This is a genomic window from Rhizobium sp. CIAT894 (assembly GCF_000172795.2).
Lineage (GTDB): Bacteria > Pseudomonadota > Alphaproteobacteria > Rhizobiales > Rhizobiaceae > Rhizobium.
In genome coordinates, this window is the sequence record NZ_CP020947.1 from 849,551 (window position 1) to 1,071,506 (window position 221,956).

Genomic DNA, 221,956 nt, shown 5'->3' on the forward strand with positions numbered 1-221,956 from the left:
GCGCCATCGGTGACGCCACCGGTATTCTCGCCCGTCTGCTGCCGGGCCGGCGCCTGTCGGTGACCCTGGGCGATCAGGCGGTGTTCGAGGCGGTCGTCCAGGCACTTGGCCTGCCGCTCGGCTGGCAGAAGCGCCTGATCCACGCCTTCGGCAACATGACGCAGCTGGAAGCGCTGCTGGCCGGCCTGGTCAGCCCGCAATTCGTCACCGGGCTGGATGACGATATCGCCAGGCTTGTCGCCTCAGGCGACGAGCAGGCGCTGGTCGCCCATCTCGAGCAGGAAATGCAGGCGACGGGTTATTCCACCAATGCCAGCCGCTCGCCGCTCGAGATCGCCCGGCGGCTCAAGGAAAAGCTGATCCTCTCCGAAACGCGTCTCGACGATGCGGCCTTCCATGTGCTGGAAGAGTTCCTGTCGCTCGACGTGCCGCTCGTCAACGCGTCGGCGGCGCTCGCCGGTTTTGCCGATGCTGCTGGTTTGAAGCTCGGTAATGCGCTCTCCCGTTTCAACGGTCGTGTCGGCGCCCTTGCCGATGCCGGTGTCGATCTCTCCAGTCTTGGTTACCGCGCTGCCTTCGGACGGCCGCTCGACTATTACACCGGCCTCGTCTTCGAGGTGACGGCTGAAGGATCGAGCGCGGTTCTGGCCGGCGGCGGTCGCTTCGATAAGCTTCTGACCTTCCTCGGTGCGACGGACCGCATTCCGGCCGTCGGCTTCTCCTTCTGGCTCGACCGCATCGAAACCGAAAGGGCAGCCGCATGACCATTACCATCGCGCTTCCCTCCAAGGGCCGGATGAAGGACGACGCTTCGGCGATCTTCGAACGAGCCGGCATGCCGATAACGGCCGTTGGCAACGACCGCTCCTATCGTGGCCGCGTCGAAGGTTGGGACGATGTCGAGGTCGCCTTCCTCTCGGCCTCCGAAATTTCCCGCGAGCTCGGCAACGGCAGCGTCGATTTCGGCGTCACCGGCGAGGATCTGATGCGGGAAGGTTTTTCCGAAGTCGACAAACGCGTCGAATTCTGCGCCCGCCTCGGCTTCGGCCATGCCGATGTCGTCGTTGCCGTGCCGGAGATCTGGCTCGACGTCGAGACCATGGCCGATCTCGGCGACGTCGCCGCCGATTTTCGCGCCCGCCATTCCAGGCGCCTGGCCATCGCCACCAAATACTGGCGCCTGACCCAGCAGTTCTTTTCGAGCCAGCACGGCATCCAGCTCTACCGCATCGTCGAGAGCCTCGGCGCCACCGAAGGCGCTCCCGCTTCCGGCTCGGCCGATATCATCGTCGATATCACCTCTACCGGCTCGACGCTGCGCGCCAACCACCTGAAGGTGCTTCAGGACGGCGTCATCTTGCATTCGCAGGCCTGCCTCGTGCGCGCCCGCCGGGAAAGCCATGCCGACGAGCCGGCGGTGCAGGCGATCATCGAGGCGGTCCGCGCCGCCCTCTGATACCATTCGAAGAGACATGGAAAAACCCGCCGTCGGATGACGGCGGGTTTCGTATTTGCGGGAGGATGTCTGCTGGTATCAGGCGGCTGCGTAGGCGCCGCGGCGAGCGTCGATCGAATAGGCACCGGCACCGACGGTGGCGAGCAGGATGTACGCGCCGGCCAGCGTGATGTTCTTCATGACCATGATCTGGTTGAGAATGTTCACGAGTTCCGTGCCGCTTGCGTAGGGCAGGTGGAAGGCAACGCCCGTGAAGACACAGAAGGCGGCGAGCAGCCAGCCGGCGATGCGGACCTGGAAGCCTGTGAGAACCGCAAGGCCGGCCAGCAGTTCGAAAAGGCCTGCGACATAGGCCAACAGGGTTGCTGCCGGCAGGCCGGCACCGGCGATCATGCCCGCAGTACCGGCAGGATCGGTGAGCTTCATGAAGCCGGAAAGGATGAACATGAAGGAAAGAAGAATGCGGGCAATCAGGATGATGGCGTTCGACATGGATGTTGTCTCCGTTTGAAGGACTCTGGAGATCTTGGTGCCCCGGCACCGGATGGACCTCGGATGCCTCCTATGTCGCTTTTTTCTTCCATTGTGGAAAGATAAACGGAAGCGGACAGTTCGTTCAATAATATGAAACAATGTCCTGCCGTCGTCGCTTGCCTTTCACAAAGCCGGTCTTTTATGGTCGCCACCCAACAAGGAGAATCCGATGGCAGATCTTTCCGCTTTTCCGATCACGACGCGCTGGCCCGCTAAAAATTCCGACATCATCCAACTCTATTCTCTGCAGACGCCGAACGGGGTGAAGGTTTCGGTCGCTCTCGAAGAGCTCGGGCTCGCCTATGAGCCGCATTATGTTTCCTTCGCCGCCAATGAGCAGAAATCGCCGGAATTCGAATCTCTCAACCCGAACGGCCGCATTCCGGCGATCATCGACCCCAACGGGCCGGGCGGGAAGCCGATCGGCCTTTTCGAATCCGGCGCCATCCTGCTCTATCTCGTGGAAAAGACCGGCAAGTTGATCCCCGAAGACGCCGCCGGCCGCTATGAATGTATCCAATGGGTGTTTTTCCAGATGGCAGGTATCGGCCCGATGTTCGGACAGTTCGGGCATTTCCACAAATTCGCCGCCGACAAGGTCGCCAACAACTCCTATCCGGTGGAGCGCTATCGCGATGAATCCAAACGCCTGCTCGGCGTGCTCGAAGGCCGGTTGAAGGGCCGCCAATGGATCATGGGCGATCAATACACGATCGCCGATATCGCCACCTTTACCTGGGTTCGCGGCGCCGATATCTTCTATGGCGGCCGCGAGATTCTCGAATATGCGAAGTTCCCCGCCGTTTCGGATTGGCTGGAGCGCTGCATCGCCCGACCGGCCAGCGCCAGGGGCCTGAATATTCCGGTCAAACCGGAGTAACGAATAGTCCGCTGGAAACACGAAAGGCCGCCCAAGGGAGCGGCCTTTTCTTTGCCCGATAGGTTGGTTCTATCGCCGGCTCGTGATCTGGCTTGCGCCTTCGAGCTTGAAGCGCGGGAAGATGAAGACGCCGGCCATGCTGCCGCTGTATTTCTCTTCGAGCCCGTTCGACTCGCCCATGCAGAAGAGCGGCTGGCGCAGGCCGTTCGGCATGATGATCGTCGTCGAAAAACAGAAGGAGGAGCAGAGGGTCGCCGCCTGCTCGAACAGTTCCAGGACGTGGCTGCGGTCCTTGCTGTCGTAGCAGCGGATCAGGCTCAAGAGCCCGCAGTCCCGTGCGGAAAGGCCGTGCAGCATCGCGCTCCATTCGCCGAGGCGGAGCATGCCGCTCGACAAATCTCCGGTCCAGGCTTCGGAAATGGAAAACTGTGCCACCATCTCGTCATTTTGATTGTGGTGGCTCAGCGAGCCCGGCGTCAAAGGGATGGCTGCATTGGCTTTGGCGATCTTAAACAAGGCGTTCCCCCGTTCGCATGCAGCTCCTCACCGCACTCTCGGCAAACACAAAGAAACAGGATCATGTCGCTGCGGGCGTTATGCCCGTGCATCCGGCGATCGTCGACACAATGATCAGGCAAACCCGAACGTCCACGTATCGCCTTCCGCGCTCTGGCCTCGTCTGATGGCGAGCTTCGCCCGGCGCGCTTCAATTGCAGCGCGGATTTATAGGAGCTTTTCGACAAACGGCAACGGCTTTTTAAGGGCTATTCGGATTGCTCCCATTTTCTGAGATGCCCGCATCTCCGAGCTGTTTTGCGGAAATCATCGCCAGACGATCGTCCTCAAGGGTTTTGCAACGGTTTCCACGCCTTAGAAAGCCGGAAATGCTGCCGCGACACCGCGATCTGCCGCCTAAATCATCGAAGCAAAGAGAAGCAGTGGCGCAAGTTTCGCGCAAGCTTCGCGCCCGGGACCTGCAATAGGTCGAGTGGAAGGTGCCACGCGTCGAATCGCTGCCGTACAACTCAAGGCGCTGCGGCGCAAAGAAAAGGGCGACCCGAGGGCCGCCCTTCCTATTCCGGATGTACCGGAATGGATGTCAGTGACGGCTTTCGCCTATCACATCATGTCCATACCGCCCATGCCGCCCATGCCGCCAGGCATGCCGGCAGGGGCATCCTTCTTCGGCAGTTCGGCGATCATGGCTTCGGTGGTGATCAGCAGCGATGCAACAGAAGCAGCGTTCTGCAGTGCCGTGCGAACGACCTTGAGTGGGTCGACGATGCCCATGGCGATCATGTCGCCGAATTCAGACGTCTGGGCGTTGTAGCCGAAGTTGTCTTCATTCTTGTCGAGGACCTTGCCGACAACGATCGAGGCTTCGTCGCCTGCGTTTTCAGCGATCTGGCGAACGAGGGCCTGCAGGGCGCGGCGAACGATGTTGATGCCGGCTTCCTGGTCGTCGTTTGCACCCTTGACGGTGATCTTCGTGGAGGAGCGCAGGAGAGCGATACCGCCGCCGGGGACGATACCTTCCTGAACGGCAGCGCGCGTCGCGTTGAGCGCGTCGTCGATGCGGTCCTTCTTTTCCTTCACTTCGACTTCAGTCGAACCGCCGACGCGGATGACGGCAACGCCGCCGGCGAGCTTGGCAAGACGTTCCTGCAGCTTCTCGCGGTCGTAGTCGGAGGTGGTTTCTTCGATCTGGGCCTTGATCTGGGCAACACGGCCTTCGATGTCGGACTTGGCGCCCGAACCGTCGACGATCGTGGTGTTTTCCTTGGAGATCGAAACCTTCTTCGCACGGCCGAGCATGTCGAGCGTGACGCTTTCGAGCTTGATGCCGAGGTCTTCGGAGATGACCGTACCGCCGGTCAGGATCGCGATGTCTTCGAGCATGGCCTTGCGGCGATCGCCGAAGCCCGGAGCCTTGACGGCAGCGATCTTGAGGCCGCCGCGCAGCTTGTTGACGACGAGGGTCGCAAGAGCTTCGCCTTCGACGTCTTCAGCGATGATGAGGAGCGGCTTGCCGGTCTGAACGACGGCTTCCAGAACCGGGAGCATCGACTGCAGGTTCGAGAGCTTCTTCTCGTGAAGGAGAATGAAGACGTCTTCGAGGTCGGCGACCATCTTTTCCGGGTTGGTCACGAAGTAGGGGCTGAGGTAGCCGCGGTCGAACTGCATGCCTTCGACGACTTCGAGTTCGGTTTCGGCGGTCTTGGCTTCTTCAACCGTGATGACGCCTTCGTTGCCGACCTTCTGCATGGCTTCGGCAATGTCGAGACCGACCTGCTTGTCGCCGTTTGCGGAGATCGTGCCGACCTGTGCAACTTCTTCCGAGGTGGAGATCTTCTTGGCCTTGGCCTGGAGATCCTTCACGACGTCGGCCACAGCGAGGTCGATACCGCGCTTCAGGTCCATCGGGTTCATGCCGGCTGCAACGGCCTTGTTGCCTTCGCGAACGATCGCCTGGGCAAGAACGGTTGCAGTCGTGGTGCCGTCGCCGGCGATGTCGTTGGTCTTCGAAGCAACTTCGCGGACCATCTGGGCGCCCATGTTTTCGAACTTGTCTTCGAGTTCGATTTCCTTGGCGACGGAAACGCCGTCCTTGGTGATGCGCGGAGCGCCGAAGGACTTGTCGATGATGACGTTACGGCCCTTCGGGCCGAGCGTTACCTTGACTGCATCGGCGAGAATGTCGACGCCACGCAGCATCTTTTCGCGCGCGGTGCGACCAAACTTGATTTCTTTAGATGCCATGATTGAAACTCCTCAATTCGAGTGTCCGGGTTCTGGGACCCGTCGGCTACGTCGGAAAGGCCAGCGGCTGATCAGCCGATGATGCCCATAATGTCGGCTTCCTTCATGATCAGAAGGTCTTCGCCGTCGATCTTGACTTCGGTGCCGGACCACTTGCCGAACAGGATGCGGTCGCCAGCCTTGACGTCGAGTGCGACGACCTTGCCGGACTCGTCACGAGCGCCGGAACCGACGGCGACGATTTCGCCTTCCTGCGGCTTTTCCTTGGCGGTATCGGGAATGATGATGCCACCCTTGGTCTTGGCTTCGGACTCAACGCGGCGAACAACGACGCGGTCGTGAAGGGGGCGGAAGTTGGTGCTTGCCATTGTCTAATCCCTCGATCGAATGACATTCGCGGACCGGAGCGGCCCACATGGATAGATGTTAGCACTCCCTTGCGGTGAGTGCTAGCGACGAGCATTTAGGGATGGCTCCAAGAGGAGTCAATGAGAGCCATCACGAATTTTTGTGCCGGAATTGTGAAGAGGCCGGAGAATTGCGGAGATTGCCGCCGAAACCCGGTGTGCTGGGCCGGCCGCGAAGAAAATGCCTTGCCATCGCCTTGCGCCTTTGCAATGTCACCGGTGACTGAAGCAAATCGGGAAATCGGAATGGCCAGGCGGATAGAAAACTTCTCGGAGATAACAGGTCATTATGACGTGGTGCTCTGTGATGTCTGGGGCGTCGTTCACAACGGCGTCGAGCCGTTTCCGAAGGCCGCTGCTGCCCTTGAAGCGGCGCGCGCAAGCGGCGTCGCCGTCGTCCTCATCACCAATTCGCCGCGTCTTTCCTGGCAGGTGGTCGAGCAACTACGCGAGATCGGCGTTCCCGACAGCGCCTATGACAGGATCGTCACCTCGGGCGACGTCACGCGCCGGCTGATTGCCGAAGGGCCGAAGACGGTCTTTCTGCTCGGCCCCGAGCGCGACAAGGCGCTTCTCGAAGGCATCGGCGTCGAGCGCCGGCCGGCCACCGAAGCGCAATCGCTCGTCTGCACCGGCTTTTTCGACGATGAGACCGAGAAGCCGGAAGATTACACCGACATGCTTCTGGATTTCCAGGCGCGCGAGGTGCCGATGATCTGCGCCAATCCCGACCTCGTCGTCGAGCGCGGCCACCGCATCATCCCCTGCGCCGGCGCCATGGCCGCCTATTACGAGCAGCTTGGCGGCAGCACCCGCATCGCCGGAAAACCGCACCGGCCGATCTATGAGGCGACGCTCGCCGCTGCCCGCGAGCTTCACGGGGATTTCCCCGTCGAGCGCGTGCTGGCAATCGGCGACGGCATGCCGACCGATGTGCGCGGCGCCTTGAATTACGGCCTCGACCTTCTCTACATCAGCGGCGGTATCCACGCCAAGGAATACACCTTGAACGGCGAGACCGACGAGGCGATCCTCAACGCCTATCTCGATCGGGAAAAAGCCGCGCCGAAGTGGTGGATGCCCCGCCTTGCATAGAGCCTCGCATAAAGAGAAGCCAGCCGATGACCGTCTTCCATCGCAATGAAACCCGGGAACCTCTACCCGCCCATCTCAAGGGCGGCGTCATCGCCATCGGCAATTTCGACGGCGTGCATCGGGGCCACCAGTCGGTGCTCAGCCGCGCGCTCGAAATCTCCAAGGCGCGCGGCATCCCTGCGCTGGTGCTGACCTTCGAGCCGCATCCGCGCACGGTCTTCCGGCCCGAGACGCCGGTCTTCCGGCTGACGCCCGCACCGCTCAAGGCCCGCATCCTGGAAACGCTCGGTTTCAACGCCGTCATCGAATATCCCTTCGATCACGAGTTCTCGCAGCGCTCGGCCGATGATTTCATCCATTCGATCCTCAAGGATTGGCTCGGCGCCTCGGAAGTCGTCACCGGCTTCGATTTCCATTTCGGCCGCGGCCGCGAGGGCGGTCCGGCCTTCCTGATGAATGCCGGCCAGACCTACGGCTTCGGCGTCACCCTGATCGACGCCTTCCGCGACGAAAACGCCGATGTCGTCTCGTCGAGCCATATCCGCGCGCTTTTGAAGGAGGGCAGCGTCAGCGAAGTCGCGGGCATGCTGGGCTACCGCTATACTGTGGAGGCCGAGGTGATCGACGGCGAAAAGCTCGGCCGGCAGCTCGGTTTCCCCACGGCCAATATGCGCCTGCCGCCGGAGGTCGATCTTGCCGCCGGCATCTACGCCGTCCGCTTCCGCCGCCAGGACGGCACGCTGCACGATGGCGTCGCCAGCTACGGCCGCCGCCCGACGGTGACGGCAAACGGCGCGCCGCTGCTCGAAACCTATCTCTTCGACTTCAGCGGCGATCTCTACGGTCAGCGCTGCGCCGTCTCCTTCTTCGGCTATATCAGACCCGAGCTGAAATTCGACGGCCTCGATCCGCTTGTCGCCCAGATCAAGCGCGACGAGGAGGAGGCGAGGGCGCTGCTATCGGGTGTGACGCCGCTCGGCGAACTCGACCGTAAGCTTTGTTTTTCCTGAAGTTGTGAGTCTGGCTGCAGCCGTGAGGCCGGCAATTCCAGCCATCGGTGCCGATTGCGGTCCCACGAATTCTGCTCTTCCTTTTCCGGGCAAAAACGCCTATGAACCGGCGCTATGACGAAATTTCGGCTGGCGATGACGATGCGAATTATCGGCCCGGCCTTCCGCGCGCGCTAAGCGGCCGGGAGGTCCGGGTTTTTGGCGCTTGGATATGAGCGCTTCCGTCACCAGCTTTTTCACGCCGTTGCGCCCCTTCCTGGGCCGCCAGAAACGATTGTCCCGATATGACCGACACAGCCGAAAAGATCGACTATTCGAAGACCCTCTATTTGCCCGAGACCGATTTCCCGATGCGCGCCGGCCTGCCGCAGAAGGAGCCGGAGCTGGTCAAGCGCTGGCAGGAGATGGGCCTCTACAAGAAACTGCGCGCCTCGGCCGCCGGCCGCGAAAAGTTCGTGCTGCACGACGGCCCGCCCTATGCCAACGGCAACATCCATATCGGCCACGCGCTGAACAAGATCCTCAAGGACGTCATCAACCGCTCGTTCCAGATGCGCGGCTACGACGCCAATTACGTGCCCGGCTGGGATTGCCACGGCCTGCCGATCGAATGGAAGATCGAGGAGAAGTACCGCGAGAAGGGCAAGAACAAGGACGAGGTTCCGGTCAACGAGTTCCGCAGGGAATGCCGTGAATTCGCCACCGGCTGGATCAAGACCCAGGCGGAAGAATTCAAGCGTCTCGGCATCGAGGGCGACTTCGACAATCCCTACACGACGATGAACTTCCACGCGGAATCGCGTATCGCCGGCGAACTCCTCAAGATCGCCGCCAGCGGCCAGCTTTATCGCGGCTCCAAGCCGATCATGTGGTCGGTGGTCGAGCGCACGGCGCTGGCCGAGGCCGAGGTCGAGTACCAGGATTACGAGAGCGATACGATCTGGGTGAAATTCCCGGTCGTCGGAGGTCCGTCCGCGCTGAAGGATGCCTTCGTGGTGATCTGGACGACGACGCCTTGGACGATCCCCGGCAACCGCGCGATCTCCTTTTCCGCACGTGTCTCCTACGGCCTCTATGAGGTGACGGCGGCCGAGAATGATTTCGGTCCGCGTCCCGGCGAAAGGCTGATCTTTGCCGATAAGCTGGCCGAGGAATCCTTCGCCAAGGCCAAGCTGCAGTATAAGCGTTTGAGCGATGTCTCTAAGGCGGACTTCGCGGCGATGGTCTGCGCCCATCCCTTCAAGGGTCTCGATGGCGGCTATGAATTCGCTGTACCGCTGCTCGATGGCGATCACGTCACCGACGATGCCGGCACCGGCTTCGTGCACACGGCGCCCAGTCACGGCCGCGAAGACTTCGACGCCTGGATGTCGGCCGTCCGCACGCTGGAGGCGCGCGGCATCGACACCAAGATCCCGTTCCCGGTCGATGACGGCGGCTTCTACACATCGGACGCTCCCGGCTTCGAGGGCGCCCGCGTCATCGACGACAACGGCAAGAAGGGCGATGCCAACGACCGCGTCATCAAGGAACTGATCGCCCGCGGCGCGCTCTTTGCCCGCGGCCGGCTGAAGCATCAGTACCCGCATTCCTGGCGCTCGAAGAAGCCGGTGATCTTCCGCAACACGCCGCAATGGTTCGTCTATATGGACAAGACCCTTGCCGACGGCACGACGCTGCGTTCGCGCGCGCTGGGGGCGATCGATGACACCCGTTTCGTGCCCGCCGCCGGCCAGAACCGCTTGCGCGCCATGATCGAGGGCCGCCCGGACTGGGTTCTTTCCCGTCAACGAGCATGGGGCGTGCCGATCGCCGTCTTTGCCGACGATGAGGGCGAGGTCCTGGTCGACGAAGCCGTCAATGCCCGCATCCTCGAAGCCTTCGAACAGGAGGGCGCCGACGCCTGGTTTGCCGAAGGCGCCAAGGAGCGTTTCCTCGGCAACGACCATGACCATTCCCGCTGGAAGCAGGTCATGGATATCCTCGACGTGTGGTTCGATTCCGGCTCGACGCATACCTTCACGCTCGAGGACCGCCCGGACCTGAAGTGGCCGGCCGATCTTTATCTCGAGGGTTCCGACCAGCATCGCGGCTGGTTCCATTCCTCGCTCCTGGAATCGGCGGCCACGCGCGGCCGCGCGCCTTACAACGCCGTCCTCACCCATGGCTTCACCATGGACGAGAAGGGCGAGAAGATGTCGAAGTCGAAGGGCAACGTCACGGCACCTCAGGAAGTGATGAAGGATGCCGGCGCCGACATCCTGCGCCTCTGGGTGATGACCTCGGATTATGCCGACGACCTGCGTGTCGGCAAGACGATCATCCAGACCAATGTCGACGCCTATCGCAAGCTGCGCAACACCATCCGCTGGATGCTCGGCACGCTTGCCCACGACAAGGGCGAGGAGATCGCCTTTGCCGATCTTCCGGAGCTGGAGCAACTGATGCTGCACCGGCTTGCCGAACTCGACGAGCTGGTGCGCGAGAATTACGATGCCTTCGATTTCAAGAAGATCGCCCGTGCGCTGATCGATTTCGCCAATGTCGAGCTTTCGGCCTTCTATTTCGATGTCCGCAAGGATGCGCTCTATTGCGACGCGCCGTCGAGCCTGCGCCGGCGCGCCAGCCTGCACGTCATCCGCCAGATCTTCGACTGCATGGTGACCTGGCTTGCCCCGATGCTGCCCTTCACCACCGAGGAAGCCTGGCTGTCGCGCAACCCCGCCGCCGTTTCCGTGCACCTGGAGCAGTTTACCCCGGTTGAAAAGGCATGGCGCAACGATACCCTGGCCGAGAAGTGGAAGAAGATCCGCGCCGTCCGCTCGGTTGTGACAGGCGCCCTGGAAATCGAGCGCAAGGATAAGCGCATCGGCTCCTCGCTGGAGGCGGCTCCCGTCGTTCACATCGCCGATGCGGAGCTGATGAAGGCGCTGGAAGGTCAGGACTTCACCGAAGTCTGCATCACCTCGGCGATCGAGATCAAGGTGGGCCCTGGCCCGGCGGATGCTTTCCGCCTTGCCGAGGTGCCCGAGGTCAGCGTCGTGCCGAAGCTTGCAGAGGGTGAGAAATGCGCCCGCTCCTGGCGCATCACCCGAGATGTCGGTTCCGATCCGGACTATCCCGATGTTTCGGCGCGTGACGCTGCCGCATTGCGCGAACTCGGCATCGGCGCTTGAAGATATTTGCCGGGTGAATTGCGTTTTCGCGGTTCATCCGGTAAAAGCTGCCTGAAAATGGCCGGATTTTTGCGTCAGGGGGACGGTTGTCCGGTTGGGCAACGATTGCACCGGTGGCTGGAAGGGTTTTCATGTTCGCAACGCATTGGTTCCGTATGGGCGCCTGCCTGTCTGTCGTCATGGCGGGATGCTCCCTGGTGTCCAGTTGCGCCAGCAGCCCGACCTACGGCACCGACAAAACAGCCATGGAGCAATTGACCGACGACCTCGGTCAGTCCGTGTCGTTGACCGGGCCGGACCCGAAGAACAAGGGCGTCAAATACACGCCGCGCCCGACGCTGGTGCTGCCGGCCGCCGGGCAGAAGGAAACCCTCGTTGCGCCGCAGCAGACGGTCGCCAACAAGGACAATCCGCAGTGGATCGAATCGCCGGAGGAAACCCGCGCCCGCCTGGTTTCCGAGGCTGATGCGAACTCCGACAATCCGAATTACCGCTCGCCGCTCGCCAGCTCCGCCATCGAAGGCGGCCGCCGCACGACGGAAGCCCAGACCAAGGCCTATCGTGAAGCCCGCGCCCTGCAGAAGGGCTCCTATGTCGATCAGCGCCGCTACATATCCGATCCGCCGCCCGGCTACCGCACGGTCGACGATCCGGCCAAGCTCGATGATGTCGGCGAGCCCGAACTCAAGAAGCAGAAGAAGCGCAAGAAGGACGCTGCGATCGCCAACAGCGGCAATCAGTGGTGGAATCTGCTGCAGTAGCAGCTTTTCCCGGCGTTTAGGCGTCGCTTCAGGGATCGGGGAGGGCAAGCCCCTCATCCGCCTGCCGGCACCTTCTCCCCGCTCGCGGGGCGAAGGGGGCAAGCCGCAGCCTCTCCATTCCCCACCAACCTTTCGCAGGGCATGTCCCCTCGCCCCGTTTACGGGGGTCCGCAGGACGGGTCGAGACCCGTGGCTCGACCCCGGCAAGGGTTAGGGTGAGGGGCAGCCATTGGCCCGACAGCCCAAGATGATGGCGCACCTGAGGCTACGGCGCCTCTCTCTTTTGCGAAAAGAATCTCCGCAAAATCTCCGCCGATTGCACCTCGTTGAAACCAGAATAGACCTCCGGGGCGTGGTGACAGGTCGGCTGCGCATAGAACCGCACGCCGTTGTCGACACCACCGCCCTTCGGGTCCTCGGCGCCGTAATAGAGCCTGCGGATGCGCGCAAACGAGATGGCTGCCGCGCACATGGTGCAAGGCTCGAGCGTCACGTAGAGATCGGCGCCGGCCAGGCGCTCCTGTCCGAGCGCTTCGCAGGCCAGCCGGATTGCGGCGATTTCGGCGTGTGCGGTCACGTCATTGAGTTCGCGCGTGCGGTTTCCCGAGCGCGAAACGGCAATATCGTCGATGACGACGACGGCGCCGATCGGCACCTCGCCGCGTTCTCCGGCAGCCCGCGCCTCTTCGAGCGCCATCTCCATGAAACGATTTGTCTTCACGATCGCACGAATTTCCACTTAACCGCAGATGCGTGACCTGATAGACAGGCCCAAAAGGCAGGCAAACAACAAATGACACCCAAAGACAAGCCAAAACGCCCGGGCGCAAAGCCGTTTTCACGGGACACCGAGCCGAAGACCGGCGGCAAGCAGGGCGGCGGCAAGCCGGCAAAGACTGCGATCGCCGCCGAGACCGACGGCGACGCGAAGGCAGAACGCATTTCCAAGGTGATGGCGCGCGCCGGCGTCGCCTCCCGCCGCGACATCGAACGCATGATCATGGAAGGCCGTGTGACGCTGAACGGCAGGGCTCTCGACACGCCGGTCGTCAACGTCACGCTGGCCGATCGCATCGAGGTCGACGGCGTGCCGATCCGCGGCATCGAGCGCACCAGGCTGTGGCTTTATCACAAGCCGGCGGGCCTGGTGACCACCAATGCCGATCCGGAAGGCCGCTCGACCGTCTTCGACAACCTGCCGGAAGAACTGCCGCGCGTCATGTCGATCGGCCGCCTCGATATCAACACCGAAGGTCTGCTGCTGCTGACCAATGACGGCGGTCTTGCCCGCGCACTCGAGTTGCCGGCGACCGGCTGGCTGCGCCGCTACCGTGTCCGCGCCCACGGCGAGATCGATCAGGAAGCGCTCGACAAGCTGAAAGACGGCATCGCTGTCGACGGCGTGCTCTATGGTTCGATCGAGGCGACGCTCGACCGCACGCAAGGCTCCAACGTGTGGATTACCATGGGCCTTCGCGAGGGCAAGAACCGCGAAATCAAGAACGTACTCGGCGCCCTCGGCCTCGACGTCAATCGGCTGATCCGCATTTCCTATGGCCCGTTCCAGCTCGGCGATCTGCCGGAAGGCCATGTCATCGAGGTGCGCGGCCGCACGCTGCGCGACCAGCTCGGCCCGCGCCTGATCGAGGAAGCCAAGGCGAATTTCGACGCGCCGATCTATAATGCGCCGGCCGTTGCCGCCGAGGAAGAGGCTGATGCCCCAGCCCCGGAAAAGCGCGAGCAGCGTCCGCGCCGCGACGAGGACAAGCGCGAACGGGCGCTGAGCCGCCTCGACACCAAGCGCGACGATCGCCGCGGTGGCGGGCGCAAGGATGACGACCGCCGCGATGGCGGCCGCTTCGACGACGACAAGCCGAAACGTCCCCAGCCGCTCGGCCAGCGCCGCAGCGCCAATGTCTGGATGGCGCCGGGTGCCCGGCCGCTCGGCGAAAAGGCTGCGGCGAAAGCCGCCAAGAATGAGCAGACCGCGCGCCGGCGCGGCGAGCAGGCGCCGGCAAAGAGCGCCGGTTTCCACCATATCGAGGATCGCCCGCGCACGCAGATCAACCGTGTGCGCGAGGAGGACGGCGAATGGATCCGCTCGAGCGAGGAGCCTCACCGCAAGGATGAGGGCGAGGGCCGCGGCCGCAAGCGCTCGTTCGGGGATCGTCCGGCCCGCGAAGACCGCGGTTTTGGCGACCGCCCGGCGCGCGGCGAACGCCGTCCCCGCGAAGGCGGGGATGAACGTCCGCGTGCCAGAAGCTCTGCCGGCGAAGGCCGTTCGGAGCGTCCGCGCGGCGACCGGCCTTTCGGTGATCGTCCCTCACGCGGCGATCGTCCCTTCGGCGACAAGCCGCGCGGCGACCGCAAGCCGCGTGGCGATGGTGACGAGCGTCCCCGTGCCGCCAGAGCCGCCACCGGTGAGGCCCGCTCGGAGCGCCCGCGCGGCGACCGGCCTTTCGGCGATCGTCCTTCACGCGGCGATCGGCCGTTCGGTGACAAGCCGCGTGGTGATCGCAGGCCGCGCGAGGATGGCGACGAACGGCCGCGCGCAGCCAGGAGCTTTGCCGGCGAGGGCCGTTCCGAACGTCCGCGCGGCGAAAGGTCGTTCGGCGACAAGCCTTCGGGTGATAAGCCCCGCGGTAAAGGTTTTGCCGGCAAGCCCGGTGGGGCCAAGAATTTTTCCGGCAAGCCGAAAGGCGCCAAGTCGAGTGGCAGCAGGCCGGGCGGTGACCGGCCGGGCGGCGACAGGCCCGCGGGCGGGCCGTCCAGAGGTGGTGGAAAAGGAAAGGGAATGACGCGCGGTGCGGATCGTCGGCGGTGAGTTTCGCGGACGGCCTCTCGCCGTGCCAAAATCCAACGAGATCCGGCCGACTGCCGACCGGACGCGCGAGAGCCTGTTCAATATATTGAGCCATGCCTATCCGGACTGCGTCGACGGCACCCGGATCCTTGACCTTTTTGCCGGCACTGGCGCCGTCGGTCTCGAAGCCGTCTCGCGCGGCTGTCGCCATGCGCTCTTCGTCGAAAACAGCGTCGAGGGCAGGGCGCTGCTCTGGGAGAATATCGATGCGCTCGGCCTGCACGGCCGCACGCGCATCCTGCGCCGGGATGCCACCGATCTCGGCAGCGTCGGCAATCTCGAGCCCTTCGACGTGCTGTTTGCCGATCCGCCCTATGGCAAGGGCCTCGGCGAGAAGGCGATGGCTGCCGCCGCCATGGGCGGCTGGCTGCGGCCGGGCGCGATCGCGGTGCTCGAAGAACGCGGCGATATTGTCGTTTCCGTGCATCCTTCCTATGTCTTCCTCGAAAACCGCATCTTTGGCGATACGAGGGTGCATTTCTTCCGGTATCAGCCGCAATAAGCGGGGGCGGGGCGTGCAGCAGGCAGAGATCATCAGCCCGAAACTGCCTGCGATCAGCGATCTTCCAACGGTCGCTGTCGCTTTCGGCGGCGGCGGCGCGCGCGGGCTTGCCCATATCCATGTCATCGAGACGCTCGACGAACTCGGTATCCGGCCGGTGGCGGTATCCGGCTCGTCGATGGGCGCGATCATGGGGGCCGGCATGGCTGCCGGCATGTCCGGCGCCGAAATCCGTGAACATGCGCTGGCGACCGTCGGCAACAAGACGGCCGTCGTCAGCCGCATCTGGGGCCTGAGACCGACGACGGTGCGCGATGCGGTGGCCAAGGGCATCCGCATCGGCCAGTTCAATCTGGAGCGGATCCTCAAGGCCTTCCTGCCCTCCGAACTGCCGGCCCGCTTCGAGGATCTGCTGGTGCCGATGAAGGTCATCACCACGGATTATTACGGGCAAAGCGAAGTCATCATCGAAGAGGGCGAGCTGTTTCCGGCCCTCGCCGCCTCTTCCGCCATCCCAGCCGTCTTCATGCCGGTGCGCCTGCGCGGCCGGGTGATGATCGACGGCGGCATCAGCAATCCGGTGCCCTACGAACCGCTGATGGATCTTGCCGACATCGTCGTCGGCATCGATGTCGTCGGCGCGCCGGAGGGTGACGGCACGCATATTCCAAACCGCATGGAAAGCATCTTCGGTTCCGGCCAGCTGATGATGCAGACGGCGATCACGCTGAAACTGAAGCTGCGCCCGCCGCACATCTTCCTGCGCCCGGCGGTCGGGCGCACCGGCGTCATGGATTTCCTCAAGGCCCGTGACGTGCTGGCCATGTCGGTCGGCGTCAAGGACGAGTTGAAATTCGCCCTCGACCGCGAGATCGAAGCGCGGCTGAAGCGCTGATGTTCTCTTAACTTACGCCTCCGCCGTCGCATCGGCGGTGCCTGCCAACGGGTCGTCCTCGAAGGGATCGGCGGCGCGTTTCGGCTTGACCAGCGGTTCGGGGCGGACGGGATGGGAAAACAGCATGTCGCGCCCGGCCTGCAGCCCTTCGGACACCTGCAGCACCAGGCGTGCCTCGTCGCGCTTGCGGATATCCTCGCCGATCTCATAGGCGTCGACCTCGGAAACGCCGAGCGCCTCCAGCGTCCGCCGCCCGAAGAGCAGGCCCGATTCCAGCGTTTCGCGCAGCTCGTAATCGACGCCCTTGTTGCGCAGTTCGATCGAATGGATGCGGTCATAGGAGCGCACGTAGAGACGCGTGTGCGGATAGTCCGCCTGCACCAGCTCCACCACCTTGTCGGTGATCTCCTTCTTCTGAGTGCAGACGAGCACGATCTTTGCCCGGTCGATGCCGGCCGAGCGCAGCACGTCCTTGCGGGCGCCATCGCCGAAATAGATGCGGAAACCGAAGGAGGAGGCCTGGCGGATGCGGTCCGCCGAAAAATCGATGACGGTGACGCTGCGCCCGCCGGCAAGCAGGATCTGGGCGGCGATCTGGCCGAAACGCGAGAAGCCGACCATCAGCACGTCGGCGCCCGCGCCCTCGAAATCCTCGTCCAGCTCCTCATGCGCGTCGCCGCGCAGCAGCCGCTTCGAAAGGGCCGCCCCGATCGGCGTCAGCGCCATGGACAGCGTGACGATCGCCACCAGCAGCGATGCGGTGCTCGTCGACATCAGCCCCGCGGTACCCGCCGTGGTAAACAGCACGAAGCCGAATTCGCCGCCCTGCGGCAGCAGGAAGGCGATGCGGATCGCATCGTCATGCGGAGAACCTGAGATCCGGCAGAGTCCATAAATGATCACCGCCTTGACCGCCATGACGATCGGCACGGTGACGATGACGAAGAGCACGTTGTCGGCAAGAACCTCGAGCTCCAGCGACAGGCCGACGGCGATGAAGAAGATAGCGAGCAGGACGCCGCGGAAGGGCTCGATATCTGCCTCCAGCTCGTGCCGGTAGGAGGATTCGGCCAGCATCACGCCGGACAGGAAGGCGCCCATCGCCATCGAAAGCCCGGCAAGCTGCATCAGGCTTGCCGATCCCATGACGACGAAGAGGGCTGCCGCGATCATCGCCTCGCGCGCGCCGGTCCGGGCGATGACCTGGAAGAGCGGCGTCAGCAGGTAACGCCCCATCAGGATCATCGCCGCGACGGCGCCGATGGCGACCGCAAAACCGAGCAGCGGCGCATTGCTGCCCCTGCCGCCGTCGAGAATGGTGATCAGCGCCAGAAGCGGCACGATCGCCAGGTCCTGGAACAGGAGCATCGAGAAGGAGCGCTGCCCATATCGCGTATTGACGTCGCCATCGCCCTCGAGGATCTGCATGGCGAAGGCGGTCGAGGACAGGGCCAGGCCAAATCCGGCGACGATGCTGCCGCGCCAGTCGAAAACCTCCGAAAACCAGGCGAGCGCCGTCAACGCCAGCCCGGTCACCACCACCTGCGCCGTGCCGAGGCCGAAAATGTCGCGCCGCATCTGCCAGAGGCGGCTGGGTTTCAGCTCCAATCCGATGATGAACAGCAGGAAGACGACGCCGAGTTCGGCGACGTTGAGGATCTGCTCGCCATCGGTGATGCCGTGGAAGACCGGGCCGATGACGATGCCGGCAGCGAGATAGCCGAGCACGGTGCCGAGCCCGAGCTTCTTGAAGATCGGCGCGGCCACAACCGCTCCGCCGAGCAGCAGGATCGTTTCGGAAAAAAGGGCATTGGGCGCGGACATGCTGGCGATTTCTTTCGACGGCGGAGAACATGCAGCCAGCCCCGATAAAGAATCGGTGGCGGCGGCCTTGATGCTTGGGAGAGTGCACAATAAATGGAAGCCGAAGGAAAGGCCAAATCATGTCCTCTGAAATCGATTCCTCGACACTTCTTTCCCGCGCAAGTCAATTGATCGATCTGGCGAGGAAGGCAGGGGCGGATGCTGCCGACGCCGTCGTCGTCCGGTCGCGCTCGCAATCGGTCAGCGTCCGTCTCGGCAAGGTCGAGGGCACGGAATCTTCCGAAAGCGACGATTTTTCGCTGCGCGTCTTCATCGGCAAGCGCGTCGCCAGCGTTTCGGCCAATCCGGGCTTCGATCTCAAGGCGCTTGCCGAACGCGCCGTCGCCATGGCCAAAGTCTCACCGGAAGATCCCTTCGCTTGCCTGGCGGACGAGGCGAGCCTTTCGAAATCCTATCCCGACCTGCAACTGCTCGATACCACCGAGGTCTCCTCCGAGATGCTGCGCGAGGCGGCTCTTGCCGCCGAGACGGCGGCGCTTGCGGTCAAAGGTGTCACCAATTCTTCCGGCGCCGGCGCCTCGGCCGGCATGGGCGGCCTGGTTCTTGCCACCTCGCACGGTTTTGCGGGCAGCTACATGGCTTCGCGTTTCGGCCATTCCGTCAGCGTCATCGCAGGCGAAGGCACCGGCATGGAGCGCGATTATGATTTCGACAGCCGCCTCTATTATGCCGAGCTCGACGAGCCCGCCGAAATCGGCCGCCGCGCCGGCGAACGGGTGATCAAACGCATCAATCCGCGCCAGGTGCCGACCGGCAAGGACGTCACCGTCATTTTCGACCCGCGCGTCGCCCGCGGCTTCGTCGGCCATATCGCCGGCGCGATCAATGGCGCTGCCGTTGCCCGTAAGTCCAGCTTCCTGCGCGACAGGATGGGGCAGCAGGTGCTGAAATCGGGCCTGTCGATATCAGACGATCCATTGATCGTGCGCGGCCCGGCCTCGCGGCCCTTCGACGGCGAAGGCGTATCGGGCGAGCGGCTTGTGATGATCGAGGACGGGGTCTTGAAACATTGGTTCCTCTCCACCTCGACCGCCCGCGAGCTGGGTCTGGAAACCAACGGCCGCGGCGTGCGCGGCGGCACCGCCGTCTCGCCGTCCTCGACTAATCTTGCGCTGGAACCCGGCGACGTCTCGCCGGAGGAGCTGATCCGCAGCGTTGGCAATGGTTTTTATGTCACCGAATTGATCGGCCACGGCGTCAACATGATCACCGGTGAATATAGTCGCGGCGCCACCGGCTTCTGGATCGAAAACGGCGAACTGACTTTCCCGGTGTCCGAGGTGACGATCGCCTCGAACCTCAAGGAGATGTTCATGCGCCTGACGCCGGCAAACGACATCGACCGCAAATTCGGCGTCGCCGCCCCGACCTTCGCCATCGAAGGCATGACGCTTGCAGGGCGCTAGAGCAATTCCAGCAAAAGTGTGTGAGCGGTTTTGCGTCCGGAATTGCGTTAGAACAAAGAGCAGTCCCGCAAAACTGAGCTGCGCGTCCGCAATTGCATAAAGCAGAGACATGATGCCGAAAAGTTTGAGTGGTTTTCGGGCGATATCATGCTCTCGGGGTTGAATTGAGAAACGGATTGATGGGATGAGCGATAGCAACAAGGACCGCTGGCAGAGCGATCTGACGCTGATCGCCGATGCCGCGAAAGAGGCGGGTGCGGTGGCTTTCGGCTTCTTCAACCAATCGCCCGAGGTCTGGTGGAAAAACGGCGACCGCTCGCCTGTCAGTGCTGCCGATTTCGCCGCCAACAAGACGCTCGAGACCATTCTGCGCAAGGCGCGGCCGGATTATGGCTGGCTGTCCGAAGAAACCGACGACGATGCCGGCCGCCTCTCGCAGGACACGCTGTTCATCGTCGACCCGATCGACGGCACACGCGCCTTTCTCGGCGGCCAGAAGGTCTGGTGCGTCAGCGTCGCGGTCGTTCATCGCGGCCGGCCGGTCGCCGGCGTGCTCTATGCCCCGGCGCTCGAAGAACTCTATGAGGCCGTCGACGGCGGCGTCGCGCTGAAGAACGGCGTGCCCTTCACCGTCTCTGCCGCGGGACCGGAGGACACGAGCCGCCTCGCGATCGGCGAGGACCTGTTGAAGACCTTTCCGGTTGAATTTCGCGACCGGGTCAGCCGCCAGAAACACATTCCCTCGCTTGCCTATCGCATCGCCATGGTGGCGGACGGTCGCCTCGAAGCCACCTTCGTCAAAAGCAATTCGCATGATTGGGACCTCGCCGCAGCCGATCTCATTCTGGCTTGTGCCGGCGGCGGCCTCGTCGATCTCGACGGCCGGCCGGTCGTCTACAACAGCGCCGACGTGACCCACAAGGTACTCTGCGCAGCCCCCGCGTCGCGCATCGATGAATTCCTCACGGCCTTTGCGGGGCGAAGAGACAGTTGACGTTTCCGTCAAAATCCCGCAGATGGGATGACGGAGGAGAACAGGCAGAAAGAGAACAAAAAATGACTGAATCCGGTGACAAGAAGCAGCTTTTGCATCTCGTTTTTGGCGGCGAACTGGAAAGCCTCGATGACGTCCAGTTCCGGGATCTGAAGGATCTCGATATCGTCGGCATTTTCCCGGATTATGCCACGGCGCTGACAGCCTGGAAGTCGAAGGCGCAGCAGACGGTCGACAATGCGCATATGCGCTACTTCATCGTCCATATGCATCGTTTGCTCGATCCGCAGGAAAAGGCCTGAGGCAACTGACCTCGGCGAGCGACCTCGGCCAAGGCCATCCGCAAGTGCCGCCGGCGACCTCCGGCGCGCAGGGTTTTCGCGTATCGGGCGCGCGTCGTTCCGGATTGCCTGACGCATTCTGAACAAATTGATCGGTCATTGCGGCCGCAACGATAATGAGGGAATGGGTTTGATGTCGATCTTGGATCGGAGGCTGGCGCAATGAGCTCCCGGATGGCTCGGTTCGGTCTGAGCGCATACCGTCTGGCGGGAACCGTGGCCTCTCCTGTTGTCGGCCTCTATATCACCTACCGCACGGCCAAGGGCAAGGAAGACCGGGCGCGCCGCCTGGAGCGCTTCGGCTATCCGAGCGCCAACCGGCCGCAGGGCCCGCTCGTCTGGTTCCATGCCGCAAGCGTCGGTGAAACCAATGCCGTCATCCCGCTGATCCGCGAAATCCGCCGCCGCGACATCCATGTGATCCTGACCACCGGCACCATCACCTCCGCCAGACTCGCCGCCGAGCGGCTCGGCAATGAGGCGATCCATCAATATGTGCCGCTTGATCTGAAGCCCTCCGTCAGCCGCTTCCTCGACTATTGGCAGCCCGATTGCGCCATCATCGCCGAATCCGAGATCTGGCCGGCAACCGTGCTGGAACTCGGCCGCCGCCGCATTCCGCAGATCCTGATCAATGCCCGCATGTCGGACCGCTCCTTTGCCCGCTGGCGCCGCCGCCCGGCGATCGCCGAAGCCCTGTTCGAGAATCTGGCCCTCGTCATCGCCCAGTCGGATATGGATGCCGAACGTTTCCGCGATCTCGGCGCCGTCCCGGTCATCACCTCGGGCAATCTGAAGGTCGATACCGACGCACCGCCTTACGACAGCGCTGTCCTTGCCCGCTACAAGAAGCAGATCGGCGAGCGCAAGACCTGGGCGGCGATCTCGACCTTCGACGGCGAGGAGAATGCCGCCGCCATCGTCCATCGGGCGCTGAGAGAGCGCGATCGTCAATTGACGATCATCGTGCCGCGTCACCCCGAACGCTGCGACGAGATCGAGGCGGCCCTGGTCAAGCAGGGGCTGAAGATCGCCCGCCGCACCCGTGACGACGTCCTGTCGGCCGATGTCGATATTTTCCTCGGCGATACGATCGGCGAAATGGGCCTCTATTTGCGACTGACGGAAATCGCTTTCGTCGGACGCTCGCTCTTTGCCGAAGGCGGCCAGAACCCGCTGGAGCCCGCCATGCTCGGCTGCGCCGTCCTCTCCGGCGGCCATGTGCAGAATTTCCGCGAGGCCTATCAGAAGCTTGCCCGCAGCGGCAGCGCCCGCATGGTGCGCGATACCGAGATGCTGGCCAAGGGCGTGCACTACCTGCTGATCAACGACGAAGCCCGCCGCAACATGATCGAGGCCGGCATCACCGCCGTGCACGAGATGCGCGGCGCGCTGACCGCCACCGTGAAGGGGCTGGAACCCTATATCAATCCGCTGACGGTAAAGGCGCGGCTGTTGCCCAAGGCCGTGGCCCAGCTCTAAGGATATATCATGTCGGCAGCCTCTCCTATCAAAGGCATTCTCTTCGACAAGGACGGCACGCTGCTCGACTATGACGAGAGCTGGCTGCCTGTGAACCGCGAGCTTGCCCGCATTGCCGCGCAAGGAGATCCGCTTCTGGCCGACCGGCTGCTGGCCGCCTGCGGCATGGATCCGGTCACCGGCCATATCGTTCCCGACAGCCTGCTTGCCGCCGGCAATACGCGCCAGATCGCCGAGGGTCTGGTTGCCGCGGGCTCGATGGTCGATGTTGGCCAACTGACGGTGCGCCTCGACGAACTCTTTTCCAACGCCGCCGAATTTTCCGTGCCGGTGACCGACCTCGCCGGCTTCTTCGCAAGGCTGCACGGACGCGGTTTCAAGCTCGGCGTCGCCTCCAGCGACAACGAGCGTTCGATCCGCCAGACGGCGGAACGCTTCGGTTTTGCCCGCTATGTCGATTACATCGCCGGCTATGACAGCGGTTTCGGCGTCAAGCCGGAGCCGGGCATGGTGCTCGGCTTCTGCGCCGCGACCGGTCTTTCGCCGGAAGAGGTGGCGATGGTCGGCGACAACAATCACGATCTGCACATGGGCCTGAATGCCGGCACCGGGCTGAGGATCGCCGTGCTGACCGGCACCGGTTCGCGCGATTCGCTTGCCGCGGCCGCCCATCACGTGCTCGACGATATCACCGCCATCGAGACGCTGTTGCCGGATCTGCAGCCGGCCTAAACCTGTAAGGACTTGCATTTTCATCGGTTTTGGCTTCTCAATCCGACCCGGGCGAAAAGCGCGGGGTTCGACCGTCGCCAGCCGGGCAGGGGAGCAGAACGGCAAGATGATATCCGAAGCGCCGCCGTTCTGGTGGAGGAAAGCCGATTGGCGGGCCTGGCTGCTCGTGCCGCTTTCCTTTCTCTACGGCCGTATCGCCGGCCATCGCATGGCCCATGCACGCCGCGCCTCCGTTCCCATTCCCGTCATCTGCGTCGGCAATTTCACCGTCGGCGGCGCCGGCAAGACGCCGACGGCGCTGACCATTGCCCGTGCCGCCAAGGCCAAGGGGCTGAAGCCGGGTTTTCTCAGTCGCGGCTACGGCGGCTCGCTCGATGTGACGACGGTGGTCGATCCCGATCATCACCGCGCCGTCGCCGTCGGCGACGAACCCTTGCTGCTTGCCCAGGAGGCGCTGACGGTGATTTCCCGAAAGCGCGTCGAGGGTGCCGCCCGCCTGGTGGCGGAGGGCGCCGATCTCATCATCATGGACGATGGTTTCCAGAGCGCCCGGCTGGCGATCGACTATGCCTTGCTGGTCATCGACGCGACCCGTGGCCTCGGCAACGGCCATATCGTGCCGGGCGGCCCGGTCCGGGCGCCGATCCGTCAGCAGCTGCGTCATGCGACGGCCCTGCTGAAGGTCGGCGGCGGCAATGCCGCCGACGGGATCGTACGCATGGCGGCGCGCGCCGCAAAGCCCTATTTCACCGCATCGCTGAAAGTGCGCGGCGACAACACGCTCGCCGGCATGAAGGTGCTCGCCTTCGCCGGCATTGCCGATCCCGCCAAATTCTTCCGTACGGTCGAATCGCGTGGCGCCGAAATCGCCGTTGCCAGGAGCTTCGGCGACCACGAGCATCTGACCGAAGAAGAGATCGACGACCTTCTGACGACCGCCGAGCGGCAAGGCCTTCTGATCGTCACGACATCAAAGGATTTCGTTCGCCTCTCCGGTCATCCCGGCAAGGCGGCTGAGCTTGCCGAAAAGAGCCGGGTGATCGAGGTCGACATGGTGTTCGAGGATCATCTCGCCCCGAGCCTGATCATCGACCGGGCGATCGTTGCCTGCCGCGAACGGCGGCTGCGGGAAATGAAGGCGAAACGTTAGAGCAATTCCAGGAAAAGTGTGAAGCGGTTTTCCCAACGCAAAGCGCGAAGCGCTTTTGCCGGGAATTGCGTTAAAGTTAGAGCGGTTCTGCGCTTCCGCGAAAACCTGAACCGCTCTAGCGCCGCTGGTTCGGCAGCACGCCGGCGCGTTTGTCGGCTTCGATCGCCGAGATCACGTCGGCATAGGGTTCCTGGCGGGCGACGCTCCAGTAGCGCAGCTCGTCGAGCGGGACCTGCTTTCCCGTCATCGCGCAGACGACATAGGAGCCGGGCGAGAGAATCTGGAAATCGCCATCGAGATACCGGATCTTCGCTTCGCGGTTTCCGTGCCCTTCGAACAAATTCATGCGCTCCGTTCCCTGCAGTCTTTCATTAAAGCATGTCGCGCAAAACTGTGCCGCGGTTTTGCGATCACGACATGCGGAACACCAAAATCCTAAAGCGTGATAAGCCAATCTGAAAGATCGCGACACGCTTTAGTCTGCCATACTCCCGCAAAGGCTGCTTTTCCAGCTTTTTTAGCTTCTGCCGAAAAGCCGCTCGATATCGCTGAGCTTCAATTCGATATAGGTCGGCCGGCCATGATTGCACTGGCCTGAGCCTGGCGTCACTTCCATTTCGCGCAGCAGCGCGTTCATTTCCTCCGGCCGCAGCCGTCGCCCGGAGCGCACCGATCCGTGGCAGGCCATGGTCGCCGCCACATATTCGAGCTTGGCCGACAGGCCCGACGCCGTGTCCCATTCGGCGATCTCGTCGGCAAGCTGGCGGATCAGGCCATGTGCGTCGACCTCGCCGAGCATGGCCGGCGTCTCCCGCACGGCAATCGCCCCGGGGCCGAAACGCTCGATCGAAAGGCCGAGTTCGGAAAGCTCGGCCGCATGCTGCATCAGCCTGTCGCAATCCTCTTCCGGAATGTCGATGATCTCGGGAATGAGCAGCACCTGCGAGGCCAGCCGCTTCGAATGCAGCGCCTTGCGCATCGCCTCGAACACCAGCCGCTCATGCGCGGCATGCTGGTCGACGATCACGAGCCCGTCCTCGGTCTGGGCGACGATGTAATTTGCATGGATCTGCGCCCGCGCCGCGCCGAGCGGATAGCGCGCGGCTGGTTCGGGGGCGGCCGGCTGCGGCGAAAATTGCGGCTCGGCCCGCGCCGTCGGCATCGACAGCCCGTCGAAGGATGCCTGCGGCCGTTCACTGAGACCCATTGCCGGCTGGTAGGGCCGCGACGGCGATGTCTCAGCCGACCATGCCGTCTGCGGCCGCGGCGCGTAGGACTGAAAGCCCGGGCGGAAGGCGCGCAGCATATCGCTTGCCCCAGTCGTTGCCGCCCGGCTGCCGTCTCGCGCCAGCGCCTCGCGGATAGCGCCGACGATCAGGCCGCGCACCAGGCCGGGATCGCGGAAGCGCACGTCGGATTTGGCCGGATGGACGTTGACGTCGACGAGAGCCGGATCGAGCGTGATCGACAGCACCGCTACCGGGTAGCGTCCTGATGGGATCGTCTCGGCATAGGCGCCGCGGATTGCCGAAAGGATCAGCTTGTCCTGCACCGGCCGGCCGTTGACGAAGGCATATTGGTGGGCGGAGTTGCCGCGGTTGAAGGTCGGCACGCCGGCAAAGCCGGTCAGCGAAATCTCTTCGCGCACGGCGTCGAGCGCGATGGCGTTGTCGCGGAATTCCTTGCCGAGCACCTGCGCCATGCGCGCCAGATGATCGTCGCCGGTCGCCGGAAATTCCAGCGTCGCGCGGTCCGAGCCCGACAGCACGAAGCGCACGGCGGGAAAGGCGATCGCCATGCGCTTGACGATCTCGGTAATGGCGCCGGCCTCGGCCTTCTCCGACTTCAGGAATTTCAGCCGCGCGGGTGTGGCGAAGAACAGGTCGCGCACCTCGACGATCGTGCCGGGATTGGCGGCGGCCGGGCGCAAATGCGTGATCTTGCCGGCGTTGACGGCGATCTCGTGGCCGCCGGCGCTGTCGCGCCTGCGGCTGGCGATGCTGAGCCTTGCGACCGAGCCGATCGAGGGCAGTGCCTCGCCGCGGAAGCCGAGCGTGCGGATATCCTCGAGCGTGTCGGATAATTTCGAGGTGCAGTGGCGCCGGACCGCCAGTTCCAGATCGGCCGCGTCCATGCCCGAGCCGTTGTCGCTGACGCGCAGTAGCGCCTTGCCGCCGCTCGCCGTGGCGATCTCGATGCGCGTGGCACCCGCATCGAGCGCGTTTTCGATCAGTTCCTTGGCAGCGCTCGCCGGCCGTTCGATGACTTCGCCGGCGGCGATCTGATTGATGAGCGTTTCGGAAAGCTGTCTGATGGCCATGGGCTATTTTCGAGGATTCGGGGTTCGGAGGGAAGGGGCTTCGACAGGCTTTCCCAAAGCGTGATCCAGGGCTCTTCCCAAACTTGGGGATCGCTCCCCAAAATTTGGGGAACGCTAATGTTAAGCCGGTTTTAACATAAAAATGGCATTTATATTCATATACCTCCGGAAGCTGCGAAATCGAACAGATGTGGGACGCAATGGAATGAGTGCCGGCTTCGAAAAGGCGGACACATCATCGGAAACCGACGGGATTTCCGCCGACGTCGATCTTCAGACGGCGCTTTTCGATGTGGTGTGCGACAGCCTTTCGGCCGCTTTCATCATCTATGACAAGAACGATCATCTGATCTTCGCAAGCCGCCAGACTCTGCAATTCTTCCCGCTGCCGCCGGAGATGCTGAAATCAGGCACGCGGCTTCGCGATTTCCTCGGCGCGGTCTACGACACCGGCATTCGCCAGCAATATGACGTCAAGCAGCGCGGCTCGCTCAGCCGCGAGGACTGGCTGTCGCAGAAAATCGCCTCGCATTGGCGCGAGCGCTTCGAATCCGTCGAGCGCCACGGCGCCGACAGCTGGGTCCGTTTCGCCAAGCGCAGGCTGCCGGGCGGTTACGGCGTCACCATCATTTCCGATATTTCCGAAGACAAGAAGCGCGAAGAGCAATGGCGCTCGGACCTGGAGCGCGTGCAGCTCACCGAGGATATTCTCGACAATCTGCCGTTCCCGCTTTTCGTCAAGGACCGCAACCTCACCTATGTCGCGGTCAACCTTGCCTTCTGCGAGAAATATCAGACGACCGCCGACGAGGTGCTCGGCCGCAAGAGCGCCGATCTCTTTTCCGACGAGATCGCCAAGCGCTTCGAAGAAAGCGACCGTCACGTGCTGGAGACCGGCGAGATGTCGATCTCCCGCCAGCGGCAGATCTCCCGCGACGGCATCGAGCGCGATATCGTCAGCCGCAAGCACCGCATCGGCAAGCCGGGCCGCTATTTCCTGGTGTCGACCATGCAAGACCTGCCGCGCGACGGCGCCGATCTCGAGGAGTTCGGCCGGGCATCGGCGATCACCACGTCGAGCAATCAAAGTTACCGCCGGGCCTATGTGCCGATGCCGAGCGCCGTCGAGCGCCGTGAGCCGGCGGCGATGGAAGCGATCGTTCCGGAGAATTTCTCCGGCCGCAAGGTCCTCGTCGTCACGGCCGACCTCGCCGCCGAGACCGCCGCTTTGCGCACACTGTCGAAATACGGTTTCGAATCCTGCTCGGTCCGCGGCGAGGACGAGGAGGAGCGGTTCCTGGAAATCGCCACCTCCTCCGGCATTTCGCTCGATCTCTTGATCATCGACAATCAGATGGGCATGCGCTGCCTTGAGCTCGCCGAGCAATACGGCATCCCGTCACTTGTCATGGACGGCTTCCAGATCGCCAACGAGCTCACCTTCCAGATCGCCCGTCATTTCAACCGCAACAGCCGCAACAGCAGCACTGGCGCGGATACGGATTGGGAAATCAGCATTTCCGACGATGTGGTCGCCCTGCAGGTTCTCGTCGCCGAAGACAATGATATCAACCAGATCGTTTTTTCGCAGATCCTCGAGGGCCTCGGTTATCGTCATATGATCGCCGCGACCGGCGACGAGGCCGTGCGCCTCTGGGCCGAGCACCGGCCGCAGATCGTGCTGATGGATATTTCCCTGCCGGGCTTCAACGGTTTCGAGGCCGCCCGCCTGATCCGGCAGATGGAGGAAGCCGGCGGCGCAGCCCGTACCCCGATCATCGGCGTTCTTACCCAGGCCTTCGAAAGAGACCGCGCCGAATGCGTCAAAGCGGGCATGGACGATGTCATCATGAAACCCGTCAGCCCCGACATGCTCGAGGCCATATTTCAGAAACACCTGATGGATGAGGCGATGCGCGCCGCCGCGGTTGCGGGATCGCGACATGCCTGAAAACAAAGAGATTTAATCGGGCACACCGTCAACTCCCCAGATTTAGGGCGTTTCAAGCAGCAATGCCCACTGATTTACTATCGAATTGTTAAGACATGCCGGTCATTCTTTGCATGGCGCGGGAAAGCTCGGGTGGAGAATGAAATCGGCGGAAACAGCTTTCTTGACCGTCGGTCAGAATGAGCTTCAGGCGATGGCCTATACCGATCCGCTGACCGGATTGGGAAATCGCAATCGCCTGCGCGACAAGGTCTTGCAGATCTCCTCCGAGCGCGCCAGCGATCCGGCCCCCTTCACCATCGGCATCGCCAATCTCGACAGTTTCAAGCCGATCAACGATCTCTTCGGCTCGACAGCCGGCGATGAGATCCTGTGCCAGGTCGCCCATCGCCTCCGCGCCTGCATTCCGGATGGCGCATTGGTCACCCGCCATGACGGCGATGAATTCGCTTTCGTGCTGCCGCTGATTTTCGAGCGCGCGAGTGCCGAGAAATTCGGCCAGATGATCCGCGAGGTTCTGTCGGCCCCCTATGATCTCGGCGACCGCAATGTCCGTCTCTCCGCCTCCCTCGGCTTTGCCATCTACCCGTTCGCCGGCGAGGATTGCGAGGAACTGCTGAAGAGTGCGGAAACCGCGCTTTACCGTTCCAAGCGCCGCGGCCGCGGCCAGATCACCGTCTATTCGCGCGAAATCGCCCAGGAAATGAAGCGCGCCACGCAGTTGGAGCAGGCGTTGAGAAACGCCATCATTTCAGACGCGATCGATGTGCATTTCCAGCCGATCGTCTCGCTGTCCAACAACCAGGTGGTCGGCTTCGAGGCGCTGGCGCGCTGGAATGATCCCGATCTCGGTTTCGTTTCGCCCGGTGTCTTCGTGCCGCTCGCCGAAGAGCGCGGTTTTATCGATGCACTGTCGGAGGCGCTGCTGCGCAAGGCCGCCGAAGCTGCCCTTTCCTGGCCGCGCGAACTCTTCCTGTCCTTCAATCTCTCCTCGGCCCAGCTGATGGATCCGGGCACGAGCGGCAGCGTATTGTCGATCCTCGGCCGCGTCGGCTTCGATCCGCATCGCCTGGAGCTTGAAATTACCGAGACTGCGGTGATGAGCTCGGCCGATACCGCCCATCGCATCATCGCCGATCTCCGCGCCGCCGGTGTGCGCATTTCGCTCGATGATTTCGGCACCGGCCAATCCAGCCTGGGGCGCCTGCGCGACTTCATCTTCGACAAGATCAAGATCGACCGCGCCTTCGTCTCGCGCATCAACTCCGACCGCGCCTCCGAACATATCATCAAGGCGATCCTGACCATGTGCGACGGCCTGGAGCTGGAAGTGGTGGCCGAAGGCATCGAGGATTATGCCGAGGCTGTGAAGCTGCGCACGCTCGGCTGCGGCATGGGCCAGGGCTATCACTTCGGCCGTCCGGCAGACGGGATCGCCACACTGCGCTTCCTGCATGAGAATTATTACGATCCGGCCATGGCGGAGCGTGCCAGCGCATAAAACGATGGCGCCCTCCGGGGAGCGCCATCGCCTACGCTGTACTACCGCGCGCGGTTTACTTAGCCGTGGTCGAGCCGGTCGCCGTGGTATCGGTGCCGGTCGCAGCCGGGGCCTTTTCCGCCGACTGCATGGCAAGCGTCTTGAACTCGGGGGCGGCCTTCAGCGATTCAGCCGTTTCGCTCGTCGTCAGCTTGACGCTGCCGTCCTGGGTGTTCTGGGCGACGGTGATCTTTTCCATCGGCACGGCGACATTCTTTTCGCCGATACCGAGGAAGCCGCCGACGCCGACGATCGCAGCGACGAAGCCGCCGTCCTTCTTGAGGATCAGGTCGTTGACGCTGCCGATGCTTTCATTGTTGCCGTTATAGACCGACTGGCCGATATAGGTGTTGGCGCTGACCTGGTCCGGCGCCTGTTCCGTGATATAACCGGCCTGAGCCGTGTCTGCCGTCGGTGCTGCGGCCGGAGCCTGTGCGGCATCGCCTGCGGGCTTGGTGACGTCAGGGGTGATCGCCTTCGGTGCTGCCGGATCGGCGGGCGCTGCCTGGGTCGGAGCGGCCGGATCGGCCGGTTTCGGAGCCGTCTGCGAGAATGCCGCCGGCGCGAAAGCCGTGGCAAACAGAGCGCCAGCGGCAACGGTCGTCAGAAGTTTGCGTGTCATTTCGAACCTACCTTCATTTCCCTAGAGTGATTTCTGACGCGGCAATGCCTGTTCCAGGTCTCCTTGCCGTGCCGGTTCGAAGAGGAAATGACCGGTGCGCCGATTGGTTCCGGTTGAAAACACGGAAAATTTCTCGATTCTCACGGAACTTTTATCGCCGAACCGCCCCTGAAAACGAAAAGGCGCCCCGGTCGGGAGCGCCTCTGGCCGGCAAAATTCAGATGGCCCGGTTTCAGATCACATAGACCGGATCGAACACACCTTTGACCTCGATGCCGAGTTCCAGCAGCGCGCCGGCACTGGGCTGCGCCGATCGGGCATCCTCGTCGAGCCCTTCCCAGGCTGTCGTCACCGCCAGCCGGTCGGCATTGACGCCGATGAAGGCCGGGCAGGAGGGCTGGACGGCGGGAACCTTGTAGCGCGAGATGCGCAGCCCATCGGGATTGTAACGATCGACGACGCCGGCGCCCCAGCGGGCATTCCAGATATAGCCGTCGGCATCGACCACCGAGCCGTCGATGTCGCCGGGCTCGTTGGCGCTGTCGACCAGCACGATCGGCTCGCCAGCAGGCAGGCCGGTCTGCGGGTCGACCATGACGCGCATCAGCCGGTTGAGGCGCGAGTCGGTATAATAGCCGATCGTGCCGTCGGGCGAGAAGCAGATCGAATTCGGGATGCTGATGCCGTTGAAGATCTTGGTCACCTTGCCGCCGGCGACATGATAGATGGCGCCGGCCTGGTTTTCCGCGCGCTTGCTCATCGTGCCGATCCAGAGCGCACCGGAAGGATGGGTGCGGCCGTCGTTCGAACGGTTTTCCGGCCGGTCGTTTTCGAGCGCGGCGTAAAAGGTGAGCTTGCCGCTCGCCACATCGCGGACGAAAAGCCCTTCTTCCGTCGCGATCAGCTGCCGCCCGGCGTCGATACGGGCAAGCACGCTCGCCATGGCAGGCAGCGGATGCACCTTTTTCGCGTTCGTCGAAAGATTGAGCTCGTGCAGTTCCTTGCCGAGGATGTTGAACCACCAGACGGTATTGCTGTCCGGATCATAGGTCGGGCCTTCGCCGAGAACGGAGTTGGTGTTGCAAAGGGTCTTGCCCTCGAACTCATAAATGTCGGTCATACGCTCACGCTCCAATGGCTGCATCATAGGCGTAAATGGTCGCCTTGGCGCGCTCGGCAACCTCCGACGCGGTCATTCCCGGCTTGTAGAGGCTGGTGCCGAGGCCGAAGGCGAAGATGCCGGCTTTGGTATAATCGCCGAAATTCTTGTCCGATACGCCGCCGACGGCGGCAATCGTCAACTCCGGCGGCAGGATGGCCCGGATCGCCGTGATGCCGGAAGGGCCGAGAACGCTCGCCGGAAAAAATTTAAGACCGGTGGCGCCGGCGCGCGCCGCCGCCAGCGCCTCGGTGGGCGTGAAGACGCCGGGCATCGTCACCATGCCGTATTGACGCGCCCGGATGATCACCTCGGGCTCGACATTCGGGGTGACGAGCAGCTTGCCGCCGGCCGCGTTCAGGCTGTCGACCGCCTCGACCGTCAGCACCGTGCCGGCGCCGATCAGCACCTCGGCCGGCGCCAACTTGGCGGCGATCTCGATGGATTTGAACGGTTCGGGCGAATTGAGCGGGATCTCGATCGCCGTCAGGCCATTGTCGATCAAGGCGCCGACGATGCTCTCGGTCTCGTCGGGCCGGATGCCGCGAAGGATGGCGATCAGCGGGCGCTTCATCTCGGGGAAGGGGATACGGTTCATCGTGTCGGCTTTCTCAGTTCGGCCAGATGGTTTCGGCGGCGGCCGAAAGCCCGCGGCGCACGGCGGCGTCCGCATCGATGGCGGTGAAGGGAAGGGAGAGGGTTCTGAAGGCCTGTTCGTAGAGCGCCTGCAGGCGCCCGGAAGCGACGAGGGTGATGTCTGAGTTGGCGGCATCCTGCAGCGCCCCGGCGATTTCGAGGCCGATCAGCGTGCCGGAAAGCCGGGCCTGCGCTGATGCGGCCGAGATCCCGTGCAGGAGCTGGCCCGAGCGGGCGGCAAACAGCAGGTTGGAGGCAAGCGCCGGCCGCGCGAAAGCCGCCGATACCGCCGCCTCGAAGGCCGCCGTGTCCGCCGGCTGTTCTGCCGCGCCGGCAACGGCATGCGACAGGATCGTGTGTTTGCTGATGACGTCGAAAAGCTCGCCGGTCATGAAGGTCGAAAAGCCGGTGACTTTGTTGTCGTTGACATGCACCCATTTCGAATGGGTGCCGGGCATGCAGATTGCCTGCGCCCCCGAACTTGCGGTGCCGAGCGCGCCGAGAAGCTGGGTTTCCTCGCCGCGCATGACGTCGGGGGTGGCGATGTCCCGCTGGGCAAGGCCCGGCAGGATGCGGATGTCGCGGCTTTCCCCCGGCACCGAGACAGCACCGGTGAGGATCGAGGCGAGTGGGGCCGGCACGTCGATATAACCGGCCTCGACCCAGCCCTGCCGCGCGCCGGCCATGCCGCAGACGATCACCGGCAGGCTTTCCGGCGCCTCGACGGCGGCGAGGTGGCCGGCAAGCACTTGGGAAAAGCCGGTCTTTGCAGCGCTGGTCATGCCTTCGCCGCTGCGGCGTTCGGCAAGAATGCGGCCGTCTTTGCCGATAAGCCAGAGCCGGAAACTGCTGGTGCCCCAGTCCACCGCGACATAAGCGGGATTAGCCATTACAGAATGCCTCCATCGACAATCAGGGACTGGGCGGTCATTCCAGCCGCGCAGTCGGATGCAAGAAACAGGCAGGGACCGACGATCGCGTCGGGCGTGAGGGCGGTTTTCAGGCACTGGTCCTCGACCGAGCGTGCAATGCTCTCCTCGGTCAGCCACAGCTGCATCTGCCGTTCGGTGACGACCATGCCGGGCAGGATGCAGTTGACCCGGATGTTGTCCGGCCCGAGCTTGCCCGCCATGCTCTTCGTCAGCCCGACGACTGCAGCCTTGGCCGCCGCATAGGAGGGGAAACCGCCCATGTTGAGCTTGTAGGCGATCGACGACATATTGATGATCGCCCCGCCGCCGGCCGCCCGCATCGAGGGTGCTGCCGCCTGCGAGGCGAAGAACACATGCCGCAGGTTGACCGCCTGGTTGTTGTCCCAATAGGCCTCGGTCACCGCATCGAATTCGTGGCGGTCGTCCCAGGCGGCATTGTTGACCAGCACGCGGATCGGCCCGGAGCTCGCAACGACGGTATCGACCGTGCGCCGGATCGCCTCGATGTCGCGCAGGTCGGCATGGTGGAAGGAGACCGGATGCGCCGTCTCCCGCGACAGATTTTCGGCAAGCGCGCGGCCGGCCGCCTCGGCGATATCGATGAAGGAGACCTTGGCGCCCTGGCGCGCGAAACCTTCGACGATCGCAGCGCCGATGCCCGATCCGCCGCCGGTCACCAGCACGGTTCGATCTCTGAGCTCAGGAAATTGTGCTGCTGGCATTACGGTCATCGTGACCTCGCTATTCCATTATTTGGAACTCAATTTGACTATATGGAATTATCCGATTATGCTGGCCTTTCTGTCAAGGTGGATGGCGCGATGAATTCAAACGGCGACGGCATGGCGCAGGCACGCGAGACCGGCACGCTCGGCAAACTCATGGTTCTGCTCGACCTCGTCACCCACGCGGATGGCCCGCTGCGTTTCACCGATATCCTGGCCCTTGCCGGCCAGCCGCGTGGCACATTGCACCGCCAGCTGAGCCACTTGGTGGAGGAGGGGCTGCTCGAGCTGGACGGCGACGGCCGTTATGCGCCGGGCCTGCGCCTGCTCGATTTTGCCGCGCGCAGCTGGGCGCGCAACGAATTTCGCCTGATTGCCGAACCGCACCTTGCCGATCTGCAGCAGGCGACCGGCGAGACGGTGCATCTCGGCGTTCTCAGGGGCCAGTCGATCATCTATCTCGACAAGGTCGACGGTCGTCAGCCGGTGCGCATGTATTCGCAGATCGGCAATGCCTCGCCCTGCTACTGTACCGGCGTCGGCAAGGCCGCCCTTTCGCTGCTTCCGGCCGATCGCCTTGCCGATCTCCTCGCCGGTCTGAGTTTCACCCGCTTTACCGCCTCGACCCATGTCTCGGCCGATACGCTGCTTGCCGAAATCCGCGAAATCGCCGTTGAGGGCTATGCCTTTGACCGCGAGGAGCACGAGGCCGGTATCCGCTGTGTGGCCGCGCCCGTCTGGTCGGAGGATCGGACTTTCATCGGCGGCATTTCGATCACCGGCCCGGCCTATCGCCTGTCGATGGAACTTCTGCGCCAATGGGCCGTTCCGGTTCAGCGGGCAGCTTTGCAGATCATGGAAGGCATGCGCATCCGCCTCGGCCCGCGCCGCTGATGGAAAATTGGCTATCCGCCCCCTTGCCGAACGCGATTCGGAGAGCATGCTTATGATGAGGGCGATATTGAGATTTGCCGGCGAATCACGACAACTGTAAATAGTCCTCGAAATCGACAACCACTCACCGGCCGAACGCTGCACGCCGAGGCCGGCTCCATTTGATCCGATCAGCGATCGTCATTCCCCGATGCAATCGAACCGGCCGCTGTGCTGAAGATGAAGAAATGTGATGGCACCCTTGTCGCAAACATCCCCGGAAGAAGATGATTATCTCAAGGAGATAGCGGGTCTGAAGACCCAGTTCGATATTTTCCGTTTCCTGAAACGCGTGACGGAAGCCTATCGCAGCCGTGCCTTCATGGTTCTCAATCTGCCGCCGATCACCTCCCTGGATATCCAGGGCAGCACCGTCATCACCAGCTGGCCGGCCGAGCTTCTGGCACTTTACGACCAGGAAGGACTGCTGGTGAACAGCCCGGTTCTCCGGCGGCTCAGAACATCGGCGCGGCCCTTCTCCTACGACATGTCGCGCGACAACTGGTCGCGGGACGACGGCAAGTCGGTCCTCGTCACCGCGCTGTTCGAGCGTTTCAGGATGATGCGCGGCGCCTATTTTCCGACGCATGAACCATCCGGCCTGCGCGGCGCCGTGTCTTTCTCCGGCGACCGCGAAACCTTCAGCCCGGCGGAGATGCGTGAACTCTGCTACATCGCCGTCCATGTCTATGACAGGCTCGCCGAGATCCGCAACCTCGATGCGCGCATTACCGACACACTGACCGATCGCGAGATCGATTGCCTCAACTGGACGGCGGCCGGCAAGACCAGCGCGGAAATCGCTGAAATACTCACTCTCTCCGAGCACACGGTCAATCATTACCTGAACCGCGCCACCAAGAAGCTCGATACGGTCAACCGCACCCAGGCGGTCGCCAAGGCGCTGCGGATCGGCCTGATCAAATAAGGTGCAGAAAGCCGCGGCGGGCTTTCGCCGGGCGCCCAGCGCTTGGGCAGATCCTTGCCGTTGGGGTCGTTCTGAGGCCGCCATTGCAGAATTTCCGTCGATTTTCGGTCTGGCACGCTTTCTGCATCTCTTTTCACAGAGGCCCAGAGGGGACTTGACCAGCGCCAGGAAATGGCGCGGCCGGCACACCGCCGTCCGACGCCGAAGCCGCTTTATTGCAGGCCTTCGGCGTCGGCGGCAGTTGTTGCGTTTTGGCACCGCTTGGTTCGCAGCTGCCGGCGGTTTGGCCTTTCCCCGTCATTTTTCGCTGGCCTTTTTGTCGGCTTGCTCTAGTTCGCCCGCATTGCGCCGGTTCTCGGGGAGACCGTTGCGGCCATCAGGGCGAAAGCCCGGCGGACTTGATGGCCGCAACGGATTGCCGATCCTCGCCGCCGCTTTCTGCAAGCCGGCAAATCGATTTTCACGACGATGATTTCGTTTGGCGAAGGCGTCCGCCTCCACTATCTCTACTGCATGATTTCAGCCTTGATCGGAATCGATCGGGTTAAAATCATGCGGGCAATTGAAAGTGCTACCGCGTCCTTTGCGCCTCTTGAAGGACGCGCGGCGCCGTAGTCTGCGACAGATGCAGTGAGGGTGGAATGACCGACGTCACCAAGGAACAGGTTCTCGAAACGCTGAAAACCGTGCGCGGACCAGATCTCGAGCACGATATCGTCGAGCTCGGCATGGTTTCCGACGTCTTCATCTCCGACGGCAAGGTTTATTTTTCCATCACCGTTCCGGCCGATCGCGCCAAGGAGCTGGAGCCGATGCGGCTTGCCGCCGAGCGCGTCGTCAAGGCGATGCCAGGCGTCAAGGGCGCGCTCGTCGCACTGACCGCAGACAAGAAGGCGGCCGCCGCTGCTCCCGCTGCCCGTCCGGTGCCGAACCCGCCGCACGGCCATGCCGGCCACGATCACGCCGATCATGATCACAGGGGTCATGATCACGGGTCGCATGCACACGCGCCGCAGCAACAGCCGCCGCGGACAGGCAGGATCGGCGTTCCCGGTATCGGCGCCATCATCGCCGTCGCCTCGGGCAAGGGTGGGGTCGGCAAGTCGACCACCGCCGTCAACCTGGCGCTCGGGCTGCTCGCCAACGGCCTTCGCGTCGGCATTCTCGACGCCGATATCTACGGCCCCTCGATGCCGCGGCTGTTGAAAATATCCGGCCGTCCGACGCAGATCGACGGCCGCATCATCAATCCGATGGAGAATTACGGCCTCAAGGTCATGTCGATGGGCTTCCTCGTCGACGAGGAGACGGCGATGATCTGGCGCGGGCCGATGGTCCAGTCGGCCCTGCTACAGATGCTGCGCGAAGTCGCCTGGGGTGAACTCGACGTGCTCGTCGTCGACATGCCGCCCGGCACCGGCGACGCGCAGCTGACCATGGCCCAGCAGGTGCCGCTTGCCGGTGCCGTCATCGTCTCGACGCCGCAGGACCTCGCGCTGATCGATGCCCGTAAGGGCCTCAACATGTTCCGCAAGGTCGAAGTGCCGGTGCTCGGCATCGTCGAGAATATGAGCTATTTCATCGCGCCGGATACCGGCACTCGCTACGACATCTTCGGTCATGGCGGCGCCCGCAAGGAGGCCGAGCGCATCGGCGTGCCCTTCCTCGGCGAAGTGCCGCTGACGATGAATATCCGCGAAACCTCCGATGCCGGCACGCCCCTCGTCGCCTCCGAGCCGAACGGCGTCGTCGCCGGCATCTATCGCGGCATTGCCGCCAAGGTCTGGGAGCAGATCGGTGGCCAGCCGCAGCGCGCTGCCCCGGCGATCGTCTTCGAATAATGCATGTCGCCTGGAAGTGTGCAGCGGTTCCAGGATAACGACATGCATCGAAGAAAGAATGCATGTCGCCTGGAAGTGTGCAGCGGTTCCAGGATAACGACATGCATCGAAGAAAGAATGCATGTCGCCTGGAAGTGTGCAGCGGTTCCAGGATAACGACATGCATCGAAGAAAGAATGCATGTCGCCTGGAGAAGAAAGAATGCATGTCGCCTGGAAGTGTGCAGCGGTTCCAGGATAACGACATGCATCTAAGAAAGAGCCCATGCCGCCCGGAAGTCGCGGTTCGGGCGATACGCATGAAACGTGCCAGCCTGCGAATCACCGCGGCGGATACCCCAAATTGTGGGGGAAACGTGGTGAAAAGCCGCGCTTCACGGAAGATGTCTTGATTATTTCACGGCTTTGCTTCATATGCCGCGGCGCCATGATGGCATTTGCTGCAGTTGCTCAATGACGGTCGTCTTCGTGTGGAAGATTTCGGCTCGCCTGCAAGTTCGGAGTTGTCTTGTCGATCGAAGGATTGGTCGCTGCGATGCGGTGGAGCACGATGCGCATGCCGGCCTTTGAGGTTGGATGCGGCCGGAGTTGTATGAACTTTTTTGATCCGCTTCGGTTTGGACTTGGAACGAGCGACCCTCGCGGCGCCGCGCTGGCGGCCGCATGGAAAGGCTGCCGGTGATCACCGCCTACTGTTCCGATTGCAAGTCGGTCGAGATTCGCGACCTGTCGCATCCCGCATCCTTTCCCAAGGATGCGGTGTGGATCGACATGATCGAGCCGACCCGCGACGAGGAGCTCTATGTCGAGAAGGTTCTCGGCATCGAGGTTCCGACCCGTGACGACCTCAAGGATATCGAGCCTTCCGCCCGTCTCTACGTCGAAAACGACGCCGTCTTCATGACCGCCTCGCTCCTCTGGAAGGCCGATACCGACGCGCCGACGCTGACCGATGTCGCCTTCATCCTGGCCGGAAACCGGCTGGTCACCATCCGCTACGCCCATCCCAAATCCTTTGCGCTGTTCATCGCCGCCCTTCACCGGCTGCCGGAAAGCTGGCGCAGCGGCGCTGCCCTTCTCGCCAAGCTGTTGGAGACGATCGTCGACCGCACCGCCGAACTCCTCGAAATATCAGTCTCGCGCATCGACATCCTGTCGATGCATGTCTTCGGCGACCGGGCAAAGAAGGTGCGCAAGCCTTCGAACTATCTCGAGGAGAAGCTGCGGGATATCGCCGGCCATCACCGGATGATCAGCAAGCTGCGCGACAGTCTCGGTTCGCTTTCCCGCCTGCTGACCTTCTTTCACACGACCCCGGCGATCCAGCAGGATCGTGAAGCGAAGGATCTCTGCCGCACCGTCTCGCGCGATATCCAGTCGCTGTCGGAACATGCCGCCTTCGTCGCCGGCAACATCACCTTCCTGCTCGACGCTTCGCTCGGTCTGATCAACATCGAGCAGAACTCGATCATCAAGATTTTCTCGATCGCCTCGGTGGTGTTCCTGCCGCCGACATTGGTCGCCTCCATCTATGGTATGAATTTTCAGGTCATGCCGGAGCTGGCCTGGGCCGCGGGTTATCCCTATTCGCTGGCCCTGATGGTGATCTCAGCCGTCATCCCCTTTTTCTTTTTCCGCTGGAAAGGCTGGCTCTGAGGAGCCTGTTGCAACTTCATGTCCGCAGAAAGCCATCCGAACGAATCCCAGATGACGCCGAAAAAGCTGTTCTATCTGACGCTGGGCTCCATCGGTGTCGTTTACGGCGATATCGGTACCAGCCCGCTCTATGCCTTTCGCGAGGCGTTGAAGCCGGTGGCTCATGACGGCCTCACCCGTTTCGAGGTCATCAGCCTGATCTCGCTGATGATCTGGGCGCTGACGATCATCGTCACCATCAAATACGTGCTCTTCCTGCTGCGCGCCGACAACGAAGGCGAGGGCGGCACGCTGTCGCTGCTTGCTCTTCTGATGAAGACTGCCAACGGCCATACCGCCATCCTGATGCTGCTCGGCCTCCTGGGGGCTGCGCTTTTCCTCGGCGATGCGATGATCACGCCGGCCCTGTCGGTGCTGTCGGCCGTCGAAGGCCTGAAGCTCGTCACGCCCAGGCTCTCGGAATATATCGTGCCGATCTCGGTGGTGATCCTGGCGCTGCTCTTCGTCGTGCAATCGCGCGGCACCGGCGCCGTCGCCAAATTCTTCGGCCCGATCACCGCCGTCTGGTTCCTCGTCATGGCTGCTGCCGGCATTTCGCATATTTCAGACGATTTCGGCATCCTCGCCGCCTTCAATCCCTATTATGCCGTCAGCTTCCTGCTGCATGAGGGCTTCTACGGCGTCGTCGTGCTCGGCGCCGTCTTCCTGACGGTAACGGGCGCGGAGGCGCTTTATGCCGACCTCGGCCACTTCGGCCGCCGCCCGATCCAGTGGGCCTGGTTCCTGCTGGTCTTCCCGTCGCTGACGCTGAACTATCTCGGGCAGGGCGCACTCGTGCTCGGCAAGCCGGAGACGATGTCGGATCCCTTCTACCTGATGTATCCGCAATGGGCGCTGCTGCCGGTCGTCATCCTGGCGACCGCGGCGACGATCATCGCCAGCCAGGCGGTCATAACAGGCGCTTTCTCGATGGTGCGCCAGGGCATCAACCTCGGCTTCCTGCCGCGCATGGAAATCCTCTTCACCTCGGAAACCAATACCGGGCAGATCTTCGTGCCCTCGGTCAATGCCGTGCTGTTCATCGGCGTCATCTTCCTGGTCCTGAGTTTCAAGACGTCGGACGCGCTGGCGACCGCCTATGGTATCTCCGTCACCGGCGCCATGGTCGTCACCTCGATCATGGCCTTCGAATTCGTTCGCGCCCGCTGGAACTGGTCGCTGCCGGTTGCTGTGATCGCGCTCGCACCGCTCGTCATGCTCGAAGTGATCTTCCTCGGCGCCAACCTTCTGAAGATCCACGACGGCGGCTATATCCCGATCCTGATCGCCACGGCCTTTACCGTCATCATGTGGACCTGGCGTCGCGGCACCGCGATCCTGATGGAAAAGACCCGCCACACCGACATTCCGCTCGCCTCCTTCGTCAGCTCGATCGAGCGCAAGAGCGAACATTCGCCGGCCCAGGTTCCCGGCACCGCGATCTTCCTGACCAGCGATCCGGAATCCGCACCCGCCGCCCTGCTGCACAATCTCAAGCATAATCACGTGCTGCACGACCGCAACGTCATCCTGACGATCCGCACCGTCAACAAGCCGCGCGTGCCGAGCCAGGACCGCTACAAAGTCGAGCAGATTTCCGAGCGTTTCTCCCGCGTCGAACTGCTGTTCGGCTTCATGGAATCGCAGAACGTCTCACAGGCGCTTGCGACATTGCGCAAGACCGGACTGAAATTCGACATCATGTCGACCTCCTTCTATCTCGGCCGCCGCAAGCTGGTGCCGGACGCCAAGTCGGGCATGCCCTACTGGCAGGACCGGCTGTACATCGCGCTTGCCAATGCCGCCGCCAACCCCTCGGATTACTTCCGCCTGCCGGCCAACCGCGTGGTGGAACTGGGGTCGCATGTGATTATTTGAGTGTTCCCTTCTCCCCAGCGGGGAGAAGGTGGCCCGAAGGGTCGGATGAGGGGGCCACACGGCACGCCCTTCATTGCTCTTCGCTTGCGCTCAGTGCATCGCTCCTGTCGTCGCTCACCCCCTCATCTGCCTGCCGGCATCTTCTCCCCGCTGGGGAGAAGGGAGTTGCGGTAGCGCCTTCGTCCCCTTTCCCCCGAGCCAGAGTAAGAGATTGGACGAAGTTGCTGTTTGGTCCGTCACCGGGGAGTTGCACCGCCGCCCATACGCAAGGAGAACACCACCAGCATCAGAACATCCGAAACCGCGCATGGTCACATTCCGGCACGCCCCGTTAACCAGACATCAAGGTTAATGCGGGATTTATAGGGGAATGTTTCCGCGTCCCATGCCCGGAGTTCGTGTTGCGTCGAAAGAGCTCTCCCCGTAGCAAGCTGCGTCTTCTTCCCGAGAACTGGGTATCGCCTGTTATCTTCGGGCTCGCCGGCTGGCTGATTTTCCCGAGCGTCGCATCTCATGCCGATCTCGCCGCCATGCTCGCCGGTCTCGACCGGGAAGGGGAGAACTGGCGTATGGTGCTGACCAATTCGCCGGCCGGCTCGATCCATCAGGCCGAACTAGCCTTTGCCGATCCGGCGGCAACGGGTTCGATCTCACCAGGCGCCGGCATGGTGCTGCCGGATGGCCGCAAGGTTGCTTTCACTGCCAAGGACAAGGGCCGCGAGGACACGCCGGACGAGGATCGCGTCAACCGCGGCACCAAGAAGGGCCGCGTCGTCGCCGTCGAGAAGATGCAGCCGCCGAAGGACTTTTCTGCCGGCTCGATCCTCCAGCGCACGAAGATGCTCTTCACCCCGAGCTTCGATCTCAAGGACAGGTCGGCCTTCGTCAAACCGAAGATCCAGGGCAAGGAAATCGAGATCGCCACTTCTTTCTATAAGAAGCAGCCTGTCGCGACCGATAGGGGCGTGCCGGCAATGCTCGCAAGCCTCGTCACCAGCAATAAGGCCGATATCCTTGCCACCGCCTATGGGCCGGCAGCCCCTGATTATTCCCGCCAGTCGCCCTTCGATTCGATCCTGACCGAGCCGGACAGCGGCCGCTTCGTTCCGGAGATCGGCCCGCGCGATCACGCCTGGGCGGCAAGCGTGCTGCCGCCCAGCGTCTTTTCCGCCGGCGAGCAGCAATGCCTTGCCTCCGGCATCTATTTCGAGGCACGCGGCGAATCGGTAAAGGGCCAGGCGGCCGTCGCCCAGGTCATCCTCAACCGCGTCCGCAACCCTGCCTATCCGAAAACCATCTGCGGCGTCGTCTACCAGAACGAAGACTGGCGCAACCGCTGCCAGTTTTCCTTCGCCTGCGACAGCATCAAGGACAGGGTGAACTCGGAATATCACTGGCGGATGGCCCGCGATGTGGCGATGGCGGTGACATCAGGCAAGATCTGGCTGCCGCAGGTGGGCTCGGCGACTCACTACCATGCCGTCTATGTCAGGCCGAAATGGGCAAAGACCATGGAAAAGGTCGGCCGCATCGGTCTTCACGTCTTCTATCGCACCTATGGCGGCGGCTGGAGCTGAGATAAATCGCTTGGGCAAGCCGATTTGCCGGGCTTAAAAGCGGATTCTTTCCATCGAATTTAAGCGATCGGCCAAAATTAAGCTTATCTCTTTGATTTGACGTGATTATTTTCTGGCTGGACAGAAACTGTCTACGCCTTGACTATACCAATCCCTAAAACTATGTTGCGCGCGACTTCAGAACGGGCCGGAAGGGTTTCAAACCTTCGCGTCCGGGGTCCGAATGACCGGGGTAGCGGGAGTGCGGGCGACGGGCAGGCGAGGAGAGATCCATGGCGGATGACCGCGAGGAAAGTCTTGAAAAGCGCCGTGCGCAGCTGGGAGCGGAACTCGCGACCAAGCGCGCTGAGGCGGGAGTGAACGAGGCCAGCGAAGCTCGAGCCGAGGTAAGCCGCAAAGGTTATGCCCAGGCGATGAAGCTTTCCAGCGAGTTCATTGCCGCGATCATCGTCGGTGCCGTTCTCGGCTATGTTCTCGACCGTTTTGTTGGCACTGCGCCTTGGGGGATGATTGTTCTTCTGCTTCTCGGATTCTGTGCCGGCGTTCTGAACGTGCTGCGTTCTGCGGGGGTGGTGGCCCATCCCCTTGATGACGACAAGAAATAAGGACCGGTTCCCGGTCCAGTGCAATGATCCCGCGTCCTGCGGGCCAAAGAGAGAGAACAAGCGGTGTCTAACGATCCGACTCATCAGTTCCTGATCCAGAAGATTGTGCCGATCGAAATCGGCGGAATTGATTTTTCGTTCACCAATGCATCGCTCTTCATGGCCGCTTCGGCAGCCGTTGCCGCCGGCTTCCTCTATTTCGCGACCTCGAACCGCGCCATCGTGCCGGGCCGTTCGCAGTCGGTCGCCGAAATGTCCTATGAATTCATCGCCAATATGCTGAAGGAAGGCGCGGGCAAGCAGGGGATGAAATTCTTCCCGCTGGTCTTCTCGCTCTTCATGTTCGTGCTGACGGCGAACCTGCTCGGCATGTTCCCTTATTTCTTCACGATCACCAGCCAGATCATCGTCACCTTCGCGCTGGCGATCCTCGTGATCGGCACGGTTCTCGTCTACGGTTTCTATAAGCACGGCTTCCACTTCCTGAATGTCTTCGTGCCCTCGGGCGTGCCGGGCATATTGCTGCCGCTGGTCGTCACGATCGAAATCATTTCCTTCCTGTCCCGTCCGATTTCGCTCTCCGTTCGTCTTTTCGCCAATATGCTCGCCGGTCACATCACGCTGAAGGTGTTCGCAGGCTTCGTCGCCTCGCTTGGAGCCCTCGGTGCGGTCGGTGTCGGCGGCGCAGTTCTTCCCCTCATCATGACCGTCGCCCTGACCGGTCTCGAGTTCCTCGTCGCCTTCCTTCAGGCTTACGTCTTTGCGGTGCTGACTTGCATGTACCTCAACGACGCAATCCATCCGGGCGGGCACTAAGGATAACGACAACGACGTCTCCAGGGCGTCAGTCATTCGCCGCAACAACCATTTCAAAGGAGTTCAACATGGAAGCGGAAGCAGCAAAGTTCATCGGTGCAGGCCTGGCTTGCTTTGGTATGGCCGGTACGGCTCTCGGCCTCGGCAACATCTTCGGCAGCTACCTCTCCGGCGCTCTGCGCAATCCGTCTGCCGCTGACAGCCAGTTCGGCCGTCTGGTATTCGGCTTCGCCGTTACGGAAGCTCTGGGCATCTTCTCGCTGCTCGTTGCTCTCCTCCTCCTCTTCGCCGTCTGATATCGGCGAATAGATGGATCACGGCCTGCGATCGCACGCCGTGATCCTTTGCATTTGCAGTCCACCTGGAGGTGAGCATGTTTTTTGTGACCCCGGCTTACGCTGAAGAAGCGCCGGCGGCAGCGACCGGCACGGATGCGCACGCCGCTCCGGCCGCAGGCGAGGTCCATACCGAGACCGGTGTTGCCGAAGGCGAACACGCCCGTGGCCCGTTCCCGCCTTTCGATTCGACGACCTACGCATCCCAGCTGTTGTGGCTGGTGATTACGTTCAGCGTCTTTTACCTCCTTATGCAAAAGGTCATCGCGCCGCGCATCGGGGCTATCCTCGATCAGCGCCACACGCGCCTCTCCCAGGATCTGGAAGAAGCCGGCCGCCTGAAGGCGGAAGCCGACGCTGCCGTCCAGACCTATGAAGGCGAACTGGCGGCTGCCCGCGCCAAGTCGAATGCGATCGGCGCTGCTGCACGCGATGCCGCCAAGCTCAAGGCCGAAGAGGATCGCCGCGCTGTCGAGGCGAGCCTGTCGGAAAAGATCAAGGCTGCCGAAGTCCGTATCGCCGACATCAAGGCGAAGGCCTTCGCCGACGTCGGCACCATTGCCGAGGAAACGGCGGCTGCCGTCGTCGAACAGCTGATCGGCGGCACCGCTGCCCAGGCAGATGTCGCCGCCGCCGTCGCGGCCGCCAAGAAGGAGGCTTGATCGATGGATATTTTTCACCTTGACGCCACTTTCTTCGCCTTTGTCGGCCTCGTCCTCTTCCTGGCGCTGGTCGTTTACCTGAAGGTTCCGGGCATGATGGCGCGCTCCCTCGACGACCGCGCCGACCAGATCCGCAACGAATTGGCCGAAGCCAAGCGTCTGCGCGAAGAGGCCCAGCATCTGCTGGCCGAATACCAGCGCAAGCGCAAGGAAGCGGAAGCGGAAGCCGCCCACATCGTTGCCGCTGCCGAGCGTGAAGCCCAGATGCTGACCGCCGAGGCGAAGAAGAAGACGGAAGAATTCGTCGCCAACCGCACGGCGCTTTCCGAGCAGAAGATCAAGCAGGCCGAGGCCGAGGCGATGAAGGCGGTCCGTTCCGCCGCCGTCGATCTCGCAATCGCGGCCGCCGAAACGGTGCTCGCCAAGCAGGCGGACGGCAAGGTCCAGTCCGAACTCTTCGGCAATGCCATCGGCCAGGTCAAGACCCGGCTCAACTGAGACGGTATCGCATGGAATAAGCAAAAGGCCGGGCATGTCCCGGCCTTTTCTTTTGCTGATGACGCGGTGCCGCGACGTCTCGATTCCCTCTTCTCCCCAGCGGGGAGAAGGTGCCCGTAGGGCGGATGAGGGGGCCACACGGTAGAGCTTTCATTGCCCTTCGGCTTCGCTCAGCACAACAACAAATGTTCTGCCGTGAGGCCCCCTCATCCGACCCTTCGGGCCACCTTCTCCCCGTTGGGGAGAAGAGGGAGCAAGACGCGCCGACTTCCTTAACCTAAAGCATGTCGCGCAAAACTGTGCAGCGGTTCTTGCGGCAACGACATGCGAGGAAATAAAGAGCTAAAGCGCAAGGAGCGAATCTGAAAGATCGCGACGCGCTTTAGCCCGTTGCGTTCGGTATGCCCGGTTTCTATTGAAAAGCGCACTATTCCGAAATCAGCTCGTCCATCTCGGGACCGTCCTCGACCTTGCGCAGCGGCCTGAAACTCATCCGGTGCAGCGAGCAGGGGCCGTGCTTTTCGATGCCGGCGCGGTGTTGCGCCGTGCCGTAGCCCATATGCGCGACAAAACCGTAATCCGGAAACACATTGTGCGCCCGCGCCATCATCCGGTCGCGCGTCACCTTGGCGACGATCGAGGCGGCGGCGATCGAGACCGAGCGGGCATCGCCCTTGACTACCGCCTGTCCGGGGCAATCGAGGCCGGGCGGCACATCAAGCCCATCGGTCAGCACGTAGCTTGCCGGAACGGAAAGGCTGCAGATTGCCCGGCGCATGGCATCGAGGCTTGCCTTGCGGATATCCGTCTCGTCGATGCGTGTCGAGCTGGAAGAGGCAATCGAGACGGTGGCGGTCGCCAGGATCTGCAGGAACAGTTCCTCGCGCCGTTGCGCCGAAAGCTGCTTGGAATCGTTCAGACCCTCAGGGATGCGCTTGGGATCGAGGATGACGGCGGCGGCAACCACAGGTCCCGCCAGCGGCCCCCGGCCGGCTTCGTCGGCGCCGGCGACCGGCCAGTGGCCGGCCTTGCGGGCTTTGAGCTCGAGTTTGAAATCCGGCACGAGCGGAACCGTGTCGAAAAGCAGGGGAGAATCGGGTGGCGTACGAGGTTTCATGCGGCTGAACCTCGCACGCCAACCCGATTTCCCGCAAGTCCCCGGATCAGGGCGGCGGCCGGGGACCGGTCCGGCGGATGGTGGCGGTCAGGGCCATCCGCGGGAATTGCGCTCGGGGCTCGAAAACAGGGCGGTTTTTCTGAGCAGTCGATGCGCAAGCTACAAGCAATTCCAGGAAAAGTGCGAAACGGTTTTCCGTCCGGAATTGCGTAACAGGTAGAAGCAATTCCAGGAAAAGTGCGAAGCGGTTTTCCGTCCGGAATTGCGTAACAGGCAGAAGCAATTCCAGGAAAAGTGCGAAGCGGCTTTCCCCAAGCAAAGCGCGAAGCTCTTTCGCCAAGAATTGCGTCAGACAAAAATCAGAGCAGCGACAGCTGTACGCCGCTGCCGTCGGGCGGCACGAACAGATCGTCGCGCAGTGGCATGCTGCGGCGTGTCAGCTCGAAACGCCGCGCCGCCATCTCAAAGCGGCGGGCGATCTGCCAGGCATAGGGACCGGCGCCCTTCATGCGCTTGCCGAATTCGGCATCGTAATCCTTGCCGCCGCGCATCGAGCGCACCAGCGACATCACATGCCGGTAGCGATCGGGATAATGCTGCAGCAGCCAGTCGCGAAACAGCGGGCTGACTTCGAGCGGGAGCCTGAGGATGACATAGCTTGCCTCGGCGGCGCCGGCAGCCTTGGCCGATTCGAGGATGCGCTCCAACTCGTGATCGTTCAGCGCTGGGATGAGCGGTGCGGCCATCACTGCCGTCTGAATGCCGGCCTCGGTGAGCGCATGGATCGTCTCCAGCCGCCGCGGCGGCGTGGCGGCGCGCGGCTCCATCGCCCGGGCAAGCTTGCGGTCGAGCGTCGTCACCGAGATGCCGACGCGCACCAGGTTCTTCGCTGCCATCTCCTGCAGAATGTCGAGATCGCGCAGGATCATCGCCGACTTGGTGACGATCGATACCGGATGGTTCGCCTTGTTCAGGACTTCGAGAATGCCGCGCATGATGCGCCATTCCTTTTCGATCGGCTGATAGGGATCGGTATTGGTGCCGATCGCGATCACCCGCACCTTGTAACCAGGCTTGGCGAGTTCCCGCTCCAAAAGTTTTGCCGCATCCGGCTTGGCAAACAGCTTCGTCTCGAAATCGAGCCCGGCGGAAAGTCCCATATAGGCGTGTGTCGGCCGGGCGAAACAATAGATGCAGCCATGCTCGCAGCCGCGATAGGGATTGATCGAGCGGTCGAAGGAAATATCCGGCGATTCGTTGCGGGTGATGGCCGTGCGCGGCTTCTCGATCTGTACGTCCGTCTTGAACGGCGGCAGATCTTCCAGTGTCTGCCAGCCGTCGTCGAACGTCTCCCGCTGCAGCGCCTCGAACCGGCCTGTCGGGTTCAGTCCCGCACCACGCCCGCGCCGCCGGTCGACCTCGATTCTCAGGCCTGAGGACACGATCATCGCATCGGCAATATCTGCCGTATTGGCAGGCGCGAATGCGGCCTGCCCTGCCAGGGACTGCTCTCTCATCGGATACTCCCGTGGCGGAAAGCCATCGCTTCCGCCCGTTTTGATGATTAAATTCCTATCTGCAAAACAAGAACAATGCAAGAACAAAATGCGGAAAACGCCGCTGGCAAAAATTTGTGCGGCGCATTATGAATGAGCAATGTTGACGGTTGTTATCGAATGCCGGGATCAGGAATCTGAACTGGCCCAGACTCTATCGGTATTGGTGGCAGGTGCCGTGGAGGGGCTCGTCAGCGATGTGATCGTGCTTGATCACGGCTCGCGCGACGGCACCTCGCGGGTCGCTGACGCTGCCGGCTGCCGGTTTCATTTGCAATGGGATATCAAGGACATCGTCCGCTCCGCCCGCGGCGAATGGCTGCTCTTCGTCGAGCCGGGCGCCCGGCCTCAGGCCGGCTGGATCGACGATATCGCCGAATATATGGCGCTCAACAAGCTGCCGGCGCGCTTCACCGCCTCGCGCGGCTACCGGCGCCCGTTTTTCCAGCGCGTCGGCCGGGCGACGCCGCCGCTGGAGCTCGGTCTGCTGATGCCGAAGAACCAGGCGGTCGCCACCGCCCAAAGCGGCATGGCGCTTGCCGAATTCGCCAAGGGCCAGAAGCCGCGCAAGCTCGCCAGTGAATTGATTCCTTCTTGGGTGGCGCGCGCTGCGCGGTAGGCTCTCCGTCATCCACGACTGGCCCGGTTTCCACCACCTAAAAACCCCTCCCCAACCCCTCCCCACAAGGGGGAGGGACTAACCTGCTGCACCGCTTTGCGTAACCCTTCATCGTAATCCGTCGAACGGTAACAGCCAGCAAGACCTCGCCTTTTGCTCGCTGCCGGATACCACAGCTTAGTCCCTCCCCCTTGTGGGGAGGGGTTGGGGAGGGGTTTTCTCCAAGAGGCGAGTCGCCGATCTCCATCGCACAAAGATGGCGCCCAATCAAATTTCGCGCTATAATTCTGCCATGGCGCCGCCGAAGCGCCTCGCTTCGTAACGGATCGCCATGGATGCCGGTGGACGGCAGAACAGGTCGGCGACAATCTCCTCTTCTGCCGGGGGCCCGGCGAAAGGAGGTGCGTCATGCCACGCGGTTGGAACGACGGCGCACGCGGTAGGATCTACGGCGTACGCAATATGGTCTACGGCCTGCTGGCCGTCATATTGCCGACATTGGTGATCGCGCATCCGCATTCGGCAGCATCCCAGACGATGCTCAGTTGCGCAGGCCGATCCGATGTCGTCAATTTCCTCGACAGGAACTTCGCTGAAAAGCTGACAGCGGTCGGACTGGTCAACCAGAACGCCGTTCTCGAGGTCTATGCCGCCGAAAGCGGCACCTGGACGCTCGTGGTCACGGATGTTCACGGCATCAGCTGCATTCTGCTGTCGGGTGACAGCTGGGAAACAATGCCGGCTCTGCCTGGCCTTGCGACATAGCCGATGCCGGCGGCAGGCAGCCTATGGTTTGGCGCCGCGTTTCAGGTGCTCGTCCAGACGCGGCATGATCTCGACGAAATTGCAGGGAACGCTGCGGTAATCGAGCTGCCCTTTCAGAATGCCGTCCCAGGCATCTCGGCAGGCACCGGGCGAGCCGGGCAGCGCAAAGATGAAGGTGGCGTTGGCAACGCCCGCCGTGGTGCGCGACTGGATCGTCGCCGTGCCGATCTTCTCATAGGAAATACGGTGAAAGACGGCGGAAAAGCCGTCCATGCGCTTTTCGAACAAAGGCTCGAGTGCCTCGGGCGTCACATCGCGGCCGGTAAAGCCGGTGCCGCCTGTGGTGATGACGACGTCGATCTCATCGCGCTCGGTCCAGGCCTTCACCCGTGCGGCGATTTTTTCCCGGTCGTCGGGCACGATCGCCCGGTCGACCAGCCTGTGGCCGGCCTCGACGATCCGCGCCGCCAGCGTGTCGCCTGACTTGTCCGTCTCCGGCGTGCGCGTATCCGAGACTGTGAGAATCGCAATGCCGACGGCGATGAAGGGCCGTTTTTCGTCCAGACCTGCCATCACATGCCTCCCGAAACCGTTTCCGTCGCCTGGAAATACCAGTCCGGCCGCGCGTCGTGAAGGGCTGCAGCCGCCTGTTGCGCAGCCGCCATGCTCGAAAAGATCCCGAAACAGGTGGCGCCGGAGCCGGACATGCGGGTGAGCAGGGCGCCATCGGCTTGCAGCATCGCCGAGATCGCCGAAATCTCAGGGACAAGTTCGCGCGCCGGCGGTTCCAGGTCGTTCCGGGCACCGCCGATCGCGGCGAGCCAGCCGGCAGTGCCAGCGAGATCAGCAGCCAGGTTCAGAGCCGGATTGGTCTTGGTGGCCAGCCGCCGGAAAACCTCCGGCGTCGAGACGCCCGTCAGCGGATTGGCGAGCACCATGGCAAAGCCGGGCAGATCCGGCAGGGCTTCGATCTTTTCGCCGATGCCGCGGGCAATCAGCGGCCGGCTCTCGAAGCACATCGGCACGTCGGCGCCGAGCTTGAGCGCGAGACCGGCCACCGTTTCCACCGGCAGGCTCATGCCCCAGAGCCGCGTCAGACCGCGCAGCGTCGCTGCCGCATCGGCCGAACCGCCGCCGATGCCGGAGGCAACAGGCAGGTTCTTTTCCAAGTGAATATGGACGGGGAAGGCGAGGGCGCCCACGACCTCGCGCAACAGATCACGCGCCCGCAGCACCAGATTGGTGCCGCCGTCGCCGGCAAGCGTCTCGCCGAACCGGCCCGACAGGGTGAAGGCATCGACCTGCGCGGGCAGGAAGCTCAGCCGGTCGCCGCAATCGGCAAAGGTCACCAGCATATCGAGCAGATGATAGCCATCGGCTCGCTGGCCCGTCACATGCAAAGCGAGGTTGATCTTCGCGCGTGCCTCTTCGGTGACGCCGAAGCATGATGCCGAAAAGTGTGAGCGGTTTTCGGATGACATCATGCTCTATTTCTTTGATTCACCCTCGGCCAGGCCCTCTTCAGGCATGTTTGCCGCCTGTCAGGATTTCTTGTCGACCGGCGGCGGGGTGACCGGTGCCGGGTCCGGCTGCTTCTTGTCGGCGGCTTTGGCATCGTCGCTGACAGGAGGCAGGCCGTTGGCGACCTTGTCCTTGATCTTCGGGATTTCGGCGGCTTCCGGCTCGGAGGCCAGCGCCCGGTTCCATTGATAAACGGCCTCGAGCTTGCGGCCGACGCGCCAGTAGGCGTCGCCGAGATGGTCGTTGATCGTCGCGTCGCCGGCCTTGATCTGGGCTGCCCGCTCCAATTCGTCGACGGCATCGTCGAAGCGGTTGAGGCGGAAATAGGCCCAGCCGAGCGAATCGATGATATAGCCGTCGTCAGGGCGAAGGTCGACGGCCTTCTTGATCATGCCGAGACCTTCGTCGAGATTGCGGTTCATGTCGATCCAGGAATAGCCGAGATAGTTCAGCACCTGCGGCTGGTCGGGATTGAGTTCCAGCGCCTTGCGGAAGTTCGGCTCCGCCTGGTCCCACTTCTTCAGCCGCTCATAGGCGATGCCGCGCTGGAAGAAGACGCTCCAGTTGACGCGGCCGGGAATGGGGCCGATCGCTTCGACGGCCTTGTCGTAATTGGCGGCCATCGCCTCGTAGTCCTTGGCATCGGAGAGCACGCTGCCATAGGCGAGATAGCTGCGGATGTCCTTCGGATCGGAGGCGATCAGCGCCTGCAGGTGCTTGCGCGCCTCGTCCACCTTGCCGCCCTGGGCAAGAGCAAGGCCGAGCTGCAGCTCGGAGATGCGCCGCATCGGCGAATTCTCCGGCACCTTCTTGTAGAGCGCGATGGCGCGATCCATCTGGTTCTGCTTTTCGGCAATGCCGCCGAGCAGCACCAGCGTATCGGCGCTGTTCGGATCGAGCGCATTGGCCGTCTGCAAATAGAGCGAGACGATATCCTCGGCACCATCGCGGTTCAGCGCGCCGCCGACCGAAAACAGCACGCCGGCCGCACCTTCTTCGGCGGTCTTGACCTGCTGCTCCTGCTTCTCGTCCTTTTCGATGCTGTCGCGCAACGCGTTCAGCGGCGCATAATTCGGCAGCAGATTGTCGCCGACGGAAACGGCGTCGAGCGCCTTCTGCTTGTTGCCCTGCTGGGCTTCAAGGCGGGCAAGCGCCATGACAGCGCGCATGAAGGTGTCAGGCGCCGTCGCGCCCCCTTCCTTGTCGAGCACGGCATCGTTCAGATGCTTGCGGGCGGATTTCACGTCGCCGGCAACGATGGCGATCGTCCCGGCATTGTAATTCTGGAAGATGCGGACCCAGTCCGGCCCCTTCATCTTCTCGACCATGGCGAGCGCTTCCTTGCCGCGGCCGGCGCCGACGCGGGCCCAGGCGAGCAGCAGGTCGTTCATCATCCGGTCGAGATCGTTCGGCCCCTTGTATTTGAGGATGGCTTCGGCGGACTTATAGTCGTCGCGGCGCATGGCATCCATGCCGCGCACGATCGTGGTGATGCGCTCGACGGAAGGATCGCCCTTCAGGTCGTCGGCATATTTGACGCCGTCCTTGATGTCGCCGTTGAGCAGCAGCGAGATCATCAGCCGCTGGCGGATCTCCGGATTGCCGGGCTCGATCTGCAGTGCCTTCTTGTAGAGTTCGATCGCCGTTTCATAGTCATGATCGACATCGGCCGTGCGCGCCGCGAGGAAGGCGCCGGAGAACGTGGTGACGCTGTCTGCATCGAAGCTGTCGGTCTTCGCCACATCGCCCGTCTTGGCCGCATCCTCGGCGTTCACGCCGGCGGCGACGCCGAGCGAAAGAACAGCCGCCAGTGCTGCGCTCGTAAGAAGACGGATGGCAAATCTCTGCCGCATTAGGGAAACCTTTCTTCGAGAGCGTTCCGGCGATGATGCCGGTCGCAAATCAGTTGCGATCACTGATTCATAACAGGATGGCTTTTTTGAAGCGGCGCCGCAAGAAAATCAGCCTGCAATCAAGGACGTTTGATCAGTTGACGCGCTCGATGCAGAAATCGATCACTTCCATCAGGGCGGATTTCCAGGCCGTATCGGGAAGCGGTGCAAGCGCATCGCGGGCGATCGTGCCGTAATGCACGGCGCGGCCGATCGTATCGCTGAGCGTGCCATATTTGGTGATCAGCCCCAGCGCCTTTTCGAGGTTGGCGTCGGTGCTGTTGCCGGCTTCGATCGCATCGCGCCAGAAGGCGCGCTCGTCCTCGGTGCCGCGGCGATAGGCGAGAATGACCGGCAGGGTGATCTTGCCCTCGCGGAAATCGTCGCCGACATTCTTGCCGAGATCGGCCGCCTTGCCGCCATAGTCGAGCGCGTCGTCGACGAGCTGGAAGGCAAGCCCGAGATTCATGCCATAGGACTTCAGCGCGTTGCGGCCGGATTTGCCGGCCTCGGCGACGATCGGCCCGACTTCGGCGGCGGCGGCAAAGAGCGCTGCGGTCTTGGCGCGGATGACGGCGAGATAATCGTCCTCCGTCGTCTCCATGTTCTTGGCGACGGAAAGCTGCAGCACTTCGCCTTCGGCGATCACGCAGGCGGCCGAGGACAGCACGTCGAGCGCATCGAGCGAGCCGACTTCGACCATCATGCGGAAGGCCTGGCCGAGCAGGAAGTCGCCGACCAGCACGCTTGCCTGGTTGCCCCAGATCATCCGCGCCGTCGATTTGCCGCGGCGCAGGTCGCTTTCGTCGACGACGTCGTCATGCAGCAGCGTTGCGGTATGCATGAATTCGACCGAGGTCGCCAGCTTGACGTGGTTTTCGCCCCTGTAGTCGAACAGCGCGGCGGCTGCCAGCGTCAGCATCGGCCGCAGCCGCTTGCCGCCGGACGAGATCAGATGGTTCGCCACCTCGGGGATCATCTGCACGTCGGAGCCGGCCTTGGACAAAATGAGCTGGTTCACCCGCTCCATATCCGCCCTGGTGAGATCGACCAATGGCTTGATGGATGCCAGTTTGTTTTTGCTTTCTTCAAGCGGTATGACCACGCCCAACGACCCGGACTCCTGTTCATTCATTGCACCTGACAATAGAAAGGGGCGATGGGCGCGGCAAGGGGTGAATTGTCGCGCTGAACGAAATTGGAAGGAAAACGACGGCAAATGCATGAGCTTATCCGCGCCAACGACCCCGTTCTGCTCTCCTTTGCCGAGAGTTTGATGAAGGACGCGGGAATTCACTGCTTCATCGCCGACCAGGGCATGAGCGTGCTGGAGGGCTCGCTCGGCATGCTGCCGCGCCGTCTGCTGGTGGATGAGGAGATGGCCGATCAGGCGCGCCGCATCCTGATCGATGCCGGTCTCGGCGGCGAGCTGCGCGAGAAGAAATGAGCCTGAGATGACCGGAAAGCCCACCGACACCGTCGATGCCTTCCACCGCGGCGCCTTTCATGTGGTGCAGCCGAAGGGCAGGGGCCATCGCTCCGGCATGGATGCGATGCTGCTGGCAGCCCTCGTCGCCGACGAGCGCCCGGTCAGGGTTGCCGATCTCGGCGCCGGTGCGGGAGCTGCCGGCCTTGCCGTCGCCTCGCGGCTTGCGGATGCCGAGGTGGTGCTGTTCGAGCGTTCGGCCGAGATGGCCGATTATGCCCGCCGTAGCATCCTGCTGGCAGAAAACGCCCATGTCGCCGGCCGCCTCAGTGTCGTCGAGGCCGATGTGACGCTGACCGCCAAGGCGCGCAACGATGCCGGCCTCATCGATGAGAGTTTCCACCACGTCATCATGAACCCGCCCTTCAACGATGCCGACGACCGGCGCACGCCCGATGCGCTGAAGGCCGAAGCCCATGCGATGACCGACGGCCTGTTCGAGAGCTGGATCCGCACGGCGGGCGCGATCATGATCCCGGGCGGGCAATTGTCGCTGATCGCCAGGCCGGAATCGATTGCCGAGATCGTTGACGCCTGCGGCCGGCGCTTCGGCGGCATCGAAGTGACCGCCATTCATCCGCGCCCGGGTGAAAATGCCGTTCGTATCCTGGTGACCGCGATCAAGGGATCGCGGGCGCGGCTTTCGCTACGCGCCGCCCTCATCATGCACGAAGAGGGGAGCCACAAGTTCTCCCCTCTCGTCGATGATTTCAACAATGGCCGGGCGGCCTATGCCAGGCTTTAGGGCCTCCCGCATTTCCGGACGGAAAACCGCTTCACACTTTTCCTGGAATCGCTTTAGCCGGTGACGAAGTCGAACAGCAGCTTGACGTTCAGGCCGGCGATGACGACCGCGATCAGATAGGCGATGCCGCTCAGCCAGCGCGGTGCTACGAGTTCGCCCATCTTGGCCTTGCTGGCGGTGAACATGACAAGCGGGAAGACGGCGAAGGAAAGCTGCAGGCTGAGCACCACTTGTGTGAGGATCAGAAGCTCGGCCGTGCCCTTATCGCCATACCAGATGGTGACGATCGCCGCCGGGACGATGGCGATGGCGCGGGTGATCAGCCGGCGCATCCACGGCTTCAGCCTGATCTTGAGGAAGCCTTCCATGACGATCTGGCCGGCAAGGGTCGCGGTGACGGTCGAGTTCAGGCCGCAGCACAGCAGCGCGATGCCGAACAGCGTCGGCGCGATGGCGAGACCGAGCAGCGGCGACAGCAGCGAATAGGCATCGCCGAGTTCGACGACGTCGGTCTTGCCATGGGCATTGAAGGCGGCCGCCGCCAGGATCAGGATCGAGGCGTTGATCAGCAGCGCGAAGCACAGCGCCACCGTCGAGTCGATCGTCGCGAAAGTCAGCGCCTCCTTCTTCTCACGAACGGTATGGCCATAGGCCCGCGTCTGCACGATGCCGGAATGAAGGTAGAGATTGTGCGGCATGACGGTCGCGCCGAGAATGCCGAGCGCCAGGTAGAGCATCTCCGGATTGGTGACGATCTCGGTTGTCGGGAAGAAGCCGGTAAGCACGGCGCCCCATTGCGGATCGGCAAGCAGGATCTGCACGCCGAAGCAGACCGCGATGACGCCGAGCAGCGCGATGATGAAGGCTTCCACCCAGCGGAAACCGAGCTTCTGCAGGAAGAGGATGACGAAGACGTCGAGCGCGGTGATCAGCACGCCGAGTTCGAGCGGGATGCCCATCAACAGGTTGAGGCCGATCGCCGTGCCGATCACCTCGGCGATATCGGTGGCGATGATGGCGATCTCGGCAAAGGCCCAGAGCGGCACCGAGACCCATTTCGGAAAGGCGTCGCGGCAGGCCTGTGCGAGATCGCGGCCGGACGCGATCGCCAGGCGCGCGCAGAGCGATTGCAGCACGATTGCCATCAGGTTGGAAAGCAGGGCGACGGTCAGCAGCGCATAGCCGAACTTCGAGCCGCCGGCGAGCGAGGTCGCCCAGTTGCCGGGGTCCATATAGCCGACGGCGACCATGTAGCCCGGCCCGGCGAAGGCCGCCGCCCGCCGCCATACCGAACTGTGACGCCCCGTTCCGATGGTGCGGTACACATCCGATAGCGATGCCTCGCCGCGTTCGTGCCGCCAGCCGCTGTTTGCATTCGGATTCAGGGCGTCCATGCGATTTCCACCTGTTTATCGTGAGCGTCACTATGACGGATTAGAATGATAATGCAAGTCATTCGCAACAAGAAAATCAAACTGCATGTTTTCCAGAACGCGGCCATTGCGTTTGTCGTTCCAGCGCATACATGGATGCCGATCGCGATTGACGATCGGACGACGCCAAGCGAAGGATGAGAGATGGCCGGATTGTTGAGAAAACTGCTGCCGAAACGGTTCCGCAAGGATGGTCTCACCATCCCGGTCGTCCGGCTGCAGGGCGCAATCGTCAGCGGCGGCGGTCAATTCCGGCCGGCTCTCAATCTCGCCAATGTTTCCCCGGTTCTGGAAAAGGCCTTCGCCATGAAGGACGCGCCGGCGGTTGCCATAACAATCAATTCGCCGGGCGGTTCGCCCGTCCAGTCCCGGCTGATCTTCACCCGCATTCGCGAACTCGCCCGCGAGAAGCAGAAGAAGGTGCTGGTTTTCGTCGAGGATGTCGCGGCCTCCGGCGGCTACATGATCGCGCTTGCCGGCGACGAGATCATCGCCGACGCCACCTCGATCGTCGGCTCGATCGGCGTCGTCTCCGGCGGTTTCGGTTTTCCCGAACTGTTGAAGAAGATCGGCGTCGAGCGCCGCGTCTATACCGCCGGTGAGAACAAGGTGATCCTCGATCCGTTCCAGCCGGAAAAAGAAAAGGACATCGAGTATCTGAAGAGCCTGCAGCTCGAAATCCACCAGGTCTTCATCGCCATGGTGCGCGAGCGCCGCGCCGGCAAGCTGAAGGACGATGCGGCGGTCTTCTCCGGCCTGTTCTGGAGCGGCACCCGCGGCCTCGAGCTCGGCCTCGTCGACGGGCTCGGCGACATGCGCCAGGAGTTGAAGCGGCGCTACGGCCAGAAGACCAAGCTGGAACTCGTCACCGCCGGCCGCGGCCTGTTCGGCCGCCGCATTCCCGGCGTATCGCCTGTTACACTCGAAAGTGCCGCATCCGGTCTTGCGACAGGGCTTGTCGAAGCGGCCGAAGAAAGGGCATTGTGGAGCCGCTTCGGGCTTTAAGGAGGGCGGGAGAGGGGAATGGCACAGCTTATCACGATCCTGGTCCTGGTCTTCTCAGCCTGGTGGCTCTACCGCCGCTTCGTCTCCGATGCCCGCAAGCTCGCCGAAAAGTCACGCCGCGCCGAAAAAGAGCGCCAGACCGGCGCGATCGGCACGCTGGTCAAGGACCCGGTGACCGGGGAATATCGGCTGAAGCGGGATGAGGAATAGGCGCCGATTCTCCCTTCTCCCCAGCGGGGAGAAGGTGGCCCGAAGGGTCGGATGAGGGGCTACACGGCACGCCATTCATTGCCCTTCGCCTGCGCTCAGTGCATTCGCGGCTTTGCCGCTCCCCCCTCATCTGCCTGCCGGCATCTTCTCCCCGCTGGGGCGAAGGGGAGATGCCGCAACCTCTCCGTCCCTCACCGACGTTTCACAGGGCAGGTTCCCTCTTCCCGTCGGAACGGGGGTTCGGAGGACGGGGAGAGACCCGCGGCTCGACCCCGGTCGGCTAGGGTGAGGGGCAGAGACCCTCTCCACACGGCGCCGGCTCGCTCGCAAAACCCTTGACCCCTGCGGTCCACCATGGCACCTGTCGCGCCGATAATTCCCAAGCAATCGGTGCCATCCCATGTCAGCCATCCCAGACCATATGAACCCGAAGCGCTCCTTTCAGGCGCTGATCCTGACCCTGCATAGCTACTGGGCGGACAAGGGTTGCGCGGTGCTGCAGCCCTACGACATGGAAGTCGGCGCCGGCACCTTCCACCCGGCCACCACGCTGCGTGCCCTCGGCCCCAAGCCGTGGAAGGCCGCTTACGTCCAGCCGTCCCGCAGGCCGTCCGACGGACGTTATGGCGAAAATCCCAACCGCCTGCAGCATTATTACCAGTACCAGGTCATCCTGAAGCCGAACCCGCCCAATCTGCAGGAGCTTTATCTCGGCTCGCTGGCGGCGATCGGTCTCGATCCGCTGCTGCACGACATCCGCTTCGTCGAGGACGACTGGGAAAGCCCGACGCTCGGCGCCTGGGGCCTTGGCTGGGAATGCTGGTGCGATGGCATGGAAGTCTCGCAGTTCACCTATTTCCAGCAGGTCTGCGGCATCGAATGCGCGCCGGTCGCGGGCGAACTGACCTATGGCCTCGAGCGCCTCGCCATGTATGTCCAGGGCGTCGACAATGTCTACGACCTGAACTTCAACGGCCGCGAGGGCGACGAGAAGATCAGCTATGGCGACGTCTTCCTGCAGGCCGAGCAGGAATATTCGCGTCACAATTTCGAATTCGCCAATACCGAGATGCTGCATCGCCACTTCGTCGATGCCGAGAAGGAATGCCGGGCGCTGCTCGATGCCGGCGCTCCCGGTGACAACGCCAACCAGCGCCTGCACAAATGCGTCTTCCCGGCCTATGACCAATGCATCAAGGCCAGCCACGTCTTCAACCTGCTCGACGCTCGCGGCGTCATCTCGGTGACCGAGCGCCAGAGCTATATTCTGCGGGTGCGTACGCTCGCCAAGGCCTGCGGCGAAGCCTTCCTGCTGACCGACGCCGGCGGCGTCAACCTGGGCAAAGAGGCGGCGTGACGCAAAACCCTGTCGGCCGTATCATCCATATCAACGGCTGGCCGGGCACTGGAAAGCTGACTGTCGGTCGCTTGCTGGCAAAAAGGCTCGGCGCGCGCCTCATCGACAATCATACACTGCTCAATCCTGCCGAAGCTCTTTTCGCCCGCGGCAACCCTTTGCATGCATCACTGCGTGAGCAGATTCGACGAGCGGTATTTGACCACGCCGTGCGCGCCGATCCGGCTGAAAGCTTCGTCTTTACCGATGCTCTGGCGGACGACGAGCACGATAGTGCAATGTTTTCCTGGTATCTCGATCTGGCTGCCGCCAGAGGCGCGGATCTTGTCGCGGTTCTCCTCGATTGCGCCCCGGAGGAGAATGCCAGACGCCTCATCTCTCCCGGCCGATCAGAGGCGCTCAAGTTGACGGATACGGCGAGGCTGCAACAGCTCCGGGCAAACTATAAGCTGTTGCGTGGACTGGCTGAACGCACCATCGAAATGGATACGACGGACCTTTCGCCGGAGCAGACGACGGCCCGAATCCTTGCCGATATCGGCGTTTGACGAAAGCCGGCAATCCCGCGTAGTCTCCGCGCGAACATTACTTCGCTGCGGGGATTCGCGATGTATATTGCACTTGGCGTCATTGTTGTCATCGCGCTCTACGTCGTCTTCATCTACAACGGCCTTGTTCGTTCCCGGCAGATGGCGGAGGAAGCCTGGTCGGGCATCGACGTGCAGCTCAAGCGCCGCGCCGATCTGATCCCGAACCTGATCGAAACGGTCAAGGGTTATGCTGCCCATGAGAAGTCGACGCTCGAAGAGGTAGTTGCGCTGCGCAACAAGGCGCAGGCCGTGCCATCGGGCGATGTCGCGGGCAGGGCGCAGGCGGAGGGGTTGCTCGGCCAGGCGCTGGGGCGGGTCATCGCGCTCGCCGAGGCCTATCCGGATCTGAAGGCCAACCAGAATTTTGCCGAGCTCCAGGCTTCGCTGGAAACTATGGAAGGCGAGTTGCAGATGGCGCGGCGTTATTACAATGGTGCGGCCCGAGACCTGAACGTCAAGGTCGAAAGCTTCCCCTCCAATCTCGTCGCCGGCCAGTTCGGTTTTGCGAAGCGCGAGTATTTCGAGATCACCAATGAGGCCGATCGCGCCGTCCCGAGCGTCAAATTCTGACGATCCGGCATTTTGCCTTTGCGAAAAAGCGATTAAGAGCAGGGGCAGATTGCGGCCGAAGGCTCGCCTATACGGAAGACTTAGCATGACACGCACAGCCAAACTCACGATCATCCCGCCGGGCCGGCCGCTTTCGGGCCGCGCCATGCCGCCGGGGTCCAAGTCGATTACCAATCGCGCCCTGCTGCTCGCCGGCCTTGCCAAGGGCACGAGCCGGCTGACCGGTGCGCTGAAGAGTGACGATACGCGTTATATGGCCGATGCGCTGCGTGCGATGGGTGTTGCGATCGACGAGCCCGACGACACCACCTTCGTCGTCACCGGCAGCGGCAGGCTGCAGCCGCCGAAGGCGTCGCTTTTCCTCGGCAATGCCGGCACGGCGACACGCTTCCTGACGGCAGCGGCTGCCCTGGTCGACGGCACCGTTGTCGTCGATGGCGACGAACATATGCGCAAACGCCCGATCGGTCCGCTGGTCGAGGCGATGCGCACGCTCGGCATCGATGTCACCGCCGAAACCGGCTGCCCGCCGGTTACCGTCAAAGGCACCGGCCGCTTCCAGGCCGACCGCATTCGCATCGATGGCGGCCTCTCCAGCCAGTATGTCTCGGCGCTGCTGATGATGGCGGCCGGCGGCGACCGGCCGGTCGATATCGAACTCGTCGGCGAGGATATCGGCGCGCTCGGCTATATCGATCTGACCACCGCGGCGATGAAGGCCTTCGGCGCCAGGGTCGAAAAGATCAGCCCGGTCACCTGGCGCGTCGAGCCGACCGGCTACAGTGCCGCCGACTTCATCGTTGAGCCTGACGCCTCGGCTGCGACCTATCTATGGGCCGCCGAAGTGCTGACCGGCGGCGCGATCGATCTCGGTGTTCCCGCCGACGCCTTTTCGCAGCCGGATGCCCGCGCCTATGACATGATCGCCCGTTTTCCGCAGTTGCCCGCCGAAATCGACGGTTCGCAGATGCAGGATGCGGTTCCGACGCTGGCCGTGCTCGCCGCCTTCAACGCGACGCCGGTCCGCTTCGTCGGTATCGCCAATCTGCGCGTCAAGGAATGCGACCGCATCCGGGCGCTTTCCTCCGGCCTCAACCGCATCCTTCCCGGCCTTGCCCGTGAAGAGGGCGACGATCTGATCGTAAGGTCCGATCCGGCCCTTGCGGGAAAACGCCTGCCGGCCGAGATCGATACCTTTGCCGATCATCGCATCGCCATGAGTTTCGCGCTCGCCGGGTTGAAGATCGACGGCATCACCATTCTCGATCCCGATTGCGTCGGCAAGACCTACCCCGCCTATTGGCGGACGCTTGCCGCCCTCGGCGTGACATATCAGGACAATGATTGAGGAGAAGCAGCCGAGGCTGCCGGCGGGAGACAGGGATGGGGCGTCGGTTTTTCGGATTTTGTTTTGCACTGCTCTTGATGTTTGCCGCGCCGGCGGCCTTTGCCGCCGAGGTGATCGACAGCTTCGCCGCCGACATCGCGCTCGAAAAGAGCGGTGCGATGACAGTGACGGAAACGATTACCGTCAATGCCGAGGGCAACCGGATCAATCACGGCATCTTCCGTGATTTCCCGCTCTATTTCACCGATGCCGCAGGCCGCCGCCGCAGCGTCGATTTCGATATGGTGTCGGTCACCCGCGACGGCGCGGACGAGCCCTGGCACACTGAATCGATTTCGGACGGCATCCGCATCTATGCCGGCTCCGCCGAGGTGACGGTGATGCCGGGCCGCCACCGCTATGTCTTCACCTACAAGACCAACCGCCAGATCCGCTATTTCGACGATCATGACGAACTTTACTGGAACGTCACCGGCAATGGCTGGCTCTTCCCGATCCGCTCGGCCACGGCGACGGTGACGCTGCCGCCTGGTGTCAGGGCGACGGAGACCGTCTTCTTCACCGGCCCTCAGGGCGCCAGGGGAAAGGACGCCAGCGTCAGCGACAACGGGGCCGGCCTTACCTTTTCCACCACCGCGCCGCTCGATGCCAAGGAAGGGCTAACTTTCGCGATCCGCATGCCGAAGGGCTCGATCGATCCGCCGAGCGCCGATATGGAAAGCAACTGGTGGATCAAGGACAACCGTGATTATTTCATCGGCTTCGGCGGCCTGATCCTGGTTTTCGCCTATTATCTCAGATCATGGCTGAAGGTCGGCCGCGATCCTGCCCGCGGCGTCGTCGTGCCGCGCTGGGACGCGCCTGACGGTATCTCGCCGGCGCTGGTCAACTACATCGACAATAAGGGATTTTCCGGGGGGGGCTGGACGGCGCTTTCCGCCACGGCGCTCAATCTGGCGGTCCGTGGTTACGTCAAACTCGAAGACCTGAAGAATTCGATCGTCATCCGCGGCACCGGCAAAGCGCTCGGCAAGGAGAAATTCCAGGCCGGCGAGATCGAGCTGCTGAGGGTCGCCGGCGGTGAAGGCAGAACGCTGACGATCGACAAGGCCAATGGCGAGCGAGTGAAATCCGTCGGCCAGTCCTTCCGTTCGGCGATCGAGAAGGAACACCGTGGCAAATATTACAATGCCAACCTCGGCTATACCATAGGCGGCATCGCGCTCAGCGCCGCCGCCCTGGTGACGCTGTTCGTCTTTGGGTCGCTGGAGCCGGACACGATCGCGCTGATACTGATCCCGACTGCCATCTCGGTTTTCGTTGCGGTTTTCGTTGCCGGCTTCGTCCGGTCGCTGCATCGCGGCAGTTCGCTGTTCGGCAAGATCATTGCCATCATCGCCGCGGCGATCGGCGTTTTCGTCGGCATCGGCATCCTGTCGGCCATGGTCCTGGCGCTCGCCTCCTCGCTGGTGAAGCTGCACGAAACGCCCATGCTCTTTGCCGTCGGCGGCATCGTGCTGCTCAACATCCTGTATTTCTTCATCATGGGCGCACCGACGCCGCTTGGCGCCAGGATGATGGACGGGATAGACGGCCTGCGCCAATATCTGACGCTGGCCGAGAAAGACCGGATGAACACGGCTGGCGCTCCGCAGATGTCGCCGCAGCATTTCGAGACGTTGCTGCCCTATGCGGTGGCGCTCGGCGTCGAAAAACCCTGGTCGCGCACCTTCGAGGCCTGGCTTGCGGCCGCTGCCGCCGGTGCGGCCGCGGCCTATGCGCCCGGCTGGTATTCCGGCAATTTCAACAGCGGCAGCTTCTCCGATCGCATCGGCGGCTTTTCCTCGTCGATGGCCTCGACCATCGCCTCGACCATACCCGCGCCGCCGCCGTCGAGTTCATCCTCCGGTTTTTCCGGCGGCGGCTCGTCCGGCGGCGGTGGCGGCGGCGGCGGCGGGGGAGGCTGGTAAGCTTTCGCGCTTGACCTTTCGCCCCTTGGCCCTTAACCGCCAGAGGCAAAAGGAAAGGGTGGCGCATGAAGGTTCTGTTGATCGGATCGGGCGGACGCGAGCATGCGCTCGCCTGGAAGCTGGCGCAATCGCCGTTGCTGAGCGAATTCTATGCCGCACCCGGCAATCCCGGCATTGGCGAACATGCCGTCCTCGTGCCTGTGAATATCGAGGATCACGAGGCAGTGGCCGCCTTCTGCAAGGACAAGGCGATCGATTTCGTCGTCGTCGGCCCGGAGGCGCCGCTGGTGGCCGGCCTCGCCGACCGGCTGCGCGCCGATGGCCTTGTGGTTTTCGGCCCCTCGGCCGGCGCTGCCCAGCTCGAAGGTTCCAAGGGCTTCACCAAGGATATCTGCGCCCGCTACGGCATTCCCACCGGCGCCTACCAGCGCTTCAACAATGCACCGAAGGCCAAGGCCTATATCCGCGCTCAGGGCGCGCCGATCGTCGTCAAGGCCGACGGCCTTGCCGCCGGCAAGGGCGTGACGGTGGCGATGACGCTGGATGAGGCGCTTGATGCCGTCGACGACTGCTTCGAGGGCGCCTTCGGCGCGGCTGGGGCCGAAGTCGTCGTCGAAGCCTATCTCGATGGCGAAGAGGCGAGCTTCTTCTGCCTCTGCGATGGAAAACATGCGCTGCCGCTTGCAACCGCTCAGGATCACAAGCGGGTGGGCGAGGGCGATACCGGCGTCAACACCGGCGGCATGGGCGCCTATTCGCCGGCCCCTGTGATGACCGCCGAGATGGTCGAGCGCACCATGAAGGAGATCATCGAACCGACGATGCGCGGCATGGCCGAGAGCGGTCATCCCTTCTCCGGCGTGTTTTTCGCCGGGCTGATGATCACCGCGAAAGGACCGGAGCTGATCGAATACAATGTCCGCTTCGGTGATCCCGAATGCCAGGTGATGATGATGCGGTTGAAGAGCGATCTGCTGCCGCTGCTGCTCGCCACCGCCAACGGTACGCTCGATCAGGTGAAAGCCGAATGGAGCGACGATCCGGCCCTGACGGTGGTCATGGCCTCCAAGGGTTATCCCGCCGCCTACGAGAAGAACACGCCGATCCTCTCGCTGCCGGATGCCGGCGAGGGCGAGAAGGTGTTTCATGCCGGCACGGCTTTGAAGGACGGCGCGCTGGTTGCGACCGGCGGCCGCGTGCTCAACGTCACCGCATCGGGTGGCACGGTCGCCGCGGCCAAGGACCGCGCCTACGCGCTGCTCGACAGGGTGAAGTGGGAAAACGGCTTCTGCCGGCGCGACATCGGCTGGCGGGCAATCGAGCGCGAGACTGGCTCGGACAAAGTATAAACCGGCACGTTCTTTAAATTTTTACCCTTTCCTCTGACGGGATGGAAACAAAGCTGCGTTATACCGCTCCTACGGTAAGACGGAGGTGCGTTGATGCGTCAGATTTTCTTCGGTGCGGCAGTCCTGCTGATGGCAGGCCCGGTGATGGCCTCCTCGATCGAGGTGGTCGGTACGGCTGCCCCGCGCGCTGACGGAAGTATCGTCACTGAAAGCTGTGCCGATTGCCCGCCGTTGCAGGCCGATGCGACCAAAAAGGACTATACGGTGCCGGAACTGAAGCCCGGCGTCCTTCAGGCGAGCGAAGTCCGCGATGTCGGCGGCGAAAAGAAGATCTATCGCACCGAAGGCTGGATGGGCGGCTCGCCCGTTCTCTTCGTCAGCAAGGCGACCCCGGAGGCGATGGTTGCCGCTGTCCCGCCGGCACCGCCCGCAGACGGGATCGACATGAACGCGAAGACCGCGGCCGTCATCGGCGGCGATGCCAAGCCCGTTGTGGCCGGCATGGCCGAACAGCCGGCGGGCCTCGACACCTCCGAATTCAAGCTACGTTTCCAAGGCAATTCCGCCATCGCAAGATAAGGTTCCCTGCCCCGCCTGATCAAGGTTCCGATCGTTTGGGGTTCCACCTCGGTGGAGCGAATGCACCCTCGATGAGCAGCGGGGGTGCATTCTTGTTTTGAGGGCCTACTGCAAAGAGCAGAACGTCAACCCGAAATCTTCGAGAAATCCGCCACCGTTCCTGTCGCTTCGCGGATCAGCCGCAGCAAGGCGAGGCGGTTGGCCCGGATGGCGGCGTCTTCGTCGTTGACGAGCACGTCTTCGAAGAAGCGGTCGACCGGGCCGCGCAGCTTGGAAAGTGCTGCCATCGCCGAGCGGAAATCTTCTCCGGCGACGGCATCAGCCGCCTCCTTCGATGCGGCCGATATTGCCGCAAACAGTTCCTTTTCGGCATCGAGCTTCAGAAGGGCGGGCGAAACGGCGTCGGCGATCACGGTGCCCTTCTTCTCCTCGGCGGCGAGCAGCTGCGTCGCGCGCTTGGTGCCGGCAAGCAGGTTCTTGCCGTCCTCGGAGGTGATGAAGGCCGTCAGTGCTTCGACGCGGCGCGCCACCATCAGCAGGTCGTCGGCTTCAGGCGTCAGCACGGCGTCGATGAGATCGTGACGGGCGCCCTGGTCGCGCAGATAGACCTTGAGACGGTCGTGGAAGAAGGAGAGGAGATCGGTGTCCTTTGATGTCGCCAGGAGCGGCAGGCGAACCCTGCGCTCCAGCAGGATTCTGACGACACCGAGTGCGGCGCGGCGCAGAGCGAAGGGATCTTTGGAGCCTGTCGGCTTTTCATCGATCGCCCAGAAGCCGATCAGCGTATCGAGCTTATCCGCAAGAGCGACCGTGATCGCTACCTTGTCCTCCGGCACGCGGTCCGATGGGCCTTGCGGCTTGTAGTGATCCTCGATCGCCGCGGCAACCGAGGCATTCTCGCCCTGCAGCACCGCATATTTACGGCCCATCAAGCCCTGCAATTCCGGGAATTCTCCGACAGCCTCGGTGCGCAGGTCGGCCTTGGCGAGCACGGCAGCGCGATCCACGAGAGCCGCGTCCGCGCCGGTAATTTTCGCCAGCTCCGATGCCAGCGCCCGAATGCGGGCGACGCGGGCTCCCTGCGTGCCAAGCTTGGCATGGAAGGTGACGTCGAGCGCATCGAGCTTGGCCATGCGCTGGTCGAGCGGCTGCTTCAGGTCGAGGCCGAATTTTGCGGCAGATGCCTCGAGCGTCTCAAGATCCGGCAGGTTGCCCTGGTCGCGCTTCCAGAAATGCAGCGCGTCCGAAAGCCGGGCCCGCACCACCTTGCCGTTGCCGTGGACGATTTCCTTGCCGCCGTCATGCGCCTGGATATTGGAGACCAGGATGAATTTGTTCGAAAGCGTCTCTTCACCCTGTTTGCGGGTAACGAAGCACTTCTGATTGGTCTTGATCGTCAGCCGGATGATCTCCGAGGGAATGGAGAGATAATCCTCCTCGAAGCTGCCCATCAGCACCTGCGGCCATTCGACGAGACCGGAGACTTCCTCCAGCAGGCCTTCGTCTTCCACCAGTTCGAGGCCATTGGCGAAGGCGATGTCGCGGGCGTCGTGCAGGATGATGTCCTTGCGCCGCTCGGCATCGAGGATGACCTTGGCCTTTTCCAGGCTCGCCGCATAATCGTCGAAGCGTCGCACCGTGATCGCCTCGGGCGCATGGAAGCGATGGCCATAGGTGATGTTGGAAGCGGTGAGGCCGTCGATCTCGAAGGGAATGACGGTAGTTTCTTCATGCTCCGGGCCGAAGGTGCAGACGATCGACTGCAGCGGCCGCACCCAGCGAAGCGCGCCGGGCCTGGACGATGCCTTGCCCCAGCGCATCGATTTCGGCCAGGGAAAATCGCGGATGATGCCCGGCATGACTTCGGCGACGATCTCTTCCGTCGCGCGGCCAGGCTTTGAAATCACCGCGACGTAGAAATCACCCTTCTTCGGATCGCTCACCACCTGCGCCTCGGAGACCGACGACAGGCCGGCGCCGCGCAGAAAGCCTTCGATTGCCTTCTCATTGGCGTCGGTGCGCGGTCCCTTGCGTTCCTCGCGCACGTCGGCGGAGCGCGCCGTCAGGCCGTGAATATCGAGCGCCAGCCGGCGCGGCGTCCAATATTCGCGCGCGCCCTCATAGGACAGACCCGCTTCGACAAGCGCATCGGTGACGAGCTTCTTCAGGTCGCCGGCAGCCTTGCGCTGCATGCGGGCCGGAATCTCTTCGGAGCGGAGTTCGAGAAGAAGGTTTGGCATGTCACTCTTTTCCTTGCGCCCGCGGGCAGGGCGATCCAAAAACGTTGCTTCTGCTATCAAAGAATGCCGCATCTGCACAACCGCAAAAACGGCGGAGCGCGAAGGGTGGACGATTGGTAGGCGTTGTGCCGAGTGGCCCCCTCATCTGCCTGCGGCATCTTCTCCCCGCTGGGGAGAAGGGGAATCGTGGCAACGTCTCTTTTTCCTAGAAACGTCTGCAGTGGAAAGAGAGGCACGCGGCTGCTCCCCTCTTCTCCCCAGCGGGGAGAAGGTGGCCCGTAGGGTCGGATGAGGGGGCCACACGGCACAATGCCGATGATCCTTGATTCCATCAACTTCCGCTGTGGAAACCACAGTCGGGCATTGCCTTGCCGCTTTTCGCCGCTATGGTCCCGCAACTTTCGTCGGAACAGGAAATCCCATGGCCGCTGACCTCCGCTTTCTCGCAGCCCGTATCTCGGCCGAAATCAACGCCCGGCCGGACCAGGCCAAAGCCGCCATCGAGCTGCTCGACGAGGGCGCCACCGTGCCCTTCATCGCCCGCTACCGCAAGGAAGTGACGGGCGGGCTCGATGACACGCAACTGCGCGATCTCGCCGAGCGGCTGGTCTATCTGCGCGAACTCGAGGCTCGGCGCGACACGATCGTCGAATCGATCACCGCCCAGGGCAAGATGACCGACGAGTTGATGACCAAGGTCGCGGGCGCCGCAACCAAGGCCGAGCTCGAGGATCTCTATCTGCCCTACAAGCCGAAGCGCCGCACCCGCGCCGAAATCGCCCGCGAACGCGGCCTCGGCCCGCTTGCCGAGGCGATCCTGGCCGAGCGCGGCCGGGAGCCGGCGGTGCTCGCCGAAGGCTTCATCACCGCCGATGTGACTGACGTAAAGACGGCGCTCGAAGGCGCGCGCGACATCATCGCCGAAGGTATTGCCGAAAATGCCGACCTGCTCGGCAGATTGCGCGCCCACATGCGCCAGGCGTCCCTGCTGAAGGCCAGGGTCGTCGACGGCAAGCAGGCGGCGGGCGAAAAGTTTTCCGATTATTTCGACCATTCCGAACGCTGGGCGACCGCGCCCGGCCACCGTGCGCTCGCCATGCTGCGCGGCTGGAACGAGGAGGTGCTGACGCTGACGATCGAGGCCGACGCCGAGACCCTCTCGCCGAACAAGCCGGTCGAACGCATGATCGCTGCCGCCTACGAGATCGGTGCGAGCCGCCCCGGCGACCGCTGGCTGATGGAGGTCGCAAGCTGGACCTGGCGCGTCAAGCTCTCCATGTCGCTCTCGCTCGACCTGATGCGCGAACTGCGTGAGAGGGCCGAAGAAGAGGCGATCCATGTCTTCGCCCGCAATCTCAAGGATCTGCTGCTGGCGGCACCCGCCGGCTCGCGCGCGACGATGGGCCTCGATCCCGGCATCCGCACCGGCGTCAAGGTCGCCGTCGTCGACGGCACCGGCAAGGTGGTTGCGACATCGACGGTCTGTCCCTTCCAGCCGCGGAACGACGTGCGCGGCGCCCAGATCGAGCTCGCATCGCTGATCCGCAAGCACAATGTCGAGCTGATCTCGATCGGCAACGGCACCGGCAGCCGCGAGACCGAAAAGCTGGTGGCCGACATGCTGGCTGAGCTTCCGGCGCCGAAGCCGACCAAGGTCATCGTCTCGGAAGCCGGCGCCTCGGTCTATTCCGCCTCGGCAACCGCAGCGGCCGAGTTTCCCGATCTCGACGTGTCGCTGCGCGGTGCCGTCTCCATCGCGCGGCGCCTGCAGGATCCCTTGGCCGAACTCGTCAAGATCGAGCCGAAGTCGATCGGCGTCGGCCAGTATCAGCACGATGTCGACCAGCAGAAGCTGTCGCGTTCGCTCGATGCCGTGGTGGAAGACGCGGTGAATGCCGTCGGCGTCGATCTCAACACCGCGTCGGCGCCGCTGCTGTCCCGCGTCTCCGGCCTCGGCCCCTCGATCGCCGATGCCATCGTCCGCCACCGCGACAGCGAGGGCCGTTTCGAGACCCGGCGCGATCTGTTGAAGGTCGCAAGACTTGGCGGGCGCACCTTCGAGCAATGTGCCGGCTTCCTGCGCATCCCCAACGGCAAGGAGCCGCTCGATGCCTCCTCCGTCCATCCGGAAGCCTATGGCGTCGCCAAGAAGATCGTCGCCGCCTGCGGCCGCGATCTGCGCGCGCTGATGGGCGACAGCGCCGTCTTGAAATCTGTTGATCCGCGCCAGTTCATCGACGAGAAATTCGGCCTGCCGACGGTGAAAGACATCCTCTCGGAACTGGAAAAGCCCGGCCGCGACCCGCGTCCGAGCTTCAAGACCGCGACCTTCGCCGAGGGCGTCAATGAAATTTCCGATCTCAAGCCCGGCATGGTGCTGGAAGGCACGGTGACCAATGTCGCCGCCTTCGGCGCCTTCGTCGATATCGGCGTGCACCAGGATGGCCTGGTGCATGTGTCTCAGCTCGCCGACCGTTTCGTCAAGGATCCGCACGAGGTCGTCAAGGCTGGTGACGTCGTCAAGGTGCGGGTCGTCGAGGTCGACGCCAAGCGCAAGCGCATCGCTCTGTCGATGAAACGGGATGACGGTTCTGCAGCACCGCCGCCGCGTGGTGATTCTCGCGGAAACCAGGGCTCGCGGCCGCAGAACGAAAGACGGCCGGCCGCGCCGAAACAGGAGAGCCAGGGTGCCTTCGGCGCCGCGCTGGCCGAAGCGATGAAGCGAAAATAAGGGCTTAGCTGGCATTTCGGCAAAAATGCAACAGTTTGGCAGCGTTCTTTACAGAGTGCTAAATCCGGCGCTTGTAAGGCGAAAGAGATCGCCTAAGTTGATGTGACCATCCTGTCACATTTGCGAGGCGTCCATGGCGTCGGCTTTCTTATCGATCGTCCAGCAAATCATCCGCAAGGGTTCGTTGAAACTTACCCTTGCCAATGGCGACACTCATATGATCGGCGACGGCACCGGCGACATGGTGGTCGCCCGGCTTGCCGATCAGGAGGCCGAAGACGCCATCCGCCGCGACCCGACGATGAAGCTCGGGGAAATGTACATGCAGGGCCGGTTCATTCTCGAACAGGGCAACATCTATGATTTCCTGTCGCTGGTGAAGCAGAACACCACCAACGAAATCTTCGATTTCAAGATGGCGGCACTGCTTCTCGGTCGCATTGCGTTGCAGCAGCTGAAGAGCCGCCTGCCGGTCAATCGCAACAAGCACAATGTCGCCCATCATTACGACCTGTCGGCCAAGCTCTTCGATCTTTTCCTCGATGAGGACTGGCAATATTCCTGCGCCTATTTCGACCCGCCGGGCATCGGTCTCGACGAGGCGCAGCTTGCCAAGAAACGCCATATCGCCGCCAAGCTTCTCCTTGAGCCCAACCAGCGGATCCTGGAGATCGGCTCGGGCTGGGGCGGCATGGGCATGTATCTGGCGGAGGCGACCGAAGGCGCCGATTTTACCGGCATCACGCTCAGCGAAGAACAGCTGAAGGTCTCGCGTGACCGGGCTGCAAAGCGCGGCCTTGACGATCGGATACGTTTCGAGCTGCAGGATTATCGCAGCATGACCGGCAAAAAGTTCGACCGCATCGTCTCGGTCGGCATGTTCGAACATGTCGGGATCGGCAATTACCCTAACTTCTTCCGCAAGGTAGCTGATCTGCTCGACGATAACGGCGTCATGGTGCTGCATTCGATCGGCCGTCCGAGGCCGGCCTTCGGCACCAACGCCTTCATCGAAAAGTATATTTTTCCCGGCGGTTATATCCCGTCCGTCGGCGAAGTCGTGCCGCCGCTCGAAAAGGCCGGGCTGCTGGTCCGGGATGTTGAAATCCTGCCGATGCATTATGCCTATACGCTGCGCCACTGGCGCGAGCGCTTCGTGGCGCGCAAGGCCGAAGCGGTGGCGCTTTACGACGAGCAGTTCTTCCGCATGTGGGAATTCTATCTGGCCGGCTCGGAAATCGGCTTCCGCTGGGACGAACTCTTCATCCTGCAGATCCAGATCGCCAAGAACCAGTTCACCGTTCCCGACAACCGCAATTACATTGCGCGCAACGAAGCCAAGCTGAAGGAATTCGAGGCGAGGCGCCCCCCGCTCGAAAAGGTGACCTTCTGAGCGGTGGCACCCGTGCCGGTCATAATGAAAGGGCATGCCGATGAGCAGTGCGTTTCCCGAGATCTATCTGGTCCGCCACGGCGAAACCGAATGGAGCCTGTCCGGGCGCCATACCGGCCGCAGCGATATTCCCCTGACTGTGAACGGCGAGGCCGCCGCCCGTAAGCTGACCGAACGGCTTTCCGGCCTTTCCTTCTCCGCCGTCTGGTCGAGCCCATCGGCGCGGGCCCGCACGACCTGCGCGCTCGCCGGTTTCGGATCGGGCGCGGTGATCAGGGAGGATCTCGCCGAATGGGATTACGGCGCCTATGAAGGCATCACCACCAAAGCGATCCTGGCCGCCCGCCCGGGCTGGCAGCTCTTTCGCGACGGCTGCCCGAACGGCGAGTTCGCCGCCGATGTCGGCGCTCGCGCCGACGCCGTCATCCATGCGCTTCGCGAGGCCACCGGCACCATCCTGATTTTCTCCAGTTCGCATTTCCTGCGCGTGCTCGCCGCCCGCTGGCTCGGCCTGCCGCCGGAAGGCGGCGCATATTTCTCGCTGGATACGGCTTCTATCAGCGTGCTCGGTTACGAACATGATCTGACGGAGCCGGTCATTCGCCGGTGGAACCAGCGGTAGGAATGCTGAGGGGGACTTCAGGATAACTGATGGTCGTTGGCGGTGTGCCGTGTGGCCCCCTCATCCGGCCCTTCGGGCCACCTTCTCCCCGCTGGGGCGAAGGGGTTATGCTGCGACCTCTCGATTCTCCCTTCTCCCCAGCGGGGAGAAGGTGCCCGTAGGGCGGATGAGGGGGCCGCACGGCACCACTTTCATGAGCGCCCTTTGTTCGCTGTGGTTAACATTGGGGTAACGACCTCACGATAAATGTAGCCACCGCCGCCCTCCGCGGCTTTGTTTTTGCGTTTTCTGGAGTGCGGACGTGTCTCATCGATCAGTCGTATCGATCTCTTTGGCTATTGCCCTTTCATCCCCAGCTTTGGCGCTCGCGCAGGAAAGCGGCCAGCCCTTCTGGTCCGGCGACTGGTATCTGAGCGTCGGCGTCGCCGGCTTCTCCGCTCCGAAATTCGAAGGCTCGTCGCATAATGAATTCAAGTTCAGCCCGCTGATCTCGGTCGGCCGCCAGGGTGCAGGCCCGCGTTTTTCCTCGCGCAACGACAACCCGTCCTTCGCCCTCATCGACAAGGGCGCCTTCCGCGCCGGCCTCGTCGGCAAATTCGTCCCCTCGCGCGATGCCGGTGACGACAGTGACCTGAAGGGCTTGAGGAAGGTCAAATGGGGGGCGGAAGCCGGCGGCTTCGTCGAGGTTTACCCCACAGATTTCCTGCGCGCCCGCGCCGAAGTCCGCCAGGGCATTCGTTCCCACGACGGCATCGTCGCCGATCTCGCCGTCGATGCCTTCACCGATATCGCGCCCAACCTGCAGCTGTCGGGCGGCCCGCGCGCGACATTTGCCACCGCCGGCTATTACGACGCCTATTACGGCGTCAGCGCCAAACATGCCGCGGCAAGCGGCCTTGATCCTTACAAGCCGTCGTCGGGCATCCAGTCCTATGGCGCCGGAACGGCCATCACCTGGAAGGCGACTGAAAATCTCTCGGCCAGCTCCTTCCTCGAATATAAGCGGCTGGCCGGTCCGGCCGCCGACAGCAGCCTGGTGCGCGATCGCGGTTCGAAGAACCAGATCGTGATCGGCGTTTCGGCGACCTACAAGTTCAATTTCTCCCTGCAGTGATCCAATGCATGTCGCCCGGAAGTGCGTAGCGGTTCCGGGATAACGACATGCATCAAACATCCAGTGCATGTCGCCCGGAAGTGCGTAGCGGTTCCGGGATAACGACATGCATTAGACAGAGAGATCGCTTCTTGACCGGATCGCCGGCCGGTCGCTAGATGGCGGCATGCAAGATACCAACCATCTTAACGACCGCGTTTCCGACGCGCCTTCCGACAACTGGGTCTACCGGATCCTGCCGCCATGGCTCTGGCCCTATGCGCAGCTGGCGCGCTGGGACCGCCCGATCGGCTGGCAATTGCTGATGTGGCCATGCTTCTGGTCGGCGACCCTTGCCGCCAATGCGGCGATCGGCGAGGGGCTCTATTCCGGCAGCCTGCTGGTGTCGCACCTGTTCCTTTATTTCATCGGCGCGGTCGCCATGCGCGGCGCTGGCTGCACCTACAATGATCTCGTCGACCACGAGATCGACATGGAAGTGGCGCGCACCCGTTCGCGTCCGCTCCCCTCCGGCCGCGTCACGCGCGCCCGGGCGAAAATCTTCATCGGCCTGCAGGCGCTGGTCGGGCTTTTCGTGCTCTTGCAGTTCAACTGGTTCACCGTCTTTCTCGGCGTCCTCTCGCTCGGCATCGTGGCGCTTTACCCCTACGCCAAACGCTTCACCGACTGGCCGCAATTCTATCTCGGCCTTGCCTTCTCCTGGGGTGCGCTGATGGGCTGGGCCGGCATTTTGGGCGGGATTTCCTTTGCGTCCGTCCTGCTCTATGCCGCTTCCGTCGCCTGGACGATCGGTTACGACACGATTTACGCCCATCAGGACAAGGAGGATGACGAACTGATCGGCGTTCGCTCGACCGCGCGCCTGTTCGGCGACAGGACGAGAGTATGGCTGATCGGCCTTTATGGGCTGACGCTGGTGCTGATGTTTATGGCTTTCGCGCTCGCCGGCGCCAATCTCATCGCTTTCCTGGCCTTGCTCGGCGCGGCCGGCATGTTCGCCTGGCAGATCGTCCGGCTCGATATCGAGGATGCCGCCCAATGCCTGGCGCTGTTCAAATCGAACAATCGCGTCGGGCTGATCATCTTCTTCGGCCTCTTCGTCTCGCTGCTGTTTGCCATTCCCTGATTGAGACGATGAATGAAACGGCGAACCCGGCGCGGGCGCCGGGTTTCGAAATGCTGCGAAACGAAGTGTCGCGATATCGCTCAGTGGCGGGCGATGATTTCCTTGCCTTCGATCCGCATGGCGACGCCGAGCTGGCCGGTGGTGCGGCGCACGAGGAAACGCGGGCGGCGATTGGCGAAGTAGGAATGACGGCGGCGCGGCTTGAGATCGCTGGTGCGCAAGCCCCCGATATGATCTTCGAGCGGACGGGCGACGCCGTCGGCCTCGACCATCAGCATTGGAATGCGGAAGGCTTCCGACCAGCTGCGCCAGTCGGCGGCGATATCGCTGAGATCATGGGCGACGAGCAGCGGGATGCAGAGCTCGGGATCGGCGTGGTGCAGCTCGAGCGTGACGGTAACCTCACCGTCGCCATGGTCGATGGCGCGGGCGGCGACACCCTTGAAGACGCGCTTCGGCAGCGCAATCGACAGCGGCAGCCCGCTGGAAGGCAGGACTTTGCGCAGCACCGCGCCGCGTTCGTCGATAGTGATATTCACGTCATCCGAACAATCATGGATGGCGTAGCTGACCTGCTGGGGAAAGCGGGACGGATCGAGGCGTAACGTCGTGCCGGCCCAGGCCGGCTTCTTTACGGGATTGTTCATGTCATTCTACCCTTGTCTTACCTGAGAGCCGATTTCCGGTCTTCTCCTTGGGACTTTTCGTCCTCTATGGCCGACAATAGGGGCCCGCCCTTCCGTACAGCTTAAAAATTGCGGTTAAGAAAACTTTGCCTCCTCTGATGGTTATCAAAACCGAATCCGGCAGGGTTTCCGGAAGGTGAACGGTGTGCTGTGCGGAAATGATGCATCCTGAGGTAAGCCTCAGGTAAGCTTTCCATGGCAAAATGGGCTTACCAGCAGTTCGTCGTTCTTTTAGAGATTTTGCCGAAAAGGGCGCTATTCATGATCACGGCTTCCCTCGCTTACACGATCCTGTCGAAGGATATGACGTCCAGCCTCAACAAGGTTGCGTCTCAGGCGACGGTCAAGAAGGATGCCCAGTATTACGCCGACCATATCAACAAGGTCAAAGACGTCGACGACTTCCTCGGCGACTACAAGCTCTACAGCTATGCGATGAAGGCCTATGGCCTCGAGGACATGACCTACGCCAAAGCCTTCATGAAGAAGGTGCTGGAAAGCGATCTGACCGACCCCAACAGCTACGCCAACAAGCTTTCCGATACGCGCTACCGCGAATTCGCCGCCGCCTTCAATTTCAATGCGCCTGCCAAGGACGTGCAGACGGACGCGCAGGAGGACGACATGATCGGCCTCTACAAGCAGTCCTTCGCCGATGCCGACAAGGCGGCGAGCGCCGAGAGCACCTATTACAGCAATAATATCGACAGCGTGCAGACGGTCGATGATCTGGTCAACAATACCCGGCTGCGCACCTATGTGCTGAAGACGTTCAACATCGATCCCACCTATGCGTCGAAGGACTTTCTGCGCCAGGTGCTGACGAGCGATATCAACGACCCCTCGAGCGTCGTCAACACGCAAGGCGGCGACAAATACAAGGCGCTTGCCGCCCAGTTCAGCTTCAATGCCGACGGCACCGTCACCGGCACGGCGCAGACCGCCGCGCAGAAGGCCTCGGTCATCGAGACCTATACGCTGAATTCCCAGTCGGTCATCATCGACAATTCGGTCGGTTCGGATGTCTACTATGTCGGCGCGACGGCGGCCGAATATAACAAGGCCTATTACACGGCGAAGATCGGCACGATCACCAATGTCGACGATCTGGTCGCCGACAAACGCCTGACCTCCTACATCACGACGGCCTACAGCATGGGCGCCGACTTCACCGCCGCAGCGCTGCGCACGGTGCTGACCGATCCGGGCTATGCCCAGCTGATGGGTTTTACCAATGTCTACAATGCTTTCAACTTCAAGGCTGACGGATCGACCTCCAGCACGGCGCGCGTCCAGTCGGTCGACCAGGCGAATAAACTGAAATCGGCTGCATCGAGCACGACCAACTATTATTCGGTGACCTCGCAGTCGAGCGCCATCACCAATGTCGACGATCTGCTGGCCGATAGCGTCATGGCGCGCTACATCAAGGATGCCTATGGCCTCGGCACGAGTTTCAGCAATGCCGACCTGAAGAATATCCTGACCGATTCGACCTATGCCGCGGCCCAGGGCCACGCCGATCTCAATGCCGACTTCAACTTCAATGCGGACGGTTCGATCAACGGTTCGGCGATCCAGACTGCGGCTCAGCGCAAGTCGACCACCGACAAGTCGGCGGCGAACGCAGCGCATTTCAACAGCATGATCGGCAGTGTCACCAGTGTCGACGACATCATGTCCGATCCCGTGGCGGTCAGCTATCTCAGAACCAGCATGCAGGTTGCAGACAGCGTCTCCGATGCGACGCTGAGGACCTTCCTCGTCGATCGCACCGCGGCCAGCGCTCAGGGCTACAGCGACGTCCACGATCTCTTCAATTTCAAGGCGGACGGATCGGTCGCGACCCTTTACGCCTCCCAGACGGCTGCGCAAAGCGCCAGCACTGCAGGCAAGGCCGACGATGCCGCCGTCTATTACCAGGCGACGATCGCCGGCATCTCGAATGTCGATCAGTTGCTGACGGACAGCAGGCTGAACAATTTCGTGCGCAACGCTTTCGGTATCCCGTCCACCGTCACCGACGTCAATCTTCGCGCGATCCTCACCGACCAGAGCGGCACCGGCACCTATGCCGACGTTGCCGCCGCCTTCAACTTCAAGGCGGACGGCACGCTCAAGGACGGCATGGCCGCGCAGACGGCCACCCAGATCCGCGACACGAAGTTTGCCGCCAGCACCCGCACGGACGATTATTCGGCGCGGATGTCGACGATCGGCAATGTCGACGATCTTCTCGCCGACGACGCGATCACCAATTTCCTGAAGAGCACCTATAATCTGCCGACGGGCATTTCGAACGCCGATCTGAAGAGCATCCTGACCGATGCGACTGCGGCCGCCGCTGCCGGCCACGCCGATCTCAACGCCGATTTCAATTTTGCCGCCGATGGATCGCTGCCGGTGGTAAGCTCGGTCCAGACGGCCGATCAGGCGCAGACCACCAACGACAATTATATGGCGCGCTACGACGACGAGCGCGACGAGGCGATTGACGAGGTCGCCTCCAATTATTCGAAGATGATGGCCGACAGCAGCAGCCTGTTGAACTTTTCCGACATCAAGACCGTCAACGACTTCATGCGCACCAATAAGACGGCCGATTTCAGCAAGAGCAACGACAACCTGCCGGATCCCTATCATGTGGCGCTACAGGCCTTCGGCCTGACGGACCAGGAAGTATCGCGCTCGATGATGCGCAAGATCCTGACGAGCGATGCCTACGACCCGAAGGGTTATATCGCCTCGCTGAAGGACGAGCGCATTACCAATCTCGCCCGCGCCTTCAATTTCGGTCCTGACGGCAAGGCGGCCGCCCCCTTCCAGGCGCTGCCCGACGCGACAATGGCCAAATACGCCACCGACTACAAGGCGCATGTGACCATGCTGCTGAAGGCCGGCCCGGTGAAGGACAAGGCATCCAAGGACGCGACGACCGAAGTCAACTATTTCGCCAAGGGCATGGCGAAGGTGAAGTCGCTCGACGATTTCCTCGACGACAGCCGCCTGACCGATCTTGTTCTGAAGGCGAATAATCTCGATCCGAAGGATTACGACAAGGCGACGCTGAAGAAGATCTTCACCTCCGATCCCGACGACAAGAAGAGCTACCTCAACACCAAGGCCGATGCGCGCTTCAAGGATATCGTCGCCGCCTTCAACTTCGACAAGGACGGCAATCTGACTCGTGCCAAGATGGGCACCATCCAGAACAAGGCGGCGGAAGACCGTACCCAGCAGCTCTATGTCCAGCAGACGATGGAAACGCAGCAGGGTGAAAGCAATGACGGCGTCCGCCTGGCGCTCTATTTCAGCCGCAAGGCCCCGAGCATCACCTCGATCTATTCGATCCTCGGCGACAGGGCGCTTTATCAGGTGATCACAACTGCCTACAGCCTGCCGTCGCAGATGTCGGGCATGGACGTCGCCAAGCAGGCCGACCTCATCAACCGCTTCGTCAAGCTCGAGGATCTCCAGGATCCGAAGAAGGTCGACAAGCTGCTGCGCCGGTTCACCGCCATGTACGACGTCCAGAACAGCACCCAGCAATCGCCGGCGCTGCAGATCCTGACCGGCGGCGGCACGCAGCAGGCTTAAGGTGGGTCCGGCGGAAGTGCGCAATGATTGGCGCTGACGGTTGCCCCTAGCGAGCGCAGGAATGAGGGAGGAGAGGAAAGCCCTTTCCAGCGGCCGCACGACGACGCCCCGCCGCATTGCCAATCGCCGGATAAGGGGCAAACCCCATTCGTCAACCTCACCCTTCGAGGCTGACAACCTTCCCCGGGTTCATGATATCAGCCGGATCGAAGGCGCGTTTGATGCGGCGCATCAGGTCGATTTCGATCGCCGGACGGATTGCCGCCAGTTCGTCGCGCTTCAGCTGGCCGATGCCGTGTTCGGCCGAGATCGAGCCGCCCTGCGCCAGCACCAGCCCGTGGACGATATGGTTCATTTCGCGCCAGCGGGCGATGAAGGCGGCCTTGTCGGCGCCGACCGGCTGGGAAATATTGTAATGGATATTGCCATCGCCCATATGGCCGAAGGCGCAGATGCGGGCGCCCGGCATCGCCGCCATGACCGCTTCTTCGGCCTCGGCCATGAAATGCGGGATCCGCGACACCGGCACGGAAACATCGTGCTTGATCGACCCGCCTTCGGGCTTCTGGGCATCCGACATGCTCTCGCGCATGTGCCAGATCGCCTTCTGCTGCGCGACCGAGGCGGCAATTGCGGCATCCAGCACCAGCCCGGCCTCAAAACCCTGTTCGAGCACGCCGTTCATCATCCGCTCCGCCGTCTCGGCCGAGTCGGACGTCGAAATGTCGATCAGCACGTACCAGGGATAGGCCGTGTCCAAGGGATCGCGCACGCCGTCGATGTGGCGGGTGGTGATCTCGACGCCGAAACGCGGCATCAGCTCGAAACCGGTAAGAGAGGCGCCGCAGAGACTGGCGGCAAGGTTGAAGAGGCCGAGCGCATCCTCGACCGAATTCACGCCGGCGAATGCCACCTGATGGCCGAGTGGCTGCGGAAACAGCTTCAGCACCGCGCCGGTGATGATGCCGAGCGTGCCTTCCGCACCGATGAAGAGGTCGCGCAGGTCATAGCCGGTATTATCCTTCTTCAGGCGGCGCAGTCCGTCCCAGATCTCGCCGGTCGGCAGCACCACTTCAAGGCCGAGACAGAGCTGGCGCATATTGCCATAGGCCAATACGGCCGTGCCGCCGGCATTGGTGGAAAGATTGCCGCCGATGCGGCAGGAGCCCTCCGAGCCGAGCGACAGCGGAAACAGCCGCCCATGCGCCTCGGCCGCCTTCTGCACTTCGGCCAGAATGGCGCCGCCATCGGCGACCAGGACGTTGGCCACCGGATCGACATCGCGGATTCTGTTCATGCGCTCGAGCGACAGGATGATATCGGCCTTGCCGGCGCGCGGCGTCTGGCCGCCGACGAGGCCGGTATTGCCGGTCTGCGGCACGATCGCCGTTCCGGTCTCCGTCGCAAGCTTCATGATATCGGAGACTTCCTCGACCGAGCCGGGTTTCAGCAGCAGAGGGGAGGAGCCATGATAGAGGCCGCGGTTTTCGATCAGATGCGGCGCAAGATCGGCCTCGCCCCGAAGCGCGTATTTGTCGCCGACGATGGCGGCGAAGCGGGCGAGAAGATCGGGGGAAATGCCGGGGCTGCTCATCAGATCGATCCTCTCTCGCGTCCTATAAGGTCTGTCAGTCGCGGGGTGCGGCTGCCCGCTGCAGGCGATCGTTGATCGCTTCGCCGAGCCCCTCTTCGGGAATGGGCGAAAAGGCGATGCTCGATGCCCCGCTGGCATCGGCCCGCTTCATATAGTCGAAAAGATTGGCAGCCGCCTCGGCGAGGTCGCCGCGCGGGCTGAGATCGAGAACGATCCGCGCAGCCTCCGCGCCGGAGACCGCGGCACTGCCGAAGCCGATCAGCGCTTCGCCGGGTTCGACGGTGCGCGCATTGAGACGCACGGCGGCGCCCGGCGCATAATGCGAGGCGAGCATACCCGGCGCCTCGATGGCCGCCGATGCCGTCTTCGCCCTGAGCAGCGGCCTGCCTGCGACGCGCTCGATCTCGCGTGCCGCCAGGCCGCCGGGCCGAAGCAGTCTCAGCCGGTCGCCCTCCACCTTGACGATCGTCGATTCGACGCCGACGGCGCTGGGCCCCGCATCGAGGATCAACGGGACCTTCGCCCCGAGATCGGCCTCGACATGGGCGGCACTCGTGGCGCTGATCGCGCCCGACGTATTGGCGCTGGGGGCTGCGAGCGGCCGCCCGAAGGCGCCGATCAGGGCACCCGCAAAACCCTTCGGCACACGGATGCCGACGCTGTCGAGCCCGGCGGTCGCCAGCGAATGGATCGGGCTTTCGGGCTTCAGCGGCAGCACCAGCGTCAGCGGGCCGGGCCAGAAGGCTGCGGCGAGCGCCCGCGACACGGGATCGAATTCGGCATGTTCCTCTGCCATCGCAAGATCGGCCATATGGCAGATCAGCGGGTTGAAGCGCGGCCGGCCCTTGGTCTCGTAGATGCGGGTGATCGCCGCCGGATTGGTGGCGTCGGCGGCAAGGCCGTAGACGGTCTCGGTCGGAATGGCGATGGCAAAGCCGTCGGCGAGTGCGGCTGAGGCGGCTTCGAGCGCTGCCTGCCTGTCTGCCTCTATGTCGATGATGCGTGCCATATGCTGCCCGTGTCTGGTTCCGGCAGTCATTAGGCTTTCCGTCGCCCGCGATCAATCGCCTTGTTTGTTCACAATTGGCGGATGATTTCGCGCAGCTGTTCGTTGCGGGCGCCGAGCAGCAGGATGTTGCGGATCGCTGCCTGCGGATCGTGGGTGCGGAAGAGCAGCCCGTTGCCGCGCACCGACCGGTCGATGGTCATTTTTTCCACGGAGTTCTCACCCGGCTTGATCGCGACAGCGAAATACATGCGGGAATAGCCGACATCGATTCGTTCGAAGAAGTTGTCGTTCTCGCCGATATCGGAATAAAAATTGGCGATATAGAAGGCCCAGCTGACCTCTTCGTAATGGGCGAACTTCGTCCGTGCTGCGGTGACGTGGCAATAGCCGAGATGCGGGCTGTCCTCCAGCGTCCGGTGGAAGATCATCTTCGGAAACTGGATCGAGTGGTGAAAGCCGTTGATGTGCTGATGCGTCTTCTCGCCGGCCACCTGCAGTTTGCGTCCGGTTTTGGCGGCGACCTCGTCATGGGTGAGATAGCGCTTTTCCTCGGCCAGCCAGTGCCGCCGTTCGCGGGGAATGCGGCCGGTGCGCAGGAATTCGGAATGCGCGGCAACCAGCTGCGGCTCCTGCGATCTGCTCGTTTCTTTCGCGTCGAAATACCGGAGTTTGGCCATGGTTCGCGTGCTTCGTCGGTCTCGGATCGTCAGCAGGATAGGAGCGTATGCTTAAGGCCGTGTTAAAACGGCGCCAGCGGCCGCCTGCATGGAGGGTCGATGTCCGCCGATGTCGCAAATGCGATGATCGTGGCCGTCTGGCCGCCTCGCTCTTTGCGGATCGGGTCTTTACGCCATGTCGCAATTGACGATAATGGCCTGCGGAGTCGGGTGATGCGATCGCTCCGGACGGGCTGCTTGCATCCTGTCGTCAATTTCGAAGCCGATGTCGCATTACAACCAAGCGGCAGACAACCCAGATGATTAAATGGGCTCAGGTGATTAAATGACCGCCATGAACAATTCTCTCGAAGGAGAAGGAAGCGGGCGCGCTTCCGCCGGCCTTCAGCGTAAGGCGGCAACCGGGTGCACGAGGACATGAAGATGGATATTCGCAGCAACGTTTTGCGGCAGCTCAAGAACCGCCGGGAAGGCTTCAGCCTCGAACGGCCGTTCTATATCGACGAGGATTATTTCCAGCTCGACATGGAGATGATCTATTATCGCGACTGGCTGTTTATCGGCCATGATTGCGAACTGCCGAAGGCCGGCGCCTATTTCACCGTCCAGATCGGCAGCTATCCCGTCGTCATCGTCCGCGGCAAAGACAATGTCATCCGCGCCTTCCACAATAGCTGTCGTCATCGCGGCTCGCGCGTCTGCACCAAGGAGCACGGCTCCTCCGTGCGCCTCGTCTGCCCCTATCACCAGTGGACCTACGATCTTGAAGGCAAGCTCGCCTTCGCCCGCCATATGGGCGATGATTTCGACAAGACGGGCTTCAACCTGAAACCCGTCCATTGCGAAGTCGTCGCAGGCTATGTGTTCATCTGCCTTGCCAATACCGCTCCGGACTTCCAGCCGGTGCGCGACAAGATCGAGCCCTATGTCGCGCCGCACCGGATCAGCGAGAGCAAGGTCGCCTTCCAGAGCACGATCATCGAGAAGGGCAACTGGAAGCTCGTCTGGGAAAATAACCGCGAGTGTTATCACTGCGCCGCCAACCACCCCGAGCTCTGCCGCACCTATCCCGAAGCCCCGAGCGTCACCGGCACGGATGGCGGCGCCGACGATCCGGAGATCGCCGGCCATTGGGCGCGCTGCGAGGCTGCCGGCCTGCCGAGCAAGTTCCAGATTTCGCCGGACGGTCAGTTCCGCACCGCCCGCATGCCGCTGATCGAAGATGCCGAAAGCTACACCATGTCGGGCAAGCGCGCCGTCAAGCGCCCGCTCGCCGACGATATCTCGATCAGCCATATCGGCACCATGCTGCTCTTCCACTATCCGACGACGTGGAACCACCTGCTGGGCGACCACGCCATCTCCTTCCGGGTGTTGCCGCTCAGCGCCAACGAGACGGCGGTGACCACCAAGTGGCTCGTCCACAAGGACGCCGTCGAAGGCGTGGATTACAATCTCGAGGAACTGACCCACGTCTGGACCGAGACCAACGACCAGGATCGCCGCATCGTCGAGGAAAATGCTTTCGGCATTCACTCGCCGGCCTATGAGCCCGGCCCTTATTCCTCGCTGCATGAGGGCGGCGTCATGCAGTTCCTCGAATGGTATTCGAACTTCATGGTGAACCGCCTGCAGGGCGACCAGGCGAAAATCTCCGCCGTCGCCTGATTGATGCATGTCGCCTGGAAGTGTTCAGCGGTTCCAGGATAACGACATGCATGTAAGAAAGAATCTATGTCGCCTGGAAGTGTGCAGCGGTTCCGGGATAACGACATGCATCGAAGAAAGAATCCATGTCGCCTGGAAGTGTGCAGCGGTTCCAGGATAACGACATGCATCGAAGAAAGAATCCATGTCGCCCGGAACTGTGCAGCGGTTCCGGGATGACGCCCTCCATGAAACAAATTGCTTGAGGCGTTTCCGGTTAATCTCCGGTTCAGTTCGATTTCTCTAAAAGGGAAAGCAGCCGGGGCCGGCCTCTTTCGGAACCATTCGGGCGCGAAAGCGTTGCTGGGCAGGCGGTGCTCGCTGTTTGAATGGGAGAGAGAAATGATCGGGCTGAGAAATAAGATCGCGACAGCAATTCTCGCTGCCGCAGTCCTTCTGACAGGTTTCGTGCCGTCGCAGGCAATCCAGATACCCACCGCCCCGCAGGTGGAAAAATCCTCCGCCGTCGAGAACGTTCAGTACCGCCGCTACTATCGCGGCGATTATTACCGGCCCGGCTATCGCCCCGGCGCCTACTATCGCCCTGGCGCCTACTACCGGCCCGGCTATTACGGCGGCTATCGCGGATATTCTTATTATCGCCCGGGCTACCGTCATTATAACGGCTACTGGTATCCGCTCGCCGCCTTCGGCGCCGGCGCAGTCATCGGCGGCGCCATCGCCGCTCCGCGTTACGTCGAGCCCGCGCCCAGCATGGGTTCGGCTCACGTCGCCTGGTGCGCCAATCGCTACCGGTCCTATCGGGCTTACGACAACACCTTCCAGCCCTATAACGGCCCGCGCCAGCAATGCTATTCGCCTTATTAAGGCGACGCATTTGTCCCTCACCCTCTCCCCCGTAAAACGGGGCGAGGCGACGTGCCCTGCGAAACGCCAGCAAGGGACGGAGACGGTGCCGGCAGGCGGATAAGGGGCAACGCCACTCTCAGAACCCCAAATCTTTACCCTCAGAGAATATTCACCCGCCGCAGCCGCGAAACTCAGTGAACGACGGTGATCACCGAAATCCCAGCTTCGTCGGCGGCGCGGATAAGCGCTGCTCGCGCGTCCTGAGCCGGAATTTCTCCATGAATTGCCTCCCGGCACGCCCTGATCGCAATAAGATATTCATCTCCATCGTCGATCGGCCAGCAGACCGTCAGCATCTCGGCGGCCTGCCCGAGAGTTGCAACAAGCTTGTATTTTTCCGGCCCACTCACAACGAGCATCAGAGGGGCAAACTCTCCGGATGTGCACCATTTCATGACATTAGGTCTCCCCACGGTGAATACATTAGTAACCGTGCAAGAACCGTTCCGGATGAGGTGGGGTACGCGCAGCGCCGCGCAATGGCGTTGTGCCGACGGTGAGTTTGGCCGGGACGTCACCTCATTCTCCATCATCCTCGGCTCAAGGCCGAGGATGATGGAGAATGGGGGAAGCTCTGCGGCAAGCACCTTGAGGTTTGCTGGAATAGCCACGGAAAAGCCCCAGCACTCTCACCCTCAAAGAATATCCACCCGCCGCAGCAGCCACCAGGCAAAGGCAATCGAGGCGACGATGAGGGCGACGGCGTATTCGGTGCCGTAGTCGCCGACGGCGAAGGGCAGGTTGGCGGTGTTCATGCCGAAGAAACCGGTCACCAGCGTCGGCGGCAGCAGGAAGGCGGTCATGATCGACAGCAGATAGAGGTGGCGGTTGGTCTCGGAGGATTGTTTCGAGTCGATTTCTTCGTGCAGCAGGCGCGCCCTATCCTGCAGCGCATAGATATCGTGGTCGACCGTTTCCAGCCGGCTCGTCAGCCGCCGCGCCACGTCGTCGAAGCCGAAGGGCATCTCGTCCTCGTCGGCCGCCGCTGCGCGGCGCATCAGCGCCAGCACCGTGCGCAGATGCCGATGTAATCTCACTACGGTTCGACGCACCGGCGCCAGCCGCCGGCGTTCGTCGCGCGGCGCATTGTCGTAGACGATATCCTCGATCTGGTTCAGTTCTTCGGTAAGTTCCATGACAATCGCGATCAGCGTGCGCTGAAACTCGATCACCAGCAGTTCGAAGAGATCGACCGGCCGTGAGAATTTGCCCGGATTCTTCTCGATCAGCGCCCGTGCCCGCTCGACGCTGCGCAGCGGCTGCAGCCGTGTGGTGATGATGAAGCGGTCGGACATGGCGAAATGCAGCCAGCCGAGATTGTTGGTATCCTGAGCGAAATCGCGCTGGCAATCGACGAGCGTGCCGTAGAGCATCTGCTCGTCGACGGTGATGGTCGCATGCGTGTCACGCGTCGTCAGCGCCGATCTCGCGTCCTCCGTCAGCCCGTCGAGCGTCTCGAGCAAGGCCGGCACGCGAGCGTCGACAAGGTTGAGGTGCAGCCAGTAGAAACAGTTGTCTGCGGTCAGTTCCGCCACCGTCGCACTGTTGTTCAGCCGCACCGCCGTCTTTTCATCCGGCGAGAAGCGATAGGCCCAGACGAAGCCGGGTATATTGACGGGCAATGTATCCATTGGTCGCCGGTCCTTTGCGAAGGCGATGTCATTCCTTTAAAGCGCGCCGCATCCTGCACACTTCCGGGCGTCATGCATTAGAGATTCTCCATGACGTTCATTTGTGCAAGGTTGCAAGAGCCAAGCGTCACGCAGGGTAAACTATCACATGGCAGACCGGGAAATCGAAATTGACGTTTACGTAAAAATCAATTAGCCCTTGCCTTGGAGGGGCTTTGCCAAGGTGTGGGCCGGTCCCACGGAGGAAAAAGCATGTACAAGGCGCCCGTCGAAGAAATCGCGTTCACGTTGAAGCATGTAGCCGGCATGGGCGAGGCGATTTCAGAAGGGTTTTTCGGCGATCTCGGCGACGATCTGGTCGACGCCATCCTCTCTGAGGCGGGACGTTTTGCCACAGAGGAAGTGGCGCCTCTCGCCGATATCGGCGATCGCCAGGGTGCGCGCCTGGAGGGCGGCGAGGTCAGGCTGCCGGACGGTTGGCGCGATCTCTATCGCAACTGGATATCAGGCGGCTGGAACGGCCTGACGGCGCCCGAAGCTTTCGGCGGCCAGGCTCTGCCGCATATGCTGAATGTCGCGGCGCTGGAAATGTGGAATTCCGGTTCCATGGCCTTCGCGCTCGCCCCGACGCTGACGATGGGCGCCATCGAGGCCGTCAGCGCCCATGGCAGCGCTGCGCTGAAGGAGAAATATCTGGCAAGGATGGTCTCCGGCGAATGGACCGGCACCATGAACCTGACGGAACCGCATGCCGGCTCCGATCTCGGCGTCCTCAAGGCGCGCGCCGAGCGCCGCGCCGACGGCAGCTACCGCCTCTTCGGCCAGAAGATCTTCATCACCTGGGGCGAGCATGACGCGGCCGACAATATCATTCATCTGGTGCTGGCCCGCCTGCCGGATGCGCCGGCCGGCACCCGCGGCATTTCGCTCTTTCTGGTGCCGAAATTCCTGGTGAACGACGACGGCTCGCTTGGCCCCCGCAACGATCTGTTCTGCCACTCGCTCGAGCACAAGCTCGGCATCCACGGCTCGCCGACCTGCACGATGATCTATGGCGACGGCCGGTTCGGCGACGAAAAAGGTGCTGTCGGATGGCTGGTCGGCGAGGAGAACAAGGGGCTCGCCTGCATGTTCACGATGATGAACAATGCCCGTCTCGCCGTCGGCATGCAGGGCGTGGCGATCGCCGAGGCCGCCACCCAGAAGGCGCTCGCCTATGCCAGGGAGCGTACCCAGGGCAAGGCGCCCGGCTGGAGCGGGCCCGGTATGAGCCCGATCGTCGAACATCCCGATGTCATCAGCATGCTGCTGACGATGAAAGCGCTGACCCAAGGGTCGCGCGCCATTTCCTATGCCTGCGCCCATGCGATCGACATGTCCCACCGGGCAGGCGATGCCAGCCGCCACTGGCAGGAACGCGCCGCGCTGCTGACGCCGATCGCCAAGTCCTTTTCCACCGATGCCGGCGTCGACGTCGCCTCGCTCGGCATTCAGGTGCATGGCGGCATGGGCTTCATCGAGGAGACCGGTGCGGCGCGGTATCTCCGCGACGCCCGGATCGCGCCGATCTACGAGGGCACCAACGGCATCCAGGCGATCGACCTCGTCACCCGCAAGCTGCCGCTCTCGGGCGGCGATCAGGTGACGGGCTTCATCGCTGAATTGAAGGAGATTGCCGATAGCGTCCGCCGCTCCAATCTCGATGGTTTCGGCGAGACCGCCGTCAGGCTCGACGCAGCGATTTCAGATCTCGACGCGGCGACCGCCTGGCTGACGAAGATGCTGGCCGATGGCAAGGCGGCCGAGGCGCTCTCGGGTGCGACACCCTATCAGCGCCTGTTCGGCCTCGTGCTCACCGGCTGCTATCTCGCCAAGGGCGCTCTTGCCGAAAGCGGCGACGGCAGGGGCGAGGGCCGCGTCGCGCTCTGCCGCTTCGCCGCCGAAAACCTGCTGGCCGAGACCGCAGCCCTTGGCGACCGCGTGGTCAATGGCGCGGCAAGCCTGGCCGCAGCCCGCATCCTGCTCGCCTGAGGCGACCCCATGACCTCTGAGGAGATTCCATGACCGATTACATCATCGTCGAGCAGCCGTCCGCCCATCCCGGCGTCCAGCTCATCCGCTTCAACCGGCCGGAGAAGAAGAACGCCATCACCCGCGCCATGTACCGGACAATGGCCGATGCGCTGAAGGCGGCCGATGCCGATCCCGCCATCCGCGCCATAGCCTTTCTCGGCACTGAGGGCTGCTTTTCCTCAGGCAATGATCTGAACGACTTCCTGGCCGCCGCGGTCGGCGGCGGCGGCCTGGAGCAGGAAATCCTCGATTTCCTCTATGCGCTGGTCAAGGCCGAAAAACCGGTGGTCTCCGGCGTCGACGGTCTGGCGATCGGCATCGGCACGACGATCCACTTCCATTGCGATCTGACGATCGCCTCGAGCCGCAGCCAGTTCCGCACCCCCTTCGTCGATTTGGCGCTTGTGCCGGAGGCGGGCTCCAGCCTGGTTGCGCCGCGCCTGATGGGCCATCAGCGCGCCTTCGCCATGCTCGCGGCCGGAGAGGCCTTTTCCGCAGCGGAGGCAAAGGAGGCCGGTCTCATCTGGAAGGTGGTCGAACCCGGTGAAGTCGATGCCATGACGCTGACGACCGCCGCCCGCCTTGCCGCCAAGCCGCCGCAGGCGCTGCGCATCGCCCGCGATCTCGTCCGCGGCGACAGGGACGAAATCATCGCCCGCATCGACGAAGAGGCTCGCCATTTCTCCGCCCGTCTGAAAAGCGCCGAGGCCCGGGCCGCCTTCGAGGCCTTCATGCGCCGCTAAAACGCGTCAGATGAATCAGGCTTGATGCGACGGGCTTCAGGCCGCCGGCACATCGAAGACCTCGCCGGCCCTGAGCGGCCGAAACCGTTCCGGGGGAATATCGTGCGCGCGCATTGCATCTTGCAATGCCCTCGTCGGCGCATCGACCGCTTCGTTCGTCAGTTGGAACGTCGCGAAGTGATGCCCCGCCACATAGGCGGCGTTTGCCAGCGTCATCCCGATCACCGCCTCCTGCGGATTCTGGTGCTGGCCTTGCATGAACCATCGCGGCTCATAGGCGCCGAAGGGTAGAATGGCCAGCCGAAAGTCGCCATGCTTCTGCTGTGCGGCTTTATAATTGATGCCGTGGTGAAAGCCCGTATCGCCGACGTGATAGATCTTTCCGGCCGGAGTCGACAGAACGAACGAGGCCCAGAGCGCCATGCGGCGATCGGTGCCGCCGCGGGCGGACCAATGATGCGCAGGCTCCGCATCGATGCTGATTCCGGCGTGCGCAATGCGCTCGCCCCAGTCCATCACTGTTGTCTGTAGAGCGGGCACGGCGCGGCGGATGATCGTGTCGTTGCCGAGTGGCGTCACCACACGCGGCCGATGCTTCGCATGCAGCCGCTTGAGCGTTGCGAGATCGAGATGATCATAATGATTGTGCGTTACCAGCACGAGATCGATCGGCGGCAGATCATCGAATACGATGCCCGGTTGGACGACGCGTTTTGGCCCGGCAAAAGTGAAGGGGCTGACGCGCTCCGACCACACCGGGTCGGTGAGGATGTTGAGCCCGGCGACCTGCACCAGCATGGTCGCATGCCCAACCATCGTCACCCGCAGATCGCCACCGTCGACGCGTGGATCGGGCTTGGCCGCCGCATATGGGCTTGGGACCGAGTTCGGCCAACGCTCACGGCCACCACCGAATTGCCACCGCAGCAAATCGCGGAAACCAAGGGGCTCAATACCGTCGGGATTGAAGAAGTATGTGCCGTCGAAGTGATCGGACACCGGGCCGGTATAGTAGGGATTGCGTCTTTTGGTCTTGCGCATTCAGAATCGGTTTCCTTGGCCGAGAACAGGGTGACCTTAAGCGTCTCGGCTCGAAATCTGAATCCTGTTCTCGGTTAAAGACTCAGGCTCAGGCCGGAAACTCGTTGACCTTGCGCAGCAGGCCGTCGACCAGCCGTTCCGGGAGGTAGCGACGAAGCGAGCGAACCTGGCGCGACTGCTTGCCGGCGGAATAACGCAGCTTCGGCTTCTTGGCCGTTGCGGCTTTCACGACCATGTCGGCGACAACCTGCGGCGCGTCGCCCATTTCCACCCATTTGCGCATCAGCGCTTCGCTGCGGGCGCGCTCCGATGCATAGACCGGAAGAGGTTGGTCTGCTCGTGTCAGGTTTTCCTCAAAGGATGTTCTGGTGACGCCGGGTTGGACGAGAACGACACGAATGCCGAAGTTGCGCACTTCATGATCGAGCGACTCGGAATACCCCTCGAGCGCATGTTTGGTCGAGGCGTAGAAGGCGTTGTAGGGAGACGGAATGAGGCCGAGGATCGAACTCATGTTGACGATCCGCCCGCTCTTCTGCTTGCGCATGACCGGCAGCACGGCATTGACGACGCGCGCCACGCCGAAAAGGTTGACGTCGAAAAGCCGCTGGGCCTGGATGATCGAGGATTCTTCGGCGCCGCCGATAAGGCCGATGCCGGCATTATTGACGACGAGGTCGAGGCGGCCGGTTTGCCGGACGATCTCTGCAACAGCTGCCTGCACCGAGGCTTCATCGGCCACATCGCAGATCAGCATCGTTATCCCAGGCCTGTTGGCGGCTGATTTGCGGCTGGTCCCGAACACGCGGTAGCCGGCCTTTACCAGAGATTCAGCCGTCGCAAGGCCAATGCCGGAGGACGCACCGGTGACCAGTGCAACGTTTCTGCTTTTGTCGATCATACTGTCCGCTTTCAAAGGGTGGATCATTGTTGGCCGATCTGTTACTATCTTTTCGATATCATGTCACTATCGAAAAGATACCTAATGAAAAAAAATCCGATTCCGCAGTGCCCGGTCGCCCGCGGCCTTCAATCCGTCGGCGATGCCTGGAGCATTCTGGTCTTGCGCGACGCCCATACCGGCCTTACCCGCTTCGACCAGTTCAGGAAGAGCCTCGGCATCGTGCCGACCATGCTCACCAAGCGCCTCAAGGCGCTGACGGATGACGGCCTGCTGGAAAAGCGCCTCTATTCCGAGCGGCCGCCCCGCGAGGAGTACGTGCTGACGGAAGCAGGCCGGGATTTCCTGCCGGTGCTGATGATGATCGGGGCGTGGGCGCACCGCCACTGTGACGGCGAACTCGCCCGTTATGTCGATGTCGAAACGGGCTTGGAGATCGAGCCGATCGCCATCGATGCCGTCAGCGGGGCGAAACTCGGAACGCGGGCAATGCGGCTGAGTGTGGGTGCGGACCGGGAATCCGGCACGCGATAAAGGTGATGCTTGAGGGCATTGCGCCCTCGGCATTGATATGGACGGGGTGAGCCGGCGGGCGGCCGCCTATTTCTCCAGCGTCGCCACCACCTCGACATGCGAGGTCCAGAGGAACTGGTCGATCGGCGTCACGCCGGTGATCCGGTAGCCGCCCTCGACGAGGATTGCGAGGTCGCGCGCCAGCGTCAGCGGATTGCAGCTGACGGCGGCGATCTTCTTCACGCCGGAGCGGGCAAGCTCCTTGCACTGGAACTCCGCACCGGCGCGCGGCGGATCGAAGACGACAGCGTCATAGGGCTTGAATTCCTGCGTCATCAGCGGACGGCGGAAGAGATCGCGTTTTTCGACGCTGACCGGCTTCAGCCCCTGTGTCTTGCGGGCGGCCTGATCGAGGGCTGCGAGCGCCGCTGCCTCGGCCTCGACCGCATGCACCCGGCCGATCCGCGCCAGCCTGAGCGAAAACGTGCCGGCGCCGGCAAAGAGATCGGCGATCCGCTTGGCCTTGCCGACATGGGCAAGCACCAGCTCTGCCATCGCCTCTTCCGCCGGTTTGGTTGCCTGGGCAAAGCCGCCCGCCGGCGGCGAAACCTGGACGCCGCCGAAATCGATGAGCGGCTTTGCCGGCTCGACGAGGATTTCGCCGTTCAGCGAAACGCGGGCAATGCCGCGCAGGCCGAGCACGGTCTCGATTGCCTTGCGCCGCTGCGGGTCGGACAGTTTCTTCACCTCGTCGACCGCGACATCGAGCCCGGACAGCGTTTCGAGCACTGAAATGCGGAAGGGTTCGGCATTGGTCGCCAGCGAAGCGCCGATCGCCTTGATCGCCGGCAGCCGGGCGATGATCCCTGCCGACGAGATCGGACATTCCTCGATCGCGACGATATGATGGCTTTCGGCCTGGTTGAAACCGATCAGCATATCCTTCTCGGTCTTGCGCGCCGCAAACACCACCCGGCGGCGTTCGCCCGGCTGGGCCGGAACGATTTCGCCGACATCAGGTGTCAGCCCCTTGGATCTCAGCGCATCGACGACCAGCTGGCGCTTGAAGGCGCGGTAGGGGCCATCTGCCATATGCTGCAGCGTGCAGCCGCCGCAGGTGCCGTTGACGCCGTCCGGGCCGAAATGCCGGCAGGGCGGCTCCTGCCTGTCGGGCGAGGCTGTCGTGATCGACATGATCGTGCCCTGGCTTTTGACGCGGGCGATCGCCACGCTTTCTCCAGGCAGAGAAAAGGGCACATAGACAGGTCCGCCGGCGCTGCTCGCAATGCCGTCGCCCTGGGCGCCGAGTTTTTCGATCGTGACGGTTTCGGTGCTCACGGTTTCAATCCTGCCAGAAGATATTCCCGATTGCCGTCGCCGCCTGATATCGGGGAGGGGATGAGGCCAAGGCTGTTCCAGCCCATGTCCTCGGTGAACCAGCGCGCGAGTTCCGCAGCGACGGCGGGCGCGGAGGAAGGGTCTTTCAGCAGCCCGCCCTTGCCGATCGCCTCGCGCCCCGCCTCGAACTGCGGCTTGACCAGCAGCACGGCGACGGCGCCCGGCTCGGCGATCTCAAGAGCCGGCGCCAGCGCCAGCTTCAGCGAGATGAAGGAAACGTCGGAGACGATGAAGGTGGCGGGTCGGCCGATATCGTCAGCCGTCAAATTGCGGGCGTTGAGGCCTTCCCGATTGGTCACGCGTGCATCGCCAGCGATGCGCGGATGCATCTGCCCATGGCCGACATCGATCGCGGTGACATGCGCGGCACCGCGCTGCAGCAGCACCTCGGTGAAGCCGCCGGTGGAAGCGCCGATATCGAGACAGTGATGGCCGGCGGGATCGAGCCGGAAATGGTCGAGGGCGGCGGCAAGTTTCAGTGCGGCGCGCGAGACATAGTCCTGCGCCGGGTCGTCGATCTCGATGACGGCATCTTCGCCGATGAGCGCCCCGGCTTTCGTCACCACCTGGCCGGCGATCCTGACGGTGCCGCGTTGCACGGCGTCGCGAGCCCGTGAGCGGCTGGCAAAAAGGCCGCGGGAGACGAGAAGCTGGTCGAGGCGTTGGCTGTTTTGATCGGACATCGGCTGTGAATGACCGGCAAAGCCGCCGGTTGCAAGCGTTTTGTTCCCGGGAGCGTCATTGACCCTCAAAAGCTTTCGGCGATAATTCTGCCGCGGCAATCGCGGGGCGGCCGCAGGCACGGGGGTGTTTTATGCTGAAGCTCTTCACTCTTCTCGTCGCGGCGGGGATCGCATCGCCGGCGCTGGCGAACGACACCATGGCCGAGGTCAAGACCGGTGGGTTGATCTTTGCCCAGTCCGACGATGTCAGCATGGCGGAGGAGGATCTCTTCATCTCCGCTTCGCAAGTGCGTGTCGACTATGTCTTCGAAAACACGTCCGACAAGGATGTCGATAGCCTGGTCGCCTTCCCGATGCCCGACATATCGGGTCAGGTGGACAGCAATTCCTCCATATCGGATTATGACAGCGATAATTTCCTGCATTTTTCCACCGTGCAGGATGGCAGGCCGATCACCGCCAAACTGCAGCAGCGCGTCGTCTCGCTCGGCATCGACGTCACCGACGAGCTTGCCAAAAACGGCATTCCGGTCCTGCCTTACAGCCAGAAGACCCGTGACGCGCTCGCCAAGCTTCCCCAAGCCGTCCGAAAGGACTGGATCGCCCGCGGCCTGATCTATGCCATGACGGACGCCGATCTCGTGCCGCTGTGGACGCTGCGTTCGACCTATTGGTGGCGCACCACCTTTCCGGCGAAGAAGAAGGTCAGTGTCCAGCATCGCTACACGCCGGCCGTCGGCGGCACCGTCGCCATCAGCTTTCTCGAAGGTGGCGAGGCGAAGGGTGAACGCTTCGAGGAATATTCCCGCAAATACTGCCTGGATACGGACTTCGTCAGAACCGCCCGGCAGCGGGCCGCGGAGGCTGAGGCCGGCGGCGCCAACTATACCGAAAGCTGGATCTCCTACGTGCTGTCGACCGGTGCCAACTGGGCGGGGCCGATCCGGCGCTTCCAACTGACGATAGACAAGGGCAAGCCCGGCAGTCTCATCAGCTTCTGTGGCAGCAACGTCGAGAAGATCGGCCCGACGACCTTCCGGATGACCGCGGAGGATTTCGATCCCGAAAAGGATTTCGACATCCTGATTCTCAATCCGCCGGAAGCGGAACCAAAGACGCCTTAATTTAAGCAAGTTTAATCACGTCTCGGGCGGCCGCCGCGCCGCCTAATTTAAACAAATCTAAAGCTCGCCCGCATAGCTTCGGCGCGATTGCAGCGGTTCGTTCGAACCGCTTCGTGCCATGAAGGCGCAAGGCGTCCTCCCCGCCGATCATGTTCCCAATTCAGAAGGTCCTGCGGTTGCGCATCACGCGCGACCCGCCTTCGCCGCCCCGTCTTCGTTGCGTCGACTGTCGTCAGGAGAAATTCACCGATGTCCGCCAAAAACATATCCTTGAACGGAAAGCTTGCTGCCACATTCGCAGCCCTCATTCTCATCTTCATGTCCGTTTCCGTCTTCGTCTATTCCAAGGCGACGGCATCGGCGGCGGCTTCCGCCGAGCAGGAAAAGTCCGAGCTGCTGGTCAATCAGATCGATGATGCGCTGCAGGCGATGCTCGAGCAGGCCGTCAACCTGCGCGGCTTCATCCTCTTCCGCAGTGACAGCACTTATGGCGACGTCTTCGCCAATCGCGAGCGCATGCTGAAGGCGATCGCCGCCGCCAGGCAGACCGCCGCCGCCGAGCCGCAGCTGGTCGAGATGATCGACGGCATGCAGAAGGCCGCAGACCTCTATTTCCATGAGCTTGCCGAGCCGCAGACCAAGGCGCGCAAGGAAACAGACATGCCGATCGAGGAAGTCGTCAAGATCGGCGTCAACGCCACCAAGGGCCAGCTCGACGGCTTCCGCCAGGCTTCCGCCAAGATCAAGGCCACCGCCCGCGAAAAGTCGGATGCGCTCGCCGCGATCCAGGCCGATGCCAACAGCGATCTGAAGACGACGCTGCTTGCCGGCGGCATCCTCGCCTCTCTTGCCGCCGCCCTGCTCGCCTGGCTGATGTCGCGCACCATCGTCCGCCCGGTCGTCGGCATGACCGCGGCCATGGATCGCCTCGCCGGCGGTCAGAACGACATCGAGGTTCCGGCTGTCGAGCGTGGTGACGAAATCGGCCGCATGGCCCAATCGGTGCTGGTCTTCAAGCAGGCGGCAATCGAGAAGCTGCGGCTTTCCGGCGAGACCGACCGCATGCGCGGCGAAGCCGAGCGCCAGCGCCAGGCAAGCGACGAGCAGAAGGCGCGCGAGGAAGGCGAGATCCGCTACGCCATCGACGCGCTCGCAGGCAGTCTCGCCGCACTTGCCGACGGCGATGTCGCCGCACGCATCCAGACGCCGTTCGCGCCGCAATATGACAGCCTGCGCAACGACTTCAACAATGCCGTCGAAAAGCTGCAGGCAGCTCTCCAGTCGGTCGGCCGCAATGCCTCGGCAATCAATGCCGGCGCCGGCGAGATCCGCTCGGCCGCCGACGATCTGGCCCATCGCACCGAACAGCAGGCCGCTGCCGTCGAACAGACCGCCGCAGCGCTCGAGCAGGTGACGACGACCGTCCGCGACAGCGCCAGGCGCGCCGAGGATGCCGGCAATCTCGTTGAGCGCACCCGCCTTGGCGCGGAAAAATCCGGCGATGTCGTCCGCAAGGCGGTCTCCGCCATGCAGCAGATCGAGAAGTCCTCGGGCGAAATCTCCAACATCATCGGCGTCATCGACGACATCGCCTTCCAGACCAACCTGCTGGCTCTCAACGCCGGTGTGGAAGCGGCCCGCGCCGGCGATGCCGGCAAGGGTTTTGCGGTCGTCGCCCAGGAAGTGCGCGAACTTGCCCAGCGCTCGGCCAATGCCGCCAAGGAGATCAAGGCCTTGATCACCACGTCAGGCGAGCAGGTCATCGCCGGCGTCTCCCTCGTCGGCGAGACCGGCAAGGCGCTGGAAGCGATCGTCGCCGAGGTGCAGGAGATCAACCGCCATGTCGGCGCGATCGTCACCGCCACGCGCGAACAGTCGATCGGCCTGCAGGAGATCAATACCGCCGTCAACAATATGGATCAGGGCACCCAGCAGAACGCGGCCATGGTCGAGGAGCAGACCGCGGCAAGCCATGCGCTCGCCCAGGAAGCAAGCGCGCTGGACGAGTTGCTGCACCAGTTCAAGCTCGGCCAGACGGTCCCGGCGTCGCGTGCAACGATTGCCGCCGCAAACGCCCGTCCGGTCGCCTCACCGGCCCGCGCCCTCGCCGGCAAGGTCACCAAGGCCTTCGGCGGCAGACAGGCAAGTGCTGCGGCGGCTGTTCAGGACGAGTGGACGGAGTTCTGAGAGCGGGGCTTTCGGAAGGAACGTAAAATGCAGAGGGCGGCGCAGAGATGTGCCGCCCTTTTTTGATGATGATATGATCGTTGTGCCGGCGGCCCCTCATCCGCCCTACGGGCACCTTCTCCCCGAGGGGAGAAGAGGGGATCGAGACGTTGCCGCAAATCCCTTCTCCCCAGCGGGGAGAAGGTGGCCCGAAGGGTCGGATGAGGGGGCCACACGGCATGCCCTCAAATAATCTTTACCCGGCCACGCCCACAGCAACCCCGCGCCCCAGCGCCCGGAACACCGTCGACACGATCCCCGCACGGTCGAGCCCGGCATGGGCGTTCATCGCTTCGGGCTTGGCCTGCTCCATCCAGATATCGGGCATGACAAGCGAGCGGATCTTCAGGCCGTTGTCGAGCAGGCCTTCGCTTGAGAGATATTGCATCACCTGGCTGCCGAAGCCGCCGACCGAGCCTTCCTCGACGGTGATCAGCATCTCGTGATGGCGGGCGAGCTGGCGGATCAGGTCGTGGTCCAGCGGCTTGGCGAAGCGCGCATCGGCGACCGTCGTCGAAAGCCCGGCGGCATCGAGATCTTCGGCGGCAAGCAGGCAGTCGGCAAGCCGGGTGCCGAAGGAAAGCAGCGCCACCTTGGCGCCTTCCTTGACGATGCGGCCCTTGCCGATCTGCAGGATTTCACCGCGCACGGGCATGTCGACGCCGACACCTTCGCCGCGCGGATAACGGAAGGAGATCGGCCCGGCGTCATAGGCGACGGCCGTGCGCACCATATGCTTGAGTTCGGCTTCGTCGGCCGCCGCCATCACCACGAAGCCGGGCAGGGTGGTGAGGAAGGCGGTGTCGAAGGAGCCGGCATGGGTCGGCCCGTCGGCGCCGACGAAGCCGGCGCGGTCGATCGGGAAGCGCACCGGCAGTCCCTGGATCGCCACATCGTGCACGACCTGGTCGTAGGCGCGCTGCAAGAAGGTGGAATAGAGGGCTGCGAACGGCTTGTAGCCTTCCGCCGCCAGGCCGGCGGCGAAGGTCACGGCATGCTGTTCGGCGATGCCGACATCGAAACAGCGCGACGGAAAGGCTTCGGCGAGCTTGTCGAGGCCGGTCCCGTTCGGCATGGCGGCGGTGATGCCGACGATCTTGTCGTCGAGGGTCGCTTCCTGCACCAGCGCCTCGGCAAAGACGCTGGTGTAGCTCGGTGCATTCGGCTTGACCCGCGCCTGGGCGCCGGTGATGACGTCGAACTTGTTGACGCCGTGATATTTGTCGGCGGCGGCTTCCGCCGGCGGATAACCCTTGCCCTTCTGGGTGACGACATGGATCAGTACCGGCCCGCGGCCATTATCGCGCACATTGCGCAGGACGGGCAGCAGATGGTCGAAGGAATGGCCGTCGATCGGCCCGATATGATAGAAGCCCATCTCCTCGAACATGGTGCCGCCGGTGACGTAGCCGCGCGCGTGTTCGACGGCGCGGGTGATTGCCCGGTCGATGCTCTTGCCGAGATAGGCCGTCAGCTTCTTGCCGAAGTCGCGGAAGCCCATATAGGTGCGCCCCGAGGCGAGGCGGGCGAGATAGGCGCTCATCGCCCCGGTCGGCGGCGCGATCGACATGTCGTTGTCGTTGAGGATGACGATGAGGCGGGCATCGAGCGCGCCGGCATTGTTGAGCGCCTCATAGGCCATGCCGGCCGACATCGCGCCGTCGCCGATGACGGCGATGATGCGCCGGTCGTTCTTGTCGAGATCGGCGGCGATCGCCATGCCGAGGCCGGCCGAGATCGAGGTCGAGGAGTGCGCTGCCCCGAACGGATCATATTCGCTTTCCGCCCGGCGGGTAAAGCCGGAAAGCCCGTCTTCCTGGCGCAGCGTGCGGATACGGTCGCGCCGGCCGGTGAGGATCTTGTGCGGGTAGCATTGATGGCCGACATCGAAAATCAGCCGATCGTTCGGCGTGTCGAAGACGCTGTGGATGGCGATCGTCAGCTCGACCACGCCGAGACCGGCGCCGAGATGACCGCCGGTGCGCGACACCGCATCGATCATTTCGTCCCGGACCTCACGGGCAAGCTGCGGCAGGTCGCGATCCTCGAGCTTGCGCAGGTCGGCGGGATAGATGACCTGATCGAGCAGAGGGGTCTTCGGCAGTTGTGTCACGGGCGGGCGCTCTTTCTTGCTTTTCCTTGTTTCGCTTTATTCGATTAGATCGGGGCAAAACAAGTGCATTTCAGGAACCGAAGGTTTTCACCTTAGAGCATGGCGGAAAAAAGTGTGAGCGGTTTCGGAAGATATCACTTTCTATTTCTGTGAGTTGCACTTGCCCGATTTTAACAAGGCCAGCGAACGCGCGAAGAGCTGGCGAGCAGCTTGAATATGACACGGAATGGTAGCAATGTTGCCGTGCCGACTGGGGGGACAGGTCATGGGAACGATTGTTGCAGCGCATGCCTATGTGAACAACGAGGTCGCCTATGTGGCCTGGGACATCGACGACAAGATCGATGGATGCCTCGGCTTCGAAGTCGTCCGCGTCTATCTCGACGAACAGGGAAACGTGTCGAAAAAAGCCGATGGCAGCGAGGACCGGGTGACCTGCGCCGCCTGGGTCGCCTTCAAGGGACAGCGCAATCCGCACTGGCTGCCGCAGACCACCTCGATCTGGCCGGTGCAGAAGCTCTCCTGGCGCGATCTGACGCTGCGCAAGCGCCGCAACGAGATGAAACGGCGGCCGGACGAGGTCCGCGTACGCTACGAGATCCGCCCGCTCGGCGATCTGAAGCCGGGCATGACGGCCGCGCCCGATCCGACGCCTGAGATGGTCGAGCTCAACAAGCGGGACGAAAAGGGCAGGCCGATCAAGAAGGCTGACGGCACCTTTGAGAAGATCGCTGTCAAGGCCTATGAAGGACTCGCGCGGCCGCTCGGTTATCTCGGGCCGGCTGTCGCCTCCAATCCGGTGCATGTGACGCGCAAGCGCGGCCAGTTCGAATCCAGCTTCACCAATGGCATCCTTGCCGCGCAATGGCTGCGCAACGTTCTGCTGGAAGATGGCGTCAAGCAGCCGAACGAGCTGATCGACATGATCTCCAATCCGGAAAACGGCATCCGAAAATATCTTGCCGGCGATGTCATTCCGATGCTCAGGGACTTCATGAATGCGCCCGGCCGCTTCCTGGTCGCCCTCTACGAGCTGGAGGACAAGGAACTGCTCGAGCTGCTGCTCGCCAACAAGGACAGGTTACGCATCATCCTCGCCAATACCGGCAAGGTCGGCGACGATTGGGACGTGCGCAATCACGAGGCGCGCGAGGCGCTGATTGCGGCCGGCGCCGACATTCATCACCGGATGTTCAACAATTCGAGCCAGATCGGCCACAACAAATTCGTCGTGCATATAGCGCCCGATGGGACGCGCAGCGTCTTCACCGGCAGCACCAACTGGACGGCCACGGGGCTTGCCGGCCAGTCCAACAACGCCTTGATCGTGCGGAACGATGCGCTTGCCGCGGCCTATGTCGCCTATTGGGAGCGGATGCTGGAAGACAATGCGACGCTGGAAGTGCCTGCCGAATTCGATGACGGCATGCCCGACAACCAGCAGAGCAAGAAGTTCCGGCACTCCAACGAACCCCCCTCGCTTGTCCCGACCGACAACGGCGCTTCGATCGAAGCGTGGTTTTCGCCGAACATGCAGAGCCGGAAAAAGGGCAAGGCAACGCCGCCGGATCTGCGTGAAGTCTACCGGCTGATGCGGCGTGCCGAGCACGCCGTGCTGTTTCTGGCCTTCTATCCCGGCCAGTCGGGCAGGGATTGCATCGTCGGCGAGGCGATCGACATCGGCCTCAAGGATCAGAAGCTGATCATCACCGGCGCCGTTTCGAGCGCCCAGGCCATGCCCAATTATGTCGCCGGCAAAGAGCACGACCCCGACGATCCCGACGACGATGAAGAGGCCGTCTCGCCCCATACGTTCGACGAGGCCAATGTCTCGATCGTCCGGGCCTCGCGCATCGATGACCGCCAGCTGCTGGCGGATTTCGGCGCGGAGGAGCTGACGGCCAAGAAGGTCGGCGCCATCATTCACGACAAGGTGCTGGTGATCGATCCCCTGTCGGACGAATGCGTCGTCGTCCTCGGCAGCCACAATCTCGGCTTCAAGGCCTCTTACGCCAATGACGAGAACATGCTGATCGTCAAAGGCGACCGGGCGCTGGCCGAGGCCTATGCCGTCCACATTCTCGATGTCTACGATCACTATCGCTTCCGCGCCGTCGAGGCGGAACTGAAGCGCCAGGGCAAGAAGGGTTGGTCAGGCTTTCTCAACGTCGACGACAGCTGGCAGGACGGCTATGTCAACCGCACGAAAGGTGCGCTGACGCGCTATTTCGCGGCGGGCTGAATTCCCGGAGAAGTCGACGGCGGCGCACCGCTGCCGTCAGCCTTCCGGCAAAGGCACGAATTCCTCCTCGTCGCCCGGCACGATATCGAAGCGGCCGGTGCGCCATTCCTCTTTGGCCTTTTCGATCCGTTCCTTCGAGGAGGAGACGAAATTCCACCAGATATAACGTTTCGAATTCAGCGCCGCGCCGCCGAAGAGCATCAGGTGGCAGCCGTCGCTGCCGGCTTCGAGCGTGATCGCATCGCCCGGCCGGAAGACCAGCAACTGGTCGGCGGCAAAACGATCGCCTGCGATGACGACCTCGCCTGACAGTATGTAGACGGCGCGCTCTTCATGACCCGCGCCGAAGGGAAATTTGGCGCCCGGTTGCAGGCTGAGATCGACATAGAGCGTGTCGGAGAAAACCCCGACGGGTGATGTCATGCCTTCGAACGACCCGATAACCACCCGCCCACGAACGCCTGGCGTTTCGATCAGCGGCATTTCTGACTTTTGCGTATGGGCGAAGGAAGGATCGATCTCCTCCTTGTCGTCGGGCAGCGCCAGCCAGGTCTGTAGCCCCGACATCAGCAGCGGATGGCCGCGCAGATTATCGGGCGTGCGCTCGGAATGCACGATGCCGCGGCCTGATGTCATCAGGTTGATATCGCCGGGACGAATGACCTTTTCGGTGCCGAGGCTGTCGCGATGGCGGATCTCGCCGTCGAACAGATAAGTGACGGTGGAAAGCCCGATATGCGGATGCGGCTTGACGTCGAGCGCCTCGTTGGGCTTCAGGATCGCCGGTCCCATGCGATCGAAGAAGATGAACGGCCCGACGAGCCGCCGCTGCCGCGTCGGCAGGGCGCGGCGCACCTGGAAACCGCCGATATCGCTGCTGCGCGGAATGATCAGGTTCTCGATCGCATCGCAGGCGAAGGCATCGCCGGGCAGGGGGTCTTTACCGGGAAAGAAGGACATGACGGATCTCCGTTCGCAGGGGCATTCCCCACAGATAGCGCCGGGAGCGTCGCACGTCCAATTCGGCGCGTATTCGCTCAGATCGCGGTAAAGCCGTTATCGACGAAGAGGTGGGCGCCGTTGACGAAATTCGACTCGTCGCTGGCGAGATAAAGGGCGGCGCGCGCCACGTCTTCGGGCTCGCCGATCCGCCCCTGCTGCGCGGCAATCGCGGCATCCGAAACATCGACGCCGAGTGCCTGCAGGTCGGCGACTTCGCGCAACCCGTGCGGCGTGCGGATGAAGCCGGGGCAGACGGCGTTGCAGCGGATATTGCGGTCGCGGAATTCGACCGCGATGGCGCGGGCAAACATATGCACGGCACCCTTGGTCGTGTCGTAAAGCACTTCCATCGGGGTGGCGGCGACCGCCGAGATCGACGAGGTGCAGACGATCGATCCGCCACCGCTCGCAATCATCTTCGGCAGCACGGCCTTGGTCATCAGGAACATCGAGCGCACATTGACGGCATGCAGCCAGTCCCATTCCTGAAGCGTCGTTTCCAGGAAGGGTTTGATGACGATGGTGCCGGCATGGTTGAAGAGCACGGTCACCGCGCCGTAACGTTCTTCGACGCCTGCAACGGCGGCGTTGACGGCGGCTTCGTCGGAGACATCGGCCGTCCAGCAATCTGCTTCGCCGCCGGCATCACGGATCTCTCTGACGGTCTCGGCCGCGGCCTGGCCATTGCGGTCGATGATCGCGACGCGCGCGCCTTCGGCCGCAAAAAGCTTCGAGGCAGCACCGCCCATGCCGGTCGCACCGCCCGAGATAATGGCGACCTTGCCCTTCAATCTGTCCGTCATTGTTACGTCCCCTCGAGATTCTGGAAGGGGATCATAGATCGGCCGCAAGCCGATCGCCAAGCGCCTTCGTCAGGGCATTGCGGCGCTTCAGGCCCCGTCGAGCGGCTCGACGCCCTGCGGCTTGCCGGCGCGGTCGAGCCGGATCTTCTCGATACGGTTTTCGGCGGCCGAAAGCAGCGTTTCGCAATGTTTCTTCAGCGTTTCACCGCGTTCGTAGATCTCGATCGATTCATCAAGCGCCACGTCGCCGCGTTCCAGCCGGGCGACGATGCTTTCGAGTTCGGCGACCGCCTTTTCGAAGGAGAGGCCGGATACCTCGGGCTTGGCGCTGTCAGTCATTCTCAACCCTTCATCATTCTCAGAATATGCATGCCCGCCGATTCGGCGAGGCCTTCGAGATCATAACCGCCTTCGAGCAGGCTGACGACCCGGTTCTTCGCGTGCCGGTCGGCGAGTTCGAGCACGCGCCCGGTCGCCCAGTCGAAATCCTCGCCCGTCAGGTTGATCTGCGCCAAGGGATCGCGGTGATGGGCGTCGAAGCCGGCGGAAATGATGATGAGATCCGGCCGGAAATCGGCCAGCGCCGGCAGCACGCGCGATTTGAACGCCTCGCGGAAATGGTCGCTGCCGACATTCGGCGAAAGCGGCGCATTGACGATGGTGTTGTGTTTGCCCTTCTCGTCCTTGACGCCGCTGCCGGGATAGAGCGGCATCTGATGCGTCGAGCAGAACAGCACCGAGGGATCGTCCCAGAAGATATCCTGCGTGCCGTTGCCGTGATGCACGTCCCAGTCGACGATGGCGACACGCTCGGCGCCATGCATCTTCTGCGCATGGCGGGCGGCGATCGCGGCATTGTTGAAGAAGCAGAAGCCCATCGCCGTCATCTTTTCGGCATGGTGCCCGGGCGGCCGGGCGGCGACGAAGACATTGTCGGCCCGGCCGAAGAACACGTCGTCCACCGCCGCCATCGCCCCGCCGATACCGGTCAGCGCCGCCTGCAGGCTTTTTTGGCTGGCATAGGTATCGGCTTCGAGCTGGTTGATCCGGTCCTCTTCCTCGGGGATTTCCCGCATCACGGCGATCAGATGCTCTTCCGGATGCGCCAGCAGCACCGCATCTTCGCTCGCCTGCGGCGCCTGCCGGCGCTCCAGCCGCTCGAAATTCGGATGTTCCAGCGCCACATTGATGGCGCGGATCCTGTCCGATCGCTCCGGATGGCCGGAAGGCGTCACATGTTCCAGGAAGATTGGATGTTCATAAAGACGGGTGCTCATGGAGACACTCTATCGGTCGCTTATGTCATGTTCCACAGCAGATGGGGCATCGCCCGATGATTTCAACAAGCGCTGTTGCCGCGCCGTCCGACCATCGGCGACATCGCCATGCCTATTCCGGCCTTTTCCCCGAGGAATACCGCTGCGACAGCGCCGCACCTTCATGCAGACGCGTAAACTGCGCTGTAACACTTTGAACTGCTGCATTATTTCGTCTTTAAACCGTTTCCGATTCGAAGATTTATGCAATACTGTCGGCCTTGGGGAATTTTGTAAGGCAGTTTTGTTGATGAGTCAGTCGAAACGACCTGGTGTGGCGGAAATACATGTGCCGTTTCGCGATGTCGACATGACCGGCCGGATGTTTCTAGCCTCCTATATTTCCTACGCCGAGTCCGTCCTTGTGAGCTTTTGGTCGTCACGGCCCGATGTGGATGACGAACCGCTCTATAGCCCCAGCAAGGTCTCCTGCATTCTCCACCGTCCGCTGCACTACGACGAGCCGGCAATCTTCACCGCCGCCGTCGACAAGATCGGCGTCCGCTCCATCGGCTTCCTCATCTCGGTCGATATCGGGGAGGAACGCGCCGCCGAGGTGGAAATCATCTGGCAGGCCCGCAGCAAAGAAGACCAATCGCCGGCCTCGTTGCCGGAGGAGACGCGCGACTGGCTTTATCGGTTTTTGGATTAGTGCCTCGGCTCGAAAATCGGGACATTGTTATCCCGTGCTTTTGCCCTGGAGAAGCGGCTCGCCGAGTATGGTGATCTCGACGTTCGGATAAATCCGCTCCTCCAGCAATGTAAGGGCTCCAATCCTCACGCCTGTGGGCAAAAGACCTGTGTCGAAGTCGACCGGCGGTAGCCATTCTTCGGAAAAAAATCTGAACAGAGTAATGTGCGCTATTCGGGGTGGGGTTGGACGCCAATCTTCGAAGCAGATGGCATCTGAAATGGCCGAGCGCAGCCTGCGCAATTCAGGCGGCTCCTCTGCTTTTACAAAAACAGCGGCTTCTGAAGCCGCAACCTCGTGAAAATGGAGGTCAAACGGCGAAGTCTCCTCGACCAGCCTCTCCACCGTCTCCTTCCATTTCTCCCCGTTCAGCTTCCAGACCTCGTCGTTTGCAATACTGACTTGGGTCGCTGCGTTGACCAGAGTGACGATCGTCATGTGCAGGCTCGTTGCCGGGACGCGTGAGAGCGGCGCCGGGCTGTTGCGCTCGATACTGTCCTGCAAGTCGCAGAGCTTTGACAGCGTCTCACGATCAGGCAGCAACTGCAGGTGAAACGCGCAGCACCGCCTGAACCACAGAGCATCGACCTTCGTGCGGATCACCAGCAACAGTCCTTTCAACCGGCACAGGCGCGCTGCACAGACGCGCGCAATCCTTATGTCTTGCTATCAGATCATGAAATCCAATGGCGGCGCCAGCCGTTTTGACGTGATCGAGAATGTCATAAAAGTTTCATATCGCGGCTATTGCCGGGATCGGGAAAGTAATCCACTATTTTAATCAGGAAACGAGATTTCCTGAGACAAACGAAAGGACACTGATTGGATTCATATCTCTTGATGACCATGCTCGTTGCAGGCGTCCTGGCTTTTGCCCTGACTGCGGCAACGGGAACAACGGCCGCCCCGGCGACCGCAAACACCAGAGCCGGTCCGGATGCTGGCGGTGATGGTGGGGTTGGGTTTGAGGCCTCTGACCATGGGGGCTGCGACGGCGGCGATGGGGGAGGTTGTGACGGCGGCGATGGAGGTGGCGGGGACGGTGGAGGAGGAGATTAAATCAAACGGAAATCGATAGAATGCCCGACCGCCTCAAGGCGGTTTTTTGTTGCCCGGATTTCGGTCCGTACCGTGGCGGCAAACAAGCCGGAACGTCAGGCACATACGGAAATTGCCGAACTGATCCGACGGTCGGATAGATGAACGGATCCGGCACCCAATCCAATTTCTCGCTCGCCACGATAATCCCACGCCCTATGTCAGTCGAGGCGGTGCTGGGCGAAGGTGTTGGAGACAATCAATATGATAAAATTCGCGTTGCTCACTACGGTTCTTGCCTCGGAGCGCACCCCACCCTCTGTCCTGCTCAGGCTTGGCCCGAGCATCCACGCGCCCTTCTCAGCACGAGGCGTCACCGGCCGCCGCTGGACCGGGTCGATGACGCAAGTTGACCGCCAACGCACAACGGCCGCCTTCGCGTGGAAGGCGGCCGTTGTGCATGCGCGGTAATCTGGCCTTTACGCGCTCAAGCGCGCGCCGGCAGCAGGGGATAGCCGACCATCACGGCGCGGCCGAGGAGGGCGGCGACGAAAGCCTTGATCACGTCGCCGGGAATGAAGGCCATCGAGCCGATGAAAGCCTTCTGGAAGCCCATGCCCCCGGCGGTCGCGAGATAGGTGATGCCGAAGGCGTAGAGCACGGCGATGCAGCCGATCACGGCGGCGAGAAAGAAGCTCACGCCCTGTACCAAACCGGATTGCTGATGGTTGACCAGCCGCTCGCTGAGATAACCGGTGACGAAGGCGGCGAAAATCCAGCCGACCAGGAAGCCGGCGGACGGCGAGGCGAAGATGGCAAGCCCGCCGCGGCCGCCGGAAAGCACCGGCTGGCCGGCCGCGACCAGCGCCAGCACGATCAGCACGGCAATTGCGCCGCGCCGGGCGCCAAGCACGACGCCGGCCATCATGACGCCGAGGGATTGGGCGGTGATCGGCACCTGGATGAAGCCGAGCGTGATCGGCGGCAACAGGCCGAGCGCCACGATGATGGCGGCAAAGAGGGCGGTAAGAACGAGGTCGCGGGTGCTCATCATCAATTCCTGTTTATAGATCGTTAACTCACATGACGCCGAATGCCGCGCGCGTCAATCGCCGCTGCGATATTATCCGCATCCCTCAGCGTCAGGATGATCAGCGGCGCAAGCAGGGTTATCGGCCGGACCTTCAGCCCGCGCGCCCGATGCGCCTCGCGAATCGCCTGATAACGCGTGACGATCTCAGGCACGAAACGCAGCACCAGACCGAGCGCCAGGCCGATATCGTCGGCTTGCACCCAGCCGGTGCGTTCGAGCGGCCGGGCAAGCGCCGTCACCTCGTCGATGAACTCGGTGATCGAGGTCGTCGCCGTCACCGCGGCGGCCAGAAGCATCAGCGCCGTCAGCCGCAGCAGCGGCACAAGCGCCGCCTGCCAGGGATTGAAGATCAGATTGAAGAGCGCCACGACCGCAATCGTCAGGAAGATCGGCCGCAGCCGCCTGAGCGCATCGCCGAGCGGCTGGCCGACCATGCGGTAGAGAACCGCCGTCAAGAGCACGGCGCTCGAAAGCAGGATGAGGTTGTCGCTGATAAACAGCACGATGCCGAAGGCCATCAGCGACAGCAGCTTCAGCCGCGGCGAGAGCCGGTGCATCAGGCTGTTGCCTTCGACATAGAGCGACTGCATCAGGCGGCGATCTCCCTGTAGCGCGCGATCGCTTCGGCAGCCGGCGCATCCGCGGCAAGCCGCCCTTCGTGAAACAGCAGCACCCGCTCGAAACCGGCGATCAGTTCCAGGTCATGGGTGATGATGATGGCGCTTTCGTCAAGTCCGGCAATGATCTTCTCGACCAGCGCCCGGTTCCTGAGGTCGAGCTGGTTGGTCGGCTCGTCGAGGATGAGAATGCCCGGCCCCGTCGCCAGCACCGAGCAGAGGGCGGCCACCTGCAATTCGCCGCCGGAAAGCTCGTGCGCCCGCCGCTCTGCCAAACCCTCGGCGCCGAAGCGGGCCAGCACGCCCTCGACCTTCGCCTCGATCTCCGCCTTGGTGAAGCCGCGCCGCTTCAGCCCGAAAGCGATATCGTCTTTGACGATCGGCAGGATGATCTGGTTCTGCGGCGATTGGAAGATGAAGCCGACATCGACTGCGGCAGCCTTGTCGTCAGCCGTGTCGCGGCCGTTGACGGTGACGCGCCCGACCGTCGGCTTGGTCAGTCCGTTGATCAGCCGCGCAAAGGTGGTCTTGCCTGAGCCGTTGAGCCCGATGACGCCGATGCGTTTGCCGCTGATGCCGAGCGTCAGCGGCTGCAGCGCCACCCGCGCCCCGAAACTGACTCCGGCACCTTCGAATCGTATATCCAAACCAGTTCCTCGCATCCGGCCTTCAATGGGCAGATCTGCGAAGACCAGCCCCTCATCCGGCTGCCGCCACCTTCTCCCCGCGCGCGGGGAGAAGGGGATATGCCGCGACCTCTCCGTTCCCCGCCGACGTCTCGCAAGGCACGTCCCCTCTCCCCGCGAGCGGGGAGAGGGTTAGGGTGAGGGGGCCGCCACTGGCGCCAACCTGACCGCGTGCTTCTACACGGGGAATCCAGGGTGATGAAGAGCAAATCGCGATATCGGGTGGCTAGGAAGATTTTCCGCGTTATGATGCACCCATGACGAATCTGCTTTCCAATTCCGACGCCCGCCGTGTCTTTCTTGCCAAGCAGGGCCTCAGCGCGCCACCGAACCGCGCTTTGACCAAGGAAGGGCTGCTGCAGCTCATCCGTGAACTGGGTTTCGTCCAGGTGGACAGCATCCAGACGGTGGAGCGGGCGCATCACCAGATCCTGTTTTCCCGCAACCAGACCTACAGGCGCGAGCACCTGACCGCGCTGCTGGAAAAGGACGGCGCGCTGTTCGAACATTGGACGCACGACGCTTCCATTCTGCCGAGCGCCTTCTTCGTTTATTGGAAGCACAAGTTCCGCCACCAGGAGAAGGTGCTCGTCGAACGCTGGCGCAAATGGCGCGGCGAGGGCTTCGAGGCGGCATTTGCGGAAACCTACGAGCGCGTCGAACGCGGCGGCGCCATCCTGGCGCGCGACATCAAGGCCGACGGTCACGTTTCCGGCGGCTGGTGGAACTGGCATCCGAACAAGACGGCCCTCGAATATTTCTGGCACACCGGCAAGTTCGCCATCGCCGGCCGCTCGAACTTCCAGAAGATCTATGATCTCACCGAGCGCGTCATCCCGGAGGAGTTCCGCAAGCCGGAGGTGAGCCGCGAGGAATTCGTCGACTGGGCCTGCCGCAGCGCGCTCGCCCGCCTCGGCTTTGCTACCCACGGCGAGATCGCGGCCTTCTGGAACCTCGTCTCGCCCGACGAAGCCAAGGCCTGGGTATCAGCCCATCGCGACGAGTTGATCGAAGTGCTGATCGAACCGGCGCTCGAGGCCAAGCCGCGCCCCTCCTGGGCCTTTGCCGATTTCCTCTCGACCGTCGACAACTACCCCGGCGCGCCACCGCGCATCCGCGTCCTCAGCCCCTTCGACCCGATGATCCGCGACCGCAACCGCACCGAACGCCTGTTCGGCTTCTTCTACCGCATCGAGATTTTCGTGCCCGAGCCGAAGCGCGAATATGGCTATTACGTCTTCCCGCTGCTCGAAGGCGACAGGCTGATCGGCCGCATCGACATGAAGGCGGACAGGAAGAAATCGACGCTCGACGTCAAGCGGCTCTGGCTGGAACCGGGGGTGAAGGCGTCGGCCGGGCGGTTGGAGCGGCTGGAAGCGGAGCTCGAGCGGGTGGCGCGGTTTGCCGGCGTGGAGAAGGTTGTTTTGATGGAGGGGTGGAGGGGGTAGCGAATTATCCTCGCCGGTCACTGCGCCCTCACAAGGGAGGCCGCAATAAGTGCCGGCCGAATGTAACACCAGCAGCGGTGCGTCTCTGTACGCCGACGGCGAGTTTGGCAACAACGCCAACCACACTCTCCGTCATCCCAAGCCTTGAGCCTGGGATCCATGCCACGACTACCGGTGGACCCGGCGTGGATGCTCGGCTCAAGGCCGAGCATGACGGAGATTGGGGTGAGCAGGAGACACATTCACACCGCAGATGCCCGTGTCAGCCGCCATCCGCTAGCGAAATCAGGCAGTCGGTCACGGCCTGAATTGATCGTGATGAGGGAGGAGAAACCCTCAGCAGATCTCCGTCTTGCTGATCTTGATGCCGAAGCCTTCCAGGCCGACATAGTGGCGCTCGCGGCTGGTGAGCAGCTTGATCGAGCTGACGCCGAGGTCCTTGAGGATCTGGGCGCCGAGGCCGACTTCCAGCCATTCGCTGTCGCGCGTCTGCGCTTCGGCATGGGCTTCGCGGCCCTGGCTGCGGGCCTTGCGGCCATTGTCGGTGTGGCCGACGCCGACCGAGCCCTCGCGCAGATAGACGATGACGCCGCGGCCTTCCTCGGCAATCTTCTGCATGTAGAAATCGACCGGGCTGTTCTTGCCGAACAGATCCTCGGCGACATTCTCTGGATGCAGGCGGACCGGGATGTCGACGCCGTCGCGGATGTCGCCGAAGACGACGGCAAGATGCTGCATCGGGTCCCAGGGCAGGGCATAGGTATGGGCCTTGGCCTTGCCGAACGGCGTGTCGACATCGAAGCTCGCGCCATGTTCGATGAGCGTTTCCTTGCGCTGACGATAGGCAATGAGATCGGCGACGGAGACGAGCTTCAGCCCGTGCTGCTCGGCGAAATCGACCACCTGCGGGCCGCGTGTGACGGTGCCGTCGTCATTGACCAGCTCGGAGATGACGCCGATCGGCGGCAGGCCGGCAAGCTTGCAGAGGTCGACGGCGGCCTCCGTATGGCCGGAGCGCATCAGCACGCCGCCTTCGCGGGAGACGAGCGGAAAGATGTGGCCGGGACGGACGAAATCGGCCGCACCCACATTCGGATTGGCGAGATTGCGCACCGTCAGCGTCCGGTCGTCGGCGGAAATGCCGGTCGTCGTGCCGTGCTTGAAATCGACCGAGACGGTGAAGGCCGTCGTATGGGCCGAATCGTTTTCCGCCACCATGGCATTGAGGTTGAGGCGTTTGGCCTCTTCCCTCGGCATCGGCGCGCAGACGATGCCCGAGGTGTGACGCACGATGAAGGCCATCTTTTCCGGCGTGGTGTGGACGGCGGCGACGATCAGGTCGCCCTCGTTCTCACGGTCATTGTCGTCCATGACGACGACGATCTCGCCGGCCTCGAAGGCCCTGATGGCGTCGACGACGCGCTTTTGGTCGTAAGACATGGGACGCTCCTATTTCAGACGGCCGGTCTGGCCGCGGTCGCGAAGATAATGGTCGGCGACGGCGCAGGCGACCATCGCCTCGCCGATCGGCACGGCACGGATGCCAACGCAGGGGTCGTGCCGGCCCTTGGTGCGCACCTCGACATTCTTGCCGTCGGCATCGATCGACTGACGCTCGGTCAGGATCGAGGAGGTCGGCTTGACGGCGAAACGCGCGACGATCGGCTGTCCGGTCGAGATCCCGCCGAGAATACCGCCGGCATTGTTGGAAAGGAAGATCGGCACGCCGTCATTGCCCATGCGCATCTCGTCGGCATTGTCTTCGCCCGACGTTTCGGCGGCGGCAAAACCGTTGCCGATCTCCACACCCTTGACGGCGTTGATCGACATCAGCAGCGAGGCGATATCCTGGTCGAGCTTCGAATAGATCGGCGCACCGAGGCCGGCGGGCACGCCCTCGGCGATCACTTCGATGACGGCGCCGATCGACGAGCCGTTCTTGCGGATGCCGTCGAGATACTCCTCCCAGACCGGCACGATCGCCGCATCGGGGGAGAAAAACGGGTTCTGTCCGACCTGATCCCAGTCCCAGTTGCGCCGGTCGATCTTGTGCTTGCCGATCTGCACCAGCGCGCCGCGCACCGTCACACCGGGAACGACGAGGCGGGCAATGCCGCCGGCGGCAACGCGCGCGGCGGTCTCGCGCGCCGAGGAGCGGCCGCCGCCGCGATAGTCGCGAATGCCGTATTTCAGGTCATAGGTATAATCGGCGTGGCCGGGGCGATATTGCCGGGCGATCTCGCCATAATCCTTGGAGCGCTGGTCGGTATTCTCGATCAGCATCGAGATCGGCGTGCCGGTTGATGTCATCGTCTCGCCGTCGGCATCCAGCATGACGCCGGAGAGCACCTTTACCAGATCCTCCTCACGCCGCTGCGTGACGAAGCGGGACTGGCCGGGCTTGCGCTTGTCGAGCCAGACCTGCAGGTCGGCGAGCGTGAAGCGCAGCCCCGGAGGGCAGCCGTCGACGACGCAGCCGAGCGCCGGACCATGGCTTTCGCCCCAGGTGGTTACGCGGAAGAGGTGACCGAATGTATTGTGCGACATGTGTTCCCACGGTGGCGCGCCAAAGCCGATCGCGCCATTGCTTGAAAAGGCGCGACACTCATAGGCCAAAAAGCCGCCGAGGCAAAAGCCTTTCTTTGCGCCAAACCGGCTGCGGCGGAAATGCTGTTTCCGGACGACGGCGCATGCCGGCGTCTCTCTATCCGAGGGCGGCGGTCACGAGGCCAGCCGCCATCCCGTTCCTGTGGCTTCGGTGGTGAAATCGTCGAAGGAGAGCGGCCGCGAGAAGGCATAGCCCTGCAGAATATCGCAGCCGAGATCGCGCAGCAGTTCGGCATGGGCCGCCGTCTCCACCCCTTCGGCCACCGTCTCGACGCCGAGCGAGCGGGCGATCTCGATGATCGAGCTGACCAGCGCCCGTTCCTGCGAGGCATTCACGATCGGCTGCACCAGTTGGCGGTCGATCTTCAGTCGCTTCGGCTTCAGCTTCAACAGGCTAACGATCGAGGTATGGCCGGTGCCGAAATCGTCGACCTCGATATCGATGCCGAGCGCCTTGATACGCTCGAGATTGTGCGAGACGACATCCTCGCTCTCGTCGAGGAAGATCGATTCCACCAGTTCGAAGGAGAGTTCGCCCGGGCGGATCGAGAGATCGGCGAGCGATTCCAGCAGGCTGCCGTCATGCAGCCGCCGCGCCGAGACATTGACCGAGACCTTGGGTACGGCAATGCCCAGCGCCGTCCAGCGCATCTTGTCGCGCAGCGCCGTTTCCAGCACGATCCGGTCGAGCGTCTGCACAACATTGATCTCGTCGGCGATGCGCAGGAACTTGTCGGGGGCGAGCCACCCCTTGGCCGGATGCTTCCAGCGCACCAGCGCCTCGACGCCGGTCAGTTCCATCGTCCGGGCTGAGAATTGCGGCTGGTACCAGGCGGTGAATTCGCCGTTGTCGATGCCGGCGAGGATCTCGTCGGCCGTGCGCTTGGTGTTGATGACATCGGCCTGCAGATTGTGATTGAAGAATTCGAAGCGATTGCGGCCCAGGCTTTTGGCGCTGTAGAGCGCGATATCGGCATTGATCAGCACCTTGCGCGCATCGACATGGATGCCGTTGGCCAGCGCCACGCCGATCGACACGCCGCAGCGGCAGGAAAAACCCTGAAAATCGATCGGCTGGCGCATCTCCTCGATGATCCTCGTCGAAAGCTCGGCCATCTCCGTGTCGCCGACGTCGAGCGCGAGGATGACGAACTCGTCGCCGCCGATGCGCGCAACCAGATCGCTGCCGCGGACGTTCCTGGCGAGCACTTTCGAGGCATGCACCAGCATCGCATCGCCGGCGGCATGGCCGAGCGTGTCGTTGATTTCCTTGAAGCGGTCGAGGTCGATATGCAGTATCGAGAATTTCTGCCGCTGCCGGCGGCCGTCATGGGTGAGCTTTTCAAGCGCGATATCGAGCTTGCGGCGATTGGCGAGCGCAGTCAGCGGGTCGTGCAGCGAATTGTGCTCGATCCTGTTCTTGGCGAGCTCGAGTTCGATATTCTTGGCGACCGCCTCGTCCTTGGCCGCTTTCAGCCGGATCGTCATCAGCATGTCTTCGGTGGCATCGAAGGCGATGCCCATGATCTTCGTCTCGCCGGTTCCCGTCTGGTGAACCTTGCCGACCGAGCGCACATAGCGCACCGAGCCGTCGTCTGATATCACCCGGCAGACGAGGGTGTGCGTATCGCCGTTCTTCTTGAAGTAACGCGCGCTTTCGAGCGCCAGGCCCCGATCCTCGGGGTGGATGCAGCCAAGCCAGGTCTCTTCGGTCATGAAGCCGTTGCGAGGGGCAAGCCCGTAGAGCTCGTGCATGCGCTCGTTCCAGATCGAGCCGCCCCGGCCGGGCCGCGCTTCCCAGATGCCGCACTGATAGGAGTTGAGCGCAAGGTCGAGCCGGCTCGACAGCTCGGCGAGTTCCCCCTCGCGGCTGGAAAGCTCTTCAAGCGCCAGTTCCAGCTCGGCATTCTTGACCTCGCTCGTGTCCCTGGCTTTGCGCAGCGTGTCGGTCGTCTCCGCATCGACGGTCACGTCCCAGACGATGCCGATCGTCTTGCTGACGCCGCCGGCATCGGTATAGACGGCGCCGACCGAGCGCAGGTGGCGGATGCCGCCATCGGCAAGCAGGATGCGGTACTGCGCCGTGCAGGCAGCGCCGGCAATGCTGCAACTGAAGAAGTGGATTTCGGCGATCTCTCGGTCCTCGGGCAGGATCGCCGCCAGCCATTCGTCGAGCCCTCGGCTTGCCTCCTGCGCCGGCTTGCCGTGCAGGGCCGCCGCGCGCGCATCCCAGAGCAGGCTGCTGGTCTGATCCTGCAGCTCCCAGATGCCGATATTCGAGGATTTCAGCGCCAGATCGAGCCGCTGCGACAGTTCCTTGAGTTTCGCCTCGCGTGTTTCCAGCTCGGTGATGTTGCGATTGCGCTCACCGAGCAGCAGCGTGGCGAAGAAAATCGGGATGATGATGATGCAGCCGGCGGCAGCGACGATCAGGCGCAGCTCGGTTCGGTTTTCCGGTATTGCGTCCCAGCCGCTGTTCGGGACGACGGAAAGCTCCCATTTGCCGCCGGGAAAGCCGATCTTCTGGCGAATCGGATCCCTGTCGTCGATATCGGACGACCCGAAGAAGGGGGCTGTTGTCGCGGCCTTCGCCGGCGAGCCGACATCGCGGACGGCGATCGAAAGATGGTTGAGATGCGGAAAACGTTCCCGGTTCTCGCGGTCGCGCGCCGGCATCAGCCCGGTCGCCTCGTAGAACATCTGCTGGTCGATGACGAGCTCGACCGCCCCCCAGAGCCGCCGCTGGCCGTTCTCCTTGGCGAAGACCGGGAAGAATATCGCAAAGCCGTCCCGGCCGTCGATGCTGACAGGGCCGTAGAAGCGGGCCGACTGATCGCCGGCCGCAGGCGTCATCGCCTGGCGTGAAAACAGCGTTGCGCGCACGTCGCGGCCGATCTGCTCATTGCCGGGTAGCCTGGGATAGACGTTGTCGATGATGAAATCCGGTGCGACGGCGATGTGAATGAAGGACGGATTCTGGATCAGCAGCCAGTTGATCTGCCGCTCCATCTCCTCTCCGTTTGCGGCGCTGACGGAGATCAGATTGGCAAGGTCGCGGACCATGCTGAGGTCCATATTGATCTCAGCCATCACCCTGGCGCGGATGAGGTTCGCCTCGCTTTCGGTGCGGATATGAAGTTCGCGCACATAAGATTGAGTATTGGCCCGGTCGAGGCCGAAGCCGACCATGATAATGACAAGGGCGACGAACGATGAAACCAGAAACGAGACGCGGGTATTCTTCAACACGCGCCGTAACTGCTTGTTGTCGCTCAGCCTGGAAAGCAAAATGAAACTCCCATATTCCGGGCAACTGTAGGGCGCGGGGGTTAATTTACGATTGCCCGCCGGCGATGCCGAAATCATGGGAAGGAAAAATCGCGGTTAAGGCGGCATCTTGATTATATTTAAAATCCTATTCATCAATTGGGCGGGAAAAGCCATTCTTCCGGGCAATTTTCGCCATATTCAGGAGGCTATCTGTGACCAGTCATGTTCTCGTGCAGCGTTTCAAAAGGATTGTCGCCATGCGTTTCGTCGTCGCCACGCTTTTGGCAACAGCAAGTTTCCTGTCGCCGATGAGCGGTTTTGCCGAAAGCGCCGATGTCGAGGCGACGATCAAGAAGGTCGACACCGCCAATCTCGTGCTGACGCTCGATGACGGCAAAACCTATCAGGCGCCCGAGGAATTCAATTTCGACGGCCTCGAAGCCGGCGTGAAGGTAATTGTCTTCTACACCGAGGTCGACGGCAAACGCGTCATCAACGATCTCGATATCGTCAAGTAGGCGGGTCAATGAAGCACGCCTCAATCATAGTGCGCGCGGATTGGGATGAGAGGCTGGCGTTTGGGTTGCCAGCAGCAACGATATCGAAGGGCTGGCGATCGAGGCCGGCACCGTCAAAGCCGTCAAGCCTAAAGTTATCGCAGCGATAACCGACCTTTTTGAGCTGAACGGTTTTACCTCGAACCTACCGGAAATCCCCATTCACATCATGGCCGAACAGCTCGTTCTTATTCGCAATCCAATCTACTGAGCGCACGGCCGACTACAACCAGACGATCGTCCGCTCGCCGGTGTCGATCCTGGCGATCCGGTCCTGCGGGATCGCGCCTTCGGCAGCGCTGCTCTTCGGCAGGTCGGAAATCGTCTGGAAAAACGTGCGGATGACGCCGCCATGCGTCACGCAGACCGTCGGGCGATCGACAGACTGCAGCCATGAGCCGGTGCGCCAGGAGAGGATTTCATAGCTTTCCGCGTCGTCGCCGGGCGGGATGAAATCCCATTTCGAGGCGTTGCGTTCCGCCACCCGTTCGCGCTGCGTCGCCTTCAGCTCCTTGAGCGTCGAGCCCTCCCAGTCGCCGAAGGAAATCTCCACCAGTCTGGAATCGGTGCGATAGGCGAGCGGCGGCAGGCCCATGGCGGTGCGGACGATTTCCATCGTCGCGCGCGTGCGCTGGAGCGGGCTTGCGACGAAATCGAATGCATCGACCGTCTCGCCGAGAATTTCGCCCAGCGCCAGCCCGTTCTGACGGGCCTGTTCCAGGCCCGTGGCATTCATCGGGATATCCTTCTGGCCTTGCAGGCGGCGCTCGGCATTCCAGTCGGTCTGACCGTGTCTGATCACGTAGATAAGCACGGGTCTCGACTCCGGAATGCTTTAGTCCTTGACGACCGAAATGTCGGGGGCGTCGACCGCCTTCATGCCGATGACATGATAGCCGCTGTCGGCATGGTGCACTTCGCCGGTGACGGAGCGCGACAGGTCCGACAGGAGATAGAGGCCGACATCGCCGACTTCCTCGATGGTGACGGTGCGGCGCAGCGGCGCGTTATATTCGTTCCACTTCAGAATGTAGCGGAAATCGCCGATGCCGGAGGCGGCGAGCGTCTTGATCGGGCCGGCCGAGACGGCGTTGACGCGGATGTTCTGCGGTCCGAGGTCGACGGCCAGATATTTGACGCTTGCCTCGAGCGCGGCCTTGGCGACGCCCATGACATTATAGTTCGGCATCACCTTTTCGGCGCCGTAATAGGTCAGCGTCAGCATGGCGCCGCCATCCGTCATCAGCTTCTCGGCGCGGCGTGCGACCGAGGTGAAGGAATAGACGGAGATCTGCATCGTCTTGGCGAAGTTGTCGGCCGAGGTGTCGACGTAACGGCCGGTCAGCTCGTCCTTGTCGGAAAAGCCGATCGCATGCACGAGGAAATCGATCTTGCCCCAGAGCTTTTCGACGTTTGCGAAAACCTCGTCGATGGTGGCTTCGTCGGCAACGTCGCAGTGGCCGACGAGCGTCGCGCCGATTTCGGCGGCGAGCGGCTCGACGCGCTTCTTCAGCGCATCACCCTGGTAGGTGAGCGCGACTTCGCCGCCCTGCGCATGAATGGCCTTGGCAATACCCCACGCAATCGAGCGATTGTTGGCGACACCCATGATGACGCCGCGTTTGCCTGCCATGAGGCCGGATGCTTGAGCCATATTTCGCTCCCTAGGAATTCTGATCGATCCTGCCTATGGCATAGGCCGTTAATCGGTTCAAGCTTGGCCTGGATCATCAACTGTTAGGTATCGTAACAAAGGGTGCGAAAGTCATAAATATTTCACAGGAACAGGCCCTCGCGCATGCTCCGCATGAGATCTGTGACTTTGTCGTCGGGCTTTTCCCACAGGATAATGCGCAATTCGACGACGAGATCGCCTCTGCCGCCCTCGTCACGGGGCAGGCCCTGGCCGGCGATTTTGATCGTCTTGTCCGAACCCGACCATGCGGGGATGATAATGTCGAGCGGACCGCTCGGTCCCTCGATGCGCGCCTCGGTGCCGAGAACGGCATTTTCGATGCTGAGCGGCAGCACGGCGTGGAGGTCGAAACCGTCGACCGTGAAGCGCGGATCGGGCGCGATGCGAATGGCGATGACGGCATCGCCCCGCTGCATTCCCGGCAGCTTGAAGCCCTGGCCCTTGAGCCTGATCTCGTCACCATCCCTCGTGCCGGCCGGCAAGGCGAAGCCGATCTCTCGGCCCTCCGGCAGCGACGCGGTGATCCAGGAGCTCTTCAGCACGTCGTCGACCGTTACCGTTGCCGTCGTCACCTCATCCGGCGCTTTTTCCATGCCCGTATCCTTGGCGCCGGTGAAACGGCGCACCAGGGATGTCAGGATGCTGAGCGGCAGCGACAGGTTGGCGCCTGGATTGGCTGCCGTCTCCCCGGCTTCCTCGTCGCCCTTGATCTCGACTTCGGCGGCCTCGCCATCCAAGCGCTTGCCGGCCTCGCTCTGGGCGGCCTGTGTCTGCGGGTTTTGTGTCTGCGGGTTTTGTGTCTGCTGGTTTTGGGCCTGCTGGTACTGCGCCTGTTGGTATTGGGCCTGTTGGTACTGGGCCTGTTGGTACTGGGCCTGCTGGGCGCGGCCCTGCGCCCGGCCGCCGCCGGCAGCGCGCGCCTGGGCGCCGAAAATACGCTCGACCATCTCGTCGGCGGGCTCGGCCGATCCTGCCTGTTGCCTGGAGCTGTCGGCTGCCGCCTTCTGGGCTGCGCGCGCAATCTCTTCCATCACCCGTTCGGCATTGGCCTGCGCCGCCTTGGCGCGCACGGCAGCCTCTCGGGCGGCCTGGCGCTGCTGCATGATCGTCTGTTCCTGCTGCTTGGCTTCGGCCATCCGCATGGCATTGTCGAGCAGGCTGCGTTTGCGCGGGTCTTTCAGCGTTTCATAGGCGCGGCCGATTTCGGCGAACCGGGCGGTCGCCGTCGGGTCACCCTGATTGTGGTCGGGATGGGCAGCCTTGGCCATATTGCGCCAAGCCGCCTTGATCTCGTCTGCTGCCGCGTCGCGCTTGACGCCGAGAATTTTATAAGGATCGCGCATGTCAAAACCGCCGGTGTTGCGATGCGGGAAGCCATTGCCTTGCCCGCATCCCCGTCCAATATCGAAAGTCCAAAATCAACTCGCGAGGCGCCACCTGCCGAAAAGGCAGGCAGAACCACTCTCAACACCGATCGTGCGGGCGGAGTTGCTAATCACTTCTTATTTCTTCGAAGAGATGCGGAGTGTTTTGCCCTGAATGGTTAGCTCTTTGCTAAGCATTCGGCAGGGCCGAGGTGGATGTTAACCTGTGGGACAGGCGGAGCAGCCTTCCTGCAGCATTAACTTTCCCGCCGGAAATTAACTTTCCCGCCGGAAATTAACTTTCCGGCTGAAAGCTTAAAAGCTGCCAGTTGCCGCCGCCGACGAGGCAGGTCTTGCCGTAGAATTTGGCGATGCCGACATAGGAATGGCGGGTTGTGCGGAACTGCCGGCAGACCTGGCCTGATTCGTTGTTCTCGACGATCGTATCGATGACGCCGGCGCTGCCGGTCGATGCATTCGCCCAGGGAAGCGGCTGGCCCTCGAGCCTTTGCACGTCGGCCGAGGTCACGGCGTTGCGCACGGTCATCTCGTCCGAAAGCGTGTCGGTGCTCGGCGGTGTCTGCGGCACGGTGCCGGTTGCGACCGACCGGTCGACCTTGGCTTCACTCAAGAAATCCATGCCGCCCGAAACGCAGCCGGAAAGCGAAAGCATGGCAACGCCGATGACGAAGAAGGCGCTGCTGCGGCGCTGCAGGCTCTTTGTATGGCGAGATGACTTTGCTATGACTTCCACCCTGCATCCTGTCCAGTTATCAAAAGCTGGGCGAGTTTTGAATAATCCGGGGCATTTGAACCAATATGTCGGCAAACGAGTTAACAAGCGGTGACTTTACCGAAAGTGGCGAACCCTTCAAGCTCTTTGCCGAATGGCTTGGCGAAGCGGAGGCCTCCGAACCGAACGACCCCAATGCCGTGGCGCTGGCAACGGTCGATGAGGATGGTCTTCCCAATGTCCGCATGGTTCTCCTGAAGGGATTCGACGATGACGGATTCGTCTTCTACACCAATTTCGAGAGCCAGAAAGGTCGCGAAATCTTGGGGCAGAAGAAAGCCGCCATGTGTTTCCACTGGAAAAGCCTGCGTCGTCAAGTGAGGCTGCGCGGCCCGGTCGAGATCGTCACCGACGCCGAAGCCGATGCCTATTTCAGGACGCGGGCCCGCGGCAGCCGCATCGGCGCCTGGGCGTCGAAACAATCCCGCCCGCTCGAAAGCCGTTTCGCGCTCGAGAAGGCCGTGGCCGAATATACCGCCCGTTATGCCATCGGCGATATTCCGCGCCCCGCCCACTGGTCGGGCTTCCGCATCCGCCCGACCTCGATCGAATTCTGGAAGGACCAGAACTTCCGCCTGCATGACCGTGTCGAATTTCGCCGGCCGTCCCCGGAAGGCAAATGGGACAAGGTCAGGATGTATCCCTGACAGGCTTACCGGCCCATCAGCTTCAGCGGAATGCCGGAGGCGAGCGCCGTGACATAGCGTCGCTTCTGGTAGAAGCCGTTGAGCGAAATGCGCGGGAGATAACCGGTCAGCCGCGTTGCCGGCAGCCCGGGTTGGGTGGTGACCGCGACGGTGAAGCCGAGATTGCGGGCGATCTTCGCCTCACGCGCGGTCGCAGCCTCCGGCGTGCCGTAGGGATAGGCGATCGTCTGAGGACGGATGCCGGTCACCGCCTCGACGTAATCGGCCGAGACCTGCATCTCTATCCGCGCTTCGGCTTCCGGCAGGCGCGCCAGGGCGCGATGGCTGATCGTATGGGCGCCAAGCGCTGCGAGCGGATGCCCCGCGAGCCGTTGCAATTGACCGGCCGCCATCACCAGTTGGCGGGTAAGATCGGTCGGCTCGATGCCGTTTTCCCGCGCCAGCCTGTCGATGGCGGCGACGGCGCCGGCCTCGTCGGAGCGGTGGATATACCGGGCGAAGCGGTCGAAGGCGTGCCATTGCTGCGGCGGATCGTCGAGCCCCAGGCGCTCGCTGCCGCGGCCGAAATCGAAGCGGATTTCGCTTTTCCGGCGCAAGAGCACGGCAAGCGTCTCCCACCAGATGCTGTGCGAGCCCTCGGCAAAGCCCTTGGCGATAAACACCGTGAACGGCGCCCGGTGCCGCTCGAACACCGGCAGCGCGTGCTCCAGATTGTTTAGATATCCGTCGTCGAGCGTGAAGGCCGCAAATGGCGGTCCGCCGTCCGATTCGGCGAGCAGCACCGGCACCTGGTCGAGCGGCACGAAGCGATAGCCCTCCCGCCTGAGCCGCCCGAGCGCCGCATCGAGAAAACGCGGCGTGATTTCGAGATGGGCGTTCGGCTCGAAAGCCTCAGGCACGTGCGGACGGACATGATGCAGCGTGAAGACGACGCCCGGTCCGCGCGCTTGCCGCATCAGCCCGGCCGAAGAAAGCAGCCAGGAAAGCTCGAGCCCGGCGCCGATCGCCAGTCGCTTGCCCAATCGCTTGAATTGTCCCGTCATGAAGCGTCTATCCCGAGAGCAATTCCAGGAAAAGTGCGAAGCGGTTTTCCGTCCGGAATTGCGTTCAATTAAAAACCGAGAGCGATTCTCCGCTTCCATCAAAGCTGAAGCGCTTGAGCCTTTTCCGGAAACTAGCAAGTGTGACTTAAGCCTTGCTGAATCCCGAAACGGCACGGCTCTTTGATTTCCTGTTAACCAAGACGATGAAAAGACTGGAAAAATGATAGGCGTTGCCTCAAAGTCGCGCCAAACTTGCCGCTTCTGTCACATTACGGCACAAGCGCCGGCCGATCGAGCCGGCGAATCCAGGGCCAGGGCATCAAGGGGAAAATGCATGAGAACGCTTTTGGCGGCTGTTTTGACCGTAACGCTTGCCGTTTCGGCGCCTATTGCAGCCCTTGCCGGCAGCGCTTCATTGATCCTCGATGCCCGGACCGGCAAGGTCCTCGCCGCCGAAAACGCCGACACGCTGAACCATCCGGCCTCGCTGACCAAGATGATGACGCTTTATCTCACCTTCGAGGCGTTGAAACGCGGCAAGATCGCCTGGGATACACCGATCACCATGTCGAAATACGCCGCCGCGCGGCCGCCGACCAAGCTTGGCGTCAAGGCCGGCGGCACGATCACCGTGCGCGAGGCGGTCTATGGTATGATCATCAAATCCGCCAATGATGCCGCCTCCGCCATGGGCGAGAAGCTCGGCGGCTCGGAAAGCGGTTTTGCCCGGATGATGACGGCCAAAGCCCGCCAGCTCGGCATGAGCCGCACCGTCTTTGTCAACGCATCGGGCCTGCCGGACGGCCGTCAGGTGACGACGGCGCGAGATATGTCGACGCTCGCCGTTGCGTTGATGAAGAATTATCCGAACGAATACCGGCTGTTTTCGGCGGCAAGCTTCAATTTCCGCGGCCGGACCGTGCGCGGCCACAACAATCTCATGTACCGCTACCAGGGCATGGACGGCATCAAGACCGGTTACACCAACGCCTCCGGCTTCAATCTCGTCAGCGCCGTCAGGGACGGCAACCGCCGCGTCGTCGGCGTCGTGCTCGGCGGCCGCACCGCCCGCAGCCGCGACGACAAGATGGCTGGTTTGCTCGACCGTTATCTCGGCCGCGCCTCCTCCTCCGGCAGCGCAAAGCTGGTGGCGAGCGTCAGCGGCAGGGAGCCTGTCGAAGTCGCGTCGGCTGCCGACGATTCCGATGTTCCGGTGCCGCTCAGCGCGCCGCGCCCGGCCGACGATCTCGCGGCAAAGAGCCTGGCTTATGCCGATGACGCCGTCGTGCCGCTGGAGCGCCCGGTGGCGATGGACGAAATCCTCAACGCCGGCAAGACCGCCAAGACTTCGGCGAAAAAGGCAGATGGCGACTGGCAGATCCAGATTTCGGCCGCCCCGAGCGCCGATGCGGCGCGTGCGCTTCTCGCCCAGGCGCAGTCGGAAGGCGGCGCGCCGCTGGTTTCCGCCTCGCCCTATACCGAAGCGGTCGGGCAGGGCGCCAATAAGATCTATCGCGCCCGCTTCGTCGGCTTTGCCAGCAAGGATGCCGCGGTGTCGGCCTGCGATGCCCTGAAGCAGCGCTCCTACGACTGCATGCTGCTGCCGGATCACAGCTGATCGCAACGCCTCAAATTCTAACTCTGGACAAGCAACGGGAATCAGCGTCTCCTCCGTAAACAAAAGGAGAACGATCATGTTGCGTCACCTCGCCGATCAGTTCGAAGCCGCTTCCTCTGCTCATGTCGCTGCCAATGGCATCGAGCGCGATACGGACTGGTTCCTGCTGAAATTGCAGGAAGAAATGGGCGAGTTCACCCAGACATGGAACCGGCTGACCGGTCGAGGCCGCGCCAAAGGCCGCTCGCCGGAAGACATGCAGCGCGATCTCGCCGACGAGACGGCCGACCTTCTCGGTCATCTCATGCTGTTTGCCCGCCACAACGGCATCGACCTCGCCGCTGCGATCGAACGCAAGTGGCTGTTTCGGCCGGCGGAGGTGGCGAAGAGTTGATGCATGTCGGCCGATGGAGTCAGCCGACCTTATAGCGATAAAACTTGCTGTCCACCGCCATCAGCGGGAAGGCGCGGGGCAGGGTGTTTTTGGCAATTTCGGTAAAGCCGTTCTTCTCGTAGAAGCGATGGGCGGCGACGAATTTGTCCGTCGTGCCGAGGAAGATATCGGTGAGGCCGACATGCCTGGCATGGGCGATCAGGCGGTCGAGCAGCAGCGCAGCCACGCCGTGCTCACGGCCGCGAACTTCTGCCGAGACGAACATCTTGCGCAGCGCCGCCTGATTGTTGCCGATATCCTTGAGCCCGAGCGTGCCGACGATGGCGCCGTCCTTGACGGCGACCCAGAATTCGCCTTTGCCGGACTGATAGAAATCCGGGATGACCCGGAGATCCGGCTGCGCATCGGCAGTGATGTCGATGCCGAATTCCTCGCGCTGGATCGGCAGGATCACCGAAAGCACCGCATCGGCGTCATCGGCGGCAAAGGGTCTGATTTCGATCTCCGCCATCGGTTCCTCCCGTCTCAGGTCTGCGTGCCGCCGACGGTGACCTGATCCATGCGCAGATGCGGCTGGCCGACACCGACCGGAACCCATTGGCCGGCCTTGCCGCAATTGCCGATGCCGGTGTCGAGCTTCATGTCGTTGCCTATCATCGATACCCGCTTCATCGCATCCGGCCCGTTGCCGATCAGCATCGCACCCTTGATCGGCGCGCCGACCTTGCCGTTCTCGATCAGATAGGCCTCGGTGCAGCCGAAGACGAATTTGCCGGAGGTGATATCGACCTGGCCGCCGCCGAAGGAGACGGCATAAATGCCCTTCTTCACCGAGGCGATGATTTCTTCGGGGGTCTTGCCGCCGCTGAGCATATAGGTGTTGGTCATGCGCGGCATCGGCACATGGGCATAACCCTGGCGGCGGCCGTTGCCGGTGGGCGCCATGCCCATCAGCCGGGCGTTCTGCCGATCCTGCATATAACCGACGAGCTTGCCGTTCTCGATCAGCACGTTGTAGCCGGACGGCGTGCCCTCGTCGTCGATGGTGAGCGAGCCGCGGCGGTTGTCGATCGTGCCGTCGTCGACGACGGTCACGCCGGGCGCGGCGACGATCTGGCCGAGAAGGCCTGAAAAGGCCGACGTCTTCTTGCGGTTGAAATCGCCTTCCAGCCCGTGGCCGACCGCCTCGTGCAGCATCACCCCCGGCCAGCCGGAACCGAGCACGACGTCCATCGTGCCAGCCGGCGCGTCGATCGCCTCGAGATTGACGAGCGCCTGGCGCAGGGCCTCGTCGGCGCCGTACTGCCAACTGCCCTCGGCGATGAAATCGCCGAAGCCGATGCGCCCGCCGCTGCCGTAGGAGCCGCTTTCCTGCCGATCGCCTTCGCCGACCATGACCGAGATGTTGATGCGCGTCATCGGCCTGATGTCGCGCACGCGATGCCCGTCGGCGCGCAGGATGTCGACGACCTGCCAGCTCGCTGCGACCGAGGCCGTCACCTGGCGCACCTTGTCGTTCTTGCCTCTGAGATAGGCGTCGATATCCTGCAGCACCTTGACCTTCTCTTCGAAGCTCGGCTGGCCGATCGGGTTCTGGTCGCCGTAGAATTTCTTGTTGGTGCCCTGTGGGGCTGCGGCATAGGAGCCGGAATAGCCGCGCGTCACCGCGCCGACGGCATCGGCCGCCCGCTTCAGCGCCGCCATCGAGAGATCGCCGGCATGGGCGTAGCCCACCGCTTCGCCGGCAACGGCACGCAGGCCGAATCCCTGCTCGGTGTTGAAGCTGCCGCCCTTCAGCCGGCCGTTGTCGAAGCTCAGCGCTTCGGCCTGCGCATGCTCGATGAACAGCTCGCCGTCATCGGCGCCGGCGAGCGCCTCGGCGACATGCCTGCGCATCGTCGCTTCATCGGCATCGAAAAGCGTCAGGAGATCGGTGGTCATGGTGTGGCTCCAATGGGCATGCGTGCGGGAATGCGCTTACACATCTAGATAGGGCTCCCAATGATAAGGAGTGAAGCCCTGCTGCGAATTTTCTTTGTGGGGCAAGATATCTAGGAGAGGGAGTGCTTCCAGAGAGCGGGAAGCGCGCGGCATATCTCTTCTCCCCTCGGGGAGAAGGTGCCGGCAGGCGGATGAGGGGGCCACACAGCACACCCTCTCATAATCCCCTGTCCGGCGACGCTCACGGCAAGCGACTTGAAGACAGTCGAGACCATGCCAGTGCGGCCGAAGCCGGATGGACGTTGTTCTTATTGGAAGCTCCGGCTTTGCGGCCCCCTCATCCGCCCTACGGGCACCTTCTCCCCGAGGGGAGAAGAGGGAGCCGAAAGGCCGCGACACAAATCACCTGATCTCAAGGCAACGCGTCAAAACCCTCAGCAAAACCCTTGAGGTCGACGGGAATGCCGATGCCTTCCTCAGGCGTCTGGAAGACGATGAAGGTCGCCTGGGCGCCGCTGCGGAAGGTCTTGAGCAGCTCGTCCTCGAGCACCACCTCGGCATAGCAGCCATCGGCGAAGCAGCGGACGAAATAGGCGCGGCCGATATCCTTGCCGTCGACATTGAGTCCGAGCCCGTTCGGCAAAAGCACGCCGAGCGGCGCCAGTACGCGCAGAATCTTCGACTTGCGGTCGGCGGTCTTCAGCACGACGACGGAAAGGCCGACCTCCGGCCGATCCTCGGCGATGACATTCTGCATCAGCGCGCATTGCTCGGTGGAAGCCCCAGCCGGCTTGTCGCAGACGACAGACCATGCGCCATGATTGGATTTCACCGTGCCCGGCGCCTGCGGCTGGGTCTGGCCGGGCGATACCTGGATATTCGGGGCGGCGGCCGGGGGCTGCTGCGCCGGGGCAGGGGCGGGCGCGGAAGCCGGGGGCTTGGCTGGCGACGGCGTGGGTTGCTGTGCGAAAACGGGCGTCGCCGCTGCGGCCGCGATGCTGGCGGTCACGAGAAGCGACTGCGCGAGGGAACGGAAACCCATGGAAACCTCTGGATATCGAATCATTGCGGCTATTGTTGAAGCTGCCCACCAAAAATGAAAAGCCCCACCCCGTGAAAACCGGGGGACTGCGGCGGAAATTGGACCTTTGCGAAATAATGTGTCGCGGGCGAATTGGCCGGAAAGCCGATTTTTCATATGCTGATGAAAAACTTGGGATGTTTTGCCGTTCCGGCCTGCCTATGCTTTCAGCAAAAATGCCGCATAGACAATTGCTCTGACCTGTTGCGGCAAATGCCAAACTGTGGTTTGAAGCGCAGAAGATGGCAAGGATTCTGCGCTCTATTTTTGCAGGTCAAGCGCTCGAGGGAGATAATAAGGTGATGAAGAAGGCTTATGCAGCCCTGACCACGCTGGTCTGTCTGCTTTTTGCTTCCGGCACATATGCCGACCAGCCAATGCCGTGGCAGGCGACGCTGCAGCCGGCGGCAACGCCGATCATGCGGGAGATCCACTGGTTCGAACAATATACCCTGTGGTTTATCGTTCCGATCACGCTCTTCGTTCTGGTCCTGCTGATCGTCGTCTGCGTCAAGTTCCGCGCCGGCGCCAACCCGGTTCCCTCGAAGACGAGCCACAACACGCTGATCGAGATTGCCTGGACCGTGGGGCCGGTCCTGGTGCTTCTTCTTCTCGCCATTCCCTCGTTCAACCTGCTGACGGCGCAGCTGACGCTGCCCGAAAACCCTGACGTGACGATCAAGGCGACCGCCACCCAGTGGCAGTGGAACTACGAATATGAAGGTTCGGGCGACAGCCCGCTGGCTTTCGATTCCTACCTGCTGAAGGATCAGGACCGCGCTGCCGCCGGCAAGGAAGACAAGTCGATCTATCCGAGGCTTCTGGCCGTCGATAACGAGCTGGTCCTGCCGGTCAACAAGACGGTCCGCGTTCTCGTGACCTCTGCGCCGACCGACGTCATCCACGCTTTCGCCATGCCGTCCTTCGGCGTCAAGATCGACGCCGTGCCGGGCCGCCTGAACGAGACCTGGTTCAGGGCCGAGCGCGAAGGCCTGTTCTACGGCCAGTGTTCCGAGCTCTGCGGCAAGGACCATGCGTTCATGCCGATCGCCATCCGCGTCGTCTCCGAGGACAAGTACAAGCAGTGGCTGACGACAGCCGCCAGCGACTTGCCCGGCGCCTACAAGACACTCATGGCTGCAACCGATGGTCCCGCAAAGACCCTCGACGTCGCCGAAGCACAGTAATTAAGGGGATCGGGACAATGGCTGGACCTTCCGCTCACGACGATCATTCTCACGGTCATGCCCATGATGACCACGCCCATGATCATGACCACGATCACGGGCACAAGCCGAGCTTTGTCAATCGCTGGCTGTTTTCGACCAACCACAAGGACATCGGCACGCTCTATCTGATCTTCGCGATCATCGCCGGCATCATCGGCGGCGCGCTGTCGGTGGCCATGCGCATGGAGCTGCAGGAGCCTGGCATCCAGATCTTCCACGGCCTGGCCTCGATGGTCTATGGTTACGAGGGCGATGCCGCGATCGACGGCGCCAAGCAGATGTTCAACATGTTCACCACCGCGCATGCGCTGATCATGATCTTCTTCATGGTCATGCCGGCGATGATCGGCGGTTTTGCCAACTGGATGGTGCCGATCATGATCGGCGCGCCCGACATGGCCTTTCCGCGCCTGAACAACATCTCCTTCTGGCTGATCGTTCCGGCCTTTGCGCTGCTGCTGCTGTCGATGTTCGTCGAAGGCCCGGCAGGCGCCTACGGTACCGGCGGCGGCTGGACGATGTATCCGCCGTTGGCGACCAGCGGCACGCCGGGACCGGCGGTCGATCTGGCGATCTTCGCGCTCCATATCGCCGGCGCGTCGTCGATCCTCGGTGCGATCAACTTCATCACCACGATCCTCAACATGCGCGCTCCGGGCATGACGCTGCACAAGATGCCGCTGTTTGCCTGGTCGGTGCTGATCACCGCCTTCCTGCTCTTGCTGTCGCTGCCGGTTCTGGCAGGCGGCATCACCATGCTGCTGACCGACCGTAACTTCGGCACCTCCTTCTTCTCTCCGGAAGGCGGCGGCGACCCGATCCTCTACCAGCACCTGTTCTGGTTCTTCGGTCACCCGGAAGTCTACATCCTGATCCTGCCGGGCTTCGGCATGATCAGCCACATCATTTCGACCTTCTCCAAGAAGCCGATCTTCGGTTATCTCGGCATGGCCTACGCCATGGTCGCGATCGGCGCCGTCGGCTTCGTCGTCTGGGCTCACCACATGTACACGGTCGGCCTGTCGCTCGACGCGCAGCGCTACTTCGTCTTCGCGACGATGGTCATCGCCGTTCCGACGGGTGTGAAGATCTTCTCCTGGATTGCGACGATGTGGGGCGGCTCGATCTCGTTCCGCACGCCGATGCTCTGGGCGATCGGCTTCATCTTCCTGTTCACGGTCGGCGGCGTCACCGGCGTCCAGCTCGCCAATGCCGGTCTCGACCGTTCGCTGCATGACACCTACTACGTCGTGGCCCACTTCCACTACGTTCTGTCGCTCGGCGCCGTCTTCGCGATCTTCGCCGGCTGGTACTACTGGTTCCCGAAGATGACCGGCTACATGTACAACGAGTTTGTCGGCAAGCTGCATTTCTGGGTCATGTTCATCGGCGTCAACCTGGTGTTCTTCCCGCAGCATTTCCTCGGCCTCGCCGGCATGCCGCGCCGCTACATCGATTATCCGGATGCCTTTGCTGGCTGGAACTATGTTTCCTCCATCGGCTCCTACATCTCGGCCTTCGGTGTGCTGATCTTCCTCTTCGGCGTCTTCGAAGCCTTCGCCAAGAAGCGCGTCGCCGGCGACAATCCGTGGGGTGAGGGTGCAACGACGCTCGAATGGCAGCTGCCTTCGCCGCCGCCCTATCACCAGTGGGAACAGCTTCCGCGCATCAAGTAATTGCGCGGGTATCGGGACGCCGCATTCGATACGGCGTCCCGATATTCTGACATTCAGGACGGAATGATGACGGTTATCGACAATCACGAGGTGCTTGCAAAGGACGGCGAATTGTCGGAAGCGAGTGCACGCGATTATTTCGAATTGCTGAAGCCGCGGGTGATGTCGCTCGTGGTCTTTACCGCCTTTGCCGGCCTCGTGCTGGCGCCGGGCCACATCCACCCCGTCCTCGGCCTGATCGCCATTCTCTGTATCGCCGTCGGCGCCGGCGCCTCCGGCGCTTTGAACATGTGGTACGATGCCGATATCGACGCCATCATGAGCCGCACAGCCAACCGTCCGATCCCGGCCGGCCGCATCGCCCCCTCCGAGGCGCTGGCCTTCGGCCTGGTGCTGTCGGGCTTCTCGGTTGTCATTCTCGGCCTGGCCGTCAACTGGCTCTCGGCCGGCATCCTGGCCTTCACCATCTTCTTCTACGCCGTCATCTACACCATGTGGCTGAAGCGCTCGACGCCGCAGAACATCGTCATCGGCGGTGCTGCCGGCGCCTTCCCGCCGATGATCGGCTGGGCCTGCGTGACCAACAGCGTGACGATCGAGAGCACGGTTCTCTTCCTGATCATCTTCCTGTGGACGCCGGCGCATTTCTGGGCGCTTGCCCTGTTCAAGATGCGCGACTACGAGGCCGTCGGCGTGCCGATGCTGCCGAATGTCGCCGGCGAGCGGGTGACCAAGCATCAGATCGTCGCCTATGCGGTGCTGACCGCCGTCTGCGCGGTGCTGCCGTCCTTCCTCGGTTTCGCCAGCTTCGGTTACGGCCTGGTGGCCGCCGCGCTCGGCGCGATCTTCGTCTACTGTTCCATCGCCGTCTGGCGCATGCCCGACGGCGATCTGAAGATGATCCCGGCCAAGAAGCTGTTCGCCTTCTCGATCTTCTATCTCTTCGCCGTGTTCTCCGCCCTGATGATCGACCGGCTAGCTTCGTATACGGGAGGGTGGTTCTGATGGAGTTCGTCAAGCTTACCGAAAAGCAGATGAAGGCGCGCCGCAACCGCAACATCGCCCTCGGGCTGGTGCTCGCCGGCCTCGTCGTCTTATTCTACGCGATGGCCATCGTGAGGATCGGCGGAGGAATGGGATGAGCGACAAGGCCACGGCAGGCAAGAAGCAGGGACGCAACAACGGCGCCGTCGTGATGATGTGCCTGAGCTTCGTCTTCGGCATGGGCGCGATGAGCTATGCCGCCGTGCCGCTCTACCGGATCTTCTGCCAGGTGACCGGCTATAACGGCACGACGCAGCGCGTCGACCAGATGTCGAGCGTCGTGCTCGACCGGACGATGCGCGTCACCTTCGACGCCAATGTCGCGCCCGGCCTGCAATGGGACTTCAAGCCGGTCGAGCGCGAGGTCAATCCGAAGATCGGCGAAACCATTCAGGTGAATTTCACCGCGGAGAATCGTTCGAACGAGACCCAGCGCGGCCAGGCGGTTTTCAACGTCACGCCGGGCGAGGCGGGCGTCTATTTCAACAAGGTCCAATGTTTCTGCTTTACGGAAACGGACCTGAAACCGGGCGAAAAGCTCGACATGCCGGTGGTGTTCTACATCGATCCTGAAATCGTCAAGGCGGTGGAATCCAAGAACATCCATACGGTCACGCTGTCATATACGTTCTACCCGAAAGAGGGTCCGAAGCCTGTGGCTTCGAATGAGGGTGGAGCGGTGAAGATTGAAAAGAAACTTTGATCAAGGCTCGTTTCCGGCTATGCCGGGAGCGGAGTGAAGGAAGACACCGGGGATAGCTACATGGCCGATGCTCATCAGAAGAATCACGACTATCACATCATCGATCCGAGCCCGTGGCCGATACTCGCCTCGCTCGGCGCCTTCATCATGGCAATCGGCGGCGTCTGCTACATGCGCTATCTGAGCGGCGGCTCCTTCAAGCTTGCCGGCGCCGAACTTGCCAATCCCTGGCTCTTTTACATCGGCTTCGCCCTGGTTCTCTACGTCATGTACGGCTGGTGGGCCGATACGGTGAAGGAAGCCCATGAGGGTGCCCACACCCGCGTCGTCTCGCTGCACCTGCGCTACGGCATGATCATGTTCATCGCTTCGGAAGTGATGTTCTTCGTTGCCTGGTTCTGGGCCTATTTCGACGCCAGCCTCTATCCGAATGAAGCGATCCAGGCCGCCCGCCTGCTCTATACCGGCGGCACCTGGCCGCCGAAGGGCATCGAAGTGCTCGATCCCTGGCACCTGCCGATCTACAACACCGTCATCCTGCTACTCTCCGGCACGACGGTCACCTGGGCGCATCATGCGCTGCTGCACAACGACCGCAAGGGCCTGATCCAGGGCCTGGTTCTGACGGTGCTGCTCGGTGTGCTGTTCTCCTGCGTGCAGGCCTACGAATATGCCCACGCGCCCTTCGCCTTCAAGAATTCGATCTACGGCGCGACCTTCTTCATGGCGACAGGTTTCCATGGTTTCCATGTCCTCGTCGGCACCATCTTCCTGCTGGTCTGCCTGATCCGCGCGCTGCGCGGCGACTTTACCCCGAAGCAGCATTTCGGCTTTGAAGCCGCCGCCTGGTACTGGCACTTCGTCGACGTCGTCTGGCTCTTCCTGTTCTTCTGCATCTACGTCTGGGGCGGCTGGGGCGCTCCCGTCGCAGCCGGCTGATTGCAGCGATATTCATGGAAAAGGCGGGCCTGGTGCCCGCCTTTTTTGTGATTCCGTCTCACCCGGCACCGTCATCGTCGGGATTTACATCAAGCCCGGAGGATGGCCAAACGTGGGAGCGCGTAGCGCCGAAGTGGCGAGCAGCTGGCGCCTCCTGCCTCACAGGATTCCTCAATCTCCGTCATGCTCGGCCTTGAGCCACTGCTGTCCGGTTTAAATTTAGTGGACATGGTGCACGGTGTTGATTCTACTCGTATTCGAGCGTTTCGCGACGATCTCGGACACGAAATAGGAGCAACACCGTGCGGCATGACAATAGCGTCTTTCATGATCTGTTGAAGCGGATTCCGTGGACGATCTTCGAAAGACTTGTGGAGGAGCATCAGGCCGACAAGCATGTTCGGCGGCTGTCGACGAAGAGCCAGTTGATCGCCCTGCTTTACGGCCAGCTTGCCGGTGCCGTCAGCCTGCGCGAGATCGTCGGGTCCCTGGAAAGCCATAGTGCCCGCCTTTACCATCTCGGCGCTCGCCCGGTGTCGCGCTCGACTTTCGCCGATGCCAACGGCCTGCGTCCGAGCGCCGTTTTTACCGAGTTGTTTACGCAGATGCTGGCCCGCGCCGGGCGCGGCCTCAAGCGGGCCATCGGCGAGGCGGTCTATCTGATCGACGGCAGCAGTCTGCCACTTTCCGGGGCGGGATCGCAGTGGGCCCGCTTTTCCGATCAGGCCTGCGGCGCCAAGATGCACGTCGTCTATGATGCCAATGCCGAACGGCCGATCTATGCGGCCGTCACCGCGGCCAATGTCAACGACATCACCGCCGCCAAGGAGATGCCGATCGAGGCGGGCGCCACCTATGTCTTCGATCTCGGCTATTACGATTTCGGCTGGTGGGCGAAGCTGGATGCCGCCGGCTGCCGCATCGTCACCCGCCTCAAGTCCCATACGAAACTGACAGCGAGCGCCGAGCAGGCGGTCAACGAGGATGCCGGCATCCTGTTCGACCGCATCGGCCTGTTGCCGCAGCGCCAGGCCAGGAGCCGCCGCAATCCGATGAACCGGCCGGTGCGCGAGATCGGCGTGCGGATCGAAACCGGCAAGATATTGCGCATCTTCTCCAACGATCTTACCGCCCCGGCCGAGGAGATCGCCGCACTTTACAAGCGCCGCTGGGCGATCGAACTGTTCTTCCGCTGGGTCAAGCAGACGCTGAAAATCCGCCATTTCCTCGGCAACAGCGAAAATGCAGTGCGCATCCAGGTGGCCGTCGCTCTGATCGCCTATCTGCTGCTGCAGATGGCAAAGGCCGACCAGGCCACCATCATAAGCCCGCTGGCCTTCGCCCGCCTGGTGCGCACCAACCTGATGCACCGCAAAAGGATCGACCGCCTGCTAAAACCACGCAACAACCCTCCCGGAAATCCCGGCCAGATGAGCCTCCAATGGTGACACAATTTAAACCGGACAGCAGTGGCCTTGAGCCGAGCATCCACGCCACGAGGAGTTTGTTAATTATACGCACTGCAACGGCCTTCGACGAAAGAACGAAAAACATATCTCTTGGAGTGCTGCGTATGGATGCTCGGCTCAAGGCCGAGCATGACGGAGGTTGAGGGGCACGATTGGCAAGAGGCGAGAGACAGGCGCAAGATGCGAGGTGCCTATCGGCACTCAGGGACGGATAGGAGAGCAGCGGCGGTAGGCAGCGGGGGCGCCGCAATCTCCTGATCCGAGACGAGGGCTCTATCGCCTCACCGCCCGCCGGCGATCCGTTCGAAGGCTGAAGGTTCGGGAATGCCGAGATCCAATTGATGTCGGATCGCTTCGGCGCATTCGAGCGGTGTCAGCACCGACGTATCGACCTCCATGTCGTAGATGCCAGGCCGGTGCACTTCATCCTGCCAGCGCTGCACCGGTTCGGGGATCGGCACCTCTTCAGTGGCTCTTGCATAAAGGGTCTCGCGGCCCTCTTGTTTGATCTCACGCCGCTGCATGATCGTCGCGATCGGACAGTGCACGCCGACGAACAGCACGGAAAAGCCTTGCAGGCGCCTGATGCAGTCGGCGAGAATGCCGAGTGGCTGCGAATAGCTGTCATGATGGCCGAGATCGGCGACCACATTGAGCCCCAGCCCGGCATGGATGGCGATCGATTCGTAAAGCGCCGCATAGAGGAACGGCACCAGTTCCTCGAGCTCCGGCCGCTCGCCGCCCGGCCTGAGGCCGATGCCGGGCAGGTAGCGCTTCGGCGTCATATCATTGTAGCTGTCGACGCCGAGGTTGATCCACGGTCCCTCGAATTCATCCTGGATTGCGCGTGCAATGCTGGATTTGCCGCTGCGCGGCGCGCCGTTCAGGATAATGATCTGTCCGGCATGGCTGTCCTGGGTCATCAGTCTTCTTCTTCTGTTTGGCGCGAATCGGTGAGGCGAAACCGCGCAGGCCTTTCCATTCGGGATGCGAATACTTTATGGGAGAGTTAAGGCAGCATGGAATTGTCAGAAGGAATGGCATGAACGAGGACAGCGCCCATTTTCCCCCCGTCGATCCGGTCAAGACTGGCATCAAAGGCTGCTGCCCGCGCTGCGGGCAGGGCAAGCTGTTTGATGGCCTGCTCGGCCTGAAGCCGCGCTGCGCCTCCTGCGGCCTCGATTATTCCTTCGCCGATGCCGGCGACGGTCCCGCCGTCTTCGTCATCCTGATCGTCGGTTTCATCGTCATCGGCATGGTGCTGTGGCTGCAGGTGAATTACGGGCCGCCGATCTGGGTGCATATGCTGCTCTTCGGCCCGCTGACGATTATCCTGTCGCTCGCGACGCTGCGCTGGTTCAAGGGCATCCTGATCGCCATGCAATACCGCCACAATGCCCGCGAAGGACGCCTGAGTGACTGATATCGACAATGTCGCGGCGCGCCGCCGATTGCCTCTGGCAACCGGCATCCTGGTGCTGATCGCGCTCGCCATCCTGATTTCGCTCGGCACCTGGCAGGTGGAACGCCTCCACTGGAAGGAAGGCCTGCTTGCCGATATCGCTGCGCGGCAAGTGGCCGCCCCGGTGCCGCTCGCCGAGATCGAGGCGATGGCGGCTTCCGGCGGCGACATCGAATATCGCAAGGTCACCGCCACCGGCCGCTACATCAACAACAAGGAGCGCCACTTCTTCGCCACCTGGCGCGGCCAGACCGGCTTCTACGTCTATACGCCGCTCGAGCTTGCCGACGGGCGCACTCTCCTGGTCAACCGCGGCTTCGTTCCCTACGAGAACAAGGAGCCGGAAATGCGCATGCAGGGCCAGTTGACGGATCAGCAGACCGTCACCGGCCTGGCGCGCAGCAAACTGCCCGGCAAACCCTCCTGGGTGGTGCCCGACAACGACGTTGCCAAGAATATCTTCTACTGGAAGGATCTCGACGTGATGGCCGAGAGCGTCGGGCTCGACAAGGCCCGCGTCATCCCGTTTTTTGTCGATGCCGATTCGACTCCCAATCCGGCCGGCCTGCCGATCGGCGGCGTTACCCAGGTCGATCTGCCGAACGACCATCTGCAATATGCCTTCACCTGGTATGGGCTGGCCGCCGTGCTCGTCGCCGTGGTGGGGATCTCCTGGTTTCGCAAAGGGGCCAAGCCGCCGGCGCAATAGTATCGCTTCAATTCTCGCTTATATTGAGCTAGAGGTCCCTTGCTCCCCTGCGGGACGGAATTTGACGGAACGGACATGAATATTGCGGCGAAACCTCCTTTGACGATCAGGCTCTGCGGGCCGCGCGGCTTCTGCGCCGGTGTCGACCGGGCGATCCAGATCGTCGTGCTGGCGCTGAAATCCTACGGCGCGCCGGTCTATGTGCGCCACGAGATCGTTCACAATCGTTATGTCGTCGAGGGGCTGGAGGCCAAGGGCGCCGTCTTCGTCGAGGAACTGGACGAGATCCCGGCCGAGCATCGCGCCCAGCCGGTGGTTTTCTCCGCCCATGGTGTGCCGAAATCGGTGCCGGAGGATGCTGCGAGCCGCAATCTCTTCTATCTCGACGCCACCTGCCCGCTGGTCTCCAAAGTCCACAAGCAGGCGATGCGCCATAATCGCCTCGGCCGCCATGTCGTGCTCATCGGCCATGCCGGCCATCCCGAGGTGATCGGCACCATGGGGCAACTGCCGGAAGGTTCGGTTTCGCTGATCGAGACGATCGAGGATGCCGACGCCTATATTCCCGCCGATCCAGACAATCTCGGCTACGTCACCCAGACGACGCTGTCGGTCGACGACACGGCCGGTGTCATCGCCCGCCTGCATGAGCGTTTCCCCAATCTGACTGCGCCGGCAGCCGATTCGATCTGTTATGCGACGACCAACCGCCAGGAAGTGGTGAAGCAGGCGGCCCCCGGCTGCGATCTCTTCATCATCGTCGGCGCGCCGAATTCCTCCAATTCCAAGCGGCTCGTCGAAGTGGCGCTGAGGGCAGGGGCGAAAAAATCGATCCTGGTGCAGCGCGCCGCCGAACTCGACTGGGAGGAGATCGGCGCGATTTCGACGCTCGGCCTGTCCGCCGGCGCTTCGGCCCCCGAGGTCATCGTCAACGAGATCATCGAGGCTTTCCGTGCCCGCTTCGACGCTCAGGTCGAACTGGCCGAGACGGTGCAGGAAACCGAGAATTTCCTGGTCAACCGCGAATTGCGCGGTATCGAGCTGACGGCGGCCGACATGGCCTTCGTCAACGGCTGATCCTGAGGACCATATCACGACGCCGGATGATCGATGCGGCGGATCCGATAACAGCAATGCATGAAGGCGACCTCACTTGGCAGTCTATACCGATATCGCCGAAGACGATCTGAAATGGTTCCTGACGGAATATGACGCGGGAAGCCTGCTCTCCTACAAGGGCATTGCCGAAGGCGTCGAAAACTCCAATTTTCTGCTGCACACCTCCAAGGATCCGCTGATCCTGACGCTCTATGAAAAGCGCGTGGAAAAGACCGACCTGCCGTTCTTCCTCGGCCTGATGCAGCATCTTTCCGCCCGGGGTCTCTCCTGCCCGCTGCCGCTGCCGCGGCGCGACGGCGCGCTGCTCGGCTCGCTCTCCGGCCGCCCGGCCGCGCTGATCTCCTTCCTCGAAGGCATGTGGCTGAGAAAGCCGGAGGCCAAACATTGCCGTGAGGTCGGCCGGGCGCTGGCCGAAATGCATGTGGCCGGCGAGGGTTTCGAATTGAAGCGTCCGAATGCGCTGTCGATCGACGGCTGGCGGGGGCTCTGGGAAAGGTCGGCGGATCGCGCCGGCGAGGTCGAGCCCGGCCTGCAGGACGAAATCCGCGGCGAACTCGATTTCCTCTCCGCCGCCTGGCCGAAGAGCCTGCCTGCCGGCGTCATCCATGCCGACCTCTTCCCCGACAACGTCTTTTTCCTCGGCGATCAGCTCTCCGGCCTGATCGATTTCTATTTCGCCTGCAACGACCTGCTCGCCTATGACGTGTCGATCTGCCTGAATGCCTGGTGCTTCGAAAAGGACGGCGCCTATAACATCACCAAGGGCACGGCGATGCTCGAGGGTTATCAGAGTGTCCGCCCGTTGAGCGATGATGAGATCGCCGCCCTGCCGGTGCTGTCGCGCGGGTCGGCGCTGCGTTTCTTCCTGACCCGGCTTTATGATTGGCTGATGACGCCCGAGGGTGCCATGGTCACCAAGAAGGACCCGCTCGAATATCTCCGCAAGCTGCGTTTCCACCGCCAGATCGGCTCGGCCGCCGAATACGGATTGAGCCTATGAAACACGTCGATATCTTCACCGACGGCGCATGCTCCGGCAATCCCGGCCCCGGCGGCTGGGGCGCCGTGCTACGGTATGGCGACGTCGAAAAGGAGCTTTGCGGCGGCGAGGCGGATACCACCAACAACCGCATGGAACTGCTGGCGGCAATCTCCGCCCTGCAGGCGCTGAAGAGCCCTTGCGAGGTCGATCTCTATACCGACAGCGCCTACGTCAAGGACGGCATCTCCAAGTGGATTTTCGGCTGGAAGAAAAACGGCTGGAAGACTGCGGACAAGAAGCCGGTGAAGAACGCCGAACTCTGGCAGGCGCTCGAAGAAGCCCGCAACCGCCACACCGTGACGCTGCACTGGGTCAAGGGCCACGCCGGCCACCCGGAAAACGAACGCGCCGATGAACTGGCGCGCCGGGGCATGGAGCCGTTCAAGAAGGGCAAGGCGGTTTCGTTTTAGCCGGATAGGCGTTACGCCTGTGCCTAAAGGCTGCCCCTCACCCTAACCCTCTCCCCGTTCTGACGGGGAGAGGGGACGTGCCATGCGAGAGGTGAGTGGGGAACGGAGAGGTTGCGGCATTGTCCCTTCGCCCCGTTTACGGGGAGAAGGTGGCGGCAGGCGGATGAGAATCTGTGTTGGATGTCAAGGTGGATTTGGGGCCCAGAGTCGATCCTGAGATAGAAGACAGTTTGCCAGCACGAGCAGTTTGCGCATGATGGCAACAAGGACGACCTTGGCTGGTTTTCCTGCGGCTTTGAGGGTTTCTGCGAAACGCGCAAGCGCGGGATTGTAGCGACATGCCGACAAGGCTGCCATGTAGAGGGCGCGCCGGGGTGCGGGCCCGCCGGCGCGGATAGAACGCCGTCCGGTTCTAGCACCGCTGTCGTTGGCGATAGGAGCAAGGCCTGCCAGCATGGCCGCCTGCTTGCCCGAACAACTGCCCAGCTCGTCCATGCCGGCCATCAAGGCCAGGGCGGTGACGCGGCCGATGCCGGGAATGGAGGTGAGGATCTCGGCCTTGCGGCGGAGCTGCGGATCCTTGCCGACATATCGCTCGATCTCTTTGTCGAGACGGTCGATATGCTGTTCCAGCTTGCGCACAAGGCGGTTGAGTTCGCTGCGCAGAAAGGCGGTGGTGGCGGTCTTGCTGCGATTTTGTTGGGCGGCAAGGTCGCCTTTGGCTGCCGATCGTGCGTTGACCAGTTCCTGCAAGGCTTCAATGTGAGGACTTGGCGGCGCGTCGGCCGGTGGGCGCAGGCTCTCGGCCAAGAGCGCCAGGAAACGGGCGTCGAGCCGGTCGGTCTTGGCGAGATAACCGCAGGCGCGGGCAAACATGCGTGCGCGCAGCGGATCGATCACGGCGACGGCAAAGCCATCATGCCACAGCGAGCGATGGGCGGGGCGATGGAACTTGCCGGTTGCCTCCATCACGATGCGTTCGGGCCGATACCTGGCCAGCAGCCGTTTCAGCTGGCCGATGCCGGTCTTGTCATTGCTAAACCGCCGGCTTTCGCCCAGCGGATGCAGATGAACATCCAGCCACTCTTTACTCACGTCCACACCGGCATAAACTACCGGCATCGCGTCTTCTTGGAACGAAACCTTGCCTTGCATGCGGGACTTGCTCCCCATCATCTGTTCAGGACAAACGCGAGGACGGCCGGACCAATCTCATCCCCGGTTCAAGCCAAGGGGCTTGCGGTCCCGGCCGTCCGCACTCCGGGGGATGGCCATCCCCCGGAGTGCGCACCGATCATCCAACAATCAGCGCAAATTGAACATGCAAGGGGCAGGCGGCGATCTCTCTGGGTTGAGGATTTAACCGGGCAGGCAGCGGTCTAAGGTGACTTCATCGGGCCGCCATATCGCGCCGCACCAGATGCTGGACCCCGTCCGGCATCGTCTCGATGAGGTCACGCAGCGGCATCGGTTGCAGATTGAACCGATCGAGTGCGGCCCGGCTTGGCAAAGCCCAGCAAAATTCCAGATCGGCTGCGCCGTCACGGATACGGTGGACGATATCGGTTTCATGGAAGGGCAGGGCGCTCAGGAGCTCCGCCTCATAGTAGAAACCGACTTCATGAACCCTTCGTCCCGCGAGCTCGAAAAAATTCTCGATGATGAAGCGCAATGGCCCGACCGTGGCCTGGCAGCCGATCTCCTCTTCTATTTCGCGGGCAAGCGTTTCTGCGCCCGCCTCGTGAAACTCCACGCGCCCGCCGGGCAGGACCCAGAAAGTGTCGCCGACGACGCGATGGATGAGGATATGGCCATGGGATCGGATCAATGCACCGGCCCGCAATTGGAAGCGGGAATTGCTGGCATCCAGCACGATCATGGTTCGAGCAGCATCGTCCATGGTTCTGAGTCCTCCAATATGCGGCAAAAGGGCTGATCTCTGGTTCTGGAGGCCGACAATAGGCCAGATTGCCTCCTCCGCGCTCCCTCATTCCTGTGCTCGTCACAGGAATCCAGCCACCGCGCGTCGGCGCGGTGAATGACTCATGTAACGTGAAAGAGTTTCTCGCGCCCAAGGACTTGGGCGCACTGGATTCCTGTGACAGGCACAGGAATGAGGGTGGGGATAGGGCGGCGCCTCATGGCAGCGAAGCGGCCGTTTGGCACTTTTCGCGCTGCATCAGTGAAGTTCGCCGCGACACCCTTCTCCAGCAACTCACCCCACCCGCTACGACGCCGTCGCAGCCCCCTGGATCAGCCGGTGCAGATATTCGAGCTTTACCACCACGGGTGAAGACAGCACGAAGGGGTAGGAGTCGGGCTGGCCCATGCTGCGCTGGATAGCGTTGATCGCCAGGCTGAGCGGCACCCAGGCGCTGACCAGCTGTTCGGCGCTTTTCGCCCGGTAGGGGAGGAAATCCACCTCGCCCGCTATTTCCTCATGGCCGCGCGGATCGATGGCGATGCCGAAGGCGCGGGCGGTTTCGAGCGTGTCGACGATATGGAGGTAATGGGCGAAACATTCGGCGAAATCCTCCCAGGGGTGGGATGCCGCATAGGCGCTGATGAAATTGTCCTGCCAGCCCAAGGGCGCGCCGCCGGCATAGTGGTTTTGCAGGGCGGCTGCATAATCCTGCCGTTCGTCACCGAAAACGGCGCGGAAATCCGCAAGGCCATTCTGGTCACGCACCAGCTTGTTCCAGATGAAATGGCCGCTCTCGTGGCGGAAATGCCCGAGCAGCGTGCGGTAGGGTTCGTTCATCGAGCTGCGCGCCTGTTCGCGCGTCGCATCGTCGGCTTCGGCGGCGCGGATGGTGATCAGGCCTTCCTCGTGGCCGGTCATGGCCGGCACGACATAACCGTTGCTCTCGATCGAATCCTCGAGGAAATCGAAAACCAGGCCACCTTGAGGATCCTGCATCCGATCGGGATGCGGCAGCCTCCAGCGCAAGAGCGAATAAAACAGATGACGCTGCGCCTGGCTGATGCGCCGCCAGCGATCGATGCCGTTCTGGGTATCGGTGTTCGGGACCAGCCGGTTATGGCGGCAGGCAACGCAGAATTCGCTTTCGCTATCGCCGTCCACCAGCCAGTTGCAGATATCGAGGCCGGCATTGGCGCAGAAGCGGACGTCGCGCTCGGGATTCGAAACAAGCTGCCAGAGCGTCTCGTCGCGCGGCTCCAGCGCATGCATGGCGAGATCATCCGGCCGGAAGCCCAGCCGATGGTTGCAGCGCACGCAATGGCGGTTGTCGAAGTGGACGACCTGATCGCAGTTGTCGCAGGCGAAAAGCTTCATCTTATGTCCCTGCCATGAGGGTGGGCGGATTAAAAAATGCCTGCCGCGCGAGGCGCAGCAGGCATGGTTGATAACGGATGAGCTTAGGGCTCAGAGCCGGTCCACAGCGCCCTTGAGCTTGTCCTTGACCTTGCCGGTTGCGACCTGGCCTTTGCCCTTGGCTTCCTGAACGGCGCCCTTGGCTTGCATTTCGCGATCATCGGTGGCTTTGCCGACGGCCTGTTTGGTCTTGCCGGCAATTTCGTTTGCCTTGCCTGAGATCTTGTCGCTGGTGCTACCCATATGTGATGTCTCCTTCGTCAAGCATGGGCCTCGTGCCCGTGTTTGCCGAAATGAAACGTCAGCCGGCGCAATTCGTTCCAGCTTTATCAGGCCAACTCTTATCAGGCGTGGCCGGCTTCGGCCGAAAGCATGGCCGCGGTCACGCCCATGCCGGCAAGCGCCCGCTCGTATTTGTCGTCGAGACTGCGATCGAAGATCAGTTCCTCGTTGGCCGGGCAGGTAAGCCAGCCATTGTTGACCACCTCGTTTTCCAGCTGGCCGGCGCCCCAAGAGGAATAGCCGAGCAGCATGGTCGCGCGCGTCGGCCCATCGCCCTTGGAGATGGCGCGCACGATATCGAGCGTCGCCGTCAGGCAGATGTCGTCGCTGACGGGGATCGAGGAGTCGCTGGAATAATCGTCCGAATGCAGCACGAAGCCGCGGCCGCTTTCCACCGGGCCGCCGGTCTGGATCGGAAAGTCGCGCGCCCGTTTCGGCAGCACGATCGAATCTTCCTGCTTGATCATGTCGAGATGCAAGAGCACATCGGTGAAGGTCAGGCTCTGCGGCCGGTTGATGACGAAGCCCATGGCGCCGGCATCCGAATGCGCGCAGATATAGATCACCGTGCGCGCGAAGTTGCGGTCTTCCATACCGGGCATGGCAATGAGGAACTGGCCATCGAAGAAGCCACGTTCCCGTCTGTTCTTCAGCGTCGATAAGGACATCGTTCCTCCTGCTGCCAACCGCACCGAGGCCTTGACAAGAGAAGCATGGGCCAATGTCACACATCAATCAACTGAAAATGAAGATTTAAATCGCCGCGACTTCTGGCGGCGAAACCTCAGTTTCGGTAAACCGTTGTTCCATGATGATTATTTCCTCGGTCTCGCGTCGGCTTTTCATGGCGGTCTTTTCGGCGGCCGCAGCTCTTGTCCCCCTTTGTTCCGCCCATGCGGAAATGAGCGCCTGGGCGGACAATGAGGGCGGCCGCATGCGGCTGGTGGCGCTGGCACCCGATGCCGGCGGCAAAATCCGCGCCGCTCTGCAGATCGAGCCGAAGCCCGGCTGGATCACCTATTGGAAAGAGCCCGGCGGCAACGGTATTCCGCCTCAGGTGACCATGGCGGCGGGCAGCGGCGTCACGCTCGATGCCATCGGCTATCCCGTTCCCAAACATTTTTTCAACGGTGCGATCGAGGATATCGCCTATGATGCGCCGGTGACGCTGCCGCTGTCCTTGACGGCGGCAGGCAAGGGGCCGGTCGCGATCGACGCCTTGGCCTTCATCGGCATCTGCAGGGATATCTGCATACCCTTCCAGGCGAATTTTCAGCTGAAGCTCGGCCCCGCCATCCAGTCGCACCCGGAGGAGGAGGCGATCCTTCAGGCGGCCGATGCAAGGCTGCCGAAGCCGCCGTCGGCCGATTTCGACGTGACCGCGCATGCGATGTCGCCAGACAGGAAGACGCTGTCGCTGACGCTGGTCTTGCCGGCCAAGGGTTCAGGCGAGAGCAAGGGCGCCCCCGATATCATCGTCACCGGGCCGAGCGGTTATGCCTTCACCAAGCAGATCGGCGGTAAACGCGACGGCGCCATCTTCAAGGTCGATGTCGCCATCGGCAAGTTGCCTGATAATTACGACATATCGGGCAAGCGCTGGGGTGTGCTGGTCATCGACGGCGCGCGGGCGATGGAGACCGCACTTGCCTTTGAATGACCGGCTCTTATAGTCGCGGCAGAGCCCCTGCGGCGCCCGCCGCCCAGCCGGAATCCCAAAACCTAAAAACCGGAACTCAAGGAGAAGATCATGACCATCGCGATCGGCGACAAGCTTCCTGCCGCCACCTTCAAGGAAAAGACCGCCGACGGCCCGGTCGAAATCACAACCGAACAGCTCTTCTCCGGCAAGCGCGTCGTGCTGTTTGCCGTGCCGGGCGCCTTCACGCCCACCTGCTCGCTGAACCATCTGCCGGGTTATCTGGAAAACCGCGACACCATCCTCGGCAAGGGCGTTGACGACATCGCTGTCATCGCCGTGAACGACTGGCACGTGATGGGCGCCTGGGCGCAATCCTCCGGCGGCCTGGGCAAGATCCACTTCCTCGCCGATTGGGACGCCGGCTTCACCAAGGCCGTCGGCCTCGACGCCGACCTCTCCGCCGGCAGCCTCGGCCTGCGCTCCAAGCGCTATTCGATGCTGGTTGAAGACGGCGTCGTCAAAGCCTTGAACGTCGAAGAAAGCCCGGGCCAGGCAACGGTTTCGGGTGCTGCGGCGATGCTGGAACTGCTCTGAGTTTGCGATAGATGTCGGGCGGGAGGCTGCCCCTCATCCTAACCCTCTCCCCGTTCTGACGGGGCGAGGGGACGTGCCCTGCGAAACGTTGGCGAGGGACGGAGAGGGCGCGGCATATTCCCTTCGCCCCGTTTACGGGGGTCCGAAGGACGGGTCGAGACCCGTGGCTCGACCCCGGTCGGTGGCGGCAGCCGGATGAGGGACGCACGCCAACGGCGAGTTTGCCGGAATCGCGCCCCAAACTCCGTCATCCCAGGCCTCCGAGCCTGGGATCCACGCCCGGTGCGGTCGAGGGCGGAATGGATCCTCGGGTCAAGCCCGAGGAGGACGGAGAGTGGGGTGGTTTTTGGAGTAAGACAGCGATGTTTGGCGGGATGGGGGGGCGTTGCGCCTCCGTCGATCGTACTCCTTAGCGCGCTTCACGCTCAGGCTTGACCTCGGGCGCTCCGCTTACGCCGTGAACTCGTCAATTTGCGGCTCCGGCAAAATTGTCGCGGGACCGGAAACCCAATGAAGTTGGTCTAAGAAGGTCGTGAGCCTGTGAACGGCTCGTTCTGGCGGTTCCGTCCGCGTCCACTGCCGGTGTTCCACGGCCGTATCGATATAGCGGAATTCGATCAGGCCCGATGGTTGCGCTGAAATCCGAAGATGGGCCACCGAGGGCGGGGGGTGCCCAGTTTGTTGGATGCACAGATCAGCCATTGATGTCCATCCAAACAGCGGGTGCCGAAGTGAACTATGAGCGATGAAATCCGCGAGTTGCTCGACCCCCAGCAAGGCCGACGAAAAGCTTTCGTCTGCCGAACTTTCTCGTACACTGCGAATATGGTCGACAATGAGGTGCCACGGTCTGATCATGGAGCAAGTCTGGCTCTGAAGCACCGGGCTGTCAAATGGCCGCACCTCCCTATCCCGCAATAATAAGGTCGCTAACAAATCCCGCCTCAATCTCGCCGCAATCGTTATAACATAACCGTAATGTTATTACATTTTAGGATCAGCCAATGCCCCCCAGCCCCGATCGCCCCTCCGTCAGCCTGCTGGGACAGTCGGCTCTTTCAAGGGTGATCGGCATCTCGTTGGCGGTTGCCGTCCTCTGGCTGGCGATCCATTGGGCGGTTCTGCTGCCATGATGCCGGTGATCCGTATCGACAATCTGACGGTCGCCTATAACCGGCACCCCGCCATCCATCACGTCTCCGGTGCCTTTGCGCCCGGCAGCCTGACGGCGATTGCCGGGCCGAACGGGGCGGGTAAGTCGACGCTGTTGAAGGCGATCATGGGGGAGCTTCGCCCGGCCGAGGGCAGGGTCGAGCATCGGCTGGGGCGGGCGGAGTTCGGTTATCTCCCGCAGGCGGCCGAGATCGACCGGCGCTTTCCGATCTCGGTCATCGACACCGTCATGCTCGGCGCTTGGAAGACGGCAGGCGCCTTCGGCCGCATCGCGCCGGGCGAGATCAAAAGGGCAGGCGAGGCGTTGTCCGCGGTCGGCCTCGAAGGTTTCGGAAAACGCCATGTCGGATCGCTGTCGGCCGGACAGTTCCAGCGTGTGCTTTTTGCCCGCCTGTTGCTGCAGGATGCCGGCATCATCCTGCTCGACGAGCCGTTTACGGCAATCGATGCCCGCACCACCAAAGACCTCATCGATATCGTCACCCGCTGGCATGGCGAGGGCCGCACCGTTATCGCCGTGCTGCATGATTTCGAACTCGTCCGGGCGCATTTCCCCGAGACCCTGCTGCTTGCCCGCGAGCTGGTGGGATGGGGGCCGACCGCCGAGGTCATGTCGTCGGCCAATCTGCTGAAAGCCCGCGCCATGGCCGAGCGCTGGGACGAGGATGCCGAGGCTTGCGGCCCCGAACAGGTGCCGGCGGCATGACGGCTTACGATCTCTTCCTCGCGCCCTTTGCCGATTTCGGCTTCATGCGCCGGGCGCTCGTCGCCTGCCTTTGCCTCGGGCTCGGCTCCGGGCCGATCGGCGTCTTCCTGATGCTCAGGCGCATGAGCCTGATGGGCGATGCCATGAGCCATGCCGTGCTGCCGGGGGCGGCGATCGGTTATCTCGTCGCCGGCTCGCTGTCGCTGACGGCGATGGGGCTCGGCGGCCTTGTCGCCGGCCTGTCGGTGGCGCTGCTATCGGGCGCCGTCAGCCGGATGACCGTGCTGCAGGAGGATGCGAGTTTTGCCAGCTTCTATCTCGCATCGCTGGCGCTCGGCGTGCTGATCGTCTCGCTGCGCGGCTCGAATATCGATCTGCTGCACGTGCTCTTCGGCACCATCCTGGCGATCGATGCTTCGGCGCTTTATCTGATCGGCGCGATCACCTCGCTGACCCTTGTCGTCCTCGCCTTCATCTACCGGCCGCTGGTGGCCGAATGTTTCGATCCCGGTTTCCTGCGCGCCGTCGGCGGCCGCGGGCCGGTCTATCATGTGCTCTTCCTGTTGCTGGTGGTGCTGAACCTCGTCGCCAGCTTCCAGGCGCTCGGCACGCTGATGGCGGTCGGCCTGATGATGCTGCCGGCAGCCGTCGCCCAGCTCTGGTCGCGCAGCCTGGCCGTGATGATGGCGATCGCTGCTTCAAGTGCCGCCGCCTCCGGCTATCTCGGGCTGATCGCCTCTTACCATCTGGAGCTTGCCTCCGGCCCGACGATCATCATGACGGCGGCTGTGATTTACGCCTTCTCCATCCTTTTCGCGCCCTCGGGCATCGCCCGGCGCTTCTTTCCCCGCCCGCATTTGAAGGGCTGATCCCAAGGAGACTTCGATGACACCGCACAGACTGCTTCTCTCCGCCGCAATCCCCGCTTTGATGGCGCTGTCGGCCGTGCCGGCTTCCGCCGAGACGCTGAAGGTCGTGGCCTCCTTCACCGTGCTTGCCGACGTCGTGAAACAAGTCGGCGGCGATCACGTCAAGGTGACGAGCCTCGTCGGGCCGAACGGCGACCCCCATGAATTCGAGCCGTCGCCTGTTGACGCCAAGAATTTGAACGCGGCCGAAGTGACCTTTGTCAGCGGCGAAGGCCTGGAAGGCTGGATGGACCGGCTGATCACCGCCTCTGGCTACAAGGGCAAGCCGGTGACGGTCTCCGAAGGCATCGACGTCAGCACCATGGAAGAGGACGGCGAAAAAATTACCGATCCGCATGTCTGGAACAGCCCCGTCAACGTCAAGATCTGGGTCGCCAATATCGAAAAGGCGCTGTCATCGGCCGATCCGGCCGATGCCGCTGCCTTCAAGGCCAATGCCGAGAAATACACCAAGACGCTGGACGAGCTGAACGCTTACGCCCATGCGAAATTCGACGGCATTGCCGACGACCGCCGCAAGGTGCTGACCAGCCATGATGCCTTCGGCTATTTCGGCCGCGAATATAATGTCAGCTTCCTCGCCCCGCTCGGCCTCTCCACCGAAAGCGAAGCCTCGGCCGCCGACGTCGCCAAGCTGATCGAGCAGATCAAGACCGAGCATGTGAAGGCCTATTTCTTCGAGAATTCCAACGATCCGCGCCTGGTCAAGCAGGTCGCCAAGGCAACCGGTGCGGAGCCGGGTGGCGAGCTCTATGTCGAATCGCTCTCCGATGCCAAGGGACCGGCGCCGACCTATGAGAAGATGTTCCGCTACAATGTCGACCAGCTCGCCGCCGCCATGGCGAAATCGAGCTGAGAATCCGGGGCCGTGGGTTTCTCGCGGCCCCCACGACTGCGCAAGCGGCCGTTTTGCAGCTTTTATCAAGATCGGGTTTCGAGCGGGAACCTACGTTGTGCTTGGTGACGCGCGCTACTGCATAATTCCTTAAATCGGAATCGATTTCAGGAATTATGCAGCAATCAAAATGTTACAGCGTCCTTTGGGCGTCTGAAAGGACGCGCGGCGCTGTAAAGCGCGTCGCATTCCATACCGGGACTGAGTCGGAGCTTCGGTGGGCTGAACCGCCCTCAGACGTTGAGATCGAAGACCAGAATGCCGGCAAGGCCACCATCCGTCGAGGAGACGATGCGTTCGCCGACGATCACATGTTCGGGATGGATGAGATAGGCATCGCGCGCCTCGGGGCTTTCGAAGGTGACGGCAAAACCGTCGACGAAGCCTGCATGCAGTCCCTCGGGGGAAACATTCGGCCCGTATTTGATATCCAATATGCCGGGAATGACCTGTTTCAGGGCGACGATCGCTTCGAACAGCGACTGCTTGTCCTCGTTCGTCATCGCGGTCTTCAGCCGCAGGAATACGCAGTGCAGGATCATTCGTGGTCCTCTCGATTTCTGTGCCGGCAGAATAACGGCGAAAGCCGGGAGGGCAATGAGATTATTTTCACGCAAGCGTTGCGGCGGCGAGCCCGCCGGCCGCGAAAGCGCGCAGATCGCCTATAAGATCCGCTGGCCGTGACATCAAGGGCCAGGAAAATCGGTCGAAATCGAAATGAAGATTACATCTGATCGGTCGTGACCATCGGGCGCTTGTAGATCTTCTGGACGAGATCGCGCGACAGGGCGCGGGCCTGATCTTTTTCCGCCGGCGTCATCGGCCGGCAGGTGTTTCTGAGGTTGGAACCATCGAGCACGGTCGCAGCCCCGGAATTGGCGATGAGGAGGTGCCAGCTGCAGGAGGCGACCCTGTCGATGCCGACGGCGCCATGGCAACCGGTGGAGAGGCAGAAGGCAACGGTCACCTGTGCGCCGTGATCGCCCTTATGCGCCAGATCCAGGGCTGTCTTGAAATCCTTGACCCACCGCTCGCAATGCGCCTGTTTTCCTCCCGGCTGGCAAGTCTTGGTGACGGGCGTGATGTCGCCGGCCTGCAGCGGCGAGACGCAACAAACACCCAATGAGAGGGTGAGCAGAAACTTGAGCATGGGATTTTCCTTGTGCAAGCAATGAGAGGCGCACATCCCAGGCCGTTGGTCAATGGTCCGTCGGAGGCGGTTGCAAATGCCCTGCATTCGCGTATTTCGAAACTGTGCGCCTGCCGTCCAACGCCGGCTCAAACGGATGACGGAGGATGGGGTCATCCAGGCGAACGTCGCCGTTCTCGACCCCACGGCGCTCGGGCAGTCGACCGCCATTTTCGCGGAGATGGAGGTCATCAGCAACCGCTGAGACCGCCCGCCGCTCACGCCCGCTTGGTCAGCGGAAAACGCTCCCGAAGTAGCCGCAGCACCGATTCCGACGGGATCGGCGGCCCGAAGAGGTAGCTCTGTCCGTAGCTGCAGCCCATCTTGGCGAGTTCGATCGCATCCTCGTTGGACTCGATCCCCTCCGCCACCACCTTCATCTCGAGTTCGCGCGCCATCGATATCACCGATCTGAGCACGGTCGCCTTCTTGTCGCTGCCGTCGCGCACCAGCGCCTTGTCGAGCTTGATCGTATCGAAGGGGAAGCGGGTGAGATAGGCGAGCGACGAATAGCCGGTGCCGAAATCGTCGAGCGCCAGCCCGATGCCGGCTTCCTTCAGCTTCTGCAGCACCAGCCGGGCCTGCTCCGGATTTTCCATCACCATGGATTCCGTCAGTTCGAGCTTGAGGCGCGAAGGCTGGCAATGCGTCTTGGCGAGAACCGAGCGCACGTCGTCATAGAGTTCGTTGTTGAGCAGCTGCACGCTCGACAGATTGATCGATACGAAGATCGGCAGCTCGCCGGTCTGGTTCTGCCAGCTCATCAGATCGTTGGTCGCCTGTTCCAGCGCGAACATGCCGAGCGGGCCGATAAGGTCGGAAGCCTCGGCGATCGGAATGAATTCGGAGGGCGGGATATTGCCGCGCTTGGGATGTTCCCAGCGCATCAACGCCTCGAAGCCGGCGACCTCGACATCCTCGAGCCGGGCGATCGGCTGGTAGACCATCGACAACTCCTTGCGCTCGATGGCGCGGCGCAGATCCGTTTCCAGCTGCAGCCGGTCGGTGCCGAAGTCGCGGAAGGCCGGCTGGAACGGCTCGACGCGGTTGCCGCCGGCGCGTTTGGCCCGGTACATGGCAAGCTCGGCGTCGCTGAGCAGGCCGGTGGCGCTCTCCTGCCGGTCGACCCAGGAGGCCAGCCCGACCGAGGCCGTCAGGATGATCTCGCGGTTGGCGAAATTGATCGGCACCATGATCGCCTTGCTGATCGCATCGGCAAAATCGGCGACCTTGGCCGGATTGTGCTCGGAGACCAGGATGAGGCCGAACTGGTCGCCGGCAAGCCGCGCCAGCGTGTCCTGTGGCTTCAACAGCCGGCGCAGGCGCCGCGTCAGTGCGATCAGGATATTGTCGCCGGCAGCGACGCCGAGCGCATCGTTGACCAGCTTGTAGCGGTCGATATCGATCACCATCACCGTCGGGCGCAGCGTCTCACCGCCCGGCGCCAGCGCCAGCACCGACTGCAGCCGGTCGAGGAAGACCTGGCGGTTCGGCAGGCCGGTCAGATTGTCGTGCAGCGCATCGTGCAGCAGCCGCTCGACGGAGTTCTTCTGTTCGGTCACGTCGACGATCGTGCCGACGCAGCGGATGATCTCGCCGTTGGAGCCGAGCACCGGCCGGGCGCGGATCAACAGCCAGTGGAAATGCCCGTCCTCGGCGCGGATGCGGAATTCGTGGTTCAGCCGGCCGCGGCGGTGTTCGAGCAGCACGTCGAGGGTGGCGCGGAAGCGGTCGCGGTCGTCGGGATGCAGCCGTGGCAGCCAGTTGCGCGCGGCCCCGTGCATGGCGCCCGGCGATAGGCCGAGCTTGACCGAGACGTCGGGAATGGTGACGACGCGGTCGCGCGCCACATCCCAGTCCCACACCATGTCGCCGGAGCCGGTCAGCGCCAGCGATTGCCGTTCGAGATCGGAAAACAGCCCCTGCTGGAAGGCGCCGCCGGCAAAGGCGTGCTGCATGACGGTGAAGCCGATCAGGAGCACGATCAGCACCAGGCCGCCGCCAAGCGCCGGCTGGATGATGTCGTTGTCGAGCCGGCCGGTGACCGTCAGCCACGCCCCGAACAGCCAGACGAGCGTCAGCGCCCAGGCCGGCACCAGCAGAATGGCGCGGTCGTAGCGGTTGAAGCCGAGATAGATGATCAGCAGCAGGCCGGTCGCCGCCGTCAGCGCGAAGGACAGCCGGGCGATGCCGGCGGCAATCGATGGATCGTAGATCGCCACGCCGAAGAGCAGGGCAAGGCCGAGCACCCAGGCAAGGGTGGCGTAACCGAGATGCGCATGCCAGCGATTGAGGTTGAGATAGGTAAACAGGAAGATGACGAAACTCGAGGCGAGCGCCACTTCGGCGCAGGCGCGCCATATTCGCTGGTCGGCCGAGGCGACGCTGATCAGCTTGCCGAGAAAACCGAAGTCGACGCAGATATAGCCGAGCACCGCCCAGGCGAGCGCGGCCGTTGCCGGCAGCATCGACGTGCCCTTGACGACGAAGAGGATGGTCAGGAACACGGCCAGCAGCCCGGCAATGCCGAGCACGATGCCACGATAGAGCGTGAAGGCGTTGATCGTGTCCTTGTAGGCGTTCGGTTCCCAGAGATAGATCTGCGGCAGCTCCGGCGTCGACAGCTCGGCGACGAAGGTGATGACGGCGCCGGGGTTCAGCGTGATGCGGAAGACGTCGGCCTCGTCGCTCGGCTGCCGGTCGAGCGCAAAACCTTCGCTCGGCGTGATGGCGCTGATGCGCTGCGAGCCGAGATCCGGCCAGAACAGCTTGGAATTGACCAGACGGAAATGCGGCGCGACGATGACGCGTTCGAGCTGTTCCTCGGAAACGTTGGCAAGCGCAAACACCGCCCAGTCGCCCTGGTGGTTCTCCGAGCTTGCCCTGACCTCGATGCGGCGGCGGATGCCGTCGGCGCCGGCAGCCGTCGAAACCTGGAAGGCCTCGCCCTGGTTGACGTAGATTTCGGTCGTCGCCGTCAGGTCGAGCGCGGTATCGTCACGGGAAATCTTCACCGGTTCGGCCGCCTGGGCAGCGCCCGCCACCAAGGCGAACGCCGCCAGCAAAAAGGCTGCGATCACCGCGATCACTCGTCCGGACGGTGATTTGGGCAGCATGCGGTCTCTGGTCATCGGCTGTCGGTTTTCCTGCCTTTATCCGTATCGGTGGCGAGACGTGAAAACATCACATGGTCATGCCACTGACCGTTGATCTTCAAATATCCGCGCAGATAGCCTTCCTGCTGAAACCCGGCCTTTTCAAGCAGACGGATGCTGCGCGCGTTATCTGGAATACAGGCTGCTTCGATACGGTGCAACTCAAGCCCGGTGAAGATGTAAGGAATAACCATTTGAAGAGCGGCGAACATATGCCCCTGGCCGGCATGGCGTTCGCCCATCCAGTAGCCGATCATGCAGCTTTGTGCCGCACCCCGCCTGATATAACCGATGGTGATGCCGCCGACGAGCGTCTTGTCTTCCTTGAGAAAGATGAACAGCGGGATCGCCTGGCCCGAGGCATATTCCTGCTTGCCGCGGATGACGCGGGCGCGGTAGGCGCCTTCCGTCAGCTCGTCGCGCCGCCACGTCGGCTCCCAGGGTTCCAGGAACCGGCGGCTTTCGGCGCGTAGCCGGTGCCACTGGTTGAAATCCTGGTAGCGCGGCAGGCGCAGGAGATATCTGTCGTTTTCCAGCTCGACCGCATCCGGCTGCCGCGACAGAAACCGAAAAACGGATTTGGGCATCGATCACTCCCGGCAGACAGACGTCGGCTCAGCTTGCCTGCAGCGTCTTCGACGCCGGGACGGAAAGCGAGGCGGTGATGTCTTCCATCGGTGCGAGCTGTTCCAGCGGCCCGATTGCCGAAAGCGTCGGCACCGTGTCGTAGAACAGCCGGCCGGCGAGATCCGTCAGCCGCTCGATGGTGATGCCCTCAAGCCGCTCCATCATCTCCGGATTGGAGATCGGCCGGCCGTAGAGCATCATCTGTCTTGCGATCTGGCCGGCGCGCGAAGCCGGGCTTTCCTGGCCCATCAGCAGCTGGGCGCGGATCTGGGCGCGGGCGCGCTCGATTTCCTTCTGGTGGATCTGATCGGCGGACTTGTGCAGCTCGTCGATGATGACGGGCACCAGTTCCGGCAGGTTTTCGCCGCCGGTGGCGGCATGAATGCCGAAGATGCCGGTGTCGGAAAAGCCCCAGTGGAAGGCATAGACGGAATAGCAGAGGCCGCGGAACTCGCGCACTTCCTGGAACAGCCGCGAGGACATGCCGCCGCCGAGGATATTGGCGAGGATCTGCGAACAGTAGAAATCGCGGGCATGGTAGGGTTTGCCCTCGAAGCCGAGCAGGATCTGCGCGTCCATCAGGTCGCGCGGTTCGCGTACGCTGCCGCCGATATAACGTGCCGCTTCCATCACCGGCGGGGCCGAAGCCTCTGTCGGGAGGCTGGCGAAACGGTCCTCGACCATGCGGACGAATTCTTCATGCTCGACGGCGCCGGTGGCGACCACGAACATGCGGTCGGTCGTGTAGTTGCGGCCGAGATAGGTGCGGATCTGCTGCGGCGTGAAGGAAACGACGGTTTCCGGCGTGCCGAGGATCGGCCGGCCGAGCGTCTGGTCGCGATAGGCGACCTCGGAGAAGCGGTCGAACACCACGTCGTCGGGCGTGTCGTTGGCCGCGTTGATCTCCTGCAGGATCACCTGCTTCTCACGCTCCAGTTCCTCCTCCTCGAAGGCCGATTCCGTCAGGATATCGGCAAGGATGTCGACGGCGAGCGGCACATGGTCCTTGAGGACGCGGGCGTAATAGGAGGTCGTCTCGGTCGACGTGGCGGCGTTGACTTCGCCGCCGACATCCTCGATTTCCTCGGCGATCTGGCGGGCGCTGCGGCGCCCCGTTCCTTTGAAGGCCATGTGTTCGAGCAGGTGGGCGATGCCGTGCTCGTCTTCCGTCTCGTTACGCGATCCCGATTTGATCCAGACTCCGAGCGCAACGCTTTCAAGGTGCGGCATGGTCTCTGTAACTACTGTCAGCCCGGATTTCAGCCGGGTGCACTCAACTGTCATTGGCTATCTTTCTGCGCCTGCCGTCGTCTCGCCGCGGGCGTGTTTGCCGATAAAGCTTTCTACGGCTTTCAGCTCCGGTTCGATGATCTGGAAGCGCTCCTCCCTGTGCATCAGATCAGCAAGCCACGTCGGAAGCGCCGGGTCAATACCGCAGGCCGATTTTACGGCGACCGGGAATTTCGCCGGATGCGCGGTCGAAAGCGTCACCATCGGCGTATTCGGCTTTTCTTTCTTGGCGGCGACGAAAACGCCGATCGCCGAATGCGGATCCAGCAGATAGCCGGTCTCGGCATGGGTCTTGCGGATCGTCTCGGCCACCTGGCTCTCGCTGGCGCGGCCGGCCCGGAAATCGCGGCGGATCGCCTTCAGTGCCTCGGCGCCGATCTCGAAACCGTTGGATTGCTTGAGGCTTTCCATCGCCGCGCGCACCTTGGAGGCGTCGCGACCATAGGCTTCGAACAGCAGCCGTTCGAAGTTGGACGAGATCTGGATGTCCATCGACGGCGAGGTCGTCGCCTTGACCGCCTTCATGTCGTAACGGCCGGTCTTCAGCGTCCGCGCCAGAATGTCGTTCTCATTGGTGGCGATGACGAGCCGGTCGATCGGCAGGCCCATGCGCTTGGCGCAGTACCCGGCGAAAATATCGCCGAAATTGCCGGTCGGCACCGTAAACGAGATCTTCCGATCCGGCCCACCGAGTGCGACGGCGGCCGTGAAATAATAGACGATCTGGGCCATGATACGCGCCCAGTTGATCGAGTTGACGCCGGACAGACGCACTTTGTCGCGGAAGGCCGCGTCGTTGAACATCGCCTTCACCAGATTCTGGCAATCGTCGAAATTGCCCTCGACGGCCAGCGCATGCACGTTCGACGCGGTCGAGGTCGTCATCTGCCGCTGCTGCACCGGCGAGACCTTGCCGTGCGGGAAGAGGATGAAGATGTCGGTGCGCTCGCGGCCGGCAAAGGCATCGATCGCCGCGCCGCCGGTATCGCCCGAGGTGGCGCCGACGATCGTCGCCCGCTCGCCGCGTTTTTCCAGCGCATAATCCATCAGCCGCGCCAGCAGTTGCATCGCCACGTCCTTGAAGGCGAGCGTCGTGCCGTGGAACAGCTCCATGACGAAGCTGTTCGGGCCGGTCTGCACGAGCGGCGCGATCGCCGGATGGCGGAAGGTGCCGTAGGCTTCGTCGATCATCGCCCTGAAGGTGTCGTCGGGGATCTCGCCATTGGTGAAGGGCGACAGGATGGTGAAGGCGACTTCCTGATAGCTCTTGCCGCGCAGCGCCCGGATTTCCTTCTTGGAAAAGCTCGGCCATTTCGAGGGAACGTAAAGCCCGCCGTCGCGCGCAAGCCCGGTCAGCAGGGCGTCGCAAAAGCCGAGGGCAGGGGCCTCGCCGCGGGTCGAGATATAGTCCACGTTCGTCATCCTTGATTTATCGCTGGAAGAAATCCGGCCGGGCGCAGCTGTGGCGCGCCCTGCCGAAAATTGGAGAGGGGCTGCCCTTGATGCGGGCCATCGCGGGTATCCTGTTGAAGTTGCCCGCATCCGGCGGCGAAAAGTGCATCAAAACGGTGCTTACCCAATCGATTTTTGTTTGCGCCGCTGATATAGACCATCGCAAACCGTCATGAAAGGCCTCGAGAAAAAGACATGGGGCCTCCAAGAAACGCTTGTACAAGGGATGGAATATGGTGCTCGGCAAGGTCTCGCGTCTCATCGTCTCCGCATCTGTTCTTGCCCTGCTCGCCGGTTGCGATACGATCGGCCTAGGCGGCGACAGCAAGCCGGCGGCGGCCCAGCCGAGCGGTACCGCCCAGATCATGCCGCTGGCGCCCGCCAACCCCTCCTCGAACAATCCTTCGATCGGCACCGCCAAGACGGCGCAGGGCACCGTCGCCCCCGTCGTCCAGGGCGCCTGCCCGCAGATCTTCATGCGTGACCAGGATGCGATCTTCCGCACCTATGCCAAGGGCAAGAAGGACGATCCGCAGCAGATCGTCTTCCAGGCCTCCTTCGGCGATTACACCCGCCAGTGCTCGCTCAGCGACACGAACCTGACGATGACCGTCGTTGCCCAACTGCGCCTGATCACCGGCCCGGCCGGCGCCGCCGGCCCGGTGACGCTGCCGATCCGTGTCTCGATCGTCGATGGCGAGAACGTGCTCTATTCCGAGGTCACCAAATTCCCGACCGAAATCCCGGCCGGCGCCCCGGGCACCCAGGTGATCTTCCGCAAGGACGGCATCAAAATGCCGGTCGGCGCCGGCGCCCTGGTGCGCGTCAACATCGGCTTCGACACCCAGCCGGCGAAGAGCAAGAAGAGCAGCTAAGAAAAGAAGTGCCCGCCCGCATGGGTCCTCGGGTCAAGCCCGAGGACGACAGAGGGTGGGGGAACGCATGCGGCTAGGACCGCAAGTGTGAAGTAATTTTCTTGGAATTGCCGTTTTTATTTTACGCGATGCGCAAGCAAAACCGCTCGCGCATTCTGCTGGAATTCCTCCAGAGATCTCGCCTCTTGCCGGTTGATCTCCCCACTCTCCGTCATACTCGGACTTGACCCGAGTATCCAAGCTGCAAGCACTCCGCTGAATTTGTTCGGCGGCCGTCAACCGCTCGCCTGCATGGCGCCGAGAGGCCAGCCCAGCGCCCAGCCCTTAAAGCACCCCTTCCCATGCCGCCAGCGCGGCAACGACGCCCGGGAGGTCGTTCATGCGGGAGATTGCGGTTTCGGCGCCGGCATCCGTCAATTTGTCGGCATGGGCGGGATAGCTGTGCGAGGCGCCGGTGAAGCCGATGACGCGCATGCCGGCGGCGCGGGCCGCATGCACGCCGTGCACGGAATCCTCGACGACGACAACCTTGTCGGGGGAAACGCCCATCTGGCTGGCGCCGTGCAGGAAGATATCGGGCTTCGGCTTGGCGCGGTCGGGGCCGAGATCCTTGGCGGAGAAGATATCAGGCGCAAACAGCGGCTTCAGCCCCACCTTGGTGAGCATCATGTCGAGCCGCTTGCTGCTCGAATTCGAGCAGATGCAGCGCTTCATCGGCAGCCTGGAGACGGCGAATTCGACGCCGGCAATGGCCTTGACGTCGCTGGCGAGCCTGAGGTCGAGCATCTGCTCGGACTTTTCGAGCAGCGAGGCCGAAAACGGGATGCTCGCCTCGCGCTCGATCTGCAGCAGGATGTTGCGCCATGTCATGCCGGCGAAGCGTTCGCCCATTTCCTCGACGCTGATCGGATATCCGGCCTCCGTCAGCAGCGCGGATTCGACTTCCGCGGCGATGATTTCCGAATCGACGAGTACGCCGTCGCAGTCGAAGATGATGAGGTCGAAGCCGTCCATATGTTCACGCCTTGCTGAAAGTTTGGGCTGAAGGTCTGGGCTGAAAGCCTGGGTCCGGGAATGCTGCGGCTTTACACGATGCCCGGCCAAAGCTCAACCGGATCCCAAGCATGGCTGCGCTGCGACAAGCGACCGGCTCCGTGAACCCCCACGTCCATCCGGGCGGCCGCCCAGCACGTTCACGCCGCGCCGGGCTGTCCCGCCGCTTCATAACGCGCCCGGCTCAGGCTGACCAGGCTTGATATGGCAGCGCAGCCCGCTGCAATGACGACCGCAAAGTCGAGTGCCGTCGACAACGGCAATGTTGCGAAAATGACCGACATGGAGATCCCGCCGAGGGTCTGGCCGAGAAGCCGCGCGGTGCCCTGCATGGCGCCCGCCGCACCGCTGCGGGCCTTCGGTGCCGAAAGCAGGAGAATGCGGTTGTTCGGCGTCTGGAACAGTCCGAAACCGAGGCCGGCGATCACCGTGCCGATGAGGAAGGCGATGCCTTTCGGGTCGGGCGGCGCCAGGCCGGCCACCAGAAGGCCGAACGCCAGCAGCGCCCCGCCGATGGCGCAAAGCCATGCCGTCTTGATGCGGTTTGCCAGGCGCCCCGAGATCGGCGCGATGATCGCGGTCGCGGCCGGCCAGGGCATCATGTAGAGCCCCGCCTGAACCGGCGTCATGTGCAGCCTGTGTTGCAGGTAGAAGGGGAGCGCGATGGTGCTCAGCATCTGGCCGCAGAAGCAGCATATCGAAGCGATGACGGCCACGCGGAATGCCGGTGTCGCCAAAAGGTCGGTCGGGACGAGCGGGACGTCGCTGTTGCGTTCGAGGCGCAGCAGGCCGAAAAGGCAGGCGAGCGACGCGGCGATGAGGGCCGCACCGCTGACCGGCGCGGTCGCAATCCGATCGGCGCCGGAGAAGAACAGGATGAACATCGCCGTATTGGCGAGCAGCGCCTTCACCTTGAGCTTGCGCCTGGCGCCTTCGACGTGCCCCAGCAGGCCGCCGCCGATGAGAACGAGGATGCCGAGCGGTATATTGACCGCAAACAGCCAGGGCCAGCTGGTGACGGAAAGGATGGCGCCGGCAATGCCCGGGCCGGCAGCCGAAGAAATGGCGATGACCATGGCATTGATGCCGATAATCGGGCCCAGCATGTGCTGCGGCAGGGCCTGGCGCAGGTTCATCATCGCCAGCGCCATGATCGCGCCGGCGCCAAGCCCCTGCGCGAAACGCGCCAGGATCAGCAGGGGCAGGTCGCCCGCCAGGGCGCAGGCCGCCGACGCCGCGGTGAACAGTGCGACGCCGATCAGGAAGACCCGCCGCGCGCCATAGATTTCGCCGAGCGCCCCACAGGGAAGAATGGCGACGAGCACGGCCAGCTGATAGGCCGAGACGACCCAGACGGTGCTCTCGGCCTGCGCCTGCAGCGAAAGCGCGATCGAGGGCAAGGCGACGTTGGCGATCGCTCCGTCCAGAACGACGAGAACAATCGTCAGAAGCAGCAGGGCAACAGCCAGATACCGCCGCGGCGATGCCAGGCCGTCTTGGGCGATCGGTGCGGTGCAGGTGAGGGACATGGGAACTCCTCGGTGCTTATGGGATGGCCGATTCATTAGCTCGCGTCGATCTCCTGCGCCAGACGCAACCGAAGCAATTGACTGTTGCGTCTGGCGCCATGCCTGATTAGACTTGCGCCATGTCCGATCTCGATTTCAATCTCCTGGTGGCGCTGGATGCGCTGCTGCGCGAACAGAGCGTATCGGCCGCCGCTCGCCGGCTTGGCCTCAGCACATCGGCCATGAGCCGGACGCTGTCGCGCTTGCGGGCGGCACTCGGCGATCCGATCCTGGTGCCGGCCGGGCGCGGCATGGTCGCCACACCCCATGCCCTGGCGATTGCCGAAGACGTGCAGGTGTTGAAGGACGCCGTGAAGGCGGTGCTGAGCCCGCCATCGACCGTGGAGATCCGGGAGGTGCGCCGCCACTTCACGATCCGTGCCAACGAAGCCTTCGTGCTTCTCTACGCCGCCGATCTCAGCGCCGCCGTGACCGACGCTGCGCCGGGGATCAGGCTTCGCTTTGCGCCGAGATCGGACAAGGACCTTCAGGCTCTGCGGGACGCGGCGGTCGATCTCGATATCGGCGTCCTGCCGCGCGATGGCGGCGAACTGCGCTGCCAGACCCTGTTCGAGGATCGGTTTGTCGGTGTCGCCAGAGCAGGGCATCCGATCTTCGATGCAGGGATAACGGCCGAACATTACGCCGCATTGGGCCATGTGGTCTTTTCGCCGCAGGCGGACTATGCCGGCCCCGTCGACAGGGCGCTCGCCGAACTCGGCCATGAGCGTGACGTCAGGCTGATCGTGCCGAGCTTTCCGGCGGTGATTGCCGTTGCGGCGGCATCCGACCTGATCGGCTCGGTGCCAAAGTCCTATTGCAAATCGGCGGCGATCCGGGAAATCAGGACCTTCGACCTGCCGGTTGCCGTGCCGGGTTTCAACATCGTCCAGGCTTGGCACCCCCGTATGGATGCAGATCCCGCGCATCGCTGGCTGAGGGCGCTGATTTTTGAGACGTTCCACTCAGTAAGCTGAGTGAGCCCAGCCAAAGCTGGCGCTGCGCCCGGTTTCGCTGGAATGAACGATCCTGTTAGGGCGCAGCGCGTTTTTGAACGAAGCAGTCAGGCGGCCCACTGCGCGCGCTGCCGGCCGGCCGATTGCGCCGAAGCCGCCGCCCGCAGCTTGAAGCGGGAAACGAGTTCGCGCAGCTTGGCGGCCTCCTGCGCAAGCTGGCTGGATGCGGCAGTCGACTGCTCGACCATCGCCGCGTTCTGCTGGGTCACCTGATCCATGGAATTGACGGCGGTATTGACTTCGGCAAGGCCGGTCGACTGCTCCCTTGCCGAGACGGCGATGGCATCCATGTGCTGGTTGATGCGGGCAATCTGTTCGCTGATCGCGCTCAGAACCTGGCTGGTGTCGAGAACCAGCTTGACGCCGCTTTCCACTTCCTCCGACGATTTTTCGATGTGGCCTTTGATTTCCTTCGCCGCTTTCGCCGATCGCTGGGCGAGTTCGCGGACTTCCTGAGCCACCACCGCAAAGCCCTTGCCGGCCTCGCCGGCGCGTGCCGCCTCGACGCCGGCGTTGAGCGCCAGCAGATTGGTCTGGAAGGCGATCTCGTCGATCACGCCGATAATGCTCGAGATCTGCTGCGACGACGCCTCGATGCGGCGCATCGCCTCTTCGGCATGCGACACGACCTCGGAGGACTTGGCGGCATTGCGGTTTGCATCGGTCGCCTCCGTGCGCGCCTCGTCGGTGCGCTTGCTCGAATTCGAGACATTGGCGGTGATCTGATCGAGCGCTGCGGCGGTTTCTTCGAGCGAGGCTGCCTGTTGTTCGGTGCGCTTCGACAGGTCGCCGGCCCCGGATGCGATTTCCCTTGTGCCTTCGTCGATTGCCGTAATGGCCGCGGCGATCGCGCCAAGCGTCTGGTCGAGCTGCCTGATCGACATGTTGAAATCATGCCGGAGGCTCTCGAAATCAGGGGCGAAGGGCTCTTCGATCTGGAAGGCGAGATCGCCTGCGGCAAGCCGCTTCAGGCCGGCGGCAAGACCTGAGGTCGCCGCCCGCAGCCGTTCGGCGGCATCCTCGTCGGCCTGTTTGCGTGCCGTGACCCGCTCGGCTTCGCCCTGCAGGCGCGCTGCCTCGGCGTCCTGTTCGAGTTGCTTGTTGGCAATCGCCGCCTGGCGGAAAACTTCGACAGCCGATGCCATTGCGCCGATTTCATCGCTGCGGCCGATCGCGCTGCTGGCAATGGACGTGTCGCCGCCGGCAAGCCTCTGCATATCGTTGGAAAGGGCGAGGATGGGTTTCGTGACGCTCTTGCGGGTCAGGAAATAAAGGCCGATGGCGAAGATTGCAGCAAGAGCCAGAAGTGCCTTCAGAACCACGCCCACCGAGGCCTTGACCTCAGCGCTGCGCTTTGAAATTTCGTCGGAGGTCGCGGTGATCTGGTCGCCGGTCTCTTCCATTCCCGTTTCCAGCGCGGAAAACTGCGCCATGAATTCAGGCAGGGCCTTCAATGCCGCCGCCGGATCCTGGCCGGCAAGATCGATGATCTTCGTGGCGCTTTCGACATAGGCGATGAGGGCAGGTTCGATGCCGGCAAGGATCGCTTTGGTCTTTTCGTCGGTGGCGAGCGCCCTGTTGGCGTCGATCATCTCCCGGAACGATGCCTTATGCTCCGCCAGATCGGCCTTTACCGCGCCGGCGTCGATGCCTGCTGCCGGGTTGGACGCCAGCAGGGCCGCCAGCACGTCGGCGCGCAGCGCGTCATGCATCATATCGGCCTGCATGTGGTTGCGCAGAATTTGCGCTGACTGGGCGACATTGTCGCTGTTTGCAGAAAGGGTGGACGCAGACCAGATGCCGACGCCCGTGGCGCCGCCGGCCAACGCGAAAATCGCGATGCTTGCAATGATGATCTTATGCTGGATCGACGCCATGATGGGGCTCTCACGTTAATGTAGAACCTGAGAGTATCGAAACATGCTTAATGATTTCTCAGCGAGGCGTCGCGAAGCCGCGTAAAAACAACAGGTTGCAGAGTTCGGCTCATTCGATGAGCGGTTGAATGCGCGGCGGGATCGGCCTGGAGAAGGGCAGGGCCGACCGCAATCGCGCCAAAACAGGGGCTTACCTCCGTTTCGAGGCGAGCCCGTCAACTTATTGTTCCGGCAGGATGATCTTCTGCTTGGTGGTATTTTTGACCGGCTTCTCGCCGGGCACATGCGACATGGTGCGGGTCGTGCTTTTCAGGGCGCTGCCATCGGTGCTGGTCTTGGTGCGGGACTTGCTGAACGTTCCCTGGTCGACGGCCTGGGCCTTGGTCTGGGCCTTGAGCTTGTCGCCATTGTTGTCGTTGATATGGGTCTTGCTTTGCGCCTTGCCGTCGACGGTGGCCGCACTTCCCCCCGATCCGATCGAAGATGTCGCGCCGCCATCGGTGCGGCAGGTGCCCGCCGTTCCCACCGAGCTTGCCGATGTGCCTCCGGCCGAAGCGCTTCCACCCGTTCCTACAGTTCCGGCCGCGTTGCACTCCTCTGCAAAAACGGCCGAGCTCGACGCGAGCAGCGCGATGGCAGCGGCTGTGATAAAGTTGAGATATTTCATCGTCCTCTCCTATTTCGTCGGTTTCGTCAGCGAGCAGGTTCCGTCGGAGCGTTTTGTAATGACGGTGCCGTCAGGCCTTGTGATGCTCGCCGTGGAAAAACTGTCGACGCTTCCCGATCCGGCCGAGGAGCCGGCGATGGCGGATGAGGAGGAGGAGCCGGCCGAGCCGCTGCCTGATGTGGTCGACGACGAAACATGGCCGTTGCCGGCTGTCACCGTGGTGGATGTATCGCCGGCCTGGGACTGGACGATGGTGCATGTCGTTCCGTCGTCGAGCTTGATTTCCTCGGCCATGACATATCCGGCGACCAGAACCAGCGACGCGGTTAGTGCGATTGAAAGTTGGGTCATTGTCTTATCTCCAAGGGTTTGGCCGACGCCGCAACGGCGCCGGCCGACAGCGTCAGCAACCCTTGGTGCCGGCGGCGTCTTTCTTCACTTGGCCGGGTGCGCAGCCCTTCTTGCCCTTGCTGTCGTGCGAAGTTCCGGCAGCACTGCCGCCGGTGCCGACGGTGCTGCCAGTCTTGTCTCCGTCAGCAGACGAAGCGCCGGTTCCGACGCTCGAGGCAGAGTTGGCATCGCCCGAACCTGCGGCAGAGCCTCCGGTGCCGACGCTGCTGCTCGACGTGCCGCCGCCGGCCGACGAGCCGCCGGTGCCGAGCGTCGAAGCAGAACCGGAGCCGGACCCTGAGCCCGCGGCAGAGCCACCGGTGCCGACGCTGCTGCTCGACGAGCCGCCGCCAGCCGACGAGCCGCCGGTGCCGAGCGTCGAGGACGAGCCGGAATTGCAGTTGGTTGCGCCGGCAGGGCAAGTGCCTCCGGCAGAGCTGCCACCAGTACCGATGGTGCTGCTCGCAGTTCCGCCGCCAGCCGACGAACCGCCGGTGCCGACCGTGCTTGACGATTGAGCAAAGCCAGTCACCGCAGTGCCGGCGAGAAAGGCCGCTGCCAATGCCAGCTGTGTTACCTTCATCATGGGGTATTCCTCCGTTTGTTTTTGAGCCGCTTTCGCATCCGCAGCGGATGGAGAGCTGCCTGACAAACTTCGGTTACACCCCACTGTTCCTCTCCTAAGCCCTCAGTCGGATAGGCGCCCCGACCTTGGTCTGATGCCTCATCGCGATCGGGCTGTGCCAGCGCCGCCATTCTGCGACGGCGCGACACATTGCGGGTTCGCGGGCTCGATCGTAGTATGGCCGGCAAGAGGAGAGGGACCATGAGGCTGTCAGCTCTTGTTCCATCGGCGGCAGCCGCAGCGCTGCTATTTGCCTTCACATCCGCCGACGTCGCCGCCAAGGGCGGCAACCACAGAAGCTGTGCAGAGCTGCAGGCGATGATGGATCATGGTCTGACCGGCGGAAAACATGCCGGCGAGGGGCCCAAAAAGAGGGCAAAGATCGAAAAGAAGATGAGGAAGAAGGGCTGCTCGACGTCACCTGATCTGGCAGCCTCCTCTATCTGATCGTCCGAGGCCTGATTTGCTCACGCATCGACCGGAAACAGCCTCAGGAACTGCCGGTCGCCTTCCGGAGAAAACATGATCGAGCGGCTTTCCGCCGTGCGTCGCGCCCACCCCTTGTCGAGGAAGCTTGAGAGCAGCGCCTTGCCGAGGCTGCCGGCGAGGTGCGCCCGCCTTTCGCTCCAGTCGAGGCAGGAGCGGCAGAGCGGCCGGCGTGAGGATCTGAGATCGCCGACATCGATGCCGATGCATTTGAGATCGTTTTCGCCCTTTTCGGTCAGCGCCAGACCCTCTCCGACCGCGTCGATCGCGCCTGATGCAATCAGGCTGTCGAGCATGCGCACGCCGTAATCGCCGGCCAGATGATCGTAGCAGATGCGCGCCTTGCGCAGCGCCGGCTCCTTTGGCCCCGGCCGGTGGCGCAGATGCCCGCGCCCGGCGGCAAAACCCATCATGCTTTCGATCAGCCGGGCGGCGGCCTCGTCGGCGAGCGTGAAATAACGGTGGCGCCCCTGTTTGCGCTGGGCAAGCAGCCCGCCGGCTTCGAGCTTGGCGAGATGGGTGCTTGCCGTCTGCAGCGTGATGCCGCCGACGCCGGCAAGCTCGGTCGCCGTCAACGCGCGGCCGCCGGTCAGCGCCGCCAGCATGTTGGCCCGCGCCGGATCGCCGATGAGCGCGCCGATCTGCGCAATGTCAGGACCTTCCTTCATACTTCGATCGTAACCGAAGCATCGCCGTCAGGCAATGTGCGAAAACGGGCAGGCACAAAGGAGAAACCGATGATCACCTGCTTCATCCGCTATCAGATCGACCCCTTCAAAAAGGAGGCCTTTGCCGAATATGCCCGCAACTGGGGCCAGGCAATCCCCCGGAACGGCGCCGACCTGGTCGGCTATTTCGGCCCGCACGAGGGCTCGGCGACGACGGCCTACGGCGTCTACAATATCGAAAGCCTCGCCGCCTACGAGGCCTATCGCGCCAGCCTGGCCGCCGATCCGCTCGGCCGCGACAATTACGAATTTGCCAGGCGCGAAGGCTTCATCCTTAGGGAAGACCGCATCTTCCTGAAAAATGTCTCCGCCCCTCACACCAAGCTGGTGATGCCATGATCGCCGTCATTTTCGAAGTCGTGCCCTATATGGGCGAACGCCACAAATATCTCGACCTCGCCGGCGAGCTGCGATCCGAACTCGAAAAGATCGACGGCTTTATCTCGATCGAGCGGTTCGAGAGCCTGACCAACCGCGGCAAGCTGCTGTCGCTCTCCTTCTTCCGCGACGAGGAGGCCGTCCGACAATGGCGCAACCTCGAAGCCCATCGCGCCGCCCAACAGGCCGGCCGCGGCGGCATCTTCGCCGATTACCGCCTGCGCATCGCCAGCGTCCTGCGCGATTACGGCATGTTCGAACGCGACGAGGCGCCGGCCGACAGCCGTAGCGTTCACGATGCGGCGTGAGGTCGAGAGCGAGCGCATCCCGCGCGGTCGCCAGGCTGGCGCTGTGAAAACTGCAACTGGCGTAACCCGTTCGAACTATACGCGTGACAACGAATTTGTTTCGTCTATCGATTGCTTTTGACAGGCCGCGGGGAGCCTTTCGATCGGAGATTTACATCGTGGTTCAGGAAAGCCAGCTAGCACGAAAAAAACGCAACTGGCCAGTTTCTTTCAATTTCCTGTCGTACGGCCCTGTTGAACAGCGCCGAAATTACAGCAAAGTTTTGTTTGTAGCGCTCTGCTTTTTGAGTATCTCAGCCAGTGCTGCAACCTCGAAGCAGAAAGAGTGCTCGGCATATTGGTTGAGGATGTGGGATACTCGCTCTGATCCACAAAAATGGTCATATGTAGATCTGTCTTATTATGCAGAATTTGGAGCTCATCCAAATATACCAGGATTTTCCTCAAGAGAGATATCGGTGTACCTTGCGGCATTGGCAATCAAGAACAAGCAAGGGCTGGATCTTACTTTGCGGAGCATATCGTTGGAGGCCATGGATAAGTCTCACAGGGCAGGCTCCATGCGCTTTGTGATAGCGCGGTTCTTCGGATTGAGCTTGCCGGATTGGGAGGGCCATAATCGTCCTGACCGATGTGTTTTCTCGCAATCCAGCGCGTGCCTCGAGCGACTAACGCGTCGCCTGTTGCCGAAAGCTGAAAAGATACGGCAATTCCTGGAGACCGCTGTTCGATCTGGGAACATCGGAGACGTTCCGTGCGAAGGTGGAATCGAGTACTTTGACCGTCCGCGATTGCGCTGACTGGCTTGTAGAGTGGACAGGTTTTAGCATTGCTCGTTCAGCCGCCTGGCAGCCGGCCATTCCCGCTCGCTCACCCGACCGCCGGCGCAATAAATTCCCGAAATCGGCCACCCCTTCAGGCTTTGGTAACTAAGTTGCGTAACCATAACGGAGAGTTAAGCGTAGAGCGTATGAGTGAGTATCAGAATGGCATCAGTTTTTCCGCTTGCCGACCTCAAGGCTTCCATTCGGTCGGGTTCCCGGCCGGATTCTTGGGTCGACACGATCATCAAGGGCGATTGCGTCAGCGCGCTCGAGGCTTTGCCCAACCACTCCGTCGATGTCATCTTTGCCGATCCGCCGTATAATCTCCAGCTCGGCGGATCGCTGCACCGTCCCGATCAGTCGCTGGTCGATGCGGTCGATGACGAATGGGATCAGTTCGCTTCCTTCGAGGCCTATGACGCCTTCACCCGCGCCTGGCTGCTCGCCTGCCGCCGCGTGCTGAAGCCGACGGGCTCGATCTGGGTGATCGGCTCCTACCACAATATCTTCCGCGTCGGCGCGACGCTGCAGGATCTGAACTTCTGGATCCTCAACGACATCATCTGGCGCAAGACCAATCCGATGCCGAATTTCAAGGGCCGCCGTTTCCAGAACGCCCATGAGACGATGATCTGGGCAAGCCCCAACGCCAAGGCCAAGGGCTATACCTTCAACTATGATGCGATGAAGGCCGCCAATGACGACGTGCAGATGCGCTCCGACTGGCTGTTCCCGATCTGCAACGGCAATGAACGGCTGAAGGGCGAGGACGGCAAGAAGGTGCATCCGACCCAGAAGCCGGAAGCGCTGCTCGCCCGCGTCATCATGGCCTCGACCAAACCGGGCGATATCGTGCTCGATCCCTTCTTCGGCTCGGGAACGACGGGCGCCGTCGCCAAGCGTCTCGGCCGCCACTTCGTCGGCATCGAGCGCGAGCAGGATTATATCGATGCGGCGTCCGCCCGCATCGCCGCCGTCGAGCCGCTCGGCAAGGCGGAACTGACCGTCATGACCGGCAAGAAGGCCGAGGTGCGCGTCGCCTTCAACGTGCTCGTCGAAAGCGGCCTGATCAAGGCCGGCCAGGTGCTGACCGACGTCAGGCGCCGCTACAGCGCGATCGTGCGCGCCGACGGCACCGTCGCTTCAGGCGGCGAGGCCGGCTCTATTCATCGTCTCGGCGCTAAGGTGCAGGGTCTCGATGCATGCAACGGGTGGACCTTCTGGCATTTCGAAGACGGGCAGTCCCTGCGCCCGATCGACGATCTCAGGTCCGTCATCCGCAGTGATCTGGCAAAGGTGGAGTGAGCAGCACCTTCGCGGGATCGAAATAGCTTCTTCCGGTTTCCTCCAGTTGCGGAAGAAGGCCAAGGCGCCCGGGGCTCGAACCCCGGGCGTCTTCTATTTTCAGAAGTCTTTGTAGTCGGTGACATCGACGCGGGTGATGCGGCCTTCCGCATTGAAGGTGATCGTTTCCTCGCCCTCGCGGATCAGCGGCTTGCCCGTCTTGCTATGGGTGGCGCGGAGCGACCAGACAGCCCGGCCGGACAGCGGCGTCAGGGTCTCGACAAGCGAATTTTCCGCCGTCTGATCGGGATAGTCATCGAAATACTGCCGGAAGGCGGCCATGATCTCGCTGCGGCCGGCAAGACTGCCGACGCCGTTCGAGACATAGGTGGCGTCCTCGGCGAAATAGGCCTCGATCGTGGGGAAATCGAGGGCGTTGATCGCGGCGTGGAAGCGCTCGATTTCCTCTGCCGGGTCGAAAGCCATGGCCTCAGACCTTCACGCCGTAAGCGGCAAGATCGCCGCGCAGCTTGTCGGCGCCCGAAAACAGCACCGCATTCCAGCCGAACGCCCTGGCGCCTTCGACATTAACAGGCGCATCGTCGATGAAGATCGTCGCCTTCGGATCGAGGCCGAAGCTCTTCGTATGGTTCTCGTAGATCGCCAGATCCGGCTTGATCAGGCCGACATCGCCGGAAACGGTGACGCCGCGCGGCAGCTTGAGGAAGGGAAAGCGCTCTTGCGCCTCGCGGAAGGTGTCGGAGGCGAAGTTGGTCAGCATCGTCACGTCGCGGCCCTCGGCGATCAGCCCTTCCAGGATGGCGACGCTGTCGTCATAGGCGTGCGGCACCATTTCGTGCCAGTATTTGCGGAAGGCGCGGATATGCTCTTCGCGGGCAGGGTGCTCCGCAATCAACAGCGCCTCGGCCTCTTCCCAGGTGCGGCCGCGGTCCTGCTCGATGTTCCAGTCGTGGGTGCAGATATTGGCGAAGAACCAGTTGCGTTCCGTCTCATCGGGAATGAGGCGGGCGAAGGGAAGATGCGGATCGTAATGAATAAGAACTTTGCCGATGTCGAAAACGATGTGTCTTATCTCAGTGGTCATGATCATGCCTTGGATGTTTTGAACGCGAGAGGAATAGCCGCTGCGATCGCTTTTTTCATGACGGTCGGCAAGGCCTGCGCCTCAAGATTTGTAACCGGCTCCCACCATTCGTCATTCGTCGCGTTTCCGATCTGTGGTTTGGCGGCGATCGCCACCCGCCAGATCGACAGCCGGAGCTCGAAATGGGTGAAGACATGGATGACGGTGCCACAGGCCTGCCAGGCTGCATCGAAGGGTGCGGCGGTGACTGAGGTCTCGCCGTCGAGGCGCGCCGTCCACCCTGTCGTCGGTACCTCGCTCATGCCGCCGAGCAGGCCGCTTTCGGCGCGCCGCCTGAGCAGGATCTCGCCATCCTCCGTCACCGCGATGAAGGCCGCGCCGTGGCGCACCGGCTTTTCCTTCTTCGCCGCCTTGACCGGAAAGAGCTCGGGATCGGAAAGCCTCAGCGCCTCGCAGGCGCCGCGGAACGGACAGAGCGAACAGGTCGGCCGCTTCGGTGTGCAGATCGTCGCGCCGAGATCCATCATCGCCTGGGCGAAATCGCCGGGCCGATCGGCGGGCGTCAGCCGCGCCACCTTTTGCTTCATTGTAGGCTTTGCGGCCGGCAGCGGTGTGTCGATCGCATAAAGCCTGGAGATCACCCGCTCGACATTGCCGTCCATCACAGCCGCCTGCCGGTTGAAGGCGATGGCGGCGACGGCGGCCGCCGTATAATCGCCGATGCCGGGCAGCGACTTCAGCCCTTCCTCGGTATCGGGAAAGACGCCGCCATGCTCTTTCGCCACCGCCTCGGCGCATTTCTTCAGGTTGCGGGCCCGCGCGTAATAACCGAGCCCGGCCCAGGCCGCCATGACGGCGTCGTTTTCGGCGGCCGCAAGATCGGTCACCTCGGGCCAGCGCTGCAGAAACCTGGAGAAATAGGGTTTGACCGCCTGCACCGTCGTCTGCTGCAGCATCACTTCCGACAGCCAGACGTGATAGGGATCGGGCTTGACGCCGCCGGCCGCCATGCCGGGCGAAACGCGCCAGGGCAGATCGCGATGGTGGCGGTCGTACCAGTCGAGCAGGGGCTTTGCGGAGGGCGTGTCGGGTGTGGTGATCGTCATGATTTGCCGGGATCGGGGGAAGTGCCTATACTTGGCGAAGCAATGCCGCGCGATCAAGTCGCTCCCGCCAATTCCCTGTGCGATTGGTAGGGTGCCCAAGGTTTTCGATGAGTTATCCACGCAAAGGTGCAAAGCAGATTTCCGAGCTGGCGAATGGGCTGATCGATCCCGTCCTTGCGCGGCGCGCCGGCATCAACACGGCGCTGCTCGGCTCCTGGGACGAAATCGCCGGCGAGGATTTCGCCGACTGCACCCGGCCGGAAAAGATCGCCTGGGCCCGCGGCGGCAATGAGGAGGGCGGCTTCCGCCCCGGCGTGCTGACGATCGCCTGCGAGGGCGCGCGCGCACTTTTCCTCACCCATGCCCAAGGCGAACTCATCCAGCGCATCAACAGCTTCTTCGGCTTTTCCGCCGTCCACCAGATCCGCATCGTCCAGAAGCCGGTCTCCCAAGCCGTCCGCCGCTCCCGCACCCCGCCGCCGCTGAAGGGCGAAGCAGCCCGCAAGCTCGAAGGCATGATGGAAGGCATCGAGGGCGACAAGCTGCGCCAGGCGATCCAGCGCTTGGGGACCGCGGTGATGGGCAAGCGAGGGAGCGGACGCTGATGAGCAAGATGCCTGAGTTGACCGGTAGCGCCAAGACCGGCGGCCTAACCCAGGCCAGTGCCGAAAAGATTAGTGCGGTTGAAGGCTTGGTCCTCAGCCCGCGCATGCGCAAGCTCCTCGCCGAGACCAAGGACCAGCCGCCCGAAGAACGTCGTCAGGCGATCCGTGCACAGTTTGCAGGCAAGCCAGCCTGAGCGGAAGTTTGTTCGCTCATGACAATCGAGGCAAACCGTCTTCCAGGCGTTTAGTTTTTTGATCCTGCTTCAACACGCTCGCGAGTGACGACGAATTCGACCCTGCCCGAGACAGACGGATAGGGCTCGCACTGTGTGATCGCATCAGCGACCAATGGGGCCGCGGTTTTCTCCCATTCGGATGGCGGCGCGCGGAAATTGATGGATAAAAAATCAGCAGAGCCATCTTTGATGACCGCGACAACCATGAAGTCATAAGCGCTTGGAGTGTCCGCAGGCAGCTTCAAACATTTAAGCATTTTATTGAAGATGATAGTCCCGCTGTCTTCGGAGGCGAGCGCGCTGGTGACGCTCATGGCCAATATGACAGCAAGGAGCACGTTATAGAGAAAAGTTTTGGTCAAGGAATGCATTCAAATTATCCCGCTGAACAGCCATCCGAACACTCGATCTAAAGCGTTAACGCCTGTTATTAGACATTGAAAGTCATCCTCCGCTTTTGACCGCGCGCCGCGACCTGCACCACGGCAATCCAGTTTCGCCGTGGTGGCGTGCGGGGGAGTGGCTGCTAGTTTAAGAATTTCTTGATTCTCCTGATCCATGCGGCATCCATCAGTGGGGCCATGGATCCCATGGTCATCAAGCCCTGGGATGACGGAGATTGAGGATCGCGAGAGGCTGGAGGCGCGCCAACAGCGCCTATCTCTGCACCGTTGCAGGGTTCGCAGAAGCGACCCCGCCCTCCGTCGTGCTCGAGCTTGACCCAAGCATCAATGCACAAGCACTCTGCTTATTCAGAGCGTCCCGGAAACACGCATGCATATCCGCGAGGCTACTGGTGACCAAATGCTTCAAGTGCTATATTTGTATAGCAGACAGGAGAAAGAACATGTTGGCTTTGCGGTTGCCGCCTGAAATCGAAGCTCGGCTCGACGAGCTTTCCAAGCGCACGGGCCGCAGCAAGAGCTTCTATGCCCGTCAGGCCATTCTCGAACATCTCGATGACCTTGAGGACGTCTATCTCGCCGAAAAGCGTCTTGAAGAACTTCGGCGAGGTGAGAGTGATACCGTTTCGCTGGCCGAGCTGATGACGCGTTATGGCGTGGAGAATTGAGTTTCAAAGGGCAGCCGAGCGCGAGCTTGAGAAGCTTGGACATGAGGCGGCGCGCCGAATACTCCGATTTCTCAATGACCGCGTGGCGAGACTAGATGATCCACGATCCATTGGAGAGGCGCTTAAAGGGTCTGAACTCGGGGATTTCTGGAAATATCGCGTTGGCGACTATCGAGTGATCGCAAGCATCGACGACGGGGCCGTTCGTATCCTCGTTGTTCGTATCGGCAACCGCCGTGACGTCTACCGATGAATCCGCGAGCCGACCGATCGCAATTTTGTCCGGCGGTCCCATCACGGTCACAATTCTTTGAAGGAAGTTGGCGAACCGTGGCTTGTGAGCGGCCGTCAGCCGTTATATCGCACAGTCATGCCGTCAATCTCATTAGTTATGGGGAATCCATGCAGATGTCCGAAATGCAACTGACGAAACGCCGCCTCCTGGGTGGCATCGCCATCGCCGCAGCTGCCGCAGCGCTTGCCGCCTGCAACGACCGCAAGGATGCTGCCGATGCTTCGTCCTCCGGCAAGACCATGGCCGACGGCACCAATGTCGACACCATGCAGACGGCGGCCACCTCGGGGACCGAAATCCCGCAGCCCGATGGCGATGTCGACATGGCCGAGGTGCTGAAGCCCGGCGTGCTGCCGGAAATGGCGCTTGGTAAGGCCGACGCCCCGGTCAAGATCGTCGAATATATGTCGATGACCTGCCCGCATTGCGCCCATTTTCACAACACCACTTTCGACGCCATCAAGCAGAAATACGTCGACGCCGGCAAGGTGCAGTTCATCATCCGCGAATTCCCCTTCGACCCGCGTGCCGCCGCTGCCTTCATGCTTGCCCGCTGCAGCGCCTCCGATCCGCAGCAGCTGAGCACGCCGGAACAGTATTTCCCGATGGTCTCCATGCTGTTCAAGCAGCAGCAGGTCTGGGCCGCCGCCGATGACGGCCGCGCCGCATTGCTGCAGATGTCGAAGCTTGCCGGATTTACCGAGGATAGCTTCACGAAATGCTTGACGAACCAGAAGCTTCTGGATGAAGTGAACGCCACGCGGGAAAGAGGTTCCAAGGATTTCGGCGTCAACGCCACACCGACTTTCCTCATCAATGGCAAGCGCTACTCTGGAGACATGCCGGTTGACACCCTGTCGGCGCTCATCGACAGCCTGCTCTGAACCGGACCGTTTGACGAAGACGGGCGACGGCGAAAGCCGTGCGCCCGTTTTTCGTTTTTCGCGCAGTTTGCGGGTGTGGCCCCCTCATCCGCCCTACGGGCACCTTCTCCCCGCTGGGGAGAAGAGGGGATCGAGACGTTACGGCACATCCCCTTCGCCCCAGCGGGGAGAAGGTGCCGGCAGGCGGATGAGGGGGCTTCCTGCCGTGAGTGTCTGCGCATGAAGTTCAACAAGCTGCGCCTGGTCGGCTTCAAATCCTTCGTCGAGCCGACGGAATTCATCATCGAGCGGGGGCTGACCGGCGTCGTCGGGCCGAACGGCTGCGGCAAGTCGAACCTCGTCGAGGCGCTGCGCTGGGTGATGGGCGAGAATTCCTACAAGAACATGCGCGCCTCCGGCATGGACGACGTGATCTTTTCCGGTTCCGGCAACCGCCCGGCGCGCAACACTGCCGAAGTGGCGCTCTATCTCGACAATGGCGAGCGCACCGCACCCGCCGCCTTCAACGACAGCGACGAGATCCAGGTCACCCGCCGCATCGAGCGTGAGCAGGGCTCGCTCTATCGCATCAACGGCAAGGAAAGCCGCGCCAAGGATGTGCAGCTGCTGTTTGCCGATGCCTCCACCGGCGCCCGGTCCCCCTCAATGGTTGGCCAGGGGCGGATCGGCGAGCTGATCGCCGCAAAGCCGCAGGCCCGCCGCCAGCTGCTGGAAGAGGCGGCCGGCATTTCAGGCCTGCATTCCCGCCGTCATGAGGCCGAGCTTCGCCTGCGCGCCGCCGAAGGCAATCTCGAACGTCTCGACGACGTCACCTCGCAGCTCGAAAGCCAGATCGAGAGCCTGAAGCGCCAGGCCCGCCAGGCCAACCGCTTCAAGACGCTGTCGGCCGATATCCGCGCCCGCGAGGCGATGCTGCTGCATATTCGCTGGGTGCAGGCCAAGGAGGCCGAGGCCGAGGCCGACAGCGCCCTCAACCAGGCAACATCAGTCGTCGCCGAAAAGGCGCAGAACCAGATGGAGGCGGCCAAGCACCAGGGCATCGCCAGCCTGAAGCTGCCGGAACTGCGCGAGGGCGAGGCGCGTGCCGCCGCCGCGCTGCAGCGCCTGCAGATCGCCAGAAGCCAGCTGGAGGAGGATGCCGGCCGCATCCTGCGCCGCCGCGATGAGCTGACCCGCCGTCTCGCCCAGCTTGCCGAAGATATCCGCCGCGAGGAGCGGCTGGTCGCCGACAACGCCGTCATCCTGGCGCGGCTCGATGCCGAAGAGGCCGAGATTTCGGAGGTGCTGGCCGATTCCGGCCGTTATGCCGAGGAAACCCGCGAGGCCTTCGAGGGCGCGGCGGCAAAACTTGCCGACAGCGAGCGTATTTTCACCCAGCTGACGGCCGAACGCGCCGAGGCGGCCGCCGGCCGCAACCAGCTGGAGCGCGCCATCCGCGATCTCGCCGATCGCCGCATGCGCCTCGAACGCCAGATGGACGAGGCAAACCAGGAACTGGCGGCCATCGGCGAGAAGATATCAGGCCTGGCCGATCCGGACGAAAAACGCGCGATCGTCGAGGCCGGCGAAATCGCCCTTGCCGATGCGGAAGCCGCCGTCCAGGTGGTCGAACAGGCGCTCGCCGCCGCCCGCCAGGCCGAGGCGTTGTCGCGCGCCCCGGTCGATCAGGCCCGCTCGAGCCTGAATGCGCTGGAAACCGAGGCCCGCACCATTTCCCGCATGCTGGCCGCCGGTGCCGCCGCCGGCAAATTTCCGCCGGTGGCCGAGGAGCTGAAGGTCGATCGTGGTTTCGAAACGGCGCTGGGTGCAGCCCTCGGCGACGATCTGGAATCGCCGCTCGATGCCGAGGCGCCGGCTCATTGGTCGGACAATGGCGACGGCGCCGGTGACCCGGCGCTGCCATCCGGCGTCACACCGCTGCTCACCCATATCAGCGCGCCCGCCGCACTGACCCGCTGCCTGCGCCAGATCGGCCTGGTCGGCGAGGATGAAGCCGGGCGGCTGATGGCGGCGCTGAAGCCCGGCCAGCGGCTGGTGACCAAAGACGGCGCCGTCTATCGCTGGGACGGCCATGTCACCGGCGCCGACGCGCCGAGTGCCGCGGCGCTGCGCCTTGCCCAGAAGAACCGCCTGGCCGAGCTCGAAAGCGAAGCAGCCCTTGCCCGCGACGTTCTCGTTGAAGCCGAGGAGCGGCAGGCGGAAGCCGCCGAGGCGATCCGCGGGCAGGAAGCAAGGCTTGCCGAGGCCCGCGACATGAGCCGCCTGTCGGCCCGCCATCTTACTGAGGCGCGCGAGGCACTGGCGGCAGCCGAGCGTGCCTCCGGCGATCTGATCCGCCGCCGCGATGTCGTCAGCGAAGCCGTCAGCCAGCTACAGTCGCAGCTGGAGGAGATTGCCGTCCAGGAAGAAAATGCCCGCATCGAGCTGGAGGATGCTCCCGATCTGACTGCGATTGACGAGCGGCTGCGCTTCCAGCAGGCCGAAGTGGCGACCGATCGCGGTGCGCTCGCCGAAAGCCGCGCCCGCCACGAAAGCCTGGCGCGGGAAAACGAGGCCCGCCAGCGCCGCATCATGGCGATCGGCCAGGAGCGCGAAACCTGGCGCCAGCGGGCGGCCAGCGGCGAAGACCATGTCGCCACACTGCGCGAGCGCGAGGAAGAGGCGCGCGAAGAGGCAGCCGAACTCGAATTGGCGCCCGATGAATTCGACGACAAGCGCCGCACCCTGCTCAACGAATTGCAGAAGGCCGAGGAGGCGCGCCGCAATGCCGGCGATCTGCTGGCCGAGGCCGAACGCATCCAGCGTGAAGCCGATCACAAGGCGACGACCGCACTCTCGGAACTTGCCGAATGCCGTGAACGCCGCGGCCGCGCCGAGGAGCGCCTGGTCTCCGCCCGCGAAAAGCGGCAGGAAAGCGAAAGCCGTATCCGCGAGATGCTGAACGTCGCCCCGCACGAGGCGCTGCAGCTGACCGGCCGCCCGACCATGCAGGCTCTTCCCGATCCGCGCGAAGTCGAGCGCGAGCTCGAACGCCTGAAGATCGAGCGCGAGCGGCTCGGCGCCGTCAACCTGCGCGCCGACGAGGAGCAGAAGGAACTGAGCGAGAAGCTCGAAGCGCTGATCAAGGAGCGTGACGACGTCATCGACGCGATCCGCAAGCTGCGCGGCGCCATCCAGAGCCTCAACCGCGAGGGCCGCGAGCGGCTGATCGCCGCCTTCGACATCGTCAATGCCCAGTTCCAGCGGCTGTTCACCCATCTGTTCGGCGGCGGCACGGCCGAGCTGCAGCTGATCGAATCCGACGATCCGCTCGAAGCCGGCCTCGAAATCCTGGCGCGGCCGCCCGGCAAGAAGCCGCAGACCATGACGCTGCTTTCCGGCGGCGAACAGGCGCTGACGGCAATGGCGCTGATCTTCGCCGTCTTCCTCACCAACCCGGCGCCGATCTGCGTGCTCGACGAAGTGGACGCACCGCTCGACGACCACAATGTCGAGCGCTACTGCAACCTGATGGACGAAATGGCGGCCTCCACCGAAACCCGCTTCGTCATCATCACCCACAACCCGATCACCATGGCCCGCATGAACCGCCTCTTCGGCGTCACCATGGCCGAGCAGGGCGTCTCCACGCTGGTCTCCGTCGACCTGCAGACGGCGGAGCGTTTGCGCGAGATTGCCTGAGGTTTTGCAGTGCAGCCGACCGCTTCTCCGGCCTACAATTGATATCGGCCGCGTTCTTCGATCAGGGCTTCGATGCGATTGCGCCGTGCAACGGCAATTGCCAGCAATGGTGTGACGAGAACCGCGAGTGCCAGGCTCGCCACCGAAAGCGTCAGCAGCGACCGTCCCAACTGCCGCACCCGGGATGGAAAATCGAGATTGACCCAGTCGATCGCGCCCGTCGCATGACCATGGGCCGAAACCCACTCGCTGATGGTTGCGAGACGCTCGCAATGAACAGCTGCATGTAATTCCCTCACATCCCTGACCTGGCTCAGGAAGCGCGACGCCTCGGCGGCATCACCCTCGAGGTAGGCAAGCTGCGCCAGCGTATAGGCAGCGAGCGAGGGATCGATGCCCACCTCCGCGGCGGAAGAGGAGGACTTGTTTTCGGCGGGGATCGAACCACGCAGATTAAGGCTCAGCCCCTCGAATCCCCCGATGGCAGGCTCGAGGGCGATGGTTGACCTGCCGGCGGCCAGATCCAGCTTTGAACGCAGAAGTGCCGAGAATTGCTGAGGCAAGGCTTCGCGGCGCGAGTGTTGGGAGAAACGATAATCGTCGAGAACGAAGAAGGCGACGATGGCCATCGCGGTCAAAGCGCCCAGATATCGTGATCGGCGGGTGGCAAGGACGATCGCAGCAATGAGCGCCGGATATTTGAGCAAACTGAGCAGGCTCGGCCAGACAGCAAATTCATCGACACCGACCATGACGGAAACGCCGCCTCGCTGTGCGTAGTCGGCCGTATCCCCCGCCAGCGCCACAAAATGGAAAGCCGTGTTTTCAGCCGCATCCGGCAGCCAAACCCAATAGGCTGCCAAGGCTGACAGCGCGGCAAACGCCATAAGACCGAGGACGAGCAGAAGATAGGTGCGGGCGCGCGAGGTGATGGCCTCGATTGCACGCTCGCCATTTGCAACGGACTGCGATTGAACCAGCCTTTTGGCAATGTTGGTGCCAAACACGCCAGCCGCACGCTTCACGGCATCCGCCAGCTTGGCGCGGCGATCGCCCAGTTCGCGCTCGATCAGAAAAACCCTTCGGCTGCGGCGGGCGACCAGCCAGCCGAAGCCATTCGTGAGCGGCGCGGCAATTGCAAACAGCAGCCCTGCCGCAAGCAGCAGAAATGCCTTTTGCGATTGAGCGGAAGCGTCGGCCGTGAATTTTTCACGGGCGGCCGGACCAAAGCCGCCGGAGGCGAGCGCAAAGTTCCGGATCGTCTGAAAGCGGCTTCGCTCGAAATCATTCAGAAGGAAGCCGCTTGCATCCAGCTGATCAAGTGCAGCCGCAGCAGCAGTGCCGTTGCCGCGAAGGGCCTCCACCTGCGCCAGAAAGTAAGGCGCGATCGCCGACCGGTTCTGCCGGTCTCCATTCGCAGCGGCGGTCTCGTGGACATCGGAAGGCAATTCGGAAGAGCGGATCACCCTATACTTGGCATAGATCGGCGGAGCGCCGAAATCTCTGGCAAGGTCGGACACCAGTCCGATGATAAGGGGGAGGGCCAGAACGCTCCCGGCAACGATGGCAATAATGGCGCGGCGGGAAAGCGGCGCGTGAAAAACCAGGGCGATGAAGGCGAACAACGTCAGCGCGAAGGGAGGCAGGTACAGTGACTGGCCGAACAAGCTCCACAGGATCAGAAAGAATGCGGCAGTCAGACCGGCGAAAAGCCAACGCCCTTTGATGATGCTGAAACCAGTCGCAAGCACCAGGATCATGGAGACGTATAGCGCCAGATCGGGGAAAGTCCGGAAGCCGGTCGACACCGAAGAAACCGCGGATTTGACCCCGCTCAGCCCCAACGCATTGGTGAATTCGTCGAGCACATAGATCGAGCCGGCGAGCATTCGCAGATCCATCGGATCAGGTGGTCGCACGTACGCCGCCGCAAAGAACAGCATGAACGCGACGAACGCGAGTGCCTGGGCGATCAGCGACAGCAGATTGGATCGACGGTCCAATCCGGCATGTCCTTCGTCGCGCGTTTGATCCGGCTTTCCCGAAAGGGATCCGGACGCAGGCACAGACGAGGCGGCGCCCTGCATCCGCCGCCCGAAAGCCGAGGCATCAGCCACCGATAACCCCGGCCGCTTTCACGCTGGTCAGCATCTCGCCGCGAAGCCGTTCCAGCTCGCCGATCGCCTGCCGGCGATCCGTCGCGCCCTTCTCATGGGCATCGCGAACGTCGGTCAGCGTCAGCAGGATTTTATCATGGACGTGCTGGAGGGTTTCGACATCGACGACAAGACGCTGGTTGGATTTCGCCGTCGCCACGGAATTCTGGTGCAGAAGTTCGGCATTCCTGCGCATTATGGCGTTCGTCGCACTGTCGATGGTGTCTGCCAAAGCGACGGCGTTTTTCTGTTCGTCGAGCGTCAGGGCCAGCATGAAGGCGCGTTTCCACGCCGGCAGCGTCAACTGGCGAATCGTCTGGAACTTGTCGACGAGCGCGAGATTGTTTGCCTGGATGATGCGAACCATCGGAAGCGTCTGCATCGCTGCATGCTGGAGGACGCGCATATCATCGGCCCGCTTCGACAGCTGCTGACGGTTTGCTTCCAGGACTGCGAGATACTCGGTCGCGGCAAGGTCGCCGGATGCGTTATTCTGGCGGTCTATCTCGGCTTCCATGTCACGAAGCCGCATCTCGATGGCCTCGACATGCTTGCCGAGTGCGGCATACTCGCTGCGCACGCCCTCGTACATCAGCTGATAGTCATGGTTTCGCCGCGACAGGGTCTGGGCCGTCGTCTCGATCTGCGCGACAAGCTTGTCGACCTGACCTTTGACGGTGTCGAACCGAGCGATGGCGCGTTCCTTCGAGCGCGCCAACCGCCGTAAGAGGCCGCCGATGACCGGAATCCGGCCGGCCGAATTGTCGAGTGACGACAGGTTGAACTGTTGCGCAGCCAGCACGATCTCGTTCAGCTGAGCTCCGGTGTCGTCGATGTCTGTTGCTCGCGCCGTTCGAAGAATCTCGTCGGCATATTGCGAAGACCGCTCGGCGACTTCGCTGCCGAACTGCTGAATGGAGAGGGCCGACGATAGTTCGATGGTGGCTGCCAGGCGCGCGACTTCCGGATCGGCCTGGTGTTCGCCGGCGGCCGGACTTGATGTGACTTGCTGTGGCAAAGCTGCGTTGATCATTCTTGTCCAACTTTCTTCAGGAAGCCTATGAGATTGCGGTGCGCATCAAGAAACGCGGTGACGACGGAGCTGCGAGGTTTTGCTTCGCCATGAATGATTGCGAGCGCGTTTCGCTGCCAGAGCGGCAGCAACAGTGTTTCGATGTCGGTAAATCGGTCGAGCAAGGAAGCAAGCACGCCGGCAGACAGCTCGATCTGCTGGATCGTCAGCGTGTTGGCGGCTTCCATCGCCATGATGTTGGCAAGGCGTCGCTCAAACCGGGCGACCAGAGCCGGGTCTGAGCCGTCCGATCGGGAAAGAAGCAGTTTGGCATCTGATATCACGCCGGCAAGACGCCTCTGTTCGTCGATGAGCTCCAACCGGGTCCTGTCGAGGATTTCCCGTATGCGCCCGCCGCCATGGGCCGCCCGGCTCAATTGCCGGAACAGGTCGGCGACCCTGTGGCTTGACAGTTCGAACTCCAGCCGGGCCTCGACGTCCGAGCCGGTGAACCGGCCGATCAGGCCCTGTTTTCGCAGCATCTTCTGGAGGTCGACCGCCTCCAGCATTTCGATCAGCTCGTTCGCCGACGCGCGGATGTCGCGTGCCGGAGCCGAACTCAGGAGGTTGCTATCCATTCGCGGTGAGCGTGCCGCCATGTCCAGCAGTGCAACAGCGTCGTCATCGATCACCGCAGGGCAAGCAGGCTGCTCTTCCGCGTCCGGAACTGGATAAGAATGATTGTTGCCAAGGGCCATCGCAATATCGGGCTCGGAGAATTCAAATCTTCGAACGACAATGTCGGCCGAATATTGAAAATAGAATGAATTCCGTCATGCGCCTTTTACGGGTAGCGAAAATGTCAGCGCCTGCCGCGTGAATGGATGCTCAGGCCCCGAGCATCCATTCACGCGCGCGCCGGAAATGCCCTATCACCTTGTTTTCACACAGCTGAGGCACGGCCGCGTTGCGCGCTGCCAGCCATATTGCCAGCTATTTTTTGCAAAATTTGCATTAAACACCAAAAAAGGTCGGCTCTCCGGCGGTTCGTAGCCCATTTGGGTGATGCTCTTTTCGCTGACTTGCATTAGAAGTTGTTTCAACGCAACCTGAATGCCTTGCTTGAAAACAGGGGATCAAGACGCGGGATTTTCGAATTGCGTGCGGTTTTCCGGGCAGAGGGCAAGAGCCGGAAAGCTGGAGGCAGTTCCAGCAGGGTGCCGGCGATTTTCCTTTCGAAAGGCGCACGGCAGCTTTCGCCGGAATTGTTTAAAAACAAAGCGATGGGCGTTTCCCCAAAGAGATGAAGGTGGGAAATGCGCTGGGTTGAGGGACCCCCCGTCCGGTTTTCCTGGCCGGACGGAAACAAGGCTTTGCGGGACATGTTGCAGTCCCGCAAAGCTTTTTTTATGCCTTGTTTCATGCCGGACAATGTTTCAATCGTTTCATCAGCCGCGCCACCCAAGATTTATTGTGCGACGCAACATTTTGCCGCATTTGTCGATTTTCATTTCAACACCAACGGATTAAGCTGATTACTCAGGCGTTGACGCTGCTTGCCATATTCTCTTTCGTCATCCGAGGAGAGCAGGCCATGTCAACAGGCTGGGGGATCAAGCTGATCCTTTCGTGGTGTTGGGGGGAAGATGACCAAGTGGGTCTATACGTTCGGCGACGGGCAGGCTGAGGGCCGGGCGCGCGATCAGGAGATTCTGGGCGGCAAGGGCGCCAATCTCGCGGAAATGTGCGCGCTCGGGCTACCCGTTCCGCCGGGATTGACGATTATCGGCGATGCCTGCAACACCTATTACAAGAATGGCCGGCATATCGAGGATGGGCTGAAGGCGCAGGTGCGCGCCGGCATATCCGGGATAGAGGCGATCACCGGCCGCCATTTCGGCGCCGGCAGCCAGCCGCTGCTACTCTCGGTGCGCTCCGGCGCCCGCGTCTCCATGCCCGGGATGATGGACACCGTGCTCAATCTCGGCCTCAACGACGAGACGGTGCAGGCGCTCGGCCATGATGCCGGCGACGCGCGTTTTGCCTGGGACAGCTACCGCCGCTTCATCCAGATGTATGCCGATGTCGTCATGGGCCTCGGCAACGATGCCTTCGAGGAAATCCTGGAAGACGAGAAGGCAAGGCTCGGCCATGAATTCGATACCGAGCTCAGCGCCACCGAGTGGCAGCATATCGTTTCGCTCTACAAGCGGCTGATCGAGGAGGAACTGGCTGAGGAGTTTCCGCAGGATCCCGAAGTCCAGCTCTGGGGTGCGGTCAGGGCTGTCTTTTCCAGCTGGATGAGCGCGCGCGCCGTCACCTACCGCCATCTTCACAATATTCCGGAAGGCTGGGGCACGGCGGTCAACATCCAGGCGATGGTCTTCGGCAATCTCGGCAATAGCTCGGCCACCGGCGTCGCCTTCACCCGCAATCCCTCGACCGGCGAAAAGGCGCTTTACGGCGAATTCCTCGTCAATGCGCAAGGGGAGGATGTCGTTGCCGGCATCCGCACGCCGCAAAGCATCACCGAGGAGGGGCGGCTTTCCTCCGGCTCCGACAAGCCGTCGATGGAAAAGCTGATGCCGGAGGCCTTCCGCGAACTGTCCCGCATCTGCACCGAGCTCGAGATCCATTATCGCGACATGCAGGATATCGAATTCACCATCGAGCGCGGCCGGCTGTGGATGCTGCAGACCCGCTCGGGCAAACGCTCGACCCGCGCGGCGATGAAGATCGCCGTCGACATGGTCGATGAGAAGGTGATCACCGAGGAGGAGGCGGTGCTGCGCATCGAACCCTCCAGCCTCGACCAGCTCCTGCATCCGACGATCGATCCGCGCGTCAGCCGCCAGGTGATCGGCACCGGGCTGCCGGCCTCGCCGGGGGCCGCGACCGGCGCCATCGTCTTCACCGCCGAAGAGGCGGTCGAGGCGGAAGCGGAGGGCCGCAAGGTCATCCTGCTCCGGGTCGAGACCAGCCCGGAGGATATTCACGGCATGCATGCCGCCGAAGGCATCCTGACGACGCGCGGCGGCATGACCAGCCATGCGGCGGTGGTCGCCCGCGGCATGGGCATCCCCTGCGTCGTCGGCGCCGGCACCATGCGCATCGATCAACGCAACGAGCGGCTGCTCGGCGTCGGCGTCACCCTGAAGAAGGGCGACATCATCACCATCGACGGCTCGGCCGGCCAGGTGCTGAAGGGCGAGGTGCCGATGATCCAGCCGGAGCTTTCGGGCGATTTCGGCCGCATCATGGGCTGGGCCGACCGTCTCAGGCGCATGACGGTGCGCACCAATGCCGATACCCCGGCCGATGCGCGCGCCGCCCGCTCCTTCGGCGCCGAGGGCATCGGCCTTTGCCGCACCGAGCACATGTTCTTCGAGGGCGAACGCATCCATGTGATGCGCGAGATGATCCTGGCCGAGGACGAGAAGGGCAGGCGGCTGGCGCTCGACAAGCTGCTGCCGATGCAACGCCTGGATTTCACCGGCCTCTTCACCGTCATGCACGGCCTGCCGGTGACGATCCGCCTGCTCGATCCGCCGCTGCACGAATTCCTGCCGAAGACCGACGACGAGGTGGCCGAGGTCGCCTTCGCCATGGGCATGGAGGCGCAGGCCTTGCGCCAGCGCGTCGATGCGCTGCACGAGTTCAACCCGATGCTCGGCCATCGCGGCTGTCGGCTGGCGATCTCCTATCCCGAGATCGTCGAGATGCAGGCCCGCGCCATTTTCGAGGCGGCGGTTGAAGCAGCTAAGGAGACCGGGGCGGCGGTGGTGCCTGAAATCATGGTGCCGCTGGTCGGCCTGCGCTCCGAGCTCGATTACGTCAAGGCCTGCATCGACGCCATCGCCGGCAATGTCATGCGCGAAGCCGGCATGAAGATCGATTATCTCGTCGGCACGATGATCGAGCTGCCGCGCGCCGCCCTTCGCGCCCATGTGATCGCCGAAGCCGCCGAATTCTTCTCCTTCGGCACCAACGACCTGACGCAGACCACCTTCGGCATTTCGCGCGACGACGCCTCCGCCTTCATCCCCACCTATCAGCGCAAGGGCATCATCGAGCACGATCCGTTCATCTCGCTCGATTTCGACGGGGTCGGCGAACTGATCAGCATCGCCGCCGAACGCGGAAGGCGCACCCGCAACGACATGAAGCTCGGCATCTGCGGCGAACATGGCGGCGACCCGGCCTCGATCCGCTTCTGCGAGACGATCGGGCTGGACTATGTCTCCTGCTCGCCGTTTCGCGTGCCGATCGCCAGATTGGCGGCGGCCCAGGCGGTGATTTCGGCAAACAGGTAAACCGGGCAGGCCCGCGGGCGCCCCGGCGGTCAGTGATGGTGATGCCAGTGATCGCGGTAGATATAGGGGCCGTTAAGATCCCAGGCCATGCTCTGCATCATCTCCGCACTCTGCGCCCGCGACTCGGCGCGCCGGTCGAGATCGATGCGCTGCAGGCAGGTGGCGAAAGCATCGGTGCCGCGGCGGAAACCATAACCCAGGCACCGCTGCTCATCCGCCGCCCGCCGCTCCTCCGGCGTCATCGTCTGGCAGGCGGAAAGCCCGGCCGTCACGGCAAGCAGGGTGATGAGAAGGGGGATGCGCATTGGTGTGTTCCTTGCTTTTCCCTGAGGAAATGCCATTCGGGCGGTGGCGTCAAGCGAGGAGATGGGCGGTCGCCGAGATAGGTTTGCTGAAGTGAACGGTGTGCCGTGCGGCCCCCTCATCCGACCCTTCGGGCCACCTTCTCCCCGCTGGGGCGAAGGGGTTATGCTGCGACCTCTCGATTCTCCCTTCTCCCCAGCGGGGAGAAGGTGCCCGTAGGGCGGATGAGGGGGCCGCCGCCGCCGAGCTTAACCTCAAAAAGTGAGATGGGGAGAAGGGCTCAAGCCGCCCCCGCCGGATCCCCGATCGGCAGCAGCGCCGGGTCGAGCGGCGGGTCTTGCGGGTTTTTCGTATCGCCCGGGTCCTGCGCCGGCGTCAGCGGTGGTTTTTCCTGGGTGCGGTCGGGAATGCCGGGGCTCGGCGTCGGGCCGCGCGGGGTATCGGCATTCGGTATCGGCTCTCTGTTCGGCATGATCGCCTCCTTTTCAAAAAAGGAACGGCATCCCTGGCATATGGTTCCACTTTCCCGAGCCGGCATTCCTCTGTATGAGGACACCTGCAAACACTGGAAACCAGCATGGCCATCCGCGATCGATTTTCGAAGAAACTGAACTGCCCGCAATGCGGCAATGAGGGCTTTGCCGAAGCCTCGGAAATCGACGATGCCAAGCGCAAGCATCCGGATTTCAAGGTCGATCAGCTGCCGCGCGGTTTTGGCGTGCAGCGGCCTTCCAACCACCAGGAAAGCTTCATGATCAAGTGCGAATGCGGGCGCAAATTCCCCTTCCGCAGCCTTGCGGAGGCCGCGGCCGAGCGGCGTTGAAATTCAGATCCGCTCCAGCACTTCGACGAAGGCTTCGGCAAAACGCAGCAGATGCGCGGTTTCCTCATCCGGCGCCTGCATGCGGATTTCGGTGCCGTTGTGATCGAGCAGCGCCAGCACGACGCGCGTCTCGTTGCCGCCGTCGGGAATGCGCAGCACGGCGATGCGGCGGCAATCCTCGACAAGCCCCCCGGCCGGCAGGTCGAACAGCAGTTCGCCGCCCGAACGGTTCGCCGCCCGGCGCACCGCCTCGCAGAAGCCGGCATCGCCGCCGGCATATCCTTCGAGCGAAAGTTCGAGTTCGAGCAGTTCCATCGGCAGCACCGGCTCGCTGTGGTCGATCCCGCCAAGCGCAGACGCCTGCGGCCTTGCTGCCATCTCGGTTGAAATCATCCCGTCTCTCCTTGCCTTTAAAAAAATCGGAGATGAAACCGCGGCAGAATGATCTTTTTTTGCCATATCAGCAAGGGCTCATGAAATGGGCGGCCTGTCGCCCAGCCATCGCCCGCGAATTCCATCGGATATTCCGAGATAACAGTTTCAATTCAGCCGAATCTTGCCTCAAAGAAATAGAGCATGATGTCGTCCGAAAACCGCTTCACACTTTTCGGCATCATGCTCTAAACAGGGGTATGGCGATTTGCGTGGTTGAGCGCGCGGCGCTGACGAGCAACCGGTAAGTTTGATGGCCATCCGTTTCGACCGTCCCGTTTCAGGCGCCGCCCGCTTTTCGCGGCTGCTCGGGGCGTTTTCGCTGGTTCTGGCGCTGGCGGTGCTGGTCGCCCATCGCTTCGGCGGCCTCGCCACCCCCTATCTCGTGCTGCTCCTGATCGCTGCCGCCGGCTGCGGGCTGCTCGCCGCCATGCTGGCCGCGGTCGGCCTGCGCAGCCTCTGGGTATCCGGCGCCGAAGGCGGGCTGGCGGCACTTGCCGCCCTGATCTATGCCGCCTTTCCGCTTGCGCTCGGCGCCCTTGCCACCGAGCGTTATATGACGCTGCCCGATATTTACGACGTCTCCACCGATCCGGCCTCCGCCCCCGACTGGCTGTCGCCGCCGAAATCCGACCAGATCTGGCTGAAGCGCAATCCGGTGACGCCTGAGGATCGCGAACAGCAGATGGCGGCCTATCCCGAACTGACCGGCCGGCGTTATGAGGGCGCGCTCGACCGCGTGCTGGAAGCGGTGCGCAAGGTCGCCAAGCAGAGCGGCTTCACGATCGTCAAGACGAGCGGCACCACCGAGCCGGACCGCGCGCCCGAGGACGAGCCGGCAAAACCCGGGTCCGGCGACGACGCCGTTGCCGATGCGCCCGGCATCATTCCCGTGCCGACGCCGCGCCCCTATGACGACGATGTCGCCAAGCTGATCCGCGGCGCCAACGGCGTGACGCTGCAGGCGACCAACCGCACGCTGATCCTCGGCCTGCGCTTCGATATCCTCATCCGGCTGCGCGAAGAGGCCGAAACCACCTTCGTCGACATCCGCGTCGCCTCCCGCTACGGCCAACACGACCTCGGCTTCAGCGCCGCCATCGCCGGCGATTATCTGAAGGCGCTGGATGCCGAACTCCTGGGGATTGCGGGTGGGTGAGTCGCGGTGCCGCCGGAGGCGGCAGCAATCGATCCAGTGAATCGATTGCAGTTGCGAACGCCCTGAGCTTAAAGCGAAGGGCCGGGATAGGGTGCGGCAGGCTCAACGCTCTGACGCAGCCGCAAACTCGACGGTTCTTCGAGGTTTTCCACCTATCGCCCCCCCTTCTCCCCAGCGGGGAGAAGGTGCCCGTAGGGCGGATGAGGGGGCCCGGGACGCCGGCCTTTCCTACAATTCCCATGCGCAGCACTTCGATCGCGTTCACGCAAGAGTCGCGGGATAGGTTTTGATGCAAGGGTATACCGTGTGGCCCCCTTGTATCTGCACGTTAGTAATTTCGTGCGATGGAAGCGATTGAGCCTCTGGCCGGGTGGCCACCCGGCCAGAGGCGTGACGAAGTCGCCCGCACCCCCTCCGGTTACAACCGTGGATGAGCCTGGGATCTTCGTCATCGTCACGTACGACCGAATAGTCGCTTGGCTTCAACCGCACGCACAAGGCAGGTTACCGTGAACAGAGTTATATGTGGAGTGGATGTTTCGAAAGACTGGCTGGATGCGCATATCCGCCCATCCGGGACGTTTAAGCGTTTCGGCAACGATGCGGCCGGCATCGGCGCGCTTGCTGGGCTCTGCCGGGCCGAGAATGTCGAACTCGTCGTCATGGAGGCGTCGGGCGGTTACGAGCGGCAGGCCTTCCTGCTGTTGTGGGAGTTTGGGATCGCCTGCGCGCTTGCCAATCCGCGCCATGTGCGCCGCTTTGCCGAGGCCATGGGCTTTCTGGAAAAGACCGACCGCATCGACGCGGCGATGATCGCCCATTACGCCGAGACCAAGCGGCTGTCTGCCCTGTCGCCGCCGAAAGCCGCGCAGTTGCGCCTGTCGGCGCTGATGACGCGGCTGTCCCAAGTCACGCGAGACCTGATCGTTCAAAAGCAGCGCCGCAGTGCGGCCGGCGATGGGGCGATCGTGGAAAGCCTCGACGAGGTGATTGCGCTTTTGATGCGCCAGGGCAGCAGGCTGGAAGGCGAGATTGCCTCAATGATCGATGACGATCCGCTCTGGGCCTGCCTCAATCGGGCCTTTCGCTCGGTCAAGGGTGTGGCCGACCGCACCGTTGCCCGGCTGATGGGCGAATTGCCCGAAATCGGCCGGATCTCCAACAAGGCGATCGTCAAGCTGGCCGGCCTGGCGCCGATTGCCAACGACAGCGGCAAACGCAGCGGTCCCCGGCCGGTGCGCGGCGGACGCTCCGGACCGCGCGGCATCCTGTTCCTGGTCGCCGCCGTCGCGGCCAGACACGATCCGCATCTGGCTGCCTTCAGGCAAAGGTTGCAGAGCGCAGGCAAGCCGAAGATGGTCGTCCGTATTGCTCTCGCCCGAAAACTCCTGGTCATTCTCAATGCAAAAGCACGAGATGCGCGAAGAGAATTCGAACATGCAACTTGACAACCCAGATAGTCGCTCATCCGACCCTTCGGGCCACCTTCTCCCCGCTGGGGAGAAGGGGAGACAGGCGCACAGCGATCAGCCCTTTCGCACCTCGCGATAAAGCCGGAGAGAAGGCGCCACCCTCACTCCACCACCAACCATCCCGTATACCGCACCACCAGCCCCGTCAGCCGCCCGCCGATCTCGACATGGAAATGAAACCGCCCATCGCGCTCCTCCTCATAGGTATCCCCACCCGGCGCCAGGAACAGCGGCAGCGGGATGCCGCAAAAGCGCCAGCCGCGCACCACGATCCGCAGCCGTTGCCCCTCCGGCTCCAGCGTCGACAGCACCCGGAACGGCCCGAAGACCTCGGCGAGCAGGGGCGGGTTGCGGCCCTTGTCCTGCTCCTGCCAGCTATGGAAGGTCTTTTGCCCGAATGTGCGCGTCCAGATCTCCCTGTCGCCCTCGGCGGCGAAGCGCACGGTGACCGGCACATCCTCGCCCGCCTGGGGAAAGCCGATGATGCCGGCGATCAGCCGGGCGAGGAGCCCGCTGCCGCGCTCGATCCGCGCCCGCCCGGAGGCAAGGCGGGTGCCGCCGCCATGGATTGCGGCAAGGGTGGGCGGCAGGTTCTGCCAGGCGTCGCCGAGGATGCGGCGGTAGAGCGGCTGGGTCTCATCCTCGTAATCCAGCCGGATGCCCGAGGTGATCGAAAAACCCCGGAAGGCCGCCTCGAAATCGGCCAGCGACAATTCCCCCGCCGCCGGCCGGGCGCCGCTTTGCGGCCGCCGGCCTTCGAGCAGCCGGTGCACCAGCGCCTCGACTGCGATGACCGGAATGAACGGCCCGTCATCCCCTTCGGCGATCAGCGACCAGTCGGCGCTCAGCCGCCGCCCATGGCGATCGAGGCCGCCGGCGCGCACGAACATGCCGCCGCGATGGGCGCCGAAAGAAAAGCGGTGGCTGGCCGCCTGCAGCGCCCGCGAAAACGGCGTGAGCGAGGGCAGCAGCCTCAGCTTCACCAGCCGCGCGGCAAAGCGCAGCAGCCGCTGCAGCGCCTGCGGCTCGGTGCCGACACCGGTGAAGGTGGATTGCAGCCCGGCAATGTGCTGCGGCAGCAGCGCCAGGTCAGGCGCATCCACCAGCAGGAACGTCCGGCTGGCGAGCGGCGCCACACCGGGCGGCGCGATCGTCACCCGCATCTGATCGATCAGCCCGCGCCCCTCGGCCGGCCGGCCCTCGCGCAGCACCACCACCGGCTTGCCGGCATAACTCGCAATGGCTCTGACGACATTGAGCCCGATCTTCACATGCGCCGAGGGGGCAATGCCGGCCGCGACACTTTCGATGCGGGAGAAATGCGGCGCCATGACCTGCAGCGCCGCGAAGGAGAGGGCCGGCAGGCTGCTCAGCCCCGAAAGAGCGAAGGTGCCCTTGGCCTTCGCCTCAGCATCGAGCCCACTGACGCCGGCGACGAAACCGGTGCTGTCGGCGAGATCGGCATAATCGATGCCGAGCGTAATGCAGGCCTGCACCACCTTATAGGCATCCCCGGTGAAGCTCTGGAACGGCCCGGAGGCATCGACGACGAGATTGGGCCTGAGCCGCGTCAACTGCTCTCTGAGATCGCCGTTGCGATCGAAGGCCACCGCCTGCAGCGTCGCCCCGAGATCGGTGCTGCCCAGCCGCCCGGCGCCGCCTTTCTGCGCGCGGAGATCGGCGACGAAATCATCGGCCTTCTCGAGCGACCGCCCGCCGATCAGCAGCCGGAGCCTGGGTTCATCACCCAGCAGCCGGGCCAGCCGGCCGCCGAACGTGCCGTAGCCGCCGATGATCAGCAGGGAAAATCGCCTGGCGCTCATGCGATGAAGCGGCTGCGCTGCTCCGGCGTCGGCACCATGCAGCTCTGGCGGCCGGCGATTTTCAGGCGGTTGCGGGCGATGAATTCGTAAAGCACATCGGCGAGGCGCCGCGGCAGCAGCCGGAAGAGTTTGACCAGCGAATAGGGAAAGCCGAGCCCCGCCACCATGCGGATCGAACCATCGGATTTGAAGAAGGCGCGGCCGTTCTCGATGAAAATATTGGTTTCGTAATCGCGCTCATTCAGCCCATAATGCCGGTAGAGCGCTTGCCCGAGCGGCGTCTGCGCCGCGACGAAGCGGTATCGCTGCCGCCTGTCGTGCTTCAGCGCGAATTTCACCCAGCCGGAGCAGAAGACGCATTCGCCATCGAAGACGATGAGCGGCCGGTCATCGGCAAAGGCGGGAACGGTGGGATCGTTGCGATAGCTGTAATCGGCGCGCGCCATGTTCATTTCCCCATCATCTCCCTGTTGCCGGCCGGTAGCTGGCGGCAAGCGAAGGCGGCCCATCCGCGGCAATTTCGCCGCGCTCCACCAGATCTTCGATATGGGCGAGCACGGAAAGGGCGGCTGCCCCATGCAGCTTCGGATCGGTATCGCTGTAGATCGCCTTCACCATCTCGGCAATCCTATGGTCGCCCGCCCGGATGCGGGTAAGCACCGCCCGCTCGCGCTTCAGCCGATGCGCCTTCAGCGCCGGCAGGAAACTCGCCGGCTCCGTCACCGGCCCGCCATGGCCGGGCAGCAGCAGGCGGTCCTGGCGCTCTATCAGCCGCTCGAGCGAGGCCATGTAATCCGCCATCGATCCATCCGGCGGCGCCACGATCGAGGTCGACCAGGCCATGACATGATCGCCGGAGAAGAGAATATCGCGGCCTTCGAGCGCGAAGGCGGCATGATTGGCCGTATGCCCCGGCGTCAGCACCGATGTCAGCGCCCAGCCATCGCCCGCAATGCTCTGGCCGTCGCCGAGCGCGATATCCGGCACGAAGTCCAGATCCGAGCTTTCGGCAAACGGATTGATCTCGCCGTCCCTGAGCCGCCGCGCCGGCCGATGCGGCCCTTGCCCCACCGTCACCGCCCCCGTCGCCGCCTGCAGCCGGCGGGCCAGCGGCGAGTGGTCGCGATGCGTATGGCTGACGAAAATATGCGTCAGCTCCCGCCCACCAAGTGCTGCCATCAGCGCCTGATAATGCGCCTCGTCCTCCGGCCCGGGATCGATGACCGCGACCGAGGCAGCGCCGACGATATAGCTGTTGGTGCCGTAAAAAGTGAAAGGCCCGGGATTCTCCGCCGTGACCCGCTCGACCCCGGGCGCCACCGGCACGGCCCGCCCATAGGCCGGCTCGAAAGCAAGGTCGAATGCGGGGCTTTCCATGCGGGACGATGCTCTCGAGGCCGATGACACCGCCCATTCCTAGCACGCCGCTTTGTGCTCTGCAGCGCATAAATCTGCGCGAGGCGCAACTTAGTCATTGTGACAGACGGAGAGCTTTGCTAATCAGGCGTCGATTTGAGCCGGCGCTTTGCGCCGAAAGCTCTGATGGGGCGTAGCCAAGCGGTAAGGCAGCGGTTTTTGGTACCGCCATCCCCTGGTTCGAATCCAGGCGCCCCAGCCACGCTTTGTTTTTATAATAAAATCAAGCAATTAGAAAACATTAGCAATGGCTAACCGTAACAGTTTCCCGGGGTATACTTCCGTATGACCACGGCTATGAGCCAATGCGTCAAGCGCTTTTAACGCACAAGAGGATCGAAGCACTTTAAGGCGCCGACTCGCATCACTAATTAAGTTGAATTGTCGCGCATGTGGAAACACGGAAGATGCGTGTTTCAAAGCCGCAGAGAACACTCTGAATAGCGAGCGGTTTGGAAATAGCGGAACATTTCATTGTGATAACTCGTTTGCTGCAGGAATAATCAACAAAAAGTTGACTGAATGTGCGGTAAGAGCGTAGTGTGAATTAACAGCTTAAACAGCGACGAGCATGAGCAGGACAGGAGTCCTAAAATGTTGAACAAGGCATATAACTACGGCACTGCCGTAATGGAAAGAGAAAACGAACAGGACCGCGCACTGAAGCGCCGGGCTAAGTTCGTTGCGCGTCCTGTTGCCAAAAAAGCCAATGCGGTTTCCTTCGCTCAGAAAATGCTGAAGGAGCACCCTGAGCTTATGGCTGAACTCGCCAAGTGAGTGATGAGCCAATCTGGCTTTCGACGCAGGAAGTCATCGATCTAAACGCTACGATAGTTGAGGCAAAAGGAGAGCATCACGCTCTCCTTTTCGCCGATAAGCTTGAGGGTGCGCTTAACCGTCCGAAACAAAAATTCTATTACGCGTCTATTGACGACGTTCTGTTGCTGGCCGTGTATTATATGGAAGCAATAGGTTTGGCTCACGCCTTTGAGCAGGGCAATAAGCGCACCGCTTATACGGCTGGCGCGCTGTTCCTCTACAACAACGGCTATCTTCTCGACACTCCGCAGCCCGCTGATACCCACATTGCTAACGAATTCGAACAGGTAGTTGTTAGTAAAATGAGCCCGGAGGAATTCGCGGAGTTTATTGAGGGGTGGGTCGTTCCGCAGGAGGATGAACTCGCCGCGGTGGAAGAATATCTTTCTTCACAATTCACGTCTTCGGGTGTTGAGCTTGAAGACTTGGAGCTCTACGCTACGGTTGTCGATGAAAACGGCATCAACGAAGTGCGGGTCACTCCTCGCGATGAGCGATAATCCTAAATGCCCTGACGCCCGTTTTGTGGGCATAGCTTCAGGGCTGGCGCTTTTTCCAAATCGCAATCATCGCGTTGACCTTCGGCTGCACTTGTCGCCGGGGTTCTTTTCGTCGGACGCCGACTAACATTAGCTGGTCGTAATTTGTCATCTGATGGCGAAGCTCGTTCTGCATCGTGACGTCAACTGCCGTGGCGATCGGTGCGCTACGCCAATTCTTCGGCACGGTGCAAATGTAGGTCGCGAAGTAGACAACCGCAAGTTCGGGGCAGGCCGGATATTCTCGGCGAATGAAGGCCTCGACTTCAGCTTGAACGAACCATTGCCGTCTTCGGTCGCGCCTTCTCTCAGCACGCGTTTTCATGGTGATACCGATTGCCTTGCCGTCGTGAGATCCAGAACGAGAAAGGCCCGCCGTGAAGCGGGCCAAATCAGGTTATTCGCTATCCCCGTGTGGAACGGAGACACCGTTGACAGTCAGCTCGCTGGTGAAGGTGATGTTGATTTGAGTGCCGGGAATTTCTTCCAGTGCCTTCGCAGCATGGCTGGCTGAAAGAAGCCTATCAAGAGTATCGTCAGGGACTTGCGCGAATGCCGCCGGCTCGAGCTTGAGCGCCGTCGCCAACTGCTCCTGTGCATTGCCGATGATATCGCGGGCAATTGCACGAAATGCTTCGCGCTGCCCTTCGAAATGACGGCGGTTTTGCTCAACGAGCTTCTGCAACACTGGTGACAACCGGTGTTTGAAAGCATGGAATCGGCTTCGTGCGATGGGGTTAGCTGTGATGAATGTGCCAATTTTGAGCGAAAAACTTAGGTTTAAGGCCTGCGTGAATTTGGAAGAGCGTAGGCAACAGCTCTTTGCTGCCAAATTTGGCGAGGAACTCGCCGAAAAGTTTTCGTTGTGCGAGCTTCATGAGGCTGGTGCTGGCAAAATGGCCGACCGTCGGTTCGGTTGTGAGCGTCCGGTGAGCGGATTTTGGTTCGGCGCGGAATTGGCGCAAGTTACGACACAGATGATTCATTTGTGACGTAACAGGGTATGAATGGCCAAGGTTGAGATCCTGACGGGTGCCGAGCGACAACGTCGATGGTCCACTGAACTGAAGCTTTTGATATTGCAAGAAGCGTTCGGCGTGGATGGCAGCGTTTCGGATGTAGCGCGCCGGCACGACGTTCTTCCGCAACAGATATACGCTTGGCGAAAGAAGTTCTCGCGACCCGAATTGAACCCTCCACAGACCCCATCGTTCATCCCGGTGTCGCTTATCGGAGCATCGGAGAGCGTGAGTGACGGTTCCAAGAGGAGCGATGCTCGGTCGAGATGCAAAGACGTTGAAATCGTCCTGAGGAATGGCCGCTTACTGAGAATTGCAGCGGACATGGATCTCGAAGTGCTATCGTCGCTTGTTGCTTGTGTGGAGGCAGCATGATCGGGCCTTCTGGAAATGTGCGGGTTTATCTGGCCTGCGGAGTGACCGACATGCGGCGTGGCATTGATGGACTGTCGGCGTTGGTTGAGGCGGTCATAAAGGAGGCGCCGGGTTCTGGCGCGATCTTCGGCTTCCGCGGAAAACGCGCTGATCGGATCAAACTTTTATGGTGGGATGGCCAAGGGTTCTGCCTGTTTTACAAAATTTTGGAACGCGGATACTTTCCCTGGCCGACGGCGAAAGATGGCGTTGCGCCCCTGACGCAGGCTCAGCTTTCGATGCTTGTGGAGGGGATCGACTGGCGCCGACCTGCGTGGACTTCCGCGCCCGGTCGAACGGGTTAAAAGCTATATTTTGCAAGGACATCCGGGGCATGATGCTAGCGTTTCCGGCGCAAATCGGCTATGTATGCGGGCATGGAAACAACGCCGCTGGACAGTCAGGACGAGCTATCTGTATTGCGCGCGCTCGTTGCTGAACAGGCGGGGAAACTTGAGAGCCAAGAAGCCGAAGTCTGCAAGCGCGACTCCATTATCGGGCTTCTGCGCGCGCAGCTGGAGTTGCTCCGACATCGGCAGCATGGCGCTTCTTCGGAAAAGATCGACCGGAAGATCGAGCAATTTGAACTGATGCTGGAGGAGATCGAGGCCTCCCGTGCCGAGGCTGAGATGCGCTCCGGGAAAGCTCCTTTGCCGGAGTTGGATGACGCACTAGACAAGCCGAAGCGCAAACCATTGCCGGATGGTCTTCCAACCGAAGAGCTGGTCTATGCAGCACCCTGCAATTGTCCGACCTGTGGTGGCACATCGTTCCTGAAGGCTGCTGACAAGATGGTCCAGGTGATGGAGCACGTGCCGGCGTCCGTAAAGATTGTCCGCCATATCGAAAAGCGCATGATCTGCAGGGACTGCGATACGACGGTGTCTGGCGAAATGCCGACCTTGCCGATCGAGCGAGGCAAGCCCGGACCGGGATTGCTCGCTCATATCATGGTCGCCAAATTCGACGATCACATCCCGCTCTACCGCCTATCCGAGATGTACGACCGGCTGGGAATAGACATCTCCCGCTCTGTCATGGCGGACTGGGTCGGCCGTGTGTCCGTTCTGCTGACGCCACTCGTCTTGCTGATCAGGGCCCATATTGCGGCGGTCGACCGAATACATACGGACGATACCCCGGTCGATGTTCTCGACCCTGGGCGAGGAAAGACCAAAACCGGCAGGGTGTGGGTCTATGTCTTCGATGGCAGCGGCTATCGAGACCCCACTCCAAGGGCCATTGCCTACTACTATAGCCCCGACCGCAAGGGCGCGCATCCGGCCGACCATCTCGCTGCCTTCAGCGGCGTGATGCACGCGGATGGCTATGGTGGCTATAAGAAGCTCTACGGCAACCAGATCGTCGAGGCCGCCTGCATGGCGCATGTGCGCCGCAAGTTCCATGATGTGATCAAGCTGAAGCCATCCCCGATCGCTGACGAAGCGCTGTCGCGCATCGGTGCGCTCTACGATATCGAGGATCGTATCCGCGGCATGTCGGCTGACCAGCGGCGTACACTGCGCCAGCAACACGCCAGGCCCCTTCTGGCGGACCTCAAGCGCTGGATAGAAGAGACGCTTTCGGCGCTGCCACAGAAGCAGAAGCTGGCTGAAGCGATGCGATATGCCCTCTCGCGATGGACAGCGTTGAGCGTTTACATCGACGATGGCCGTGTCGAAATCGATAACAACATAGCTGAACGAGCCATGCGTCCGCTTGGAATCGGAAGAAAAAACTGGCTATTTGCCGGCTCGGATAAAGGCGGCGAGCGCATCGCCAACATCCTGACCATTATAGAAACGGCCAAACTCCATGGCCACAATCCCGAGACCTACCTCACAGACGTCCTGACCAGGATCCAGGATCACCCCAAAGATCGCTTTGAGGAACTGCTGCCGTCGCAGTGGGCGCCAGCGAAAGACCGATACGAGGCTGCGTGATGGCACGCTCGAGGTTCATCTATACGCTGAAAGAAGTCGCCGGCATGATCGGCGAGAACCTCGAATTAATCGAGGAGGTGACCGCCAACTCGGACAATATCGCCGAGGGCGAATTGATATATGTCCGCGATGGCAGTGAAGATGGCACAAAAGGCCTGACCGAAAATGGAATTGACGACCTTCGAGATCTCTTGGCCGACATACGGACGTGGGATGGTGGAATCCGCCAGTTCCTTGTCGATGAACAATGCGATCCCGAAATGATCGAGCGCATCATGGCCGATGAGCTAAGCCGCAAGTTCTAAAACGCGCCTCGTAGACCGCAAAAATGCATTCGCCGGACGCTCACGTTCGGTTCGATCGAAAATAATGAAGCAATCTACACGATTACAGCTGCCGACGAAGCAACTGCCCAATCCATCGCGGACAAATTCCCTCAAAGAGACGATAGAATTCTGATAGGTTGCTCTCTGCCTCGCACCAATTTAGCTCACGCCGACAGTCTCACCCTATACGTCGGCAGCTCGATGACTGTGCGGACGAGACTTAAGCAACACTTTGGGCTGACCAAGAGTCGAAAGACATACGCACTTCACCTTAAGCACTGGTGCCATGTGGACGGTTCATTGATTGTGCGCGTTCAACCAGTCTTTTCACTTGCCGATCCGCTGGCAAGGCAAGATCTTGAGGATACCTTGTGGCGCGAGCTAAGGCCTCGCTACGGCAGACTGGGTGGACGGTGATTTCTTTACTTATTTGCGCTTGCAGGTAGCTTGCTGTTGAAACAGATTGCCCCAATGGAGAATCAACAGCGACACGCCGCGAGTTGATGTACATAGGGAAATATTATGGCGATCGACGCGACCAGGGTTGAAGTTCCATATCGCGGGCACAAGATCATTGCGACGTTATTTAAGGGCGAGCCGACAGCTGCAATATACCTTGGAAAAACGTCGGCCTCTGCCGATCGCTTCAAGGGTTCAACGGTCGAGGATGCAGTGGGCCTGGCCAAGCGTTGGGTCGATAAGAAATATGAGGTTAGCGCAGCGACGCGACCAGCGCCTCATGTCGCAACGGTGCAGGAGTATGTAGACGCCTTGACGGCGAGACCCCCGAAAGAGAACGAGCTGGCAATGCTCAAAGCACATGTGAAGCATCAGATCTTGACTGCAACGCAGTTGGCTCATTCCGCCGGATATCCTAATTACAGCAGTGCGAATGTCCATTATGGAACTTTCGGCCGCGATATCAGCGAGATCCTGCATCTGAAGCCTCAAGAGCGTGCCGATGGATCTCTCATTTGGACGAGCGTTTTGGCTCACGGAATAGATGCCGAGGGTGAGCTCTCACCGGAATATCGCTGGCAGATCCATCCTCAACTGGTCGAAGCATTGAACCGTCTCGGAATATGCTGATCTGATCGAATGCACTCGCTCGAAATGCGGGAATACCTGCGAGGCCATTATAGACCTCGAGAATAAACCGAAGCGCGCTGTCGGCTGCACGATTGCCCAAGGAAAACGTGCTGGCAAACATCGAGCGCGAACGTCGCAACGCTCGCCAACCCGCCGATTTTGCCACTTACCCGCGCTCCGCAAACAGCGGGACGCCAGTCAACTCCACCAGCTTTTCCACCAGCACCTTCTGAAAGGCTGGATCACCAACCTCCGCCGCCGCCTCCCGCCGCTGCCGGTGATACCAATACCCGCCGCTGACCTTCGCCGCTCCATCATCACTCGTCGCAAGCCAAGTCTGCGTGAGATGCCCCATCTCAAGATCATCCGGCGCGCCGGCGCCGCCCATTTTGGTCGGCACCCAGCCGGGGTCGACGGCGTTGCTGAAGACATCCGGCCAGTGGCGGGCGATGGCGGCGGCGAGGGTGGCGATGTAGAGCTTGCTTTCCGAATAGGCCTGGCTGGCGTTCCATGGCCGTTGCTTCCAGTCGATATCGTCAAGGCTGCTGGCGCCGCTGCGGTGCATGCCGCTGGTGAGATAGATCAGGCGGTCGGGGCGGGTGATCCAGGCGGTGAGGAGATAGGGGGCGAGCAGGTTGACCGCCAGCGTCTTGGCGTGGCCTTCGGGCGTTTCGCCGCGGCTTCGTTCGAGGTAGATGCCGGCATTGTGGATGACGGCGTCCATGCGGCCGATGGCGTTGACTTGGTCGGCGATCGAGCGCGTCTCGGCGGCGCTGGCGAGATCGCCGATGACGAGGCCGAGGGCGGCGGCTGAAGTGTCCGCGATGGGGGCGGCGCGCTCGCGGGAGCGGGCGTGAAGAACGACATCATGGCCCTCGTTCATGAGGGTGCGGGCGGCGGCGAGGCCGAGGCCATCGGTGGAACCGGTGATGAAGATACGGCTCATGGGGGTTCCTTTCGCGTGCGGCGGTGTGGGGGCAGAGTGCTTGGGGAGGGGTGCTTGGGTCAAGCCTGAGGACGACGGAGGGTGGGGGAGGGTCATGAGTGCGATATTCGACGCAGGCGATCCGGGAGGGGAAGCCCCTCATCCGGCTGCCGCCACCTTCTCCCCGCTTGCGGGGCGAAGGGGATATGCCGTGAGCTCTCCGTCTCTCTCCAACGTCTCGTGTGGCACGTCCCCTCGCCCCGTCAAAACGGGGAGAGGGTTAGGGTCATATGCGCTAGGTTAGGCGATCGCCTAGACAATCGCATTGTTTTCGGCGTCGTCGTGTCGCCTCACAAAGGTTGCGCCGACTTCGAGAGAGAAGCTCACAGACGGCCTGCCACAGCAGTTGCCCGCGGATGGCGGCGTGAATGGTGGCCAGGGCCATCTTCATGAGCCGCCAGCGCGATGGGCTTGCCTTTGGGGTTGGCGTATCCAGAGGGGGAAGAGTCCGGGACTTGCCCGGCAATCTGTTCGGCGGTGATGGCAACGATCAGTCTGGCGAAGAGCCATGCCTGCGCCAGTTCCGGTTTCTTGGCCGGCAGATTGTCGAGGCCGGCCAAGCTCTTGAACCGTTTGAACGCCAGCTCGATTTGCCAGCGGAAGCGATAGAGGGTGAGAATATCGGCTGGCGGAAAGGTGGCGACCGGCAGCGCGGTTAGCAGCAGAATGTACTTCGCCGCCTCCAGACTACGCGGATCAGGTTGTTTGCCGCGCTTGCTGGCGGCCTTGAGCAGGCGCGTCTGCTCGGCTTCCACCTGTTGCGGATCCTTGTGCCGGACAACAAGGCGCAGGACCAGTGGCACCGCCGCCTTCACCCCTTCGTGGATACGGACCATCAGTTCACTTTCCTGCTCTTTTTGAGCGGCGAGCGCGGCAAACAGATCAAAAGGCTCGCCGTTCGGCTGCAGCAGCCGCAACGAGTTCCAGCCGGTCCGCACGATGAAGTCTGCACCGGCCTCGATCACGGGCCGCAGATCGCGCGGTTTTGCATAGTAGCGATCGGCCAGCACGATATCACCGGGTGCGTAGGTTAGGCGCTGGAGGTTTTCGGCGCCATGGATGTCGGTCAGCTCAAGCTGATCGACCTGAGCCGTTGCTAGGTCGTAGCCGACATGCAGCCGCCATGACGTGCGGTCGGCACCTGGGTGACAGATCGACGTTCCGTCGAGCGCACGCAAGCGGTATCCCGCCCAACGCCCCGCCGGCACTGTGGTCTGTTCGGCAATCAGCGCGGCCACGATATCGCCAAGCCAAGGGGCTGCTTTGCACAGCCGCTCAAGCAGCGACGGGTCGGACAGCCGCGCGATCCCGCCCGCCTCGGCCCATGCACAGGTCTCGCGCAACGACATGCCAAGGCCGCCATAGGCAAGCGCCAGCCGCAACAGCGTCTCGGCGTTCTTGATTTCCCGCACCCGCGTGAAGGCACCGCGCAACCGCGCCGTTGCTTCCAAGTCGAAACCAGCCGGAAGCCGCGCGCTCACTTCCGGCCAATGATCCAAAATCTCAGGACGAATCTTCATCCCAAGCTTGAATCACAACAAGATTCCTCGTGTCCAGGGCTAAACCTAGCGCATATGAGGGTTAGGGTGAGGGGCAGTTTTTGAGCGGAGGTTCAGCGCCGGGCATGGGTCCTCGGGTCAAGCCCGAGGAGGACGGAGTGTGGGGTGATGTTCCTGCCAAACCCACCCCGGCCGCACTCACGCGCCCGCTTCCCGCCGCCGCTCCGCCCCCGCCGCAATCGTCTGCACCAGTTCGTCCACCTCGCGCGCCAGCCGCTCCAGCGGCAATCCCACGAAGCGGCCCTCCAGGCTGATGCTGACCACGCCGTGGACGGCGCCGAAGAGGGTGCGGGCGCGGATGGCGCGGTCTTGCGCGGGCATGTCGGGCTGCAGTTCGGCGAGCGGTTCGGCGATCACGTCCATCAGGAAGAGGTGTTCGTCGAGGTGCCATTGCGGCGTCGGGCTGGTGTCGGGGGGGAAGTGGTCGAACAGCGCTTTCCAGAGGTTGCGGTGCTCGACGGCGAAGGCGAGGTAGCCCTGGGCGAGGTTGCGGAGCCGATCGGTCGGGCTTTTGTCCCGGGCTTCGGGGAGCGTCAGCCTGGCCTCCAGCGCCTTCAACGTCGACGAATTGACGTGGATGACGAGCTCGGCGAGGTCGGTGAAGACGGTGTAGAGGCCGCCGAGCGCGCAGCCGGCGTCCTGGGTGATGTCGCGGGCGCGCAGGTTGGTCAGCCCGTCGCGGGCGATGCGCTCGCGCGCCGCCTCGATCAGCCGCGCCTTCAAATCCTCGCGTTTTTCTTCTCGTCTGCCGGCCATTAACCATTCCACTTCGATTTTTTGAACGACGTTCAAAATTTATCTTGAACGTCGTTCATGATTCTGCCATAACAGTACTCGTGAACAACGTTCATAAACCGGAGGCAGGAAATGTTCAAACTGATTTCTATTCTCTTGCGGGGCAGGGCGCATGATGCCGAGCAGGCCTTTGCCGATCGCCACGCCGTGCCGCTGCTTGCCCAGCAGATCCGCGATGCCGCCCAGTCGATCCAGTCGGCGCGCCGCAGTGTCGCCGTCGCCATCGCCCAGAACGAGCAGGAGCGGGCGCAGCATCAGACGATTGTCGGCCGCATCGCCGATCTCGAGAGCCGCGCCATCGCGGCGCTCAGCAAGGGTAATGACGGGCTGGCGCGGGAAGCGGCCGAGGCGATCGCCTTTCTCGAAGCCGAGCGCGATGCGTCGGAAAAGGCGCAAGCGCAATTCACCACTTCGATTGCCAAGCTGAAGGGCATTGTCCGGGCCGCCGAGGCGCGGCTGCAGGAGCTGCAGCGCGGCGAGCGGTTGGCGCGGGCCACCGAACAGGCGCAGAAGCTCGATGTTGCTGTCGCCGGCCCCGGCCTGGCGACACTCGACGAGGCCGAGGAGACGCTGGCCCGCCTGCGTCTGCGCCAGAGCCAGAACGAGCTGACATCAGCCGCGCTGAAGGAGATGGAAAGCACCACCCGGCCGGCCGGCATCATCGAGAAGCTTGCCAATGCCGGCTGCGGCGCACCGCTCAACTCATCGGCCGATGACGTGCTTGCCCGGCTGAAGAGCCGCATCACGCCGGCCGCCTGATTTCATCCACCATTCACCCCTCAAAATTGAAGGATCACTGCAATGAACGACAGTTTCCAGAAACACTCCGCCAGCTGGGTCAGCTTCTCCTACATCTCCTTCGGCTCGGCCGCCTTCATGCTGGCGCTCGGCCTTTACATGATGCCGCTCGATCTCTGGGGCAAAGGCTATCTCGCCATGGGCATCCTGATGCTGGTGCAGACCACGGTGAACATCACCAAGACGCTGCGCGACAATGCCGAATCCGAGAAGCTGATCCGCAAGGTCGAAGATGCCCGCACGGAAAAACTGCTCGTCAAGTTCAATCGTAGCGATGAAGATTGATCTTCCTTAACCACAGCGCAGAGTTGTTGCCGCGTTCAACCAATGGGTAACGACTCTGTGGCCTTCTCTGCAGGCCTAAAGAAGGACTCCCGCCGTGCAACACAATCTGATGACGTCTAGAAAATTCGCGCCGCTGTTCTGGACCCAGTTCCTCACGGCCTTCAACGACAATTTTCTGAAGAACACGCTGGTGTTCCTCATTCTCTTCAAGATGTCGGCGAACGAGGGTGCCGCCCTGGTGACGCTCGCCGGCGTCATTCTCATCGTGCCCTTCCTGCTCTTGTCGGCGCTCGGCGGCGAGCTGGCCGACAAGCATGACAAGGCGAAGGTCGCCGAACTGCTGAAACGATGCGAGATCGGCATTGCCGCACTCGCCGTCGTCGGCCTCGGCTTCTCCTCCATTTTTGTGCTGATGGCGGCGCTCTTCGGCTTCGGCGTCATCTCGGCGCTGTTCGGGCCGATCAAATACGGCATCCTGCCCGATCATCTCGAGCGCCGCGACCTGCCGAAGGCCAATGCCTGGATCGAGGGCGGCACCTTCATCGCCATCCTCGCCGGCACGATCATCGCTGCGCTCGCCTTCTCCAGCGGCGACAATGTGCTGCTGTTCGGCTCGATGATGATGGGGCTGTCGCTGCTCTGCTGGCTGGCGAGCCGGATGATCCCGGCCACCGGTTCCAAGGCGCCGGATCTGGAGATCGACCGCAATGTCATCCGCTCCAGCTACACCCTCGTCATGGAAATCCGCGCCGACAAGCGGCTGTGGCGCTCGGCGCTGATGAACTGCTGGTTCTGGCTGGTCGGCGCCTTCGTGCTGTCGATCCTGCCGACCATGGTGACCGAGCTGCTCGGCGGCTCCGAACTCGTCGTTCCCGCCTATCTCACCGTCTTCGCCATTGCCGTCGCCGTCGGCTCGGCCATTGCCGCCTGGATGTCGTCCGGCCGCATCGTGCTGCTGCCGGCCCCTGTCGGCACGGCGCTGCTCGGCCTCTTCAGCCTCGATCTCGCCTGGAACCTCTGGGGCCTGCATTCCGCCGCCCACGCGACGACGATCCTCGCTTTCTTCGCCGGTGAAAATACCATCCGCGTCGCCATCGATCTCGCCGGCATGGCAATCTCTGGCGCCTTCATCGCCGTTCCGACCTTTGCCGCCCTGCAGACCTGGGCGCATGAGGACCGCCGCGCCCGCGTCATCGGCGCCGCCAATGTGCTCTCGGCGCTGTTCATCACCGTCGGCCTCGGCCTCGTCGCCCTCATCCAGGCGCTCGGCGCGTCCATCCCTCAGATCCTGATCGGCCTCGGCATCCTCAATTTTGCCGTCGCCTGGCTGATGTTGAAGACGCTGCCGACCAATGCCTTCCGCGATTTCATCTCGATCCTGTTCCGCGCCTTCATGCGCCTCGAGGTCGAGGGCCTCGAGAATATCAAGAAGGCCGGCCGCGCGCCGATCATTGCACTGAACCATGTCAGCCTGCTCGACGGCGCCCTGGCGCTCGCCATCACCGAGGAGGAGCCGGTCTTTGCCGTCGATTACAAGATCGCCCAGGCCTGGTGGGTGCGGCCGTTCCTGAAAATGTGCAAATTCCTGCCGCTCGACCCCACAAAGCCGATGGCGACGCGCTCGCTGATCAAGGTGGTGCAGGACGGCAGCCCGATCGGCATCTTCCCCGAGGGCCGTCTGACGGTGACGGGAACGCTGATGAAGGTCTATGATGGCGCCGCCATGGTCGCCGACAAAACCGGCTCGATGGTCGTGCCGGTCAAGATCGACGGGCTGGAGAAGAGCTATCTCTCCTATCTCGGCGACGGCAAGATCCGCCGCCGGCTGTTCCCCAAGGTCAAGGTCACCATTCTCGAGCCGGTGAAGCTCGAAGTGCCGGCCGAACTGAAGGGCCGCAAGCGCCGCACGGCGGCGGGTGCTGCGCTCTATCAGGTGATGTCGAACCTGCTGTTCGAAACCGCCGATACCTCGTCCACCGTGCTCGGCCGCGTCATTCAGGCGGCGCAGGAATTCGGCATGAAAAAACTCGCCGTCGAGGATCCGGTCACCGGCAGCCTCACCTATGGCAAGCTGCTCACCGGTGCCGCCGTGCTCGGCGCAAAATTCCGCGCCCGCTTCGCGGAGGCAAACATCGGCGTCATGCTGCCGAATGCCAATGGCGCCGCCGCCACCATTCTCGGCGTCATGAGCGCGGGCAAGGTGCCGGCCATGCTGAACTTCACCGCCGGCGCCGCCAATATCCTCTCCGCCTGCAAGGCGGCCGAGGTGAAACATGTGCTGACCTCGCGCGCCTTCGTCGCCCAGGCCAAGCTCGGCCCGGTCGTCGAGGAACTGGAAAAGCAGGTGACGATCGTCTGGCTCGATGATGTGAGGGCCGAGCTCGGCGCGCTGGACAAGATCCGCGGTCTCCTGCGCAAGGGGCGGCCGCTGGTGAAGCGCCGGCCGGATGATCCGGCCGTCATCCTCTTCACCTCGGGTTCGGAAGGCACGCCGAAGGGCGTCGTGCTCTCCCACCGCAACATCCTGTCGAACGCCGCCCAGGCCGCCGCCCGCATCGATTTCCACAGCGGCGACAAGGTGTTCAACATCCTGCCGGTCTTCCATTCCTTCGGGCTGACGGCCGGCACCGTGCTGCCGCTAATTTCAGGCGTGCCGGTCTATTTCTATCCCTCGCCGCTGCATTACCGCATCGTGCCGGAGCTGATCTATGTCTCCAACGCCACAATCATCTTCGGCACCGATACCTTCCTCAACGGTTATGCCAGGACCGCGCATCCCTACGACTTCCGCTCGATCCGCTATATCTTCTCCGGCGCCGAGCCGGTGAAGGCTTCGACCCGCCACACCTATATGGAAAAATTCGGCCTGCGCATCTTGGAAGGCTACGGCGTCACCGAGACCGCGCCTGTTATTTCCATCAACACACCGATGTACAACCGCTCCGGCACGGTCGGCAAAATCCTGCCGGGCATGGAATGGAAGCTCGAACCGGTGCCCGGCATCGATGAGGGCGGCCGGCTGCATGTGCGCGGTGCCAATGTCATGGCAGGCTACCTCCGTGCCGAAAAGCCCGGCGTGCTGGAGCCGCTCGCCGACGGCTGGCACGACACCGGCGATATCGTCACCATCGACGAGGACGGCTTCGTCAAGATCCGCGGCCGCGCCAAACGCTTCGCCAAGATCGGCGGCGAAATGATCTCGCTCGCCGCCGTCGAAACGCTCGCCGCCGAGCTCTGGCCGGGCGCGCTCTCGGTCGTCTCCTCGCTGCCCGACCCCAAAAAGGGCGAACGCCTGGTGCTGCTCACCGAAGCCGAAACCGCCACCCGCGCCGAATTCCTCGCCTTCGCCAAGTCGAGGGGCGCCATGGACATGATGGTGCCGGCCGAGGTCAATATCGGCAAGGTCCCGGTGCTCGGCTCCGGCAAGGTGGATTTCGTCGCGGCGCGCAAGCTGGCGGAGAGCGTAGCTGAGAAGGGGGAGGCGGCGTAGGCGAGCTTGGGCGGAGGAGCACCACCTCTCCTCCGTCATCCCAGGGCTTGACCCTGGGATCCATGCGGCTGGCACCGAGGGAGCAGCGATGGCGTCTGGGGAACAATCGAAAGCCGCGGGCCTGGTTGTGGATCCCAGGGTCAAGCCCTGGGATGACGGAGTGTGGGATTGGCGTTCTCGCCAAACGCAGCGGCGATGCAGCTTGCGGCGCCGCGCTTGCCGCAGCTTCATCGCGCCCGGCGCGGCTCGCGGGCTCCGGCACCACCTCTGCTCCATCCGCCCGCTGCCTTCTCTCCTCTCGCAGCCCCGCACCGCCCCTCCACCGTCAACCCGGCACCTCTCTCCCGCCATCCAGGCACACCTTTCTGCCGTCCATCCGGCACCACCTCTTCCCCGCCATTCAGGCACCACCTCTCCTCCGTCATCCCAGGGCTTGACCCTGGGATCCACGCGGCTCGCACCGGGTGGGCAGCGCTGGCGTCTGGGGAACAATTGAAAGCCGCGGGCTTGGTTGTGGATCCCAGGGTCGAGCCCTGGGATGACGGAGTGTGGGGTTGGCGTTCTCGCCAAACGCAGCGGCGACGCAGCTTGCGCTCGCCCAGGCTCCGTCGTCCTCGGGCTTGACCCGTGGCCGCAAGCACTGCGTTCGCATCACCACAGCGTAAGATAGAGATCATCCCACTCGGGATTCATCGCCGCGACCAGATCGATCTTCCATTGCCGGTGCCAGCGTTTCAGCGACTTCTCGCGCTGGATCGCACTGCCGATATCCCAATGCTCCTCATACCAGACGAGGCGGGTGCATCCGTATTTCCAGGCAAAGCCGGGCGTCAGCCCCTCGCGATGCTCATAGATGCGGCGCTCCAGATCGGATGTCACGCCGACATAGAGCGTGCCGTTTTTCTGGTTGGTGACGATGTAGACATAGCCCGCCATGCCGGCAGAGTGCTTGGTTGTGGATCCCAGGGTCAAGCCCTGGGATGACGGAGGGTGGGGAGGGCGCCGGGCAAGAGGTGAGACGTTTGGGGAATTCCAGCAAAATGCGCAGGCGGCTCGGAAATTGCGCAAAGACGGCTTTCCAACAAAATCAGCGCTGCACTTGCGGTCCTTGCTCCACAGGCTCCCCCACCCTCCGTCATCCCAGGGCTTGACCCTGGGATCCATGCGGTTGGGGCGCTCCGTTTCTGTCGGACTGACAAGGCGATTGGCCTAGCTGTCTGACGAGGAGAAGAAACACACCTTGCGAACAGAGGGATCGCGGCATGTCCCTTCTCCCCTGGAGAAGGCGGCGGCAGCCGGATCAGGGCTGGCCGCCTGCTCCTGAACTGTCAAAGCGCGGCTTTGACTTTCTCGGCGACATCGGTCGGAACCCATTGCGACCAGACGCTCTCGTCCTGCTGGAGGAAGCGCTTGGCGCCGTCTTCGCCGGTGCCCTGGTTTTCGGTTTCCCAGGCCATGATCTTGCCGACCGTGTCGTTGCTCCAGCCGCGCTTGTTGAAATAGGCGATGACTTCGGGGCTGGTGCGGTCGGCGAACTTCTTGGTGAGAACGGTCATCACCTTGTCGACCGGCCAGTCGGCGACCTTCGGGTCGGGGCAGGCGAGGTTGGTAATGCAGCGCTTCCATTCGACGGGATCGGCCGCACCGTTCTGCTTGAGCTTCACCAGCTGATATTTGCCGAGCAGCGCCGTCGGCGCCCAGTAATAGGTGATGAAGCCTTGCTTGCGTTCATAGGCCTTGCCGATGGCGCCATCGAGGCCGGCCGCCGAACCCGGGTTCATCAGCGTGAAACCCTTGTCGGCGGCCTTATAGGCCTTGAACAGCTGCGTCGTGACCACAGTCGCGCCCCAGCCTTCGGCGCCGTTGAAGACCACGCCCTTGCTCGGGTCCTCCTGATCGGGGAAGAGGTCGGGATGGGCAAGCGCATCCTCGACGGTCTTGATCTCGGGATGGGCGTCGGCGACATATTTCGGGATCCACCAGCCCTGGATGCCGCCATCGGGAAGGGCCGGGGCGCCGAAGACGATCTTGCCTTCCTTCACGCCGCGCGGAACGATCTCCGGCAGCAGGTCGACCCACGTCTCGGACGAGACGTCGGGTTCGCTCTTTTCCACCATTGACGTGGTGGTCGGCACCGTGTCGCCGGGAACGGTCTCGACATGGCAGCCATAGCCGTTCTCCAGGATGAACTTGTCGACGAAGGTCAGGACTTCGGCGCTCTGCGCATTGTGCACGGCGAGCACGACATCGCCGCATTCGGCCGCGTGGGACAGCGATGCGCCGCCGGCAAGGCCGGCCAGCAGACATGTGGATGCAAGCAGTTTTTTCATTTTCGTTCCCTCTTTTTTGCGGCGTCGGATAGGACAGGGCGCCGCGTTTCCTGTTTAGACGTAGCTGGCCACCGGCTCGCCGAGCACTTCGAGGCGCGGGATAATGCCGAGGCCGGGGGCGGCGGGTGCGGTGACGCGGCCGTTGCGCACGGTAAAATCGCCGTCGGCGGTCTTGATCGCGACGATGTCGCGGCATTCGAGCACGCAGCGCAGGTTCTTTTCCGGCACCGTCTGGCCGAGATGGACGATCGCCGCGAAGGCGATGTCCGAGCCCGTGGTTTCCTGGACGCTGACGGTGTAGCCGGCGGCGACCGAAATATCGCGATGCCGGCGGCCGCGGGTCAGCCCGCCATTCTTGGAGATCTTCAGGCCGATGCCTTCGGCGGCGTCGTCACTGATGAGCTGGGCAATCGCCGCATCATCCGTCGCCAATTCGTCGAAGATGATCGGCACATCGGTGCGCCGGCGCAGCGACAGGCATTCACGCCAGGTGGCGCAGGGGGCTTCGAGCACGAAATCGAGCCCGGCCGGCAACAGCCGCAGCATGCGAAGCGCGGTTTCCACAGTCATGCCGCCATTGGCATCGACGATGAAGAATTCGCCGGGCCGCTTGTCGGCGAGCGAGGCGGCAATCCGGGCGGCATCGACGGCCGGCTCGTCGCCGATCTTGACCGAATGGGCGATGTAACCGAGCTGACGATGCTCGGCCACGCGCCGGCGCATATCGTCCGGATCGCCCATATAAATCGACGAAATGACCGGCATTTTCACATCGGTGCGCCCGCCGAGCAGCTCGCAGACGGGCAGGCCGACCGATTTGCCGAAGAGATCCCAGCAGGCGACGTCGAGCGCCGTCTTGGCATGGAGATGCCCGACCAGCGCATGGTCCATGGCGTCGTTGATGCGATCGACGCGGCGGGGATCGAGCCCGATCAGACCAGGCGCGATCTCGGCGATGCCTGCGCGCACGCCGAGCGCGTGCGAGGCGATATAGGTCGAGCCGAACGGCGTGCTCTCGCCCCAGCCCTCCAGCCCGTTCTGCGTGGTGATCCTGACGATCGTCGCGTCGAAGCTTCTATATTCCCGTCCGCCCGACAGCCGGTAGACGCCGCCCCGGTAGGGCAGATCGACCTTGAAGACATCGATTTCTTCGATTTTGAGTTCGCTCATTTGGGCTCTTCTATTCTGGGATGACTTCTATTCTGGGATGACGAGGACGAGCTTGCCGGCGATGCGCTTCGACAGGAAATCCCGCTGCGCCTCGACGATCTCGCTCAAGGGGTAGCTCTTGCCGACGAGCGGCCTGAATTCGCCGCGCTCGACATAGGAGACGAGGCTTTCGAAAACGACGTCCTCCTGGAAGGTGCAGCCGAAGAAGGTCAGGTCCTTGAGATAGAGCGTTCTGACGTCGAGCTCGACGATCGGCCCGGCAATGGCGCCGGCAACGGCGTAGCGCCCGCCCTTTTTCAAGACGTCGAGCAGTGCGCCGAAGGAGGGTCCGGCGGCCACATCGAGGACGACGTCGACCGTCTCCCGGCCGAGCCCGGCGACGATGCTTTCGCCGCGCGCAAGCACCGTGTCGGCACCGATCGCCAGCAATTGCCCGGCCTTGTCGGGACTTGCGATCGCCGTAACGGTGGCGCCGCGGCGCTTCGCCAGCTGGATCGCCGCCGAGCCGACGCCGCCGGAAGCGCCGGCGATCAGGACGTGTTCGCCGGCGCCGACGGCTGCGCGGTGCAGCATGCCTTCGGCGGTGGAATAGGCGCAGGGCAGCGACGCCAGCTCGACATCGCTCCAATCGCAATCGACCCTGTATGTCTCGCGCGCCGGCGCCACCGCATATTGGGCAAAGCCGCCATCGCATTCCGAGCCGAAGGTCCAGCATTCGAAGGGGCGATAATCGACATGGGAGCGCAGCATGTTGCGCACCAGCACTCGCTCGCCGATCCTGATGGGATCGACACCTTCCCCGACATCGACGATACGCCCGCAGCAATCGGCCCCCTGGATGCGCGGAAAGGCGAGTGGCACGCCGGACCAGCTGGCGTCGGCGTCCTGTGCCGACTGGAAACCGGCCGCCCCGCCGCTTTCCGTGCCTGTTGTCACCGCCTTGGAGTACCAGCCGATGCGGGTATTGATATCGGTGTTGTTGATGCCGGCCGCGGCGACGCGGATCAGCACCTCGCCGGCTTTGGCCCGGGGAAGCGGAATGTCCTCGCGATATTCGAGTTTCTCGAAACCGCCATGGCCGGTGAGGAGAACGCCCTTCATCCGCTCGGGCAGCCCTTGGACGGCCTGTTTCGACCTTGATATCACGATGTTCATGCCTGTTCGGGACCTCGAAAATAGCGTCGCCCAACGCGCGGCCGGGCACCGGACGGGCGTCTTTTCCTCGCGACATGCTGTCTATGGGTCTTATGAAAGCGGCAGGCAGGCCTTGAAGACAAGACTCATAAAAATCCGCCATGTGTTGAGCTGAACTCAAGACGGGGTGGTCTGCATGCGTTATCATGACGGAAATATCAACCCGCGCCCCCAGGCGCTGAGATGGGGAGAGGAGCAATGGTCCGTCGTTTCTATGGTCTGCCGTCGCTGACCGCCCTTGCCACCTTCGAAGCCTCCGCCCGGCACGGCAATTTCACCCTGGCGGCGGCCGAACTCAACGTCACCACGGGGGCCGTCAGCCGGCAGATCAAGTCGATCGAGCAGGAACTCGGCGTCGCCCTGTTCGTGCGCACCGGCAAAGGGGTGATGCTGACCGCGCCGGCCGAGGAGCTGCACCGGGCGCTGGCAAGCGGTTTCAGCAGGGCGTCCGAGGTGGTCAATTCGATCAGGCAGGGAGATAGCGCCCGCAACGTCACGATTGCCTGCAGCGAAGTGTTCGGGTCGATGTGGCTCATTCCCCGCATGCCGGATTTCTGGCGGCGCTTCACCGATATATCGGTCGATCACCTGATCGGCGACAACTTCAAGGTTTTCCGCCGATCGGAGCTGGAGCTGCGCATCCGCTACGGATCGGGCAAATGGATCGACGAGACGGCGGAATTGCTGTTCGACGATTGTCTCTATCCGGTCTGCAGCCCCGGTTTCGCCGAACGGCACGCGGGTGCCGCCGCCGCCGATCTTGCCGACCTGCCGCTGTTGAATGTCGAGTGGGTCGAGCCCGGCTGGACCGGCTGGGAAGAGGTGCTGTTGCGCGGTGGCGTACCCTATCGCGCTGTCAGCGGCAGACGCTTCGGCAAGTTCAGCGTGGCGCTGCAGGCGGCGATGGCCGACCAAGGCCTGGTCGTCGGCTGGCACCGCCTGGTCGGGCCGCTTGTGGAAAAGGGGGATCTGGTGCGTTTCACCGATCTCGTCGTTCCCGATCCGGGAGCCTATTACCTCACCTGGAACAACACCCGCGATCTCCCTGCCGCTGCGCTGGCGCTGCGCGACTGGATCAGGATGCTCGCCGAGGAGGAAAGACGCGCGCCGATGCCTTTGATGCGCCAGCTTCCCTGAAACCGTCCTGATGGCCGCTTTCTTCGCATGTGCGGCTTGAGCGCGCCACCGACGTCGCTGTTGCGACTGACGCTCCCCCACCCTCCGTCGTCCTCGGGCTTGACCCGAGGACCCATGCGGTTCGGCACCTCGCTTCCGTTGAAGTGGCAGACGATCGCCGAACAAATTCAAGCGGAGCGCTTGCGGCATGGATACTCGGGTCAAGCCCGAGTATGACGGAGTGTGGGGGTAGCGATGGGCAAGAGGTGAGACGTCTGGAGGAATTCCAGCAACATGCGTGGGCAGTCTTGCGTTGGGATCGGGTGAAATAACAGGCGACAATTCCGACAAATCACCACGCACTCGCGGTCCTTGCCGTACAGGCTCCCCCACCCTCCGTCGTCCTCGGGCTTGACCCGAGGACCCATGGCCACAAGCGCTGCGTGTTCTCGTAGCCTCGAGGCCGTGGCCTCAACCGGCGCAACAGTTTCATCCCGCCGGCGCCGCCACCGGCCTCTTCAGCCTGAGGCCGAGAACCAGCGGCACGGTGAGCGCATAGACGGCGACGACCGACAGCCAGATGGCGCCCGGCCATTGCTGCCGGACGATGAAATAGACGCTGGAGAAGCCAAGCGGCGCGATGATCGACGCGAGGCTGACGGCCGAGGCCAGCACGCCCTGGAATTGGCCCTGGCTGTTTTCATCGACCTGCCGGCTGGCGAGCGACTGCAGCGCCGGCACGCCGATGCCGCCGAGGGTGAAGACCGGCATGATCGCGAAGATCATCCAGCCCTGGCCGGCAAAGGCCATGACGGTGAGCGCGATCGAGACGCCGGCGACGCCCGTCAGGATGGCTCCGCGTTCGCCGAGCAGCCTGACCGCCGGCCCCGGCAGGAAGGCCTGGGCCAGAGCCTGGCAGAGACCGAAGGCGCCGAGCGACAGGCCGATCGACAGCCCGTCCCAGTGGAAGGCGTCGCTGCCCCAGAGCGCCCAGCAGGTGCCGTAGGCCTCGCCGGTGGCACTGAAGATGAAGAAGATGAGGATGACGGGCAGCAGGCTTTTGACCTCCAGCACCGAGCGCAGCGGCCTGAGCGGGTTGAGGGCCGCGAGATCGATCTTCTCGCGGCTGCCGGGGCGCGATTCCGGCAGAATGAACAAGGCAAGCAGCAGGTTGGCGCCGTTGAGCACGGCCGCCGCGATGAAGGGCAGCCGCAGCCAGTGATCGCCGAGCACGCCGCCGAGAACCGGGCCGACGATGAAGCCGAGCCCGAACATGGCGTTGAACAGGCCGAAGCGGCGGGCGCGCGTCTCCTCCGGGGAAATGTCGGTGATATAGGCAGTCGCCACCGACATGTTGGCACTGGTCAGCCCGGCGATGGCGCGGCCGAGAAACAGCGTCGCGAGATTGGGCGCGAAGGCGAGGAAGAGATAGTTGACGGCGGCGCCGGCGAGCGAAATCAGCAGCACCGGCCGGCGGCCGAGCCGGTCGCTCAGCGCCCCGAGCACCGGTGCGAAGAGGAACTGCATGACCGCGTAAAGAGCGGTCAGCGCGCCGATGGAGGGGGCGACGTTTTCGGCATGGGTGACATCGCGCAGCAGCGATGGCAGGATCGGGAAAATCAGGCCGATGCCGACGGCATCGAGAATGATGGCGGTGAAGATGACGATAAGGGATCTGGTCATGGTGCGTTCCGGGTCGACGCAAGCCTGCAGCGCCCGGCGGAACGGTTCCCGCCTTCATCAAAGCGAGAAACGATTCCAGCCTCTGTGACCGCGCCATCTCCCGGAAACACCAGGAGAATGGCTCGGCACGCCGATGGCTCACGATGACGCCTGACACTGTCAGGACTTTGGTTTCTGGGAGGTGCTGGCCGAACCATGGCTGAAGCGCATGGATGGCGTGTACTCGACCGCCTGGACGACCATTCGTCCACCTGTTTACTCCGCCACTGAGCGGATCAAGGGAGGCAGCCGCTTTTCGCGACGGGCAATTCATACGCCGGATGGCCGGGGGCGGCAAGTCTCTTTTGGGAAGGGCGGGGAGGCAGCCTTATGCAACCTCCTTCCGGGAGCAAAGGGCTGACCAAAACAAAACAGGCGGCACATCGGCCGCCTGTCTTTGCATCTCGGACAAACCGGCCGTTATTTCTGTTCGGGCGCCAGGAACTCGGCGCAATAGGACGGGCCGTCCACGCCGGGAATGTCGGCGACGGTGCGGATGTCGCGGATCGTGTAATCGGAGCTGGTGGTGATTTCGGCCTGGCAGCGCAGATAGGCGGTGCGGGCGGCGGAAATCTGCTTGCCGCGCTTGCCGTCGGCGCCTTCGGCATATTTTGCCGGAATGCGCACGGTCTTGTAGCCGCCGCGCCAGGTATAGACGGTGGTGGCGCCTTGCTCGCTATCGCTGATCGGCGGCCCGTAGGCGGCAAAGAAGATGCCGGCCGATTTGCCGACCCAGCGGGCCTCGATCGGATTGCCGGCGGAAGGAATGGTCGTGCATCCGGCAAGCCCAATTGCAAGCCCGGCCGCGGTCATCGTGCGGAATTTCATCGTGTCGTCCCTGATCTCTAGCGCATTGGCTGCGACGCCGCTTTTGCCGCGGCTTCGCCTGTCCCGTCGAGCCCTTTAGCGCGGAACCCGGCAAAAGAAAATTGCCCCTGTAGCACTTCCCGACGATTTGCTCCGGGTGTGTCTTTTTGCTGCAGCAGCGCATCGCCGGTTCTGTCATCAACCCGTCAAAAATTCCGCCGGTTTTTTGGAATTTGGTGCTTGTGCAACCGGATAGGCTGTTCTATAGAGGCGCCGCTGGTCACGGAGTGTAGCGCAGTCTGGTAGCGCACCACGTTCGGGACGTGGGGGTCGAGTGTTCGAATCACTCCACTCCGACCAGCTAGAAACCCCGCTTCGGCGGGGTTTTTCATGTCTGCTGATGTCAGCAAAAAAATTCACAGTATGTTCCCCGACCTCGGATCCGTCACGGTTTGCCTAAACGCCGTAACGCACGGGGTCTTCGCCGACTTCCGCCATGCCTTCGGCAAGGGTGGACATCAGCTGTTCACGGCGAGCCGGCCGCATCAATGACAGTCCGCGCGCGATGGCCTCACGCCACGACTGGCCGCGTTCCCACGCCTCGCAATAGGCGAGCGCAAGATCGGAATGGCGGCGGGTGGCGCCCATCGCTTCGAAGAGATGGGATGCCTGCTGCACGTCCTTTTCACGTTTGAGCGCGCCGTTGTCGTCGTTCTGTCTGCGCGAGGCGACGATCAGCTTGTGGACGGCGTAACGCTCCGGAGCGGGAACGTTGACCGTAACGCCGCTCTTGTGAAGGAGCACGGTCCTGATCGGGTTGTAGATGAGGTAATCGAGAAACCGAAGAGGCTCTGCGGAAATTCCCCCAAGCGCCGGCATATCGGCGGGCTTGTTCTGGTTGTCGTCGCTGCCGGTATTCGGCGTCAGGAACTCGACCTTGTAATTCCTCGAATTCACGAACTGGGTCGAGCGTGTCGGATGGTTGAGATGCGGCACCTCCCGGAAGGTCGGATCCAGCTTTTCGAGAACCTCTCGAATGGGCGGAATGCTGTCGCCGACCGCCGTCGAGATCGAATGAAACTGGGCGAAGCCGGCATCGCCCGTCTGCATCAGCGCGGTCGGCAGCCGAACGCCGAGCACGCCGGAATAGGTGTGGAAGGCCACGGTGCCGACGAGAACCGCGCGCAGGCGGAACAGTCCTGCATTGGCCAGCGCCTCGATGACGTCGCCGGTAAACCTGGGCGGCGCGTTCATGCCGCCTTCTCTTGTCAGAGTGGCCACCATGCGCCGCCGGTTTCTGAGATCGTCCTTGATCGCGCCGAATTCGCCGACCCTTTTCGTCACCTCCTCGTCGCTCTTCGGCCCGACATAGGAGCGTTTGACGCCGTCTTGGCCGGGAAGGTCGAAATACCAGTATTCCTTGCCCTTCACCGGGACGGAGACGAACCGACCCTCCAGCGGAAACTCGGCGACGAAGCTTCCATCCAGCGAACGCTGACCGAGCTCGGCCAGCATGGTCTGGTACATCAGGTCGATCTCGCGGACGGGCATGGATTCTCTCGCGTTATAACTTTCCTGCAAAAAGATTATAACCCCGATTTCCATCGGCGGAAAGCCCGGCCTTCTCCGTGGTTATAACTTTCTCGCAGAAAAGTTATAACGACACGCGATTGCACCGCAACGCGATGGCTTCGGCGCTTCCCGAACCAGCTTTATGCGCCGCGCTTTCGAATCAACCGGAACGAGTCCCAAAGTGATTCGTTGAGTCGCGTTCGGTGTGAGATACTGCGCCATGAGCAGGCGACGAAGCTTCAAACCGGTGAAGATCACCATCAATGGCAAGGTCAGGACGGTCTATAATGTCGTCCAGGCCGGCAACGCTTTGCTGAACGACTGGCCCGACCAGACGCCGGCGGCCAAGGTTGCCGAGCGGCTTGTGCTTGACGTCTTCAACGATGCCGCCGAGCCCGAGCAGGTGCGCCGGGCCTTCATTACCGCGGCCAAGGCGAGCGATATCAAATATAGTTCCTGATCGGTCGTGCTGGGCTAAGCTTGGGCTTACTTCCAAGATGCCTGCTCCTGATTGGCGAGGTCCTCGCTCTTGAACCGCGTCTCCATCCAGGCGGCGGTGACGACCGCGGCGAGGAAGCCGAAGGCGAGGCAGGTGATGGCCTGCTTGCGCCAGGAGATGAAGCTTACCGGCGCCGCGGTGAGGGGCTTTTCCGCGCAATCACCCGGCGGGCAGGCGCAGCCGGAAAAGGCCTTGACGATGCAATCGGCAGACATCTCCGCTCCCCTCAGGCGTAAAGCTGATCGTGATCGGTCATGCCCATAATCTCACGGGCATAGCGGTAATGCTCCTCGACGGAGGCGCGGGCGCCGCGCAGCCAAGAGGGGCCGCGGACCGCGTGTTCGGGACGGCGCAGGAAGGCGAAGCCGAGGGCGCCCATGCGCTGGGCCTCGATCGCCATATAGGCGCTGCAGTCGCTCATCCCCAGCACGCCGTTCCAGCGGACGTCGCGCTTGCTCTCCTCGGTCTCGATATTGCGGATGTGCTGCATCGCCCTGTCCTCTGCCTGCCGGGTCGGCTTGAGAGTGAAAGGTATATATAATACCCAATCGCGTCAATCGGAAAAGGTATAAAAAATACCTCAATGATTGACGAGGTACGAATCATAGGCGTATGTCTGGATGCAGTGATTGGGCGACCGGGTGCAACTCCCGAGCTGACGAAGCCCAGCGGCGCGGGAAGCGAAAGTCCTTAAGTGCGCTGTCAGAAAATCAGGACGAGGGCGAAGCGAACGGCCCCTCTGGCACGTGTCCCATCCCGGCTCCGGCCTTCAGGACCCTGGCCAATGCTCTCCCGGCTTCATGGGCTTTGCTCATGGGGTAGGGGGAAGCTTTGGCCGGAACCCTCCCTCACCAGCCTTCAGGAGCGAAGATAGAGAGATAGAAAACAAGCCTATCTTGGAGTCTGATGCTGCGAGAAAAACGGTAGGGCGCAACGAGATCGGAATCGCCGCCGCGGTGATCAGGCCCAGGCCTTGGGACCGCCGAATTTTCGATTCGTGGGTGAGGGCTGCCGAAGGATATTTCCCTCGGCAAGACGGGTGGTGTCCGGAGTTTCGCAATGTCTCGTTTCAAAGGAGGGTGCCCCGATGACCCTGAGTGATCCCGATCGCCGGATCGGGAGATCGGAGCGGGATCCTACAGGCCGTACATTTCGCGCGCGGCGCTGAAGGCCAGGAGAAGCACCGCTGATGTGACGATATAAAACCAAATTCTGCCGGCGCGCGACGAGGGGCGGATTATCTTGATTTCCTTGACAAATAAGGTTTATTGCAGCGTTTTTCCGAGTCCTACATCTCGATGATCGATCGGCGGACGCGGCCGACGATGGTGACGGCGCCCTGGAATTGCGGCGGCGGCACATCCTCGTAGGAGGCGGGCTGGAAGGGCGGGTCGTCGTTCGGGCGGTAGCGCTTGTAGGTGGCGGCCCCGGTTTCGTCGGCGACGACATAGAGCGCGTTCGGCGCCAGGCGCTTGTCGCGCAGGTTGACGAAGATGATCGAACCCGGCGGCGAGATCTTGTTCATAGAATTGCCTTCGACCTCGAGCGCGATCCATTCGCCATCGGGAAGATCGAGTGCGGCCACCGTCGGGAATTCCGAAAAGTCGGTGATCGGCGCCTGCTCGCTCAGCTGGCCGGCGCTGACCCAGGAGATCTTCGGCACGTCGGCGACGGAGACCGGCAGTTCATCCGGATCGAGCGCATTGCCGGTTCCGAACTGCAGCCAGTTGGGATTGACCTTGAAGGCGCGGGCATACTTCTTCGCATCGGCGATGCCGAAGCCGTTGCGGCCGGATTCATGCGCCTTGTAGACATTGACGTTCCAGCCGAGCCGATCGACGATCGCCTTCGGCCCGGCAAAGCCGGCGTTCTTCCTGGCCATGACCAGCCGCTTTGCGCGTTCTTCGCGCTCAAATTGTTCCTGATCTTTCAACATGATATAAATTATACCCTAAAAAAAGGTATATGTAATGCCCTATTGCGCTTGACAGATCGGGTATTAATTGTACCCTAATGCCCATGACACAGAACGAAATCATCCATAGCCGGGCCAGCCTTTCCCGCGAGATCCGGCGCTGCGGCGCCCGCTACAGCGGCTGCCCGATCTGCGCCAAGGCGCTGTCGATCGCCGAGGTGATCGAGCGCCACTGCGAGGCCTGCGACCGGCCGACAAGCCCCAAAGAGATGCTGGAGATCTTGCCCGGCGCCTCTGCCATCACCGATCCCGACGGCGTCACCCCTCCCTGACGGCGATCGGCGGCCGGCGTCGCTGCCCTCCCTCGGCGACGCCGGCCTCTTAATCCCCTGCTTCTGTGGCCCAACCCGTGTGCGCGGGAATAACGAGCCGCGCTCGAAATCGAAAAGAAGGATGAAACGATGAGCATCCCTGCCAAAACAGCCCCAGCGCAGCGCGAAGACGCCCGCATGAGCGCGCTCGAGCTCTTCCGCACCGGCCGGGACTATATCGAAATCTCGGCCATCCTCGGAATGTCGGTGCCGTCGGTGGAAAGCGAGATCCATCGGCTGCGAAGCGCCGAGAAGGGCGACACCGCGGGGCAGGTCCATGCCGGCGCGGAGCCTCGCCGGTTTCCCCGCCGCCCGCTCCAGCCGGGCATGCCGATCAATTTTGCCCGCGGGCGGCGGCGGGTTTGAGGCCGGCCCCCAGAAAAGGAAAACGCATGGCGAAGCAAACAAAGGCCAGGGAAACCGGGGACCGCGACATCATGGACATCCTCAGCCCGGTGCTGGGGGAGGAGCTGGCGGCGGCCGTCATCGAACATCGCAAGCGCACGCTGAGGCGGCCGCTGACGGCTTACGCAGCCCGGATCCAAGCCAGGGAATATCTGCTGACCGGCGATCCGGCCGGTGCTGCCGAAATGCAGATCTTCCGCGGCTGGCAGGCGATCAAATGCGACTGGTACCTCAAGGAGAAGGCGCGGGAGGCCCAGTCGATCAACAGCAGCACCAGAAGGACGACAGTCGATGCCGCAAGAGATTTCCTCTCCGGTGAAGATCATAGCGGGGATGCTTTCGGGTTTCCCGGCATCATCAGGCACTGATCCCGACATGCAGATCCGCGCCTATCTGCTGGCCATCGACGGCATCCCGCTGGAGGCGGTCTGGCAGGCCGCCAAACTCTTCATCTCCGGAAAGGTCAAGAACCATAACCGCGCCTTTGCCCCGAGCTGCGCCAGTTTTGCCGAGCAGTGCCGCCGTCAGCAGGCGGTAATCGAAGTGCAAAGCCGCCAGCGCCCCGAGCGGCCGCCCGAGACGCCGCAGCCGAAAGTCGCGGCCTACAAGATGCAGCTGCTGCGCGACGCGGCGAACGGCAGCCGCAACGCCCGGCGGGAACTGGCGAAGATGTTTCCCGACAACCCGATTATTGCAAAAGCCGCACGGCACGAGGAGGCATTGAGGTGAGAGGCCTATTCTGGACGGAAGACAAGATCGTCAAGGCGCAGACGCTCTGGCAGGAGGGGCTCTCGGCACGAGAGATCGCCAACCTGTTCGGATCGAAGAAGAACACCGTCATCAACATGGCGCGCCGCAACCGCGACAGGTTTCCCGCCAGGCAGGATGCCAGGCATGCGCCGCCCGAGACGCGTGAGGCGAAAGCGCCGATCCGCCATCCCGACCGGGTCACGCGGGTGACGCTGTCGGGTGCGCATGTGACGATGCCGCGCGTGCCCTGCATCGATGGGCCGGCGTCATGAGCCCCGCCATCAAGAGTCGGCCCATCAAGAACAACGTCACCCCGCGCGAAACCGAAATCATCGGCTGGATGGCGGCGGGAAAGACCGCCGCCGAGATCGGCACCATTCTCGGCATATCGCCGGTCACGGTGAACACGCACATCGCCAACGCCAAGGCGAGCCTCGGCGTTTTCAAGGATACCGCGCTCGTCGCCGCCGCTTTGCGCAACGGCATCATTCGATAGAAGGACAATCAGCATGGGTGGCAAAGCAGCCAAGGTTAAGACACAACGGGCAAACAAGGGCGCCGGCCGGCCGCGCAAGGAAAATGTCGAGCGGTTTCCCTGCGGCAAGATCAAGCCGTTCGAAACCGAGAAGGACAATATCAGCGTCGCGCTATCAGCCCGCCGCCGCATCCACGGCTTCGGCCGGACGGTGAGCGACGAGACGGTCAAAAGCCCGTTCGCCGGTTATACGCTGGGGCGCATGTTCCTCGACGGCCTGATCACCGCCGAGCAGCGCCAGGCCGGCGACGACTATGCCGAGGCGATGGCCCGCTACCACAAGACCACGGGCATCCCGGCCCCGAGCCCCAGGGCGCAATCGCTGTTCGCCGTCAAAGGCCACGAAGGCGAAGTCACCGAAAGCCTCGCCGACCGCGCCCGCAAGGCCAGCAACCGCATGATGGCCCTGCAGGCCATCCTGCTGCGCTGCCAGGACGGCCCGCAGGTCAGGAGCACGGTCTATAACGTCACGGTGATGGACTACGAACACCTGCGCCAGATGCCGCCGCAGCAATTGCTGTGGCTGCGGCGGGGGTTGATTGCGCTGCGCGCGGCGAGGGGTGGGTGATTGGGGCCACCTAGGTGTTTGATCCTAATATTATACTTTGTGTAC

Annotated in this window: 217 protein-coding genes, 2 tRNA genes and 2 pseudogenes (1 of these 221 only partly in view); 119 read left to right on the forward strand and 102 right to left on the reverse strand. The window is 62.6% G+C overall.

What is annotated here, in order from left to right:
• Positions 1–764, forward strand: partial view of an ATP phosphoribosyltransferase regulatory subunit gene (locus RHEC894_RS04150; protein ID WP_348630138.1) — the 3' portion only. The gene continues 412 nt to the left of window position 1, outside the view; 764 of the gene's 1,176 nt are visible here — the last part of the coding sequence; its start codon lies beyond the left edge, outside the window; the stop codon is at positions 762–764.
• Positions 761–1,456, forward strand: coding sequence for an ATP phosphoribosyltransferase (gene hisG, locus RHEC894_RS04155; protein ID WP_010067852.1), 696 nt, complete (start codon positions 761–763; stop codon positions 1,454–1,456). Before RHEC894_RS04150 ends, hisG begins: the two co-directional genes overlap by 4 nt.
• 78 nt (positions 1,457–1,534) lie before the next feature.
• On the opposite strand, the gene RHEC894_RS04160 is transcribed toward hisG, so the two are convergent.
• On the reverse strand, positions 1,535–1,948 hold the full coding sequence (locus RHEC894_RS04160) for a DoxX family protein (protein WP_003588305.1): 414 nt from the start codon (positions 1,946–1,948) through the stop codon (positions 1,535–1,537).
• A 211-nt stretch (positions 1,949–2,159) separates the two neighbouring features.
• Between RHEC894_RS04160 and RHEC894_RS04165 the strand changes: the two genes are divergently transcribed.
• Positions 2,160–2,870, forward strand: a complete 711-nt coding sequence (locus tag RHEC894_RS04165; RefSeq protein WP_085736376.1) for a glutathione binding-like protein — start codon at positions 2,160–2,162, stop codon at positions 2,868–2,870.
• 69 nt (positions 2,871–2,939) lie between these two features.
• On the opposite strand, the gene RHEC894_RS04170 is transcribed toward RHEC894_RS04165, so the two are convergent.
• The 3 genes from RHEC894_RS04170 to groES form a co-directional block, all read right to left on the reverse strand.
• Positions 2,940–3,386: a hypothetical protein gene (locus RHEC894_RS04170; protein ID WP_085736377.1), complete on the reverse strand. Its 447-nt coding sequence runs from the start codon at positions 3,384–3,386 to the stop codon at positions 2,940–2,942.
• 603 nt (positions 3,387–3,989) lie between these two features.
• Entirely contained in the window at positions 3,990–5,630 is a 1,641-nt protein-coding gene (gene groL / locus RHEC894_RS04175) for a chaperonin GroEL (RefSeq protein ID WP_010069190.1), read from the reverse strand.
• 71 nt (positions 5,631–5,701) lie between these two features.
• Positions 5,702–5,998, reverse strand: a complete 297-nt coding sequence (gene groES / locus RHEC894_RS04180; RefSeq protein ID WP_003545797.1) for a co-chaperone GroES — start codon at positions 5,996–5,998, stop codon at positions 5,702–5,704.
• A gap of 285 nt (positions 5,999–6,283) precedes the next feature.
• Between groES and RHEC894_RS04185 the strand changes: the two genes are divergently transcribed.
• From RHEC894_RS04185 to RHEC894_RS04200, 4 genes are all read left to right on the forward strand, one after another.
• Positions 6,284–7,132: a TIGR01459 family HAD-type hydrolase gene (locus RHEC894_RS04185; RefSeq protein ID WP_010068879.1), complete on the forward strand. Its 849-nt coding sequence runs from the start codon at positions 6,284–6,286 to the stop codon at positions 7,130–7,132.
• 26 nt (positions 7,133–7,158) lie between these two features.
• Complete coding sequence (locus tag RHEC894_RS04190; RefSeq protein ID WP_010068878.1) at positions 7,159–8,142, forward strand: bifunctional riboflavin kinase/FAD synthetase; 984 nt, start codon at positions 7,159–7,161, stop codon at positions 8,140–8,142.
• A gap of 284 nt (positions 8,143–8,426) precedes the next feature.
• Complete coding sequence (gene ileS, locus RHEC894_RS04195) at positions 8,427–11,318, forward strand: isoleucine--tRNA ligase (RefSeq protein WP_085736378.1); 2,892 nt, start codon at positions 8,427–8,429, stop codon at positions 11,316–11,318.
• 131 nt (positions 11,319–11,449) lie between these two features.
• Positions 11,450–12,079, forward strand: a complete 630-nt coding sequence (locus RHEC894_RS04200; protein ID WP_010068859.1) for a hypothetical protein — start codon at positions 11,450–11,452, stop codon at positions 12,077–12,079.
• Between the two features lie 265 nt (positions 12,080–12,344).
• Here the strand turns inward: RHEC894_RS04200 and RHEC894_RS04205 are convergent, their stop codons facing one another.
• Complete coding sequence (locus tag RHEC894_RS04205) at positions 12,345–12,782, reverse strand: nucleoside deaminase (RefSeq protein ID WP_010068858.1); 438 nt, start codon at positions 12,780–12,782, stop codon at positions 12,345–12,347.
• A 90-nt stretch (positions 12,783–12,872) separates the two neighbouring features.
• Here RHEC894_RS04205 and RHEC894_RS04210 point away from each other — a divergent pair, with 90 nt between their 5' ends.
• From RHEC894_RS04210 to RHEC894_RS04220, 3 genes are read left to right on the forward strand one after another with little or no spacing between them, the layout of a single operon-like run.
• Positions 12,873–14,903: a pseudouridine synthase gene (locus tag RHEC894_RS04210; RefSeq protein WP_085736379.1), complete on the forward strand. Its 2,031-nt coding sequence runs from the start codon at positions 12,873–12,875 to the stop codon at positions 14,901–14,903.
• Complete coding sequence (rsmD, locus tag RHEC894_RS04215; RefSeq protein WP_010069357.1) at positions 14,884–15,444, forward strand: 16S rRNA (guanine(966)-N(2))-methyltransferase RsmD; 561 nt, start codon at positions 14,884–14,886, stop codon at positions 15,442–15,444. The genes RHEC894_RS04210 and rsmD overlap by 20 nt, the downstream gene beginning before the upstream one ends.
• A gap of 13 nt (positions 15,445–15,457) precedes the next feature.
• Positions 15,458–16,339 (forward strand): patatin-like phospholipase family protein, encoded by an 882-nt coding sequence (locus tag RHEC894_RS04220; RefSeq protein WP_010069358.1) that lies wholly within the window; start codon positions 15,458–15,460, stop codon positions 16,337–16,339.
• 12 nt (positions 16,340–16,351) lie between these two features.
• Here the strand turns inward: RHEC894_RS04220 and RHEC894_RS04225 are convergent, their stop codons facing one another.
• Positions 16,352–18,163, reverse strand: coding sequence for a monovalent cation:proton antiporter-2 (CPA2) family protein (locus RHEC894_RS04225; protein WP_085736380.1), 1,812 nt, complete (start codon positions 18,161–18,163; stop codon positions 16,352–16,354).
• A 119-nt stretch (positions 18,164–18,282) separates the two neighbouring features.
• Here RHEC894_RS04225 and RHEC894_RS04230 point away from each other — a divergent pair, with 119 nt between their 5' ends.
• The 6 genes from RHEC894_RS04230 (at position 18,283) to lpxK (ending at position 24,328) form a co-directional block, all read left to right on the forward strand.
• A complete protein-coding gene (locus RHEC894_RS04230) occupies positions 18,283–19,629 on the forward strand; it encodes a TldD/PmbA family protein (protein WP_085736381.1) in 1,347 nt (448 codons plus the stop codon).
• Positions 19,630–19,813: 184 nt separating this feature from the next.
• The gene (locus tag RHEC894_RS04235; RefSeq protein WP_085736382.1) at positions 19,814–20,623 is read left to right on the forward strand and encodes a 3'(2'),5'-bisphosphate nucleotidase CysQ; all 810 of its coding nucleotides are present in this window, start codon (positions 19,814–19,816) and stop codon (positions 20,621–20,623) included.
• A 62-nt stretch (positions 20,624–20,685) separates the two neighbouring features.
• A complete protein-coding gene (locus tag RHEC894_RS04240) occupies positions 20,686–20,925 on the forward strand; it encodes a DUF4170 domain-containing protein (RefSeq protein ID WP_010069294.1) in 240 nt (79 codons plus the stop codon).
• Between the two features lie 201 nt (positions 20,926–21,126).
• Complete coding sequence (waaA, locus tag RHEC894_RS04245) at positions 21,127–22,446, forward strand: lipid IV(A) 3-deoxy-D-manno-octulosonic acid transferase (RefSeq protein WP_085736383.1); 1,320 nt, start codon at positions 21,127–21,129, stop codon at positions 22,444–22,446.
• 9 nt (positions 22,447–22,455) lie between these two features.
• Complete coding sequence (locus RHEC894_RS04250) at positions 22,456–23,178, forward strand: HAD family hydrolase (protein WP_010069296.1); 723 nt, start codon at positions 22,456–22,458, stop codon at positions 23,176–23,178.
• Between the two features lie 106 nt (positions 23,179–23,284).
• Positions 23,285–24,328: a tetraacyldisaccharide 4'-kinase gene (gene lpxK, locus RHEC894_RS04255; protein ID WP_085736384.1), complete on the forward strand. Its 1,044-nt coding sequence runs from the start codon at positions 23,285–23,287 to the stop codon at positions 24,326–24,328.
• A gap of 115 nt (positions 24,329–24,443) precedes the next feature.
• Here lpxK and RHEC894_RS04260 read toward each other — a convergent pair whose 3' ends face one another.
• A complete protein-coding gene (locus tag RHEC894_RS04260) occupies positions 24,444–24,674 on the reverse strand; it encodes a DUF2093 domain-containing protein (RefSeq protein ID WP_003570032.1) in 231 nt (76 codons plus the stop codon).
• A gap of 171 nt (positions 24,675–24,845) precedes the next feature.
• On the reverse strand, positions 24,846–26,648 hold the full coding sequence (gene mutL, locus RHEC894_RS04265; protein WP_010069217.1) for a DNA mismatch repair endonuclease MutL: 1,803 nt from the start codon (positions 26,646–26,648) through the stop codon (positions 24,846–24,848).
• A 205-nt stretch (positions 26,649–26,853) separates the two neighbouring features.
• Here mutL and RHEC894_RS04270 point away from each other — a divergent pair, with 205 nt between their 5' ends.
• Both RHEC894_RS04270 and RHEC894_RS04275 read left to right on the forward strand, forming a co-directional pair.
• Positions 26,854–28,599 carry a response regulator gene (locus RHEC894_RS04270; RefSeq protein ID WP_085736385.1) on the forward strand — a complete coding sequence of 582 codons (1,746 nt, stop codon included), beginning with the start codon at positions 26,854–26,856 and terminating at the stop codon, positions 28,597–28,599.
• Between the two features lie 139 nt (positions 28,600–28,738).
• Positions 28,739–30,100 (forward strand): EAL domain-containing protein, encoded by a 1,362-nt coding sequence (locus tag RHEC894_RS04275; RefSeq protein ID WP_085736386.1) that lies wholly within the window; start codon positions 28,739–28,741, stop codon positions 30,098–30,100.
• Positions 30,101–30,155: 55 nt separating this feature from the next.
• Here the strand turns inward: RHEC894_RS04275 and RHEC894_RS04280 are convergent, their stop codons facing one another.
• The 5 genes from RHEC894_RS04280 to RHEC894_RS04300 form a co-directional block, all read right to left on the reverse strand.
• Positions 30,156–30,761, reverse strand: coding sequence for a PRC-barrel domain-containing protein (locus RHEC894_RS04280; protein WP_085736387.1), 606 nt, complete (start codon positions 30,759–30,761; stop codon positions 30,156–30,158).
• Between the two features lie 232 nt (positions 30,762–30,993).
• A complete protein-coding gene (locus tag RHEC894_RS04285; RefSeq protein ID WP_085736388.1) occupies positions 30,994–31,881 on the reverse strand; it encodes an SMP-30/gluconolactonase/LRE family protein in 888 nt (295 codons plus the stop codon).
• Between the two features lie 4 nt (positions 31,882–31,885).
• Positions 31,886–32,518: a 2-dehydro-3-deoxy-6-phosphogalactonate aldolase gene (locus RHEC894_RS04290; RefSeq protein WP_085736389.1), complete on the reverse strand. Its 633-nt coding sequence runs from the start codon at positions 32,516–32,518 to the stop codon at positions 31,886–31,888.
• A 13-nt stretch (positions 32,519–32,531) separates the two neighbouring features.
• A complete protein-coding gene (locus RHEC894_RS04295; protein ID WP_085736390.1) occupies positions 32,532–33,446 on the reverse strand; it encodes a 2-dehydro-3-deoxygalactonokinase in 915 nt (304 codons plus the stop codon).
• Positions 33,446–34,210 carry an SDR family oxidoreductase gene (locus tag RHEC894_RS04300; protein ID WP_085736391.1) on the reverse strand — a complete coding sequence of 255 codons (765 nt, stop codon included), beginning with the start codon at positions 34,208–34,210 and terminating at the stop codon, positions 33,446–33,448. Before RHEC894_RS04300 ends, RHEC894_RS04295 begins: the two co-directional genes overlap by 1 nt.
• A gap of 99 nt (positions 34,211–34,309) precedes the next feature.
• On the opposite strand from RHEC894_RS04300, the gene RHEC894_RS04305 reads away from it, so the two are divergent.
• Together RHEC894_RS04305 and RHEC894_RS04310 are read left to right on the forward strand one after the other, a co-directional pair.
• Positions 34,310–35,107 (forward strand): IclR family transcriptional regulator, encoded by a 798-nt coding sequence (locus RHEC894_RS04305; protein ID WP_085738850.1) that lies wholly within the window; start codon positions 34,310–34,312, stop codon positions 35,105–35,107.
• Between the two features lie 232 nt (positions 35,108–35,339).
• Complete coding sequence (locus RHEC894_RS04310; RefSeq protein ID WP_010068032.1) at positions 35,340–36,074, forward strand: LuxR family transcriptional regulator; 735 nt, start codon at positions 35,340–35,342, stop codon at positions 36,072–36,074.
• Between the two features lie 297 nt (positions 36,075–36,371).
• Here RHEC894_RS04310 and RHEC894_RS04315 read toward each other — a convergent pair whose 3' ends face one another.
• Entirely contained in the window at positions 36,372–36,575 is a 204-nt protein-coding gene (locus RHEC894_RS04315; protein ID WP_085736392.1) for a hypothetical protein, read from the reverse strand.
• A 140-nt stretch (positions 36,576–36,715) separates the two neighbouring features.
• Between RHEC894_RS04315 and RHEC894_RS04320 the strand changes: the two genes are divergently transcribed.
• The 9 genes from RHEC894_RS04320 to RHEC894_RS04365 all read left to right on the forward strand — a co-directional run bounded on the left by RHEC894_RS04320 (position 36,716) and on the right by RHEC894_RS04365 (position 45,980).
• A complete protein-coding gene (locus tag RHEC894_RS04320; RefSeq protein WP_085736393.1) occupies positions 36,716–37,915 on the forward strand; it encodes an Mrp/NBP35 family ATP-binding protein in 1,200 nt (399 codons plus the stop codon).
• Between the two features lie 677 nt (positions 37,916–38,592).
• Positions 38,593–39,570: a magnesium transporter CorA family protein gene (locus RHEC894_RS04330; protein ID WP_085738851.1), complete on the forward strand. Its 978-nt coding sequence runs from the start codon at positions 38,593–38,595 to the stop codon at positions 39,568–39,570.
• 18 nt (positions 39,571–39,588) lie between these two features.
• Entirely contained in the window at positions 39,589–41,487 is a 1,899-nt protein-coding gene (locus RHEC894_RS04335) for a potassium transporter Kup (RefSeq protein WP_085736394.1), read from the forward strand.
• Between the two features lie 401 nt (positions 41,488–41,888).
• Positions 41,889–43,064 (forward strand): cell wall hydrolase, encoded by a 1,176-nt coding sequence (locus RHEC894_RS04340; RefSeq protein WP_085736395.1) that lies wholly within the window; start codon positions 41,889–41,891, stop codon positions 43,062–43,064.
• A gap of 272 nt (positions 43,065–43,336) precedes the next feature.
• Positions 43,337–43,669 (forward strand): AtpZ/AtpI family protein, encoded by a 333-nt coding sequence (locus tag RHEC894_RS04345; RefSeq protein ID WP_010065777.1) that lies wholly within the window; start codon positions 43,337–43,339, stop codon positions 43,667–43,669.
• Positions 43,670–43,732: 63 nt separating this feature from the next.
• The gene (locus RHEC894_RS04350; protein ID WP_085736396.1) at positions 43,733–44,485 is read left to right on the forward strand and encodes a F0F1 ATP synthase subunit A; all 753 of its coding nucleotides are present in this window, start codon (positions 43,733–43,735) and stop codon (positions 44,483–44,485) included.
• Between the two features lie 68 nt (positions 44,486–44,553).
• The gene (locus RHEC894_RS04355) at positions 44,554–44,781 is read left to right on the forward strand and encodes a F0F1 ATP synthase subunit C (RefSeq protein ID WP_003588243.1); all 228 of its coding nucleotides are present in this window, start codon (positions 44,554–44,556) and stop codon (positions 44,779–44,781) included.
• Positions 44,782–44,858: 77 nt separating this feature from the next.
• Entirely contained in the window at positions 44,859–45,482 is a 624-nt protein-coding gene (locus RHEC894_RS04360) for a F0F1 ATP synthase subunit B (protein ID WP_012556745.1), read from the forward strand.
• 3 nt (positions 45,483–45,485) lie between these two features.
• Entirely contained in the window at positions 45,486–45,980 is a 495-nt protein-coding gene (locus RHEC894_RS04365) for a F0F1 ATP synthase subunit B (RefSeq protein ID WP_085736397.1), read from the forward strand.
• Positions 45,981–46,407: 427 nt separating this feature from the next.
• Here the strand turns inward: RHEC894_RS04365 and RHEC894_RS04370 are convergent, their stop codons facing one another.
• Complete coding sequence (locus tag RHEC894_RS04370; protein ID WP_085736398.1) at positions 46,408–47,097, reverse strand: ribonuclease HII; 690 nt, start codon at positions 47,095–47,097, stop codon at positions 46,408–46,410.
• A 359-nt stretch (positions 47,098–47,456) separates the two neighbouring features.
• The gene (locus tag RHEC894_RS04380; RefSeq protein WP_085736399.1) at positions 47,457–48,614 is read right to left on the reverse strand and encodes a PA0069 family radical SAM protein; all 1,158 of its coding nucleotides are present in this window, start codon (positions 48,612–48,614) and stop codon (positions 47,457–47,459) included.
• 139 nt (positions 48,615–48,753) lie between these two features.
• Between RHEC894_RS04380 and RHEC894_RS04385 the strand changes: the two genes are divergently transcribed.
• Both RHEC894_RS04385 and RHEC894_RS04390 read left to right on the forward strand, forming a co-directional pair.
• On the forward strand, positions 48,754–49,272 hold the full coding sequence (locus RHEC894_RS04385; protein ID WP_085736400.1) for a glycosyl transferase: 519 nt from the start codon (positions 48,754–48,756) through the stop codon (positions 49,270–49,272).
• 408 nt (positions 49,273–49,680) lie between these two features.
• Positions 49,681–50,037: a hypothetical protein gene (locus tag RHEC894_RS04390; protein WP_085736401.1), complete on the forward strand. Its 357-nt coding sequence runs from the start codon at positions 49,681–49,683 to the stop codon at positions 50,035–50,037.
• A 21-nt stretch (positions 50,038–50,058) separates the two neighbouring features.
• Here RHEC894_RS04390 and moaB read toward each other — a convergent pair whose 3' ends face one another.
• The 4 genes from moaB to RHEC894_RS04410 form a co-directional block, all read right to left on the reverse strand.
• Entirely contained in the window at positions 50,059–50,610 is a 552-nt protein-coding gene (gene moaB / locus RHEC894_RS04395; RefSeq protein ID WP_010069173.1) for a molybdenum cofactor biosynthesis protein B, read from the reverse strand.
• Positions 50,610–51,521, reverse strand: coding sequence for a 4-(cytidine 5'-diphospho)-2-C-methyl-D-erythritol kinase (locus tag RHEC894_RS04400; RefSeq protein WP_010069172.1), 912 nt, complete (start codon positions 51,519–51,521; stop codon positions 50,610–50,612). Before RHEC894_RS04400 ends, moaB begins: the two co-directional genes overlap by 1 nt.
• A 57-nt stretch (positions 51,522–51,578) precedes the next feature.
• Entirely contained in the window at positions 51,579–53,411 is a 1,833-nt protein-coding gene (locus RHEC894_RS04405) for a tetratricopeptide repeat protein (protein WP_085736402.1), read from the reverse strand.
• A gap of 133 nt (positions 53,412–53,544) precedes the next feature.
• Complete coding sequence (locus RHEC894_RS04410; RefSeq protein ID WP_085736403.1) at positions 53,545–54,561, reverse strand: polyprenyl synthetase family protein; 1,017 nt, start codon at positions 54,559–54,561, stop codon at positions 53,545–53,547.
• 108 nt (positions 54,562–54,669) lie between these two features.
• Between RHEC894_RS04410 and RHEC894_RS04415 the strand changes: the two genes are divergently transcribed.
• Together RHEC894_RS04415 and RHEC894_RS04420 are read left to right on the forward strand one after the other, a co-directional pair.
• The gene (locus RHEC894_RS04415; RefSeq protein WP_085736404.1) at positions 54,670–54,897 is read left to right on the forward strand and encodes a DUF2007 domain-containing protein; all 228 of its coding nucleotides are present in this window, start codon (positions 54,670–54,672) and stop codon (positions 54,895–54,897) included.
• A 7-nt stretch (positions 54,898–54,904) separates the two neighbouring features.
• On the forward strand, positions 54,905–55,681 hold the full coding sequence (locus RHEC894_RS04420; protein WP_085736405.1) for a methyltransferase: 777 nt from the start codon (positions 54,905–54,907) through the stop codon (positions 55,679–55,681).
• Between the two features lie 53 nt (positions 55,682–55,734).
• Here RHEC894_RS04420 and RHEC894_RS04425 read toward each other — a convergent pair whose 3' ends face one another.
• Positions 55,735–57,075: an Nramp family divalent metal transporter gene (locus RHEC894_RS04425; protein WP_085736406.1), complete on the reverse strand. Its 1,341-nt coding sequence runs from the start codon at positions 57,073–57,075 to the stop codon at positions 55,735–55,737.
• A 183-nt stretch (positions 57,076–57,258) separates the two neighbouring features.
• On the opposite strand from RHEC894_RS04425, the gene RHEC894_RS04430 reads away from it, so the two are divergent.
• The 9 genes from RHEC894_RS04430 (at position 57,259) to RHEC894_RS04470 (ending at position 66,092) form a co-directional block, all read left to right on the forward strand.
• Positions 57,259–58,119: a S49 family peptidase gene (locus RHEC894_RS04430; RefSeq protein ID WP_010069597.1), complete on the forward strand. Its 861-nt coding sequence runs from the start codon at positions 57,259–57,261 to the stop codon at positions 58,117–58,119.
• Positions 58,120–58,137: 18 nt separating this feature from the next.
• The gene (locus RHEC894_RS04435; protein WP_003584596.1) at positions 58,138–58,329 is read left to right on the forward strand and encodes a hypothetical protein; all 192 of its coding nucleotides are present in this window, start codon (positions 58,138–58,140) and stop codon (positions 58,327–58,329) included.
• Between the two features lie 400 nt (positions 58,330–58,729).
• Positions 58,730–59,686 carry a glycine--tRNA ligase subunit alpha gene (locus RHEC894_RS04440; protein WP_010069596.1) on the forward strand — a complete coding sequence of 319 codons (957 nt, stop codon included), beginning with the start codon at positions 58,730–58,732 and terminating at the stop codon, positions 59,684–59,686.
• Positions 59,683–60,234 (forward strand): AAA family ATPase, encoded by a 552-nt coding sequence (locus RHEC894_RS04445; RefSeq protein ID WP_010069595.1) that lies wholly within the window; start codon positions 59,683–59,685, stop codon positions 60,232–60,234. Before RHEC894_RS04440 ends, RHEC894_RS04445 begins: the two co-directional genes overlap by 4 nt.
• 60 nt (positions 60,235–60,294) lie before the next feature.
• Positions 60,295–60,846: a LemA family protein gene (locus RHEC894_RS04450; protein WP_085736407.1), complete on the forward strand. Its 552-nt coding sequence runs from the start codon at positions 60,295–60,297 to the stop codon at positions 60,844–60,846.
• An 85-nt stretch (positions 60,847–60,931) separates the two neighbouring features.
• Complete coding sequence (gene aroA / locus RHEC894_RS04455) at positions 60,932–62,194, forward strand: 3-phosphoshikimate 1-carboxyvinyltransferase (protein WP_085736408.1); 1,263 nt, start codon at positions 60,932–60,934, stop codon at positions 62,192–62,194.
• A gap of 35 nt (positions 62,195–62,229) precedes the next feature.
• Positions 62,230–64,164, forward strand: a complete 1,935-nt coding sequence (locus RHEC894_RS04460; protein ID WP_085736409.1) for a DUF2207 domain-containing protein — start codon at positions 62,230–62,232, stop codon at positions 64,162–64,164.
• A 65-nt stretch (positions 64,165–64,229) separates the two neighbouring features.
• Positions 64,230–65,513, forward strand: coding sequence for a phosphoribosylamine--glycine ligase (purD, locus tag RHEC894_RS04465; protein WP_085736410.1), 1,284 nt, complete (start codon positions 64,230–64,232; stop codon positions 65,511–65,513).
• A 93-nt stretch (positions 65,514–65,606) separates the two neighbouring features.
• Complete coding sequence (locus tag RHEC894_RS04470; RefSeq protein WP_085736411.1) at positions 65,607–66,092, forward strand: plant virulence effector HPE1-like domain-containing protein; 486 nt, start codon at positions 65,607–65,609, stop codon at positions 66,090–66,092.
• 125 nt (positions 66,093–66,217) lie between these two features.
• Here RHEC894_RS04470 and glyS read toward each other — a convergent pair whose 3' ends face one another.
• On the reverse strand, positions 66,218–68,332 hold the full coding sequence (glyS, locus tag RHEC894_RS04475) for a glycine--tRNA ligase subunit beta (RefSeq protein WP_085736412.1): 2,115 nt from the start codon (positions 68,330–68,332) through the stop codon (positions 66,218–66,220).
• A 421-nt stretch (positions 68,333–68,753) separates the two neighbouring features.
• Between glyS and RHEC894_RS04480 the strand changes: the two genes are divergently transcribed.
• From RHEC894_RS04480 to ubiA, 5 genes are all read left to right on the forward strand, one after another.
• Positions 68,754–71,063, forward strand: a complete 2,310-nt coding sequence (locus tag RHEC894_RS04480; protein ID WP_085736413.1) for a Tex family protein — start codon at positions 68,754–68,756, stop codon at positions 71,061–71,063.
• 133 nt (positions 71,064–71,196) lie between these two features.
• Complete coding sequence (locus RHEC894_RS04485; protein WP_085736414.1) at positions 71,197–72,456, forward strand: cyclopropane-fatty-acyl-phospholipid synthase family protein; 1,260 nt, start codon at positions 71,197–71,199, stop codon at positions 72,454–72,456.
• A gap of 40 nt (positions 72,457–72,496) precedes the next feature.
• The gene (locus RHEC894_RS04490; RefSeq protein WP_085738852.1) at positions 72,497–73,078 is read left to right on the forward strand and encodes a histidine phosphatase family protein; all 582 of its coding nucleotides are present in this window, start codon (positions 72,497–72,499) and stop codon (positions 73,076–73,078) included.
• Between the two features lie 301 nt (positions 73,079–73,379).
• Positions 73,380–74,192 carry a MipA/OmpV family protein gene (locus tag RHEC894_RS04495; RefSeq protein ID WP_085736415.1) on the forward strand — a complete coding sequence of 271 codons (813 nt, stop codon included), beginning with the start codon at positions 73,380–73,382 and terminating at the stop codon, positions 74,190–74,192.
• 166 nt (positions 74,193–74,358) lie between these two features.
• A complete protein-coding gene (gene ubiA, locus RHEC894_RS04500) occupies positions 74,359–75,318 on the forward strand; it encodes a 4-hydroxybenzoate octaprenyltransferase (RefSeq protein WP_085736416.1) in 960 nt (319 codons plus the stop codon).
• A gap of 80 nt (positions 75,319–75,398) precedes the next feature.
• Here ubiA and RHEC894_RS04505 read toward each other — a convergent pair whose 3' ends face one another.
• Positions 75,399–75,965 (reverse strand): DUF6101 family protein, encoded by a 567-nt coding sequence (locus RHEC894_RS04505; protein ID WP_010066354.1) that lies wholly within the window; start codon positions 75,963–75,965, stop codon positions 75,399–75,401.
• Positions 75,966–76,265: 300 nt separating this feature from the next.
• On the opposite strand from RHEC894_RS04505, the gene RHEC894_RS04510 reads away from it, so the two are divergent.
• Entirely contained in the window at positions 76,266–79,601 is a 3,336-nt protein-coding gene (locus RHEC894_RS04510; protein WP_085736417.1) for a DUF1217 domain-containing protein, read from the forward strand.
• Between the two features lie 157 nt (positions 79,602–79,758).
• On the opposite strand, the gene RHEC894_RS04515 is transcribed toward RHEC894_RS04510, so the two are convergent.
• From RHEC894_RS04515 to RHEC894_RS04525, 3 genes are all read right to left on the reverse strand, one after another.
• Positions 79,759–81,195, reverse strand: a complete 1,437-nt coding sequence (locus RHEC894_RS04515) for an FAD-binding oxidoreductase (protein ID WP_085736418.1) — start codon at positions 81,193–81,195, stop codon at positions 79,759–79,761.
• A 34-nt stretch (positions 81,196–81,229) separates the two neighbouring features.
• Positions 81,230–82,204: an L-threonylcarbamoyladenylate synthase gene (locus RHEC894_RS04520; protein ID WP_085736419.1), complete on the reverse strand. Its 975-nt coding sequence runs from the start codon at positions 82,202–82,204 to the stop codon at positions 81,230–81,232.
• 68 nt (positions 82,205–82,272) lie between these two features.
• Positions 82,273–82,881, reverse strand: a complete 609-nt coding sequence (locus tag RHEC894_RS04525) for a DUF6656 family protein (RefSeq protein WP_010069636.1) — start codon at positions 82,879–82,881, stop codon at positions 82,273–82,275.
• A gap of 423 nt (positions 82,882–83,304) precedes the next feature.
• On the opposite strand from RHEC894_RS04525, the gene RHEC894_RS04535 reads away from it, so the two are divergent.
• On the forward strand, positions 83,305–84,549 hold the full coding sequence (locus RHEC894_RS04535) for an aromatic ring-hydroxylating dioxygenase subunit alpha (RefSeq protein ID WP_010069637.1): 1,245 nt from the start codon (positions 83,305–83,307) through the stop codon (positions 84,547–84,549).
• A gap of 381 nt (positions 84,550–84,930) precedes the next feature.
• Complete coding sequence (locus RHEC894_RS04540; RefSeq protein WP_085736420.1) at positions 84,931–85,416, forward strand: BA14K family protein; 486 nt, start codon at positions 84,931–84,933, stop codon at positions 85,414–85,416.
• 173 nt (positions 85,417–85,589) lie between these two features.
• On the opposite strand, the gene RHEC894_RS04545 is transcribed toward RHEC894_RS04540, so the two are convergent.
• Positions 85,590–85,853 carry a DUF982 domain-containing protein gene (locus tag RHEC894_RS04545; protein WP_085736421.1) on the reverse strand — a complete coding sequence of 88 codons (264 nt, stop codon included), beginning with the start codon at positions 85,851–85,853 and terminating at the stop codon, positions 85,590–85,592.
• A 240-nt stretch (positions 85,854–86,093) separates the two neighbouring features.
• Positions 86,094–87,089, reverse strand: a complete 996-nt coding sequence (locus RHEC894_RS04550) for a transporter (RefSeq protein WP_085736422.1) — start codon at positions 87,087–87,089, stop codon at positions 86,094–86,096.
• Between the two features lie 252 nt (positions 87,090–87,341).
• Between RHEC894_RS04550 and RHEC894_RS04555 the strand changes: the two genes are divergently transcribed.
• Positions 87,342–89,120 carry an acyl-CoA dehydrogenase gene (locus tag RHEC894_RS04555; protein ID WP_085736423.1) on the forward strand — a complete coding sequence of 593 codons (1,779 nt, stop codon included), beginning with the start codon at positions 87,342–87,344 and terminating at the stop codon, positions 89,118–89,120.
• A gap of 29 nt (positions 89,121–89,149) precedes the next feature.
• Positions 89,150–89,905, forward strand: coding sequence for a crotonase/enoyl-CoA hydratase family protein (locus tag RHEC894_RS04560; protein ID WP_010065822.1), 756 nt, complete (start codon positions 89,150–89,152; stop codon positions 89,903–89,905).
• Positions 89,906–89,941: 36 nt separating this feature from the next.
• Here RHEC894_RS04560 and RHEC894_RS04565 read toward each other — a convergent pair whose 3' ends face one another.
• Together RHEC894_RS04565 and RHEC894_RS04570 are read right to left on the reverse strand one after the other, a co-directional pair.
• Positions 89,942–90,946: an MBL fold metallo-hydrolase gene (locus tag RHEC894_RS04565; protein ID WP_085736424.1), complete on the reverse strand. Its 1,005-nt coding sequence runs from the start codon at positions 90,944–90,946 to the stop codon at positions 89,942–89,944.
• A gap of 88 nt (positions 90,947–91,034) precedes the next feature.
• Positions 91,035–91,847: an oxidoreductase gene (locus RHEC894_RS04570; RefSeq protein ID WP_085736425.1), complete on the reverse strand. Its 813-nt coding sequence runs from the start codon at positions 91,845–91,847 to the stop codon at positions 91,035–91,037.
• Positions 91,848–91,931: 84 nt separating this feature from the next.
• Between RHEC894_RS04570 and RHEC894_RS04575 the strand changes: the two genes are divergently transcribed.
• Positions 91,932–92,381 (forward strand): helix-turn-helix domain-containing protein, encoded by a 450-nt coding sequence (locus RHEC894_RS04575; RefSeq protein WP_085736426.1) that lies wholly within the window; start codon positions 91,932–91,934, stop codon positions 92,379–92,381.
• Between the two features lie 66 nt (positions 92,382–92,447).
• On the opposite strand, the gene RHEC894_RS04580 is transcribed toward RHEC894_RS04575, so the two are convergent.
• On the reverse strand, positions 92,448–93,698 hold the full coding sequence (locus RHEC894_RS04580) for a class I SAM-dependent RNA methyltransferase (RefSeq protein ID WP_085736427.1): 1,251 nt from the start codon (positions 93,696–93,698) through the stop codon (positions 92,448–92,450).
• Complete coding sequence (locus RHEC894_RS04585; RefSeq protein ID WP_085738853.1) at positions 93,695–94,441, reverse strand: TlyA family RNA methyltransferase; 747 nt, start codon at positions 94,439–94,441, stop codon at positions 93,695–93,697. Before RHEC894_RS04585 ends, RHEC894_RS04580 begins: the two co-directional genes overlap by 4 nt.
• 131 nt (positions 94,442–94,572) lie before the next feature.
• Between RHEC894_RS04585 and RHEC894_RS04590 the strand changes: the two genes are divergently transcribed.
• Together RHEC894_RS04590 and RHEC894_RS04595 are read left to right on the forward strand one after the other, a co-directional pair.
• Entirely contained in the window at positions 94,573–95,565 is a 993-nt protein-coding gene (locus RHEC894_RS04590; RefSeq protein WP_085736428.1) for a DUF4424 domain-containing protein, read from the forward strand.
• 249 nt (positions 95,566–95,814) lie between these two features.
• Complete coding sequence (locus RHEC894_RS04595) at positions 95,815–97,752, forward strand: methyl-accepting chemotaxis protein (protein ID WP_085736429.1); 1,938 nt, start codon at positions 95,815–95,817, stop codon at positions 97,750–97,752.
• 235 nt (positions 97,753–97,987) lie between these two features.
• Here RHEC894_RS04595 and dxs read toward each other — a convergent pair whose 3' ends face one another.
• Positions 97,988–99,904 (reverse strand): 1-deoxy-D-xylulose-5-phosphate synthase, encoded by a 1,917-nt coding sequence (gene dxs, locus RHEC894_RS04600; RefSeq protein WP_085736430.1) that lies wholly within the window; start codon positions 99,902–99,904, stop codon positions 97,988–97,990.
• 265 nt (positions 99,905–100,169) lie between these two features.
• On the opposite strand from dxs, the gene RHEC894_RS04605 reads away from it, so the two are divergent.
• Positions 100,170–102,146 carry a phospholipase D-like domain-containing protein gene (locus RHEC894_RS04605; RefSeq protein ID WP_085736431.1) on the forward strand — a complete coding sequence of 659 codons (1,977 nt, stop codon included), beginning with the start codon at positions 100,170–100,172 and terminating at the stop codon, positions 102,144–102,146.
• 36 nt (positions 102,147–102,182) lie between these two features.
• Here the strand turns inward: RHEC894_RS04605 and RHEC894_RS04610 are convergent, their stop codons facing one another.
• The 4 genes from RHEC894_RS04610 to RHEC894_RS04625 form a co-directional block, all read right to left on the reverse strand.
• Positions 102,183–103,106, reverse strand: coding sequence for a pirin family protein (locus tag RHEC894_RS04610; protein ID WP_085736432.1), 924 nt, complete (start codon positions 103,104–103,106; stop codon positions 102,183–102,185).
• Between the two features lie 77 nt (positions 103,107–103,183).
• The gene (locus RHEC894_RS04615; RefSeq protein ID WP_085736433.1) at positions 103,184–103,951 is read right to left on the reverse strand and encodes an SDR family oxidoreductase; all 768 of its coding nucleotides are present in this window, start codon (positions 103,949–103,951) and stop codon (positions 103,184–103,186) included.
• A gap of 87 nt (positions 103,952–104,038) precedes the next feature.
• Complete coding sequence (locus tag RHEC894_RS04620) at positions 104,039–104,290, reverse strand: exodeoxyribonuclease VII small subunit (RefSeq protein ID WP_003584656.1); 252 nt, start codon at positions 104,288–104,290, stop codon at positions 104,039–104,041.
• Between the two features lie 2 nt (positions 104,291–104,292).
• Positions 104,293–105,228 carry a histone deacetylase family protein gene (locus tag RHEC894_RS04625; protein WP_085736434.1) on the reverse strand — a complete coding sequence of 312 codons (936 nt, stop codon included), beginning with the start codon at positions 105,226–105,228 and terminating at the stop codon, positions 104,293–104,295.
• Between the two features lie 289 nt (positions 105,229–105,517).
• Between RHEC894_RS04625 and RHEC894_RS04630 the strand changes: the two genes are divergently transcribed.
• On the forward strand, positions 105,518–105,919 hold the full coding sequence (locus tag RHEC894_RS04630; protein WP_085736435.1) for a thioesterase: 402 nt from the start codon (positions 105,518–105,520) through the stop codon (positions 105,917–105,919).
• Between the two features lie 27 nt (positions 105,920–105,946).
• On the opposite strand, the gene RHEC894_RS04635 is transcribed toward RHEC894_RS04630, so the two are convergent.
• From RHEC894_RS04635 to RHEC894_RS04660, 4 genes are all read right to left on the reverse strand, one after another.
• On the reverse strand, positions 105,947–106,561 hold the full coding sequence (locus RHEC894_RS04635) for a 2'-5' RNA ligase family protein (RefSeq protein WP_085738854.1): 615 nt from the start codon (positions 106,559–106,561) through the stop codon (positions 105,947–105,949).
• A 922-nt stretch (positions 106,562–107,483) separates the two neighbouring features.
• A complete protein-coding gene (locus tag RHEC894_RS04650; RefSeq protein WP_085736438.1) occupies positions 107,484–108,047 on the reverse strand; it encodes a biotin transporter BioY in 564 nt (187 codons plus the stop codon).
• A gap of 23 nt (positions 108,048–108,070) precedes the next feature.
• Positions 108,071–108,679, reverse strand: coding sequence for an energy-coupling factor transporter transmembrane protein EcfT (locus tag RHEC894_RS04655; RefSeq protein WP_085736439.1), 609 nt, complete (start codon positions 108,677–108,679; stop codon positions 108,071–108,073).
• Positions 108,679–109,353 (reverse strand): ABC transporter ATP-binding protein, encoded by a 675-nt coding sequence (locus RHEC894_RS04660; RefSeq protein ID WP_085736440.1) that lies wholly within the window; start codon positions 109,351–109,353, stop codon positions 108,679–108,681. Before RHEC894_RS04660 ends, RHEC894_RS04655 begins: the two co-directional genes overlap by 1 nt.
• 296 nt (positions 109,354–109,649) lie before the next feature.
• Between RHEC894_RS04660 and RHEC894_RS04665 the strand changes: the two genes are divergently transcribed.
• Complete coding sequence (locus tag RHEC894_RS04665) at positions 109,650–110,840, forward strand: winged helix-turn-helix domain-containing protein (RefSeq protein WP_085736441.1); 1,191 nt, start codon at positions 109,650–109,652, stop codon at positions 110,838–110,840.
• Between the two features lie 336 nt (positions 110,841–111,176).
• Here the strand turns inward: RHEC894_RS04665 and ribB are convergent, their stop codons facing one another.
• The 3 genes from ribB to RHEC894_RS04680 form a co-directional block, all read right to left on the reverse strand.
• On the reverse strand, positions 111,177–112,280 hold the full coding sequence (ribB, locus tag RHEC894_RS04670) for a 3,4-dihydroxy-2-butanone-4-phosphate synthase (RefSeq protein ID WP_085736442.1): 1,104 nt from the start codon (positions 112,278–112,280) through the stop codon (positions 111,177–111,179).
• Positions 112,281–112,289: 9 nt separating this feature from the next.
• On the reverse strand, positions 112,290–113,387 hold the full coding sequence (aroC, locus tag RHEC894_RS04675) for a chorismate synthase (RefSeq protein WP_085736443.1): 1,098 nt from the start codon (positions 113,385–113,387) through the stop codon (positions 112,290–112,292).
• 174 nt (positions 113,388–113,561) lie between these two features.
• On the reverse strand, positions 113,562–116,735 hold the full coding sequence (locus RHEC894_RS04680; RefSeq protein ID WP_085736444.1) for an EAL domain-containing protein: 3,174 nt from the start codon (positions 116,733–116,735) through the stop codon (positions 113,562–113,564).
• A 239-nt stretch (positions 116,736–116,974) separates the two neighbouring features.
• On the opposite strand from RHEC894_RS04680, the gene RHEC894_RS04685 reads away from it, so the two are divergent.
• Both RHEC894_RS04685 and RHEC894_RS33875 read left to right on the forward strand, forming a co-directional pair.
• Positions 116,975–117,235, forward strand: coding sequence for a DUF1344 domain-containing protein (locus RHEC894_RS04685; protein ID WP_003569889.1), 261 nt, complete (start codon positions 116,975–116,977; stop codon positions 117,233–117,235).
• Positions 117,236–117,243: 8 nt separating this feature from the next.
• Positions 117,244–117,485, forward strand: a pseudogene (locus tag RHEC894_RS33875) (DUF1902 domain-containing protein).
• 12 nt (positions 117,486–117,497) lie between these two features.
• Here the strand turns inward: RHEC894_RS33875 and RHEC894_RS04695 are convergent.
• The 4 genes from RHEC894_RS04695 to RHEC894_RS04710 form a co-directional block, all read right to left on the reverse strand.
• Positions 117,498–118,088, reverse strand: a complete 591-nt coding sequence (locus tag RHEC894_RS04695) for a histidine phosphatase family protein (RefSeq protein WP_085736445.1) — start codon at positions 118,086–118,088, stop codon at positions 117,498–117,500.
• A 21-nt stretch (positions 118,089–118,109) separates the two neighbouring features.
• A complete protein-coding gene (gene fabI, locus RHEC894_RS04700; RefSeq protein WP_049736024.1) occupies positions 118,110–118,928 on the reverse strand; it encodes an enoyl-ACP reductase FabI in 819 nt (272 codons plus the stop codon).
• A 122-nt stretch (positions 118,929–119,050) separates the two neighbouring features.
• Complete coding sequence (locus RHEC894_RS04705) at positions 119,051–120,313, reverse strand: DnaJ C-terminal domain-containing protein (protein ID WP_010068367.1); 1,263 nt, start codon at positions 120,311–120,313, stop codon at positions 119,051–119,053.
• 316 nt (positions 120,314–120,629) lie between these two features.
• A complete protein-coding gene (locus RHEC894_RS04710) occupies positions 120,630–121,088 on the reverse strand; it encodes an RT0821/Lpp0805 family surface protein (protein ID WP_085736446.1) in 459 nt (152 codons plus the stop codon).
• Between the two features lie 65 nt (positions 121,089–121,153).
• Between RHEC894_RS04710 and pdxH the strand changes: the two genes are divergently transcribed.
• Positions 121,154–121,774, forward strand: coding sequence for a pyridoxamine 5'-phosphate oxidase (pdxH, locus tag RHEC894_RS04715; RefSeq protein WP_085736447.1), 621 nt, complete (start codon positions 121,154–121,156; stop codon positions 121,772–121,774).
• Positions 121,775–121,779: 5 nt separating this feature from the next.
• Here pdxH and RHEC894_RS04720 read toward each other — a convergent pair whose 3' ends face one another.
• A complete protein-coding gene (locus RHEC894_RS04720) occupies positions 121,780–122,817 on the reverse strand; it encodes a polysaccharide deacetylase family protein (protein WP_085736448.1) in 1,038 nt (345 codons plus the stop codon).
• Between the two features lie 334 nt (positions 122,818–123,151).
• Here RHEC894_RS04720 and RHEC894_RS04725 point away from each other — a divergent pair, with 334 nt between their 5' ends.
• On the forward strand, positions 123,152–124,435 hold the full coding sequence (locus RHEC894_RS04725; RefSeq protein ID WP_010067742.1) for a D-alanyl-D-alanine carboxypeptidase family protein: 1,284 nt from the start codon (positions 123,152–123,154) through the stop codon (positions 124,433–124,435).
• Between the two features lie 76 nt (positions 124,436–124,511).
• Positions 124,512–124,829, forward strand: a complete 318-nt coding sequence (locus RHEC894_RS04730) for a pyrophosphatase (RefSeq protein ID WP_085736449.1) — start codon at positions 124,512–124,514, stop codon at positions 124,827–124,829.
• 19 nt (positions 124,830–124,848) lie between these two features.
• Here RHEC894_RS04730 and RHEC894_RS04735 read toward each other — a convergent pair whose 3' ends face one another.
• The 3 genes from RHEC894_RS04735 to RHEC894_RS04745 all read right to left on the reverse strand — a co-directional run bounded on the left by RHEC894_RS04735 (position 124,849) and on the right by RHEC894_RS04745 (position 127,836).
• The gene (locus RHEC894_RS04735) at positions 124,849–125,340 is read right to left on the reverse strand and encodes a GNAT family N-acetyltransferase (protein WP_010063353.1); all 492 of its coding nucleotides are present in this window, start codon (positions 125,338–125,340) and stop codon (positions 124,849–124,851) included.
• Positions 125,341–125,354: 14 nt separating this feature from the next.
• A complete protein-coding gene (gene tldD, locus RHEC894_RS04740) occupies positions 125,355–126,770 on the reverse strand; it encodes a metalloprotease TldD (protein ID WP_085736450.1) in 1,416 nt (471 codons plus the stop codon).
• 412 nt (positions 126,771–127,182) lie between these two features.
• Entirely contained in the window at positions 127,183–127,836 is a 654-nt protein-coding gene (locus RHEC894_RS04745; protein WP_206427896.1) for an invasion associated locus B family protein, read from the reverse strand.
• A 317-nt stretch (positions 127,837–128,153) separates the two neighbouring features.
• On the opposite strand from RHEC894_RS04745, the gene coxB reads away from it, so the two are divergent.
• The 7 genes from coxB (at position 128,154) to RHEC894_RS04775 (ending at position 134,890) form a co-directional block, all read left to right on the forward strand.
• Positions 128,154–129,038, forward strand: coding sequence for a cytochrome c oxidase subunit II (coxB, locus tag RHEC894_RS04750; protein ID WP_085736452.1), 885 nt, complete (start codon positions 128,154–128,156; stop codon positions 129,036–129,038).
• Between the two features lie 17 nt (positions 129,039–129,055).
• The gene (gene ctaD / locus RHEC894_RS04755; RefSeq protein WP_085736453.1) at positions 129,056–130,756 is read left to right on the forward strand and encodes a cytochrome c oxidase subunit I; all 1,701 of its coding nucleotides are present in this window, start codon (positions 129,056–129,058) and stop codon (positions 130,754–130,756) included.
• A 66-nt stretch (positions 130,757–130,822) separates the two neighbouring features.
• Positions 130,823–131,761 carry a heme o synthase gene (locus RHEC894_RS04760; protein ID WP_085738855.1) on the forward strand — a complete coding sequence of 313 codons (939 nt, stop codon included), beginning with the start codon at positions 130,823–130,825 and terminating at the stop codon, positions 131,759–131,761.
• Positions 131,761–131,898 (forward strand): hypothetical protein, encoded by a 138-nt coding sequence (locus RHEC894_RS32855; RefSeq protein ID WP_089152703.1) that lies wholly within the window; start codon positions 131,761–131,763, stop codon positions 131,896–131,898. The genes RHEC894_RS04760 and RHEC894_RS32855 overlap by 1 nt, the downstream gene beginning before the upstream one ends.
• Complete coding sequence (locus tag RHEC894_RS04765) at positions 131,895–132,503, forward strand: cytochrome c oxidase assembly protein (protein ID WP_085736454.1); 609 nt, start codon at positions 131,895–131,897, stop codon at positions 132,501–132,503. Before RHEC894_RS32855 ends, RHEC894_RS04765 begins: the two co-directional genes overlap by 4 nt.
• Before the next feature lie 60 nt (positions 132,504–132,563).
• Complete coding sequence (locus tag RHEC894_RS04770; protein WP_085736455.1) at positions 132,564–133,442, forward strand: cytochrome c oxidase subunit 3; 879 nt, start codon at positions 132,564–132,566, stop codon at positions 133,440–133,442.
• A gap of 302 nt (positions 133,443–133,744) precedes the next feature.
• On the forward strand, positions 133,745–134,890 hold the full coding sequence (locus RHEC894_RS04775) for an IS4 family transposase (RefSeq protein ID WP_010069540.1): 1,146 nt from the start codon (positions 133,745–133,747) through the stop codon (positions 134,888–134,890).
• A 302-nt stretch (positions 134,891–135,192) separates the two neighbouring features.
• On the opposite strand, the gene RHEC894_RS04780 is transcribed toward RHEC894_RS04775, so the two are convergent.
• Entirely contained in the window at positions 135,193–135,834 is a 642-nt protein-coding gene (locus tag RHEC894_RS04780; RefSeq protein ID WP_085736456.1) for a chloramphenicol phosphotransferase, read from the reverse strand.
• Positions 135,835–135,953: 119 nt separating this feature from the next.
• Here RHEC894_RS04780 and RHEC894_RS04785 point away from each other — a divergent pair, with 119 nt between their 5' ends.
• The 5 genes from RHEC894_RS04785 (at position 135,954) to rnhA (ending at position 139,653) form a co-directional block, all read left to right on the forward strand.
• Positions 135,954–136,334, forward strand: coding sequence for a DUF983 domain-containing protein (locus RHEC894_RS04785; RefSeq protein WP_085736457.1), 381 nt, complete (start codon positions 135,954–135,956; stop codon positions 136,332–136,334).
• On the forward strand, positions 136,327–137,082 hold the full coding sequence (locus RHEC894_RS04790) for an SURF1 family protein (protein ID WP_085736458.1): 756 nt from the start codon (positions 136,327–136,329) through the stop codon (positions 137,080–137,082). Before RHEC894_RS04785 ends, RHEC894_RS04790 begins: the two co-directional genes overlap by 8 nt.
• A 75-nt stretch (positions 137,083–137,157) precedes the next feature.
• On the forward strand, positions 137,158–138,159 hold the full coding sequence (gene ispH / locus RHEC894_RS04795) for a 4-hydroxy-3-methylbut-2-enyl diphosphate reductase (RefSeq protein ID WP_085736459.1): 1,002 nt from the start codon (positions 137,158–137,160) through the stop codon (positions 138,157–138,159).
• Positions 138,160–138,235: 76 nt separating this feature from the next.
• Positions 138,236–139,201: a homoserine kinase gene (locus RHEC894_RS04800; protein WP_085736460.1), complete on the forward strand. Its 966-nt coding sequence runs from the start codon at positions 138,236–138,238 to the stop codon at positions 139,199–139,201.
• Positions 139,198–139,653 (forward strand): ribonuclease HI, encoded by a 456-nt coding sequence (gene rnhA, locus RHEC894_RS04805; RefSeq protein WP_003588090.1) that lies wholly within the window; start codon positions 139,198–139,200, stop codon positions 139,651–139,653. Before RHEC894_RS04800 ends, rnhA begins: the two co-directional genes overlap by 4 nt.
• A 183-nt stretch (positions 139,654–139,836) precedes the next feature.
• Here rnhA and RHEC894_RS04810 read toward each other — a convergent pair whose 3' ends face one another.
• The 5 genes from RHEC894_RS04810 to RHEC894_RS04830 form a co-directional block, all read right to left on the reverse strand.
• Entirely contained in the window at positions 139,837–140,808 is a 972-nt protein-coding gene (locus RHEC894_RS04810) for an IS110 family transposase (protein ID WP_085736461.1), read from the reverse strand.
• A 235-nt stretch (positions 140,809–141,043) separates the two neighbouring features.
• Positions 141,044–141,553 carry an NUDIX domain-containing protein gene (locus tag RHEC894_RS04815; RefSeq protein ID WP_085736462.1) on the reverse strand — a complete coding sequence of 170 codons (510 nt, stop codon included), beginning with the start codon at positions 141,551–141,553 and terminating at the stop codon, positions 141,044–141,046.
• A gap of 327 nt (positions 141,554–141,880) precedes the next feature.
• Positions 141,881–142,951, reverse strand: coding sequence for a putative zinc-binding metallopeptidase (locus tag RHEC894_RS04820; RefSeq protein ID WP_085736463.1), 1,071 nt, complete (start codon positions 142,949–142,951; stop codon positions 141,881–141,883).
• Between the two features lie 90 nt (positions 142,952–143,041).
• A complete protein-coding gene (locus tag RHEC894_RS04825; protein WP_003546001.1) occupies positions 143,042–143,233 on the reverse strand; it encodes a CsbD family protein in 192 nt (63 codons plus the stop codon).
• A gap of 101 nt (positions 143,234–143,334) precedes the next feature.
• Positions 143,335–143,940, reverse strand: a complete 606-nt coding sequence (locus RHEC894_RS04830) for a YqgE/AlgH family protein (protein ID WP_085736464.1) — start codon at positions 143,938–143,940, stop codon at positions 143,335–143,337.
• Positions 143,941–144,080: 140 nt separating this feature from the next.
• Here RHEC894_RS04830 and RHEC894_RS04835 point away from each other — a divergent pair, with 140 nt between their 5' ends.
• The 6 genes from RHEC894_RS04835 to RHEC894_RS04860 all read left to right on the forward strand — a co-directional run bounded on the left by RHEC894_RS04835 (position 144,081) and on the right by RHEC894_RS04860 (position 149,172).
• A complete protein-coding gene (locus RHEC894_RS04835) occupies positions 144,081–144,932 on the forward strand; it encodes a protein-disulfide reductase DsbD domain-containing protein (protein ID WP_085736465.1) in 852 nt (283 codons plus the stop codon).
• Between the two features lie 90 nt (positions 144,933–145,022).
• Complete coding sequence (locus tag RHEC894_RS04840) at positions 145,023–145,508, forward strand: peroxiredoxin (RefSeq protein WP_085736466.1); 486 nt, start codon at positions 145,023–145,025, stop codon at positions 145,506–145,508.
• Between the two features lie 1,004 nt (positions 145,509–146,512).
• Positions 146,513–146,641, forward strand: a complete 129-nt coding sequence (locus RHEC894_RS33740; protein WP_012556822.1) for a hypothetical protein — start codon at positions 146,513–146,515, stop codon at positions 146,639–146,641.
• The gene (locus tag RHEC894_RS04850; protein ID WP_085736467.1) at positions 146,638–147,387 is read left to right on the forward strand and encodes a metal ABC transporter ATP-binding protein; all 750 of its coding nucleotides are present in this window, start codon (positions 146,638–146,640) and stop codon (positions 147,385–147,387) included. The genes RHEC894_RS33740 and RHEC894_RS04850 overlap by 4 nt, the downstream gene beginning before the upstream one ends.
• The gene (locus RHEC894_RS04855; protein WP_085736468.1) at positions 147,384–148,256 is read left to right on the forward strand and encodes a metal ABC transporter permease; all 873 of its coding nucleotides are present in this window, start codon (positions 147,384–147,386) and stop codon (positions 148,254–148,256) included. The genes RHEC894_RS04850 and RHEC894_RS04855 overlap by 4 nt, the downstream gene beginning before the upstream one ends.
• A gap of 16 nt (positions 148,257–148,272) precedes the next feature.
• Entirely contained in the window at positions 148,273–149,172 is a 900-nt protein-coding gene (locus RHEC894_RS04860; protein ID WP_085736469.1) for a zinc ABC transporter substrate-binding protein, read from the forward strand.
• Between the two features lie 272 nt (positions 149,173–149,444).
• Here the strand turns inward: RHEC894_RS04860 and RHEC894_RS04865 are convergent, their stop codons facing one another.
• On the reverse strand, positions 149,445–149,753 hold the full coding sequence (locus RHEC894_RS04865; RefSeq protein WP_010068006.1) for a Dabb family protein: 309 nt from the start codon (positions 149,751–149,753) through the stop codon (positions 149,445–149,447).
• Positions 149,754–149,935: 182 nt separating this feature from the next.
• A complete protein-coding gene (locus RHEC894_RS04870) occupies positions 149,936–150,361 on the reverse strand; it encodes a hypothetical protein (protein ID WP_085736470.1) in 426 nt (141 codons plus the stop codon).
• Between the two features lie 106 nt (positions 150,362–150,467).
• On the opposite strand from RHEC894_RS04870, the pseudogene RHEC894_RS04875 reads away from it, so the two are divergent.
• Positions 150,468–150,596, forward strand: a pseudogene (locus tag RHEC894_RS04875) (AsnC family transcriptional regulator); the annotation flags it as partial.
• A 22-nt stretch (positions 150,597–150,618) separates the two neighbouring features.
• Here the strand turns inward: RHEC894_RS04875 and RHEC894_RS04880 are convergent.
• From RHEC894_RS04880 to RHEC894_RS32860, 5 genes are read right to left on the reverse strand one after another with little or no spacing between them, the layout of a single operon-like run.
• The gene (locus RHEC894_RS04880; RefSeq protein ID WP_085736471.1) at positions 150,619–153,531 is read right to left on the reverse strand and encodes a sensor domain-containing phosphodiesterase; all 2,913 of its coding nucleotides are present in this window, start codon (positions 153,529–153,531) and stop codon (positions 150,619–150,621) included.
• Positions 153,528–154,142, reverse strand: coding sequence for a GNAT family protein (locus RHEC894_RS04885; RefSeq protein ID WP_010067690.1), 615 nt, complete (start codon positions 154,140–154,142; stop codon positions 153,528–153,530). Before RHEC894_RS04885 ends, RHEC894_RS04880 begins: the two co-directional genes overlap by 4 nt.
• Positions 154,143–154,170: 28 nt before the next feature.
• Positions 154,171–155,466: a pitrilysin family protein gene (locus RHEC894_RS04890; RefSeq protein WP_085736472.1), complete on the reverse strand. Its 1,296-nt coding sequence runs from the start codon at positions 155,464–155,466 to the stop codon at positions 154,171–154,173.
• 3 nt (positions 155,467–155,469) lie between these two features.
• Positions 155,470–156,894, reverse strand: coding sequence for a threonine synthase (gene thrC, locus RHEC894_RS04895; protein ID WP_085736473.1), 1,425 nt, complete (start codon positions 156,892–156,894; stop codon positions 155,470–155,472).
• Complete coding sequence (locus tag RHEC894_RS32860) at positions 156,891–157,085, reverse strand: hypothetical protein (RefSeq protein ID WP_164517664.1); 195 nt, start codon at positions 157,083–157,085, stop codon at positions 156,891–156,893. The genes thrC and RHEC894_RS32860 overlap by 4 nt, the downstream gene beginning before the upstream one ends.
• A 72-nt stretch (positions 157,086–157,157) precedes the next feature.
• On the opposite strand from RHEC894_RS32860, the gene RHEC894_RS04905 reads away from it, so the two are divergent.
• Complete coding sequence (locus tag RHEC894_RS04905; protein WP_085736475.1) at positions 157,158–157,799, forward strand: hypothetical protein; 642 nt, start codon at positions 157,158–157,160, stop codon at positions 157,797–157,799.
• Positions 157,800–158,123: 324 nt separating this feature from the next.
• Here the strand turns inward: RHEC894_RS04905 and RHEC894_RS04910 are convergent, their stop codons facing one another.
• Both RHEC894_RS04910 and RHEC894_RS04915 read right to left on the reverse strand, forming a co-directional pair.
• Positions 158,124–158,813, reverse strand: a complete 690-nt coding sequence (locus RHEC894_RS04910) for an HAD family hydrolase (RefSeq protein ID WP_085736476.1) — start codon at positions 158,811–158,813, stop codon at positions 158,124–158,126.
• Positions 158,814–158,992: 179 nt separating this feature from the next.
• Positions 158,993–160,309 carry an MFS transporter gene (locus tag RHEC894_RS04915; RefSeq protein WP_085738857.1) on the reverse strand — a complete coding sequence of 439 codons (1,317 nt, stop codon included), beginning with the start codon at positions 160,307–160,309 and terminating at the stop codon, positions 158,993–158,995.
• A 191-nt stretch (positions 160,310–160,500) separates the two neighbouring features.
• Between RHEC894_RS04915 and RHEC894_RS04920 the strand changes: the two genes are divergently transcribed.
• A complete protein-coding gene (locus RHEC894_RS04920; RefSeq protein ID WP_085736477.1) occupies positions 160,501–161,397 on the forward strand; it encodes a LysR family transcriptional regulator in 897 nt (298 codons plus the stop codon).
• 86 nt (positions 161,398–161,483) lie between these two features.
• Here RHEC894_RS04920 and RHEC894_RS04925 read toward each other — a convergent pair whose 3' ends face one another.
• From RHEC894_RS04925 to RHEC894_RS04940, 4 genes are all read right to left on the reverse strand, one after another.
• Positions 161,484–163,313: a methyl-accepting chemotaxis protein gene (locus RHEC894_RS04925; protein WP_085736478.1), complete on the reverse strand. Its 1,830-nt coding sequence runs from the start codon at positions 163,311–163,313 to the stop codon at positions 161,484–161,486.
• A 220-nt stretch (positions 163,314–163,533) separates the two neighbouring features.
• Positions 163,534–163,980, reverse strand: a complete 447-nt coding sequence (locus tag RHEC894_RS04930; protein WP_085736479.1) for a hypothetical protein — start codon at positions 163,978–163,980, stop codon at positions 163,534–163,536.
• 9 nt (positions 163,981–163,989) lie between these two features.
• Positions 163,990–164,331 carry a hypothetical protein gene (locus RHEC894_RS04935; protein WP_085736480.1) on the reverse strand — a complete coding sequence of 114 codons (342 nt, stop codon included), beginning with the start codon at positions 164,329–164,331 and terminating at the stop codon, positions 163,990–163,992.
• Between the two features lie 52 nt (positions 164,332–164,383).
• Entirely contained in the window at positions 164,384–164,956 is a 573-nt protein-coding gene (locus RHEC894_RS04940) for a hypothetical protein (RefSeq protein WP_085736481.1), read from the reverse strand.
• 240 nt (positions 164,957–165,196) lie between these two features.
• Between RHEC894_RS04940 and RHEC894_RS04945 the strand changes: the two genes are divergently transcribed.
• Positions 165,197–165,442, forward strand: a complete 246-nt coding sequence (locus RHEC894_RS04945) for a hypothetical protein (RefSeq protein ID WP_085736482.1) — start codon at positions 165,197–165,199, stop codon at positions 165,440–165,442.
• A gap of 20 nt (positions 165,443–165,462) precedes the next feature.
• Here RHEC894_RS04945 and RHEC894_RS04950 read toward each other — a convergent pair whose 3' ends face one another.
• Complete coding sequence (locus tag RHEC894_RS04950) at positions 165,463–166,149, reverse strand: metalloregulator ArsR/SmtB family transcription factor (RefSeq protein ID WP_085736483.1); 687 nt, start codon at positions 166,147–166,149, stop codon at positions 165,463–165,465.
• 69 nt (positions 166,150–166,218) lie between these two features.
• On the opposite strand from RHEC894_RS04950, the gene RHEC894_RS04955 reads away from it, so the two are divergent.
• The 4 genes from RHEC894_RS04955 to RHEC894_RS04965 all read left to right on the forward strand — a co-directional run bounded on the left by RHEC894_RS04955 (position 166,219) and on the right by RHEC894_RS04965 (position 169,024).
• The gene (locus tag RHEC894_RS04955; RefSeq protein WP_085736484.1) at positions 166,219–166,548 is read left to right on the forward strand and encodes an NIPSNAP family protein; all 330 of its coding nucleotides are present in this window, start codon (positions 166,219–166,221) and stop codon (positions 166,546–166,548) included.
• Complete coding sequence (locus tag RHEC894_RS04960; protein ID WP_010069146.1) at positions 166,545–166,895, forward strand: antibiotic biosynthesis monooxygenase; 351 nt, start codon at positions 166,545–166,547, stop codon at positions 166,893–166,895. Before RHEC894_RS04955 ends, RHEC894_RS04960 begins: the two co-directional genes overlap by 4 nt.
• Positions 166,896–167,053: 158 nt before the next feature.
• Complete coding sequence (locus RHEC894_RS32265) at positions 167,054–167,695, forward strand: hypothetical protein (protein WP_125460939.1); 642 nt, start codon at positions 167,054–167,056, stop codon at positions 167,693–167,695.
• A 186-nt stretch (positions 167,696–167,881) separates the two neighbouring features.
• A complete protein-coding gene (locus tag RHEC894_RS04965; protein WP_085736485.1) occupies positions 167,882–169,024 on the forward strand; it encodes a site-specific DNA-methyltransferase in 1,143 nt (380 codons plus the stop codon).
• 99 nt (positions 169,025–169,123) lie between these two features.
• Here RHEC894_RS04965 and RHEC894_RS04970 read toward each other — a convergent pair whose 3' ends face one another.
• Genes RHEC894_RS04970 through mutY form a run of 3 tightly spaced genes read right to left on the reverse strand, consistent with a single transcriptional unit; the run spans position 169,124 to position 171,214 of the window.
• Positions 169,124–169,489: a nuclear transport factor 2 family protein gene (locus tag RHEC894_RS04970; protein ID WP_085736486.1), complete on the reverse strand. Its 366-nt coding sequence runs from the start codon at positions 169,487–169,489 to the stop codon at positions 169,124–169,126.
• 4 nt (positions 169,490–169,493) lie between these two features.
• Positions 169,494–170,108, reverse strand: a complete 615-nt coding sequence (locus tag RHEC894_RS04975; protein WP_085738858.1) for an HAD family phosphatase — start codon at positions 170,106–170,108, stop codon at positions 169,494–169,496.
• 2 nt (positions 170,109–170,110) lie between these two features.
• Positions 170,111–171,214 carry an A/G-specific adenine glycosylase gene (gene mutY / locus RHEC894_RS04980; protein ID WP_085736487.1) on the reverse strand — a complete coding sequence of 368 codons (1,104 nt, stop codon included), beginning with the start codon at positions 171,212–171,214 and terminating at the stop codon, positions 170,111–170,113.
• A 107-nt stretch (positions 171,215–171,321) separates the two neighbouring features.
• Between mutY and RHEC894_RS04985 the strand changes: the two genes are divergently transcribed.
• Positions 171,322–171,819 (forward strand): DUF721 domain-containing protein, encoded by a 498-nt coding sequence (locus tag RHEC894_RS04985; protein WP_010069014.1) that lies wholly within the window; start codon positions 171,322–171,324, stop codon positions 171,817–171,819.
• On the forward strand, positions 171,819–172,013 hold the full coding sequence (locus RHEC894_RS04990; protein WP_010069013.1) for a hypothetical protein: 195 nt from the start codon (positions 171,819–171,821) through the stop codon (positions 172,011–172,013). The genes RHEC894_RS04985 and RHEC894_RS04990 overlap by 1 nt, the downstream gene beginning before the upstream one ends.
• Positions 172,014–172,063: 50 nt before the next feature.
• Here the strand turns inward: RHEC894_RS04990 and RHEC894_RS04995 are convergent, their stop codons facing one another.
• On the reverse strand, positions 172,064–172,426 hold the full coding sequence (locus tag RHEC894_RS04995; RefSeq protein WP_010069012.1) for a hypothetical protein: 363 nt from the start codon (positions 172,424–172,426) through the stop codon (positions 172,064–172,066).
• A gap of 476 nt (positions 172,427–172,902) precedes the next feature.
• On the opposite strand from RHEC894_RS04995, the gene RHEC894_RS05000 reads away from it, so the two are divergent.
• The 4 genes from RHEC894_RS05000 to RHEC894_RS05015 all read left to right on the forward strand — a co-directional run bounded on the left by RHEC894_RS05000 (position 172,903) and on the right by RHEC894_RS05015 (position 177,987).
• Complete coding sequence (locus RHEC894_RS05000) at positions 172,903–173,127, forward strand: DUF6290 family protein (RefSeq protein ID WP_010069011.1); 225 nt, start codon at positions 172,903–172,905, stop codon at positions 173,125–173,127.
• Positions 173,111–173,380: a type II toxin-antitoxin system RelE/ParE family toxin gene (locus tag RHEC894_RS05005; protein WP_085736488.1), complete on the forward strand. Its 270-nt coding sequence runs from the start codon at positions 173,111–173,113 to the stop codon at positions 173,378–173,380. Before RHEC894_RS05000 ends, RHEC894_RS05005 begins: the two co-directional genes overlap by 17 nt.
• Positions 173,381–173,529: 149 nt before the next feature.
• A complete protein-coding gene (locus RHEC894_RS05010) occupies positions 173,530–174,306 on the forward strand; it encodes a DsbA family protein (protein WP_085736489.1) in 777 nt (258 codons plus the stop codon).
• 219 nt (positions 174,307–174,525) lie between these two features.
• On the forward strand, positions 174,526–177,987 hold the full coding sequence (locus tag RHEC894_RS05015; protein ID WP_085736490.1) for a chromosome segregation SMC family protein: 3,462 nt from the start codon (positions 174,526–174,528) through the stop codon (positions 177,985–177,987).
• A 32-nt stretch (positions 177,988–178,019) separates the two neighbouring features.
• On the opposite strand, the gene RHEC894_RS05020 is transcribed toward RHEC894_RS05015, so the two are convergent.
• The 4 genes from RHEC894_RS05020 to RHEC894_RS32270 form a co-directional block, all read right to left on the reverse strand.
• Complete coding sequence (locus tag RHEC894_RS05020; protein ID WP_245339495.1) at positions 178,020–180,104, reverse strand: hypothetical protein; 2,085 nt, start codon at positions 180,102–180,104, stop codon at positions 178,020–178,022.
• The gene (locus RHEC894_RS05025; RefSeq protein ID WP_085736491.1) at positions 180,097–181,176 is read right to left on the reverse strand and encodes a toxic anion resistance protein; all 1,080 of its coding nucleotides are present in this window, start codon (positions 181,174–181,176) and stop codon (positions 180,097–180,099) included. The genes RHEC894_RS05020 and RHEC894_RS05025 overlap by 8 nt, the downstream gene beginning before the upstream one ends.
• Entirely contained in the window at positions 181,173–181,793 is a 621-nt protein-coding gene (locus RHEC894_RS05030) for a hypothetical protein (protein ID WP_245339496.1), read from the reverse strand. The genes RHEC894_RS05025 and RHEC894_RS05030 overlap by 4 nt, the downstream gene beginning before the upstream one ends.
• 461 nt (positions 181,794–182,254) lie before the next feature.
• Positions 182,255–182,620: a hypothetical protein gene (locus tag RHEC894_RS32270; protein WP_125460940.1), complete on the reverse strand. Its 366-nt coding sequence runs from the start codon at positions 182,618–182,620 to the stop codon at positions 182,255–182,257.
• A 181-nt stretch (positions 182,621–182,801) separates the two neighbouring features.
• On the opposite strand from RHEC894_RS32270, the gene ppdK reads away from it, so the two are divergent.
• On the forward strand, positions 182,802–185,468 hold the full coding sequence (gene ppdK / locus RHEC894_RS05035) for a pyruvate, phosphate dikinase (RefSeq protein WP_085736493.1): 2,667 nt from the start codon (positions 182,802–182,804) through the stop codon (positions 185,466–185,468).
• Positions 185,469–185,497: 29 nt separating this feature from the next.
• On the opposite strand, the gene RHEC894_RS05040 is transcribed toward ppdK, so the two are convergent.
• Together RHEC894_RS05040 and RHEC894_RS05050 are read right to left on the reverse strand one after the other, a co-directional pair.
• Positions 185,498–185,773 (reverse strand): hypothetical protein, encoded by a 276-nt coding sequence (locus RHEC894_RS05040; protein ID WP_010066834.1) that lies wholly within the window; start codon positions 185,771–185,773, stop codon positions 185,498–185,500.
• A 278-nt stretch (positions 185,774–186,051) separates the two neighbouring features.
• A complete protein-coding gene (locus tag RHEC894_RS05050) occupies positions 186,052–186,243 on the reverse strand; it encodes a hypothetical protein (RefSeq protein ID WP_010067253.1) in 192 nt (63 codons plus the stop codon).
• A gap of 105 nt (positions 186,244–186,348) precedes the next feature.
• Between RHEC894_RS05050 and RHEC894_RS05055 the strand changes: the two genes are divergently transcribed.
• Entirely contained in the window at positions 186,349–186,594 is a 246-nt protein-coding gene (locus RHEC894_RS05055) for a hypothetical protein (protein WP_010067252.1), read from the forward strand.
• 3 nt (positions 186,595–186,597) lie between these two features.
• Here the strand turns inward: RHEC894_RS05055 and RHEC894_RS05060 are convergent, their stop codons facing one another.
• On the reverse strand, positions 186,598–186,987 hold the full coding sequence (locus tag RHEC894_RS05060) for a hypothetical protein (RefSeq protein ID WP_010067251.1): 390 nt from the start codon (positions 186,985–186,987) through the stop codon (positions 186,598–186,600).
• 292 nt (positions 186,988–187,279) lie between these two features.
• On the opposite strand from RHEC894_RS05060, the gene RHEC894_RS05065 reads away from it, so the two are divergent.
• Together RHEC894_RS05065 and RHEC894_RS05070 are read left to right on the forward strand one after the other, a co-directional pair.
• Positions 187,280–188,185, forward strand: a complete 906-nt coding sequence (locus RHEC894_RS05065) for a DUF1499 domain-containing protein (RefSeq protein ID WP_085736494.1) — start codon at positions 187,280–187,282, stop codon at positions 188,183–188,185.
• Between the two features lie 509 nt (positions 188,186–188,694).
• Positions 188,695–189,633, forward strand: coding sequence for an IS110 family transposase (locus tag RHEC894_RS05070; RefSeq protein WP_085735807.1), 939 nt, complete (start codon positions 188,695–188,697; stop codon positions 189,631–189,633).
• A 125-nt stretch (positions 189,634–189,758) separates the two neighbouring features.
• On the opposite strand, the gene RHEC894_RS05075 is transcribed toward RHEC894_RS05070, so the two are convergent.
• Genes RHEC894_RS05075 through RHEC894_RS05085 form a run of 3 tightly spaced genes read right to left on the reverse strand, consistent with a single transcriptional unit; the run spans position 189,759 to position 192,857 of the window.
• Positions 189,759–191,480, reverse strand: coding sequence for a DUF4166 domain-containing protein (locus RHEC894_RS05075; protein ID WP_085736495.1), 1,722 nt, complete (start codon positions 191,478–191,480; stop codon positions 189,759–189,761).
• Positions 191,477–191,926: a DCC1-like thiol-disulfide oxidoreductase family protein gene (locus tag RHEC894_RS05080; RefSeq protein WP_085736496.1), complete on the reverse strand. Its 450-nt coding sequence runs from the start codon at positions 191,924–191,926 to the stop codon at positions 191,477–191,479. The genes RHEC894_RS05075 and RHEC894_RS05080 overlap by 4 nt, the downstream gene beginning before the upstream one ends.
• A 13-nt stretch (positions 191,927–191,939) precedes the next feature.
• Positions 191,940–192,857, reverse strand: a complete 918-nt coding sequence (locus tag RHEC894_RS05085) for an MBL fold metallo-hydrolase (protein WP_085736497.1) — start codon at positions 192,855–192,857, stop codon at positions 191,940–191,942.
• Between the two features lie 166 nt (positions 192,858–193,023).
• Between RHEC894_RS05085 and RHEC894_RS05090 the strand changes: the two genes are divergently transcribed.
• From RHEC894_RS05090 to RHEC894_RS05100, 3 genes are all read left to right on the forward strand, one after another.
• Positions 193,024–193,098 (forward strand) — tRNA-Gln (locus RHEC894_RS05090).
• Between the two features lie 392 nt (positions 193,099–193,490).
• Positions 193,491–193,673, forward strand: coding sequence for a hypothetical protein (locus RHEC894_RS05095; RefSeq protein ID WP_010069114.1), 183 nt, complete (start codon positions 193,491–193,493; stop codon positions 193,671–193,673).
• The gene (locus RHEC894_RS05100) at positions 193,670–194,215 is read left to right on the forward strand and encodes a type II toxin-antitoxin system death-on-curing family toxin (RefSeq protein WP_010069113.1); all 546 of its coding nucleotides are present in this window, start codon (positions 193,670–193,672) and stop codon (positions 194,213–194,215) included. Before RHEC894_RS05095 ends, RHEC894_RS05100 begins: the two co-directional genes overlap by 4 nt.
• Before the next feature lie 37 nt (positions 194,216–194,252).
• Here RHEC894_RS05100 and RHEC894_RS05105 read toward each other — a convergent pair whose 3' ends face one another.
• From RHEC894_RS05105 to RHEC894_RS33305, 3 genes are read right to left on the reverse strand one after another with little or no spacing between them, the layout of a single operon-like run.
• Entirely contained in the window at positions 194,253–194,645 is a 393-nt protein-coding gene (locus RHEC894_RS05105; RefSeq protein ID WP_245339497.1) for a DUF2293 domain-containing protein, read from the reverse strand.
• Positions 194,646–194,651: 6 nt separating this feature from the next.
• Positions 194,652–194,942 (reverse strand): hypothetical protein, encoded by a 291-nt coding sequence (locus tag RHEC894_RS05110; protein WP_085736499.1) that lies wholly within the window; start codon positions 194,940–194,942, stop codon positions 194,652–194,654.
• Positions 194,943–194,991: 49 nt separating this feature from the next.
• Positions 194,992–195,387, reverse strand: a complete 396-nt coding sequence (locus tag RHEC894_RS33305; RefSeq protein ID WP_245339498.1) for a hypothetical protein — start codon at positions 195,385–195,387, stop codon at positions 194,992–194,994.
• A gap of 257 nt (positions 195,388–195,644) precedes the next feature.
• On the opposite strand from RHEC894_RS33305, the gene tnpB reads away from it, so the two are divergent.
• The 4 genes from tnpB (at position 195,645) to RHEC894_RS05140 (ending at position 199,045) form a co-directional block, all read left to right on the forward strand.
• Positions 195,645–195,992, forward strand: coding sequence for an IS66 family insertion sequence element accessory protein TnpB (gene tnpB, locus RHEC894_RS05125; protein ID WP_010069755.1), 348 nt, complete (start codon positions 195,645–195,647; stop codon positions 195,990–195,992).
• Between the two features lie 72 nt (positions 195,993–196,064).
• On the forward strand, positions 196,065–197,630 hold the full coding sequence (locus RHEC894_RS05130) for an IS66 family transposase (protein WP_010069756.1): 1,566 nt from the start codon (positions 196,065–196,067) through the stop codon (positions 197,628–197,630).
• The gene (locus RHEC894_RS33880; protein ID WP_010069757.1) at positions 197,630–197,935 is read left to right on the forward strand and encodes a hypothetical protein; all 306 of its coding nucleotides are present in this window, start codon (positions 197,630–197,632) and stop codon (positions 197,933–197,935) included. Before RHEC894_RS05130 ends, RHEC894_RS33880 begins: the two co-directional genes overlap by 1 nt.
• Positions 197,936–198,478: 543 nt before the next feature.
• A complete protein-coding gene (locus tag RHEC894_RS05140) occupies positions 198,479–199,045 on the forward strand; it encodes a hypothetical protein (RefSeq protein ID WP_010069758.1) in 567 nt (188 codons plus the stop codon).
• A 166-nt stretch (positions 199,046–199,211) separates the two neighbouring features.
• Here the strand turns inward: RHEC894_RS05140 and RHEC894_RS05145 are convergent, their stop codons facing one another.
• The 3 genes from RHEC894_RS05145 to RHEC894_RS05160 form a co-directional block, all read right to left on the reverse strand.
• Positions 199,212–199,991 carry an SDR family NAD(P)-dependent oxidoreductase gene (locus RHEC894_RS05145; protein WP_010069759.1) on the reverse strand — a complete coding sequence of 260 codons (780 nt, stop codon included), beginning with the start codon at positions 199,989–199,991 and terminating at the stop codon, positions 199,212–199,214.
• Positions 199,992–200,353: 362 nt separating this feature from the next.
• A complete protein-coding gene (locus RHEC894_RS05155; RefSeq protein WP_085735942.1) occupies positions 200,354–201,550 on the reverse strand; it encodes an IS4 family transposase in 1,197 nt (398 codons plus the stop codon).
• Between the two features lie 177 nt (positions 201,551–201,727).
• Complete coding sequence (locus RHEC894_RS05160; protein ID WP_085736502.1) at positions 201,728–202,345, reverse strand: TetR/AcrR family transcriptional regulator; 618 nt, start codon at positions 202,343–202,345, stop codon at positions 201,728–201,730.
• Positions 202,346–202,456: 111 nt separating this feature from the next.
• Here RHEC894_RS05160 and RHEC894_RS05165 point away from each other — a divergent pair, with 111 nt between their 5' ends.
• The 3 genes from RHEC894_RS05165 (at position 202,457) to RHEC894_RS05175 (ending at position 206,957) form a co-directional block, all read left to right on the forward strand.
• Positions 202,457–203,143, forward strand: coding sequence for a PspA/IM30 family protein (locus RHEC894_RS05165; protein ID WP_085736503.1), 687 nt, complete (start codon positions 202,457–202,459; stop codon positions 203,141–203,143).
• A gap of 42 nt (positions 203,144–203,185) precedes the next feature.
• The gene (locus RHEC894_RS05170; protein WP_003569708.1) at positions 203,186–203,467 is read left to right on the forward strand and encodes a YiaA/YiaB family inner membrane protein; all 282 of its coding nucleotides are present in this window, start codon (positions 203,186–203,188) and stop codon (positions 203,465–203,467) included.
• Between the two features lie 94 nt (positions 203,468–203,561).
• Complete coding sequence (locus RHEC894_RS05175) at positions 203,562–206,957, forward strand: acyl-[ACP]--phospholipid O-acyltransferase (protein ID WP_085736504.1); 3,396 nt, start codon at positions 203,562–203,564, stop codon at positions 206,955–206,957.
• A gap of 651 nt (positions 206,958–207,608) precedes the next feature.
• On the opposite strand, the gene RHEC894_RS05180 is transcribed toward RHEC894_RS05175, so the two are convergent.
• The 4 genes from RHEC894_RS05180 to RHEC894_RS05195 form a co-directional block, all read right to left on the reverse strand.
• Positions 207,609–207,893, reverse strand: coding sequence for a GIY-YIG nuclease family protein (locus RHEC894_RS05180; RefSeq protein WP_085736505.1), 285 nt, complete (start codon positions 207,891–207,893; stop codon positions 207,609–207,611).
• A gap of 392 nt (positions 207,894–208,285) precedes the next feature.
• Positions 208,286–209,287, reverse strand: a complete 1,002-nt coding sequence (locus RHEC894_RS05185) for a glycine betaine ABC transporter substrate-binding protein (protein ID WP_085736506.1) — start codon at positions 209,285–209,287, stop codon at positions 208,286–208,288.
• Between the two features lie 54 nt (positions 209,288–209,341).
• A complete protein-coding gene (locus RHEC894_RS05190; RefSeq protein ID WP_085736507.1) occupies positions 209,342–210,457 on the reverse strand; it encodes a mandelate racemase/muconate lactonizing enzyme family protein in 1,116 nt (371 codons plus the stop codon).
• A gap of 27 nt (positions 210,458–210,484) precedes the next feature.
• Positions 210,485–211,612 carry an alcohol dehydrogenase family protein gene (locus RHEC894_RS05195; RefSeq protein WP_085736508.1) on the reverse strand — a complete coding sequence of 376 codons (1,128 nt, stop codon included), beginning with the start codon at positions 211,610–211,612 and terminating at the stop codon, positions 210,485–210,487.
• Between the two features lie 237 nt (positions 211,613–211,849).
• Here RHEC894_RS05195 and RHEC894_RS05200 point away from each other — a divergent pair, with 237 nt between their 5' ends.
• Positions 211,850–212,788, forward strand: coding sequence for a LysR substrate-binding domain-containing protein (locus RHEC894_RS05200; RefSeq protein WP_010069682.1), 939 nt, complete (start codon positions 211,850–211,852; stop codon positions 212,786–212,788).
• 468 nt (positions 212,789–213,256) lie between these two features.
• Here RHEC894_RS05200 and RHEC894_RS05205 read toward each other — a convergent pair whose 3' ends face one another.
• Positions 213,257–214,450 carry a TCR/Tet family MFS transporter gene (locus RHEC894_RS05205; protein WP_010069681.1) on the reverse strand — a complete coding sequence of 398 codons (1,194 nt, stop codon included), beginning with the start codon at positions 214,448–214,450 and terminating at the stop codon, positions 213,257–213,259.
• Between the two features lie 459 nt (positions 214,451–214,909).
• Positions 214,910–215,317, reverse strand: a complete 408-nt coding sequence (locus RHEC894_RS05210; RefSeq protein WP_085736509.1) for a hypothetical protein — start codon at positions 215,315–215,317, stop codon at positions 214,910–214,912.
• A gap of 262 nt (positions 215,318–215,579) precedes the next feature.
• Between RHEC894_RS05210 and RHEC894_RS05215 the strand changes: the two genes are divergently transcribed.
• A tRNA-Pro gene (locus RHEC894_RS05215) sits at positions 215,580–215,656 on the forward strand.
• A 96-nt stretch (positions 215,657–215,752) separates the two neighbouring features.
• Here the strand turns inward: RHEC894_RS05215 and RHEC894_RS05220 are convergent.
• Positions 215,753–216,847, reverse strand: a complete 1,095-nt coding sequence (locus tag RHEC894_RS05220) for a GSU2403 family nucleotidyltransferase fold protein (protein WP_245339499.1) — start codon at positions 216,845–216,847, stop codon at positions 215,753–215,755.
• A gap of 241 nt (positions 216,848–217,088) precedes the next feature.
• Here RHEC894_RS05220 and RHEC894_RS05225 point away from each other — a divergent pair, with 241 nt between their 5' ends.
• The gene (locus RHEC894_RS05225; protein WP_010068417.1) at positions 217,089–217,328 is read left to right on the forward strand and encodes a DUF982 domain-containing protein; all 240 of its coding nucleotides are present in this window, start codon (positions 217,089–217,091) and stop codon (positions 217,326–217,328) included.
• A 26-nt stretch (positions 217,329–217,354) separates the two neighbouring features.
• Here the strand turns inward: RHEC894_RS05225 and RHEC894_RS05230 are convergent, their stop codons facing one another.
• From RHEC894_RS05230 to RHEC894_RS05240, 3 genes are all read right to left on the reverse strand, one after another.
• The gene (locus RHEC894_RS05230) at positions 217,355–217,582 is read right to left on the reverse strand and encodes a hypothetical protein (protein ID WP_010068418.1); all 228 of its coding nucleotides are present in this window, start codon (positions 217,580–217,582) and stop codon (positions 217,355–217,357) included.
• 11 nt (positions 217,583–217,593) lie between these two features.
• The gene (locus tag RHEC894_RS05235; protein ID WP_010068419.1) at positions 217,594–217,857 is read right to left on the reverse strand and encodes a hypothetical protein; all 264 of its coding nucleotides are present in this window, start codon (positions 217,855–217,857) and stop codon (positions 217,594–217,596) included.
• Between the two features lie 798 nt (positions 217,858–218,655).
• The gene (locus RHEC894_RS05240) at positions 218,656–219,303 is read right to left on the reverse strand and encodes a S24 family peptidase (protein WP_085736511.1); all 648 of its coding nucleotides are present in this window, start codon (positions 219,301–219,303) and stop codon (positions 218,656–218,658) included.
• A 98-nt stretch (positions 219,304–219,401) separates the two neighbouring features.
• Between RHEC894_RS05240 and RHEC894_RS05245 the strand changes: the two genes are divergently transcribed.
• From RHEC894_RS05245 to RHEC894_RS05275, 7 genes are all read left to right on the forward strand, one after another.
• On the forward strand, positions 219,402–219,614 hold the full coding sequence (locus tag RHEC894_RS05245; protein ID WP_206427914.1) for a hypothetical protein: 213 nt from the start codon (positions 219,402–219,404) through the stop codon (positions 219,612–219,614).
• A gap of 129 nt (positions 219,615–219,743) precedes the next feature.
• Positions 219,744–220,019 carry an RNA polymerase subunit sigma-70 gene (locus RHEC894_RS05250; RefSeq protein ID WP_085736512.1) on the forward strand — a complete coding sequence of 92 codons (276 nt, stop codon included), beginning with the start codon at positions 219,744–219,746 and terminating at the stop codon, positions 220,017–220,019.
• A 26-nt stretch (positions 220,020–220,045) separates the two neighbouring features.
• On the forward strand, positions 220,046–220,426 hold the full coding sequence (locus tag RHEC894_RS05255; RefSeq protein WP_010066830.1) for a hypothetical protein: 381 nt from the start codon (positions 220,046–220,048) through the stop codon (positions 220,424–220,426).
• Entirely contained in the window at positions 220,392–220,787 is a 396-nt protein-coding gene (locus RHEC894_RS05260; protein WP_085736513.1) for a hypothetical protein, read from the forward strand. The genes RHEC894_RS05255 and RHEC894_RS05260 overlap by 35 nt, the downstream gene beginning before the upstream one ends.
• Positions 220,784–221,080, forward strand: coding sequence for a GcrA family cell cycle regulator (locus RHEC894_RS05265; RefSeq protein ID WP_010066828.1), 297 nt, complete (start codon positions 220,784–220,786; stop codon positions 221,078–221,080). Before RHEC894_RS05260 ends, RHEC894_RS05265 begins: the two co-directional genes overlap by 4 nt.
• Positions 221,077–221,304 (forward strand): helix-turn-helix transcriptional regulator, encoded by a 228-nt coding sequence (locus RHEC894_RS05270; RefSeq protein WP_085736514.1) that lies wholly within the window; start codon positions 221,077–221,079, stop codon positions 221,302–221,304. The genes RHEC894_RS05265 and RHEC894_RS05270 overlap by 4 nt, the downstream gene beginning before the upstream one ends.
• Positions 221,305–221,317: 13 nt before the next feature.
• Positions 221,318–221,911, forward strand: a complete 594-nt coding sequence (locus tag RHEC894_RS05275; RefSeq protein WP_085736515.1) for a hypothetical protein — start codon at positions 221,318–221,320, stop codon at positions 221,909–221,911.
• Positions 221,912–221,956: the final 45 nt, after the last annotated feature.

Excerpts from the sequence above, each read along its gene's own strand:
- RHEC894_RS05250 (WP_085736512.1), top strand. The coding sequence starts at position 219,744 with ATGAGCATCCCTGCCAAAACAGCCCCAGCGCAGCGCGAAGACGCCCGC.
- RHEC894_RS04925 (WP_085736478.1), bottom strand. The coding sequence starts at position 163,313 with ATGGCGTCGATCCAGCATAAGATCATCATTGCAAGCATCGCGATTTTC.
- RHEC894_RS04310 (WP_010068032.1), top strand. The coding sequence starts at position 35,340 with ATGGCACCCTTGTCGCAAACATCCCCGGAAGAAGATGATTATCTCAAG.
- RHEC894_RS05025 (WP_085736491.1), bottom strand. The coding sequence starts at position 181,176 with ATGATCAACGCAGCTTTGCCACAGCAAGTCACATCAAGTCCGGCCGCC.
- RHEC894_RS04615 (WP_085736433.1), bottom strand. The coding sequence starts at position 103,951 with ATGACGGACAGATTGAAGGGCAAGGTCGCCATTATCTCGGGCGGTGCG.
- ribB (WP_085736442.1), bottom strand. The coding sequence starts at position 112,280 with ATGTCTTACGACCAAAAGCGCGTCGTCGACGCCATCAGGGCCTTCGAG.
- RHEC894_RS05005 (WP_085736488.1), top strand. The coding sequence starts at position 173,111 with ATGGCGTGGAGAATTGAGTTTCAAAGGGCAGCCGAGCGCGAGCTTGAG.
- RHEC894_RS05040 (WP_010066834.1), bottom strand. The coding sequence starts at position 185,773 with ATGCGCATCCCCCTTCTCATCACCCTGCTTGCCGTGACGGCCGGGCTT.
- RHEC894_RS04885 (WP_010067690.1), bottom strand. The coding sequence starts at position 154,142 with ATGCCCAAATCCGTTTTTCGGTTTCTGTCGCGGCAGCCGGATGCGGTC.
- RHEC894_RS05275 (WP_085736515.1), top strand. The coding sequence starts at position 221,318 with ATGGGTGGCAAAGCAGCCAAGGTTAAGACACAACGGGCAAACAAGGGC.
- RHEC894_RS04230 (WP_085736381.1), top strand. The coding sequence starts at position 18,283 with ATGTCCTCTGAAATCGATTCCTCGACACTTCTTTCCCGCGCAAGTCAA.
- RHEC894_RS04620 (WP_003584656.1), bottom strand. The coding sequence starts at position 104,290 with ATGACTGACAGCGCCAAGCCCGAGGTATCCGGCCTCTCCTTCGAAAAG.
- RHEC894_RS04560 (WP_010065822.1), top strand. The coding sequence starts at position 89,150 with ATGACCGATTACATCATCGTCGAGCAGCCGTCCGCCCATCCCGGCGTC.
- RHEC894_RS04335 (WP_085736394.1), top strand. The coding sequence starts at position 39,589 with ATGTCCGCAGAAAGCCATCCGAACGAATCCCAGATGACGCCGAAAAAG.
- RHEC894_RS04385 (WP_085736400.1), top strand. The coding sequence starts at position 48,754 with ATGTTGACGGTTGTTATCGAATGCCGGGATCAGGAATCTGAACTGGCC.
- RHEC894_RS04520 (WP_085736419.1), bottom strand. The coding sequence starts at position 82,204 with ATGGCACGCATCATCGACATAGAGGCAGACAGGCAGGCAGCGCTCGAA.
- RHEC894_RS04960 (WP_010069146.1), top strand. The coding sequence starts at position 166,545 with ATGATCGCCGTCATTTTCGAAGTCGTGCCCTATATGGGCGAACGCCAC.
- RHEC894_RS04365 (WP_085736397.1), top strand. The coding sequence starts at position 45,486 with ATGGATATTTTTCACCTTGACGCCACTTTCTTCGCCTTTGTCGGCCTC.
- hisG (WP_010067852.1), top strand. The coding sequence starts at position 761 with ATGACCATTACCATCGCGCTTCCCTCCAAGGGCCGGATGAAGGACGAC.
- RHEC894_RS04260 (WP_003570032.1), bottom strand. The coding sequence starts at position 24,674 with ATGAATTTGTTCGAAGGGCACGGAAACCGCGAAGCGAAGATCCGGTAT.
- RHEC894_RS04880 (WP_085736471.1), bottom strand. The coding sequence starts at position 153,531 with ATGACCAGAGACCGCATGCTGCCCAAATCACCGTCCGGACGAGTGATC.
- RHEC894_RS04820 (WP_085736463.1), bottom strand. The coding sequence starts at position 142,951 with ATGAAGCTTTTCGCCTGCGACAACTGCGATCAGGTCGTCCACTTCGAC.
- RHEC894_RS04430 (WP_010069597.1), top strand. The coding sequence starts at position 57,259 with ATGGCCGGATTGTTGAGAAAACTGCTGCCGAAACGGTTCCGCAAGGAT.
- RHEC894_RS04200 (WP_010068859.1), top strand. The coding sequence starts at position 11,450 with ATGTTCGCAACGCATTGGTTCCGTATGGGCGCCTGCCTGTCTGTCGTC.
- RHEC894_RS04825 (WP_003546001.1), bottom strand. The coding sequence starts at position 143,233 with ATGGGTAGCACCAGCGACAAGATCTCAGGCAAGGCAAACGAAATTGCC.
- RHEC894_RS04480 (WP_085736413.1), top strand. The coding sequence starts at position 68,754 with ATGGCCGCTGACCTCCGCTTTCTCGCAGCCCGTATCTCGGCCGAAATC.
- RHEC894_RS04440 (WP_010069596.1), top strand. The coding sequence starts at position 58,730 with ATGTCAGCCATCCCAGACCATATGAACCCGAAGCGCTCCTTTCAGGCG.
- RHEC894_RS04745 (WP_206427896.1), bottom strand. The coding sequence starts at position 127,836 with ATGATTCGATATCCAGAGGTTTCCATGGGTTTCCGTTCCCTCGCGCAG.
- RHEC894_RS04540 (WP_085736420.1), top strand. The coding sequence starts at position 84,931 with ATGATCGGGCTGAGAAATAAGATCGCGACAGCAATTCTCGCTGCCGCA.
- RHEC894_RS04840 (WP_085736466.1), top strand. The coding sequence starts at position 145,023 with ATGACCATCGCGATCGGCGACAAGCTTCCTGCCGCCACCTTCAAGGAA.
- RHEC894_RS04970 (WP_085736486.1), bottom strand. The coding sequence starts at position 169,489 with ATGGCTTTCGACCCGGCAGAGGAAATCGAGCGCTTCCACGCCGCGATC.
- RHEC894_RS04235 (WP_085736382.1), top strand. The coding sequence starts at position 19,814 with ATGAGCGATAGCAACAAGGACCGCTGGCAGAGCGATCTGACGCTGATC.
- RHEC894_RS04400 (WP_010069172.1), bottom strand. The coding sequence starts at position 51,521 with ATGATGTCATCCGAAAACCGCTCACACTTTTCGGCATCATGCTTCGGC.
- RHEC894_RS05210 (WP_085736509.1), bottom strand. The coding sequence starts at position 215,317 with ATGAAATTCCGCACGATGACCGCGGCCGGGCTTGCAATTGGGCTTGCC.
- RHEC894_RS04305 (WP_085738850.1), top strand. The coding sequence starts at position 34,310 with ATGAATTCAAACGGCGACGGCATGGCGCAGGCACGCGAGACCGGCACG.
- RHEC894_RS04460 (WP_085736409.1), top strand. The coding sequence starts at position 62,230 with ATGGGGCGTCGGTTTTTCGGATTTTGTTTTGCACTGCTCTTGATGTTT.
- RHEC894_RS04415 (WP_085736404.1), top strand. The coding sequence starts at position 54,670 with ATGCATGAGCTTATCCGCGCCAACGACCCCGTTCTGCTCTCCTTTGCC.
- RHEC894_RS04405 (WP_085736402.1), bottom strand. The coding sequence starts at position 53,411 with ATGCGGCAGAGATTTGCCATCCGTCTTCTTACGAGCGCAGCACTGGCG.
- RHEC894_RS04655 (WP_085736439.1), bottom strand. The coding sequence starts at position 108,679 with ATGCAGTCGCTCTATGTCGAAGGCAACAGCCTGATGCACCGGCTCTCG.
- RHEC894_RS04815 (WP_085736462.1), bottom strand. The coding sequence starts at position 141,553 with ATGGACGATGCTGCTCGAACCATGATCGTGCTGGATGCCAGCAATTCC.
- RHEC894_RS04300 (WP_085736391.1), bottom strand. The coding sequence starts at position 34,210 with ATGCCAGCAGCACAATTTCCTGAGCTCAGAGATCGAACCGTGCTGGTG.
- RHEC894_RS04855 (WP_085736468.1), top strand. The coding sequence starts at position 147,384 with ATGACGGCTTACGATCTCTTCCTCGCGCCCTTTGCCGATTTCGGCTTC.
- RHEC894_RS05200 (WP_010069682.1), top strand. The coding sequence starts at position 211,850 with ATGGTCCGTCGTTTCTATGGTCTGCCGTCGCTGACCGCCCTTGCCACC.
- RHEC894_RS04355 (WP_003588243.1), top strand. The coding sequence starts at position 44,554 with ATGGAAGCGGAAGCAGCAAAGTTCATCGGTGCAGGCCTGGCTTGCTTT.
- RHEC894_RS04550 (WP_085736422.1), bottom strand. The coding sequence starts at position 87,089 with ATGGATACATTGCCCGTCAATATACCCGGCTTCGTCTGGGCCTATCGC.
- RHEC894_RS05130 (WP_010069756.1), top strand. The coding sequence starts at position 196,065 with ATGGAAACAACGCCGCTGGACAGTCAGGACGAGCTATCTGTATTGCGC.
- RHEC894_RS05060 (WP_010067251.1), bottom strand. The coding sequence starts at position 186,987 with ATGATTTCAACCGAGATGGCAGCAAGGCCGCAGGCGTCTGCGCTTGGC.
- RHEC894_RS04535 (WP_010069637.1), top strand. The coding sequence starts at position 83,305 with ATGGATATTCGCAGCAACGTTTTGCGGCAGCTCAAGAACCGCCGGGAA.
- RHEC894_RS04565 (WP_085736424.1), bottom strand. The coding sequence starts at position 90,946 with ATGCGCAAGACCAAAAGACGCAATCCCTACTATACCGGCCCGGTGTCC.
- rnhA (WP_003588090.1), top strand. The coding sequence starts at position 139,198 with ATGAAACACGTCGATATCTTCACCGACGGCGCATGCTCCGGCAATCCC.
- RHEC894_RS04865 (WP_010068006.1), bottom strand. The coding sequence starts at position 149,753 with ATGATCCTGCACTGCGTATTCCTGCGGCTGAAGACCGCGATGACGAAC.
- waaA (WP_085736383.1), top strand. The coding sequence starts at position 21,127 with ATGAGCTCCCGGATGGCTCGGTTCGGTCTGAGCGCATACCGTCTGGCG.
- RHEC894_RS05080 (WP_085736496.1), bottom strand. The coding sequence starts at position 191,926 with ATGGCGCGCGCCGATTACAGCTATCGCAACGATCCCACCGTTCCCGCC.
- RHEC894_RS05165 (WP_085736503.1), top strand. The coding sequence starts at position 202,457 with ATGTTCAAACTGATTTCTATTCTCTTGCGGGGCAGGGCGCATGATGCC.
- RHEC894_RS04785 (WP_085736457.1), top strand. The coding sequence starts at position 135,954 with ATGAACGAGGACAGCGCCCATTTTCCCCCCGTCGATCCGGTCAAGACT.
- pdxH (WP_085736447.1), top strand. The coding sequence starts at position 121,154 with ATGTCGGCAAACGAGTTAACAAGCGGTGACTTTACCGAAAGTGGCGAA.
- RHEC894_RS04380 (WP_085736399.1), bottom strand. The coding sequence starts at position 48,614 with ATGAGAGAGCAGTCCCTGGCAGGGCAGGCCGCATTCGCGCCTGCCAAT.
- RHEC894_RS04390 (WP_085736401.1), top strand. The coding sequence starts at position 49,681 with ATGCCACGCGGTTGGAACGACGGCGCACGCGGTAGGATCTACGGCGTA.
- RHEC894_RS04735 (WP_010063353.1), bottom strand. The coding sequence starts at position 125,340 with ATGGCGGAGATCGAAATCAGACCCTTTGCCGCCGATGACGCCGATGCG.
- RHEC894_RS04270 (WP_085736385.1), top strand. The coding sequence starts at position 26,854 with ATGAGTGCCGGCTTCGAAAAGGCGGACACATCATCGGAAACCGACGGG.
- RHEC894_RS05055 (WP_010067252.1), top strand. The coding sequence starts at position 186,349 with ATGGCCATCCGCGATCGATTTTCGAAGAAACTGAACTGCCCGCAATGC.
- RHEC894_RS04995 (WP_010069012.1), bottom strand. The coding sequence starts at position 172,426 with ATGCATTCCTTGACCAAAACTTTTCTCTATAACGTGCTCCTTGCTGTC.
- RHEC894_RS05085 (WP_085736497.1), bottom strand. The coding sequence starts at position 192,857 with ATGGAAAGCCCCGCATTCGACCTTGCTTTCGAGCCGGCCTATGGGCGG.
- RHEC894_RS04505 (WP_010066354.1), bottom strand. The coding sequence starts at position 75,965 with ATGAACAATCCCGTAAAGAAGCCGGCCTGGGCCGGCACGACGTTACGC.
- RHEC894_RS05230 (WP_010068418.1), bottom strand. The coding sequence starts at position 217,582 with ATGTCTGCCGATTGCATCGTCAAGGCCTTTTCCGGCTGCGCCTGCCCG.
- RHEC894_RS33740 (WP_012556822.1), top strand. The coding sequence starts at position 146,513 with ATGCCCCCCAGCCCCGATCGCCCCTCCGTCAGCCTGCTGGGACAGTCG.
- RHEC894_RS04285 (WP_085736388.1), bottom strand. The coding sequence starts at position 31,881 with ATGACCGACATTTATGAGTTCGAGGGCAAGACCCTTTGCAACACCAAC.
- RHEC894_RS05075 (WP_085736495.1), bottom strand. The coding sequence starts at position 191,480 with ATGAGCGCCAGGCGATTTTCCCTGCTGATCATCGGCGGCTACGGCACG.
- RHEC894_RS04555 (WP_085736423.1), top strand. The coding sequence starts at position 87,342 with ATGTACAAGGCGCCCGTCGAAGAAATCGCGTTCACGTTGAAGCATGTA.
- RHEC894_RS04950 (WP_085736483.1), bottom strand. The coding sequence starts at position 166,149 with ATGAAGGAAGGTCCTGACATTGCGCAGATCGGCGCGCTCATCGGCGAT.
- RHEC894_RS05140 (WP_010069758.1), top strand. The coding sequence starts at position 198,479 with ATGGCGATCGACGCGACCAGGGTTGAAGTTCCATATCGCGGGCACAAG.
- RHEC894_RS04205 (WP_010068858.1), bottom strand. The coding sequence starts at position 12,782 with ATGGAGATGGCGCTCGAAGAGGCGCGGGCTGCCGGAGAACGCGGCGAG.
- RHEC894_RS32860 (WP_164517664.1), bottom strand. The coding sequence starts at position 157,085 with ATGGTCTATATCAGCGGCGCAAACAAAAATCGATTGGGTAAGCACCGT.
- ctaD (WP_085736453.1), top strand. The coding sequence starts at position 129,056 with ATGGCTGGACCTTCCGCTCACGACGATCATTCTCACGGTCATGCCCAT.
- RHEC894_RS04360 (WP_012556745.1), top strand. The coding sequence starts at position 44,859 with ATGTTTTTTGTGACCCCGGCTTACGCTGAAGAAGCGCCGGCGGCAGCG.
- RHEC894_RS05225 (WP_010068417.1), top strand. The coding sequence starts at position 217,089 with ATGAGCAGGCGACGAAGCTTCAAACCGGTGAAGATCACCATCAATGGC.
- RHEC894_RS05030 (WP_245339496.1), bottom strand. The coding sequence starts at position 181,793 with ATGGATAGCAACCTCCTGAGTTCGGCTCCGGCACGCGACATCCGCGCG.
- RHEC894_RS04515 (WP_085736418.1), bottom strand. The coding sequence starts at position 81,195 with ATGAGCAGCCCCGGCATTTCCCCCGATCTTCTCGCCCGCTTCGCCGCC.
- RHEC894_RS04185 (WP_010068879.1), top strand. The coding sequence starts at position 6,284 with ATGGCCAGGCGGATAGAAAACTTCTCGGAGATAACAGGTCATTATGAC.
- RHEC894_RS04490 (WP_085738852.1), top strand. The coding sequence starts at position 72,497 with ATGAGCAGTGCGTTTCCCGAGATCTATCTGGTCCGCCACGGCGAAACC.
- RHEC894_RS04210 (WP_085736379.1), top strand. The coding sequence starts at position 12,873 with ATGACACCCAAAGACAAGCCAAAACGCCCGGGCGCAAAGCCGTTTTCA.
- tnpB (WP_010069755.1), top strand. The coding sequence starts at position 195,645 with ATGATCGGGCCTTCTGGAAATGTGCGGGTTTATCTGGCCTGCGGAGTG.
- RHEC894_RS04190 (WP_010068878.1), top strand. The coding sequence starts at position 7,159 with ATGACCGTCTTCCATCGCAATGAAACCCGGGAACCTCTACCCGCCCAT.
- RHEC894_RS04240 (WP_010069294.1), top strand. The coding sequence starts at position 20,686 with ATGACTGAATCCGGTGACAAGAAGCAGCTTTTGCATCTCGTTTTTGGC.
- RHEC894_RS05000 (WP_010069011.1), top strand. The coding sequence starts at position 172,903 with ATGTTGGCTTTGCGGTTGCCGCCTGAAATCGAAGCTCGGCTCGACGAG.
- RHEC894_RS04930 (WP_085736479.1), bottom strand. The coding sequence starts at position 163,980 with ATGAAATATCTCAACTTTATCACAGCCGCTGCCATCGCGCTGCTCGCG.
- RHEC894_RS04705 (WP_010068367.1), bottom strand. The coding sequence starts at position 120,313 with ATGCGCGATCCTTATAAAATTCTCGGCGTCAAGCGCGACGCGGCAGCA.
- RHEC894_RS04545 (WP_085736421.1), bottom strand. The coding sequence starts at position 85,853 with ATGAAATGGTGCACATCCGGAGAGTTTGCCCCTCTGATGCTCGTTGTG.
- RHEC894_RS04830 (WP_085736464.1), bottom strand. The coding sequence starts at position 143,940 with ATGTCCTTATCGACGCTGAAGAACAGACGGGAACGTGGCTTCTTCGAT.
- RHEC894_RS04920 (WP_085736477.1), top strand. The coding sequence starts at position 160,501 with ATGTCCGATCTCGATTTCAATCTCCTGGTGGCGCTGGATGCGCTGCTG.
- RHEC894_RS04860 (WP_085736469.1), top strand. The coding sequence starts at position 148,273 with ATGACACCGCACAGACTGCTTCTCTCCGCCGCAATCCCCGCTTTGATG.
- RHEC894_RS05065 (WP_085736494.1), top strand. The coding sequence starts at position 187,280 with ATGGCCATCCGTTTCGACCGTCCCGTTTCAGGCGCCGCCCGCTTTTCG.
- RHEC894_RS04990 (WP_010069013.1), top strand. The coding sequence starts at position 171,819 with ATGAGCAAGATGCCTGAGTTGACCGGTAGCGCCAAGACCGGCGGCCTA.
- RHEC894_RS04510 (WP_085736417.1), top strand. The coding sequence starts at position 76,266 with ATGATCACGGCTTCCCTCGCTTACACGATCCTGTCGAAGGATATGACG.
- RHEC894_RS05195 (WP_085736508.1), bottom strand. The coding sequence starts at position 211,612 with ATGAACATCGTGATATCAAGGTCGAAACAGGCCGTCCAAGGGCTGCCC.
- RHEC894_RS04250 (WP_010069296.1), top strand. The coding sequence starts at position 22,456 with ATGTCGGCAGCCTCTCCTATCAAAGGCATTCTCTTCGACAAGGACGGC.
- RHEC894_RS05240 (WP_085736511.1), bottom strand. The coding sequence starts at position 219,303 with ATGTTGAAAGATCAGGAACAATTTGAGCGCGAAGAACGCGCAAAGCGG.
- ispH (WP_085736459.1), top strand. The coding sequence starts at position 137,158 with ATGAATATTGCGGCGAAACCTCCTTTGACGATCAGGCTCTGCGGGCCG.
- RHEC894_RS04780 (WP_085736456.1), bottom strand. The coding sequence starts at position 135,834 with ATGACCCAGGACAGCCATGCCGGACAGATCATTATCCTGAACGGCGCG.
- RHEC894_RS04665 (WP_085736441.1), top strand. The coding sequence starts at position 109,650 with ATGACGAATCTGCTTTCCAATTCCGACGCCCGCCGTGTCTTTCTTGCC.
- RHEC894_RS04625 (WP_085736434.1), bottom strand. The coding sequence starts at position 105,228 with ATGAGCACCCGTCTTTATGAACATCCAATCTTCCTGGAACATGTGACG.
- RHEC894_RS04485 (WP_085736414.1), top strand. The coding sequence starts at position 71,197 with ATGGCGTCGGCTTTCTTATCGATCGTCCAGCAAATCATCCGCAAGGGT.
- RHEC894_RS04575 (WP_085736426.1), top strand. The coding sequence starts at position 91,932 with ATGAAAAAAAATCCGATTCCGCAGTGCCCGGTCGCCCGCGGCCTTCAA.
- RHEC894_RS04910 (WP_085736476.1), bottom strand. The coding sequence starts at position 158,813 with ATGGACGGCTTCGACCTCATCATCTTCGACTGCGACGGCGTACTCGTC.
- fabI (WP_049736024.1), bottom strand. The coding sequence starts at position 118,928 with ATGGCTCAAGCATCCGGCCTCATGGCAGGCAAACGCGGCGTCATCATG.
- RHEC894_RS04630 (WP_085736435.1), top strand. The coding sequence starts at position 105,518 with ATGAGTCAGTCGAAACGACCTGGTGTGGCGGAAATACATGTGCCGTTT.
- RHEC894_RS05050 (WP_010067253.1), bottom strand. The coding sequence starts at position 186,243 with ATGCCGAACAGAGAGCCGATACCGAATGCCGATACCCCGCGCGGCCCG.
- aroA (WP_085736408.1), top strand. The coding sequence starts at position 60,932 with ATGACACGCACAGCCAAACTCACGATCATCCCGCCGGGCCGGCCGCTT.
- RHEC894_RS04165 (WP_085736376.1), top strand. The coding sequence starts at position 2,160 with ATGGCAGATCTTTCCGCTTTTCCGATCACGACGCGCTGGCCCGCTAAA.
- RHEC894_RS05270 (WP_085736514.1), top strand. The coding sequence starts at position 221,077 with ATGAGCCCCGCCATCAAGAGTCGGCCCATCAAGAACAACGTCACCCCG.
- RHEC894_RS04470 (WP_085736411.1), top strand. The coding sequence starts at position 65,607 with ATGCGTCAGATTTTCTTCGGTGCGGCAGTCCTGCTGATGGCAGGCCCG.
- RHEC894_RS04225 (WP_085736380.1), bottom strand. The coding sequence starts at position 18,163 with ATGTCCGCGCCCAATGCCCTTTTTTCCGAAACGATCCTGCTGCTCGGC.
- RHEC894_RS04290 (WP_085736389.1), bottom strand. The coding sequence starts at position 32,518 with ATGAACCGTATCCCCTTCCCCGAGATGAAGCGCCCGCTGATCGCCATC.
- thrC (WP_085736473.1), bottom strand. The coding sequence starts at position 156,894 with ATGACGAACGTGGACTATATCTCGACCCGCGGCGAGGCCCCTGCCCTC.
- RHEC894_RS04890 (WP_085736472.1), bottom strand. The coding sequence starts at position 155,466 with ATGACAGTTGAGTGCACCCGGCTGAAATCCGGGCTGACAGTAGTTACA.
- RHEC894_RS04590 (WP_085736428.1), top strand. The coding sequence starts at position 94,573 with ATGCTGAAGCTCTTCACTCTTCTCGTCGCGGCGGGGATCGCATCGCCG.
- RHEC894_RS04940 (WP_085736481.1), bottom strand. The coding sequence starts at position 164,956 with ATGATGAAGGTAACACAGCTGGCATTGGCAGCGGCCTTTCTCGCCGGC.
- RHEC894_RS04280 (WP_085736387.1), bottom strand. The coding sequence starts at position 30,761 with ATGACACGCAAACTTCTGACGACCGTTGCCGCTGGCGCTCTGTTTGCC.
- RHEC894_RS32855 (WP_089152703.1), top strand. The coding sequence starts at position 131,761 with ATGGAGTTCGTCAAGCTTACCGAAAAGCAGATGAAGGCGCGCCGCAAC.
- RHEC894_RS04725 (WP_010067742.1), top strand. The coding sequence starts at position 123,152 with ATGAGAACGCTTTTGGCGGCTGTTTTGACCGTAACGCTTGCCGTTTCG.
- RHEC894_RS04985 (WP_010069014.1), top strand. The coding sequence starts at position 171,322 with ATGAGTTATCCACGCAAAGGTGCAAAGCAGATTTCCGAGCTGGCGAAT.
- RHEC894_RS04870 (WP_085736470.1), bottom strand. The coding sequence starts at position 150,361 with ATGCTCAAGTTTCTGCTCACCCTCTCATTGGGTGTTTGTTGCGTCTCG.
- RHEC894_RS04685 (WP_003569889.1), top strand. The coding sequence starts at position 116,975 with ATGCGTTTCGTCGTCGCCACGCTTTTGGCAACAGCAAGTTTCCTGTCG.
- RHEC894_RS04450 (WP_085736407.1), top strand. The coding sequence starts at position 60,295 with ATGTATATTGCACTTGGCGTCATTGTTGTCATCGCGCTCTACGTCGTC.
- aroC (WP_085736443.1), bottom strand. The coding sequence starts at position 113,387 with ATGTCGCACAATACATTCGGTCACCTCTTCCGCGTAACCACCTGGGGC.
- RHEC894_RS04760 (WP_085738855.1), top strand. The coding sequence starts at position 130,823 with ATGACGGTTATCGACAATCACGAGGTGCTTGCAAAGGACGGCGAATTG.
- RHEC894_RS05235 (WP_010068419.1), bottom strand. The coding sequence starts at position 217,857 with ATGCAGCACATCCGCAATATCGAGACCGAGGAGAGCAAGCGCGACGTC.
- RHEC894_RS04345 (WP_010065777.1), top strand. The coding sequence starts at position 43,337 with ATGGCGGATGACCGCGAGGAAAGTCTTGAAAAGCGCCGTGCGCAGCTG.
- RHEC894_RS04605 (WP_085736431.1), top strand. The coding sequence starts at position 100,170 with ATGGGAACGATTGTTGCAGCGCATGCCTATGTGAACAACGAGGTCGCC.
- RHEC894_RS04585 (WP_085738853.1), bottom strand. The coding sequence starts at position 94,441 with ATGTCCGATCAAAACAGCCAACGCCTCGACCAGCTTCTCGTCTCCCGC.
- RHEC894_RS04810 (WP_085736461.1), bottom strand. The coding sequence starts at position 140,808 with ATGCAAGGCAAGGTTTCGTTCCAAGAAGACGCGATGCCGGTAGTTTAT.
- RHEC894_RS04720 (WP_085736448.1), bottom strand. The coding sequence starts at position 122,817 with ATGACGGGACAATTCAAGCGATTGGGCAAGCGACTGGCGATCGGCGCC.
- RHEC894_RS04295 (WP_085736390.1), bottom strand. The coding sequence starts at position 33,446 with ATGGCTAATCCCGCTTATGTCGCGGTGGACTGGGGCACCAGCAGTTTC.
- RHEC894_RS04850 (WP_085736467.1), top strand. The coding sequence starts at position 146,638 with ATGATGCCGGTGATCCGTATCGACAATCTGACGGTCGCCTATAACCGG.
- RHEC894_RS04650 (WP_085736438.1), bottom strand. The coding sequence starts at position 108,047 with ATGAGCACCCGCGACCTCGTTCTTACCGCCCTCTTTGCCGCCATCATC.
- mutL (WP_010069217.1), bottom strand. The coding sequence starts at position 26,648 with ATGGCCATCAGACAGCTTTCCGAAACGCTCATCAATCAGATCGCCGCC.
- ppdK (WP_085736493.1), top strand. The coding sequence starts at position 182,802 with ATGACCAAGTGGGTCTATACGTTCGGCGACGGGCAGGCTGAGGGCCGG.
- RHEC894_RS05180 (WP_085736505.1), bottom strand. The coding sequence starts at position 207,893 with ATGGCGGGCTATGTCTACATCGTCACCAACCAGAAAAACGGCACGCTC.
- groL (WP_010069190.1), bottom strand. The coding sequence starts at position 5,630 with ATGGCATCTAAAGAAATCAAGTTTGGTCGCACCGCGCGCGAAAAGATG.
- RHEC894_RS04370 (WP_085736398.1), bottom strand. The coding sequence starts at position 47,097 with ATGAAACCTCGTACGCCACCCGATTCTCCCCTGCTTTTCGACACGGTT.
- purD (WP_085736410.1), top strand. The coding sequence starts at position 64,230 with ATGAAGGTTCTGTTGATCGGATCGGGCGGACGCGAGCATGCGCTCGCC.
- coxB (WP_085736452.1), top strand. The coding sequence starts at position 128,154 with ATGAAGAAGGCTTATGCAGCCCTGACCACGCTGGTCTGTCTGCTTTTT.
- RHEC894_RS05095 (WP_010069114.1), top strand. The coding sequence starts at position 193,491 with ATGTTGAACAAGGCATATAACTACGGCACTGCCGTAATGGAAAGAGAA.
- RHEC894_RS04945 (WP_085736482.1), top strand. The coding sequence starts at position 165,197 with ATGAGGCTGTCAGCTCTTGTTCCATCGGCGGCAGCCGCAGCGCTGCTA.
- RHEC894_RS04765 (WP_085736454.1), top strand. The coding sequence starts at position 131,895 with ATGAGCGACAAGGCCACGGCAGGCAAGAAGCAGGGACGCAACAACGGC.
- RHEC894_RS04525 (WP_010069636.1), bottom strand. The coding sequence starts at position 82,881 with ATGGCCAAACTCCGGTATTTCGACGCGAAAGAAACGAGCAGATCGCAG.
- ubiA (WP_085736416.1), top strand. The coding sequence starts at position 74,359 with ATGCAAGATACCAACCATCTTAACGACCGCGTTTCCGACGCGCCTTCC.
- RHEC894_RS05220 (WP_245339499.1), bottom strand. The coding sequence starts at position 216,847 with ATGCCCGTCCGCGAGATCGACCTGATGTACCAGACCATGCTGGCCGAG.
- RHEC894_RS05260 (WP_085736513.1), top strand. The coding sequence starts at position 220,392 with ATGCTTTCGGGTTTCCCGGCATCATCAGGCACTGATCCCGACATGCAG.
- RHEC894_RS05160 (WP_085736502.1), bottom strand. The coding sequence starts at position 202,345 with ATGGCCGGCAGACGAGAAGAAAAACGCGAGGATTTGAAGGCGCGGCTG.
- glyS (WP_085736412.1), bottom strand. The coding sequence starts at position 68,332 with ATGCCAAACCTTCTTCTCGAACTCCGCTCCGAAGAGATTCCGGCCCGC.
- RHEC894_RS05010 (WP_085736489.1), top strand. The coding sequence starts at position 173,530 with ATGCAGATGTCCGAAATGCAACTGACGAAACGCCGCCTCCTGGGTGGC.
- RHEC894_RS04935 (WP_085736480.1), bottom strand. The coding sequence starts at position 164,331 with ATGACCCAACTTTCAATCGCACTAACCGCGTCGCTGGTTCTGGTCGCC.
- lpxK (WP_085736384.1), top strand. The coding sequence starts at position 23,285 with ATGATATCCGAAGCGCCGCCGTTCTGGTGGAGGAAAGCCGATTGGCGG.
- groES (WP_003545797.1), bottom strand. The coding sequence starts at position 5,998 with ATGGCAAGCACCAACTTCCGCCCCCTTCACGACCGCGTCGTTGTTCGC.
- RHEC894_RS04420 (WP_085736405.1), top strand. The coding sequence starts at position 54,905 with ATGACCGGAAAGCCCACCGACACCGTCGATGCCTTCCACCGCGGCGCC.
- RHEC894_RS04425 (WP_085736406.1), bottom strand. The coding sequence starts at position 57,075 with ATGGACGCCCTGAATCCGAATGCAAACAGCGGCTGGCGGCACGAACGC.
- RHEC894_RS04730 (WP_085736449.1), top strand. The coding sequence starts at position 124,512 with ATGTTGCGTCACCTCGCCGATCAGTTCGAAGCCGCTTCCTCTGCTCAT.
- RHEC894_RS04160 (WP_003588305.1), bottom strand. The coding sequence starts at position 1,948 with ATGTCGAACGCCATCATCCTGATTGCCCGCATTCTTCTTTCCTTCATG.
- RHEC894_RS04320 (WP_085736393.1), top strand. The coding sequence starts at position 36,716 with ATGACCGACGTCACCAAGGAACAGGTTCTCGAAACGCTGAAAACCGTG.
- RHEC894_RS05190 (WP_085736507.1), bottom strand. The coding sequence starts at position 210,457 with ATGAGCGAACTCAAAATCGAAGAAATCGATGTCTTCAAGGTCGATCTG.
- RHEC894_RS04905 (WP_085736475.1), top strand. The coding sequence starts at position 157,158 with ATGGTGCTCGGCAAGGTCTCGCGTCTCATCGTCTCCGCATCTGTTCTT.
- RHEC894_RS05205 (WP_010069681.1), bottom strand. The coding sequence starts at position 214,450 with ATGACCAGATCCCTTATCGTCATCTTCACCGCCATCATTCTCGATGCC.
- RHEC894_RS05145 (WP_010069759.1), bottom strand. The coding sequence starts at position 199,991 with ATGAGCCGTATCTTCATCACCGGTTCCACCGATGGCCTCGGCCTCGCC.
- RHEC894_RS33880 (WP_010069757.1), top strand. The coding sequence starts at position 197,630 with ATGGCACGCTCGAGGTTCATCTATACGCTGAAAGAAGTCGCCGGCATG.
- moaB (WP_010069173.1), bottom strand. The coding sequence starts at position 50,610 with ATGGCAGGTCTGGACGAAAAACGGCCCTTCATCGCCGTCGGCATTGCG.
- RHEC894_RS04835 (WP_085736465.1), top strand. The coding sequence starts at position 144,081 with ATGATGATTATTTCCTCGGTCTCGCGTCGGCTTTTCATGGCGGTCTTT.
- RHEC894_RS04570 (WP_085736425.1), bottom strand. The coding sequence starts at position 91,847 with ATGATCGACAAAAGCAGAAACGTTGCACTGGTCACCGGTGCGTCCTCC.
- RHEC894_RS05255 (WP_010066830.1), top strand. The coding sequence starts at position 220,046 with ATGGCGAAGCAAACAAAGGCCAGGGAAACCGGGGACCGCGACATCATG.
- mutY (WP_085736487.1), bottom strand. The coding sequence starts at position 171,214 with ATGACGATCACCACACCCGACACGCCCTCCGCAAAGCCCCTGCTCGAC.
- RHEC894_RS04770 (WP_085736455.1), top strand. The coding sequence starts at position 132,564 with ATGGCCGATGCTCATCAGAAGAATCACGACTATCACATCATCGATCCG.
- RHEC894_RS05155 (WP_085735942.1), bottom strand. The coding sequence starts at position 201,550 with ATGAAGATTCGTCCTGAGATTTTGGATCATTGGCCGGAAGTGAGCGCG.
- RHEC894_RS04595 (WP_085736429.1), top strand. The coding sequence starts at position 95,815 with ATGTCCGCCAAAAACATATCCTTGAACGGAAAGCTTGCTGCCACATTC.
- tldD (WP_085736450.1), bottom strand. The coding sequence starts at position 126,770 with ATGACCACCGATCTCCTGACGCTTTTCGATGCCGATGAAGCGACGATG.
- RHEC894_RS04955 (WP_085736484.1), top strand. The coding sequence starts at position 166,219 with ATGATCACCTGCTTCATCCGCTATCAGATCGACCCCTTCAAAAAGGAG.
- RHEC894_RS05185 (WP_085736506.1), bottom strand. The coding sequence starts at position 209,287 with ATGAAAAAACTGCTTGCATCCACATGTCTGCTGGCCGGCCTTGCCGGC.
- RHEC894_RS04610 (WP_085736432.1), bottom strand. The coding sequence starts at position 103,106 with ATGTCCTTCTTTCCCGGTAAAGACCCCCTGCCCGGCGATGCCTTCGCC.
- RHEC894_RS05170 (WP_003569708.1), top strand. The coding sequence starts at position 203,186 with ATGAACGACAGTTTCCAGAAACACTCCGCCAGCTGGGTCAGCTTCTCC.
- ileS (WP_085736378.1), top strand. The coding sequence starts at position 8,427 with ATGACCGACACAGCCGAAAAGATCGACTATTCGAAGACCCTCTATTTG.
- RHEC894_RS04965 (WP_085736485.1), top strand. The coding sequence starts at position 167,882 with ATGGCATCAGTTTTTCCGCTTGCCGACCTCAAGGCTTCCATTCGGTCG.
- RHEC894_RS04275 (WP_085736386.1), top strand. The coding sequence starts at position 28,739 with ATGAAATCGGCGGAAACAGCTTTCTTGACCGTCGGTCAGAATGAGCTT.
- RHEC894_RS04975 (WP_085738858.1), bottom strand. The coding sequence starts at position 170,108 with ATGACCACTGAGATAAGACACATCGTTTTCGACATCGGCAAAGTTCTT.
- RHEC894_RS04435 (WP_003584596.1), top strand. The coding sequence starts at position 58,138 with ATGGCACAGCTTATCACGATCCTGGTCCTGGTCTTCTCAGCCTGGTGG.
- RHEC894_RS05015 (WP_085736490.1), top strand. The coding sequence starts at position 174,526 with ATGAAGTTCAACAAGCTGCGCCTGGTCGGCTTCAAATCCTTCGTCGAG.